A 225,403-nucleotide genomic window follows, 5' to 3' on the forward strand; every position below is an offset into this window, starting at 1 on the left:
TGCTTGGTTGACTGTCAGAGTCAGCCTACCGAGACGTCCGCTGACATCGTTTGTGACGTATAGCGACCCAAATGCATGCGCTTCGCGCAGCACTGCGAATCGGCTGCGGATTTCTTCGTGATTGTCCGGAACCTCATTGCGAAAGGCTCCAGGCCGCTGGTCGTACACCGTGTCGCTCAGGATGTCTTCCAGAGCTCTGCGAGCGACCTCGATTCGGACATAGGCGTCACTGATTCGATCTTGGTGCCGCTCAAGGCGCTTCGACTCGCGCGCCGCAGCCGCAGCCTTCTCGATGTTGACAGTCGTGCGCCAGTTAGTGAAGAAAACGCCCACCAGGGCAACGAGTGCGACCACGAGCGGCGACCCGAGCGCGTACCACAGCACCCAGTCGGGAAGTGAGGACAGATCCATGGGAAGAGGATGGCAGACGACCCGATACCGGTTGGCCATCGGCAACAGCGGCTGATTGGAGCCAACGGTTAGCGACGTTCAGCATGCTCTATTGCTCGGTCGACGCCGTAGACGCCCAGTTCGACCAGACGATCGAGAATGTCCAACAGCGCCGAGACGCGCTTCCTGTCACGTGTCTGCGCAAGACCTCGAACGACGAGCTCCGAGATGTAGTGCGCATCGCCAGCTGCGCCGGTCCGGATGTCCGCTACGTCGCTGCCATGGATGTCGAGGAAGCGGTGTGCAGCGAGGTCGACCAGGTCATCCACCTTGTCGGGTGCATCTTGCAAGCTGATCAGCAGTTGTGGGGTAGCGTGGACATAGCTCGGCGATGCGATCAGGTCCGCAAGAAGGCTGGCAAGCGGACGCAGGTTGTGCCCTCTGAGGTGAATGGCGAGCTGACCGACTGCCTTGCGAATCTCATCGTCATCGTCGTGCATTCAGCCGGCGTAGTGTCGCGAGAACGAGTTCGGAGTTTGCGGCGCGATCCACCCTGGCGCTGCACACACTGGCCGCGCCAGTCCGAACGTCGATGTCACCGGCGAGCACTCGTTCCATGAGGTGCGGACGCTCCCACTGGAGCGCCGCGAACGCAGCCATGCTGCCGCCCGCGTGCTTGACCTCCGGGTTCTCTGACTCAAGCATGCGGTCGATCACTGGGTCGATCTGCTCTGGGTCGGCGTTGCCGATGTAATGCATCAGTTTGTCAACGAGGTCTGATGCGAGAAGGATGTCGTCGGTGTCAATCAGGCGCTCAAAAGCCTCGTATGCCGTTGGCCGTGCGTGTCGAAGGCAGGCGGCAATAGTGTGGGCGACGCAGGATCGCACGCTCAGGACCGGATCGCTGGCGAGCACGACCAAGTAAGGGCTGACCAGGCTGGTGCGCGAACCGTCTGCGTCATGGATCAGGAGGTCGCCAAGCTCCTCGGCGAGGCCGCCTCTTGCGGTATTGATGCCGTTATGGCGCAGATCGCGACCGGGGCGATCGTTGTCCTGGCGGGTAAAGACTGGCCGGTTTTCCTTCGGGTCCGGTGCGTGCAGAGCGCGGTCTCTGACCATCTCGACTAGGTCGAGCGGTGTGTCGTCAAGGAGGCGCCGCAGGGACCATCCGAGCCAGCGATCGCATTCGCTCAGCCCGAGACTCGTGATGTGCCGGATGGCATCGAAGACGGCTGGCTGCGCCTCAGTCGGGATCGTCGCCTCACCGAAGCCCCACAGTATGGCGTTGGGATAGGCCGCGTTCGTCGTGGCAGACAATTGCATCGCTAGACCGGCGAACCGCAGCGGATCCTCGACAGTACGTTCCTTGAGTGCCTGCGACAGTTCGTGAGCACCGCCGCGCGGACCAGCCCACTCGCGGTCGTCGTTGTCGTGCTTGGCCATGGCGCGGAGCCACTGCTTGTTGGACATCTTGCCTGTCGCGTTGGCGTTGATTGGTGAGCCGACGGTGTAGGTGATGATGCCGGTTGGTGGAGGCGGTGCTTCGATGCCGAACTTTCGTTGGTATTCGGCAAGTCGTCGCGAGGCCGTGAGGCTCAGTCGGCCATGATCGAGTGCCGACAAGAATTTGAATGCTGTGTACCCGAACGACCGCCCCCGTTCGTACGGAACACTCAGGTCACGCAGTTCATTTTCGAGCAGTGCGTGGACCTCGTCGGAGACACGTGGCGCGATGGCTTCGACAACCTCGCGCGAGAGCCAGGTGCCGTCTGAGAGATATCCGCTCCTAAGTCGGTTACCACCTTCGAGGATCACTTCAGAGGCCCAGACAGTGAAGTGTTCGACACCGGCGATAAGCGCTCGGAAAAGTAGAGCTTGGGCTGCGTCGTGCTCGTCCGCAGCCAGCGTGCGCAGCAGCAACTCGACCGACTCTGGTGTGGTCGACGCCAACCTGGCGAGCGCGTTGGCCGCGCCGTTGTAAAGCGCGTCTTCAACTTCGCGAGAACCTTCTTCTTCTGAACGCATTCGGAGGCTGAAGTGTCGGTCGTACAGCGGCGCATCGCCCTGGCGTTCAAAGTGCGTCTGCTGCATCACAACGAGGAGATAGGGCACCACTACCTCAACAAATGCCCGGGGTTCCGACTTGCTGGACTGTTCGATGAGTTGAATGGCACTGTAATCGCTCAAAGCAAGCATGCTGACCTTGCCGTCTGCGTCCGTCAACAGAGCAGACGGGCTATCAACGAAACTGGCCTTCAGAAGCTTAATCGCCCAAAGTGGCTCGTGCAAAGCAAGGTCATGCGCCGACAACCATATATTGTGCTCGACTGGGTTGAAGCCGCCAGATCGCACCGCGTCCAGCATAAGATCGAACACCGGCTGGTTCTGATGCAGTTCGGCGCGCTGCATAAGCCAACCGAGCCATATCAGATACTCGGGTGCATGGCGGCGCGACGTCAGGATTTCCGCCACTATCGCGCCGCGATCGGCTCCGGCGTTGGCTAGCCATGTAACGCCTCGCTCGCGCAGCGCCTGATCGTCGCTGTCAAGCCACCCCTCGATCAATCCTCGGTCGTGGAGCACATCGAACCAACTCGAGCGGGCGATCTGCTGCCATAGGCGTCTCGTCAGGGGCGAGTCGGCCTCACTGATGTGCAGGACGAGGTCGAGGTCTTCGTCCGTCGGCGCGCTTACGTCGGCGAAGACGATCATGACCGTCTCTTTGATATGGAAGCGGATGTCGAATTCTGCCAGTACCGCCCCGACTTCCGTTCGGAAACGCGCTGGATCACGTTCGCGCAGGAGTTCAAGAATCTGACGCACCTGGGCCCGCCGGAACAGCTCTTGCTCCTGTGCGCAGAGGAACTCGACCATTGACTGCTGTCGCGACAACCACTGGCGCGCGAAGGTGTAATCGAAGAACGTTTCGTGAAAGAACGAGACGCGATCGCCGTCGATGGCCAGGACTTGCTCGGACGCCAGCACGTGGGCGTCACTGATGTAGTCATCTGCGTCGAGAATATCGATGGACACAGAGAGGGTTTGCTGATCGCTCGCAGTGTTGGCAATGCGCGCCAACACATCATTGAAGCGAACCTCTGGACGATAGTCGTTGATGGTCTGGCGCTTGCGCTGCCAGAACGCCTCGAACAGCGATCCACGGGAGGTGAAGTTGAGCGCGCCAGGCTGGGAGGCGACGGTTTCGAGCAGCACGAGGTTCAGCGGCGACTTCAGCAGCTCCCGCTGCGTCGAAGTGAGCGCTGCGGCGTCGAGACCCATCGCCTCTACGGCACCAGTAACAGCTCCGTCAGGCAGGGGCTTGACGGTGAGGCGCTCAACGTCCGGCCGAGCGTCGAGCCTGCGAATGCGGTGATCGTTTTCGACGTCGAATAGACGGCAGGCCAAGATGACCCGGACCCCATCAACTGCCATTGCTTCGTCGATCAGGTCGGCGATGACGTCGTAGCGCTCGGACAGGCGCCCCGATGCGAGTGAAACGGCATCAAGCTGGTCGATAATCAGGAGGGCATCGCGGCCATCGGCGGCCATCCGCAGCGAGGCTACTGGCGAGGTAGATAGGCCCAACTGCTTTCCCAACCCGGCTGTCGAACTGAACCCCCCGCGACGGTCGAGCCGGAACGCCAACACCTCTGCGCCCTGAGATTCGAGTCCACTCGCTGCCTGATAGACGACCGCACTCTTGCCGCCGCCGCCAGTGCCGACGACCAGCGCCAAACGCGTCGTGCTCATCAGCTCGATGAGATCGGCGGACTCGGTTCGTGGAATGGGCGGGCTGAGCAATTCTCGCTCCACGGTATGGCGCCAGCTCTTGGTCGCGGCGTGCACCTCGTCGTGAGCAGTCCGTTTCGCCGTGCCGTGGCGCGGGGATATGCCGTGACGGGCCAGTCTTTCGAGTAGCTCGCGCTTACTGAGACGCTGGCGGAGGCTTTCGAGCAGCACATTGCCGACAGCGATGGGTAGCAGCGAGGCGATGGCGCCCTCCAGCATCGTGTCGGCGAGCATGGCGTTCGTCTTGATGAGCTGTTGTTCATCCCCGACCTCGAACCACATGCCGCGAAGCATCTGCCAAGCGATTTCCGCGCTGCCAAAGACGTTCGAGGCTGAGAGTTGATCGAAGACCGGGCTCAACTGGTTGGTGAGCTGGCGCGTCATGAATTGCTGGACATCGACGGACTGTCGAGCCCATTCGCTAAGCACGCGTAGCGGCGCGCACGGGGTCATCGAACTGAAGTGATATTCGCGGCCGGCCGCCACGTGCCGCGACGCTGCCGTGAAGATCCCGCGACTGCGCAGAGCGGCAACCGTCCAATGATCGTTGATGCTGTGCTGGCGCTTCACCTGCGTGACGGCCACGGAGCCGCGCTCGTCAACGAACGTGAACTCAGAGCCTTCGGCAAGGTCTGGATCGAGATCCTCGAAGGTGATGCTGCGCCGCTCGTCTTGGATGCACCGCAAGGCATGGTGTATGGCCCAGGACAGCTCATATTGGTTGCCGAGCTTGTCGGCAACCCCGCCACTGGCGCTACTTCTGCGCGGCGCAGTCGTGCCCGACTGATCCACATCCTCCATGGGGACCATTCTGCGCGGTGTGACGCCGCCTGTGCGGGACCCCGCTCCAAGGACTCACCACACGACTGACAGCGACCCAACCCACCCGAAACTTGCAGCTGCTCCAGCGATCCCGCGTGCCGCGTCGCCAAATAGAACTCCCACAAGAGGTAAACGACCTGCGGCTGAGGCCAGCGCGGTACACAGCCATGTGTACCCAATGTGTACCGGTCACCTTCGGCCAGTGCTCCGCTGCAGGTCAGAGCGTTAAAAGCGGACGAGCCAGCCTGTACGCCGGGTTCTGTTCCCGCGCGCGGTTACCCCCGCGCGGGCGACGGTCATCCATCTAGGCCCTGCGTTGCCGCAGGGCTCGAGCGGTCTACCCGACTGTGCTTCTCAGAAGAGAATCGGGCGGGCAGCCCTCAAACACAGTCTGTCTGACCTTGCTCCAGGTGGGGTTTACCTAGCCGCTACCGTCACCGGCAGCGCTGGTGGTCTCTTACACCACCGTTTCACCCTTACCCCCGGTCCGAAGACCGTGGGCGGTCTGTTTTCTGTGGCACTGTCCCGCGGGTCACCCCGGGTGGCTGTTAACCACCACCTTGCCCTGTGGAGCCCGGACGTTCCTCGGCGGGCGCCCGAGGGCACCCAACGCGACCGTCCGACCGACTCGTCCGCAGGTAGAAGAGTACCTGCCGCCAAGTGATCACACCGCCCGTCAAACCTGGCGGCGACCTAGGCTAGGCGGGTGCTCCTGCTTCTTCCGCCCTCCGAGGGCAAGACGCCCGCCCCCGACGGCGCCGCCCCCTTCGACCTGAACGCTCTGGCCCACCCGGAGCTCACGGCGCTGCGCGAGCAGGTGCTGGCCGCGCTCGCACAGGTCAGCGCACGCCCCGGAGCGACGTCGGCCCTGGGAGTGAGCGACGGGCTCGCCGAGGAGGTGGCGCGGAACACCGCGCTGCACGCAGCGCCCGCAGCCCGCGCGGCCGAGGTCTACACGGGGGTCCTGTACGCGGCCGCCGGTCTCGCCGCCCTGCCCGACGCCGCCGCGCGGCGCGCCCAGGCGAGCGTCCTCACCTTCTCCGGCCTGTGGGGCGTCGTCGCGCCCGATGACCGCATCCCCGCCTATCGGCTCGGTATGGGCATCGCCCTGCCCGACGTCGGCCGGCTCGCCACGTTCTGGAAGCCCGCCCTCTCCGCGGCGCTCGACGCACGGGCCGCCGGCGACGTCGTCGTCGACTGCCGGTCCGCGACGTACGTCGCGGCATGGCGACCGACGACGACGGGCACCGACCGAACCAAGGCCACCGAATGGGTGGAGGTGCGCGTGCTGCGCGAGACCGACGGCAAGCGGACCGTGGTGTCGCACAACGCCAAGCACACGCGAGGCGTGCTCGCCGGGCACCTGCTGCGCCGCGAGAACGAGGCCCGGACCAGCGAGGACGTGCTCAAAGCCGCGCAGGAGCTGGTCGGATCCGTGGTGCTCACCGAGATCGGCTCAGGCAAGGACCAGACGCTGATCGAGGCGAGCCTCCTGACCGGCAGACCGCGCGGTCCAAGGACCCTGGAGCTCGTCCTCGCCTGAGGGTGGCGCCCGCGTCCATAGAGCGGTTGGATAGCGGCTCATGAGCATCATCGGAACCAGCGACAGCGGCGTCGCCGAAGGTCGTGGCCTTACCGGCGCCCGGATCGCAGTGGCCGCGGCGTTCTTCGCACAGGGCTTCGTCTTCATCAGCCTCACCACCCGCCTGCCAGCGTTCCTGGAGCGGTGGGGGCTCGACGAGGTGACGCTCTCGCTGCTGCTGCTCATGATGATTCTGCTCGCCGGCGTGGGCTCACTCGTCACCGAGTGGGTGGTGCGGCACTCCGGCAGCGCGGTCATGCTCCGGCTCGGGCTGTGGCTGATGGTCCTCGCCGTCCCGGCGCTCACGCTGGCCCCCGCGGTCGGCGTGTTCGTGGGCGGGATCGCGGTCTACGGCCTCGCGCTCGGCCTGGTCGACGCCACCACCAACATGCAGGCCGTCGACCTTGAGCACCGGTACGGCCGACCAATACTGCCGTCGTCCCACGGGTACTGGACCACCGGCGGCATCCTGGCCGCCGTCGTCGCGCTCGCCACGGGGCACCTCTCCCCCACGATCGGTGTGTTCGTCGCCGTGGTGCCGCTGGTCATCGCGTTCGCGCCGTACCTGCCGCGGGTCGCACGCGAGTCCCGGGGTGTTCCCGGGATGCCGTACGGCGGAGCCAGTCTGACGCGGCCGGTCGTGAACCCGGTGGTGACTACACCGTCAGGCCTTGGGACGACGGCGACCGGGTCGGGTGCTGGGACGGTGGGCGCCGGAACGTCTGCGGCGGGGCCGATCCCCTGGGGGCCCATCTGGCTCGTGGGGATCGGGCTGGTCGTGTTCTACATGGCCGACACCGCCGCGGCCGCGTGGGGCCCCGTCCTCCTCGCGCTCGATCTCGGCGCTCCCAGCAACCTGGTCGCGCTCGCCTCCCTGCCCTACCTCGTGGCCTCGATGCTGGTCCGCCTGGCGGGCGGGGCCCTCGTGACCCGGTTCGGTGTGGTGGTGCTGCTGCGGGTCGGGGCCGTCGTGGCGTTCGGGGCACTGGCGCTGGTGGCGCTCGCGCCGTCCTGGCCAGTGGCGGTGGCGGGTTTCGCGATCCTCGGCGGCTCGATCGCCCTGGTGGCGCCACTCAGCTTCTCGGCGGCGGGGCGCATCGCTGCGCTCTCGGCAACCGGCCCGGCAGCGGGTTCGGCAAGCGGCTCAACGGAGCCCGACCGCGCCCGCACCGACACCGTCATCGCGCGCTTCAACCAGTTCAACTATCTGGGCGCCTTGCTCGGTGCGGTGCTCACCGGATTTGTCGGCGCGTTCAGCCTGCGGGCCGGGTTCTTCCTGTCCGCCGTGCTGGTGCTGGCCCTGATCCCGCTCGCGCCGGCTTTCGCCCGGGGAACGCTGCGCCGTCCGGAGAGCGAGCCGGTCACCGGGCCGGGCGACGAACCAGTCAGCCGTCAGTAGGAACCCCGACGGCGGTGACCTCCGTGGTGCCGTCCTCCCAGAGCCGCAGCACCGACAGCGACGCAGGCGGGATCCGCAGCCGCGCCCAGTGCGAGGCCGGCGCCCCCATTGCCTGCCCGACGGCGGTCCGGATCTGCGCCGCGTGCCCCGCCACCACGACCGTGCGGTCCACACCGCCGGCCAGCAGGTCGGCGAGGCCGTCCCACACCCGGGCGCCGAGCTGCGCGTACGACTCACCGCCGGGCGGCACAAAGGTGCCGGTCAGGTGCCACTGCGCCAGCTCGCCCGGCCAGCCCTGCTCGATCTCCGGGGCGGTCAGCCCCTCCCAGTCCCCGAACCGGCACTCGGCGAACCGGTCGTCGGTCGTGATGTTCAGCCCGAGACGTCGTCCGACGGCGGCCGCCGTCTCCTGGGTGCGCACCGTCGGCGAGGCGACGAGCGCCGTCGGACGCGGCAGGTCCGGCCAGAGGCCGCCGACGCGCACCCCGCCCGAGGACCCTGCGCCGGTCCGGGCCGGGCGCCCGATGCGGTACACGGCGTCCGCGGCCTGCGCCGCCTGGAGCCGGCCGCGGGTGTTCAGCGACGGGCCCGGCACGTCCGACCCGGAGTACCCGCCAGCCTCCGTCATGGGCGTCACACCGTGCCGGAGGAGCACCACGGTGAGCGGCAGAGCGCCGTCGAACCGGGTGATCGCCGCCGGCGGGCGCCGGTGCGTGTCGAACCCGGGAGCCTCGCTCATCCGGCGGCGGCGCCCGTCGTCGCGCCGGACGCGACGCGGACCAGGATGCGGCCGCACTCCTCGCAACGCACCACCGCGTCGGGTGCCGCTGCCTTGATCGCCGCCACGTCGGTGGGCGGCAGGTCCATGCGGCAGCCCTCGCAGCGGTTGCCGTTCAGCACCGCCGCACCCGTACCGCCGAGCTGCGCGCGGATCTTCTCGTAGAGCGTGACCAGAGCGGTGTCGAGCCCCTCGGACGCCGTCGCACGGCTGACCGTGAGCGCCTCGACCTGGGCGTCGAGGTCGGCCCAGCCCGCGTCGCGCTCCGCCTCGACCCTGGACTTCTCCGCCACGAGCTCGCCGTTGGCCTCCTCGACCTTGGCCAGCGCGTCCTGGTGGGCCTCGAGCCGCTCCATGACGTCGAGCTCGACCTCTTCCAGCGCCGCCTTGCGCGTGGCGAGCGCGCTCAGCTCGTCGGTGAGCGCGACGGCGTCCTTGGCGCTCACGCCACCCGACTCGAGTCGCTGCTGGTCCCGCGTGGCGCGGTTGCGCACCTGCTCGACGTCGTTCTCCGCCTTGGTGAGCTCACGCTTCAGGTCGGCCACCCGGGTGCGTGACTCGACGAGCGAGGCGCGCAGGTCGGCGATCCGGCCGTCGAGCTCGGTCAGCGTCGCGAGCGCGGGCAGGTTCTTGCGCTGATGGGCGAGCTGCTGTGCCCGGGTGTCGAGCGCCTGGACCTCCAGCAGCCTGCGCTGGTCTTCGGGCGGTGCGGTAGCCACGGGAGGCGTCCTCTCGGTCGGGTTCGGTGGGGGGCGGGCGGTGGTCCAACGCTACCTCGCGCTCGACGGCCCGGGGCACGCCCTGTGGACAACCGGGAACGGCGTGACCGGCGGGACGAACGGCTCAGCGGGACCGTGCGCTCAGCGCGAGGGAACCTGGTCCGTCCAGGGGTCGGTCACCAGCTCGCTCACCCGGGCCTCGACACTCAGCCCGTCCGCCGCGAGCGCCGCGGCGAGGTCCTCGACGGCGTAGCGCAGCCAGGGCCATTCGCTGGCGTAGTGGGCCGTGTCGACGAGGAACGGTGTGCCCGCCGGCCCGGGTTTGCCGGCAGCCCGGGCCTCGAACTCGGCCCGCTCGCGCAGCTCGGAGGCCGGGTGGTGGCGCAGGTCGGAGGTGACGTAGACGTCGGCCGCGGCGGCGCGTACGGCGTCGAAGTAGCCGTCGCCGGATCCGCCGAGGACGGCGGCCGTGGTCACCACAGCGTCCGGGTCGCCCGAGAAGCGGATCCCCTGGGCTGTGGCGGGCAGCGCGGCCGCGACGCGGCGCGCGAAGTCGGCGAGCGTGGTGGGCTCGGCGAGGCGGCCTACTCGGCCGATGCCGCGCTGGGCGCCTGGCCGGCGTCGCTCAGCTCGAGCGGTCGCCGGTCGGTGATGCCGACGAGGTCGGCGAGGGCGTCGGCGACACCCCGCGGGGCGGCGTCGGCGTTGGTGTGCGCCACTTGCAGGGCGCACCCGCCGGTGAGCAGCCGGTGCACCACCGAGCCCTTGAACGTGGTGGCGGCCACGGAGCTCACCCCCCGCAGGAACAGGGGGTGGTGGGTGACGATCAGGTCGGTGCCCCAGTCCAGTGCCTGGTCGACGACGGCGGTCACGGGGTCCACCGCGAACAGCACCTTGCGTACGGGTGCGGCGGGGTCACCGGCCACGAGTCCGACGGCGTCCCACCCCTCCGCCGTCGACGGCGGGTAGAGGCCGTCCAGGGCGCCGACGACCTGCGCCAGCGTGGGGACATCATTGCTGCTCACACCCGGCAGCGTAGTACGGGGCGCCGGTTGCGGCGGGGTTGTCCGGTTCCCTCAGGCGGGTCGATCCGGACCTTGCTAGCGTCCGGAAACGTGGACACCGAGCCGCTTTACGACATCCTTGCCCACCTCCTCCCCAGCCAGCGCGTCGAGACCCCCGCATGAGCGGCAGGGCACACCTGCTGACCGCTCTCCGTAACCGTGTGGACATCCGGGATCTCCTCCCGTCCCGCGCCGACTACGACCTCCGTCCCCGGACCCTGCGCTCCGACCTCCTGGCGGGGGTCACCGTAGGCGTCGTCGCCCTGCCGCTCGCGCTCGCCTTCGGCGTCAGCTCCGGTGTCGGGCCGGCGGCCGGCCTCGTGACCGCCGTCGTCGCCGGCATCGTCGCCGCCGTGTTCGGCGGGTCGAACGTCCAGGTCAGCGGCCCGACCGGCGCCATGGCAGTGGTCCTCGCCCCCATCGTGGCGCAGCACGGCCTGGGTTCCGTCGCACTCGTGACGCTGCTCGGCGGGGTGATGGTGCTGGCGTGCGGCCTGCTTCGGCTGGGCCGCGTCGTCACCTACATCCCGTGGCCTGTGGTCGAGGGCTTCACCCTCGGCATCGCGGCGATCATCTTTCTGCAGCAGGTCCCGGCCGCGTTCGGTGTCACCGACGAGACCGGGCACAACACCCTGCTCACCGCGATCCGCTCGATCGGCACGGCGCTGTGGCCGTGGGGCGCCGTCGTCGAGAGCCACTTCAGCAGGGGTGGTGTCGACGGCGGTGCGGTCGACGGCGGCATGCTCACCTGGGTCTGGACCCTCGCCGTCGTGGCGGTAGTCGCCGCCGTGATGCTGCTGCTGCCCCGTGTGGCGCGCGCCCTGCCGGCGTCGCTCGTCGCCGTCGCGCTGGTGACCCTGATCGCGGAGCTGTCCGACGCACCGGTGCCGCGCATCGGTGAGCTGCCCAGCTCGCTCCCCTTCCCCGTGCTGCCCGACGCCACCCCGGGCGCCGTCCGAGACCTGGTAGGAGCGGCCCTCGCGATCGCCGCGCTGGCCGCCATCGAGTCGCTGCTCTCGGCGCGGGTCGCGGCATCCATGCCTACGGAAACACCCACCGGCACCGGGCCGTACCACCCGGACCGGGAGCTCGTGGGGCAGGGCCTCGCGTCCTTGGCGAGCGGACTGTTCGGCGGCATTCCCGCCACGGGTGCGATCGCCCGCACCGCGGTCAACGTGCGCTCGGGGGCCCGCACCCGCCTGGCCGCCGTCGTGCACGCGCTGGTGATCCTGGCAGTGATCTACCTGGCCACCGGCCCGGTAGGGCGCATCCCGCTGGCCGCGCTGGCGGGTGTGCTGATGGTGACGTCGTTCCGGATGATCGGCGCCGCGACCATCCGGTCGGTGCTCACCTCGACCCGCCCGGACGCCCTCACGTTTGTGGTCACCGCGGTGATCACCGTGGCGTTCGACCTCATCGACGCCGTGCAGATCGGCCTGCTGATCGCGGCGTTCTTCGCGCTGCGGGCAGTGGCCGGGTCGACGTCGGTGCGGCTGGAGCCGCTGCCCGGTGTTGCGCACGAGGGCGACGAGCGGATCGCGCTGTTCCGGCTGGAGGGCGCAATGTTCTTCGGGGCGTCCGACCGGATCCTCGGCGAGGTCACCGCGCTGACACCCGGGTCCGTCGACGTCGTGATCCTGCGGCTCTCGCACCTGCAGCTGGTGGATGCCACCGGGGCGCGCGCCCTCGCGGACCTCGTGGCGGAGCTCGAACGGCGCGGCGTGACCGTGCTGGTGAAGGGCATCCGGCCGCAGCACCGCCGGATCCTGGAGGCCGTGGGCCTGCACCGGGAGCTGCGGCACGAGAGCCACCTCTTCACCGCCCTGCCGGCCGCTGTCGCCTTTGCCCGGTCGCACATCCGGCAGACCACGTCCGGCGGACGCTGACCACCTAGATTCACGCCGCCTGGATTCACGCCACCTAGATTCACACCGCCGTCACACCCCGCCGTCACACCGCGGAGGACCTGGCGCGCATAGGCTTTCACCGTGACCGAGTCAGCAGCCAGTGCAGCAGCAAGCACACCAGCGCCACGCATGAACGTCGAGTCGTTCAACCTGGACCATCGCGCCGTCGCCGCCCCGTACGTGCGGCTCGCCGACCGCAAGCAGCTCGCGGGCGGGGACGTGATCGTCAAGTACGACGTGCGGTTCACGCAGCCCAACGTGGCGCACCTGGAGATGCCGACCGTCCATTCCCTGGAGCACCTGTTCGCGGAGCACTCGCGCAACCACTCCGACGCCGTCCTGGACTTCTCCCCGATGGGCTGCCAGACCGGCTTCTACCTGATGCTGCAGGGCGAACCGCCCTACGAGGACGTCCTCGCCCTCATCGCAGCGACGATGCGCGACATCGTCGCGGCCACCGAGGTGCCCGCGGCGAACGAGGTGCAGTGCGGCTGGGGCGCGAACCACTCCCTGGCCGGCGCCCAGGAGGCCGCGTCCGCATTCCTGTCGGCCCGCGGTGTGTGGTCGCAGGTGTTCGGTGACGGCGCCTCCGGCGAGGCGTCGGCACGCGACGCCGCCGCCCGGGACGCGGCGGCTCGGGAGGCTGCGGCGCGGGACGCGGCGGCCGGGATACACCGGCCGGGTTCGCCGCTGCCGGGCACGTCGCTGCCGGGCGTCGAGCAGTGAGCGGGGAGGTGCCCGTCGCCGTCGTGCTCGTCGCGATGGACGACGAGGCCACGCCGTTCCTCCAACTCGCCTCCGACGTGGGCGAGCCCGAACGCGTGGGCCGCGCCGAGCACCGGCGGATCACGCTGGCCGGACAACCGGTAGTGCTGGTGCGCACCGGCATCGGCTTCGTCAACACGACGGCCGCGGGCACAACCGCGATCCTGCGCTACGGCGACGGCGTGCCGCTGATCAGCGCGGGCAGCGCGGGTGGGCTCGCCAAGGACATCGCGGTGGGCGACGTCGTGCTGGGCACGCGCCTCGTGAACGCCGACGCCGACGCCCGTGCCTTTGGGTACGTGCTCGGCCAGGTCCCGGGCATGCCGGAGGCGTACGACGCCGATCCGGGACTCACCGACGCCGTCCGGCGGGCTGCGGCGGATGCTCCCGGGGCCCAGGTCCTTCGTGAGGGCACCATCGGGTCGGGCGAGAAGTTCGTGATCGCTGACCTGGCGGCGCAGCTCCGCGCGGACTTCCCGGACATGCTCGCCGTCGACATGGAGTCGGCGGCGCTGGCCCAGCTCTGCCACAACTTCGGCGTCGCCTTCGTGTCGGTGCGGGCCGTCTCAGACCTGTGCGCGCCCGACGGCACCGAGTTCCTCACACACGTCGACGACGCCGCGCAGCGCTCCGCCCGCCTGGTCGCATCGGCCGTGGGGCTGCTGGCCGGCTGATGACGATGGATGCGACCTTCTGGGACGAGGCGGACCGCCTCCTGATCCGCTACGGGCCGAGCTTCAACCCGCGGGTCATCGAACGTGCCGCCGGCGCGTACGTCTACGACACCGACGGCACAGCGATCCTCGACTTCACCTCGGGGCAGATGAGCTCGATCCTCGGGCACGCCCACCCGGACATCGTCGCCACGGTCTCGAAGGCGATCGGTTCGCTGGACCACCTGTTCAGCGGCATGCTCAGCGCCCCGGTCCTGGGGCTGGCCGGCCGGCTCGCCGCTACCCTGCCGCCCGCGCTGAGCAAGACCATGCTGCTCAGCACCGGCGCCGAGTCGAACGAGGCGGCCATCAAGATGGCCAAGCTCTCGACCGGCCGCTACGAGATCGTCTCGTTCGACCGCTCGTGGCACGGCATGACCCAGGGTGCGGCGTCCGCTACCTTCTCGGCGGCGCGGCACGGTTACGGTCCGCCGACGCCGGGCAACCTCGCGCTGCCCACCCCGAACGCGTACCGGTCGCCGTTCCGGGCGGCCGACGGGTCCTACGACTGGGCGGCCGAGCTCGAATACGGCTTCGCGCTCGTGGACCAGCAGTCGTCCGGGAGCCTCGCCGCGTGCCTCGTCGAACCCATCCTGTCCTCGGGCGGGATCATCGACCTGCCACCCGGGTACCTCGGCCGCCTCAAGGAGATGTGCGAGGCGCGTGGGATGCTGCTCATCCTCGACGAGGCGCAGACCGGTCTCGGCCGCACCGGGACCATGTACGCGTTCGAGCGCGACGGCGTCACCCCCGACATCCTGACTCTCTCGAAGACCCTCGGTGCGGGGCTGCCGGTGGCGGCAGTGATCACGACCGCCGAGATCGAGCAGGCCTGCTTCGACCGCGGGTTCCTCTTCTACACGACGCACGTCTCCGACCCGCTGGCCGCCGCCGTCGGGCTGACCGTCCTGGACGTCATCGAGCGGGAGCACCTCGTCGAGCGTTCGGCGAAGCTGGGCGAACAGCTCACCGAGCGCCTGCTGACCCTCCGCGAGCGGTACGACGTCGTGGGCGACGTGCGCGGCCGCGGACTGCTCCAAGGGATCGAGCTCGTCAGGGACAAGGAGAGCAAGGCCCCCGCCGACGCGCTGGGCAGCGCCGTCACCTCGGCCTGCCTGGAGCGGGGCCTGCACATGAACATCGTCCAGCTGCCGGGGATGGGCGGTATCTTCCGCATCGCGCCGCCCCTGACGATCAGCGAGGACGACCTGCACGCCGGGCTGGACATCTTGGAGGCGTCGCTCGGGGCGGTGCTGGACGGGCAGGGCGCGTGAGGTTTGGCGGCGGGTTCAGCCCTTCGCGTCGGCGTAGCTCTCCGTCACCGCGACGCTGAGCGGGAAGTCCACCGGGAAGTCGCCGAAGAGGAGCCGGCCTCCTCGGCGGCGGCCCGTACCTCCTGCGCGACGACGTCGGCGAGCGCCGCCGGGGCGTGCACCACCACCTCGTCGTGCAGGAAGAACACCAGGTGAGGGCGTACGTCGAACGGCGCGGGTGCGAGGCCGCGTATGGGGGTGTCGGTCGACCCGTCGCCGGCCGCGCCCTCGTCGGCCGAGCACGGCGAGATCTCCCCCAACGCCCAGAGCCGACGCCGGATGGACGCGATCCAGCACAGCGCCCACTCGGCAGCGGTGCCCTGGACCACGAAGTTCCGGGTGAACCGGCCCCAGGAGCGGGTCTGGCTGCGGGCGCGCGACTGCGCGTCGGCCCCAGCGTCCTCGTCGAACGCGGAGCCCTGCACCGCGGCCCACGACTCCCCGGGTAGGGGCGAGCTGCGGCCCAGCCGGGTGGTGACCACCTCACCGCGTTCACCGGCGCGTGCCGCGCGCTCGACCAGGGCGATGGCCTGCGGGAACGCACGGGCGAGCCGGGGCAGCACCTGCGCGCTGACGCCCGTGGTGCCCCCGTACATGGCGCCGAGCATGCCCACCTTCGCGTGCTCGCGGGACTCGACGACGCCGGCCGCGACGATCCCCGCATACATGTCCGTGCTCGCGCCGTCCTTGCTGCGCCCGGCGGCGGCCATGCGCTCGTCACGGGCGAGAGCTGCGAGCACACGCGGCTCGAGCTGGGCGGCGTCGGCCACCACGAAGGTCCAGCCCGGGTCGGCGACCACCGCCCGCCGGACGTTGTGCGGCAGCGAGAGCGCGCCGCCTCCCGTGCTCGCCCAGCGGCCGGTGACCACGCCGCCCACCACGTACTCCATGCGGAACCGGCCGTCGGGCGCCCAGGTGTCGAGCCAGTTCCAGCCGTTCGCGGTGTAGAGCCGGTAGAGGCTCTTGTACTCCAGGAGCGGCGCGATCACCGGGTGGTCGAGCTTCTCCAGCTCCCACTTGCGCAGGCTGCGCGCGCCGACGCCCGCGTACTCCATGGCGCGCAGCAGGTCCGGATGAGAGTCGGGATTGAGCGTGGGTGGGGCTTCGAGGGCGTCCCGGATCTGCTTGGCCAGGGCCTCCAGCTTCGCCGGGCGTGTGCCCGGTCGGGGTCGTGGCCCCAGCGCCTCGGTAAGGATCTCGTCGTGGACGTCGCCCCGCCACGGGAGCCCGGCGTGGTGCATCTCCGCGGCCGCGAGCGCCCCCGCCGACTCGGCGGCGAGCAGGAGCCGCAGCCGCCCGGGGTCGGCGCTCTCCTTGATCGCCCCGATCTGGGCGACCAGCTCGGCGACGGGGTCGAGCGAATCGTCCGCTTCAATTCCCCTGCCCGTTCTGCTGCTCGCTCTGCCGCCCGAACTGCCGTCCATCTCGTTGTCAGTCCGGGCCGCAGGTACGGCGATCTCGCCGAGGTCGAACAGCGGCTCGGCGCCGGGATGGCGTTCGGGACGGGCCAGCGCGGCCGCCGTCGGGCCGCCCGGGGGTGGGACCTGGGCGAGCCGGTCCCAGGCGGTAGGACCCGCCTCGGCAAGCGCGGTGCGTGCCGCGAGCGCGGACATTCGCAGCACCGCGTGTGCCAGCCGCAGGTCGTGCGCGCGGTCTACCCGGACGCCGTCCGCGAGGAGCGCCGGGTACCACCTGTTCGTGTCGTCCCAGGTCCACCGGGCCTGGGACGCCTCACCGGTGGCGACGTCGGCGGCCAGGCGGGCCGCCCCGATGACGCGCGGCTCCCCGGCGGGCGTACCGGAGTCGGACACCGGCCGTAGGCCGATGTCCGCACCTTCCCGCGAGACCACCGTGTGCATGGGCTCAGTCTGCCGCGCACCACTGACAGTCGGCGCCGGGCGCAGCACGATGGCCGTCGGCGTCGGTCAGGTTCGTGCTCTGAGCGGCACGTCGTCCGCGGTCAGCCGCCGAGCGAGGTCTCGAGGTCGGCCAGGACGCCACGGGCCGCGGTGGGGCCGACATTGAGGTAGAACACGTCGTCGTCGACGGAGACCGCCTGGCCGTCGTCGACCGCCACCAGAGTCGGCCAGAGGGGAAGCCCGGTCAGCTCCGCATCATCGCCGCCCTGCACCCCGTAGAAGATCCAGTCGCCGTCGGCAAGATCGAGCTGCTCCGCGCTGATGTCCACCGAGGTGTCGTCGACGAACTGCTGGCTCTCCGGACGGGCCAGGCCCGAGTCCTCTGCGACGGAGCCGCTGAACGAGGCGACACCGAACACCCGCGTGCGATCAGCGTTCTTGCGGAGGAACGACACCGTGGGCGCGCCTTCGACGGTCTCGCCGAAGGCCAGGGCGTCAGCGTGGTAGTCGTCCAGCCACTGCTGCGCCTGCGCAGTCCTGCCGACGGCGTCGGCAAGCAGGAGAAAGTCCTGCTTCCAGTACAGGCCCGTCCCCTGCGTCGCGACGGTCGGTGCGACGGCGCTCAGGCTCGCGTAGAGCGCTGCGGCATCCTTTCCTGCGTTGTTCATCAGGATGAGATCGGGGGCGAGGTTGGCGATGGTCTCGACATCGGGCTCGACGCGGCTGCCGACGTAGGTGACGGCATCCAGCGCGGCCTCCTCGGCCGGGAACGCGTCATACAGGTAGGGCGGGACCATCTCGGCTCCGTCGCCGGAGGTCGACCCGGTCGGCACGATGCCGAGCGTCAGCAGCGCGTCGGCCTGGCCGGTGGAGATCACCACGATGTTCTGGGGTTCGGTGTTGATGGCGGTCTCCCCGCCGAAGTGCACGACGGTGCGGGGGAAGACCCCGTCAGCGGCTCCGCTCCCCTTGCCCTCGGGCATGGTGCGTGGCGTGACGTAGTCGCTCGCATCGGCGGATGCCGTCGGCGCGGCGGCCCCGGCCGACGCTTCGGCGGAGCAACCGGCGAGAGCGAGAGCGGCGATTAGAACGGAGGCCGAGGCGACGATTCGCCTGGTTTCGATGTTCAGCACGAACGAAGCATAGGCTTACCTAAATGCAGTCCGAAATCGGTGAGCACGAGCTCGCCGACCCCGCCGCCATTGACCGCCGACGTCGATTCCGTCTCACCGGCGCCCTCCTCGTGGGGATCGGGGCGATAGTCGTCCTCGGCCTGCTCAGCCTCTCCATAGGTTCGAACAACCTCAGCATCGGGGAGGTGTGGACCGGGCTGACCACCGCCGACGGGTCGCGCGCGTCGATCATCGTCTGGCAGCTGCGGATGCCGCGCACCGCACTCGCGATACTGGTCGGCGCAGCTCTCGCGGTGTCCGGCGTGCTCATGCAAGCACTGACACGCAACCCGCTCGCAGAACCCGGCCTGCTCGGAGTCAACGCCGGGGCCGCCTTCGCCGTCGTGCTCGCCCTCTCGGTGCTCGGTGCGACGACGATCGACGAGTACCTCTGGTTCGCGTTTCTCGGGGCAGGCTCCGCCGCGGCCTTCGTCTACGTCATCAGTGTCCGCAGGACCCACGCCAGTGACCACGCCCGCCTGGTGCTCGCGGGCGCGGCGCTCACGGCCAGCCTCAGCGCCTGCACCGGCATCGTCACCATGTTCGATGCTGACACCTTCGACTCGTACCGCTTCTGGGTGATCGGCTCCGTCGCCGACCGCGGTATCGACACCGTCGTCCAGATCCTCCCCTTCGTCGTCGCGGGCCTCGTCGTCGCACTCATCTCGGGATCGTCGCTGAACGCCCTCGCGCTCGGCGACGAACAGGCCACCGCGCTAGGCGTGCGGCTCGCAGTGATCCGCGTGCTCGCCATCGCGACCATCACGCTCCTTAGCGGAGCGGCCACCGCTGCGGCCGGGCCGATCGGATTCGTCGGGCTCATGGTTCCGCATCTGCTCCGTCTTGTCGTCGGCGTGGATCACCGCACCGTTCTCGCCCTCTCCGCGGTCGTGGGGCCGTGCCTTGTGCTCGCTGCCGATGTGATCGGCCGCGTCGTCGCCCGGCCGGGAGAGCTCGAAGTGGGCATCGTCACGGCCTTCGTCGGCGCCCCCGTCCTCATCGTCCTGCTGCTGCGCAGGCGGTCATCGTGACCCGCAACGGCGGGCGCTTTCTGCCGCGCGGTTACACCCGGCTACGGATGCCCCGGGGCAACGCCCTCCTCGTGCACCGCCGTTCGGCGATCACGGCCGCGGTACTGCTCCTGGTCGCCCTTGCTCTAGCGGCGCTGACGATCTCGACGGGCGCCTATGACCTCTCACCGGCCGGTGCTCTTCGCGTGGTCCTCGGCGGAGGGTCGGATCTCGACCGCTTCATCGTGCTGGATCAGCGCCTCCCTCGTGCCACCGCGGCGCTGCTCGTGGGCGGAGCGCTCGGTGCTTCTGGCGCCATCTTCCAGAGCGTCTCGCGAAATCCCCTTGGTAGTCCCGACATCATCGGGTTCACCACGGGGGCAGCTACGGGCGGACTGGTCGTGATCCTCGTCATCGGCGCCTCGACCGCAAGCACGATCTTGGTCGGCACCGTCCTCGGCGGCTTCGCGACTGCCGCAGCGGTGATCGCCCTGGCAGTACGACGCGGGGCGACGGGCGACCGACTGATCCTCGCCGGGATCGCCGTCGCGGCGATGCTGGCCGCGGTCAACGACTACCTCATCAGCCGCGCCAGCATCGAGACCGCCGAGGCGGCGAGAGCCTGGCAGTACGGGAGCCTGAACGCGATCTCCTGGCCGCCACTGGTGCCGCTTGCGATCGTGCTCGTCATCACGGCGCCCGCGGTGTTCTTCGTCTCCCGATCGCTGCGGATTCTCGAGCTGGGCGACGACACGGCAGCCGCTGTCGGCCTCAACGTGGCCCGCGCCCGCATCGTCGCCCTCGCCCTCGGCGTGTGCCTGGCCGCTATCGCCGTCGCCACCGCGGGCCCGATCGGTTTCCTCGCCCTCGCAGCGCCCCAGCTCGCCCGCCGTGTCGCCCGCTCCCCAGGCGTGACAGTCCTCGCCTCCACGACGATGGGCGCCACCATCCTCGTCTGCGCCGACCTGCTGGCGCAGCGGCTCCTCACGCCCTTCCAGATCCCCGTCGGACTGGTCACCGCCGCACTCGGCGGCGCCTACCTGGTCTGGATGCTCACGTTCGCACCGTCGAGTGATCGGTAGCTCGGACTACCGATCACTCGACGGGAGCCGGCCCTACGGCACCAGCCGGTGCAGGTCCCGCGGGAACGGCGTCACCTCGCGGATGTTGGCCGCCCCCACCAGGCGCGCCACCCACCGCTCCAGCCCGATCGCGAACCCGCCGTGCGGTGGCATCCCGTGCTTGAACGCCTCCAGGTAGGAGTTGTACGACGCCGGGTCCTCGCCCCGCGCCTCGATGGCCGCGACGTAGTCGGCGTACCGGTGCAGGCGCTGCCCGCCGGTGACCAGCTCGAGCCCGCGGAACAACAGGTCGAAGCTGTTGCTCCACCGCTCGCCACCCGGTTGCCCGTCCGGGCCGGAGCCCGGCTCCGGATGCGTGTAGAACGGCCGCTTCGCCATGGGGTAGCCCTCGACCGCGACGAAGTCCGACCCGTGCTCGGCGAGCGCCCACTCCCCGAGCGCACGCTCGTGCTCGGGGGCCAGGTCGGGCTCGTCCGACGGCGCGCCGACCAGCTCCAGGGCGTCGGCGAAGTGCAGCACCGGGAACTGCGCAGGGACCTCCGGGACCTCGACGCCCAGCCGCCCGGCGGCACCCGAGTTGCGTACGGCGTCAGCCATCCCAGCGACCACCTCGCGCAGCACCGCCAAGACGTCGCGATGGTCGCGCACGAACCCGAGCTCGACGTCGAGCGAGCGGTACTCCGCGAGGTGCCGCACCGTGTCGTGCGGCTCGGCCCGGAACACGGGACCGACCTCGTAGACCCGCTCGAAGACGCCGACCATCTGCTGCTTGTAGAACTGCGGCGACTGCGCCAGGTATGCGGGCCGACCGAAGTAGTCGACGACGAACACGTTCGCCCCCGACTCGGTGGCCGTGCCCACGAGCTTGGGTGTGCAGACCTCGGTGAAGCCCGCCGCGTCGAGCGTCCCGCGGAACCCGCGCAGGCTCGCCGCCGCGATCTCCCAGCGCGCCTTCTGCGCGGGGTGGCGCCAGGCGATCGCCGCGTGGTCGAGCATCGTGGGCAGCGCGGCGTTCAGGGCCGGCCGCCACAGCTCGACGGGCGGGGTCTCGGCGGCGTCGGTCAGTGGCGTGATCACGGGCTCGGTGACCTCCACGCCGCCGGGTGCCTGCGGGTTCGCGGAGACCGTGCCGGTCACCTCGACGACGGTCTCCTCGGGCGGCACCTGCGACGGCGTCCCTGACGGCCGCACGACTACCTGGGCGAGGCCGGTGCGGTCGCGCAGCACCAGGAACGTCACGGTCGCCAGCTCACGACGGCGGTGCACCCAGCCCTGCAGCCGGACGACCGAACCCGGCGGGACTGCCGACAGGTCGCGGGCGAGGGTACGGACAGGCACGCTCGCAACCGTGCTCGGGTACGGCAAGGGTGGTCTCATCATTCCTCCAGAGAGCGAAGGCCCTGGAGGAGCGGGCGGGGGCTAGGTCGCGGTGCCACCACTCCTTTGCCGGGAGACCCGGCCTCTCGTCGGTACGCCGCACGCGCGGGCAGGGCGTTCGCCGGGAGGTCCGGGCCGAGGTTCGTCACGCCTCACGCTCACCACCACGAACGTTATGCCCGACGACGAACCCCCCGCCACCTCATAGCTGGCCGTGCGCCTCCACCGAGAGGTCCTGCCAGTCGGCCCACGTCTTGAGCCGGTCGGCGTACACCTGCTGGATCATCGGGTAGAAGCCCTGGCCGAAGAGCACCCGCAGCGGCGGGTTGTCGGAGTCGACGACCTTGAGGAGTGCCTGGGCCGCGGCGGCCGGGTCACCGGCGGGCTGCTTCCCCGCGAGCCCGCCGAGGTACTTGCGGAGCCCGTCGTAGGCCGGGTTGGTCTCGGCCAGGTGACCGTTGGCCAGCGGATCCGGGTTCTTGCCGGACCGGGTGGCGAAGCCGCCTGGCTCCACCAAGGTCACCTTGATGCCGAAGCCAGCGACCTCTTGCGCGAGGCTGTCGTTCAGGGCTTCGAGGGCCCACTTGGAGAGGTGATAGGCGCCGCCGAGCGGCATCGCGATGAGCCCGGCGGCCGAGGACATCTGGATGATGTGCCCGCCGCCCTGCTCGCGCAGGTGGGGCAGCACGGCCTGGACTACCCACACCGCACCGAAGAGGTTGGTCTCGAGCTGGTCGCGCAACTGCGCCTCGGTCAGCTCCTCGATCGCACCGATCTGCGCGTAGCCGGCGTTGTTGACGACGACGTCGAGCCGGCCGAAGTGCTCCCTGGCCTGCTGCACGCTCGCGAAGACCGCGGCCTTGTGGGTCACGTCCAGCCCGATCGGGAGCACCGCGTCGCCATAGGCGGCGACCAGATCGTCGAGGCTGCTGGTGTTCCGGGCGGTCGCGGCCACCTGGTCACCGCGAGACAGGGCCGCCTCGACGAACTCGCGGCCCAGGCCGCGAGACGAGCCGGTGACGAACCAGGTCTTGGTCATGATGGATTCCGTCCTGTGGTCGGTTGTCGTTCACCACGACGACGGGCAGGACGGAACAGACGTGACAACCGGCCTAGCGATCGGCCCGACCGTTGGGTGTAGACGTGCGTCTACACCCAACCTAGGATGGAACCATGAAGACCGTTGGCACACGCGAGCTGAAGCAGAACCCGCACACGGTGATCCAGCATGTCCTGGAGACCGGGGACGAGTACGAGATCACGAATTACGGCCGCCCGACCGGCGTGCGGATCGTCCCTGATCACCCATCTCCTCGCCGCTGGGTTCCGGGAGGCAATCTCGCGGACATCCCGCCGATGAGTCCGCGCAACGCTGCCGACTGGCGCGCGGACGTCGAGAGCGCGATGACCGACGAGGTCACCGACCCCTGGGAGCGAGCGTGATCCTGCTCGACACGAACATCCTCATCGACCTCGACCTGTACGAGTTCGGCTCACACGAGGAGTACGGCGCCAGCATCCTGTCCCGAGCCGAGCTCGAGTTCGGCATCCACGCGGCCAAGAACCCGCACGACGCCGCCGAGCGCACCCGTCGGATCAACCAGCTCGACCAGCGGTTCGCCTGGGTCGAGCTCGACATCGAGTCGACTCGTTCTTACGGCATCGTGGCGGCCGGAGCACGAGCCACTGGCGCAAAGGTCCGCAGCAAGGACGCCCTCATCGCAGCGCAGGCGCATCGGCACGGCGCCGCTGTGATGACTGCCAACATCGACGACTTCAAGCCCTTCGACCACCTCGTCGAGATCGTCGCCCCTGTTCGCCGGAAACGATGAGACCCGCGTCGCATGTTGGTGCGCTTCTACCCAGCGATTATGCCCGGAAATCGCGGGAATACCGGCCCAATCACTGGGTAGAAGCGCACCTCTGAGGGGAGCCCAGGGCTACTGGGCCCCGAACGACCACAACGGCAGGTTCGCGAGCGTCCCCCGCCAGAACGGCGCCGCCCCGCCCACGGCCACGTCGTTGCTCACGACGGACGCGGCGCTGTCGGAGTAGAGCCCGAGCTGCGGCAGGTCCTCCTGCAGCACCGCCTGGAGCTCGGCGTAGATCTCCTCGCGGGCCGCCGTGTCGGGCTCGCTCTTGCCCTCGGCCAGCAGCTCGTCCGCGACGTCGCTCGAGTAGCCCGTGTAGTTGCTGGAGCCCTGCGAGCCGTACATGAACGTCACGTCGGGGTCGATGTTGAACGTGTTGCCGATCAGCAGCATGTCGTAGTCGCCGTCGTCCGCCATGGTCAGCAGCGTCGGGAAGTCCACGTTCGTCTGCTCGACCGTGAAACCGACCGCTTCGAGGTTCTGCAGGATGATGTCGGCGGACTGCTCCCGGATCGCGTTGCCCGTCGGGACCACAAAACGGAGCGTGGTCTCCTCGTCGAAGTCCGTGCCCTCGAGGAGCTCGCGTGCGAGGTCCGGGTCGTAGGTGATCTGCTCGAGGTCGGTGTCCAGGTACGGGCTCTGGCTCGTGTACGGGCCGTCGACGATCTCCCCGTTGCCCTGCAGGAGCTGGTCGACGATCTGCTCGCGGTTGATGGCGTGGGCCATCGCCTCGCGCACCTCGACCTCCGGGACGGTCTCGGTGTTGAACTCGATGAACTGCACACCGAGGGTCGGGTCGAGCCGGGTGGTGACGTTGTCCAGGCCCTCGACGGTGGCCAGGTCCTGGACCGGGATGTTGCCGATCCCGCCGCCGGAGTTCATGTGGATGGCCCCCGCCTGCAGGTCACCGGCGAGGTTCGCGGCGGGCATGATGCGCACGGCCACGTTCGGAATCTCCGGCGTCCCCTCGTAGTAGTCGGTGCGGGCCGCATACTCGATGGAGACGTCGTCGGTGTAGCTCGCAAACGTGTACGGGCCCGACGTGACGTCCGGGAGCTGGGCGAACTCGCTCTCGCCGAACTCCGCCGGCGGGATGTCCGCCAGGTGGTGCGCCGGGAGGATGAGCAGCCGGCTGCCGATGATCTCGTAGATGTAGTTCGGGTCCACGGGCTGCGCGGTGCGCAGCTCGATGGTCTGCTCGTCGACGACGGTCACGCCGGGGATCTCGGTCTCCCCCGCCGGCAGCTTGCCCGTGACGGGGTCGACGCCTTCGAGCGAGGAGATGCTGGTGCCCAGCGCCGTGAGCGAGTCCGGGTTGGCGATGAGGTTCAGGGTGAACGCGACGTCGGCCGACGTGACGGGCTCGCCGTCGGACCAGGTCGCATCCGGGTTGAGGGTCACCGTGTAGGTCTGGTTGTCCTCGGTCTCGAACGACGTAGCCAGCTCGGGCGTGAACTCGAGCAGCTCGGGCTGGTCGAGCAGGGAGTCGAGGACGAACTCGTTGGCCCACTGGCCGCCGACGTCCGTCTGGTTGATGGGGTTGAAGCTCGCCACCGGGTTGATGTTCCCGATGATGAGCGTCTCGCCGTCGGCCCCGCCGTCGGTCGAGCCACCGCCGTCGTCCGCCTGCTCCGAGGAGAAGCCGCCGCCGCAGGCGGCCAGCGCGAGCGCTGTCATGGAGGCGAGCACAGAGGCGAGCACAGGGGCGAGCACGGGCCTGAGCACGGGCCTGGTCCGGATCGTCGAACGTGTCACGTCGTTCCTTCTTTCATCGTGCTGGATTTGCCAGGGTCGATACGGCGAGCTCCGCGAGCGCCGCCGCCTGCTCGCCGAGCACGGAGTCGTCGAACCGGACCTTGGCCGAGTGGTTCGACGGCGCGCCTTCTTCCGCGACGTCGTCCGGGCGGGCGCCCAGGTGGATGAAGCAGCCCGGGACGCGTTCGAGCACGTAGGAGAAGTCCTCGGAGCCCATGATCGGGTCGGGCCGTTCGGCCACCCGGTCCGCGCCGTACAGGCCGGCGAGCACGTCCTTGGCGTGGTCCCACATCTCCGGGTCGTTGACGGTCACCGGGTAGAGCTGCTGGAAGTCGGCGTCGGCGGTGCAGCCGTGCGCGGCGGCGATGTTGTGGACCAGCGCCGGGAGCTCGACCGATACCTGTTCGAACGACTCGCGCGAGAGGGTGCGGACGGACGCCGCGATCTCGGCGGTGGACGGGATGATGTTGAACGCGGTACCCGCGTGCAGCTGGCCGACGGTGATGACAATCGGGTCGAACACGCTGTGCCGGCGTGTCACGTAGGACTGGAACGCGCCAACGATCTCGGCCGCGACCGGTATGGGGTCGACCGACTTCCACGGGGACGAGCCGTGGCCGCCCTTGCCGTGGATGGTCACGCGCAGGACGTTCGCGCCGGCCATGGAGGTGCCGGGCTTGGTGTGGAAGAGGCCCTTGTCCTCCAGGCCGGAGACGTGGATGCCGAACGCGGCGTCGACGGGCGTGCCGGCCGCGTCCAGGAGACCCTCCTCGATCATGGGCAGCGCACCGCCCGGACCCTCCTCGGCGGGCTGGAACATGAAGACGACGTTGCCCGCGAGCTCGGCCTTCCGGGCACTCAGCAGCCGCGCGGCGCCGACGAGGCCGGCGACGTGCAGGTCGTGACCGCACGCGTGCATGGTGCCGGTGGTCGAGGCGAACGGCTCCCCCGAGTCCTCCACGATGGGCAGGCCGTCCATGTCGCCACGCAGCAGCACGGTCCGCACCTGCCCTGCCGGCACCGGGAGGTCCCCGCGGAGCACGGCGACGACGGAGCTGAGGCCCTTGCCGGTGGTGATCTCCAGCGGCAGGCCGTCCAGCGCCTCGAGGACCGCGGCCTGCGTGAGCGGCAGGTGCAGGCCGAGCTCGGGGTGCTGGTGGATCCGCCGCCGCAGGGCGACCAGGTCGTCATGGATGAGTGCGGCGTCGTCGACGAAGCCCACGGTTGTCTCCCTCAGTCTCGATGAGCACGGGTGTGCTCGGGTGTGCTCGGGTGTCCCTAACGATGGGCCTTGGTCTCGCGCGACTCCAGCGCGTCCCGTAGGCCGTCCCCGACGAAGTTGATGGCGAGCACGGTCACGAAGATCGCGATGCCGGGCGGTAGCCACAGCCACGGCTGGCTGGTCGTCACGGTGATCGACTGGGCGTCGCTGAGCATGTTTCCCCAGGACGCGGCGGGCGGGCGCACGCCCAGGCCGAGGAAGCTCAGGCCGGACTCGAGGATGATCGCGTTCGCGATCCCGAACGTGGCGTTGACGATGATCGGCGAGAGCGCGTTCGGGAGGATGTGCTGGAACAGGATCTTCGGCGTGCTGTAGCCGAGCGAGATGCCCGCCTTGACGTAGTCCTGGTTCTTGATCGACAGCACCGAGCCGCGCACCAGGCGCGAGATCATCGGCCAGCCGAGGAGGCCGATCGCGAGCGTGATGTTCGTCAGGCTCGGGCCGATGACGGCCACCAGGATCAGGATGACCATGAAGTACGGGAACGACATGAAGACGTCGGCGACGCGCATCAGCACGGCGTCGACCACCTTGCCGTAGTACCCGGCCGCCAGGCCGAGGCAGACGCCGATGACCACGTACACCGTGACCGCGCCGACGCTCACCGTGATCGATACGCGCGTGCCGTAGATCAGCCGGCTGAGCACGTCGCGCCCCACGGGGTCGGTCCCGAGCAGGTGGGCAGACGACGGCGCGGCCTGGAACTGGTCGAAGATCTGGTTCGGGTCGTGCGGCGCGAGCAGCGGGGCGAGGATCGCGACGAGGATCATCACCACGAAGACGAACAGCCCGACGCCGGCCAGGCGGTGGTGGAAGAACCTGCGGACCACGGTCCGCAGGTAGGACTCCTCCTTCCCGAGGCTCGCGACGACGGCGCGGGCGGCCGCCGTCTGGGCCGACGGGCTCGTCAGGGTCGTGGGGTCGCTCATGTGTACTCGATCCGCGGGTCGACGACGGCGTAGAAGATGTCGGCGAGGAGGTTCGCCGCGAAGACCGCGAGCGCCGCGATGAGGTTGATGCCCATCAGCACGGAGTAGTCACGGGACGAGATGGCCTGGATGGTGAGCATCCCCAGGCCGGGCCACTGGAAGATCTGCTCGGTGACGATCGCGCCGCCCAGCAGGCCGCCGAGGTCGATGGTGAGCACGGTGACGAGTGGGATCAGCGCGTTGCGGAGGGCATGTTTGCGGGTGACGACGCCGGGTGCGAGCCCTTTGGCGTGCGCGGTGCGGATGTAGTCCTCGGAGAAGGCGTCGACCATCGAGGACCGCACGTAGCGGACCATGTTCCCGGCGATCGCCGTCGCCAGGACCGTGACCGGCAGGATCAGGTGGAGCAGGCTGTCCCACAGCCCGGTGTCGCCGCCGATCGTGGCCATGTTCCCGGTGGGCAGCCAGCCGAGCTGCAGGGAGAAGATGTAGATCAGGCCGAGGCCGAGGAAGAAGTTCGGCACGGAGACGCCGAAGAACGCGCCGCCGACCACCGTGTAGTCGGCCCAGGTGCCCTTGCGCTTGGCGGCGAGGATGCCCAGCGGGATGGCCGCCGCGTAGGCCACCACCATGGCCGCGCCCATCAGGAGGACGGTCGGGTAGATCCGCTCTCCGATGACCTCGGCGACCGGGGTGCGGGAGACGTAGGAAAGGCCGAGGTCGCCGCGCAGGAGCTGGCCGAGCCAGTTGACGTACTGGACCATGATCGGTTGGTCCAGGCCCAGCGAGGCCTCGACACGTTCGACGTAGTCGGGTGAGGCGTCGGCAGCGAGGTAGAGGTCGGCCGGGCTGCCGGGCGCGAGCTGGATGATGAAGAAGTCGAGGATCGTGACGCCCAGCAGGACCGGGATCGAGATCAGGATCCGCCGGATGATGTAGGTGGTCACGCGCCCTCCCGGGCGACGTCGAGCGGGAAGTGGCACGCGAAGGCGTGCCCGCCCGTCTGCCCGCCGCCCCCGAGCCGGGGTTCTTCGGTCCGGCACTTCTCCTGCGCGAACGGGCACCGCGTGTGGAAGACGCAGCCCGACGGCGGCGCGGCCGCATTCGGCACGTCGCCCTCGACGACGGTGCGCGGCTTGTCCCGCAGGTGCGGGTTGGGCGCCGGGTAGGCCTCCAGCAGGATCTCCGTGTACGGGTGGCGCGGGCCGGCGAACAGCTCCGCCGTCGTCGCGACCTCCATGACCTTGCCCAGGTACATCACGACTATCCGGTCGCTGATGTAGCGCACGGCGCCCAGGCCGTGGGAGATGAAGACGTAGGTGAGGCCGAGCTCCGCCTGCAGGTCCCGCAGGAGGTTGAGCACCTGGGCCTGGATGGAGACGTCGAGCGCGGAGACGGGTTCGTCAAGGACCAGCAGGGTCGGGTCGAGCATGAGCGCCCGGGCGATGCCGACCCGCTGCCGCTGGCCGCCGGACAGCTCGTGGGGGTACCGGCCCTTGAACTGGGCCGACAGGCCCACTCGCTCGAGCATCTCCGTGACGCGCCTGCCCGCCTCCTTGCGCGAGGCTCGGCCATGGGCGACGAGCGGCTCGGCGAGGACGTCGCCGATCCGCTTCTGCGGGTTGAGTGAGGAGTACGGATCCTGGAACACCATCTGCAGGTCGAGGCGCGCGCGCCGGAGCTCGCGGGTGTTCAGGCCCGCCAGGTCGCGGCCGCCGAAGACGACGGCGCCCGCTGTCGGGTTCTCGAGCCGGATGATCGCCCGGCCAGTGGTGGACTTGCCGCAGCCGGACTCCCCGACGATGCCGAGGGTCTCGCCGGGAAACACGTCGAAGCTGACGCCGTCGACGGCGCGCACCGCGCCGGTCTGCCGGGAGACGACGCCGCCCCGGATCGGGTAGTGCAGCTTGAGGTCCTGCACGCTCAGGAGTGGCTGCCCGTCGGGCACCCCGGCCCGCTCGCGCGCCTTGCGGCTGGTCAGGTCAGTGACGGTCACGGGGTCACCGCCGTCGTCGTACCGCTAACCGCCGCGTGCTCGTCCGCGTAGAGGAAGCACCGGACCAGGTGCTTTCGCTGCGCGCTCGTCTCCAGCAGCTCGGGCCGTTCCGCACGGCACCGGTCCATCACCGACGGGCAGCGGTCCTGGAACCGGCAGCCGCTCGGCATGTTCGACGGCGACGGCACGGAGCCTGGGATCGATTCGAGCCGAACGTCGTCGTCGGCGCCGAGATGCGGGATCGACTTCATCAGGCCGACCGTGTACGGGTGCCTGGGGTGGTCGAAGAGCTCGAAGACGTCGGCCTCCTCCACGACCTGGCCCGCGTACATCACTGCCACCTTGTCCGCCATCTCCGCGACGACACCGAGGTCGTGCGTGATGAGGATCGTCGCGGTCTGCGAGGCCTCGGCCAGCTTCTTCATCAGCGTCAGGATCTGGGCCTGGATAGTGACGTCCAGGGCGGTGGTGGGCTCGTCGGCCACCAGGAGCACGGGCGAGCAGCTCAGCGCCATGGCGATCATGACGCGCTGGCGCATGCCGCCCGACAGCCGGTGCGGGAAGTCCTTGACGATCTGCCCCGCGCGCGGCACACCCACCAGCTCCAGCAGCTCGACGGCGCGCTCCGCGGCCTCCCGGCGGGAGATCCCGAGGTGCAGCAGCAGGGTCTCGGTCAGCTGGTCGCCGATGGTCAGCACCGGGTTCAGCGACGTCATCGGCTCCTGGAAGATCATGGCGAGCGAGTTGCCACGTCGCTGGCGCAGCTCCGGCTCGGTCAGGTCGAGGAGGTTGTGACCCTCGAAGACGATCTCGCCGTCGGACACGCGGCCATTTCGCGGGAGGAGGCCCATGATCGACAGCGCGGTGACCGACTTGCCGCTGCCAGACTCCCCGACGAGGCAGATGGTCTCGCCGCGGTTCAGGTCGAAGCTCACCTCGTCGACCGCTACGACAGCGCCGGCGTCCGATCCGAACTCGGCCTTTATTCCTCTGACCTGCAGCAACGCTCCCAAGGAAACCTCACTCCTTCGCTGCCGCGACAGCAGATGGCCGCGACGACCTGCTGGAGTCAAACAGCGCCGTGTTTCACCCGTCCTTGGGTGTCGTTTCGGGCCGGTTCCGAACTTGCCGCCTATGTGACCTGGCGATTTCGCGCGGCCTCCCGACTGACCCGCCGGTTTCGCGGTGCGCGAACCTACCCCAGACCCTCGACACGAGGTTAGGTTGGCCTTACTTTCGTTGCTATGATCGCGACGTGCTGACACTTTGTCAGCATGTTCAGCGCCGCGTCGGAGGAGACCTGAGTGAGCCTGCCCGTCGAGCACGACGTCCCCGTCCCACTGTCCGCCCTGCTGCGTCAGAGCACGCGCGACGAGCACAACGCCGCCAACTCCGAACAGTTCATCGAGGAGCTGATGGCCGGCGCGCTGACCAGGGCCGCCTACGCCGACCTCTCGGCTCAGCTCCTCGTGGTCTACGAGGCGCTCGAAGAGGCGAGCGCTGCCGTTCGCGACGACGAGCGTGGCGCCGGGCTCGTCTTCAACGAGCTCACGCGTGTCCCAGCCATCGAGCGCGACCTGGCCTTCCTGTACGGACCCGCATGGCGCGAGGAGATCCGGATCCTGCCCGCGACGCACCTGTACGCGGACCGCATGCGTGAGATCGGCGGCAGCCTGCCGCACTACGCGGCGCACTCGTACACGCGTTACCTCGGCGACCTGTCGGGCGGCCAGATCGTCAAGCGCATGATGAAGCAGCACTACGGCCTGGACGAGGACGGGCTGGCCTTCTACACGTTCCCCGACATCCCGAAGGTCAAGGTGTTCAAGGACGCGTACCGCAACGAGCTCGATCAGCTCGACCTGGACCAGGACGAGGTGTCCACCACCGTCGCGGAGACGCACCACGCGTTCCACCTCAACCGTGCGGTGTTCACGGAGCTCGCCAAGATCCACTGCTGAGGCTGGACCGTCACGCTGGGTAGTCACGCGGTGTCATGACGGGATGTCATGACACCGCGCGATGACTCAATTCACAATGCAGATGATCACAGCGCCCGACTGTCACGTTTCCCGCTGACGTGTTGTCGGATGAAGTATGAACACCACCGAACGTCGAATCTCCACGACAGTGCTGGTCATCGGGACGGGCGGGTCCGGCCTACGCGCCGCGATCGAGCTCGCCGAACAGGGAGTCGATGTGCTGGCCCTGGGCAAGCGGCCACGCATGGACACCCACACCTCCCTCGCGGCGGGCGGGATCAACGCCGCGCTGGGCACCATGGACGCGGAGGACAGCTGGCAGCAGCACGCCGCGGACACCATCAAGGAGAGCTACTTCCTGGCCAACCCGCACACGGCCGAGATCGTCGCCCAGGGCGCCGCCCGGGGCATCGCCGACCTCGAGCGGTACGGCATGGCCTTCGCGCGCGAGACCGACGGGCGCATCTCCCAGCGGTTCTTCGGCGCGCACAAGTACCGCCGCACCGCGTTCGCGGGCGACTACACCGGCCTGGAGATCCAGCGGGCCCTGGTCAACCGGGCGGTACAGCTCGACATCCCCGTCCTCGACTCGGTGTACGTCACCCGGATCCTGGTGCAGGACGGCGCCGTGTTCGGCGCCTACGGGTTCGACCTCACCGACGGCACGCCGTACCTGATCCACGCCGACGCCGTGATCCTGGCCGCCGGCGGGCACAACCGCATCTGGCGCCGCACCTCGTCCCGCCGCGACGAGAACACCGGCGACTCGTTCCGGCTCGCGGTCGAGGCCGGCGCCCGGCTGCGCGACCCCGAGCTGGTCCAGTTCCACCCGTCCGGGATCCTCGAACCGGAGAACGCCGCCGGGACACTCATCTCCGAGGCGGCCCGCGGCGAGGGCGGCATCCTGCGCAACGCGCTGGGCGAACGGTTCATGCAGAACTACGACCCCGAGCGGATGGAGCTGTCCACCCGCGACCGGGTGGCGCTCGCCGCGTACACCGAGATCAAGGAGGGGCGCGGCACCGAGAACGGCGGCGTCTGGCTCGACGTCTCGCACCTGCCCCGGGAGACGATCATGACGCGCCTGCCGCGCGTCTACCAGACGATGCTCGAGCTGCAGATGCTCGACATCACTGCCGAACCCATCGAGATCGCCCCCACCGCGCACTACTCCATGGGCGGTGTGTGGGTGCGGCCCGAGGACCACAGCACCGAGGTCGACGGCCTCTACGCCATCGGCGAGGCGTCCAGCGGCCTGCACGGCGCCAACCGCCTGGGCGGCAACTCGCTGATCGAGCTGCTCGTGTTCGGCCGCATCGTCGGCCGCGCTGCCGCGGCCTACTCCGCCGGGCTGGAGGCACAGGTCCGGTCGCACGACGCCGAGGCCCGGGCCCGCGCAGAGGTCGCCGACCTGCTGGTCGCCGACGGGCACGAGAACGTGCGCGCGCTGCAGCGGGCAGTGCGCAACACGATGACCGAGCACGCGGGCGTCGTCCGGGACGAGGCGGGCCTGACCGCGGGCCTGCGCGAGCTGGACGAGATCGAGGCGCGCACCAAGGAGATCGGCGTGCACCCCGACATCGCCGGGTTCCAGGACCTGGCGCACGCGTTCGACCTCAAGGCCTCCCTGATCGCCGCGCGGGCAACGCTGGAGGCCGCCCGCGAGCGCCGCGAGACGCGCGGGTGCCACAACCGGAGCGACTACCCGGACCTCGACCCGGCCCTCCAGGTAAACCTGGTCTGGTCCCCGACCGCGGGCGTGGTGCGCGAGACCATCCCCCCGATCCCGGACGAGATCGCGGCCCTGATCCAGGAGGTCTCGACGGTCGGCAAGCTGGTCGAGTAGCCGCCCCTCTCCCTCGCTGGGTGCTGGATATTCGCCCTGCTGGCGGCTCGACAGGGGCGAACATCCCGCACTCAGCGAGGGGGTTGGCGCTCCGGCCAGATCCGGTGGGTGCAAGCGGGAGTGCCCGCGCGACATACAAGGGGCGAACCCATCCAGCGGCGATCACCTCCAACGTCGCCATCCCCGAGGAGCCCTCATGACCTGGCCACGTCTCGCCGTCCCCGCTGTACTGCTGGCCGTACTGCTCACCGGATGCGCCGCGGGCGCGGCAGGTTCGCCACCGGATGCCGCCTTCCCGCTCGTCATGACGCCCGCAACGGCACCTACGACACCGCCCGCAGACACACCCAGAACCATCCCCACAGCTACCCCCGCAACAACGACGACGCACGGCAGGTGGTCCGACGGCAGCGACCAGGACTCGCTGTCCCCGTTCGAGGTGCGGTACGACGACGATGCGCTGGTCCTGTACCCCTACTCGTTCTGCGCCGAGAGCGTCTGCGCGGACGGGTTCGACGACGACCCGCCCTCGATCGGCTCCCCTGAGCAGATCTACGTGCGGGTGCCCGCCGACCGCTACTCCGAGCTCACGGTCATGCAGCTCTCCGGTACCGCCGACGACCCGGACGGAACGGTCGAGGTCGAGGCCGTTACCGAACCGCTCGGCGACGGCTGGTGGCTGGTGACCCCAAGCGGGCCCGCTGACAGCTACCGCGTGACCATGTTCGCCCGGGGCGATGGCGACATGCTCGCGGACCTGCTGTGGGAGACGCCGTAACCAAACCCTCGTCAGCGGAGGACCAGGCGGGGTTCGACCAGGACGTGCGCGTCCTCGTCCGCGCTGCGGCGGATGACCACGCCGCCCGTCGGGCCCATCAGCAGGTTCAGCACACCGACGGCGACCTGCTCCGGTAGCTGCTCGACGCTGCTGATGCCCAGGGCCTCCGCTGCCGGGGTGTTGTCGAACCCGACAACCGGGAGGTCCGGCCGCCCGACGGCGGTGGCGGCCAGGTGGGCGCCGATCGCCAGGGCGTCGCTCACGCAGACGATCCCGTCGACGCCTGGGTCGCCGGCGGAGCCGCCCGCCGAACCCCCCGCGAGCATCGCACCCGCGGCCTCCCGCGCCAGGCCGACGCTCTCCTCGCTGTACCAGCGGGGGCCCGAGGCCCCGGCGCGGGACAGCTCCTCCTGCCAGCCGCGGGCGCGGTCGTCCCCGGTTCCCGATCCGGCCGGCCAGCCCAGGAAGGCGATCCGCGGCCCGGCGTGGTCGAGCAGGTAGCGCGTGGCGGCGCGGGTCCCGGCGGCGCCGTCGACGTCGGCCCAGGGGTGGGCGGGCTCGGCTCCGTCGTCGGACCGCCAGGGGCGACCGAACGATACGAAGGGGATGCTGCGGGACTGCAGCCAGGCGGTGCGGGTGTCCTCGTGGGACGTTCCGGTCAGGACGACGGCGTCGATCTCGCCGCCGTCCACGAGGTCGCCCATCCGCTCGATCTCGTCGGCCGGTGTCCGCGCCGTGTACAGCAGTATCCGCATGCCCCGCTCGCTGGCGCGCTCGGTGAGGGCGTGGACGAAGCGGTCGAGCACCACCCCGGAGACGCCGCCCGCGTACGGGTCCAGGCGCACCCCGATGGTGGAGCTGCGCCGGGTGCGCAGCTGACGCGCGGCGGCGTGCGGCCGGTACCCGAGCTCGGCGATCGCCCGCTCGACGCGCTCCCGGGTGGGACCGCGCACGATGGCCGGGGAGTTGAGCACGTTCGAGACGGTCTGGCGGGAGACGCCGGCGATCCGGGCGACGTCCTGCACCGTAGGCAACTTCGCCATGGCCCCCTCCTGCCTGCTGTGGTCGAATGCGGAAAGCGTCATCCTAGGGCCGCCCCCTACCTTGACATGGCACCCGGCTCTCCATAGCCTCCTGACCAAGGGCAAAATTTGATCGTTCAAACTCGCTCAGCCTAACCCGGACCCAGACCGGTCACCACGGCGTGCTGCCTCATCAAAGGAGAAGAGACACATGACACCCCCCACCTCGCGGTTGCTCGGCACGGGGGCCTTCCTCGTCGCCGGCGCGCTCGCCCTCACCGCCTGCGGCGGTTCCGGCTTCGACGAGCCTGCCGACGAGGGCTCGTCGGCCGGCGCCGTCGAGCTCACCAGCTCCGACGACCCGCTGACGATCCTCATCGGATCCTCGGGCGACGCCGAGACCGACGCGGTGACGGACGCCGTGGCCGCCTGGTCCGAGGACTCGGGCGTGGACGCCGAGGTCCAGGTCGCCAGCGACCTGCCCCAGCAGCTCTCCCAGGGGTTCGCGGCCGGCACGCCGCCGGACCTCTTCTACCTCGCGCCCGAGGCGATCGCCGGCTACGCCGGGAACGGGTCGCTCCAGGCCTACGGCGACGAGCTGACCAACCGGGACGACTTCTACCCCTCGCTGGTGGAGAACTTCACGGTCGACGACACGTTCTACTGCGCACCCAAGGACTTCTCGACGCTCGGGCTCGTCATCAACACCGAGCTCTGGGCGGACGCCGGGCTCACCGACGCTGACATCCCCACCACCTGGGACGAGCTGACCGCGGTGGCCGAGACCCTCACCACCGACGATCAGGTAGGCCTCGCCTTCGGCGCGGAGTACCAGCGCGTGGGCACGTTCATGGCGCAGGCCGGCGGCGGGCTCGTGGTCGACGGCGCTGCGGTCGCCAACAGCGCGGGCAGCGTCGAGGGCCTCGACTACGTGCGGACCCACCTGGAGGACGGCACGTTCGCGTACGCCGCCGACCTCGGCGCGGGCTGGGGCGGCGAGGCGTTCGGCCGGGAGCTGGCAGCGATGGTCATCGAGGGCAACTGGATCACGGGCGGCCTCAGCGCCGACTTCCCCGACGTCGAGTACACGGTCGCCGAGCTGCCCGCAGGCCCCGCCGGGCCGGGCACCCTGCAGTTCACGAACTGCTGGGGCATGGCCGCGGACAGCCCCAACCAGCAGGCGGCCCTGAGCCTGGTGGAGCACCTGACGAGCACCGAGCAGCAGCTCGCGTTCTCGGATGCGTTCGGCCCGATGCCGTCGATCCAGTCGGCCGCGAGCGACTGGACGAGCGCGAACCCCGACCTCACCGCGTTCCTGGACGGCGCCGAGTACGCGCAGTTCCCACCGACCTGGGCCGGCACCACCGACGTCATCACCGACCTCAACGCCCAGCTGGAGTCGCTCCGGACCGGTGACTCCCAGGCGATCCTCGACTCGGCGCAGGCCAACCTCGAAGCGATCGCCGAGTAGCCCGCCGTGTCATCGCGACCAGCCGGCATCCGGCGCGGCGAGGCCGTCACCGGCTGGCTCTTCACGCTCCCGGTGCTGCTGATCCTGGGCGTGTTCCTGCTGGTCCCCGTCCTGATGGCCCTGTGGGTCAGCTTCTCGGACTGGTCCGGGCGGGGCAGCCCGCTGTCGTCCGACGTCGGATTCGTGGGGCTGGACAACTACGCCGCCGTCACCACCAGCGGCTCCCTGGCCGAGCGCGACTTCGGCATCGCGCTGCGCAACAACGCCTGGTACGTGCTCCTGGTCGTGCCGCTGCAGACCGCCCTGGCGCTGTTCCTCGCGGTGCTCGTCAACCGTGCGGTGCTGCGCGGCCGCGGTGTTTTCCGCACGGCGTTCTACTTCCCGTCGGTCACCAGCTCGGTGGCGATCACGGTGCTGTGGCTGTTCCTGTTCTCGACGTCGGGCGTGGTCAACACGATCCTCGCGCGCGTCGGCGTCGCCGGGCCCAACTGGTTCAACGAGCCGAGCGGTGTGCTGCACAACCTGCTGGGCGCGCTGGGCGTCCGGTCGGGCCCCGAGGCCCTGACGGGGCACGGCTTTCTCGGGGTGACGTGGTGGGACTGGCTGGCCGGACCCTCGGTGGCCATGTCGGCGTTCGTGATCATGGCGATCTTCACGACCAGCGGCACGTTCATGCTGCTGTTCATCGCGGGCCTGCAGAACCTCGGCCCCGACATCGACGAGGCCGCCATGATGGACGGCGCCAACGCCTGGCAGCGGTTCTGGCGCATCACGCTCCCCCAGCTGCGGCCCACGCTGTTCACGGTGCTGACCCTCGGCCTCATCGGCTGCTGGCAGGTGTTCGACCAGATCTACACGGGCACCCAGGGCGGGCCCGGCAAGACGACGCTGACGCCCGCCTACCTCAGCTACCAGTCGGCGTTCCTGTCCCAGGACTGGGGCCAGGGCGCGGCGATCGCGTTCATCCTGTTCGTCATCATCGTGCTGCTCACGATCCTGCAGCGCTGGATCCTTCGGGAGCGGCGATGAACCGGACCACCCGCCGGCTGCCGCGCAAGGCGCTCGCCTGGCAGGTCGCCCTCTACGGGCTGCTGATCCTCCTGGCACTCGTCTACGTGTACCCGTTCCTGGTCCAGCTCGCGACGTCGGTCAAGACCGAGGCCGACGCCGCCGCCGACCCCGTCTCGCTGGCCCCCGACCCCCTGACCTGGGCCGCCTACGGGCGACTGTTCCTCCGGTCGGACTTTCCTGTGTGGTTCGCCAACTCCGCGATCGTGACGGTGCTCGTGACCGCCGGGCGCGTCTTCTTCGACTCGCTGGCTGGCTACGCGCTGGCCCGGCTGCGGTTCCGCGGGCGCGGCGTCGTCTACGCGGCGCTGGTGGCGGTCATGGCCGTGCCGACCGTCGTGCTGCTGATCCCCAAGTTCCTCGTGATCAACCAGCTCGGCATCTACGACTCCTATGCGGGCATGGTGCTGCCGCTCCTCGTCGACGCGGCGGGCGTGTTCATCATGAAGAACTTCTTCGAGTCGATCCCCGCGTCGGTGGAGGAGCAGGCGCGCATCGACGGGGCCGGACCGTTCCGGATCTTCTGGTCCGTGGTGCTGCCCATGGCGCGGCCGGCGCTCGTCACCATCGTGATCCTGTCGTTCCAGGGGTCGTGGAACGAGCTGAGCCACTTCATCGTCTCCGCGCAGTCCCCCGACCTGACGACGCTCACCAAGGGCGTCGCGTCGCTGGCGAGCGGACAGCTCAGCCAGGGCAGCCAGTACCCGATCAAGCTCGCCGCCGCGGCGCTCATGACCGTCCCCGTGGCGCTCGTGTTCTTCGTGTTCCAGCGACGCATCATGAACACCAGCGAAGGAGCCGTCAAAGAGTGACCCCCTCCCCCAAGCGCACTACGCCGCCGCAGCCGGTGCAGCCGCTGCTCAGCGACTCCGTCATCGCCCTGCGCGCCCCGACCCAGGTGTGGTCCGGCCGCGACGGCGACCTCGGCGGCGCGCCGATCGACGGCGTCTATCACGGCGACGTCCGGCACGTGCGCGAGCTGACCCTGGAGTGCGCCGAGTCGGCGGTGGAGTACATCTCCGTCGCCCCGGAGGGCGCCTCGCACGTCGTGTTCGGCGGCCTCCTGCGCGGGGCAGACGACGTCGAGCCCGACCCCAAGGTCCGCCTGATCCGCGACCGCCGCGTCGCCGACGGCTCGCTGGCCGAGACCTGTACCGTGCGCTCGCACCTGCCCGAGGCCATCCGGGTGACGCTGCGCCTGCGGCTGCGCCCCGACTTCGTGCCCCTGCAGGTGGTCCGGGCGGGCCTCACGGACTCCGGTCGCCTTGACCCCGGTCTCACCGTCAGCGTTACGCCGGGCTCCGCGACCGCGCGTTCCGGCAGCAGCTCGTTCACCCTGACGGCCGCGGGCGCCACGGTGACCGCGAGCGCCTACGGCGAGATAGAGGCGATCTGGCCGCTCGACGTCCCGGCCCGTGGCGAGACGACGGCCGCCTGGTCCCTCGCCCTGCACGACGACGCCCTCGTCGTCCGCGGCGCACGCGGCACCTGGCCCGCGGACGTCGACACAGCGCGTGTCCCTGACGGCGCCGACCCCCGCCTCGCCCGCTGGCTCGACACTGCACTCGACGACCTCGACGCCCTACGGCTCACCCTCCCCGGTCACCAGGACGAGTTCTTCGCCGCCGGCGCGCCCTGGTTCTTCACGCTGTTCGGCCGCGACGCCCTGTGGGCGGCCCGACTCGCGCTCCCGCTCGACAGCCGCATCGCGGCCTCCACCCTGCGTGTCCTGGCACGGTTGCAGGGCACCGCCGACGACGTCGCCACCGCGCAGGAACCCGGCAAGATCCTCCACGAGCTGCGCGCGACGCCGCTCGAGATCCCGCGGGAGGGCGTCGTCCTGCCGCCGCTGTACTACGGCAGCGTCGACTCCACGCCGCTGTGGGTCTGCCTCCTCGCGGAAGCCTGGCGCGCCGGGATGCCCGACGACGAGGTCGCCGCCCTGCTGCCCGCCCTCCGGGGCGCCCTGACGTGGCTGCTGGTGCACGGCGACAGCGACGGCGACGGTTTCCTCGACTACGTGGACCGCACCGGGCGGGGACTGGCGAACCAGGGCTGGAAGGACTCCGGCGACTCCATCCAGTGGCGCGACGGCACGCTCGCCGAGGGGCCGATCGCGCTCTGCGAGGTCCAGGGATACGCCTACGAGGCAGCGCTCGCAGGCGCTGACCTGCTCGACGCGTTCGACCCGGCGTCGGGCACAGCGGCGTCGGACACCAAAAGCGACCCCCTGCACCCAGCCGCCCTGCGGGCCTGGGCCGCGGACCTGCGGGCGCGGTTTGCCGAGGCGTACTGGGTCGAGACGCCGGAGGGGCGGTACCCGGCCGTTGCGCTGGACCGGCACAAGCGCCCGGTCGACACGCTCACGAGCAATATCGGGCACCTGCTCGGCACGGGCATCCTCGACGCGACGGAGGAGCAGCACGTCGCCGAGCTGCTGCTCGGCCCGACGATGTCGAGCGGGTTCGGCATCCGCACCATGTCGACAGGCGCGGCGGGCTACTGGCCGCTGTCGTACCACGGGGGCAGCGTCTGGACGCACGACACCGCCATCGCGGTGCACGGTATGCACCGGGCGGGGCTGACGGAGCAGGCCGGACGCACCGTCGAGGGGCTGCTCGCGGCCGCCGAGGGCTTCGCCTACCGCGTCCCCGAGCTGCACTCGGGCGATCCCGCCACCGGCGCCGGCGTCCCCGCGCCCTACCCGGCGGCCTGCCGGCCGCAGGCCTGGTCGGCGGCAGCGGCGATCACCTGCCTGGCAGCTGCCCGGAGCGAGCACCCGGCGTTCCCTGAGTCCTAGACTTTCCACGCCGCGAGGTCCAGGTTGCCTGGCGGGAAGGCTGGCAGGAAAGATTGCCGGGCGAAGACGCCGGCACGACGTGAGGACCGGGACGATGAGCGACACCACCAGCGAGACGACGAGCAGCGGCTGCACGCACCTGGACCAGGTCGCCGTGCTCGAACCCGAGAACCGCGAGGCCTGCGCCGAGTGCGTCGCCGTCGGCGGGAGCTGGGTGCACCTGCGCAGCTGTCTCGTGTGCGGGGAGGTCGGCTGCTGCGACAGCTCCCCGTCCAAGCACGCGACGGCGCACTATCTGGCCACCGGCCACCCGGTGATGCGATCGGTCGAGCCGGGCGAGACCTGGGGCTGGTGCTACGAGGACGAGGTCACGCTGCGGACCGCGGAGCTCCACGGATGACCATCGCCCCACCGCCGGAGCGGTCGAGCGAGCGCCTCATCGCGTTCCTCGACGCCGCGATCGCCATCGCGCTGACGCTGCTCATCCTGCCGCTCATGGAGAGTGTGTCCGAGGCGACCACCGAGGAGCAGACCGTCGTCGAGTACGTCGACGAGCACGGCTGGCAGCTGCTGGCCTTCACGATCAGCTTCATGATCATCTCGATGTTCTGGCGCCTGCACCACGCCATCCTGCTGCCGGACACTCCCACGAGCCGGGCGCGTACGACCGTGCAGTTCGCGTGGCTGTTCACGATCACGCTGATGCCGGTCGTCACGGCGCTCACGGGCGGCCTGGAGACCGACCGGCCGCTCGTCGCGTCCTACGTCGGTACGCTCGCGGTCAGCGCCTGGCTGCTGTTCGCGATCGCCGTCGTCGAACGGCGTACCCGCACGGCCGCCGGGCTGCCCGTCGACACGACGAACGGGGCGACGCCGCTGGCCATGGCGCTGCTCTTTACGCTCACCCTGCTGCTCGCGCTGCTGGTGCCCTCGTACTACTGGCTGCTGCTCATGACGCTCAGCAGTCCCCTGCGTATCGGCCTCACCCGCCTCTCGGCCCGATCGGCCAGGTAGATCAGGTCGGCCAGGTAGATCAGGTCGGCCAGGTAGATCAGGTCGGCCAGGTTCGACGCCGCGGTCGCCGCGGGCGCCACCGTCCTCAAGCCGGTGGTCAAGTCCATGTGGGGCCACGGCGGTGTGGTCCAGGCACCGGACGGCGCCATCTGGAAGCTCGCGACATCCGCCAAGAAGGACTCGGAACCGGTCTCCCGGAAGGTGGACAGCATCGTGCTCCTGGTCGGCGCCGACGACGTGTCGGCGACCAAGAAGTTCTACGTGGAGCGCGGCCTGAAGGTGGGCAAGAGCTTCGGCTCCTACGTCGACTTCGACATGGGCTCCAGCCCGATCGGGTTCGGCCTGTACAAGCACCGCGCGCTCGCCAAGGACGCCGGCGTCCCGCCGGAGGGCACGGGTTCCCACCGCCTCGCGGTGCACAGCGACCTCGGCCAGTTCACGGACCCGGACGGGTTCGCGTGGGAGCCGACGCGTCAGTAGCCGCTGTCAGTAGCTGTTGGGCGCCTGGACCGACTGCCAGTGCCAGGGCTCCGGGTTGCGCCCGTCCGGCTCCGCGAAGGGCGGGTGCACCCAGCCGTGGCCCTCGGCGTTGGCCTTGAGCCAGTCGTACTCGGCCGACCCGAACGACTCCACACCACCGCCGATGTCGATCGCCAGCCCCGTGCCGTGGTTGGAGCAGCCGGGCGGGGCGGCAGTGTCGGACGACGGGTCGTACAGCGCCTCCTGCTCCTCGTAGCTGCGGTAGGCGGAGTTGATGATCATGTTCGCGCCGAACTGGGCCGCGTACGCGTCGTTCAGCGCGACCAGCCCGTCGACGACGTCCGCGCGGACCGAGTGCTCAGGCGCGAACGGGATCGCTGCCAGCTCGGAGGAGTCCAGGTGGCCGTTCTCGGCCGACCACACCTGGTCGGCCTCGGGGCAGGTGCCGGCCGTGGCGTCCGGGGCGGGGGTGCTCGTGCCGTCGTCGGCGGTGGCCGTCGGTGCGACGCCCATCTCGCCCGTCGCGGCGTCCGAGCCGGCGTCGCCCGTGAACGCGCCGGGCGAGCCGGGCGCGCTGGCACCCGTACCCGGGACGTTCCCCGCTAGCTCGTCGGTGCCCGCCGGGTCCTGCGGATCGGTGCGTGCCCCGGAATCCCCTGGAGCCGAACCGCCCGCGCCCGCCCCGCTGCCCTGGGCCCCGGAGCCTCCGGCAGCTGCCTCGCCGCCGCCGACCACCGCCGACGACGCCGCTACCTCGGCGCCCGGCTGGAAGGGCCCGAGCAGGTACGCGGCGCCGGTCGCCACTGCTACCACCGCGACCATGGCCAGGACGTCGATCGTCCGCCGCCGGCGCAGAACTTTTCGCTCCGACAACCGGGCGTGCCGGGGCGGAGGTTCCGGCCAGATGTGTGTCTCGGTCAGCACCGACGAAATGTATGCCGCAAATCGCCGTTCCGCAGGACGGGGAGCGGATAACGGGTGGGTGCTGTCAGCCCTCGCCCGGCAGCACGGCCCCGGCGTCAGTCCTCGACGGTCCCGCCGCGCGCTGCTGCCGTCGAGCTTTCGCTGCGCTGGGTGTCGGCGCACCAGCTCGCCAGGAGGCGGATCGCGTCGGCCTCAGGGCTGCCGGGATTGGGCGTGTAGACGGTGAGCAGCTGGCCGGAGTGGGCCTCGACGCGGAAGGTCTCGTAGGGCAGCCTGACCTCGCCGATGAGCGGGTGCCGAAAGCTCTTCGAGCCCGCGCGTTGGGTTCGCACGTCGTTGGTCGCCCAGCGCGTCCGGAACTCGGTGCTGCGGGCGGTGAGCTGCTCGATCAGCTCGGTCAGCTCGTGATCGTCGGGATTGCGGCCGATCTCGGTCCGCAGCATCGCCACGACGTCCCCGGTGATCAGGTCCCACTCGGGGTACAGGTCCTTGGCCCTGGGCTCGTCGAGGAACATGAACCGGGCGCTGTTCGGCCGTCCGGGCATGTCGAACACCGGCGCGAGGAGCGCGCGCCCCAGCGCATTGACCGCGAGGATGTCGAACCGGCCGTTGAAGACGATCGCCGGCAGGTGGTCCAGGGAGTCCAGCAGCACCCGCATCCCGGGGGTGACCTGGTCCTTTGCCGCACCACGGCTGCGTCTGCGGGCCGCGGGCGTCAGGGCTGCGAGCAGCCGGTCGAGGTGAGCGCGCTCGTCGTCCTCCAGGCGCAGTGCGTCGGCAACGGCCTCGACGACCCCGGCGGAGGGCCCGGTCGCGTGGCCGCGTTCGAGCCGCACGTAGTACTCCGGGCTGACCCCGGCGAGCAGCGCGACCTCTTCCCGGCGCAGACCCTTCACCCGACGGCGGGCGCCGTGGGCCGGCAGGCCGACATCGGCGGGTGTCACCCGGGCGCGGCGAGTAGTGAGGAACTCGCGCACCGCTGCCCGTGCGGCCTCCTTCTCATCCATGAAACCGAGGATAGGCCGGTCGGGAGCGCCGCCCATCCGGGAAGGGGTCACTGTGAGTACCCCTTTTCGCAGGGGCTGCCCGGGGGTGATGAACGGATGTTGGCTGAGCGAAGGCGGGATCGAGACCGCCTTCGCCTCCAAGGAGAACCGTCATGTCTGCAGAAACATCATTGTCCGAGCAGAGCCGCGCAGTCGTACTGGGCATGTTCGAGGCCGCGAACAGGGGCGACGTCGATGGCGTCTTCTCCTTCCTGTCCGACGACGAGTTCGCGTGCATCGAGCCGTCGTTCATGCCCTTCGGAGGGACCTGGAGCGGCAAGGACGGGTTCCTCGAGCTCGCCGGGCACCTGCCGAACTACCTCGACAGCAGCGAGATCACGGTGCACTACACCCTCGCCGACGGCGAGCGCGTCGCGGCGGTCGTGGGCATCAAGGACGTCGCGACCGGAGAGCTGCTCCACTTCCTCGAACACTTCACCGTCAAGGACGGCAAGATCGTCGAGAACCGCGTGTTCTACAACGACGCGGGCACTCTGGCCGACCAGCCCAAGATCGCGTAGCGCGCCCCGCAGCGCACGCACCACGGCCCAACTCATCGTTCCAGAGAAGAGAAGAACCATGTCCGAAGAAAAGTCACTGACCGAGCAGCACCGCGCGATCGTCGAAGACCTGTACGCAGCGGCGAACAGGGGCGACCTCGAGGGAGCCTTCGCCAACCTCGCCGAGGACTTCATCCTCGACGAGCCGACCTTCCTGCCCTTCGGGAAGGTCTACCACGGCCTCGGCGAGTTCCGGGACCTCGCCCCGGTCCTGTCGAACTACCTCGCCGTCGACGAGATCGTGGTGCACTACACGATCGCTGACGGCGACCGTGTCGCGGCGATCGTGGGCATCCCGGACCGCGCGACCGGAAAGCTGACCCACCTCATCGAGCTGTACACGTTCAAGGACGGCAAGATCGTCCAGAACCAGCTCTTCTATCACGACGCCGGCACCCTGACCGACCTGCCCAAGGTCGTGTAACGCAACCATGAGCACAAAACGAGCGGTCCACCACTGGATCGACGGCGCCGAGGTCGCCGGCGACGCGACCGAGCGCATCGACGTCGTGAACCCGGCCACCTCCGCCGTGATCGGCGACCTGCCGGCCGGCACCGCGGCCGACGTCGATCGGGCTGTCGCCGCCGCGCGGCGAGCGCTGCCGCAGTGGTCGGCGGTGCCGGTCAGCGAGCGGGCCGCCGCCCTCGGCAGGATCGCCGACGGTCTCCTTGCCCGCATCGATGACATCGGTGCCACCGTGTCCTCGGAGATGGGCGCGCCGGTCGAGTACGCCAAGGCCGCGCAGGCCGAGGTTCCCGCGCAGATAGTGCGGAACTTCGCGGCGCTGGCCGGCGAGTTCGCCTGGGAGGAGGAGCTGGGGAACGCTCTGGTCGTGCGCGAGCCGGTCGGTGTCGTCGGCGCGATCACGCCGTGGAACGCCCCGCTCTACCAGACGGTCGCGAAGGTAGCGCCGGCCCTGCTTGCGGGCAACACGATGGTGTTCAAGCCGAGCGTCCTCACGGGGCTCACCGGTGACCTGTTCGCCCAGATCACCGCAGCCGCGGGAATCCCGGCGGGCGTCTTCAACATCGTGCACGGCGCCGGGAGCGTGATCGGCGATGCGATCTCCAACCATGCGGACATCGACATGGTGTCGTTCACCGGATCCACCGGCGCCGGCAAGCAGGTGTCGATCGCGGCTACCGGCACCGTCAAGCGGGTGGCGCTGGAGCTGGGCGGCAAGTCCGCCAACATCATCCTCGAAGACGCCGACCTGCAGAAGGCCGTCGCTATCGGCATGGAGTACGCCTGGGTGAACGGCGGCCAGACCTGCGCCGCGTGGACGCGGATGCTGGTGCCGGCCAGCCGTCACGACGAGATCGTCGAGCTCGCCGTCGCCGCCGCCCGCTCCTTCACGGTGGGCGACCCGGCCGACCCGGCCACCCGGATCGGCCCGATGTGCTCGACCAAGCAGCAGCGCCGGGTAGCCGGCTACATCGAGCGCGGGATCGCCGACGGGGCCACCGTCGCGTTCGGCGGCGCAGGCCCGGTCGAGGGCTTGGCCGAGAACGTGGCGGGAGGCGCCTACGTCCGTCCGACGATCTTCGCGAACGTCAAGCCGGACGCCGTCATCGCCCAGGAGGAGATCTTCGGCCCAGTGCTGTCGATCATTCCCTACGCCGACGAGGAGGAGGCCGTCGCCATCGCCAACAACTCCATCTTCGGCCTGGGCGGCGCTGTGTTCGGCGAGCCGGACCATGCGCTGGCCGTGGCCAGGCGCATGCGCACCGGCCAGGTCATCGTCAACGGCGGGGAGTACAACCTGGCCGCCCCGTTCGGCGGGTACAAGCAGAGCGGTAACGGCCGGGAGCTGGGCAGGCCTGGGCTGGAGGAGTTCCTCGAGGTCAAGTCGATCCATCGATAGGCCCTCGTCGCACAACTGACCTCCACACAGTTCAAATTCGCACAACTCCCACCGCACAACTCCCACCGCACCACACTGTCCGGAACATACTGTCCCGAACAGCATCCGAGCTCCCCGGAGGTTCTTATGAGCGTGACCAACGTTGTTCTCGTGCACGGCGGATTTGCCGACGGTTCCGGCTGGCAGGGCGTCTACGACCTGCTGACCGCCGACGGCTTCCGAGTCAGCGTCGTGCAGCACGCCACGTTCTCGCTCGCCGGTGACGTCGAGGCAACCCACCGGGTCCTCGACGCCCAGGACGGCCCCACGATCCTGGTCGGGCACTCGTACGGCGGAGTCGTCGTCACCGAGTCCGGCACCCACGACAGCGTGGCGGGTGTGGTGTACATCGCCGCGTTCGCCCCGGACAAGGGCGAGTCGGTGAGCACGCTCATCGCCGACCCGCCGCCCGGCGCACCGGTGCCGCCGATCCTGCCGCCCGTCGACGGCTTCCTGCTGCTCGACCGTGAGCAGTTCGCCGCGTCGTTCGCCGCCGACCTGCCCGCGAACCAGTCGGCGTTCATGGCCGACTCCCAGCTCCCGTGGGGCGTCGAGGCACTCGACGGCACCGTCACCGCACCCGCGTGGCAGACCAAGCCGAGCTGGTACCTGGTCGCCGCCGACGACCACATGATCCCGCCGCCCGCCCAGCGGTTCATGGCCGAACGTGCGGGTGCAACCACTGTCGAGTCCCCCGGCAGCCACGCCGTGTACGTCTCGCAGCCGGCCGTCGTCGCCGACCTGATCAAGCAGGCCGCCCAAGCGGTCAGCTGACCGAACCGCCCGCAGCAACGACGAGAGCCCGGCCAGTGGCCGGGCTCTCGTCGTTCGGAGCAGGAGACTCCTAATCTCTTGGTCACCCTCTGGGGCGTGGATGGCAGCCGTACTCTCTATCCGTGGAGACGGAAGCTGCGTCATCAGTGCCCTGGGAACTTGTCGGAACGGCGTTGACCTCACTACTCGGTGTGATCGGTCTCTGGCTGGGCCGTACAGGGCGATCCCACGTGCGCGACGAGGTCGAGCAGGACCAGAGGATCCTCGCGAATCTGCCCGAGCATTCGAGCATGCGAGCGACCCTGCAGAAGTCGATCGATGCCAGGGTTCGCCAGATCGCGGGGTCGGTCGACAAGGCAAGTGAGGCGCGCCGCAATCCGTTCGGGGTGGGCTTGGCGATGTTCTTTCTCATCCTCGCCACCAGCTTTGGTTGGTGGGCCATGGCGAGTACCTGGGTGCTATGGGCGCCGGCTGCGTTCTTCGGGTTTGTAGGCCTGATTGGCCTGTACCGGGACGGCAGGAAGGTGCCGCGCGACGCAGCGGGCAACGAGATCGAGAAGCCCAGCACCTGACGTCAGGCCGCCGGCGATTGGCCGTCTCATCTCAGTGCTGGGCGATGACGTGGACGTCGCAGCGGGCCGCGCCAGAGCGAGCGATACGGGCGTCGGCGGTCACGAGCGTCAGGCCGTGGGACTCTGCGGCGGCGACATAGGCAGCGTCGTAGGCGCTCAGCGATGACCGCAACTCCCACATGCGGGGAATGGCACCCCGGCACAGCTCAGGAAGCGAGGATGCGCAGGCCCTCATATGAGGGCAGTCCCGGCTCGGCGGTCAGCACCATGAGGCGCTGCCCGCTGCCGTCGGGACTGTCCCAGACGTCGCAGTCGAGCACGAGCGCACCCGCTACCGGGTGGAGGTAGTGCTTGGTGCCGTTGCTGGCGCTCGCCGCGTGATGTGATGCCCACCAGGTTCGGAAGTCGGCGTCCTTGACCGACAGCTCACCGACGAGCACGGCCAGCTCAGGGTCGCCGGGATCGCGGGCCGCCTCCATCCGCAACGAGGCGACGGCGGAGCGAGCCGCGTCCGCCCAGTCGACATGCAGGCTGCGCATCGCCGGATCCGTGAACAGCAGCCGCACATAGTTGCGGTGGCCCGCCGGGATGCTGCCGAAGTCGGTGAACAGCGCGGCCGCACCAGCGTTCCAAGCCAGGACGTCCATGCGGCGTCCGAGGACTATCGCCGGGGTGTCGGTGAGCTGGTCGAGCAGGCGTTGCATAGCCGGACGCACCCGCTGTGCCGGACGCCGGCGCGACCGGACGGGTGTCTTGCCGGCCAGCTCGTACAGGTAGGTCTGCTGGTCGTCGTCGAGGCGCAGCGCCCTGATGAGCGTCACGAGTACCGCGGCCGACGCCTGCACCCGGCCCTGCTCGAGCCGGGTCAGGTAGTCGACGCTGATCGCCGCCAGCTGGGCGACCTCCTCCCGACGCAGCCCGGCGACCTTGCGGCGGCGTCCGCCGGTGTCCACCAGCCCGACCTGGTGCGGCGTCAGCTCCGCACGGCGGGCCTTGAGGAAGTCGCCGAGCTCGTTCGTCCGGCGGTCGGTAGCGGTCATGTCGTCCATTGTCTGCCTGCGCCGCGCGCCGTGGGAGGGCAGGATCCTTCCCCGGCAAGAACCCGGCTCTGTTGCCCCCCGACGAAGGGACGGAGCCTGGGGTCATGAAGACATCAGTGACCTTCGACAGCGCCGGCCTCAAGCTCGCCGGCGAGCTCTACACCCCGACAGACGGTGAAGTCGGGCCGCGCCCGGCCGTCGTCGTCGGACATCCCGCCAGCGGCGTCAAGGAGCAGGCCGCGGGACTCTACGCCCAGCGCCTGGCCGACGCCGGGTTCGTCGCCCTCGCCTTCGACGCCGCCTACCAGGGCGAGAGCGAGGGCAGCCCGCGCGGGCTGGAGGACCCAGCCCACCGCATCGAGGACCTCAAGGCCGCCGTGTCGTTCCTGACCACCCGGGAGGAGGTCGACGCGGACCGGATCGGCGCGCTCGGCATCTGTGCCTCCGGTGGTTACGTGATCCCCGCGGCCGCGACCGATCACCGCATCAAGGCCGTCGCGACCGTCAGCGCCGCCGACATCGGCCGCCAGTTCCGCGAGGGCGCCGACGGCACGCAGGACCACGCCGTAATCCAGGGAATGCTCGATGCGGCCGCGACGGCCCGTACTGCCGAAGCTCGCGGCGAAGGCATGAGCTCGTTCCAGATCTTCCCCGACACCGCCGAGCAGGCCCGCGCGGCAGGGGGCCAGCACGGTTTCGAGGGCTTCGAGTACTACTGCACCGGCCGCGCGCAGCACCCGCGCTCCGCGAAGACCTTCACGTGGAACAGCATCGACCGCATCGTGTCCTTCGACCCGTTCCGCTTCATCAGCCTGATCGCGCCCCGCCCCCTGCTGATGGTCGTCGGCACCGAAGCGGTGACCAAGCACATGACCACCGAGGCCTTCGCCGACGCGCACCAGCCCAAGCAGATCGAGTGGATCGACGGCGCCAGCCACGTCGACCTCTACGACAAGGACGAGTACGTCACCCCCGCCGTCGAGAAGATCACCGAGCTCTTTCGCACGGCACTAGCACTGCGCTCCGCGTGACCGAAGCGTCCGCTGGTCGCGTCTGAGGTTCTGTCAGGGACACTGGAGCACAGCAATGTCTGCCGAGTGAGGAGTATTAGGTGCCCCAGGGAACTGTCCGATGGTTCGACGCCGACCGAGGTTTCGGCTTCATCGACCTCGGGAACGAGGCCGAGGACCTGTTCGTGCACGCGTCCGAGATCGTCGGCGACGACGGACCGAAGCTTCTCCGCGAGGGGCAGGCCGTCGAGTTCGAGGTGGGCGAGGGCGAGCGTGGCCCGCAGGCACGCCGCGTCCGGGTCACGGGCGACCGGGCCGCCGACGCGCCCGTGGGCGTGCTCGGCACCGTCACCTGGTACGAGCCGGCCAAGGGATACGGCTTCGTCACGCCCGACGACGGTCGCGCCGAGATCTTTGTGCACAGCTCGGCCATCGTCGGGGGCAGCGTGATCTCGGAGGGGCAGCGGGTGGCGTTCCTCGTCGTGGACGGGGAGAAGGGGCCGCAGGCGGACCACCTGCTACCGCTCGGGGCGGAGGCCGCACAGTCGGCATCCGACGGTGCGGACGGCACGGTCTCCTGGTACGACGACACCAAGGGCTTCGGGTTCGTCGCCCGCGACTCGGGCGGCGAGGACGTCTTCGTCCACGTCAATGCGCTCGGGCGGGGTTTGACCGAGCTCTCCGAGGGTGCACGCGTGACGTTTGACGTCGTCGACGGCGACAAGGGGCCCAATGCCCGCAACGTGCAGCTCGTGCGCGGCTCCGGGAGTGCGCGCGCGACCACGGACCGCGGTCGGTCGAGCCGGCCCGCTGCATCGGGCGGGCCTGTGCGCGGAGGTGAGGGCACCGTCGCGCGCTACGACGCGGACCGCGGTTTCGGCTTCATCACCCCCGACGCCGGGGGCGTGGACCTGTTCGTGCACGTGTCGGTCGTGCATGGCGTCGAGGCCCTGGAGGAGGGCGACCGGGTCCGCTTCAAGGTGCGTCAGAGTGACCGGGGACCGCAGGCCGACAGCGTCGAACTGGTGTGAGCCTGCGAGAGGCAACCTGCCCGATGCTCATGAGGAAGGCGGCGGGAGAGTGGCTCCGATCAGTGAGATCCGCGGGCTGCTGATCGCCGATCGCGAGCGCACGGCCGACCTGATCTCCTCTCTCTCCGGCAACATCGCCTCGATGGTGGAGGCATCGCAGCTCACCACGGCCGACGACGAGCACGACCCCGAAGGGTCGACGATCGCCTTCGAGCGCTCACAGGCGAGCACGCTGCTCGCTGCGGCCAGAAACCACCTGGCCGATGTAAACGCAGCGCTCGCGCGGATAGCTGCCGGCAACTACGGCTACTGCGAGCGCTGTGGACAAGCAATCGCACGTGACCGCCTGCTGGCCCGGCCCACGGCCCGTACCTGCATCGGCTGCGCCGCCGCCGGCTAGCTTCGGCCGCTGGCGGGCGCTCTCATCCCCCTCTCACAAACTTCTCATGCTGGCCTGGAAGTGTGGTCCGCCAGACCGACGGAAGGAACGGACCGCATGTCCAAGCTCTCCAACATGATCGGCCTCGCCAAGAAGGTGCTCGACTCCCAGACCGGGCAGCAACAGCAAGGGACGCCGCAGGGCGGTTCAACGGGCCAGAGGTCCTGGCAGTCCACGCTTCAGGACGTCGCCGCCGCGGTGGGCGGGCGCAACCAGGCCACGCAGGCACCGAGCCATGCGCCCGCATCGCATGGGTACCCGGCGCAAGGCCGGCCGGCCGCCCCGGCGTCCACTGATGCCGACCGGCAGGCCATCGCCCGCTACGACTACCTCATGCAGACCGCCGAGCCGCAGCAGATCGAGCAGATCCACGCCGAGTCGTTCGCGCGGCTGACGCCGGCGCAGCGCGAGGCGGTGTTGCACCGTATGCAGTCGGAGCTGCCGCCGCACGAGCAGCCCCGCTCGGCCGACGTCGCCGACCTGTCCCGGGCAGCGGCACGCACGGAGGCCCGCCAGCCGGGCACCATGCGGTCGATGCTCGCCAAGGTGGGCACGGGCGGAGCCATCGCCGGAGTTGCCGTCGGCGCGGTGGGCATCCTGGGCGCGGTCGCGGCCGGCGCCGTGGTGAGCAGCGTGGCCGGCCCGCTCCTGGAGAACGCGGCGAACCTCGGGGTCGACTTCGAGTCGCTCGCGTCGGGCGTCGACGTCGAAGGGCTCACATCCTCGGTCGGTGACCTCGGCACCGGCGCTCTCGGCGAGGCCACCGCGGGCGTCGAGGATCTTGCAGGTTCGGCCGAGGGTGCCGTCTCCGGGCTCGGGGACCAGGTCTCCGGAGCAGGCCAGTCGCTCTCCGACCTCGCCCAGGGATTCGACCCGCGCGACCTGTTCTGACCAGGCCGGTTCTGAGCAGGGCGATTGAGCGAGCAAGGTCAGCTGAGCCGGTAGCGCCTCTCGGGCCGCCCCGCCGTGCCGTAGTTCAGGCGCACGGCGGCGCGGCCCGTCGTCGCGAAGTGCTCCAGGTAGCGGCGCGCGCTCACCCGGCTGACGCCGATGGCGTCCGCGCACTCGGTGGCGCTGACCTCGCCGCCGTGCGCGAGCGCGGCCAGCACGGCGTCGGCCGTCTCCGGGCTGAGCCCCTTGGGCAGCGGGGCGCGCGGTGCGCCCTGCGGTGACCGCGCGAAGACTGCGTCGATGTCGGCCTGGACGTCCTCCTGGTCGGCGTCGGCGCCACCCAGACCGGCGAGGGCCTGCCGCGTGCGGAGGAACTCCGCCAGCCGCGCGGCCAGGTCCTCCGACGCGAACGGTTTGACCAGATAGTGCGCCGCTCCGCCTGCGGCGGCGGCGCGGACGGTGTCGGCCTCCCTGGCCGCGGTGATGATGACGACGCCGACGTCATGCCCCGCCGCCCGTAGCCGGCGCAGCACCTCGATGCCGCTCACGTCGGGCAGGTGCACGTCCAGCAGCACCAGGTCGGGTCGCAGCCGGTCGACGGCGGCGAGCGCGTCGGCGCCGGTGTGAGCCTCGCCGACCACGCGAAACCCCGGCACCCGCTCCACGAAGCGTCGGTGGATCGAGGCGACCATGAAGTCGTCGTCCACCACGAGTACGTCCACGCTCACTGCGGTCGGACCTCCTCGTCCGTCATGATCTCGTCCACCACGATCGCCTGCGGCAGCCTGGCGGTGAACGCCGCGCCGCCCAGCGACTCATCATCTCGCACCTCGATGCCGCCCCCGCGGTGCTGCGTCAGCACGTGCACTAGGGCGAGCCCGACGCCGCGGCCGGCCGCCCCAGCGGGCTTGGTGCTCCAGCCGCGCCGGAAGATCGTGTCCACCTGCTCGGGCGCCACCCCGGGGCCGCTGTCGGCGACCTCGACGACGACGTCGTGCCGCACCCCGGAGACCGCGAGCCGCACCCGCACCCGCGCCGGGCGGACACCGCCATCGTCGGACGCTGCCGACCCGGCAGCAGACCCAGCCACAGACCCGGCAGAAGACGCCGCCGCGTCGACCGCGTTGTCGACCAGGTTGCCGAGCACGGTGCCGACGTCGGCGGACAGGTCCGGGTCGAGGCGCGGCAGCGAGCTGCCCGGGTCGACGACAAGCTCCACGTGCCGCTCGTCCGCGAGGGTCGCCTTGGCGATGAGCAGCGCCGCTACCGCCGGGTCGGCGACCCGCGCCGTGACGACGTCGCTGAGGTCCGCACGCCGCCGCGTGAGCCGGTCTACGAACCGGCCCACCTCGTCGTACTCCCCCAGCTCGATGAGCCCGGAGACGGTGTGCAGCTGGTTGCTGAACTCGTGGGTCTGCGCGCGCAGCGTCTCGGTGACGCTCTCGCGCGCGTGCAGCTCGCTCTGCAGCGCCAACAGCTCGGTACGGTCGCGCAGCGTGGTCACCGTGCCGGCCGGGCGGCCGTCGTGCAGCACCCGGCGGCGGTTGAGCACCAGCACCGTGACTCCCGCGACGAGCACGGCGTCGTGCACCTCGTCCGTGCCGCGCAGCAGGTCGAGGACGGCGGGGTCGAGCCCCAGGTCCTCCAGCCGGCGGCCGGTGGGGTCGGGGGCGTCGGCGGGCAGGCCCAGCAGCTCGTGAGCGCTGTCGCTCACCAGGCTCACCCGGCCGTCGTCGCCCACGACGACCACGCCCTCGCGGATCGACCGCAGCACCCCCTCCCGGTGGTCCGCGAGCGCCGCGATCTGGGCCGGCTCCAGGCCGCGGGTGCGGCGCTTGACCAGGCGGGCGAGCAGCCAGGATCCGGCGGCCGCGAGCGCGGTGCCGATGCCGAGCACCACGAGCACGTCGCCGCCGGCGCTGGAGAGCCGCTCGGCCAGCGGCGGGTACGGGTCGGCCAGTACGACGACGGCCACCGGCTGCGGGGCGCTCGGCTCGGGCACTGGCTCGCTGGTGCCGTAGACGGGTACCCAGGCCGCGATCGACCTGCCCGCGACGTCCGCGATGTCGCCGCTGCCGGCGCGCGTGGCGGCGTCGTCGGGCAGGTCGAGCTGCTCCCCCGTGCGCGTCGGGTCGGTGGCGACCAGGATGCGCCCGTCGAGGTCGGTGAGGTAGGCGTTGCGCGCGTCGACGTACGCCGCGCGGGACTGGAGGTAGAACACGAGGGCCAGGGTGTCGGGTGCCGCCTCGGAGAGGCTCGCCTGCACGGCCGGGATGCCGGCCAGGCCCTCGGCCGCCACCTCGAGCCGGTCGGCACGGTCGGCGCGGAAAGCGGCGTCGGCCTGCCCCAGGAAGACGACCGCGGCCGCGGCGACGACTACAAGCAGCACGGCGAGCTGGAGCGCCAGCACCTGCCCGCCGAGCGTGAGGTGGCGGGTGGGGCGCATAGTTGGACCGCGTGACCGCAAGTTCCACAACCTCCTTTGGTTACCCAATGATGACGCGCCCGGCGGGCGTCTGTGACGCTGGCACCAGGGCAGAGCCGCCCCGCAGCACCGAACCAGTTGAGGAGGAACCGATGTCGTCGACGACATCCGGCCCCCCGAGCCGTCCGTCCGCGCCCTTGGAACCCGGGCGCCCCGGCAGTACCGGCCCCCGTCGGGGCGCTCGTGTGGCCCTCGCCGCCACGCTCGCCGCAGCCCTGGTTGCGGTGGCCGCCGGGTGCGGCGTCACACGCGGCGACGACTCCGCGGACCTCGACATGTGGATCCCGAACAGCCCCGGCGGCGGTTACGACCAGACCGGCCGCGCGGCCGTCGGCGTCCTGGACCGCGACAACATCACCGGCGGCGACATCCAGGTGACGAACATCCTGGGTGCTGGGGGCTCGGTAGCGATGTCGCGGCTCATGGGCGAGGCGGGCAACGAGCAGCTCATGATGACGCTGGGCCTCGGCGTGGTCGGGTCCACGTACTCGTTCGGTGTGGACGCCCGCCCGCACGACGCAACCCCGCTCGCCCAGCTCATCGAGGAGCAGGAGGGTGTGCTCGTGCCTGCCGACTCCCCGTTCCAGACGATCGACGACCTCGTGGCGGCGTGGCAGGAGGACCCGGGATCGGTGGTGGTGGGCGGCGGCTCGTCGCCCGGCGGCCCCGACCACCTGTTCCCCATGCAGCTCGCCGAGACGGTCGGCGTCGAGCCGGTGGACGTGCGGTACGTGTCCTACGACGGCGGCGGCCCCCTGACCAGTGCCCTGCTGGGGAACAAGATCCAGGTGGGGTTCTCCGGGCTCGCCGAGTTCGAGGGGCAGATCGCGGCCGGCGAGCTGCGGGTGCTCGCCGTCTCCGGCGAGGAGCGTGTGACCGGGGACGCCTTGGCTGACGTCCCGACCCTCACCGAGTCCGGCATCGACCTCGTCTTCACCAACTGGCGCGGCGTCGTCGCCCCGCCCGGCATCAGCGAGGAGCGTCGCGGCGAGCTCATCGAGTACCTCACCGAGATGCACGACTCGCCCGAGTGGGAGCAGGCCCTGGCCGACAACGGCTGGACCGACGCCTTCATCACGGGCGACGACTTCGAGCAGTTCCTGCGTGAGCAGGACGAACGGGTGTCCGCCACCCTGAGGGAGCTGAACCTGCTGTGAGCACAGAAGCGAAAACCCCCGACGCGGCGGCCGCGGGCGAAGAAGCCCAGGCCCCGCGCGTCGACGCCGCCCAATACGGGCTGGCTGCCGTGCTGCTGCTCGTCGGCGCGTACACCGTGTACGACGCCACGACCCTGGAGGTCGGGTTCGCCGACCCCGTGGGTCCGCGCGTCTTCCCGTTCGCCATCGGCGCGGCGCTCGTCGTCACGAGCGTGCTGCTGGCCGTGGCGACGGCGCGCGGCTCGCGCCCCGAGCCGGAAGCCGGCGAGGACGTCGATGTCACGACGCCCGCCGACTGGCCCACGGTGCTGAAGCTGATCGGCGTCCTCCTGCTGACCATCGCCACCGTCTCCTGGCTCGGCTGGGCGATCTCCGGCGCGATCCTCTTCGCCGGCGCGGCGTGGTCGCTCGGCAGCCGCACGCTGATCCGCGACATCCTGGTGGGCCTCGTGCTCGCCGTGGGCAGCTGGTACGGCTTCGTGGTCGGGCTGGGCATCCCGCTCACTCCCGGCATCCTCGACGGAATCCTGTGAGGCGGTGACCTGATGGAGAACCTAGGACTGCTGTGGGACGGCCTCGGCGCCGCCCTCACCCCCATGAACCTCCTGTACGCCGCGATCGGCGTGCTGCTCGGCACGTTCGTCGGCGTCCTGCCCGGTATCGGGCCGGCGATGGCGATCGCCCTGCTGCTGCCCGTGACGTTCGGGCTCGAACCCACGCAGGCGTTCATCATGTTCGCCGGGCTGTACTACGGCGGCATGTACGGCGGGTCGACGACGTCGATCCTGCTCAACACGCCCGGCGAGTCGGCATCCGTGATGACGGCGCTCGAGGGCAACCTCATGGCCCGGGTCGGGCGGGGCGCGCAGGCGCTGGCGACCGCCGCCGTCGGGTCGTTCGTCGCCGGCACGATCGGCACCCTCCTGGTCGCGTTGTTCGCGCCCGCGCTGGCCGACGTCGCCGTCCAGATCGGCGCCCCGTCGTACTTCGCGCTCATGGTGCTGGCACTGGTCATGACCGCGACCGTGCTGGGCGCGAGCCCGCTGCGCGGCCTGCTCGCCCTGCTGGTCGGCCTGACGGTCGGCCTCGTGGGCCTGGACCTCAACACCGGGCAACCACGCCTCACGTTCGGCGTCGCCCAGCTCGTGGACCGCCTCGACATCGTGGTGGTGGCCGTCGGCATCTTTGCCCTCGGCGAGGCGCTGTGGGTCGCGGCGCACCTGCGTCGCAAGCCCGTGCGGGTAGTGCCGGTCGGGCAACCGTGGCTGGGCCGCGAGGACCTGCGTCGCTCGTGGCGCCCGTGGCTGCGCGGCACCGCGTTCGGGTTCCCGTTCGGCGCGCTGCCGGCCGGCGGCGCCGAGCTGCCCACGTTCCTGTCGTACATCACCGAGCGCAAGCTGGCGAAGCGCGCCAGCGTCAAGGGCCGCGGCAAGGACGAGTTCGGCAAGGGCGCCATCGAGGGTGTGGCCGGGCCGGAGGCGGCGAACAACGCGTCGGCCGCGGGCATGCTCGTGCCGATGCTCGCGCTCGGCCTGCCCGTCACGGCGACGGCGTCGGTGATGTTGTCCGCGCTGCAGGGCTACGGCATCCAGCCCGGCCCGCAGCTCATGACCGAGCACGCCGACCTGGTGTGGACCCTGCTGGCGAGCCTGCTGATCGCCAACGTCCTGCTGCTCGTGCTCAACCTGCCGCTGGCGCCGCTGTGGGCCCGGCTGCTGCGCATCCCGCGCCCCCAGCTGTACGCCGGCATCATCTTCTTCGCCAGCCTCGGCGCCTACGCGACGAACCTCGACCCGTTCGACATCGGCCTGCTGCTCGTGTTCGGCCTGCTCGGCCTCGCGATGCGGCGGTTCGGGCTGCCGGTGCTGCCGCTCATCCTCGGCGTCATCCTGGGCCCGCTCATGGAGACCAAGCTGCGCGAGGCGCTCACCATCTCCGGCGGCGAGCCCGCCATCCTGTGGAGCGAGCCGCTGGCGATCGCCATCTACGTGGTGCTCATCCTGGTGCTGGTGACCCGACCGCTGCTTTCGCGGTGGCGGGCGCGGACGGAGTCGCGGATCGAGGCCGAGGCCACCGACCCAGACGTGGCAGGGGACGCCGACGCAGCGGACGACGGCGCCGCCGTCAAGACGGAAGGGGACCAGCGGTGACGAACGACGCACAGCACGACGCCGGGCAGGGCCAGAGCACTGCCGACGGCTGGGTGGTCGTGGCGTGGACCCCCGACGAGTTCGGCGAAGCCTCCCTCGAGCACGGCATCGCCTGGGCCCGCGAGGGCGGGCGGGGCATCGCGGTGGTCAACGGCACGCGCGGCGACGCCCTCGTGGACGAACGGTTCGCGGCACCCACCGGCCTCGCCGACCTCGCGGAGCGGCTCCGGGCTACCGGCCTGCCGCACGTCGTTCGGCAGGAGATCGGCCGGGACATCGCGGACCAGGTGCTCGACGTCGCCGACGAGCTCTCCGCGCGACTCGTCGTCGTGGGGCTGCGGCACCGCAGCCCGGTGGGCAAGCTGCTCATGGGCTCCGTGGCGCAGCGGATCCTCCTGACGGCCGAGTGCCCCGTGCTCGCCGTCAAGCCCGGGTCGCGGCCCGCCTGAGCGGCACAGCGGACATACAGCAGCAGGTACAAGGAGATGACGCGGGACATCGGTCAACGATGTCCCGCGTCATCCATAGGTGGGCCCAGAGGGACTCGAACCCCCGACATCCACGGTGTAAACGTGGCGCTCTAACCAACTGAGCTATAAGCCCCGGCAGCGGACCACAATACCTGGCCCGCACCAGAATCGTGCCTGGTTTTCGGACGCGGCCGGCGTCAGACCTCCGCTACCGCCAACCGGTAGTCCTCGAGACTGCGCGCCTGGCCGCGCGGGTTGACGACGCACCAGCGGATGATCCCGTCAGCGTCGATCAGGAACGTCCCACGCAGCGCGATCCCCGAACCCTCGTCGAACACGCCGTAGTCACGCGCGACCGCGCCGTGCGGCCAGAAGTCGGACAGCAGGTCGAACTGGTAGCCCTCGGCCGCCTGCCAGGCCTTGAGCGTGAAGACGGCGTCGGTCGAGATCACCAGCAGTCGCACGCCGGCCGTCTCGAAGTCCTCGATGTTGTCGCGCAGCTCACACAGCTCGCTGGTGCACGTACCCGAGAACGCGAACGGGACGAAGACCACGAGCACCGGCGCGCCACGCAGGTCCGACAACGTCGTCGGGGTCCCGTGCGTGTCGGGGAGCGTGAAGTCGGGTGCGGGATCACCCGGCTCCAGCGTCACCAGCCCTGTCACTTACCGCGGCCCCGATAGCCGAGCCGAGTTGCCGACCAGTCCTCCGCGATGGCGAAGGTGCTGGTGGTCTGCAGGCCGGCGGTGGTGGCGGCCTCCTGGATGTCGCCGTGGCCCACCTCGCCGTCGCGGCCGGGCTTGGGCGTGAAGATCCAGATGAGGCCGCCGTCGTCCAGGACGGTCAGTACATCGACCATTGCATCGGTGAGGTCTCCGTCGCCCTCCCGCCACCAGAGGACGACACCATCGGACACGTCGCCGTAGTCCTCGTCCTCGAGCTCGCTGCCGATGATCTTTTCGATGTCGGCCCGCAGTGCATCGTCGACGTCGTCTCCCCAGCCGAACTCCTGCACCACCTGGCCGGCCTCGAAACCGAGGCGCCCCGCGCCCTGGGTGTCCGTGCTCACTTGGTTGATCGTCCCTCTCTCTGTCCGGCACTGATGCCGGGTCGTATGCATGAGTCGTATGCGTGCTCTGTCGGCCCTGCTTCGGGCCCTCCGTCGCCAAAGGTAGTGCACGCACCCCTGCCATGCCTCGCAACCAGGTCGTGTGGTGCCTTTTTGATGAATCGATGAGACGTCGGCAACGCACAGGTCATGCACTGAGTCTCAGCATTGCGATACCGCGTATCAATTGTGCCGCGAACCTCCACAGACGTAACGCAGATCACGCACTCTTGACCGCCCTATGGTGTGAGCGCACGCTGTGAGGGGACAGAATGTCTAGGACCACCTGTGCGTGGGCGTGCACAGTCGCAACCCCAGGCGACGCAACCGCCGACGCGACGGGTTCTGACGAGGCGGCGAGGAGCGCGAACCGCGACCACGCCGCGCGACACCGAGAGAGGTTGCTGGTGGCTTCGTTTGACGAGACCGGACCGCTGATCAACGGTCTGCTCAGCGCCGTACCCGACATCGACCCGGCCGAGACCGCGGAATGGGTCGAGTCCTTCGACGGGCTGATCGACGACAAGGGCGGACCCCGCGCCCGGTACGTCATGCTCAACCTGCTGCGGCGCGCGCGCGAGCGGAATGTGAGCATTCCCGCGTCGATGGCGACGCCCTACGTGAACTCCATCGGGATACACGAGGAGCCGTACTTCCCGGGTGACGAGGCCATGGAGCGGCGCTACCGCTCGTGGATCCGCTGGAACGCCGCGGTCATGGTGACCCGCGCGCAGCGTGAGGGCCTCGGCGTCGGCGGCCACATCTCCTCGTACGCGTCCGTGGCGACGCTCTACGAGGTGGGCCTGAACCATTTCTTCCGGGGCAAGGACCACCCCGGCGGCGGCGACCAGATCTACTTCCAGGGCCACGCCTCCCCCGGCGTCTACGCCCGGGCCTACCTCGAGGGCCGCCTGACTGCGGACCAGCTCGACGGGTTCCGCCAGGAGAAGTCGCACGCGGGCGGCGGCCTGCCGTCCTACCCGCACCCGCGCCTGATGCAGGACTTCTGGGAGTTCCCGACCGTCAGCATGGGCCTAGGCCCGGCGTCGGCGATCTACCAGGCCTGGACCAACAAGTACCTGCACAACCGCGGGATCAAGGACACGAGCCAGCAGGACGTCTGGGCGTTCCTGGGCGACGGCGAGATGGACGAGCCGGAGAGCCGCGGCATGATCCAGCACGCCGCTCAGCAGCAGCTGGACAACCTGACGTTCGTCGTGAACTGCAACCTGCAGCGCCTCGACGGGCCGGTGCGCGGAAACGGCAAGATCATCCAGGAGCTGGAGGCCCAGTTCAAGGGCGCCGGCTGGAACGTCATCAAGGTCGTGTGGGGCCGCGAGTGGGACGCCCTGCTCAACGCCGACAAGGACCGCGCGCTGGTCAACCTGATGAACATCACCCCCGACGGTGACTACCAGACCTACCGCGCGGAGTCCGGCGCGTTCATCCGCGAGCACTTCTTCGGGCGCGACCCGCGTACCAAGGCCCTCGTCGAGAACATGACCGACGACGACATCTGGAACATGAAGCGCGGCGGGCACGACTACCGCAAGCTCTACGCGGCGTACTCCGCGGCGCGCGCGCACACCGGCCAGCCGACGATCATCCTGGCGCACACCGTCAAGGGCTACGGCCTGGGCTCCGGCTTCGCCGGCCGCAACTCGACGCACCAGATGAAGAAGCTCAAGGGCGCCGACCTCAAGACGCTGCGCGACTCGCTCCGCATCCCGATCTCGGACGCCGAGCTCGACGCCGACCCGTACCTGCCGCCGTACTACCACCCCGGTGCCGACTCGCCGGAGGTCCAGTACATGCTGGAGCGCCGCCGTCAGCTCGGCGGGTTCGTGCCGGAGCGCCGCCCCGGTACCAAGACGCTGCCGCTGCCGGAGGACAAGTCTTACGAGCTGCTGAAGAAGGGTTCCGGCACGCAGCAGATCGCCACGACCATGGCGTTCGTGCGGCTGCTCAAGGACCTCTTCAAGGTGAAGGACTTCGGCAACCGGATCGTGCCGATCATCCCGGACGAGGCCCGCACCTTCGGCCTCGACTCGATCTTCCCGAGCGCCAAGATCTTCAACACGCTCGGGCAGAACTACCTGGCCGTGGACCGCGAGCTCATGCTGAGCTACAAGGAGTCCGAGCAGGGCCAGATCATGCACACCGGCATCAACGAGGCCGGTTCCGCCGCCGCGTTCCAGTCGGTGGGCACGTCGTACGCCACGCACGGCGAGCCGATGATCCCGGTCTACATCTTCTACTCGATGTTCGGCTTCCAGCGCACCGGCGACCAGTTCTGGGCCGCCGGCGACCAGCTCACGCGCGGCTTCATCATCGGCGCCACCGCCGGCCGCACCACGCTGACGGGTGAGGGCCTGCAGCACGCCGACGGGCACAGCCCGCTCATCGCGGGCACCAACACCGCCGTCGTGCAGTACGACCCGGCCTTCGGGTACGAGATCCGGCACATCATGCGCGACGGTATCGAGCGCATGTACGGCCCTGCCGAGAACGGGCTCACGCCCGACGGCCGGCCGCAGGACGTCATGTACTACATCACGGTGTACAACGAGCCGATGGTGCAGCCGGCTGAGCCGGACGACGTCGACGTCGAGGGCATCAAGCGCGGCATCCACCGCATCTCGGTCGGCACCTCGGACGACGACGGCCCCAAGGCCCAGCTCCTCGCCTCCGGCGTGGGTGTGCCGTGGGCGCTCGAGGCGCAGCAGCTCCTCAAGGAGGACTGGGGCGTCTCGGCCGACGTGTGGTCCGTGACCAGCTGGAACGAGCTGCGCCGCGACGCCCTCGCCGCGGAGCACGACTCCCTCGTCGACCCGACGGCGCCGCCGCGCACGCCGTACCTCACCGAGAAGCTGTCCGGCGCCCAGGGGCCGTTCGTCGCCACCAGCGACTACGACCACCTCGTGCCCGACCAGATCCGCGCGTGGGTACCCGGCGACTACGCGGTGCTCGGTGCGGACGGCTTCGGCTTCTCCGACACCCGCGCCGCCGCACGGCGCTACTTCCTGATCGACGGCCCGTCGATGGTGGTCCGGACGCTGCAGGTCCTCGCCCGCCGCGGCGAGGTGCCGGCCGACGTCGTCGCCAAGGCGGTCGAGAAGTACCGCCTGCTGGACGTCAACGCCGGCACGTCGGGCAACACAGGCGGCGACAGTTGAGCTAGTGCGCTTCTAGCCAGCGATCGGGCCCGAAACTCACACGAGTTTCGGGCCCGATCGCTGGGTACAGCACGCTTCGCGGCGCGAGCCGTCAGGCGCGCGGCGGAGCCTGCTCGGCCGCCTCTATCGCCTTCTCCAGCTCGACCAGCAGCGGCTTGACCGCCTTTGTGTCCGGGTGCAGCTCCAGCGCTCGCAGGTGCTGCCTCGCCTCGAACACACGGTTCGCCTCCAGCGCGGCCAGCACCAGGTGCTTGCCGACGATCGGCGCGTGCTCCCGCACCCGCCAGTGCCCCACGCCGAGGCCCAGGGCCTCCACGGGCATCCCCGCCCCGCGCAGGATGGCGAGGCCCTCGGCCAGCGCACGACCGTCGGGATCCCGCTCGGCAGCGGTGATGAACCGCCGGACGGCGCCCTCCGGGTCGTCGGCCAGCGACAGCCGGCCGAGCTCGATCAGGGGGTACCAGCCGCGCGGGTGCCCGGCCAGCTCCTCGGCGAGCGCCCAGACCGCGTTGTCGGCGTCCTGCTGCTTCGACTCGGGGATCTCGTCGGAGTCCCGCAGCGGGTCCTCCAGCGTCGGGTCCTCTGCAGCCCGACGGCGGACGATCTCCGCCAGGGCAGCGAACGCCTCCTCGTTGTTGGGATCGTCGGTCAGCTGTGCGCGCAGCGCGTCCTCGTGCCCCGCGTCCCCACGTCGGGGCGCCGACGGCGACGGACGGCGAGCACCGACCGTGGACGCAGACAGGGGCCGACGGATGAGGCGGCGGAGCCGATGCATCAGGGCCATGCCCTCGACCCTACAGTTTTCCTCCGGCGCGCACTGGGGTCACGCTGCCTCGAAAGTCCGTTTGTGGACTCTCCACAACTCGGGCTCGTATGCTGCCGGTGTGCCACCAACGCGACGGGCCGCTCGAGCCAGCGCCAAAGAGACCGACCGGGAGGCCGACCCGGCCCTCGACCCCGCCGGTTTCCCGATGAACCTCCAGCGGGTCCGCGAGGCCAGCGGCCTCCTGACCGCCGCCGCGATGCGCCGCCTCGACGAGGACCTGAACTGGTACCGCGACCTGCCGGCGGAGGACCGCTCGTACGTGGGCCTCGTCGCCCAGGCCGGTATCAACGCGTTCACCTCCTGGTTCACGGATCCCAACCGGCCGCCGCACGGCGTCAGCGAGATCTTCGCCGCGGCGCCCACCGAGCTGACCCGCTCCATCTCGCTGCAGCACACCCTGCAGCTCGTACGCGTGGTGGTCGATGTCGTCGAGACGCACTCCGACCGGATCGCCGCGCCCGGCAGCGAGCGCGACCTGCGCGAGGCAGTGCTGCGCTACTCCCGCGAGGTCGCGTTCTCCGCCGCGGAGGTCTACGCCCGGGCCGCCGAGTGGCGCGGCGCGTGGGACGCCCGCCTCGAAGCGCTGGTGGTCGACGCCCTCGTGCGCGGCGACGGCGACGACTCGCTGCGCTCCCGCATCTCCGCGCTCGGCTGGAGCGGCCGGGGCAACGCGCTCGTCGTCGTCGGGCTCGCGACCGACGGCCTCGACGAGATCCGCACCGCCGAGATCCGCCGGGTCGCCAGGCGCGCCGCGGGCGACGCGCTGGTCGGCATCCACGGCGACCGCCTGGTGCTGGTGCTCGGCGGAGAGGGCGACCTCGTGTCCGCCGCGACCTCCCTCCTGTCGCGCTTCGGCTCCGGCCCGGTCGTCATCGGCACCCAGGTGCCGAGCCTGACCGACGCCGCGCGGTCCGCCCGGTCCGCGCTCGCCGGCCTCACGGCAGCCCCGGCCTGGCCCCAGGCACCGCGCCCGGTCATGGCGGACGACCTGCTGCCCGAGCGCGTCCTGACCGGCGACTACACGGCCCGCGCCACGCTGATCGCCCAGGCGTTCACCCCGCTGCAGGACGCCGGCGGGGCCGTGCTGGAGACCCTGTCGGCCTACCTCGGCACCGGCCGCTCCCTGGAGGCCGCCGCGCGCCATCTGTACGTTCACCCCAACACGGTGCGCTACCGCCTGCGCAAGGTCTCGGAGATCACGGGCTGGGACCCGCTGGACGCCCGGGAGTCGTTTGTGCTGCAGGTGGCGCTGGCGCTGGGCCAGCTCGGCAGGGGCTAGCGGCAGAGGCCAGCAAGGAGACGTGCGTCACACGGATCTTTAGCGAGGTCGGCGCCTTGTAGGTTCCCCACAAGGCGCCTGGATGAGGTTGGTACGGGTCGCGACGTCCTGGGAGCCCAACGGGTTGGCAGAGTGGACGCGTGCTCGCCGTCGTCTGCCCTGGACAGGGCTCTCAGACCCCCGGGATGCTCAGCGACTGGCTGGAGCTGCCCGGAACCGAACAACGCCTCGTTGCAGCATCCGAGGCCTCGAACCTGGATCTGGTGGCGCACGGCACGACGTCGGACGCGGACACGATCCGCGACACGGCGGTGGCCCAGCCGCTGATCGTCGCCACCTCGCTGCTCGCGCTGCGCGCCCTGCTGGACGGCCGCGCCGCCGCCGATGTCATCGACGTCACCGCAGGTCACTCCGTCGGCGAGCTGTCGGCGGCCGCGGTCGCAGGCGCACTGTCCGACGACGGTGCGGCCGGCCTGGTCGCACGCCGCGCCCGGGCGATGGCCACCGCCGCGGCGGCAGCGCCGTCGGGCATGAGCGCCGTGGTGGGCGGCGACCCGGACGAGGTGCTGGCCGCCATCGAGGCCGCGGGCCTGTGGCCCGCCAACGTCAACGGCGCGGGCCAGACGGTAGCGGCCGGCGCGTTGGAGAACCTCGCCAAGCTGACCGAGAACCCGCCGACCCGGGCCCGCGTGATCCCGCTGCAGGTCGCCGGCGCGTTCCACACCCCGTTCATGGACGCGGCCCGCGCCGAGTTCGAGCCGGTGGCCCTCGGCTGGGCCGCCGCCGACCCGACCCTGCCCTTCCTCGCCGATCTCGACGGGACCGCCTATACCGGCGGCGCCCACGGCCACGGCACCGGCGCGGACGTGCTGACCAACCTGGCACGCCAGGTCACGGCGCCGGTGCGCTGGGACCTGATCATGGCGAACCTCGCGGAGCGCGGCGTCACCGGCCTGGTCGAGCTCGCCCCCGGGGGCGTCCTGACGGGGCTCGCCAAGCGCGGCCTCAAGGGTGTCGAGACGCTGGCGGTCAAGTCGCCCGCGGACCTCGACGCGGCTCGCGAGCTGATAGCAGCCCACAGCACTGTCCTTTCCAGCGGCACGAGCGCGAACGGAGCAGCCCAGTGACCAAGTTGCAGCAGGCCCAGCCCACGCAGTTCTCCCGGATCCTCGCCATCGGCGCGGAACGCGGGGAGCTCGTCGTGACGAACGACGACATCGCGGGTCCCATCGACTCCTCCGACGAGTGGATCCGCCAGCGCACCGGCATCATCACCCGCCGTCGGGCCGGGGCAGACAAGGACGTGCTCGACCTGGCCGAGGCCGCCTCGAACAAGGCGCTGGAGGCCGCGGGCCTCACCGGTGCCGACATCGACGCGATCATCCTCTCGACGATCACGCACATGCACATGACGCCGTCGGGAGCCGCGATGCTGGCCGACCGCATCGGCGCGACGCCGGCCGCGGCCTACGACGTGTCGGCGGCCTGCGCCGGCTACGCGTACGGCATCGGCCAGGCGGACGCCCTGGTGCGCTCGGGCCTGGCCCGGCACGTGCTGGTGATCGGCGCCGAGAAGCTCAGCGAGATCATCGACCCGACCGACCGCTCCATCTCGTTCCTGCTGGGCGACGGCGCGGGCGCCGCGATCGTCGGCCCGTCGGACACGCCGGGCATCGGCCCCACGGTGTGGGGCTCGGACGGCTCCAAGGCGACGGCGATCCGCCAGACGCACTCGTGGACCGAGCTGCGCGCGGACCCCTCGCTGGGCTGGCCCACGCTGCGCCAGGACGGCCCCACGGTGTTCAAGTGGGCGAGCTTCCAGATGGCGCCCGTCGCGGAGAAGGCCATGGCCGAGGCCGGCGTGACCGCACAGGACATCCAGGTCTTCATCCCGCACCAGGCGAACATGCGAATCATCGACCAGATGAAGAAGCAGCTCGGTCTGCCGGATACGGTGGTGATCGCGCGCGACATCGCCGAGACCGGCAACACGTCCGCCGCGTCGATCCCGCTGGCCGCCGACCGGCTCCTGTCCGAGGGACAGGCCAAGTCCGGCGACCTCGCCCTCCAGATCGGGTTCGGCGCCGGCCTCGTGTATGCCGCGCAGGTAGTGGTGCTGCCGTGACCGTTGCCGCCCGTGGCATGCGGCAAGATCTGACCAGCAAGACTCCGGTGCCCGACGGCGCCGGTGACCGTTACGAAAGATAAGGAAGTCCCATGGCCAACACGGACCAGGAGATCCTCGAGGGCCTCGCCGAGATCGTTGCCGAGGAGACGGGCCTCGACACGGCCGACGTCCTGCTCGAGAAGTCCTTCACGGACGACCTCGACATCGACTCCCTGTCGATGATGACCATCGTCACGCACGCCGAGGACAAGTTCGGGGTTCGTATCCCGGACGAGGAGGTCAAGAACCTCGCGACCGTCGGCGACGCCGTGAGCTTCATCAAGGGCGCCCAGGCCTGAGCCGCCCCCCGACGGCGGTCGCGCGGCCCCTTGTGATCCACAGGCCCCGCGCCGCCGTCGGGCACTCACTGCCCACGAGGCAGCAACCTTTCGCATCTGCCCCCTTCGTCCCACCATCCCCGGGAGCATCATCATGACCTCCGCACGCGAAGTCGTCGTCACCGGCCTCGGCGCCACCACACCCCTCGGCGGGGACGTGGCATCCACGTGGGAGGCCGCCCTCGCAGGCGAATCGGGAGCACGCACGCTCGAGAACGACTGGGCGGAGAAGTACGGGCTGCCCGTGGAGTTTGCCGCCACCATCAAGGTGAACCCGGCCGAGGTGCTCTCCCGGCCCGAGACCAAGCGCATGGACCCGTCCGCGCAGTACGCGGTCGTCGCGGCGCGCGAGGCCTGGGCCGACGCCGGCAGCCCCGAGGTCGACGGCGCCCGCCTCGGCGCCGTGGTGTCCTCCGGCATCGGCGGCATCCAGACCATCCTGGACGGCTGGGACACGCTCCGGGAGCGCGGCGCCCGGCGGATGCTGCCGATGACCGTCCCCATGCTCATGCCGAACTCGCCTTCGGCGTACGTGTCCCTCGAGTTCGGTGCCCGCGCGGGCACGCACGCGCAGGTGTCGGCGTGCGCCTCGGGCGCGGAGGCCGTCGGGTACGCGGTGGAGATGATCCGGAACGGCCGGGCCGACGTCGTCGTCGCCGGTGGCACCGAGGCGTCGATCCACCCCATGCCGCTCGGCGCGTTCGCGGCGTCGCGCACGCTCTCGCTGCGCAACGACGACCCGCAGCGCGCCTCCCGGCCGTACGACATCGACCGGGACGGCTTTGTCCTCGGCGAGGGTGCCGCGGTCCTGGTGCTGGAGAGCGCCGAGCACGCGGCCGCCCGTGGCGCCCGCGTCTACGCGAAGATCACTGGTGTCGGCCTGTCGTCGGACGCCTACCACATCACCTCCCCCGACCCCGAGGGCACCGGCCAGATGGCCGCCATGCGGTTCGCGATCGAGGACGCCGGCATCACCGCCGCCGACGTTGTGCACATCAACGCGCACGCCACCTCGACCAAGGTGGGGGACCTGACCGAGACGCGCGCCATCCGGAACCTCCTGGGCTCCGACGCCGACCACGTGCAGCTCTCGGCGACCAAGTCCATGACCGGCCACCTGCTCGGCGGCGCGGGCGCCCTCGAGTCCCTGTTCACCGTCAAAGCGATCTCCGAGCGGCTCGCCCCGCCCACGATCAACGTGGACAACCCGGACCCCGAGCTGCAGGTGCCGCTCGTGCGCAACGAGCCCTCGAAGCTCGCCGGCGGCGACGTCGCCGCGATCAACAACTCGTTCGGCTTCGGCGGTCACAACGTAGCGTTGGTCGTCCAGAACAGCTGAACCCTGCCGCCGTCGGCGGCCCCCTTGCCAGGGATATGACGAAGTGTGGGCTTGTCGCGCCCGCACCCCCTCCTTCTGACATGGGAGAATGTAGGCATGGTTATGCGTGAGATCCGTGTGGTTCCCGACCCTGTGCTGCGCACCCCGTGCGACACCGTGACGACCATCGACGACCGCGTCCGCGGTCTGGTCGCCGACCTGGTCGAGACGGTCGACGACGAGGGGCGCGCCGGGCTGGCCGCCAACCAGATCGGCGTCTCCCTGCGGGCTTTCTCGTGGAACATCGAGGGCGAGATCGGCTACGTGATCAACCCGCGCATCGTCGAGCTGGGCGAGGAGCTGCAGGACGGCGGAGAAGGCTGCCTCTCCGTGCCCAACCTCTGGTACCCCACCGTGCGCGCCAACTACGCCCGGGTCGAGGGCATCGACCTCGACGGCGAGCCGATCACCGTGGAGGGCACCGGGATCATGGCCCGCTGCCTCCAGCACGAGTGCGACCACCTCGACGGCATGGTCTACCTGGACCGCCTCCAGAAGGATGCGCGCCGCGCGGCGATGCGGGAGCTTCGCGCGCGCCTGTGAGGGTCGGCACCGCCCGTTTAGTACACATCGCCCCTGTGGGATGAATCTCAAGAATCTCCTATGGGGCACTAGTGTTACTGCTCCCTTTTAGGCAAGAATGTGCCGCACGTACTTGTCGTACGTGGTGATTATTTCGATGCTCGCGCGCGGTTTCGCCTCGCATCTCGTCGTCGGATCAGGCAGGATGTGGTCCGAAGCACCGCTGTGTTACCGACCACAGCGTCACCGCCCTGGTGAGGACGTAGGGGAAGACGTACCTCGACCCAGGGAGGAAGACATGGCCGGTGTCATCACGCGGGGTGTGCTTTTTGTGCATTCCGCGCCTCGTGCCCTGTGCCCCCACATCGAGTGGGCCGCGGGGAACGTCCTAGGTGTGCGCGTTTCCATGGACTGGACCGCGCAGCCAGCCGGGCGTGGCCTCTACCGTGCCGAGTACTCGTGGCAGGGTCAGCAGGGCACGGGCGCAAAGCTGGCCTCCGCGCTGCGCGGCTGGTCTCACCTGCGGTACGAGGTCACCGAGGACGCGAGCAACGGGGCCGACGGCGCCCGCTGGTCGCACACTCCGGACCTCGGCATCTTCCACGCCATGACAGACGTGCACGGCAACGTCGTGGTCCAGGAGGACCGCGTCCGCGCCGCCATCGAGCTCGCCGACCCGCGTGCCATGCGGGACGCACTCGACCTGGCGCTGGGCGCGGCGTGGGACGACGAGCTGGAGCCGTTCCGCTACGCGGGCCTGGGCGCCCCGGTCCGCTGGCTCCACCAGGTCGGCTGATCTACGGGTCGACGAGAACGGGGTTGTGTTCGTCAGGAGCCTCCTGACGAACACAACCCCGTTCTCGTCTGCTCGCTGACCAGTTGGTGATAGGTGCGGTGCCGAGGAAGATGGCGTCTCCCGCCATCATGAAGAGCGAGAAGAACGGTAGGCCCATGAGGACGGCGATGGCCGCGTGCATGAGGAGGGCGCCGGCCACGGCCGCCGTCCGCAGGTGTCGCTGCAGCAGCAGGAGCGGGAAGGTGAGCTGCAGCGCGAGCGTCCCCCAGGTCACCGCGACCACGAGCCACCCGGTGCCCGCGACCAGGTCGGCCAGCGGGGGCCACGGCCGGAACTGCGGCAGCATCAGCGGGTAGTAGACCGCCGACCCGTCGCGCCACTCGGCTCCCTGCAGCTTGAACAGCCCCGCCAGCACGTATGCAAGGCAGATCTGCGCGCCTACCGCCAGCACGGCGGCGTTGTGGACCAGGTTAAGCACCTGCGTGCGTTCGGAACGTGGCGGTGCCTGCGTGGGTGCGTGGGCGCGTGCCGACGACGGCGCAGCGCCGGGCCCACTCCCCCGACGTCGCGCGTCCAGGGACCAGCGCGCGGAGGTGTCCGCGAAGCAGAGGTAGATCAGCAGGATCCGCGAGATGTTCTCCCCCTGGTCGGCGATCACCGGGTTGATCGCCGTCAGCCCCGACCAGCCGAGCAGGAGCAGCGGCACGGTCCAGCGCGCGCGCCAGCCGAGCGCCACCAGGGCGGCCACCAGGAGCAGCGCCACGAGCCCCGCAGTGAGCAGCGGGCCGCTGGCGAGCGCGTGCCCGCCGAGCGGCGTCGTCCACCGGGCTCCCCCACCCCACAGGGCGTGCCGCGCCGGGAAGTTCACCGCCACGTATCCGCCGATGCCCACACCGAACGCGATGCGCATCAGCGCGACGCCGTACGTCGCGTGCGCGGAGCGAGTCATCCAGCGCACACCGGAGTCCAGCGCGGAGACCAGCAGCTTCGTCGGCGAACGGTCCGTCCGCGGGGCCGCTGCGCGCCTCACCCTGCACCCCCGCCGGTTGCCGGAGTTGTGCGCTGCAGTGCGTCCCAGGTGGTGCGGAACGCGGCGTCGTCCTGGCCGGGGACGACCTCGGGCGGCCGGGCGCCGAGGGTGAGCTCCGTCGGCGCGGGTCGTTCACCGGTCCCGTACGGCGTGACCTCGTGGCGCACGATGCTGACCTGGACGAACACGGGGACCCCGGCCGCGCCGGCGTCGGCCCGGAGTACCTGGGTCGCGTAGGCGACCAGGGCACGGTCGTTGACAAGGTAGTCGTCGACGACGGCGGGGGCCACGCCCTCGTCGAGCAGCACTGTCCGCAGGGTGGGCCAGGGGTCGGACGCCGCGGCCGGCTGGTCCGGGGCGCTCAGCGGCGACCTCAGGACGATCGCGCGGCCCGCCTCGGGCAGCGCCAGGTAGGCCGTCCGGGTCTCGGAGGCGAGCCGGCGGGACGGCCGCTCGGTCGCGGCGGGGAGGATGTGGCCGGTCAGCGCGCGGACCTCGACCGCCGTCGTGTCGATCCAGGGGCCGGGGACCAGGACGCCGTCGGTCCCGTCCGCGTAGACGCCGCGCACGCGCAGCGCGTACTCCACGTGCAGGGGCGAGGGCGCGAAGATCGACCAGTTCTGCGCGAAGACCGGGTTCATATAGGTCTGCACCGCGAGGTCTACGCCGGTGGCTGGTGTATCGGCGCTCGAATCGTCGTCGGGCCGGCCGGTCCATTGGGTCGGCGCCGCCCAGAGGAAAGTAGCCACGAAGTGCACGAGCAGGAGCGCCCAGACCGTGCTGACCAGTGCCCGGACGCGCGGGGAGACGGCCGGGAGGTCGCCGGGCGACCCCTCCGGCGAGCCCACCGGGGATCGGCGGGCGACTCCCTCACCCTGTGCGCTGCTCACCGCGCACAGGGTGCCAGAGCCGCCCGCTTCGTTCCAGCCCGCCGCAACTGTCCCGGTCGAGGCCGACAGCGACGATCAGCCCTTGACGCAGAGCACCGTCCGCAGGCGGGCCACGACCTCGACGAGGTCGGACTGGGCGGCGAGCACGGCGTCAGGACATTTCCGGTTCGCCCTGCGGCGCCGGGCGCGTGGCCGGCACCTGGATTCCCGGCGCGAGGCAGTAAGATCCTCACCGCGGCTTCGTGCTGCAGGCCCCGTTAGCTCAGTTGGTCAGAGCAGGAGACTCATAATCTCTCGGTCACAGGTTCAAGTCCTGTACGGGGCACCAGAGGCCCGGAATCCCGCCGATTCCGGGCCTCTTTGGCACCGGAGGACAGCCATGTCCACGGTGACGGACACCGCCGCCCCGCATGCTGACGGAGGAGAGTTCCCATGGCCAGACCAGCCCCGGCACGCCGGGCACACCGGGCGCGGCGATGGGTCCTGGGCGCCACCCTGGCTCTTGTCCTCACCGTCGGCCTCGCCGCGGGGGACCGGTACTCCTCCGCACCGGCGGGACCTCGCGAGTGCACCGCCGAGGTGCGTCCCGTCGCGTTCGGGACCACGGGCACCGTCCCCGCCATGCCGCCGTTGCCGCACACCGCCCCGGGCCTGACCCAGATCGGCGGTGTCGTGAACGACGCGAGCTGCCTGAACGAGGTCCCCGTGCACGGCGTCGCACGCCCCGGCAGCGAGGACGACGTCGTCCAGGCGGTCGCGTACGCGCGGGAGAACGACCTGGCGGTATCCGTGTCGGGGACACGGCACGCGATGGGCGGGCAGGCGTCCTACCCGGGCGGCCTCGTGCTCGACATGCGAGGGCTCGACGCCGTGACCGTGGACGCGGAAGCCGGCACGGTGCGGGTGGGAGCAGGTGCCACGTGGCGCAGTGTGCTCGAGACGCTGCATGCCGAGGGCCGGGCCGTCACCGCGATGCCGAGCATCGACATCCTCAGTGTGGGCGGGACCGTGTCGGTGAACGCGCACGGGGTCGACTTCCGGCGCGGTTCGCTCGCGGGGACCGTCCGGTCCCTGCGGCTCGTCACCGCGGACGGCACGGTCCGCGACATCGACCGAGCAAGCGACCCGGAGCTGTTCGGCGCGGTGATCGGCGGCTACGGGTTGTTCGGAGTGATCACCGAGGTCGAGCTGGAGACCGTGCAGGACACCATGTACCAGCTGGAGCAGCGCGTGATCCCGAGCGGGGACCTCGCGCGGACCTACCTCGAGGAGGTCGTGCCCGACGAGGACGCCCGCCTGATGTACGCCCACCTGTCCACGGCACCGTCGTCCTTCCTCTCCGAGGCCATCCTCTACACGTACAGCGACACCGGAGGGACGCCCGGGGATGTCGCCGAGCCGATCCCGCCGCTGAAGGACACGCAGAACTCCCGTGTGGGACGGTTCGCACTCAACCTCGCCAGGCACGGCGGCGTCTTCCAGGAGGTGCGCTGGGCCGCGCAGAAGCACGTGCTACCGAGCTTCCAGCCCTGCGCCACCTCGCGCAACGCGGCGCTACGCGACGCCGAGGCCTGCCTGGTGGCCCGGACCCAGGCCACGTACAACGGTCTCGGGCTCCTCAACCACAAGCTGCCGGACCGGACCGACGTCCTGCACGAGTACTTCGTGGAGCCGGACCGGCTCGGCGAGTTCCTCGAAGCCGCGGCGCCCGTGCTGCGTGAGCACGACGCCGAGCTGCTGAGCGCGTCCGTCCGGGTGGTGCACCGTGACGAGGTCTTGCTGTCGTACGCGCAGGGCGACCGGCTGTCGGTGGTCCTGTATCTCAGCCAGGACCTGTCCGACGCCGGGAACGCCGACATGGCGGGGCTGACACGGCAGCTGGTGGCGCTCGCCCTGGAGCACGGGGGCACGTTCTACCTGCCGTACCAGCCGCACTACACGCGCGAGCAGGTGGCGCAGGCGTACCCGACCCTCGACGAGTTCTTCGCGCTGAAGCGGCAGCACGACCCTGAGGAGCTGTTCCGCAACGCCTTCTACACGCGGTTCTCCTGACCGCGGGATCAATCCTTCCCGGCCTCTGCCTCGGCCTTGAGGAACTCCTCCGGCGGGTCGAACTGCGACAGGACGAGCTCGGCGCCGAACGGGTCGCGGATCGTCGCTGCCTTGGACCATTCGCCGTCCTCCGTCGCCGGCCGATCGGGAATACATGACTGGTCATGCTGTTGACAGATACATAACCAGTCATGCATCCGAAGGATCTCGCGAAAGGCAAACCCATGCAGTTCGGAATCTTCACGGTCGGCGACATCGCCCCCGACCCGGTCACCGGCTACACCCAGAGCGAGGCAGAGCGCATCAGCAACCTCGTGCGCATCGCACAGCGCGCCGACGAGGTCGGCCTGGACGTCTTCGCACTGGGCGAGCACCACAACCCGCCGTTCATCCCGTCGTCCCCGACCACCCTGCTGGGCCACATCGCGGCGCTGACGAAGAACATCGTGCTGAGCACGTCGGTCACGCTCATGACCACCAACGACCCGGTGAAGATCGCCGAGGACTACGCGATGCTCCAGCACGTCGCCAAGGGCCGGCTCGACCTCATGGTCGGCCGTGGGAACACCGCGCCGGTCTACCCGTGGTTCGGCAAGAGCATCCGCGACGGCGTGGCGCTCGCGCTGGAGAACTACAACCTGCTGCACCAGCTCTGGCGCGAGGACGTCGTCGACTGGGAGGGCCAGTTCCGCACGGCGCTGCAGGGCTTCACCTCCACGCCCCGCCCGCTGGACGACGTGCCGCCGTTCGTCTGGCACGGCTCGATCCGCACCCCCGAGATCGCGGAGCAGGCGGCCTATTACGGCAACGGCTACTTCGCGAACCACGTCCTGGCGCCCAACTTCCACTTCAAGCCGCTCGTCGACTTCTACCGGCAGCGGTTCGAGCACTACGGCCACGGCAGCGCCGACCAGGCGATCGTGGGGCTCGGCGGCCAGGCCTTCATCGCGAAGCGCTCCCAGGACGCGGTGAACACGTTCCGCCCGTACTTCGAGAACTACCCGCTGTTCCGCGGGATGAAGCTCGACGACTACATGCGGGACACCCCGCTGAGCGTCGGCAGCCCGCAGGAGATCATCGACAAGACGATGACCTTCCAGGAGGGCTTCGGCGACTACCAGCGCCAGCTGTTCGCCATGGACGGCCTCGCGCTGCCCGTCGAGATGGCGCTCGAACAGGTGGAGCTGCTGGGCACCGAGGTCGTCCCGGTGCTGCGTAAGGAGATGGCCTCCCGCCGGGCGCCCGGCGTCCCCGACGCGCCCACGCACACGAGCCTCGTCACCGCCAAGTACGGCGACGCCGAGCCGCGCCAGCCGCGACCGAACCCGAACCGCGGCGACAACCTCTCGGGGCCGTCGCCCTACCAGGACAGCGACTCGGCCTTCCAGGCCCGTTTCCCGGCGGCGGTGTGACGATGGCCGGCGACTTGCGGCTGGCCAACGAGGCCTGGGAGGCGCTCTTCCGCGCCCAGGCCACCATCGCCCGCGAGTTCGAGGACGCCGACATCTGGGGCGACCTGCTGCCCCGGGAGTACGGCGTGCTCTATGCCCTTTCCACGGCCCCGGACGGCCTGCGCATCACCGACCTGATGAACGACGTGCTCCTGACCCAGGCGGGTGTCTCCCGCCTGGTAGCCCGTCTTGAGCGGCGTGAGCTCATCGCCCGCGAGGACGACCCCGACGACCGCCGCGCCTGCCGCCTGCGGCTCACCGAGGACGGCGTCGCCGTCCAGCGCCGGGTGGGCGCGGCGCACGCCCGGCACGTCGCGCGCGCCATGACCCGCACGCTCGACCGGACGCAGCTCGAGACCCTCCGGGAGCTCACCACCGCACTGCTCGAAAGGAGCAACCCATGAGCACCACCCCCCTCAGCCTCGTGGTGATCAGCGCCGGCGTGAGCGAGCCGTCGTCGACCCGGCTCCTCGCCGACCGCATCACGCAGAAGACGCTCGACACGCTGCAGGACGCCGGGACACCCGCGGCCGCGAGCGTCATCGACCTCGGCCCGCTCGCGGTCGACGTCGCCCGGGCGATCGTGTCGGGCTTCCCCGGCGACGACCTGCGCCGGGTCATCGAACGGCTAGCGGCCGCGGACGCCGTGATCGCCAGCACACCGGTCTACAAGGCCGGGATCAGCGGCCTGTTCAAGTCGTTCGCCGATGTCCTCGACAACGACCTGCTCGTCGCCAAGCCCGTGGTCCTCGCCGCCACCGGCGGCAGCGCCCGGCACGCGATGGTTCCCGACGAGCAGCTGCGCCCGCTCTTCGCCTTCCTGCGCGCCATCCCCGTGCCGACCTCCGTGTACGCCACACCGGAGGACTGGGGCTCCCCCGACCTCGGCAGGCGGATCGCACGTGCGGCCACCGAGCTCGCGCTGCTGCTGCGCAGCGGCGTCGGGCGGGAGATCGCCGACGGCGCCTGGGACGGGTACCAGCACCAGTTCTCCGGGAACGCGACGCGAGCCGAGCGATCGGCCGCCGACGTCGACTTCACCACCGACCTCATGCGGCTCGCCGCCGGGGGGCGGTCCTGACCCGAGACCGAGGCCGATGTCGAGCCACCCGGAGTCAGGCGGCGTTCGCAGGCGCGAGCACGGACTGCCAGTGCCACGGCTCCGGCACGCGCCCATTCGGCTCGGCCCACGTCGGGTGGGCCCAGCCGTAGGTGCTCGCGTTCGCCTTGAGCCAGTTGTACTGCTCGGTGCCGAACGCCTGCACACCGCCGCCGATGTCGACCGCGAGCCCCAGGCCGTGGGTAGAGCAGCCGGGCGCCGCCGCGGTGGCCGACGCCGGGTCGTACAGCGCCTTCTGCTCCACAAGGGTGCGGTACGCCGAGTTGATCGTCAGGTGCTCGCCGAAGGCCTGCTGATAGGCGGCGTCGAGCTCGACCAGCCCGTCGAGCACGTCGGCGCGCACGAAGTGTTTGGGCGCCCACGGGATCGCCACCAGCGCCGAGCTCGGCAGGACGCCGCTGTCCGGGTCCCACACCTGGTCGGGCGCTGGGCAGGTCACAGCGTCCTGCGCCTCCGACAGCGCGTCGGTCGACACGGTCAGGGTCGAGATGCTCGTCCTCATGTCGAGCACGGCCTTCTCCAGCTCCGCCAGGTTCTCGCTTGCGACGACGTCGCTCGTGGCCTCGTCGACCGCGGCCGACGTGTCCAGGGCGGACCGCAGGTTGGAGCGGATTGCGTCGGCGACCCCCTTGCCCTCCGTCGCCGTGAAGATCTTCTGCCCGCGGGCGTCGGCGGCCGCCAAGCCCCGGCGGCCCGTGGTCACCGCGTTGCGGGCGAATTCGACCATGGAGCCCCGGACGGCGTCCGACGCCGCCGCGAGGGGCTGCCGCGCGTCGACCGTCTCGGTGGGGAACCGGGTGTAGAACGGCTGGGCCAGCAGCTGGTCGACGGTGCTGATCTGCGCCGAGAGGGCGGCACGTGTCGCCTCGTCGGCGACCTTCCGGTCGGAGGTCGTCAACAGGTCCTTGGCAGTGGTGCTCTGCGCCCTGAGCGTGCCCACCTCGGAGGTGAGGTACCAGGCGGCCCCGCCTCCGGTCACCGTGAGCACAACGACCACCGCCGCGACGACGACCGTACGGATGGTGCGCCGACGGCGGACCTTCGCCTCGCGCCGCTCCCGTGCCGTCCCGCCGGAGGACCCGCCGGCCTGCATGCCGGGCGGATCAGTGGCAGGAACGGCGGTCGTGGAGGTCACGATGCCAGAACCTACGGCACCCAGCGGGCGCGCGTCGCACGAGCGGTGGGTGAACTCTCCGAGCGTCAGCGTCCTGGTGCGTGAGCGTCCGAAGACGGGCTTACGAGCGCCGCGCCTCCCGGACCAGCACGCCGAGCAGGTAGGCGCCGCCGAGCACGACGGTCACGACCCCGACCGGCACCGGGTTCGGCGGCACGTACTGCGCCACCAGGTCCGCGCCGAGCAGCAGGAACGCGCCGGTGAGCGCGGCGTGCGGCAGGGGGATCCCAGGTCCGGCGCCGAGCCTGCGCGCGATCTGCGGCGCGGAGAGCGCGATGAACGCGATCGGTCCGGTCGCGGCGGTCACCAGGGCGGTGAGCAGGATGCCGAGCCCGATGATCGCGAGGCGCGCCGGCTCGACCCGCACGCCGTGCGCCGCCGCGGCGTCGTCGCCCAGCTCGAGCTGCCGCAGCGGCCGGCTCGCCCAGACCACCAGCGGTGCGGTGATCAGCAGCACGCCGACGGCGGGAACGACGTCGGCCCACGAGGCAAGACTGAGCGACCCGGTGCCCCAGATCGCCGCGCCCATGGCCACCTCGTCCTGCGCACGCAGGAGGAGCCAGGTGTTGATGGCGTGCAGGGTCGCCGTCACGCCGATGCCGACCACGATGAGCCGGAAGCCCTGCACCCCGCGCCGGTACGCGAGCAGGTACACCAGGATCGCGGTGGCGAATCCGCCGAGCAGCGCGCCCGCCGTCGTCGTGACGACGCCGGTGCCCAGGACCACCGTGACCACTATGACCCCGGTGTAGGAGCCGGTGGCGAAGCCGATCAGGTCGGGTGAGCCGAGCGGGTTGCGGGTCAGGGTCTGGAAGAGCGCGCCCGAGATGGCGAGCGCCGCCCCGAACAGCACCGCGGCCGTGACCCGCGGCAGGCGCCATTCGAGCACCACCGTCGACTCGAAGCCGGCCGAGCCGGTCAGTGCGTGGAGCACCTGCGCCGCGGTCAGCGGGTAGTCGCCGAGCATGAGCGCCACTATCGCGAGCGCCGCGGTCGCGGCGGCGAGCAGCAGAGCGACGGTCACGGAGCGCGGCAGGACGGCGGCACGGCTCGTGTCACCCCTGCGCGGGCGGGCGGCGCTCACAGCGCGAACGCCTTCTGCCGGCGGACCAGCCAGATGAGCACCGGCGCGCCGACGAACGCGGTGACGATGCCCACCGGCATCTCGCCGGGCCAGAGCACCACGCGGGCGAGGATGTCGGCGGTGAGCAGCAGCACGGGCGCGAGGAGCACGGTGAGCGCGATGATCCAGCGCTGGTCCGGGCAGGCGATCCACCGGGCGACGTGCGGCACCATCAGCCCGATGAACGAGATGGGCCCGACGATCGCCGTCGCGCCGCCGGCCAGCAGGGTCACCGCGAGGATGGCGGCGATCCTGGTGACCCAGACCGTCGAGCCGAGCGCGGTCGCGACGTCGTCACCCAGCGCGAGGGCGTTGAGCGAGCCGCCCAGCAGCAGCGCTATGACGAGCCCGACCGCCACGAAGGGCAGCACCGGGCCGGCCATCTGCCAGCCGCGGTCCACGAGCGAGCCCGTCTCCCAGACCAGGAGCGCGTTGAACGTGCGCGGGTCCGCGATGCGCAGCCCCGAGACGATGCCGGCCAGCACCGCGGTGAGCGCGACGCCGGCCAGGGTCAGCCGCACCGGGTCGACGCTCGCGCGCCCCGAGCCGCCGACCAGCGCTACCGCGACCGTCGCGACGAGGGCACCCGCGAGCGCCAGCCAGACGTACTGGTCCGGGCTGCTGAGCCCGAGCACAACGACGCCGAGCGCCACGAAGAACGACGACCCGGCCGTGACGCCGAGGATCCCGGGATCGGCGAGCGGGTTGCGGGTGACCGCCTGGATGAGCGCCCCGGAGACGCCGAGGCCGATCCCGACCACCAGGCCGATGACGGTGCGCGGGACGCGCAGCTCGACGACCGCCCGCTGGTCGCCCACGGGGACGTCGTGGCCGAGCAGGGCCGCCAGGACGACGTCGGGCGGGACGGGCCTGCTCCCGATCGCGAGGCTGGCGAGCACAACAACGAGGAGCGCCACAAGACCTGCGCCGAGGGCGAGGGAGCGGGCCGCGCCGGGGCGGCCGAGGCGCTGGACAGATGGCTTGGACATATCGGAGGTTAGGCTAACCTAAAAAGGCCACAACGGATCCCCACCGGAAGAGAGCACTACCCGATGCGTTCCCCACGTCTGCTTGCCGCCGTCCTGGCAGTGCCCCTCCTCGCGCTCACCGCGTGCTCCACCGGCGCGGACGCCGCGTCGTCGGAGGGCGCCTCGTCGACCGACGCGGCGTACCCCGTCACCATCTCCACCACGTTCGAGGACGTGACGATCGAGGAGCGGCCGGAGCGCGTGGTGGCGCTCGGCTGGGGTGACGCGGAGGTAGCGCTCGGGCTCGGTGTGCAGCCGGTCGGTGCCGCCGACTGGCTGGCCTTCGGCGGCGACGGCGTGGGCCCGTGGGCCGAGGGCCTCTACGACGAGGCGCCGGAGATCCTCGGCACCGTCGAGCTGTCGTACGAGGCGGTGGCCGCGCTGGAGCCCGACCTCATCCTCGACGTGCGCGGCTCCGGCGACGAGGAGCGCTACGAGCGGCTGTCGTCGATCGCGCCGACCGTCGGTGTCCCCGAGGGCGGCGAGTCGTACCTCACGCCCCGCGCTGACCAGGTGACGATGATCGCCGCCGCGCTCGGCGAGACGGAGCGGGGCGACGAGCTGCTCGCCGAGGTCGACACCGCGTTCGAGGAGGTTGCCGCGGCCCACCCCGACTGGGCAGGCCAGACCATCACGGCTGCCACCCGCACGAGCGAGGGCTGGGGCGCCTACGTCAACGACGGGCGCACCGAGTTCATGGAACGGCTCGGCTTCGTCGCGAACCCGACCATCACCGAGCTCCCCGTCGAGGCGAACGGCTGGAGCGTGAGCATCTCCGAGGAGCAGCTCGACCTGCTCGACGCCGACCTGATCGTCGCGTTCCCCATCTGGATCGACGTCGAGGAGATCACCGAGGACGCCGGCTGGCAGGAGATCCCGGCGGTCGCCGACGGGCGCGACGTCGTCATCACCGACGACCTGTCCGCCGCCTACTCGCTCGGCACGCCGGCCGCGCAGCTGTACGCGCTCGACGAGCTCACGCCGCTGATCGAGGACGCGCTGGGCTGACCTGGCGACTCAGCCGACTACGGTGGGGCACATGGGGTTCCGATCGTGGTTCGGGCACGGCCCGCAGAAGGCGGTCCGCCGTGTCGTCCGCTCGCACCGCACCGATGTGGTGCTGACCCAGGCGCCGCTGGTCACGTCCGCGGGCGAGGCGTGGGCGTTCGCCACGCGCGCCGAGCTCCTGGTGATCTCGGCGCCGGAGGCGCCTGGGGGCGCGGACAACCAGGGCGGCGGTGACCCGGAGTCGCGGGGCGCGCCCTCCGTCGTCGTGCAAAGGGAGTGGGCCGACGTCGACCGCGCCACCTATGAGGCGGAGGCCAACGTCCTGCGGGTGCACTGGGTCGACGGCGACGAGCCGACGGCGCTGGCGCTCGACGGCCGCCGCTCCGTGCTGCCGCAGGTGCTGCGCGAGCGGGTCGAGTGGTCGGTGGTCCTGGCGGAACCGGTCAAGCTGCCGGGCGGTCGGTCCGCGCGCGTCGCGGTCCGACGTCGGGCCGACGGCGAGCTGTTCTCCCAGGTGATCGGCGGAAGCGACGTCGACGTCACCGACCCTCGCACGGCAAGCCTGATCGACGCCGCCGAGGCGCGGGTGCGCGGCGCGGCGGGGCTGCCTGCCTGACCTCGTGGCGGTTGCTGCTGGGGCTCAGTCCTCCGGGACCGCACGCAGCGTCGCCCCGACGACCGCCGGGCCCAGCACCGTGCCGACGATGCTCTTGTACCGGCCGTACTTGGCGCGGTAGGAGTCGTCGAGCGGCGCGTGGACCTCGTTCTCGGGGACCTCGAACCGGACCTCCCGCTCGATACCGCCCACCCGGACCCGGCCCCTGCCCGAGCGCTTGGCGCGGCGGAACCAGCCGTTCTCCGGCCCGGCCGCCGACCGGACGTAGACGCTGTCCCCCACTCGGGCGGTCCAGATCGTCACGTACGGGCGCAGGGTGCCGTCCGGCCGGTACGACGAGATCTGCAGCTCGTCCGTGCGGTCGACCTGCTCCAGCTCCTGCTCGGTCCAGCTGCTCATCGTGCGCTCCTCCCGGGCACCGCCGGTGCCCGTGCCGATAGACCTAGATAGACCGCGCTGCGCGGCCCGTCACACCACGGTGCAACACCCCGGGGCCGCCGGGGAGTCCCTGGTGTGACCGGTAATGACAGGTCCCCCTACGTGTCAGACCCTGGGGCTAGCGTGTTGGGCACGACCTACCGCGTTCCACCTCGAAGGAGCCCCCTCACGATGCACACCCGCACGCTCGGCCAAGGTCTGGAAGTCTCCGCGATCGGCCTCGGCGCCATGGGTATGTCCCAGGGCTACGGCCCCAACCCCGGCACCCGCGAGGAGATGATCGGTGTGCTGCGCGGCGCCGTGGACCGCGGCGTCACGCTGATCGACACCGCCGAGGTGTACGGCCCTTACGTCAACGAGGAGCTGGTCGGCGAGGCCCTGGCGCCGGTGCGCGACCAGGTGGTGATCGCCACGAAGTTCGGCTGGAAGATCGAGGGCGGCGCCTCGGTGGGCCTGGACAGCCGGCCGGAGCACATCCGCGCCGTCGCCGACGCCTCGCTGCGCCGTCTGCGCACGGACGTGATCGACCTGTTCTACCAGCACCGCGTGGACCCGGACGTGCCCATCGAGGACGTGGCGGGCGCGGTGGGCGAGCTGGTCCAAGCGGGCAAGGTGCGCCACTTCGGGCTGTCGGAGGCGGGTCCCGACACGATCCGGCGGGCGCACGCGGTGCACCCCGTCACGGCCCTGCAGAGCGAGTACTCGCTGTGGACCCGCGACCCCGAGCCGGAGGTGCTGCCCACCCTCGCGGAGCTGGGCATCGGGTTCGTCCCGTTCAGCCCGCTCGGGCGCGGCTTCCTCACCGGCGCGGTCGACGCGTCGACGTCGTTCACCGCCGACGACATGCGAGCCAGCATCCCCCGCTTCACCGGCGAGAACCGGACGGCCAACCAGGTGCTCGTGGACCACGTCCGCGAGCTCGCGCAGGCCAGGGGTGCGACGCCGGGGCAGGTGGCACTCGCGTGGCTGCTCGCGCGCCAGCCGTGGATCGTGCCGATCCCCGGCACGCGCCGCATCGAGCGGGTCGAGGAGAACGTGGGCGCCACGCAGGTGGCACTCAGCGCGGACGACGTCGCCGACCTGGACGGGCTCGCCGCGCGGGTCGGGGTGCAGGGCGACCGGTACAACGAGAGGGGTATGGGGCTGGTGGGGCGGTGACGGGTCGGCCGTGAGGGATCAGAAGTCCTGGAGGCTTTCGCCGACAAGGACAGCGCCGATCACCAGGAGGACGATCGCGACCAGCACCGTGCTGTTCCGGGCGAGCCACACGCGCGTCCGGTCCAGCGGCCTGCTCACCCGGTCCTCGGCGAACCAGAAGGCAACGACGGCGGCGACGCTCACCAGGCACGCGATCACCGCGTAGCCCACCGCGGCGACGACCGTGGCGCCCGCCCCGATCTCGGCGGCCGCGATCGTGAGCCCGGCGCCGGCCCCGAAGGCCAGCTCCTTCACGTTGACGGCCGAGAGCAGCACGCCGATCCGCGCGGCCTCCGGCACGGATGCGTTTCCCATGGTCGCCATCCACGCCGGCTGGTCGCTGCTCTCGCTCTGATCCGCCCGGCGGAGCAGCAGTACGACTGCCCAGACCATCAGCACCGCACCCAGGAGGATCCGCAGCACCAGGCCGATCGGCGACGTCCCGTTCGACTCGGGCAGCAGGTCCGCCAGGAATGCCGCGATCACCGCGACACCCGCGACGGTGCCGACCCGAGCACCGACGAGGGCCGCGCCGGCGGCCCGCCCGGCCGGCGCTCCAAGGACCAGAAAGACGGCGATGAGCGGGACCGGGCTGAGCGCGACGCCGACGGCGTACGGGAGCAGATCACCGACAACATCGACCATGTGGCCGATCATCGCAGGCCTGGCCCCGCACCACCTGGTGGGTGAAAGATCGGCGTCGGCGGGGCGGCTGACCGGCGTGGTGCAGGTGTGATCGACTTCGCTGTGACGGGGGCCGATTTCAGGTCAGGACAACCCGCTCGAACCTGTTAGAGTTTTCACCGGTCGCCCACCCGGTTACGGGGCCGGGCGAACACGATCCCGCGTAGCTCAGCTGGCAGAGCATCCGACTGTTAATCGGACGGTCGTTGGTTCAAGTCCAACCGCGGGAGCCATAAATCCGCAGGCCAGCGCCCTAGGGCGCTGGCCTGCAGTGCTATTTCTGGGCGTATCAACGCTGTTGAGGGTCGAACTGAGGGTCTACAGGCCACACATCGGTGCACAACACACGGTTGGCGTCCGTCGGGCCTCGTGCACGACTCAACGGGAGTGCTACTCGCAGCCTCCACAGGAGAGACTACGGAAGCCGAGACCACTCGCGGACGAGGCGCACAGGAGGAGCATGGCGCGGCGGACTATGTGGGTGACCGGCGGTGGCATCCTCGTTGCCGGTATCGCCTTCGGTGCCGGAATGAGTCTGGGGTACGCACTCAGACCAGACAGCGGCGCTCACGTGCTCGCCCAGACGGCGGACGAGTGGGCAGCGTTCGGCACCGTCGGCACGTTGATCATTGCGGCGGTCGCAGCGGTGATCGCGTTCACGCAAGCTGCCGAAGCTCGTCGGCTTCGCATTGAGCAAGCCCAGCCATACGTAGTCGCCTACATGAAACAGAACTCGAACACGCCGGTGCTGGTAGAGCTCGTCATCCGCAACTTTGGGACGACCGCGGCACGCAACATCACGGTCACCTCGACTCCCACGATCCGACGGGCTGACGGAGCCAAGGCGGAAGACGTGTGGCTGCCGACCGATATCCCCGTCCTCGCACCGCAGCAAGAATGGCGTACGTTCTGGGATTCTGGTGCAGAGCGGTTCGACCACCCGGTTCTTGCAGACGAGAACCGCCATGTTGTGACAGTCACTTACGACGGTGTGGAGCGCTCGCCTCAGCAGGTATCTGAGTCGATCCTCGACTGGGGCGCCTACGTCGGTGGGATCTTCATAACCAGCAAGACGGTGCACCACGCGGCACAGTCCCTGGGCAAGATCGCGACGGTCATGGGCAGGTGGACTGATAGCAGCCGAGGGCTAACTGTGTACACGCGAGACGGTCGCGCCAAAGATGCTCGTGTCGCGACGGAGTTAGAGGAGCGCGCTCGACGACGTCAACGGCGCGAGCCGCATTCGGGTTCAGATCCAGAATCGATCTACCGCCCGAACGAAGCCTAGGGCCCGTTTCAGAAGTGCTGGTCACGGCGTTGACTGAGCCAGACGGCAAGGGTGATTTCTTCATGCGACCGGCCAGCTGCAACGGCGTGTGGGCCAGACTGCTCGCATGATTTCCCGCGCGAGGGCCCGGATCGGTGTCGTACTTGTTTCAGTCACTTTGTCGATTGGTGCTGCTGGGTGTAGTGAACCGGAGCCCGAAGCGGGCACGGTTCTTGGGAGTTGGGACCTCGAAGTCCAAACGGCGGCGAACCCCGATTCCCACTCATGGGGAGCGTCCGCGACTGTCCGGGAGCAGGTGGCTGACCTCGGGGGTGCCATCCTTCGTGACGTCATCGTGCCGATCACTGTGGCGCCCTCACAGACGGACGGATCGTTCGAGCCTTCGGCGACGATCACTTGGGCGAATGGTCGTGAGGAGGCCTGTGACTCCAACGGTGGACTCCACAACCAGCTCTACTTCCGCCCGAACGGCGGCAACGACGTCCTGACGCAAGTGTCCTTCAACTGCGGCATTCTTGACGAACCCATCGGAGATCCCGGTTCCGGGGCCTATGTAACGGTGACGCCGTGAAGCCGTGCTTGGTGAGCGGGTCCACCCCAAGACCGGGCGGCTCATGAGCTACGTGGACTGCGAGGTCAAGAGCGGCACTGCACACGTGGCTGACACAGAGGAGCTGTCAGACTTCGCGTGGGCGGCGCCGGACCAGTTCAGCAACTACGTGCCATACGGCTTTGCGCCCGCAGTCCAGGAATACTTGGTCGCCACCATCCGCTGACCACACGACGCCACACGTCGAGGGGGCACCTCGAAAGCGGAGTCGAGACTCTCGGCGCGTGGCGACAAACCCTTCGGCTGAGCAGAAGGCGCAGAGAACAGGCTCCTGGCCATTAGAGAAATCCAGGAAAAGCCTGCTGAATCAACTCGACAAGCCCATCGTATGCAGCGTTCGTGCCGACGCCTCCTGCGAGCGCATATGCGCCTGACTTGACTCGCTGCAAGAAGCCTCGGGTGGCCGTTCCGGGCTGACCTCCGTCAGTTTGGAGAGCTTCAGATAACTCTTCAACCTGACCAGACTGGAGGAACGCCTCAGCCTCACGAAGCAGGCTCTCGACGTCACCCTGCTCAATGTGGATCGCGACCGACCCCTTCCCCGACGCTACAGTCGCGTGGTCACCGGCGAGAGCCACGTCCTCACCCGCTGCCACAGTCGCATGGTCGCCGGAGGTAAGGGTTACACCATCACCGGACACGGTGGTCGCGTCACCCCCAATCGCGACGCTCGAATTGTTGGCGTAGACGCGCGTAAGGTGGAGATGAATCTCCTGGCCGAGCCTTGGCTCATCCTCGACCGTAGGGCCGCCCGCCCCGCCGACGTTCGGCGAGACGTCCTCCAGGCTTAGGGCCAGGTCCAGCGCTGTTGACTTCACTCGATCGAGGATTCCCAGTAAATGCGTCCTGGGCGTGTGGATAGCGGCGTAGTTCGCAGTCATCATTTCCATGTACGGTGCCTGGCGTGCATCGGCCAAGCGTCGATACTCGGTCACCCAAGTAATAGGGAGTGGAATCTGAGGATCGCCGTCACCCGATGCCAGTGCATGGAGTTCTGCGACTGGGGCTCGGAGTGCGAGGGAAGGCATTCTTTTGGAGAGCTTGGCAGGGAGTTCAAACCTGCGAAGTGAGTGAGTGTCCGACGTACCCATCGGCCCGTCGAAGCGAATCTTGATAGGCAGGTGGCTGCCGTCTCGGTAGGCAGGCACGTCACTGGCGGTGGGATACCCACCCAACTCGCTTCGGAGCCATTCAGTGAGCTCGTCTGCTCCGATCCGTCTGCTCACTACCAGCAGGCGTCGCAGAGCATCAGGCAGGGCGACGGCCGGTTCGGACAGTGCGTCGATCGCGGTCTCAAGCGCGGTAGTCATGCCAGGATTCTTACCCCGCACGAGCGTCTTCGATGGGTGAACCACCCCTACGGCCGGGTGATTGTTGGTGCGTCGCCCGTGTAGTGCCGTCCCCATGGCCGCCCAGCAGCAGTTGTGGTGGCACTGAGGGCTGAAATGAGGTGCACGCCAGCCTGCAACAGACGCCCGCGATGGATGGGTATGAACACCACGCCCAAGAAAATTGTCGTTCCGGCCGGTTGCGACCGCTGCCAAGAACGGCTGTTAATCGGATGGTCGTGGTTCAAGTCCAACCGCGGGAGCCGGAACGAGGCCCTGAATCCCTTCTTGACGTGGGGATTCAGGGTCTCGCTGTTTTCGTTGCCAGCCCTGATCGGGTGAGGTGTGCGGGCAAGACCAACCGGCCGGATCGGGGTGACATCGGTCGCGGCGTTAGTGCACGTGGTGGACATGGATGCCCGCCGACCGGCACGATCGGAGCCGTGACTCGTCCTCGTGCGCCGGTCCTGGCCGTGCTGGTCGTCGCCGTAGGAGGGATGCTGGTGTGGCAACCGTGGGCAGCACCGCTGACCGTGCGCCTGACGGCACAGCGCCTCGAGCAGGTGGAGGGCGTCGCCTCAGTGCAGGTCGATCGGCACGACAAGTACTCGCCCGAGCACCACGAGCGCGCAACCTGGTCGGTGACGACCGTCCACCTGGACTCGGGGTTCTCGCCCGAGGATGCCGGCGAGGTGGCCGTCCGGACGGGCGGGCCCCTTGGGCCGAACCGCGATGCCCACGTACACCCCGTCGGCGAGGATGCCGACGGCGTCGAGCGGGTGTCCGTGGTGTGGGCGGAGCCGGTCACGGCCGAGCATGTCGTGGACGCGTTCTCCCTGGCCGACGCCGGTGCCCGGCACGTGCAGGTCGTCGTCACCGGGATGCCGGGGACCGTCTTGTACGAGGTTCGGACCGAGGACCAGTCCGAATGGGAACGGTTCGCCCGCCTCGCCGACGAACTCGGTGTCGCCGAGCCTCACCTGGAGGTCGGGTGACCACTGTCCGCAACCGGCGCCGCCTCTGAGCGCTCAAGGGGGCGCACCCGCCGCGCGGCGGAACCTCGTCGCGAGGCGATCGAACGCCGTCGCGAGCCCGTCTCCCTCGATCATCTCGATGTCGACGTCGAGCTGTGCGATCCACAGCGCGAGCCGGTCCGGGTCGTCGGCACCCAGTTCGACACGGCACGTGGCCTCGTCGACCACCACGATGTCGACGGGGATGTGTATCTTCGCGGCGACCTCGGCGGCGGGAGCATGCACGAGTATCCGGGCACGGTATTTCCAGGATCCCTTGCTGACGCTGCCGACGACGTACTCGACGACCTTGTCCTCCGGGATCACGCGCGGTCGGAACCGCGCACCTGTCGGTCCGTGGAGAACCATGCGGTCGACGCGGAAGACCCGCCAGTCGTTGCGGTCGAGATCCCACGCGAGCAGGTACCAGAGCGGCCCCCAGCTCACCAGCCGTTGCGGTTCGGTGTGGCGCGCCGTCTCGCTGCCCCCGGGCTTCGTGTACCCGAACCGGAGCCGTTCGTGGCCGCGGATCGCGGCAGCGATCCCGCCGAGCACCGGGAGATCGAGCGGCGGTTCAACCCCTGGAACGGCGCTCGTCGCCTCACGTACCGCCTCGACGCGCCGCCGCAGGCGCGAAGGCAGCACCTGCTCCAGCTTCGCCAGCGCGGTGAGCGACGTCTCCTCGACCCCGAGCCCCCGGGTCGCGACCGCGCCCAGTCCGACCGCGACGGCGACCGCCTCGTCGTCGTCCAGCAGCAGTGGGGGCATCGCCGTCCCGGCGGCCAGCCGGTACCCGCCCGCGACCCCGGGGCGCGCGTCCACGGGATAGCCGAGCGACCGCAGCTTGCCGATGTCGGCGCGCACGGTCCTCGTGCTCACACCGAGCCGGCCGGCGAGCTCGGAGCTCGTCCAGTCGCGCTTGAGCTGGAGCAACGACAGCACCTCGAGCAGACGGGCCGAGGTCTCCAACATGTTCTCGATCATCTCAGCAATTGCGGAAGCTAACCTGCCGCGTTAACCGGGAACGTGGATGTCATGAACGAGAACAACGCACTCACCCCGTTCCGCATCGACGTCCCGCGGGCCGACGTCGACGACCTGCGCAACCGGCTGGCGCACACCCGCTGGCCCAACCCGGTGCCGGGCCGGGACGACCGCACGGACTTCAGCCGCGGCATCCCGCAGGCGTACCTGACCGAGCTCGCCGAGTACTGGCGCGACGGGTTCGAATGGCGCGAGCAGGAGGCGAAGCTCAACGAGTACGAACAGTTCACGACAGTCGTCGACGGGCAGACGTTCCACGTCGTCCACGCACGATCGGTGAACCCGGAGGCGACCCCGCTGATCCTGAGCCATGGCTGGCCGGGTTCGTTCGTCGAGTACCAGCGGCTCATCCCCCTGCTGACCGACGAGTTCCACATCGTCATCCCGTCGCCGCCCGGCTTCGGGTTCTCCACCCCGCTGTCGGGGACCGGCTGGGAGCTGGCGCGGACGACGGGGGCCTACGCCGAGATCATGACGCGGCTTGGGTACGAGCGGTTCGCGGCCCACGGCACGGACATCGGCTCGGGCATCACCGGTCAGCTCGCGGCGAGCTACCCGGAGCGGGTCATCGGCACGCATGTCGGCGCCGATAGCCGGTTGCTCGGGTTTGTCGGCGACAAGCTCCCCTACCCCGAGGGCCTGTCCGACGACGAGATCGCTCAAGTCGAGGCAGTGCGCGCCGAGGTCGCGGCTGACCGCGGGTATCTCGAGATGCAGAACCACCGTCCGGACACGATCGGCGCGGCGCTCACCGACTCGCCGGTCGGTCAGCTCGCGTGGATCGCCGAGAAGTTCAGGACGAGGACCAGCGACGGGTACCGGACGCCGGACGAGTCGGTCGACCGAGACCAGCTCCTCACGAACGTCAGCCTGTACTGGTTCACCCGCGCCGGCGCGTCGAGCGCGCAGTTCTACTACGAGGGCGAGCACTCGGGACTCGCCTGGGCCCTGGCCGCCGACGTGCCGTCGGGCTGGGTCGTGTTCGACACCCACCCGCTCATGCGCCGCGTGCTTGACCCGTGGAACGCGATCAGCCACTGGAGCGAGTTCACCGAGGGCGGCCACTTCCCCGCGATGGAGGAGCCCAAGCTGCTCGCGGACGACATCCGCGCCTTCTTCCGTGGCATCTCCTGAGCCTGCGTCAGGGCAGCCGAGCCTGCGGAACGGTCCTGAAGTTGTCACCTGCTGCCGCCAGGGCTGCCAGCCGGTAGGTGAGCAGGCCAGTCATGGCCCGCACGCCGTGGCCGATCGCCCGCTCGTCGGCGGCGAAGTCGGGACTGTGCGGCGCGCCGTTCATCCCCGCCTCGGTTCGTCGACGAACTGCGTGTGGCCGCTCTACCTTGGGTGGCCGAGCCTTAGTTCGGGCGGCCCGGCAGGATCCATGACGATCAGCTTAAGGTTCACGCAGCCGGGGGTCGAGCGCCTTTCCAAGTACCTGCGCAAGGACCCGCACCGGAATCTCGCCGTCGTCGTCAGCAGACGTCTGCTCCAGCTCGTACGCCAGGCCTTGCAAGACCACCTCGGCCGTGAGCGCACTCCAGACCGCAGATTGGTCGTTGGCCGAGTCACGCAGATCCCAGAGAGCCTCCACGAGTTCGTTATTCGTCTGCGCCGCATCAAGCCGTTGCAGTCCAAGCGCGAGTGCATCCACGCCGTGATCGTAGGCTCTGAACTTCACGACGAATCGCGTTCCGCGACAGCCTGGACCTAACCCAAGGGTGCAGCGCGCACGGTGGATGTGCGAAAATCACACCATGGACAAGGTGGCGCTCGGACGGCGGCTCACTCAGGCACGCGAACTTGCGGGGATGACGCAAGACAGCCTCGCGCGGGCCGTAGGCCTGGACCGTACAGCTGTGACTCGTTTGGAGAAGGGGGAGCGCAAGCTCAGCGTCCCCGAACTGGTCGAGATCGCTGAGGCGGTTGGACGGCCGCTTTCCTACTTCGTCGCGCCGGTTGTCCCTGCGGTGGTCAGCCGCAGGTCCGACGCCACCACCCACGACTCCACACAGACTCTCGACGTGGAGCTCGAACAGTTCGCCGACGATCTGCGAATGCTCATGGACATGGGCTTGCTCCACCCGGCACAGCGGGCCGCAGACGCCAGGACTCCCCGCACTCATCCCGAGGCCGAGCGGATGGCGGAGCGGGTTCGCCGCCAACTTGATCTAGGGACGCAGCCCATCTCCAATCTTGGCGATGTGTGCGAGAAGCTTGGGCTCTACACCTATGGAGCGTCTCTCGGCCGTTCCGGAGCAGATGGTGGCTGTGTAGAAGTCGTAGCGACGTCCCCGATCACTCGTGCCGACATTCCGGCAGCCGGGGCGGCTGTCGTAAACGGCGACGCACCAACAGGCCGACGTCGCATGACGCTCGCCCACGAGCTGGGGCACTGGCTCACGGGCGACGCCTACGATGCGCAGAGCTCCGGGGACAACGAACGCATGATCAACTCGTTCGCGATTCACTTCGTGGCGCCACGCGCTGGCGTCGCAGATGTATGGCGTCAGTACGACTACTGGTCAACGAGAGATCGCGCCCTCGCCGTCGGAGCCGAGTATCGCCTGAGCTGGTCAGCAACGGTGGGCCAACTGAGCAACCTCAATCTGATCGAGCGCGGCGAGTTCGACGCATTGAGTCAGGACGAGCCTCGCGCAGGCGACTACCTTCGCCTTGGCCTGTCCTGGCCGGACGATCTTGCCGGCCCTTACCTGTCTCCCGGGTTCGCGGCAGCTTGCATAAACGCCTACGCCTCAGGTCAGCTCACTGCCGACCGGGCGCTAGAACTGCTTAGGGGCACACTGACAGAGGCCGGCCTGCCGCGGCAGGACCGATCGGGACTGGAAGACCTGCGGCGCTCATTCACCGGACACGATGACTGACGCGCCTCGGTGGGTCATGGACACGAGCACCTACACCCACCTCTGCCGTGCCGGCCATGCCGACCTCATCGGGCAGCTCGCCCCAGGCGGCATCGTCGTTGTGCCGAGCGAGGTCGCTACGGAGATCGAGGCCGGGCGCCAGCACCATTCGGGGATCCCCTCGGTCAGTGACGTCGGCTGGGCCGAGATCGCCGTCCTGACTGAGGACGAGGTCTGGACCGAACTCGAGATCAAGGCCCAGATGGGCGGCAACGCTCACCAGCATCTCGGTGAATGTGCCGTCATCTCCTACGCTCACCACCGCGGCCTGATCGCAATCCTCGACGAACGCGCAGCGATCGCACAGGCTGATCGGCTTGGCGTGACGACCCACGACACGCTCTGGATCGTGATCGAGGCATACAAGGTGCTGTTCGATCGGGACAGGGCGATCACGGCGAAAGTCGTCGATGATCTGCTGGACACGGGCATGTACCTGCCGCTGGAGTCCGGCGAGAGTGTCGTCACCTGGGCTTGGGAGGAAGGGCTGCTTCCGTGAGGTGGCACGAGTGCGCAGGGCGTCAGCGATGGCCTGGGAAGATCGATGCATGCCAAGCTCTGTGCAATTGATCCGTGCCACGACACTGTCCAACGCCGAGTATGCGTACGCCGCGACCGCGCCAAAGGACGCCCGGCTGATCTTCCTCGCTGGATCATGCCCGTTGGACGACAACGGGACGACCGTGGCTGTCGGCGACTACGCAGGTCAGGCTGCTGCGTGTGTCGAGACAATGAAGCACGCGTTGGCTGCTGCCGGAGCGACGATCGAGGACGTGATCAGCACGCGTGTGCTCGTGGCTTCGTCAACGCGGACCGATCTCGTCGCGGCGTGGAAGGTCGTGCGCGATGCGTTCGGTGAGCATGACGTGCCGAGCACGCTGATAGGCGTCACGGTGCTCGGATACGACGATCAGCTGGTCGAGCTCGAAGTGGTCGCCGCTGTCGTTGACTGACGGCTCGAAACCGCTGGCGCTACCGGCTCCTGTACTGCGCGATCGACACCTCAAGCCCGTGCGCGATCATCGTCAGCGCCTCGGCGAACCCACCACCGACACCGAACTCGGAACCAGCACTGGCTGGCTCCTGCAGCAGCCCGAGCCGTTCCGCAGCCAACTGTTGCTGCTCATGGAACGTAAACCCGACAACGAAGTGCATCACCGCCTCGGCAGCCACCTCGGCCAGCGAGACGGGCACGCCCTGCAGACCAGCGACAGCCAGCAGCTTCGGCCGGACGGGTGAGCTCACCAGTCCCAGGGCGAGTGAGCTCGACACAAGCTCAGAGCCGTCCCGGTACGCGATCAGGCACTCGCGCATCTCTGCCCCCACCGTGCGTACGGCCTCGTGCATGGACAGGCCATCGATCGGCACGCCACCCATCGGCGCGAGAATCCGTTCGCTGACCGCCGCGAGAAGCGCCTGCTTGTTCGGAAAGTGCCAGTACAGCGCGCTCGGCTGGACCCCGAGGGCAGTCGCGAGATGCCGCATGGTCAGATCAGGCAGGCCGTACTCGTCCAGGAGGCGCAGGGCCATCTCGGCGACGTCGTCGCGGCTGCGTCGACGCGAGGTTCCCGAAACGACCATGTCCCCACTATATTGGCGAACGCTGTTCAGGTGAACAGTGTTCAGGTGGGAGGCGATTGGATGTCCAACGAACTCAGGCCACGGATGCGGGCGCTCGACGCGACCGACATCGCGCGCTTGGCTGTCTTTGTAGCGCTCGTTGCCGCGCTCGGTCTGCCGGGCAGCTTCAGCGTGCTCGGCGCCGTACCGATCACCGCGCAGACGTTCGGCGTCATGCTTGCCGGCGCGGTCCTCGGACCGCGGCTGAGCGCCCTGGCCATGGTCGTGCTGCTCGCCCTCGTCGCGGTGGGGATCCCGCTGCTCGCCGGCGGACGGGGTGGCGTCGGCGTGTTCGTCGGGCCGTCCGCGGGATACCTGATCGGCTGGGTCGTCGGGGCCTTCGTGACGGGCCTGATCGTGCACGCCTCCGCCCGGAAGCCGACCATCTGGCGGACGGCGCTCGCGACCGTCGTCGGCGGCATCCTTGTCGTCTACGCGTTCGGGATCCCGGTCCAGAGCCTGGTGACCCGCCTGCCCCTCGAGGAGACCGCCCTCACGAGCCTCGTGTTCCTCCCCGGGGACCTGGTGAAGGCGACGCTCGCGACACTGACCGTCACGACTCTCCTGCGCGCATACCCCCGCGCGTTCCGGCGCACGTGGCTCTCCCCCGGACAACAGGCCGCGCAGAACGAGGTGGACGTCCCGGGCACGGAAGCGACGGGCACGGAAGCACCTCGATGACCGCACGGATCGCGGTACTCAGGGGCACACCGGACGAGCTTCTCGACCGCATCCGTGCCGTGCGCGCCGCCGGGGACGTCCCGCTCGTCGGCGACGACCGGTGGCCCGCGGCGCAGTGGTCTGCGGTGCACAAGCTCGCCGACGTCGGACCGGTGCCCGACGACGCCGCCTGGGCCACGCTCACCTCCGGGACGAGCGGCACCCCGCGCGTCGTGCTGCGCACCGCCGCATCGTGGGATCGGTCCTTTGGCCCGGTCACCGAGCTGCTCACCGGTCGTACGACGACGGACCGGACAGCGACGGACGAGCTGATCATGCTGCCGTCCCCGCCGGCCTCATCGCTGACCCTGTTCTCCATGGCCCACGCACTCGCCGGCGGCCCGCAACCGGTCTTCCCGGGAGATCCGGCAGCCAGGGAAGCAACCCTCTTCCACGGCACCCCACAGGCACTGCGCACCCTGCTCGACGCCGGAGCTCTCCCCCGCCTCCGCACCGCCCTCGTCGGCGGCTCCCACCTCGACACACGGCTGCGCGCCGACGCCGAGTCTCGCGGCGTCCGCGTCCTTTCGTACTACGGGGCGGCAGAGCTCTCCTTCGTCGCGCTCGACGACGGGCGTGGCCTGCGCGCCTTCCCCGGCGTGGAGATCGACGTGCGGGACGGCGAGCTGTGGGTCCGCTCCCGATACACGGCCCTCGGCTACCTCGGTCAGCCGGGGCCGCTGCGCAAGGACGGGGCCTGGAATACGGTCGGCGACCTCGCGACCCTCGACGACGGGGTACTGACCCTGCGCGGGCGCGGCGACGAAGCCATCCTCACCGCCTCGGCCACCGTCATCCCGGACGAGGTCGAAGCGGGCCTCCGAACGCTCCCAGGCGTCACCGACGCCGTGGTCTTCGGGATCCCCACGGGCAGGATCGGCGCGCTCGTCGCCGCGATGGTCGAGGTGGACGACGACGCCCCGACGCTCACCGCGGGCGCCCTGCGCGCAATGTCCGCAAGACAATTCGCTCCAGCCCACCGACCCCGCGTCTGGTTCGCGGGACGGCTGCCCCGAACCGCGTCCGGAAAACCCGCACGAGCAGAGGTCCGGCGCCAGGTCGCCACCGGCGAGGTGACCCGGCTTGCCTGACGAACCGGTCATCGTCGCCGCGCGCCGCACCCCGATCGGCACCCGCGGCCGCGCCCTCGCCCAGCTCCGGGTAGAAGAGCTCGCCGGCCCCGTCATCCGGGCCACCCTCGCCGACGCCGAGGCCGCCACCGGCTCGGCGCTCACCATCGCCGACGTCGTGCTCGGCAACTGCATGGGGCCGGGCGGCAACCCCGCCCGCATCTCCGCGCTCGCGGCCGGGCTCGGCGTCGGCGTGCCGGGCGTGACCGTGGACCGGCAGTGCGGCAGCGGCCTCGCCGCGGTCCTCGACGCGGTCTCCGCGATCCGAGCCGGGGACGACCGCCCGCGCATCGCAGGCGGCGTCGAGAGTGCGTCGACCGCCCCGACCAGGTCCGTCGACGGCGTGCCCTACGACCGCGCGCCGTTCGCACCCCAGGGCTGGCCCGACCCCGACATGGTCCAAGCGGCCGAGAGTCTGGCCCAGGCCGACACCATCACCCGAGAACGGCAGGACGCACACGCGGCACGCAGCCACCAGCGAGCACGCGCGGCCCGCGATGCCGGACGGTTCAACGCCGAGCTTGTGCCCCTCGGGCCCACCATCACCGATGACTCGATCGGCGTCGCCGAACCGCTGCTGGCCCGCCTGCGCCCCCTGTTCCCAGGCGGCACGCTCACCGCGGGGACGGCGACGCGGATCAGCGACGGCGCCGCGGCGGTCGCCGTCGTGCCACACCGGCTGCGCGGCGGGGCCGCAGGCCTCGTCGTCCGCGGGCATGCCATCGTCGGGTGCGACCCGGCCCTGCCCGGGATCGGCGCGGCCCCGGCAGTGCTCGCGGCGCTCGCCTCCGCCGAGGTCAGGATCGGCGACGTCGCGGCGATCGAGATCGTCGAGGCGTTCGCGGCGCAGTCGCTGGCAGTGCTCGGCCGGCTCGGGCTGGACGACGACGATCGGCGGGTCTGCGCCGACGGCGGGGCGCTCGCGCTCGGCCACCCGTGGGGCGCGAGCGGCGCGGTCGCCCTGGTGCGGCTGTTCAGCCGCCTGGTCCGCGCGGGCGCACCAACCGGAACCTTCGGAGTCGCCGCAGCCTCCGTCGGCGGCGGCATGGGTGTGGCGGCCGTCGTCGAGGTGCTGCGATGAGCTACCTCGAGCTGGACGACGTCTCCGTGCGCCTCGGGGACACCGAGGTGCTGCGCGATGTCACGTGCTCGCTGGACGAGCGCACCGTCGCGATCGTCGGTGAGAACGGTTCGGGCAAGTCCACGCTCGCGCGACTGGTCGGCGGGCTCGCCCACGCGACGAGCGGCACGATCCGCGTCCTGGGCCTCGACCCGGCTCGTGAAGCGGCAAAGCTACGCCGTCGGGTAGCCGTGGTGTTCAGCAATCCGGACACCCAGATCATCATGCCGACGGTGGCGGAGGACGTCGCCTTCTCGCTGCGGTCCGAGAAGCTGTCGCGCGACGAGAAGGCCCGGCGGGTCGACGAGGCCATGCACCGGTTCGGCCTCACCGACGTCGCCGACCGCGCGTCGCACGACCTGTCCGGCGGGCAGAAGCAGCTGCTCGCGCTGTGCGGCGCCTTTGTGCGCAGTCCCGACCTGGTGATCGCCGACGAGCCGACCGCCTATCTGGACGCGCGCAACGCCCGTCGGGTCGCCGACCACCTCTTCGAGGAGGGACAGCACCGGCTGCTCCTGGTGACCCACGACCTGACCCTCGCGCAACGCTGCGAGAAGGCGGTCCTGGTGCAGGACGGGACGATCGTCGCGGCCGGAACGCCCGCCGCGATCGTCGCCGAGTACGAGGCGAGGCTCGGATGCTGACCCTGTACCGGCCCGGCGACGGCCCCTGGCACCGGTTGTCAGCAGGGCCGAAGTCGCTGGTGCTCACGCTGATCGTGCTGGGCGTCAGCCTGCTCCCGGCCGCCTGGTGGTCCGCTGCGGTCGCAGCCGGCGTCTGTCTCGCCTGCTACGCGGTCCGGGGCGCGGGGATGCGCGACCTCCTGAGACAGGTCGTCACCATTCGATGGATCCTCCTGGTGACGCTCGCCGGGCAGCTTGTGTTCCTCGGCCCGGAAGACGCGGTCGCCAACACTGTCCGGGTGTGCGCGGCCGTGGTGATCAGCGGGCTGCTCGCGCTGACCACACCGGTCAGCGAGCTGCTGGACGTACTGGAGCGGGCGTTGCGGCCGCTGCGGTGGCTGGGGATCGATCCGCAACGCGCAGCCCTCACGATCGCGGTGACCCTGAGCACCCTGCCTGTGCTCGCGCGGCTCGAGCGCGAGGTCCGCGAGGCACAGCGCGCCCGGGGCGGCGGGCGGAGCCTGCGCCTCTTCGCCATCCCGTTCCTGGTTGTTGCGCTCAAGCACGCGGATGCGCTCGGCGACGCGCTCACGGCACGAGGGGTGCGATGACGACGGCGGTGCCCGCGCCCACCGTGCATGGACCGACCGTGCACGGGCCGACCGTGGACGACCAGACACGGTGCGTCCACTACCGGACGGAGCTCGACGTGATCGCGATCCGGTTCGCCTGCTGCGGCCGCTACTACCCGTGCCACCTCTGCCACGACGGCGAGGCGGACCACGACTCGCGCCCGTGGCCGACCGGATCCGACCACAAACGCGCCGTGCTCTGCGGGGTGTGCCGGACAGAGCTCACCATCGCCGAGTACCGCGTAGTGCCCTCCTGCCCGGAGTGCAGCGCCCCGTTCAACCCGCGCTGCGCGGCGCACTACCCCGTCTACTTCGAGTAAGCCGCAGCCACCTCGTGCCACCTGCCGTCCACGGCCGAAGTCTCCGCCGCGGCCGCCACCCGCGCGGCCTGCAGCCCGTCGGCCACCGACGGCGCAACCTGCTCGCCCGTGAGCACCGAGGTGATGAACCGCGCACCCTCGATGACCTTCAGGTCCTCGAAGCTCAGCCCCATACCCCCGCCGGGGTTGAACCGACCGAACTCCCCGTGCTCGGTATCGGTCAGCACCCGCGTAAAGCCGTACCCAGCCGAGCCCGACCCAGCCCCACCCGACCCCAGGCACACCTCCAGCTCGTTCATCCGCTCGAAGTCCCACCGCGCGGACCCCGAGCTGCCGAACACCTCGATCCCGTACGCGCACCGCGGACCCACGGCCACGCGCGACGACTCGAACGTCGCCACGGCGCCGCCGTCCAGCCTCGCGAGCACTGCGGCATAGTCCTCGTTCTCCACGGGCAGCAGCTCCCCACCCACGTCGCCGCGAGCAGGGTGCCCCAAGCCCCCGCCCGACGGCGCAGGCCGCTCCCGGATGAACGTCTCCGTGAGCGCGGTGACCTCAAGCACCGGCGCGACGACGTACTGCGCCAGATCGAACCCGTGGCTGAGCAGGTCGCCGAGCACCCCCGACCCCGCCGTCTCGCGCACGAACCGCCAGGTACGCGGCCCAGAAGGCGACGCCGAGTAGTCGGCGTCGAGCACCACCCGCACGTTCGATACCCGACCGAGCCGACCCGAGCGGACCAGCGACCGCAGGTGCTCCACCGCGGGTGCGTGCCGGTAGTTGAACCCGACGGCGGTGACCAGCCCCGCGTCGCGTGCGGCGTCGGCGATGTCCTGCGACTGCCCGACCGAGGTACCCATGGGCTTCTCGATCCAGAACGGCTTGCCGGCGGCCGCCGCCGCGAGCGCGTGCTCGTGGTGCACGTAGTTGGGTCCGCAGATCGAGACGACGTCGACGTCGGGGTGGGCCAGCACGTCGCGGTAGTCGACGGTCACCTCCCGGTAGCCGAAGCGGCGGCGCGCCGCCTCGGCATTGTCGACGGAGGGGTCGGCCACGATCACCGGCACAACCTCGACGTCGAGCTCCGGGTACTTCTCCCCCAGCGCCCGGTAGGCGTGCGAGTGCACGTTGCCCATCCAGCCCGCCGAGATCAGCCCTACGCCGATCAGAGCAACCCCAGCCCGCACGAGGCCAGGTACTGCCGCGTCATGACCGCATTCGGCAGCGGCAGCCGCGGGTCGCAGGGGTACAGGTCCTGCTCGCAGATCACGTACAGGTCCTTGTTCAGGTCGGCCAAGGCAGCGACAAGAGCCGTCATGTCGGGCGCCCCCGCCGGGGGCCGCACGGACGCGCCGCGCGCCACGGCCTCGCCGAAGGGCCAGTCCTCGCGGTGCGCCTGCTCGGTCAGCTCGACGTCGAACGCCTTGATGTGCACGTAGGCGATCCGGTCGGGGTAGGTGCGCACCATCTCCAGCGGGTCCCCGCCGCCGTAGACGATGTGCCCGGTGTCGAGGCACAGGTTCACGTAGTCGGGGTCGGTGGCGTCGAACACGCGGGCGATGTCCTCCGGCGTCTCGATGTGGCTGTCCCCGTGGGGGTGCAGCACCATCTTCAGCCCGTACTCGTCCTTGACGATCTGGCCGAGCCGGTTCGCGTTCTCGATGTAGAGCTTCCAGGCGTCCGGCGTCAGCACACGGTCGTCGGTCCACTCCCAGGTCTTGTCGTCGCGGAACAGCGGCGGCAGGTGGACCAGGTACTCCGCGCCGACGGCGGCGTGGGTCTCCGCGATGGCCCGGAAGGTCCGCTCGGTCTCGGCCCAGGCCTCGGCCTTGTGCAGGATGCCCCAGCCGGTGCCGGCCACCACGGTGAAGCCGTTGTCGTCCATGACCTTGCGCAGGAGCTTCGGGTCCGTGGGGAAGTAGCCGTAGGGGCCGGTCTCCATGTACTCGAAGCCGGCCTCGGCCATCTCCGCGAGCGCCCGCTCCCAGTGGATCTGCTTCTCGTCCTCGGGGAACCACACGCCCCACTGGTCGGGGCAGACACCGATGGTGAGCTTGCTGAACCGGGGGTCGGTGTTGCGCGCCTTGCTCGTCATTTCGCTCTCTCTCACCTGGTGGTTGTGGTTCAGACGGCGGCCGACGCCGGGATGGGCGCCGGGGCCACGCTGAGCCCCGTGCGCGCGGACTGGGTGGCGGCGTCGGCCAGTGCCAGCGCCTGGCGCCCGTCGAGCAGCGACGGGGTCGGCGCGGTGCCCTCGCGCACGGCGGCCACGAACGCGGCCAGCTCGCGCGTGTACGCGTCGGCGTACCGCTCCAGGAAGAAGTCCAGGTGCGGTCCGCGGGCGCCGGACACCCCGGCGGCGTCGAGCACCACGGAGGTCGCCGTGTGGTTCTCCACCCGCAGCGCCCCGCGCGGGCCGAACGCCTCCAGGCGCTGGTCGTACCCGGCGGCGTTGTGCCGGCTGTTGATGATCGTCGCGACGGCGCCCGAGGCGGCGGTGAGGGTCACGACGGCGGCGTCGTAGTCGTCGACCTCTGCGAGGGCCGGGTCCAGGCGCTGCGGCACGGCGTGGACGTTGACGATGTCGCCGAGGAAGAACCGCGCCATGTCGAGGTCGTGGATGGCCATGTCGCGGAAGATCCCGCCCGAGGACGCGAGGTACGCGACGGGCGGTGGTGCCGGGTCGCGGCTGATGATGGTGAGCTGTTCGACGTCGCCGATCTCGCCGGCCGCCACCCGGCTGCGGACCTCCGCGAAGGCAGCGTCGAAGCGGCGGTTGAACCCCAGCATGACGCGGTCCGCGCGGCCGCCGACCTGGGCCAGGCACCAGTCGGCGCGCGCCAGGTCGAGGTCGACCGGCTTCTCGACCAGCACCGCCTTGCCCGCGTCGACGGCCGCCACGATCTGGTCCACGTGGTACGGCGTGGGCGAGCCGACGATCACGGCGTCCACCGTGTCGTCGGCGAACACGTCCGCGACGTCGGTGGTGGCCGCCGCCCCGTACGCCGAGGCCAGGCGCTCGGCAGCGCCGTCGACCGGGTCGGCGACGAGCGCGAGCTCGACGTCGGGCGAGGCGGCGACCGAACGGGCGTGGACGGCCCCGATCCGGCCGGCGCCGATGAGCGCAAAACGCATGGTGTCTCCTTGAGCTGTTCTCATACCTCGGCGGCCCGGACGTCCGCGATGAGCGACTTGTCGCCGCCCGTCTGTTCGAGCTCGTGGGCCAGCTCCGCGAGCTCGGCGCCGCCCGCCATCTGCGACGTCAGCTCGTCGAGCGTGACGTCCTTCTTCTCGTGATAACCGATGGGGCTGCCGCGCTTGAGCAGCAGGAACCGGTCCCCGACGGGGTAGGCGTGGTGCGGGTTGTGGGTGATGAAGACGACGCCGAGGCCCCGGTCGCGCGCCCGCAGCACGTAGCGCAGCACGATGCCCGACTGCTTGACCCCGAGCGAGGCGGTCGGCTCGTCGAGGATGAGCACCCGGGCGCCGAAGTGGACGGCGCGCGCGATCGCCACGCACTGCCGCTCGCCGCCCGAGAGCTGGTGGATCGGCTGGTTCACGTCGCGCAGGTCGATGCCCATGTCGAGCAGCTCCTGCTTGGCGATCCGCTGCATCTCCTTGACGTCGAGGATCCGGAAGGGCCCCACGCCCTTGGTCAGCTCGGAGCCGAGGAAGAAGTTGCGCCACACCGGCATGAGCGGGACGACGGCGAGGTCCTGGTAGACGGCTGCGATGCCGAGGTCGAGGGCCTGACGCGGCGAGCCGAGGGTCAGCTCCTCGCCGTCGACCTCCAGCAAGCCCTCGGTGTGCTGGTGGCGGCCGGCGATGATCTTGATGAGCGTGGACTTGCCGGCCCCGTTGTCGCCGAGCACGCAGGTGACGCGGCCCGCCTCGACGTCAAGATCGACGTCGTGCAGGGCGACGATGTTGCCGTACCGCTTGCCGACCCCGCGCATCCGCACGAGGGGGGTACCCGGTTCAGTGGCGCTCATCGCTGCTCCGCCCGCTTCTTGACGACGAGGTTGACGATCGTGGCCACCAGGAGCATGAGGCCGAGGAAGAACCTGAACCAGTCCGGGTTCCACTGCGCGTAGACGATGCCCCGGCTGACCATGCCGAAGATCAGGGCGCCCAGCGCCCCGCCGACCGCGGAGCCGTAGCCGCCGGTCAGCAGGCAACCGCCGATGACGGCAGCGATGATGTAGAGGAACTCGTTGCCCACCCCCTCGCCGGACTGCACGGTGCCGAACGCGAACAGGTTGTGCATGCCGAGCAGCCAGGCGCACAGCCCGACCCCCATGAACAGGCCGATCTTGGTGCGCACCACGGGGACGCCGACGGCCGAGGCCGCCAGCTCGTCCCCGCCGGCGGCGAAGATCCAGTTGCCGACGCGGGTGCGGACCAGCAGGTGGGTGGCGATCACGACGAGCGCCAGCCAGAACACGATGGTGATGTCCCAGTTCACGCCGAGGAAGCTGATCTCGGCCGCGAAGAACGAGCGCGCGGACTCGAACCCGTCCATCTCGGCGATCGACGGGCTGGAGACCCCGCCGGCCACGATCCTCGTGACGCCGAGGTTGACCCCGGCGATCATGAGGAACGTCGCCAGCGTGACGATGAACGAGGGCAGCTTCGTCACGACCAGCAGGTACCCGTTGAGCAGCCCGAGCCCGAGCGACACGACCAGGGCGATGCCGACCCCCACCCACACGTTGGTGCCCAGATACCAGGAGAACTGGGCGGCCGTGAGCGCCGAGAACACCACCGCGACCCCCGTGGACAGGTCGAACTCGCCGCCGATCATGAGCAGCGAGACGCCGACGGCCATGATCCCGATGGTCGAGGCCCCGTACAGCACCGTCGCTACCGACGGGAGCTGCGTGAACACCGGCGCGACCGCGGCGAAGAACACAAAGACGCCCACGGCGCCGACGACGGCGCCCATCTCGGGCCGCGCGAGCAGCCGCGCGACCGCCGAGCGGCGCACCAGCCGCTCATCGGCGGCGGGCGGCGACGCCGGCGGCGCCGGGGTGGTGGCAGTGGTCATCAGCGGATGCCGTCCTCGGCACCCGCAAGGACGTCTTCGGCGTTGTCCTGGTCGACGATCGCCGGGCCGGTGTAGACGGGCTGGCCGCCGCCGAGCACAAAGCCGCCGTTGTGCTGCAGCCACAGCGACTCGATGGCGAGGTAGCCCTGCAGGTACGGCTGCTGGTCGACGGTGGCGAGCACGTCGCCGTCGACCACCGCCTGGGCGAGCTCGGCGTTCAGGTCGAACGAGGCGACCTGCGCCTCGGAACCGGTCTCCGCGACGGCGTCGACGATGGTCACCGTGAAGGGCGCGCCGAGGCCGATGATGACGTCGGCGTCGGGGGTGGCCTGGAGCTTGGCGGTGACGGTCGAGCTCACCTGGGTCATGTCCGTGCCCTGCACGTACAGCACCTCGGTGTCCGGGAGCCGGTCCTGCACCCCGGCGCAGCGCGCCTCCAGGCCGACGTTGCCCTGCTCGTGGATGACACAGATCGGGTGCGTGAAGTCCTGCTCGACGAGCAGGTCGCCGAGCGCCTCCCCGGCAAGGCCGTCGTCCTGGCCGATGAAGGTGAACGCGCCGAAGTCGAGCGCGTCGTCCATACCGCCGTTGAACCCGACGACGGGAATGCCCGCGTCGACGGCGTTCTGCGTCACGCCCTGCATCGCCTCCCCCTTGGAGAAGGTCAGGGCCAGGCCGTCCGTGCCCTGGTCGACGGCCTGCTGGGCGAGCTGGCTCTGGCGTGCGGCGTCCGGGTCGCTCGAGTACTGCAGGTCGACGCCGTAGCGCTCGGCAGCTGCCTCCGCGCCCCGCCGCGCGATGTCCCAGAACGTGTCCCCGGGCCCGGCGTGGGTGACCATCACGGCGGTCATGGTCGGCTCGGCGGCGGCGTCGGGTGCGTCGTCCTCCTGCTGCCGCCCGCCACCCGAGCAAGCGGTGAGAATCATGGCCAGCGCGCCACCGAGGGCGAGCGCGCGGACGAGGGGTCGTCGGTTCACGAGCGGAGCTCCTTACATCGTTGTGAAGGGCCAGGCTGCCCAGGCTATCGTCGCCCGGAGCCATGTCAAGACATATGTACGACCGGTCAAACCGCTACTTCTGGGCGTCCCCCGAGAAGTGGTACGACGCCGCTGTGCGCTGCGCGCTGTGCGGCCAGCGCTGCGTGACGACCTTGCCGCGGGTGTAGAACCGGATGCCCTCCGGCCCGTAGACGTGGCTCTCGCCGAACAGCGAGTCCTTCCAGCCGCCGAACGAGTGCCACGCGACGGGCACCGGGATCGGCACGTTGATCCCCACCATGCCGACCCGCACGCGGCGCTGGAAGGTCCGGGCAGCCTCGCCCGACGACGTGAACACCGCGGTGCCGTTGCCGTAGGGGTTGGCGTTGATGACGTCGATCGCCTCGTCGAGGCCGGAGACGCGGACCACGTCGATGACCGGCCCGAAGACCTCCTCGCGGTACACCTCGTGCTCGGCCGCCACCCGGTCGATCACCGTGGGGCCCACGAAGAAGCCCTCCTCGTAGCCCGGCACGGTGCGGCCGCGGCCGTCCACGACAAGCTCGGCGCCCTCCCGCTCGGCCGACGAGATCAGGCCCTCGATCCGGGCCTTCGCCTGGGCGGTGATGACGGGGCCCATCTCGGCGCCCGGCTGGTCGCCCGCGGTCACCCGCACCGACCGCGCCTTCTCGGCGAGGCGCGCCACGAGCTCGTCGGCGACGGCGTCCTCGACAACCGCGACGGACAGCGCCATGCAGCGCTCCCCCGCCGCGCCGAACGCGGCGGCGGCGAGCTGGTCGGCGGCGTCGTCCAGGTCGGCGTCCGCCAGCACAACCCCATGGTTCTTGGCCCCGCCGAGGGCCTGCACCCGCTTGCCCTCGGCCGAGGCCGTGGCGTGGATGTACCGGGCGATCGGCGTCGAGCCGACGAACGAGACAGCCGCGATGTCCTCGTGGTGCAGCAGGGCGTCGACCACCTCTTTGTCGCCCTGGACCACCTGGAACACGCCGTCGGGCAGGCCGGCCTCCTGCCACAGCTCGGCCAGGAAGAGCGACGCCGACGGGTCGCGCTCGGACGGCTTGAGCACAAACGCGTTCCCGGTGGCGATGGCGACGGGGCTCATCCAGAGCGGCACCATCACGGGGAAGTTGAACGGCGTGATGCCGGCGACCACACCGAGCGGCTCCCGGAACGAGTAGACGTCGATCCCCGAAGCGGCCTCGCTGGAGTACTCGCCCTTGAGCAGGTGCGGCAGGCCGGTGGCGAACTCGACGACCTCCAGGCCGCGCGCCACCTCACCGGCCGCGTCGGACAGCACCTTGCCGTGCTCGCGGCTGACGATCGCGGCGAGCTCCGGGGTCCGGGCGGCCAGCAGGTCGCGGAAGCGGAACAGGACCGCCGCGCGCTTGCCCAGGGAGAGCTGCGACCAGGTCTCGGCGGCGGCGACGGCGACCGCCACCGCGCGATCGACGTCGGCGGCCGTGCCGAGACCGAGCCGGGCGATCTCCTGGCCGGTGGCGGGGTTGAAGACCGGCTGGGTGCGCTCGCCGGTCGACTCGACGTGTTTGCCGTCGATCCAGTGGGTGATCAAGGGTTGGGTGGTCAGGGACATGGGAAAACCTTTCAGGGCGGTGGTCACAGGTAGTGCCGCTGCGGGGTGCGGGCCGCGTCGTACTCGGCGCGCGCGGCCCGGGTGCTGGACAGGGTGGAGACGCCGCTCACGGGTACGTCCCACCAGTTCGAGCCTGGGGGGTTGGGCCCGGTGAGGTCGGTCTCGACGTGGATCAGGGTCGCGCGGTCGGACGCGGCGGCGGTGCGGAAGGCTGCCCGGAAGTCGTCGACGCTCTTGGCGACCAGCACGTCGACGCCGAAGCTCTCGGCGTTGCGCACCAGGTCGAGCGGCACCGGCTCGCCGTCGAGCAGCCCGGACTCGGGGTTTCGCATCCGGTAGCTGGTGCCGAACCGCTGCGACCCGCGGGACTCCGACAGGGCCCCGATCGACGCGAACCCGTGGTTCTGCAGCAGGACCACTATCACCTTGATCCGCTCGGACACGATGGTCGCGAGCTCCTGCGGGAGCATCTGGTAGGTGCCGTCCCCGACGATCGCCACGACCTCCCGGCCCGGCGCCGCCAGCTTGGCGCCCATCGCGGCCGGGATCTCGTAACCCATGCAGGAGTACCCGTACTCCAGGTGGTACTGCGACGGCGTCCGGGCCCGCCAGAGCGCCTGCAGGTCACCGGGCATCGAGCCGGCGGCGTTGATCAGGATGTCCTCGTCGCTCATCAGCTCGTTGAGCGCCCCGAAGATCTCGGTCTGCGCGGGCAGCGGGCCGTGCCCCAGGTGGTAGGCACGGTCGGTGACGACCTGCCAGTCGGCGACCCGCCGGGTGACCTCGGCGCGGTACTGGTCGTCGGTGCGGTGGCCGGCCAGGGCTTCGGTGAGCGCGACCAGCCCCTCGCGGGCGTCGGCCACCAGCATCTCGCCGGAGTGCTTCGCGGCGTCGAAGGCGGCGACGTTGAGATTGACGAACCGCACGCCGGGGTCGCGGAACGCGGTGTGGCTGGCAGTGGTGAAGTCGGTGTACCGGGTCCCGACGCCGATGACGACGTCGGCCGTCGCCGCGAGCGCATTGGCGGCGTCGTTGCCCGTGGCGCCCACTCCCCCGACGGCGAGCGGGTGGTCCCACTCGATCGCGCCCTTGCCCGCCTGGGTGTCGGCCACGGGGATGCCGGTGGCGGTGGCGAAGGCGCACAGCGCCTCGCTCGCCCCGGAGTAGACGACGCCGCCGCCCGCGACCACCAGCGGCCGCTTCGCCGCGCGGATCACCTCGACGGCGCGGGCCAGCGCGGCCGGCTCCGGCACCGGGCGAGCCACGTGCCATACCCGGTCGCGGAAGAACTCGACGGGCCAGTCGTAGGCCTCGGCCTGCACGTCCTGCGGGAGCGCCAGGGTCACGGCCCCCGTCTCGGCCGGGTCGGTGAGCACCCGCATGGCCGCGGGCGCGGAGCCCAGAAGCTGCTCCGGCCGCCAGATCCGGTCGAAGTACCTGGAGACCGGCCGGAACGCGTCGTTGACCGTCACGTCGGGGCCGCCGGGGTGCTCCAGCTGCTGCAGCACGGGGTCCGGGATGCGGCTCGCGAAGACGTCCGAGGGCAGCAGGAGCACCGGGATGTGGTCGATGGTCGCGAGCGCCGCGCCGGTGACCATGTTGGTCGAGCCGGGGCCGATCGAGGCGGTGCACGCGAAGGTCTGCAGCCGCTCCTTGGTGCGTGCGTAGCCGACGGCGGCGTGCACCATGCCCTGCTCGTTGCGGGCCAGCAGGTAGGGCAGCTCGTCCGGTCCGGTCTCGCCCGCGGGCACGCCGGCCTCGGTGGCCTCGACGTGCGCCTGCAGCAGCCCCTGCCCGAACCCGGCGACGTTGCCGTGCCCGAAGATGCCGAACGCGCCGGCGAAGAGGCGCTGGGTCACTCCGTCGCGCTCGGTGTGCTGGTGGGCGAGGAAGCGGACCAGCGCCTGGCCCACGGTCAGTCGGACAGTGCTCATGCGGTCTCCTCGGTGAGATCCGTGGTCGGGGAGGTGCTGGACGCGGGCCCCAGCGGCAGCCGCGGGTCGACGGTCTCCGTCGCCCAGGTGTCGCGCACCCAGTGGTGGGCCGGGTCGTCGACGGACAGCCAGGTGCCGTCGTCGGCCGGGCCTGCCATGACGTTGAGGTAGTACAGGTCGTAACCGGGGGCCGCCGCGGACGGCCCGTGGTAGCCGTGCGGCACCAGCACGGTGTCGCCGGTGCGGACCTCGGCGAAGACGTCGATCGGCCGCTCCGGTGTGCCGTACACGCGGTGGTACGCCAGGCCAGGGCCGGTAGGGCCGTCGGCGACCTCGAAGTAATAGATCTCCTCCAGCTCCCGCTCCTCGTGGCCCGGTACGTCGCTGTGCGCGTCGTGCTTGTGGGGCGGGTAGGAGGACCAGTTACCGCCCGGGGTGAGCACCTCGCACACCAGGATGCGGTCCACCTCGATGCCGGTGCCGATGGTGTAGTTGTGCACCTGCCGGCTGGCGCGGCCCGCGCCGCGCAGGTCGACGGTCGCCTGGTCTGCGCGCAGCACCTGCACCGGCTGCACCCGCCCGGCCCGCGCGGTGGCGACGGCGACCCTGGCGGACGCTCCGTCGTCGGGCCGCAGCGTCACGGTCGAGCCGACCGGGAGGTAGGCCGTGTCCGTGGGCCCGGCGAAGACGCCCGCCCGCCCGGCGAGCCGCAGGTCGTGCCGCTGCCCGCCGGGGTCGGTCACGTCCAGGCGCAGGCCCCCGCGCAGCGGCACAACTACTGCCTCGTCGGCGGTGAGCTCCAGGTCGAGGCTCCCGCCGGCGGGAATCTCGTGGACGAGCAGCCCGCTGTAGCCCCAGCCGGCCCGCTCGGGCGTGATCTCGGCGACGGGGCCGCCGATGCTCGCGTCGGGGAGGCCTGCTCGGAGCACAAGGTCAGTCACGGCGTCGTCCTTCGCAGCAGAGTAAACAGCAGCAGAGTAAACAGCAGAGTCGTTCACAACAGCGCCACCGCCCCGTCGACAGCCGCCGCGACGTCGCCGCCCGGCGGGTACAGCAGAGACCGGCCGATGACCAGCCCGCGCACGGACGGCAGGGCGAGCGCCTTGGCCCAGCCGGCCATCGCAGCGTCCTGGTCGCCGGAGACCTCCCCGCCGAGGATGAGCGCGGGCAGGGTGGAGGCCGACAGGACCCGCTCCATGTCGTCCACGACTGGCAGCTTGAGCCAGGTGTAGGCCGACGTGCGCCCCAGCCCCGAGGCGACGGCGATGGCGCGCATCACGGCGTCGGGCGTCAGGTCGTTCTGCACCCGCCCATCCACGCGCCGGGAGATGAACGGCTCGACCATGGCCACCAGACCGCGGTCGGCGAGCTCGTCGATGGCACGGGCGCACGCCTCCATCGTGACAACGGACGCCGGGTCCTGCGCGTCGATGCGCAGCAGCATCTTGCCGCCGTCGAGGCCCGCCTCGGCGACGCCGCGGGCGTCGTAACCGGTGAAGCGGTCGTCCATCTCGAACGCCGAGCCGGCCAGGCCGCCCCGGTTCATGGACCCGTAGACCAGCTTGCCGTCCAGCGCGCCGAGCGCGGCGAGCTCCTCGACGAGGTCGGCGGTGCCGAGAAACCCGCCGACGCCCGGCCGGCCGAGGGCCACGGCCGTGCGGCGCAGGAGGTCGCGCCGGTCGGCCATCGCCATGGGCTCGTCACCCACCGCCACGGCGCCGCGCGCCGGGTGGTCGGCGGCGATGACGAGGAACCGCTCGCCGGACACCGGGCCCGGATGCCGCGGGCGGGTCAGGACCCGCCGGCGCAGCGCCCCCGGGTCGGACACCCGCAGCTCGACGACGTCGTCCACGGTCAGGGCCTCGTGCACAGTCGGGGCTTCTGTCGCGACCGGGCCGCCCGCGCGCTCGCGGACCTCGATGGGGGCCCTGGAGCGGACCTCGACGAGGACCTCGACCGCGGCCTTGGTCAGCTGCTCCGGGACCTCGCCCGTGGCCAGCAGGTGCTCTACCTCGGGAGGCGTCGGCATCGCCGTCGAGCACTCCAGCCGAGCGGCGACGATCGCGCCCGCCGCGTTGGCGAACCGCAGCGTCCGCTCCAGCGTCCAGCCCCGCAGCAGCCCGTGGCACAGCGACCCGCCGAACCCGTCGCCGGCGCCGAGGCCGTTGACGACGTCGACGGTGACCGCCGGCACGACCACCCGTTCGTCGCGGGTCTTGGCCAGGACCCCGTGCGGGCCCTGCTTGACCACCGCGACCTGCACACCGGCCGCCAGCAGCGCGTCGGCCGCGCGGTCGGGGTCCCGCTCGCCGACGGCGACGAAGCACTCCTCCTGGTTGCCCACGGCGATGGTCACCTGCGGCAGCACGGCACTGAGCTGCTCGCGCGCCGCATCGACGTCGGGCCAGAACATGGGGCGGTAGTCCAGGTCGAGCACCGTGTGGCCGCCGTGGCCGCCCCGGCGGCGCGCGGCCAGTGCGGCGTGGTGCGCGGACCGGCTGGGCTCCTCGCTCAGGCCGGTGCCGGTGAGCCAGAGCAGGCGGGCCGACCGCACGGCGTGCAGGTCGATGTCCTCGGGCGTGATCCGCAGGTCAGGGGCGGACGGCGACCGGTAGAACCAGAGCGGGAAGTCGTCCGGCGGGAAGATCTCGCAGAACGTGACGGGGGTGTGCAGCTCGGGCACCACCACTACGTGCCGGTCGTCCACGCCGAACCGCCTCAGCTCACGCCGGGCGTACCGGCCGAAGGGGTCCTCCCCCACACCCGTGATCACGGCGGTGGTGTGGCCCAGCCGGGCGGCGGCCACCGCGACGTTCGTCGGGCTGCCCCCGAGGTACTTGCCGAACGACGTCACGTCCTCGAGCCCGACGCCGCTCTGCAGCGGGTAGACGTCGACGCCGATGCGGCCGATCGCGAGCACGTCCGGCGCCCTGGCCTCGTCCCCCATCATGTCCCCCGTCTCTCGGCCCCCAGCTCGGCCCACATCGTCGCGGATCCGCGCGCACACCCGTACGGCGAGTAGCTCGACCCTCCTACCCGACCCGCCCCGCTGTCAATACTTTGTCCTGACATTTGAACATCACGTCTTGAAATTCATTCACCGCTAGACTCCGCCTACAGAAAGCCGACCGCAACAGTGACCACGCCCGTGACCACCAGGAGGCCCGCCGTGCCCCAGCCGCTGCGCATCGACCTCGACCGGTCGAGCCCGGTGCCCCTGTACCACCAGGTGGCCACCGCGATCGACGCGGCGATCGAGGACGGGCGGATGCAGCCGGGCGAGTTCCTGGAGAACGAGGTGGCACTGGCCGCCCGCCTCGGTATCTCGCGCCCCACGGCACGCCAGGCGCTGCAGGACCTGGTCGAGCGCGGTCGCCTGGTGCGCCAGCGCGGCGTCGGGACGCAGGTCGCCCCCGCGCGCGTGCGCCGGCCGGTCGAGCTGACGAGCCTGCACGACGACCTGGCCAAGACCGGGCGCGAGCCCAGCACCGAGGTGCTGGAGCGCCGCGTGGTGCCGGCGACCGCTGAGGTCGCGGAGGCGCTGGAGGTGCCGGAGGCCAGCGACGTCGTCATGATCCGGCGCCTGCGGCTGGCCGACGGCGAACCGCTGGCGGTGCTCACCAACTACCTGCCGCCGGAGATCGCCCCCAGCAGCGAGGAGCTCGCGACGCAGGGCCTGTACGACCTGCTGCGCTCCCGCGGCGCCAAGCCCAAGGTGGCCCGGCAGCGCATCGGGGCCCGCAGCGCGACGGCGGCCGAGGCCCGCGTGCTCGGCGAGCGGCCGCGTGCGGCCCTGCTGACCATGGAGCGCACGGCGTACGACGACAGCGGCCGCGGCATCGAGTTCGGGCAACACATCTACCGTGCCTCCCGGTACATGTTCGACACGACGCTGTTCTCGAGCTGACCGACGTCCCCGCAGTCGCGGCCTGACACCCGCGATCGCATTTGTCCTGACATTCGGTTGACAGGTTGCCCGGACCCGGGGTCGAATGGGTCACGCCGAACACCGCCGTCGGCCTAACCGGAGGATCCCGTGACCCAGACGTTCGACGCAGCCACGACCGACGTCACCGGCAGCGAGACCCCGCTGGGGCGCATGACGCGCGAGTACCCGCAGACGGCCCTGTGGAACGACTCGGCAGACCCCGAGCAGCTCGGCCGCGCCATCTCCTGGGGCGCCGTCGGCGCCACCTGCAACCCGGTGATCGCGCTCGCCGCGATCCAGGCCGACCTCCCGCGCTGGACGGCCCGCCTGCGCGAGCTCGCCGACGAGCGCCCGACCGCCACCGAGTCCGACCTCGGCTGGGCGGTGGTCGAGGAGCTCAGTGTCGACGCCGCCCGCCTGCTGCAGCCCGCCTTCGAGGCCTCTGCCGGCCGGAACGGCCGGCTGTCGGTCCAGACCGACCCGCGCCTGCACCGGGACGCCGCCGCCCTGGTCGCTCAGGCCGAACGCTTCGCCGCGCTGGCGCCGAACGTCATCGTCAAGATCCCGGCGACGAAGACCGGCGTCGAGGCGATCGAAGAGGCGACCTTCCGCGGCGTGAGCGTCAACGCAACTGTCTCGTTCACCGTCGCCCAGGCGGTCGCCGTCGCCGAGGCGATCGAGCGGGGCCTCGACCGCCGTGCGGCCGCGGGCCTGCCCGTCGAGGAGATGGGCGCCGTCGCCACCATCATGGTCGGCCGGCTCGACGACTGGCTCAAGGTCGTGGCCGCGCGCGAGGGCCTGCTCCTGCCGCCGGGGGTCCTCGACTGGGCGGGCGTGGCGGCGATCAAGAACGCGTACCGGATCTTCACCGAGCGCGGTTACCGCACCCGGGTCCTGTCGGCGGCGTTCCGCACCCACCTGCACCTGTCGGAGCTGGTGGGCGGCGACCTGGTGATCTCCCCGCCGTTCGAGTGGCAGGACTCGATCAACCGCAATCGCCTCGCCCTGCCGGCCCGCATCGACGCCCCCGTCGACCCGGAGATCCTCGACACGCTCACGCGCACGCTGCCCGACTTCCGGGCCGCCTACGAGCCCGACGGGCTCGCGCCCGAGGAGTTCGCGGGATTCGGCCCGTCGCTGCGCACGCTGCGCCAGTTCCTCGACGCCGACGCCCAGCTCGACCAGCTCGTACGGGACGTCCTGGTCCCTGCGCCCTGACGCCGAGCTTGCTGGGAGCTCCCTGGTGAGACAGGGTCGGTGCCGTGGACGTCACCGAGGTACCAGAGCGAGTTGTCCTGCTGGACGAGCACGGGGCACCCGCCGGATCGCAGCTCAAGAGTGTTGTGCACACCGCGGACACTCCGCTGCACCTGGCGTTCTCGTGCCACGTGCTGAACGCGGCCGGCCAGGTGCTGGTCACCCGCCGTGCCCTGGGCAAACGCACCTGGCCGGGCGTGTGGACCAACTCCTTCTGCGGCCACCCGCAGCCGGGCGAGCCGATGGAGGACGCCGTCGCACGGCGCGCGCAGGACGAGGTCGGGCTGACCCTGCGTGAGCTGCGGCCCGTGCTGCCCGAGTTCCGGTACCGCGCCACCGACGCCTCGGGGATCGTGGAGAACGAGGTGTGCCCCGTCTACGTGGCGGTCGCCGACGAGGAGCCGCACCTGAACCCGGACGAGGTCATGGATGCCCGGTGGGCCGACGCCGGTGCGCTGGGCGCCGCCCTCCGGGCCACCCCGTGGGCGTTCTCGCCCTGGTTCGTGAGCCAGGCGCGGGAGATGTCTCTCTACGCGGGCTGAGCTTCGGGCATCCAGTCCTCGTCGTCGCGGACCCACGTCGTACCACCGGCTTCCGGCCGTGCGCCGTCGACGAGCCAGTAGGTCTCGTCCGGGTTCCACCCGGCGATGACACTGGCCGTGTCGCCGGCAGCGTCGTCGTCGACCGGGATCGCCGTGCCCGCGGCGGCGACGTACGCGGCGGCGGTGAGGTGGACGGCATCGTGGTCGACGGCGACCGCCGCCCAGTCGGGCACCACCCAGCGCCCCACGCGGCCGGTCGTGAGGTACCAGTCATGCCGCTTCGCGTTCACCTCCAGCGGGTACTCCCGGCACAGCGCGGCCCACGCCTCGGCGCTGTCGATCTCGCGTACGCGCGCGTCGGCGGGGACCTCGACCGGGCGCGTGACCGCCCGCTCCCAGCCAAAACCGTCCTCCACCAGCCAGAGGCCCGCCGGCCCGGACGTGTCCAGGCTCCTCGTGGTGCGGATCAGGTCCGACGGCGGGGTCGACCACCAGGCCCCGCTGAAGGAGGCAGTCGGATCTGCCGCCGCGTGCTGCGCCGCCTGCCGCTCAGCCTGGACGACGTCGGCGCGCCACAGTGCCAGCCGGTTCGCCACGCCTGTCGCTCGCCCGGGAACGGGCTCGGCGTCGTCGTCCCACTCGACTACGTGCTGGTCCTCGCGGGCGATCGGTTCGCTCCACCAGCTCACGGCCGCAGCCGCGGCGGCGACGTGCTCGGCGACCCGTTCCAGTGCGGCACGCACGACGGGTGTGGCGGCGAGCACGTCGTCGCCGTCGGGCTCCTGCCAGTAGCGGGCGTTGTCCACCGCGCCGGCGAGGGCGTGCAGCGCGGAGTCCTGGTCGACGTCGGTCAGGCGAACCGCGTCCAGGAGGGACGCCACGGTCCCTGGCGTGGCGGCCGCCTCCCGGGTGGCGACCGCCACCGGGACGTGCGGGCCGGGACCGGAGTACGCCACGAGGATCTGGCCCGGGTTGGGGTCGAGCGCGTAGGCCGCCGACATCACGGCCTGAGCGAGCGGCGCCTCCGTCCCGTCGCGCTCGGCAAGGAAGGACTCGGCGTCGAGCGCGAGCCCCAGCAGGAACCTGCGCCCGCGCCAACCGCTCAGCAGCACCTCTGGCGTGATCGAGCTCATCTCAGCATTGTTGCTCAGCACGCCCAGGGAATTACGGCGCCTCCTCACCCGCCGGAGAGATTCTCCGTGTCAGCTCCGGCAGGCCGTTGCCGCGCAGGTCGGCAAGGACGGCCGCCCGTCCCGCCATGGCCATGACCAGGGAGAGCAGGGGCCCGGCGACCGCAGGCCCCGAGCCCGCCTGGAAGTCGGCGTCGGTCGCTGTGAGGCGCAGGCCCTTGACCAGCGACCGACTGTTGACCGCGAAGTCCTTGGTGGCGAAGAACCGCGCGACCGCCACGAGCGCCTCGGCCTCTGGCTCGTGTCGCAGGCCCAGCGGACGGCGGATGTCCTCGGCGTGGACGATCACCTCACCCAGCCCTGCGGCGCTCTCCTTGCGGGGCAGCCCGATCGACCCGACGCCGGCGAGCCGGTCGAGGGTCGCCGTCGGCGTCGGGCCGCGGAACTCCTCGAGGCGCCTCTGATTGTGCAGGTCGGCGTCGAACCGCGCCCCGATCATGCTCCGGATCCAGCCCAGCGGGGAGAGTGTGGAGGCTGCGCCCAGGTGCGCGACCACGTCCTCCACGTCCCAGGCGCCGCACAGCGTCGCTGCTCGCCACTGCTCCGGCGTCAGCCGACGCAGGTCGTCGGCGAGCGCCGAGCGTTCACGGTCCTGGAGCTCCGACAGCCGGGTCACGCGGAGACCCTACCGACGTCGGCCCCCTCGACGAGCTGCCGGGTCTGCTCAGCCAGCGTCTTCCAGGCCACCGTCGGCAGGTCGTGGCCGACGCCGGAGAGGATCGTGCGTCGCGCCCCGCGGATCGCACGCGCTGTGTCGCGGGCGGCCGACGTCCGGATGAGGGGGTCGTCCTCACCGTGCAGCACGAGCGCGGGCGCGTCGAGCTCACGCAGGCGCGGGCCGCGCCACCGGGCGTGGAGCTGGCGGCCGAGCCCGCTCACGTCGCGCGGCCCGCTGCCGAGCCCGCGTTCGATCCGGGCGCGCGCCTCCTCCTCGTCGCAGGGATTCACCGGTGAGGCCATCTTCCGGGCGACGGCCAGGGACGCGGCGACGTCGCCGTCGTGCCCGTCCGGGAAGCTCTGGGCGGCGAGCCTCGCGAGCAGCCCGAGCCGCAGGTAGCGCAACGCCCGGAACCCGGCCGCGTCGCTCGGCGGGGCGTCGCACGAGACGACCGCGAGGGCACGCCGCGGATGGCGCAGCGCGAACCGTTGGGCCACGATGCCGCCCAGCGAGTGCCCGAACACGACCGCGCGCTCCCAGCCGACGGCGTCGAGCACGGCGGCCGCGTCGTCGACGACATCCTCGGAGGTGTACGGCACGTGGTCCGTGCCGAGCAGCGCTGCCCACCGGCCCCGCCGCGTGGCCTGGCCGAACCGGGTTGACTCCCCGGAGTCACGCTGGTCGTACCGGACTACGTCGAAGCCCTCGTTCGCGAAGGCCCGGCACAGCCCGTCCGGCCACCAGGTCCGGGAGAGCGCGAGCCCTGTCATGAGCAGCAGCGGCGTACCTCCGCCGCGCTCGAACCGGTCGTAGGCGATCTCAACGGCGCCGTGGCGCGTGTACTCGGTCGGGGACCACTCGGCAAGGTCGTTCATCGAGCCATTCTCGCTCAGTGGCTCTCGTGCGGCGTGGAGACATCACGTGCGGGGGTTGTGTTGCGCAGAGTGGACGTTGTCTACAACATGCAACATCGCCCGGGGAGCATGTGTTTCCCCGGGCGATGGCACCACATGGCATCGCGTAGCACCATTGATCCCGTGAGTGGTAAGCAGAGCGGTGAATCGGTCCCGCTACAGCGTCGGCGCCGCTTCGTCCTGCACGCGGAGTTCGCTGCCATGTCTCAGGCAAGTCCCCGCCTGTCGTTGGAGGCGTTCCGTGCCGACCAGGACGCGGCCATCGATGACGAGGCGGTCAGTGGGTCAGCTTCAGCCCGATGACGATGGCGATCAGCCCGGCGATGAGCAGCACGCGGACGACAGAGACCGGTTCGGCGCCGGTGAGCATGGCCCACGCGACCGTGGTCGCGGCGCCGATTCCGACCCACACGGCGTAGGCCGTGCCGACGGGTAGGTCGCGCATCGCGTAGGCGAGGCCGCCCATGCTGGCGACGAGGGCACCGCCGAACACCAGGCTCGGCGTGAGCTGCGTGAGGCCCTCCGAACGACCAAGGGCGGTGGCCCAGACGGCTTCCAGCAGGCCGGAGACGACAAGGATGATCCAGGACATGGTGTGCTCCTCAAGATGCCGTCTTGTCGCACACCGGGTACGGCAACCCTCGTCCGGGAACCCCTGCGGGCTCTGCCGCCATGTTGGCACACCCCGGGCCGTTCCGGCCCGGCACAGGTGGAGAGACTCGTCACCAGCGCTGTTTGACCGAGCGGCCTGTTGACCGCACGGCTGGTTGACTGGGCTCATGACGGGGATGCGACGGCTGAGCCGGGTGCTGGACAGCCCGACCGGGGTACGGATCGGCGCGGCGCTCGGCGTCGGCGTGCTGCTGGGCTGGCTCCTGTCGTGGGACTCCGTGGTGGCTGCGGTCCTGGGCGGCTGGGCAGGTGCCGGGCTGGTATTCGTGGCCTGGACCACGCTGGTGATCGTCCCGATGGACGCGGAGGCGACCAGCGAGCACGCGGTGCGCGAGGAACCAGCGCGCGGCATCGCGAACCTGATAGTGCTCCTCGCGGCCGTAGCCAGCCTGGGTGGCGTCGCGGTCGCCCTCGTGGGCGGCGGGCTGGACGACGACGACGTCACGATGGGCGCCGTCCTCGCCTCGGTCCTCGTCTCCTGGGCCAGCGTGCACACGGTGTTCGCGCTGCACTACGCCCGCGCCTACTACACGGCACCGGCCGGCGGCATCGACTTCCACCAGACCGAACCGCCCCGGTACAGCGACTTCACCTACCTGGCGGTCACCGTCGGGATGAGCTTCGCGGTCTCCGACACGGACCTGGGCTCCTCGGCGATGCGCAAGATCGCGCAGGTCCACGCGCTGCTCGCGTACCTGTTCGGCACGGTGGTCGTGGCCCTCCTGATCAACCTGGTCGCGGGGCTCGCGAACACCTGAGCCGCCACGTCAGCCCACCGGCTGGCGGAGCCGCCGCACCACGGCCGTCACCGCCTCCCGGCCGGCCCGGTTGGCGCCGATGGTCGACTGCGACGGCCCGAAGCCGATGAGGTGGACCCGCGGCTCGTCGGCGACCTGCGTGCCGCGCACCGCGATCCCGCCCAGCTCGTTACGCAGCCGCAGCGGGTCCAGGTGCGCCAGGTCGGCCTTGAACCCGGTGGCCCACAGGATCGTGTCGACCGGCGTGAAGCTGCCGTCGGCCTCCCGCACGCCCAGCGGCTCGACAGCGGTGAACATCGGCCGCCGCTCCAGCGCGCCGCGGGCCTTGGCCGCGAGCGCGTACGGCGTCCAGATCAGCCCGGTGTAGGAGACCACGCTGCCGGTCGGCCGCCCTGCCTCGGCGTCGGCCGTCACCTTGGCGATGGTCTCCCGGCCGACGGTCTCGGGCAGGAACTCGCGGTCCAGGAACACCGGCTCGCGGCGGGTGTACCAGAGGGTGGTCGCCACGCGGGAGATCTCCTCCAGGAGCTGGATCGCCGAGATCCCGCCCCCGACGACCGCCACTCGCTGCCCGGCGAAGTCCTCCGCCCGGCCGTAGTCGCGGGTATGCAGCTGGCGGCCGCGGAACGTCTCCCGACCCGGGTAGCTCGGCAGCACCGGGTTGGTCCAGGTGCCGGTCGCGTTGATGACGGTCTGCGTGGTCCACGAGCCGCGGTCGCTCGTCACGACGAGGTCGCCGTCGGGGTCGTCGTCCGCGCGCCGGACCGCCACGACGTGCACCGGGCGCAGGATCGGGAGCGCGAACGTCCGCTCGAAGCCCGCGAAGTACCGCGGGACGGCGACGCGGCTCGCCTCCGTGGTGTCGACGGCGGGCTGGGTGAGGCCGGGGAGGTCGAAGATCCCGTTGACCGTCGCCATCCGCAGCGACTCCCCGCGGTGCTGCCAGGCCCCGCCCGGCGCCGGGTTGGCGTCCAGGACCACGTAGGTGCGCTCGGCGTCCGGCTGGTCGACGGCGCTCACAAAACCCCTGCGCTGCAAGTGGTACGCCGCCGACAGGCCCGCCTGACCGGCCCCGATCACGACCACCGTCGCCCGCTGCAGCTGCTCGTTCACACCGGGCACAACACCGCGATCGCGCAGATGTTTCCGGGTGGGCGCGGTCAGCCCAGCGTGATCCTGCGCACCGCCTCCACCACCGTCTCGTGCCGCGGCGCCTCGGTGTCCAGCGCGCGGTGGATGGTCAGCCCTTCGATCAGGGCGTCGAGCATCCGGGCAGTCACGGGGTCGAAGTGCCGTTCGAGGGCCGCACGCGAACGGGCCATCCACGCGTTGGTCAGCTCGCGGTAGGCCGGCTCGCGGGACGCGAGCGTGTACAGCTCGTGGGTCAGCACGAGGTCCCGGTTGGTGTCGAAGACGTCCTGCGTGATGATCGCGATGACGGCTTCGCGGGCGCTCGCGAGGTCGGTGGCCTCGCTCATCCGCTGCTCGAACCCGTCGCTGACGCCCCGCGAGAACCGGCTGAACGCCTCGCGCAGCAGCTCGTCCATCCCGGCGAAGTGGTACGTCATCGACCCGAGCGGCACATCCGCCGCGGCCGCCACCTTGCGGTGCGAGACCCCCGCGACCCCCACCTCCGCGATGAGGTCCAGGCACGCGTCGATGATCCGGTTCCTGCGGTCGGGGTCGTGCCTGCGCGCGGTCACTCTGCCCGCCCTCAGATCTCGCGGACCACACGGGCGGGACTCCCGACGGCGACGACGTTCGCCGGCAGGTCCCGGGTGACGACCGCGCCGGCCCCGACCACCGTGTTGTCCCCGATCGTGACACCCGGGCAGACGATGACACCCCCGCCGAGCCAGACGTTGTCCCCGATGGTGATCGGCCGCGCGGCCTCCAGCTTGTCCCGGCGCGGCTCGGGCTCGACCGGGTGCGTCGGCGTGAGGAGCTGGACCCCCGGGCCGAGCTGGCAGTCCGCGCCGATGACGATGGTCGCGACGTCCAGGGCGGTGAGGTTGTAGTTGACGAACGTGCGCGGGCCGATGTGGATGTTCTCGCCGTAGTCCACGAACAGCGGCGGCTTGATGAACGCGCCGTCGCCCAGCGTGCCGAGCAGGTCCGCCAGCAGCGACCGGGCGCCGTCGTCGCCCCCTACCACCGCGCGGTGGTAGGCGTCGGCGAGCGCGAGGGCCCGCTGGGCCAGCCGCGCGCTCTCCTGGTCGTCAGCGACGTAGGGGTCGCCGGCGAGCATGCGCTCGCGGTTGGTCCGGGGGTCGCCGGCGAAGTAGTCCTGTGCCATGTGCCCACCCTAGCGGGCGTTGTGTACGAACGTACGCATGATGTGTACGCTCGTACGTATGGCTCCAGTACCAGGCTCCGGCCCGCAACCGGCCGACCGGCGCGCCCGCGCCGCCGTCGCCGCCCTGTTCCTCACCAACGGCGCCCTGTTCGCCAACCTGGTCCCCCGCTACCCGGAGATCAAGGCCGCCCTCGGCCTCGACAACGCGACGTACGGCCTGGCCATCGCCGCGTTCCCGACCGGGGCGATCCTCGCCGGGCTGGGCGCGGGCTTCCTGGTGCGCCGGTTCGGGTCGGGACGCGCAGCGGTGGTGGGCACGATCCTCACCGGGCTCGGTGTGCTCGCGGCCGGCCTCGCGCCGTCGTTCGGCTTCCTGGTGCTGGCGCTGCTGCTCGGCGGCGCGATGGACGCCATCACCGACGTCGCGCAGAACGCCCACGGTCTGCGTGTGCAGCGCCGGTATGGGCGCTCCATCATCAACGGCTTCCACGCGGTGTGGTCGATCGGCGCCGTGCTGGGCGGGTCCATGGCCGCCGGCGCCATCGCGCTCGGCCTGCCGCTCGGCACGCACCTGACCATCTCGACCGTGGTCTTCGCGATCGTCGCGCTGGTAGCGCTGCGGTTCACTCTCCCGGGGCTCGACGGCGACGCCGACGACGCCGCGGCGCGCGCCACCCCGGCCGCGGACGTGCGCAGCGCCGGCGTGAGCCCGCGCATCATGCTCATCGTCACCGCGCTGGTCCTGATCGCCATCGGCGGCGCCCTCGTGGAGGACGCCGGCAGCTCCTGGGCGACCCTGTACCTGTCCGACTCCCTGGGTGCGCCCGCCGCGCTGGCCGCCACCGGGTTCGTCGCTCTCGTGGGCGCCCAGTTCGTCGGGCGGCTGCTCGGCGACCGGATGGTCGACCGGTTCGGCCAGCGGATGGTGGCCCGCGGCGGCGGCGTTCTTATCGCCGTCGGCATGGGGCTGGCGCTGGCCTTCCCGACCGTGCCCGGCACGATCGCCGGCTTCGCCGTCGCGGGGCTGGGCAGCGCGACCCTGGTGCCCGCCGCCATGCACGAGGCGGACGAGCTGCCAGGCCTGCGCCCCGGCACCGGCCTGACCATCGTGTCCTGGCTGATGCGGCTGGGCTTCCTGGCCTCCCCGCCGCTGGTCGGGCTCGTGGCCGACAACGCCGGGCTGCGCTACGGCCTGCTAGTCGTGCCGATCGCCGGAATCCTGATCGTCCTTCTGTCGGGGGTGCTGGAGAACCGGAAGACCGCACCCAGCTGAGCGCTGGGTGCGGCCTCCCGTACTACTTCGTAATCGCGTAGACCCGCACGTCCTCGGCAGGCACGGTCGTACGCAGGCTGCCCGTGACGCGGGTTTCCTGGCCCGTCCACAGCTCGGTGACGTCGTACCGGCCGCCGCCGAGGCCGAGCTCACGCAGCGGCAGGTCCACCCGCCGGGCCGACGACCCGTAGTTGAACGCGGCCACGTAGGTGGTCCCGCCGTCGTGCAGCACAAACGTGTCCGACGCCGTGAAGGCGTCCGGGCCGGCCTGGACCGGCGCGAACGACCTGCCGAGCTCCGCAATCCGGTTGATGTCCGGGTTCTGCAGCAGGTCGCGTGCCCGCTGCTTGATGACTGCGTTCCCGGTGGCGGTGAGGTCCTCGCTGACCTGGTAGACCCCCGTGATGACCGCGGACGTGACGCGCGCGCGGTTCTGCCCCTCGGGCCAGATGCTCGGGTACGGGTCGTCGAGCAGGTAGGCGTTCGCGTTGCTGTCGTACTCGTAGTTGCCGAACTGGATGTGGTCGCCGTCGTTGAAGGCGTAGACCTCGTCGAGCCACCAGCCGTACGTCAGCGAGTTGAGCAGGTACTCGGTGCTCTTCTGGTAGCGGTCCGGCTCGGTGGGGTGCCAGTTGTTCAGCGCGCCGTGCACGTCGCACGAGATCCGCCGGGCATGGGCGAACTCCGAGGCGAACAGCGGCGAGATCGCGAGGTCGATGAACATGTCGTCGCCCACGTAGTCCACGACCTGCGCCATGCCCTGGCGGAACGCCTCCTGGCCGGTGTGCACGTCGGCGTCGTACCAGCTGTCGGCCTCGACGTAGCCGTGGGTGAGGAAGTCCAGCTTGACGTAGCGCACCCCGAGCTCGCGGAACTTGCTCAGCGCGATCCGCGCGCGGTTCTGCACGCCAGGGTTGGTCGGGTCGAGCGCCCACGCGCCGTCGATGTTCACCGGGATGCCGTTGACCTTGAGCGCCATCTCGCGGAACGTCTGGTTCTCGCAGGTGGGGCACAGCGCCGTCCCGCCGATGGGCTCGTCGAGACCCTCGCGCCAGAAGTTGGCGAACGGCTGGAAGTAGAGGGCCGGCTCCTGGTCCCGGGCCCGGACGTCCGCTACGTACTGCTCCAGCTCCGACCACGAGGTCTCCGGGTCCTCGAACGAGTACTCGGGCGCGAGCATCTTGTCCCAGTAGGAGTCGACGCCGACGTACGGGCCCATGGCCGACTCCGTGTTGCGGAAGGCCGGGGTCTCCTCCGCGAGAAACTCGGAGACCTCGTCCATGACGGCGGCGTCGCCCCCGCGGGCGCCGAGGCCACCCCAGGTGTTGAACCCGAACGGTGTGCCGTCGGACCACGTGCGGGACTGCGCGATCTCGGCCGCGGCCCGCCCGAACGTCTCCATGCCCGTGCGCCAATCCGGGTAGAAGCCCACGAACATACGCGGCGAGCTCACCGTGGCCCCGCTGACGTCGCCGTGCGGCTTGAGCTCGCGGTTGAACTGGTACTTGTTCATGTCGTCGCCGTAGTCGTAGCTCCAGTCGGTCAGCCCTGCGGCTGCCTGCAGCCGGTCCAGGCCGCCGCGCGAGTTGCCGTCGGCCACGATGCCCGACTTCCAGGTGTCCCGGTCCAGCGAGCCGACAACGAGACCGCGGCGCGAGGTGTCGTCGATGAACGCCGTCACCTCGAAGCTGCGCCGCGCGGGCGTCACGTCCTCGATGGCCGGGGTCTCGTAACGGACCCAGTGGTCGTTGTCGAACGGGACGAGCACCATCCGGTTGTCGCCATCGGTCCCGAGATCGACCGAGCGACGCTGGTCGGTCATGATCGGCACCATCATCGACGTCGTGACGGCGCCGTCGGTACCCGTCACGTCGAGCTGCACCGAGAACGAGCGGTCGCCGTCGAACACGAAGACCTGCCTCAGGGTGGGCAGCCCGGGCTTTGCGCAGGTGACGACGTTCCGGGCGGTGACCCGGCAGGCGCCGTCGTACTGCTTGGTGGTGACGAACTCGTCGCCGATGCGGACGCCGCTGTAGAAACCGGTGACGGCCTCCTGCCGTCCCCAGCGGGCGTCGGCGGTGCCGCTCCGGAGCGAGTACTCGATGGTGACGTCGCCGCCGCGGAGCACCGCGCGCTGCCCGCCCGGTCGGGCGCGGGTCGGGTCCACGGGGACCGGATCGGACGCGTCGGGGTCGGTGAGGGCGTAGTCGGTCCCGGTCGCGCCGGCGACATCGATCAGGTCGAGGTCGGGGCCGAGCGCCCCTTCCGGGGCGCTGAAGGTCAGCCGGTTCTCGCCCGCGTGCAGCGGAAGGGGGACGACGACGGTGCCGACCTGGTCCCAGCCGCCCGTGGAGCCTGTGGGCAAGACGACGGTCTCGCCGCCGTCGGGCGTGACCGTGAGCGCGCGGGAGTCGTCGCCGCTGAGGTAGTGCAGCGTGACGTCGTACGTACCCGCCTCCGGCGCGACGATGCCGGGCACCAGGATCGTCGAGTCCGGGTCGACGCTGCCGACCTTGCTGCCGCCCGAGCAGGTGGAGCAGCCGTTGCGGCTCGCGCCGTCCAGCACCACCTGGGGCGCCTCGGCCTCGATGACGGCCGGGGCGGGGCTCGGCTCGACGGCGGTCGGCGCTGCGGCGTTCGGTACGACGGCGGCCGGAGCGGCCGATACCGGCAGCGCCCCCGTCGTCGCCACAACCGCGAGCGCCAGGGCGATCGCGAACCGCGAACGGGTGGATGGCTTGACTGACATGAAGGCCCCTCCGGCGTCATTGCTGGGTGGTTGCTGGGTGCGGTGCCACTCAACCGTCTTTCCTTGCCGTAGTCAATTAAGTCGTCCGGTTCTCGCGGTTAGAGTCGCCGCATGACCGGCAGACCAGAAGCGCCTGTGCTCAGTCCGGCGGGGACGCGCGTCTTCCAGCAGCTGGTGATGACCGGCGAGGCGTCGCGCACTGCCCTGGCGCACGACACCGGGCTGACGCCGGGTGCGATCACGCGCGCCGTGCGCCCGCTGCTGGCGGCGGGACTGGTGCACGAGACCGGTGACCGGGCGTCGACCGACGGTGCCCTGGGGCGGCCGGCGACGATGGTGACGGTCCAGGCCGGGGCGCACCAGGTGATCGGCGTGAAGGTCACGGGCGACCAGCTCTTCGGCGTGGTCTGCGACCTGCGCTGCGAGGTGCTGGACGAGGTGACGGTGCCGGTCGGGGACCGCCGCCCGGAGGCCCTGATCCAGCAGATCACTGATCTGGTGGCGGGCCTGCGGGCCGACCGCCCCACGGTGGGCAGCGTCGGGCTGGCCGTGTCCGGCGACGTCGACGCGGGCTCGGGTCACGTGGCCTACTCGCCATTCCTGGGCTGGCACGACGTGCCGCTCGGTGCACAGGTCGCCGAGCGCACCGGGCTGGCGACCACCGTAGAGAACGACGTGCGTGCGCTGCTGACCGGCGAGCGCTGGTACGGCGTCGGCCGCGGGCTGTCGTCGCTGGCACTCGTCACGGTCGGCGCCGGGATCGGGTGCGCGCTGCTGGTCAACGGGCAGGTGGTGCACGGCAGCTTCGGCGTGGCGGGCGAGGTGGGGCACGTGCTCGTCGACCCCGACGGCCCGTTGTGCCACTGCGGCAACCGGGGCTGCGTCGAGGCGATCGCCGGGTCCGCCGGGATCCTGGACCGCATGGCGCAGGCCGGGTTCGGCGCTCTGGGCATCGGCGACGTCGCCGACCTCGCCCGCTCCGGACAGTCCGACGCCGTGCGGGTGCTCGGCGACGCCGGCCGCGCCGTCGGCATCGGGATCGCCACGATCGCCAACCTGGTGGGCGCCCAGCACATAGTGATCACCGGCGAGGCCATCAGCGACGAGCACGACTACGACGTCATGGACCCGCACGTCCGGCGCGCCTTCGCGGAGCGGGCCTTTGGTTCGGCCGCGAGCGCCGCCATCGAGCTGCGTCCGCTGCGCTTCGTGGACTGGGCCCGCGGTGCGGCGGCGTGCGCGGTGGAGAACTTCGTCACGCACTACGGCCGCTCATAAAGGTCCGCCTTCATCAAGCGGTTCGGCATGCTCCGGGCGACGATTCCATGCCGAATCGCTTGATCGAAGCGGACACCCTGATGGTACCGAGCGGTTCCATCTGCTGCTACGGTCTGGCCCATGACAGTCGACGATCTGGACAGGGACCCGAGCACCGCGTCTGGCGTGCGTGCGGCCAACCTCGCCGTGGAGGTCGAGAGCGGCAGTGTCCCCCTCATCGGGGTGCTCTACCTGCCGGCGGGGCCCGGGCCGCACCCGGTCGTCGTCCTGCTGCACGGGTTCCCCGGGCACGACGCGAACCAGGACCTCGCGCAGGGACTGCGCCGCGCGGGTTACGCCGCGGTGGTGTTCCACTACCGCGGGTCCTGGGGTGTGGGCGGCGCCTGGTCGTGGTGGAACTGCGTCGAGGACGCCTTGGCGGTCTGCCGAAAGATCTTCGCCGACGACGATCCGTCGCTCCCCCGCCTCGACCCCCGCCGCGTAGCGGTGCTCGGCCACAGTCTCGGCGGGTTCGTCGCGCTGCAGGTGGCGGCCACCGAGTCCCGCGTGCGGGCCGTGGTCTCGGTCGCGGGTTTCGACTTCGGCGTCGCACAGCGGGAGATCCGCGACGATCCGGCGGCGCGCGGCGTCTACCACGACGCCTGGGCGAGCCAGCTCGCACCACTGCGCGGGACCAGCGCGGACGCGCTGATCGAGGAGCTGCTGGCCGCGGGCGAGGCCTGGGACCTGACGAGGCTGGCCCCCGCCGTCGCGGGTGTTTCGGTCCTGCTCGTCGGCACCGGACGGGACACCGTCACGCCCGCCGAGATACACCACTGGCCGCTGGTCCGGGCGTTCGAAACGGCCGGCGCCCCGCGATTCGAGCACACGGTGCTCGACACGGACCACGCGCTCGCCGACCACCGGCTCCGCCTCGCCCGGGAGGTCACGGGATTCCTGGACCGGCACCTGCGGTGAGGCCGCCGGTCGCCCGGCTGTGGACAGCGGTCGCGCTCGGGTACGTCGCGCTCGGGGCCACCCTGGAGCTGATACCGACCGACCTCGCGCACCGGCTGGACGCGGGCGCCTCCACGACGGCCGCCGTGACCGGCGTCGCGTTCCTCGCGACGGCCCTCGCCCGCCCGTTCGCGGGTGTGCTCGCCGACGCCGGCCGGGCGCGGGCCGTCGTAGCCACCGGCGGCCTGCTCGTGGCGGCGGGCGTGGTGAGCCAGATGCTCGGCCCGACGATCAGCGCCGTCGTCGTCGGCCGCCTCGCCATGGGCGTCGGCGAGGCCGCCCTCTTCTCGGGCGCGCTGCCCTGGGTGCTGCGTGGCGTGCCCGCCGACCGGCACGGCAGGGTCTCCGGATGGTTCGGCCTGGCGATGTGGTCCGGCCTGGCGGCCGGCCCCGCGGTCGCGGTCGCGGCACGGGTCGTGGGCGGTCCGACGGCGGCGTGGTGGGCGATCCTGGTCGCGCCCCTCGTCTCCGCCGTGCTCGTCCTGGGCGCCCGGCCGGAGCCGCGCCGTCGGGCAAAAACGGCCCGGCCCCGCCTCGCCCGGCCCGCCTGGGCCCCCGCGACCTACCTCGGCCTGGCCGGTTACGCCTACGGGACCGTCGCGGCGCTGCTGGTCGCGTACCTGGCGCGGGACCAGCAGCTCGCGGGGCTGTCGCTCACGCTGTTCTCCGGCGGGTTCCTCGCGGTCCGTGTGCTGGGCAGCCCGCTCGTCGACCGGTTCGGGCCGGTGCGGACCGGGGTCACGCTCGCGGTGGTCGAGGCGCTCGCCCTGGCGGCCCTGCCGGTGGACCCGACGCCGTTCCGGGTGGTGACGGTCCTCGCAGCGGGGCCGGCGTCGCGCTCGCCTACCCGAGCGCCGCGGCCCGCACGCTCGCCGCGCGCGACACCGGCTCACCCGGCGCGGCCGTCGGCATCATGACGTCGTTCTGGGACCTCGGGTTCCTGTCCGCCGCCATGGTGGGCGCGCTCGTCGTCGAGTGGTCCGGGTTCAGCGCGGCATTCCAGGTGGCTGCCACCATGAGCCTCCTCAGCGCCGTCGTCCTGGCCGCGAGGCGACCGCACCCCGCGTGAGCTGGGCGGCAGTGTCGGGCGTGAGCTAGCCGACGGCGTCCCGCGTGAGCTGGTCGAAGACCAGCCGCGCGGTCGCGCCCGCGTCCTGACCGGCCTGCCGGGCCCGGGCCGGGTCCATGGCGGCGACGACGGTCGCCCCCTCGAGCACCTGCAGGAGGCGCCGCGCCAGGGCATCTGGGTCGGCCGCACCGGCGTCGGCCGCGATCTCGCGGAACAGGTCGATGTACCGGCCGAGGTGCGCCGCCGCGATCGTCAGGGTGTGCTCGCCGCGGCTCTGGGTGGCGGCGTTCACGACGGCACACCCGCGAAAAGCGTCGTCCTGGTACCAGGAGCCGAGCGCCGCGAACACGGCGTCGAGGCGCTCGGCCGGCGCCGGTCCGGCGCCTTCCGCCGCCGACCGCAGCCAGCGGTGGACCCGGGTACTGCGCTCGGTGAGCACGGCCTCGACGAGGCCGTCCTTCGAGCCGAAGTGCCGGTAGAGCGTCATCTTGGAGATCCCGAGGACGGAGCAGCATTCTGCGACGCCGATCCCGTCGATGCCCCGGGCATAGAGCAGCGGCCCGGCCCGCTCGATGATCTGCGCGCGCGTCCTGGCCGGGTCGAGCGTCGCCCCCTTGGGAACTGGCATCCCGTGATGGTACCGGTCGTTCTCGCGGGGGCAGGGCTCAGCGCACGTCGATGTAGACCGGGTTGGTGTAGAGCCAGGTGTCCGCCCACGGGTCGCCGTTGTTGTCCTCGTGCATCTGGGGACCGGCCGGGTCGATCGACGCTCCGAGGTAGCCGGCGCCGTGCCGGTTGCCGTCGCTGCCGCGCAGGCGGACGTAGCAGGACTCGGTGATGCGGCCGAGCGGGATGCGCAGGTCGTAGGTGCCGCGGCGGCGGCTGGTGTCGACCTGTTCGACCACACGCGTCTCGGGCGCCCGCCAGGTGTCCGGGTCGGCCGACGGCCCGGTGACGGCGCCTCGGATCACGTCGAGGTGGGCGAGCCGGGGCAGCACCCCGTGCGGGTTGGGCCGGTGCGCGCTGCGCACCCTGACGGTCAGGTCCACCGAGGTCCCGCGCTCCACGACGAGCCGGCCGCCGAGCGTGGCACCGGTGGCGCGGCTGCGACCGGCGCGGGCGACGCGCACGTCGAGCCCGTCCACGAGGTGTCCGTGGTCCACCCAGACCCGGCCACGGCGCAGGCCGGCCAAAACGTCGAGGTAACCGTGCCGGGTCACGCCGACGTGGGTGCGGCTGAACTCCCCCGGCCAGAAGTCGCTTCCCGGCTGGGGCGTGCCGGTGTCGACGGGCGACGGCTTCCAGCCGAGGGAGTCGAAGGTCTCGCCGGGCGGCATGTCGCCGTCGCGCCAGGTGTCCCAGATGGTGCGGTGGTTGTCGGAGTTCGACGTGATCGAGAAGAGCGTGCCCTCGGCCAGCATCGCGTCCCACAGACCGCCGACCGTGGCGGTCACCCAGTCGAAGCCGCCGAAAGTGCGGTAGGCCTCGACCGGGTAGCCGGGGAAGGAGTCCGGACGCGGCGCGTTGACGTACTCGCCGCGCTGGGCCCGCGTGCTGCCGCGGTAGGCGACCCACGCCGGGTCCGCGTCACCCTGGGCGCCCGGCGCACCCTCCATACCGATGCAGATGCCGGCCGCGGCGTCGCGCCACGCCCGGATCTCGCCTGGAGAGTCGATGCCGAGCCGGGATGGGTGGTTGGCCAGCACGACGACGTCGTCGACGTACCGCTCGCCCTTACGAGCGGCGAGCCAGCGCAGCGCCTCCACCGCGCGCGCCTCGTTCTCGGGCAGGTCGGCGGCCCAGCCGTTCAGCTTGCCGTCCCACAGGCGCTCGAACTCACGCAGCAGCTCGACCTCGTGCGGACCGGGCGCAGCGAAGACGGTGCCGTGCTCGGCGGCAGGGATGTACCACTCCAGGCCCTGGAAGATGAGCTGGCGCGGGTTGCGGGACCGCGCGGCGATGATCTCCGCGTGCTCGGCGGCGGCGCCCTTGTCGGCGTGCCCGAAGTTGCTGTGCTCGGTGAAGACCATCCAGTCGAGGCCGAACCGGGCGCCCTTCCGGGCGAGCTGGTCGAAGTTGTACTTGGCGTCATGGCTGTAGCGGGAGTGCACGTGATGGTCGCCGACGAGCCACGCGAGCTGCGGGTCTCCACCGCCGCTGCCCGAGGCGGCAGCCGCGGCGGCGGGCACACCCGCGGCGAGCGCCAGCCCGCCCACCATGCCGAGGCGCAGGAACGTGCGCCGCGAGGCGCCCTGCGGGTCGAGGGACGAGGCCGGCACCGAGGGGTCGGCCCAGTCGGGCAGATCGGTAGCGCGGAACGGAGCGGGCACAGGGTCCTCCTGCCGAGGTGCTCAAGGTGACGCCGGAGGCTTGCACACCCAGGTGGCCTCTGCGGGAACGCCAGGTTTCGCGCGCCCGTCAGCCAGGCGTCGATTCCCGGACCGGGGTCGCCCCAGGGCGGGTCCACTGCGGCGTGGGCCGGCGGGTCGGCCCCCAGGTGGCCGCGCCGTCGGCGTCCGTGGCCCAGTACCAGCAGGAGCCCTGGCCTTCGGGCCAGCCGTCGGGCATGTCCTCCCAGGACTCGCCGCGGCCGTAGGGCGTCATGTCGAGCAGACCGAACACGCCCGAGGCTGACTCGTTGCCCCGGCCCGTGGTCCGGTAGGTGAGGAACACGCGGTCGCCGTCGCGCAGGAAGCACACGATGTGCCCCATGTCGACGCCGATCGGCGCGGGCAGGTCGCGAACCGAGTACCAAGGCTCGGTGTAGCCCATGAACTCCAGGAACGGGGCGACCTCCGCCCATGGCCCCTCGGTCAGCATCGCGAACGAGACCCCGCGCGCGGCGAGGTAGGGCGCGGCCTGCTGGATGTGCCACGCGTTGATGGTGCACCCGGGGCACTGACCCTCGACCGGGTCGCCGTCGTGCCACATGTGCTGGTAGACCACCAGCTCGTCCCGCCCCTGGAACAGGTCGATGAACGGCACCGGGCCGTCGGCGCCAGTGACCTGGACCGTGCCGTCGAGCTCCACCATCGGCAGCCGACGACGAGCGGCCGCGAGCGCGTCACCCTCGCGGGTGTGCGCCTTCTCCCGGGCCAGGAAGTCGTCACGCGCGGCCTGCCAGGCGGCCCAGTCGACGACGGGCGGGCGGCCGGGCAGGCTGGTCGTGGTGCGCGTCTCGGTCACGGTCTTCCTCCGACGTGTTGGTTACGGCGCGGTACCGCGCCCGCACATTCCGACGACGAAGCGACCACGTTCTCATCGGTGCGTCAGGGCACGGTGCGGTGCCGTGACCGGTACGCGGAGACCTTGACCCGGTTGCCACAGGTACGCATCGCGCACCACTCGCGCCGGCGGCCCCGGGAACGGTCGAGGTAGACCTGGGTGCACTCGGGGCGGCCGCACTCGCGCAGCAGTGCGGCGTCCGTGCCGCCCAGGATCTCGACGGCCTCGCGTGCGACGGTCGCCAGCCCCTGCACCGCCGAGCCGGAGCGACGCGTGCCGTCCGCGCCGAGCTGGACCTCGATGGGCGCGTCCGCGGCTCGCCGGTTCACGACGCCGACGGCGTCGGCAGGGAGGGACCTACCGGCGAGCCGTGCCTCGACGAGCGAATAGATCGACTCCCGAAGCTCGACGGCCGCCTCGAGGTCCGCCTGGTCGGCGTCCGGCCCGTCGTCGAGCATCCCCGACTCAACGAACCACGAGTGGAGCAGCTCGGGCGAGGCGAGCATCTCGGTCGGTGCCGGGTTGCGGCGGGCACGCAGCGTGCCCAGGAAGTCGAGCGCGCGGGTCCCGCAGGGGTAGGCGTGGTTCACGTAACCATTCGCGATCAGGGAGAAGTCATCATGGAGCTCAAGCTCGAAGTAGTCGTCCTGCCGGTATCGGACGTGGACCGTGCCAAGGCCTTCTACGAGGCCCTCGGCTTCCGGCTCGACGCGGACTTCTCCACCGAGCGCGGCCTGCGCGTCGTGCAGGTCACCCCGCCCGGCTCCGCAGCCTCGATCATCTTCGGTGAGCACCTCACCGACGCCGCGCCGGGCTCCGTGCGGGGCCTGCACGTCGTCGTCCCGGACATCGCCGCAGCGCGGGCGGAGCTCGCGGAGCGGGGTGCCGACATCAGCGAGGTGTGGCACGACGAGGACGGCGTCTTCCACTGGGCCGGCACCGCGCACCGCATCCCGGGCGCACACCCCGAGCACGACAGCTACGCCTCGTTCGCGTCGTTCGCCGACCCCGACGGCAACGAGTGGGTGCTCCAGCAGATCGTCGAGCGCCTCCCCGGACGCTGACCGACATGGACCCTCAGCCCAGCGAGATCCTCCTCGACCTGCTCAAGCAGGCCGCCGCGGCGCATGGCATCCACGAGAAGGAAGAGCTCGGCGGTATATACGACGAGGGCTGGCCCGAGTGGTACGCCGAGCACATGGCCCGCGCCCTCGCCGAGCAGGGCTACCGCCTGGTGCCCGCCAGCGACGCAGACCCGGGACGCTGACCGCCGCTGCTCTTGTCGCCCGCCCCCGGAGCGTGTAGACCGGGCAGCACACCGGACAGGTCGACGGGAGATCGGGATGCGGGCAGTCGTCTACGACGAGTACGGGTCGCCGGAGATGCTGCGGATCGAGGACGTGCCGACGCCGTCCGCGGGCCCGCGCCAGGTGCTGGTCGAGGTCCTGGCGACGTCGATCAACCTGTCCGACTGGGAGGGGCTGCACGGCACCCCGTTCTATGCGCGGTTCGGCGGGCTGCGCCGGCCGGGCCGCCGCGTGCTGGGCTCGGACATCGCCGGTCGCGTCGCTGCCGTCGGCGCCGAGGTCACCCGGTTTCGGCCCGGCGACGCGGTGTACGGCGACAATCTCGCCCTGCTGGGCGGCTACGCCCAGTACGCGCTGGCGGCCGAGTCGGCCCTCGCGCACAAGCCGGCGGCGCTGACGTTCGCCGAGGCGTCCACGCTGCCGCAGGCGGGCCCGATCGCGCTCCAGGGAACGGCGGCGGCGCGGCCAGGAAGCCGGGTACTGGTCAACGGGGCCGGCGGCGGTTCGGGAACCTTCGCGGTCCAGCTCGCCAAGCTCGCCGGAGCCCACGTGACGGGCGTGGACAACGCCGGCAAGCTCGACTATGTCCGGTCCCTCGGCGCCGACCACGTGATCGACTACCGCAGCGAGGACTTCACACGGATCGGGCCGTACGACCTGGTGCTCGACCTAGTCGCGCACCGCTCCGTGCTCGCCTACCGCCGCGCGCTGGCGCCCGGCGGCCGGTACCTGTGCGTCGGCGGGCCGGTACGGACGCTGCTGGCGATCCTGACCGCCGGCACCGTCATCGGCCTGCTGACCGGGCGCCGGATCGGGATCCTGGTGGTGCGCCCGGGCCCGGAGCACTTCGAGCCGCTGGCCCTGCAGTGCCTGGCCGGGGAGATCAGCATCCATATCGACCGCACCTTCCCGCTCGACGAGGTGCCCCAGGCACTGGCCTTCCACGGCGAGGGGCATGCCCTCGGCAAGGTGGTCGTCGACGTCGCAGGCCGCGCGCAGGAGAGGTGAGCGATGGCCGACCGGCCGCACACCGGCGACAGGTTCGACGAGACCTTCGAGGGGCAAGCGCTAGACGCCGGCCGCTGGGTGTCCCACTACCTGCCGCACTGGGCCAGCACCGGCACCGGCCGGACGGGCTGGTCGTCCGGACCTCGACGCCGACGCGCCGCCTGTGGACGCCGTCGTCCGGCGAGGTGGAGGTGGTGGTGAGCGCGTCGCCCGACCCCACCTGCATGGTGGGGGTCTGGCTCGTCGGGTTCGAGGAGACCTCGCCGCAGGATTCCGGCGAGATCTGCCTGGCCGAGCTCTTCGGCGACCGGGTGGGGCCCGGCGGCTCCACCGTTCGGCTCGGCCTCAAGGCGCACCACGACCCGCGCCTGGAGACCGACCTGGCCGACGTCGCACTGCCGATCGACGCCACCACCCCGCACACCTACGCGGCCGAATGGGACGCCACGGGCGTCCGGCTGTTCGTGGACGGCGCGCCGATCTGGGCGTCGGCCCAGGTCCTGGACTATCCCCTGCAGCTCATGATCGACCTGTTCGAGTTCCCCGCAGGCCCTCGGGTCCCCGGGGACTACCCCAAGACCGCGGCGGTCCGCTCGGTGTCAGGAACCAGCGCCACGGCCCAGCGGAAGGCGTTCACCAGCCGGTAGCCGCCGTCCGGCGTGCGGTACGGGGCCGCGGCCTCCAGGACGACGGGTGCGAGGTCCGCGATCGTCGAGGGCTCCTCGCCGAAGAGGATCCCGCGCACCAGGTCGGTGTTGTTGCGGGCGATCCACGGCACGGGCACCACGCCGTCGTCGAGCACCGCCCAGCCGGCGCCGCGCAGCACGGCGGCCAGCCCGCCCTCGACGCGCAGCGGGCCGTCCTCGGGCGGGTCCTCGTCGTCCGCCTCGGCGAGCGCGGCATTGATCGCGTCCAGGTCGTTGCGCGCGCGTTCGGCCCACCCGGCCAGTCCGACGACGCCGCCCGGCACCAGCACGCGGGCGGCCTCGGCCAGGGCGTGCTCCTGGTCCTCGGCGAACTGGAGGGCGTTCACGGCGAGCAGTGCGTCGAAGACGCCGTCGTCGAACGGGAGCCGCTCGAAGTCGCCGGGCCGCACGTCCGCGCCGACGGCGCGCGCCCGCGCCAGCTCGGCCATCCGGCGCGCCGGGTCGACGCCGCTGGGCACCGCGCCGAGCTCCTGGAGGTGTTCGAGGAGCTCACCGGTGCCGCAGCCGACGTCGAGCACCCGTGCGCCCTGCCCGACCCGTGCGGTGCGCAGCAGCGGCTCCCACGCGGGCCGGGCGAAGGTGCCCCAGTACCGCCCCCAGTCGTCGGCGACGGCAGACCAGGGGTCGTCGGGGCCGGTCGTCGTCATGCCGGGAGGTTACCGAGGAAGGTCAGATGACGCGCTGCGCCTCGGCCAGGTTGGCCTTGAGCTCGTCGGCGTTCTGGCGGACCACGTAGGCCGGGCGGTCGCGCTCGACGCGCCAGGACTCGCTGAGCGGGCCGATGTTGACGGTGTCGAAGCCCGCCGCGTCGTAGAAGCCGGTGACGAACTCGACGGCCTCCGGGTAGTCGCTCGCCGTGGCCAGGGCCCGGCGGTTCTCCGAGCCTGCCGGGGTCCCGTCGGTGGTGATGGTGGGCGCCGTGATGTGGTTGAACGCCTTGACGACCTTGGAGCTGGGCAGGTGCTCCTGCAGCAGGCCGGAGGTGGTCGCCTCGCCGCGGTCGAGGGCCTCGAAGTGGCCGTCGCGCTCCCAGTAGTAGTTGTTCGAGTCGAGCACGATCTTCCCCGCCAGCGGCTCGACGGGGATGTCGCGGTAGGCCTTGAGCGGCACGGACACCACTGCGACGTCGGCTGCCTCCGCGGCCTCCTGGACCGTCGCCGCGCGGGCCTTCGGCCCGAGCTCCGCGATGAGGTCGGCGAGGGTCTCGGGACCGCGCGAGTTGGCGATCACCACCTCGTTGCCCTGTGCGATCGCCACGCGTGCGACCTGGCTGCCGATGTTGCCTGCTCCGATGATGCCGAAGGTAGTCATACCGTCGCCAACCCCGGCGACCACCGCCGCATTCCGGCGGCCGTCTCGGGGCGACAGGTTCCAGACGGTTCGTACCATGGCGTCCATGTCGAACGGTGATGCGGAACCCCAGGAACGGTCGTACCGGAAAGGCCCGGAGCGCCGCGCGCAGATCCTGGCGAGCGCCATCACCCTGTTCGCGGAACGCGGCGTGGGCGCCTCGCTGCGCGCCATCGGCGAGGCGATCGGGGTGTCGCACGCCGCACTGCGCTACTACTTCGCCAACCGCGACGAGCTGCTGGTCGAGGTCTACCGGGCGCACGAGGAGCGCGTGCACGAGAAGAAGGTGGGCGAGCGGGCCGAGCCGGACCAGGTCTCCGCGGTGGCCCTGATGGAGCGCAGCGCCGAGCGGAACCGCTCCATCCCCGGGCTGGTGGAGCTGTACGCGACGCTCACCACGGACGCGCTCCAGGAGCAGCAGCACCCGGCGACACGCGAGTTCGTCCAGGCGCGGTTCCGGTGGGTGCGGGCGGACCTGGCGGGGCGCATCCGGGCCGGGCAGCGATCGGGCACCATCGCTGCCGACATCGACCCGGACGACGCCGCCGCGCTCGTCGCCGCCGCCTCCGACGGCCTGCAGCTGCAGTGGCTGCTCGACCCGGACGCCGTCGACGTGCGCCGTTCGCTGGAGGTGCTGGAGCGGCTCCTGCCCGGTGGCGGATCGGCTGCTGGATCGACCGGCTAGCTCGCCTCGGCGACGGTTGGGTCCCAGCCCTCCGGCAGCGGCGCGACCGGGCCGACGACCGAGGCGATCTCAACGGGCTTCCCGCCGTCCGCTGCGTCCCGGACGCCGAGCAGGATGTCCAGCACGTGCGCGGCGACCGCGCCCGATGCGCGCTCGGTGCCGCCCGCCCGGATCGAGCGCACCAGGTCGACCACCCCGACGCCGCGCCCGAGCTCGGGTCCGACGGCGGGGAGCGCCGTCGGCTCGTCCTGCCCGTAGTGCCACAGGGCGGAGGCGCCGTCGAACCTGTTCGGGTCGGGCAGCACGATGGTGCCCTCGGTGCCGTTGACCTCGACAAGTCCCGCCCGGGGCAGCGCGTGCTGGAACGAGAAGGTCGACTGCGCCGAGCGTCCGGGGCCGAACTCGATCAGCGCGGCGTGGTGCGTCGGCACCTGTACGTCGAAGACCTCGCCGGCGCGGGGGCCGCTGCCGATCGTGCGTGTGGGGCGGGAGGTGGAGGCCACCGCCTGGACCCGGGTCGCGGAGCCGAAGACGTGTACGAGGGTGGTGACGTAGTAGGGACCCATGTCGAACAGAGGTCCGCCGCCGAGCGCGAACAGGAATTCGGGGGCCGGGTGCCACGACTCCGGTCCGGGCAAGTGGAACATCGTGGTCGCCGTCAGCGGCTCCCCGATGTCGCCGCGCGCGATCGCCCGCAGCGCCGTCTGGATGCCCGCGCCAAGCACCGTGTCCGGCGCGCACGCGACGCGCAGGCCGCGCGCCTCGGCGTCGGCCAGCAGAGCGACCGCCGCGTCCCTTTCGAGGGCGAGCGGCTTCTCGCTCCACACGTGCTTGCCCGCTGCCAGGATCTGGTGCCCGACGTCGGCATGCACCACCGGGACCGTGAGGTTGACGACGACGTCGATGTCCTCGCGGGCCAGCAGCTCGTCGACGCTGCCCGACGCCGCCACCCCGTACGCCTGCGCCTGGGCGGCCGCGCGTGCCAGGTCGAGGTCGGCGACGAACCGGACCTCGACGTCGGGGAACCGGATCAGGTTCTCCAGGTACTGGGTCGAGATGTTGCCGGCGCCGATGATGCCGACGCCCGCGGGGCGCGCGCCGGGTGCCGTCATCGGTCGTTCTCCTGCAGCCAGGCCAGCGACTGCGCGATCCCGGCGAACACGTCGCCGCCGTACGCATCGAACTCGATCACGCGGGTCGCCTGCGGGGCGGCGGCCAGGATCGCGGGCAGGCTCACCTCGCCGGAGCCGGCCGGCTGCTGCTTGTTGATGTCGCCGTCCAGCGTGCCGTCCTTGACGTGGATGAGGCGGACGCGGTCGCCCAGCGCCTTGAGCAGCGCCGGGGTGTCGGCGCCGCCGACCTGCGCCCAGTAGGTGTCGACCTCCAGCACCACCGCCGGGTCCAGGTGATCGACGAACACGTCCAGCGCGTGCCGGACCTCGAAGCGGATGCTCAGCTCCCAGTTGTGGTTGTGATAGCCGAACTCCAGATCCCGCTCGGCGGCCAGCGACGCGAGCTGGTTCACGCGGTCGGCCAGCTCGGCGACCTGCTCGGTGGTCTGCCAGTGCTCGGCGGGAATGTAGGGGTCGATCACCGTCGCCATCCCCAGCGTGGCTGCCGCGTCGAAGATCGCCTCGGGGTTCGCCGAGTTGATCACCGCTGCGTGGCCCGACGGCGCGGTCACACCCGCCGCCTCGAACGCGCGCCGGTACTCCTGCGTGCGTTCGTGGAAGGCGTACGGCTCCACCTGCTCGAGCCCGATCTCGGCCAGGCGTGCGACGGCGCCCTCCAGGTCAGCGGCGATCACGTCTCGGACGGAGTACAGCTGCACGGATGTTGTCGGCATGGGAACCCCTTCGTTCGGCACGGCGCCTGTTCGGCCGCCTCGTAGGCCACCTCGTTGCGGCCACGTCCGATCGTACTCAGAAATTCTTACAGTGGAAGATTTTAGTGCAGGCAGTTTCGGATGGGCCTTGGGGTCACGTGGGTCGAGCCCTTACGCGGATGGCAGAAGGGCGGGCGGGTGTCGGTGGCTGGATATAGGATCGAACAAACGTCCGCAGTAATGGCGTGCACGGCTGGCCGTATGGCGTCCGATACCCGGTGAGGAGTGTGCTGGCATGCAAGGAGCTCTGCCCGACGACGGCGCGCCTGACCGTGCGCCGCTCGACGACACGATGCCGGTCGAGGAGTGGGAAGCAGCCCCCGGATCAGGCTGGCTGCCGGAGGTGCCTGCCTGGCTGGATTCGATGCCGGACTGGCCGCCGGAGGTGGTGCCGGTCGCGTTGTGGCCCGTCGAGACACTGCAGCGGGCACTGACGGGTGCGCCGGGCGTGCAGCTGGCGCGGGTGGTGGCCGAGGCACTGGACCCGGACACCGGCCTGCTGGCCGAGCTGCCCGACGACGCACTGGGTGACCTGGTTGTCGCTTCCGGACGCCTGCAGTCCTGGGCCGCGGGTATCCAGGCCCAGGTCGTGGCCGAACGCGCCGCCCGGGAGAGCAACCCGCTGGCCCACAACTGCCTGGTCGCACAGGTCACCGGCGAGCTCGTGGTGACCGAGGCCGAAGCCTGCGAAGTCGTCGTGCGTGCGGAGTCCGGGACGGACCACCCCACGGTGATCACGGCACTGACCCAGGGCCGGATCGACGTGAAGAAGGCACACACCCTGCTGCGTAGCGCGGCACAGCTCACGCTCACAGAGCGGGCCGAGGCGATCGCGAAGTACCTGCCCCAAGCACCGGCCCGGACCTGGCGGTGGCTGCAGACCAAGATGCTCGCGTTCGCCAAGGACCGACACGGATCGGCCAAGACAGCCAAAGCTGCAGCGCAGCAACGCAATGTCCAGCTCGACCGTGCAGACAACGACATGGGCTGGCTCACGGCCTACCTACCGGCCCCCGACGCCGCCGCAGTCTGGGGAGTCGTAGACGACATGGCCCACCAGCTGCGACACACCACCGGTGAGGACCGCACCCTGACACAGCTGCGCGCAGACTCCCTGACAGGCATCGTCACCGGCCGCCTGCTGCCCGCCGACCGGTTCACCGACACCGACACCGACACCGGCCCCGGTAGCGGCACGGAAGCGGAAACCGAGACCGGCAGTGACCCCGCCAGCGACACCGACGCGGGCACGCGGGCCGACAGCGGCCTGGAAGGCGCCGTCGATTCCGGGAGCGATGCCAGCATCGACACGACCGTGCCGGTGTGCACGTGCGGTGGCAGGGCACCCGTCCAGGAAGTAGTGCAGGTGATCCGGGTGGTGCCGACCCGGCCGGTCGTACGAGTCACCATCCCGGCCACCACACTCCTGGGCCTGGACGACGCACCCGGCGACCTGCACGGCTTCGGACCCATCCCGGCCGAGACCGCCCGCATCATCGCCGAGGACGCAACCTGGCAGCGACTCCTGACCGACCCGGTCACCGGAGTACTCACCGACTACTCCACCACCGCCTACCAGCCCGGCAAGGTACTGCGTGCAGCGGTCGAGGCCAGGGACGGCACCTGCATGTTCCTGTCGTGCGACACCCCGGCCACCCGGTGCGACCTGGACCACATCGAACCCTTCGACCACGACCAGCGCAGCACCACAGACGGTGACAGGCGTGGGCGCGGGCAGACCAACGCATGGAACCTGCACGCCCTGTGCCGACGCCACCACCTGCTCAAGACCCACGCCGGCTGGGGCATCGTCCGCGACCCCACCACCGGGATCACCACTTGGACCACCCCCACCGGCCGCACCCACACCCGACCACCGACCGTCCTGGACACCCACATCAACATCGACCAGATCGACCCCGACACCAGCTACGACCTCACCCACCATGCCCTGACCGGCCAACGCCTACCCCGGCGCTACACCACCACCGAACCAGACGCGATACCGGGCCAACCCACCAACCCGCCCGGCTCGTCCGACCCGTCCGACTCGTCCGACCCGTCCGACCTCAACGAACCGCCGTTCTGACAAGACTCACCGCGACGCGCGAATCTCCAGCCACCAACCGAGCCGCCCGGCCTCGTCGAGGTGCGCGAGCTGCTCCGGCGCGGCCCGGTCGAGGTTGCTCTCCGCTCCGAGCAGCGGTTCGACGCCGATCGACCGGTACGGCGCACCCATTGGCCAGCCAACGAGGTTCCGCCACACGACGAACGACACCGGCGCCGCCTGTCCCGACTCCACGCCCCAGGTCAACGAGAGGCGGTCGGCGCCGTCCACGACGTCGACCCGGTCGCTCGCGACGACGGCGCACCGAGCGGTCCCGTCGTCCGGGCCCAGGGTGTCGAGCGGCAGTCCCCCGCCGTCGGGCCAGGTGGTGGACCTCGTCGCGCCCCGCTCCGGCCACTCCACCACCAGCACCTCCGGCCGGCCCGACACCTCTAGCCGGGCGCCGGGTCCGACGTCAAGCAGCATGTGCACCGCGTGCAGCACGCTGGCACCGGGTGGGCCTTCGATCCTGTAGGACGCGCGGACCACGCCGTCGTCCGCGGTCAGGCTGCGGCGCAGGGTGAGGTTGCCCGCAGCGATCCGGGCGATGGAACCGCTGGGACCACTTCCGTCCGCAGCCCATGGCCGCGACCACACTTCGCCGTGATCGCTCGGGCCGTTGAGGGTGGGGAAGCACTCCTCGACGCCGCCCGCGTCGACGAACGGGTCGCCGGGCTTGACCTCGGCCCGCGTCGTGTCGGGGATCCGCTCGTTGCGCCAGAGCCACTCGCGCTCTGGCGTGGCCAGCGAGGTCCAGCGGCCGCCCAGTGCCAGGTCGGTCCGGACGGTCAGCGGCCGCGCGGGGCGGCCCGATCCGACGGCATCCGTTCCGGCCCGGCCCGATCCGACGGCATCCGTTCCTGTCCCGCGGAGTCCTGTCTCGCCCGTCTCGCCCGTCACACCCGTCACACCCGATCCAGGATCAAGACGTCGCAGTCTCGCCACGTCCACGACACGGCGAGCCCGTCGCGGTCCAGCTCCTTGCCGGTTCGCACTTCGTCGCCGCCACGCACCTGGTACCGGGCGTCCGGGTCGAGGTCACGCAGGTGCACCGTAAGCGGCGCGACGCCCGGCCGCCTCCAGGCCAGCACCACGACCGTGTCCGCCGCGTCGCCGAGGCCCAGGTCGCTGACGTCCGCACCCTCCGAACCCGTGTACTGCACCGCACACGCCGCATCCGCGGGAGTCCCGTGCCGGCGGACCCGCCCCGTGTGCACCACGTGCCGGATCGAGCGGTACAGCTCGACGAACGACGCCGCTCGCTCACGCGTCGGCGCGTCCCACGCCAGCAGGTCGGCGCCGATGCCGAGGACGCCGGCCATCGCGACCACGAACCGGAACTCGAGGCTCGCCGGTCCGCTCGCCCGGTCCCGGTCGAGCTGGTCGGGCAGGTCGGTGACCCACGAGCTCATGGTCCAGGCGGGCAGCACGCCGAGGAACCCGTGCTGGATCGCGAGGCGGTCGCGCGGCCCGGACTCGTCGCTCGGCCAGACGACGTCGGTCCGGGCAAGCACCGCGTGGTCGATCCGACCGCCGCCGCCGGCGCACGCCTCGACGGTGACCTGCGGGAACTCGGCGCGCAGGGCGTCGAGAACCCGGTAGTAGGCCTGCGTGTGCCGCCAGGACCAGTCGTCGCCGCCGACGGCGCTCTGCCCGCCGTCGGCGATCGAGCGGTTCATGTCCCACTTGAGGTACGTGATGTCGTTCTCGGTCAGCAGACGGCGCAGGGTGCCGAGCACCCACTCCTCGACGTCGGGCCGCCCTAGGTCGAGGACGTACTGGTGGCGGAGCGTCTCCAGCGGGCGGCCTGCCACGTGGTGCGCCCACTCGGGGTGCGCGCGGTACAGGTCGCTGTCGGGGCTCACCGCCTCCGGCTCGACCCACAGGCCGAACCGCATGCCGAGATTCTTGGCACCCTCGGCCAAAGCCCCGAGCCCGCCCGGGATCCGGTCGGTGTCGGCCTCCCAGTCGCCCAGGGCCGCGTGGTCGCTGGTACGCCCGCGGAACCAGCCGTCGTCGACCACGAACACCTCGGCACCCACCTGGGCCGCGGCCCGCGCGAGCTCGAGCTGGTGCTCCGTGCGGATGTCGAACGTCGTGGCGAACCACGAGTTGTAGACCACCGGACGGTGCTCGGGGCCGCGCGTGCGGGCCAGCGTCGCCTGGTAGGTGTGCCAGGCGTGCGCCAGGTCGTCGGCGTCGCCCTCGACGCGGACGCCAGCCAGTGTCGGGGTGGTCAGCCCGGCGCCGGGCGCCAGGGTGAGGATGCCCGACTCGTCGTCGGGGCCGGCGGAGACCCGGACGTGGTCGGCGAACGGGACGGCGTCGAGCGCCATGCGCCACGAGCCGCTGTAGCCGAGCGCGACACCGTAGCGGACGCCGAAGTCCGCTCCGGCGGGCGCCACCGTCACCACCGGCGAGTACGTGTGCGACGTGATGCCCTGCCTGCTCCCGACGCTCAGCGTGCCCGCAGCGAGCTCCGCCGTGAACGGCGTGAACTCCCGCGACCATGCCCCGCCGAGCAGCTCGACCGACGCCCCGCCGTCGACCGGCACGTTGAACGCCCCGCCCCAGCCCCGGAGCACCTCGATCGACTCCCCGGAGTCGTTGTGCAGGTCTGCCCACTTCTCGACGACGTCGTGGCCCGGGTGAGTGCGGATGTGCAGGCGCACGCTCAGCCCCAGCACGTCGTCGGCCAGCGGGGCCACAAGATGGGTCGCGCCGTCGTCATCCCGTTCCAGGGTGATCTCACCGGAGACGGCGAGGCGCGCGCCCCGCACGCCGTCGGCCCGGCGGACCACCAGCTCGGCGCCGTGCACGTTACGCGTGCCGAGCGCGGTGGCCTCCAGCGGGAGCAGGTCCAGGTCGGCCTCGAAGGACGACGTCGCCGCCACCGGCGCCGTCGCCTCCCCGGCCGAAGGACCCCAGCCGACAAAGACCAGCCCGGCCCCGCGCGGGGCCTCGGCCACGACGTACTGACCCGACCGGGTCGGGAGTATCCAGGTCACTTGTTGGCCCCCACGAGAAGTCCGGAAACGAACTGCTTCTGGAACATGAAGAACACGATCGCCGTCGGGACGGCGGCAATGAGAGATCCTGCCGCGACCACGTTCCAGGCGCTCGCGTACCCGCCCTGCAGGTTGAGCAGGGCGGCGGTGATCGGAAACTTGGACTCGGTGCGCAGCACCGTCATCGCCCAGATCAGGTCGTTGAAGATCCACGTCGTGGACAGTGCCGCGAGCGCCGCGAGCGACGGCCGGGACAGGGGCAGCACTATGCGCCAGAAGATGCCGCCTGCACCGGCGCCGTCGAGCCGTGCGGCCTCGAAGACCTCGGTGGGGAGGTTGCGCATGAAGCCGTGCAGCACAAACGTGTAGAAGCCGATGCCGAACCCGACCTGGACGACGACGAGCGCGGTGCGGGTGTCCGCGATGCCGAGGGCCTCGGTGATGGACGCGACCGGGACGAGCAGGATCTGCGGGGGCAGGAGGTTCCCGGCGAGCATGGTCAGCAGGATGGTGCGGCGGCCGGGGATGTCGAACCGGCTGAGCGCGTAGGCGGCGACGGACGACAGCGCCAGGGACAGGAAGACCGCCCAGGCGGTGACGACCACGCTGTTGCCGAGCGATTCGAGCACACCGCCGTCGGTCAGGGCGGTGGTGAAGCCGTCGAGGCTGAACGACGCCGGGAAGGCGCCCAGGCCGCGGCCGGCGATGTCGTCGTAGGAGCGGACCGCGACGAACAGGACGAACACGATGGGGCTGAGCCACAGGAGCGTGACGGGGACCATCGCGACGTGCAGCCACGGGGAGCGGGCGGGGCGTGCTGACATGTCAGTCCTCCGTGCGGGCCTGGCGGGCGAGGTAGGTGATGATGAAGCCCACCGCCAGGGCGAAGATGACGACGGCGATCGCCGAGGCGTAGCCGAGGTTTCCCGTGGTGAACGCCTGCTGGAACATGTAGGTGCTCAGCAGCTGGGTCTCGTTGTAGGGGCCGCCGCGGGTCATGGCCCAGACGATGTCGAAGGTGCGCAGCGAGTCGATGACGGTGACGGCGAAGATGACGGTGTTCACGCCGCGCAGCTGCGGCATGACGATGCGCCAGAACCGCTGCCACGCGTTCGCGCCGTCGACGGCGGCGGCCTCTTCGAGGGTCGGGTCGGTGCCCTTGAGGCCCGCCAGGTACAGCACCATGATGTAGCCGACCTGGCGCCAGACGGCGGCGATCAGCACTGCCCAGAGCGCGACGGCGGGGTCGGCGAGCCACTGGCGTTCGAGGTGCTCGAGCCCGATCGCGCCGAGGACGCCGTTGATCGGTCCCTCGGGCGCGTACATGACGCGCCAGAACAGGCCGCTGACGGCGAGCGACACGACCATGGGCAGGTAGATGGCGCTGCGGTAGAGGCTCACCATCGGCCCCGGCTTGTTCAGGGTGACTGCGAGCACGAGCCCGCCGATCACCGAGAGGCCGCCGAACCCGAGCACCCAGATCACGTTGTTCCGCAGGGCGGTCAGGAAGATCGGGTCTGCGGCCATGTCGCGGAAGTTCTGCAGGCCCACGGGTTCGGCCACGCCGATCCCGTCCCACCGGGTCAGCGCGAGCGAGAACGAGTTGGCCGCGGGCCAGAACACCCAGAACAGCTCGATCACGAACGGGATCAGCAGGAACACCCAGACCAGCAGCGGGACGCGCGCTAACCGGGTGCTCACGACGCGAAGACCCCCTCGGCCGCCGTCTGCCACTCGTCGAGGATGCTCCGCACGGAGTCGGGCTGGGCGAGGAACTTGGTCAGGGCCGTGTCGGCCGTGGCCTGGAGCGCGTCGGAGGAGTCCCGGTTGAAGAACTGCGTGATCTCCTCGGTGTTGTTCAGCAGCTCGACGCCCTTCTGGACGAGCGGGCTGAAGGTCGACGTGTCGACGTCGGGCGACGTCGGCAGGTTCGCGGACTTCGACTGCTCGATGAACTGCTGCTGCGCCTCGCTGGAAGCGAGGTAGGACAGCAGGTCGAGCGCGCCCTGGTGGTCGTCGCTGTTCGCGGCGGCGAAGTAGCCGTCGGTCGGGGCCTCCTCGGCTGTGGGCACCGAGTCGTTGATGACCGGGACCGAGAAGAAGTCGATGTCGTCGCGCTGGTCCTCCGGGAAGTACTGCGTGGCGAAGGTCCCGGTGAGGTACATGGCCGCCTCGTCCTGGGCGACGGGCGTCGCCGCGTCCTGGGCGGTGTAGGAGGCCGCGTTCGGGTCGAAGTACGGGATGAGCCGCGCGTACTCCTCCATGACGGCGACGACCTCCGGGCCGTTGAACGCGTGCTCCCCGGCCAGCAGCTCCCGGTGGAACTGCGCGCCGTTGACCCGCAGGTTCAGGTAGTCGAACCAGCCCGAGGCCATCCACGGCGTGGACGACAGGCCGTTCGTCAGCGGGGCGATGCCCTGCCCGCTGAGGTTCTCGCACAGGGCGTGGAAGTCGTCCCAGGTGGTCGGCGCCTCGACGCCCCACTTCTCGAACGCCGACCGCTTGTAGAAGACGCCCCACCAGTAGTAGCTGGTGGGCACGAAGATCTGCTTGCCGGAGGCGTCCGACGACAGGCTGCGCAGCGCGTCGGAGTAACCGGCGCAGGGACCGTCGCCCTCCCACAGGGACGACACGTCGAGCAGCAGCCCCTCCTCCGCGTACGACCGCGCGATGGACCCGGCGTACCAGCTCAGCACCTCGGGCGCGTCGCCGGAGCGCAGGTAGTTGGTCAGCTGGGCCCGGAACTGCTCGGTCGCCACCGAGTTCAGCGTGACCTCACCGCCCGGGTAGGCCCGGACGAGCGCTTCGAGCGCCGCCTTGGGGTCGGCGTCCTGGATCGAGTTCTGCAGCGTGAGCGTGCCGGTGCTGGCCCCGCCGCCACCGCCGCCGCCCGACGTCGTGCCCACGCACGCGGCCAGCAGGCTCGCCGCGCCCAGGGTCATGCCGCCGGCGATCAGCTCGCGACGGGTCAGTCCTGCGTTGAACATCGGGGTTCGGTTCGACATCTTGGTTCCTCCTCCGTGCGCCCTCGTTGGCGCACCTGGTTCAGTGGTCATCCGGTAGGTGGTCATCCGGTGGGTGGTCATCCGACAAGCCCCGCACCCAGCCGCGTCACCGCGTGCCGTAGGTCCGCCGCGTGGCGGGACGCCGCTAGCGCGGGCTGCCGCAGCAGGCTCTCGGCCGCCGTTGTGTTGTCGGCCAGGAGTGCGAGCTGCGCGTCGAGGAAGAGCACGCGCCGGTCGCGCACCCGCAGGGGATCGTCCTCGAACAGCAGAAGGTCGGGCAGGGACGTGGCGAAGTAGTCGACGCGCGGGACCTCGACGGCGTACCGGTCGCGGTAGGCGCGCAGCGACGCGGTCAGCTCGGCCGCGGCCGCGTTCTGGCCGGTTCGGCGCAGGGCGAGGACCGTCCAGAAGGTCTGCTCGCCGTGCTCCTGCGTGCTCATCTCGACGAAGTCGCCACGCTGGGCGGCCGCGGTGCGCCATGCGTCGGCGGCGGTCGTGGGCGTGCTGTCGCCGGCCGCGAGCGCGTCCCCGAGCAGCAGGTGGAGGTGGGCGGTGCTGGCCAGGGGGTGCCGTGCCTCCCCCAGGCTCTGTGGTGGCGCGAGCGCAGCCCGCACGTGCCCGACGGCGTCCCGCGGCCGGCCCTCGGCGAGCGCGTCCAGGGCGCAGTGGGTGTGCGCACGGTCCCAGGCCAGGAGTGCCTGGCCCTCACCGCCTTCCCAGGGGTGCAGGCGGCGGCCCGCGAGCATCGCGAGAGCCTCGTCGGACCGGCCTTCCGTGATCATCAGGTGCAGCACCTCGACGAGGAGGTCGTCCCGGTCCGGAACGACGGGGCTGTCCGCCAGCAGCGCCGCGAGCCGATCCGCCGGGCTCGTCCCCGTCAGGGCCGCGAGCTGGTCGCTCTCGTAGAGGAGCCGGGCGTCGCCCGGGTCTACGGCGCGGGCCCGGATGTACGCGTCGCGAGCCGCCGCCAGGTCGCGCTCGTGGTTGACGGCGGCCTGGCCGATGTTGCGCCAGGCCACGGCGTCGTCGGGGTCCAGCGCGACGGCGGACCGCCACAGCGCGAGGGCGTCGGCCCGGCGACCTGCGGCGTACGTCCAGTGGCCCAGCAGCGACCGGGCGACGGCGTCGTGCGCGTCGGCGTCGGCCGCCTCGCGCAGCACCGCCACGTCCGCGAGCCGGCCAGGGAAGCACCAGGTGGTGCTGATGGTGCAGGCCCGAGCCCGCTCGGCGGCGGCGTCGCCCGGGCGGCCTGCGAGCCGCAGCACGTGCGCACGATGGTAGGCCAGCAGCGGACGGACGGCGGTCTGGCCCGCGGGTCGGTGGTCCTCACAGGTCTCGGCCTCCGCGAGGCAGGCCAGTGCGGCGTCGTGCTCCCCCACCCCCGCGAGCTCGATCGCCACGTCCAGCAGCACCTGGGCGTCACCGCTCGCGGGCAGGCCGTCCAGGTGCCGCAGCCAGGCGTCGAGCGGGTCGAGCACGCGGGCCGCGGTCAGCACGGAGTCGGCGGCGGCGTGCTGCCGCAGCCGCCCGTGGCACACCACCGTCAGTGCGAGGGCCTGCAGGTGCTCGGGCTCGGTGCGACGTACGTCGGCCAGCCGCTCCAGGGCCTTGGAGTACCGGCCAGCGCGCGCGTCGAGGCGCGCCATCCGGTAGCCCGCGGGTGCCCGCCAGGCCCGCGACCAGGCGGCCTGCGCGTACGCCTCGTAGGCACCGGCGTCGTCGCCGAGCTCCTCGCGGACCAGGCCGAGCAGATAGAGCGCAGTGGTGTCGCGTGGGCTGCGGTGCAACTTGGTCAGCCGGCTGACGGCGCGTTCGAGGTGCTCCCTCGCCTCCTCCGGGCCGCCCGCGGCATAGGCGTGCCGCGCAAGGCCCACCAGGCTGTCGACGTGCCCAGGGTCCCGGCGCAGCGCCTCGCGCCGGTACGGCTCGGGCGACCGGGTCGCGTGCCGGTAAAGCTCCAAGTGCCCGGCGATGAGCGCCAGCTCCTCGACGGTGCCGACCTCCCGAGGCGCGGGCGGCTCCTCGGCGGGATCGGGTTCGGCCCCGGTGCTGCCCTTTCGAGCCCTAAGTTCCTCCCACGTCACTAGGGTTCCGCCCTCGTGGGTCACCGTCACCGTGAGCGGTCCGGTCCCGGCTGGCAGGTCGTGCGTCAGGCGTGCAGGAGTCGTCGGGTCTATGTCGACGACGTCGGTCGCCAGCGTCTCGCCGTCGGCCGACAGCGTCACCTCGACCCCGGTCAGCGGTCGTGGGACGACGACGCCCACCCGCGCCGTCGTCGACCCACCGGACGACCCGGACCGTTCCAGGCGCACCGCGCCGTCCAGCGTGGCCCGGTCCACCGGGCCCACGTCGCGGAACGGGTACCAGAACTGGGAGAAGACCTTGGTCTCGCCCGGGGCGAGGTAGGCGAAGTCCGGCTGGTTGTCCGTGAACACGCCGGCCATCAGCTCGACGTAGTGCGAGCTGTCGTCGGCCAGGTTGGCGTCCCACGCGTGGCCGAACGGGGCGTTGCCCCAGGTCCACTGCTTCTTGCCGGGCGAGAGCGCGCGGTCGGCGACGTGCACAAACCCGAGGCCCCCCGCATGGTCGTAGCCGCCGAAGAACTCCTCGTCGCTGGCCAGCACCATGTACGACGTCGGCACCGGGATGTTGCGATACCAGTCCAGGCGGTCGCCGTCGCCCGCCCGCGCCGGGTAGTCGACGCCGTAGTACGGCCGGTCCGCGTGCGGGAACGCGGTGATCGCGCGCCGTGCGTGGTCGGCCACGAACTGCACGTCGTGCGGGAAGAACGACTGGTAGTTGTCGTCCACCTTGGCCGCAACGTTGGCCCACCACAGGAACGACTGCGTCAGCTCGCTGCGGTTGTACAGGCGCACCGTCAGCTCCAGCACCGCGCTGTCGGGGCGCAGCCGCACCCCGTGCATGCCCTTCATCCGGGTGAACGGGTCGTGGTCGGAGCACCAGACGACGACGGCGCCGTCGGGCTCCTCCTCGATCTCGACGTCCACCGGCAGGTAGGTCGCCGGGCGGTGGTGCTGCGGCCAGTTCAGCTCGACGCCGCCCGCCACCCACGGGCCCGCCAGGCCTACGAGCGCCGGCTTGATCACCGGGTTGGTCCAGAAGAAGTCCCGGCCGCTGCCACGCTCGCGGGCCACGTGGATGCGCCCGCCCAGCTCCGGCAGCACGACGATGCGCAGCCACTCGTTCTCCAGGTGCACCGCCTGCCATTCGCGCTGGTGGGGCTCGTCGGCGATCTGGTGGTGGAACGGCAGCGGGTACACCCTCCCGGACGACCCCTGGTAGACGCGCCGGTCCAGGTACGCGGGGAACCGGTCGGGCGGCAGGGGCTCGTAGGTGGTCAGGGTGAGCGGCGCAGCCCAGGCGGCCGCGGCCCGGCCGGCCAGGTCGTCGGGGCGGTCGGGAAGGTCGAGCAGGGACTCCACATCGAGCATGGGACCGACGGTATGAACCCCTGGGGTGCCTCGGGAAGCGACGTATCGATGTAGTTGCCTGGACGATCCGACGATTCCTCCGTCAGCCCTGCCTGCTGACGCGGCCCGGCCCGTGGCGTTACGCTCCAGGGGTGCGAATCCGTGACGGCTTCCCCGGACAGCGCCTGCGGGTGCTGCCGACGGCGGTGGTCCACGCGGCGTCGAAGGCGGGTCCCGCCTCGCGCCTGCTGGTCACCGACGCGGGCTATTTCCCGCACGCCGCGAACCACGGGCGGGTACGCAAGCGGGGTGCCATCGGGACCATCGTCATCGTGTCCTCGGCCGGGCGCGGCTGGTGCCGCACCCCCGGCGGCCTGCACCGGATCGGTGCCGCGCACGCCCTGGTCATCCCCGCCGGAGTCCCGCACGAGTACTGGGCGGACGACGACGACCCATGGACGATCTGGTGGATGCACGCCCGCGGCCCCGACGCCGGCGAGTTCGAGCGTGACCTGGCCGCGCACGCCGGCCCGGACGACGTCGCCGTCGTCGAGGTGCACGACCTGGTGCGCGTTGTCGCCGACCTCGAACGGGTGGTCGAGGCCCTGGAGACCGACGAGACCTACCCGAGCCTGCTGCGCTGCGCGGGCGCCGCCTGGTCGGTGCTCGCCCAGGTCGGGGCCGACGCCGCCGCGGGCAGCCCCGTCCGGGGCGAGCCCGTCCGCGCCGCGCAGGAGTACCTGCGCACGCACCTGGACGCCGTCGTCGAGGTGGCCGCGCTCGCCCGGCGGTTCGGCCTGAGCACCTCGCACTTCTCCGCCCGCTTCCGGGCGGCGACCGGCGGGGGTGTGGTCGAGTACGTCAAACGGCTGCGGATGGCGCGCGCCTGCGAGCTGCTCATCACCACCGAGCTGCCCGTCGCGGACATCGCCCGCTCCGTGGGCTACCCCGACCCGTTCTACTTCTCGCGCCAGTTCCGGAGCGTGCATTCCTGCAGCCCGAGCGACTTCCGGCGGGGCATCCACGGCCACGACCACTGACGTCGGGCGTCGGATCGTCCAGGCAGGTGCGTCGTCTCCTGCATTCCGTACCGGCGACCCGGCACGCTTTGCTGGGCAGGTCCCCCCTCCGGCACCCCCGCCGGACGACGACGACGTCAGGAGACCTGGATGTTCCCCGTACGCACCTGGGCGGCGAGAACGAGTGCCGCCCTGCTCTCGACAGCCCTGCTCTCGACAGCTCTTGTCTCGACCACCCTGGTCACGACGGCGGCAGCGCTGCCTGTGGACCGACCAGCCGCGAGCCCGAGCCCCACGCCCTACCAGGGCTGGAACACCTACTACGGCCTCGGCGGCGACTTCGGCACCGAGGAGGTGCTGGACGTAGCCGACTTCCTGGTCTCGTCCGGCCTCGCGGACGCCGGCTACGACATCGTGTGGCTCGACGGCGGCTGGCAGGCCGACGTGCCGCGCGGCGTCGACGGACGCCTCCAGGGCGACCCGGAGCGGTTCCCCGACGGCATGGCGGCGCTGGCCGACGCGATCCACGACCGTGGCCTGCGCGCCGGCATCTACACCGACGCCGGGCCGTACATCCCCGGGACGTGTGGCCTGGGCAGCGGCGACCACTACCAGACGGACGCCGACACCTTCGCCGAGTGGGGTTACGACGCCGTCAAGGTCGACTTCCTGTGCGGCATCACCGCGGACCTCGACCCGCAGGAGGCGTTCACCGCGTTCGCCGAGGCGCTGCGCAACAACAGCTCCGGCCGGGACATGATCTTCAACCTCTGCAACCCGGTCACCTCCCCCGACTGGGGCGACTACCCCGAGGAGCAGCAGTCCACCTGGTCCTGGACCTACGCGCCCGACATCGCGGAGTCCTGGCGCACCTACACCGACGTCGGGTTCGTGGGGCAGATCCAGTTCAAGGACGTGCTGCGCAACTTCGACGCCAACGCGCGCCACCCCGAGTCGGCCGGCCCCGGGCACTTCAGCGACCCCGACTACCTCGGCCCGGAGCTCGGCATGAGCACCGAGGAGTTCCGCACCCAGATGACGCTCTGGACCATCGCGGCGGCGCCGCTCGTCATCGCGAGCGACCCCCGCGTCCTCAAGCAGGAGTCGCTGGACATCCTGCTCGACGACGACGTCCTGGCGATCGACCAGGACCGGCTCGGCCTCCAGGGCACCCGGATCGGCGCGGCCGGCACAACGGAGACGTGGGCCAAGCCGCTGGCCGACGGCTCGGTCGCCGTCGCGCTCCTGAACCGCGGCGACCGGCCCGCCGAGGTCTCGACCACGGCCCGCGACCTGGGCCTGCGCGGCCGGTCGTTCTCCGTCCTGGACACGTGGACGGACAGCCGCACGCAGTCGGCGGGCACCATCCGTGCCGCGGTCCCCGCGCACGGCGCCGCGCTGCTGCGGGTCACACCGTCGCGGGCCGACGGCGTGCCGCGCCTGGTCGCCGCGCCGCCCACCTTCACGGCGGTCGGGGCCGACGACGTCGCGCCCACGACGGACCTGCTGGCCGCGGCCGGCGACCGGCTGACGACCGAGGTGACGCTGCACAACGACGGGAGCACGCCCGTGCGGCGGCCTGCGGTTGTGCTGGACGCGCCCGAGGGGTGGGCCGTCACACCGTCCGGCCGGGCTCCGCGGGAAGTGCGACCCGGCGGCTCGGCCACGTTCACCTTCACGGTCGACGTGCCGGCAGGGGCGGAGACCGGCGGCTACGACCTCACGGCGACGGCCTCGTTCGGCGGCGGTTCGTCCAGCAGCGCGCATCGCGGCGGTTCGCACGGCAACGCTTCGATCAGTACGACGCCGCCGTCACGCGTGACGATCGCGCCCGGTGCGCCCGGTGGCGCCGGCGTTGTGCTGTCGCAGCACCCGTGGGTGAGCGCGAGCAGCGGGTGGATGGAGCCGACGGTCGACCAGAGCGTGGGCGGCGGCTCACCGCTGACGGTCGCGGGCACCGTGCACCCGACCGGGATCGGCGTCGCCACCCCGTCCCAGGTCCGGTACTACCTCGGCGGGGCGTGCACACGACTCACCGGCGGCGTCGGGATCGACGACGTGGTCGGCACCGTAGGTCCCGAGGGCGGCACGGCGACGTTCGACGTCGTCGGGGACGGCGCGACCCTCTGGTCGAGCGGCACCGTCGAGCGGGGCGCCGAGGTGACGTTCGACGTCGACGTCACCGGCGTCCGCGACCTGTCCCTGCGGGTAGGCGACGCGGGCGACGGCGGCTACAACGACCGAGCCGACTGGCTCTCCCTGACGGCGGCCTGCGCCTGATCCGAAGGCGACGTCCGAGTTCGGCACTTGGCGTCGAGATCGGTCCAGTGATGGGCCGATCTCGACGCCAAGTGCCGACTTCGTCAGCCGACCGGGACCGGGGCGTCCTCCAGGAGCTCCATCAGGTGCGGGGCCGGCGAGTCCGGACGCTCCCCCGTGCCCGTGACCACCGAGACCACCCAGTCCGAGGCGCCGTCCGGCAGGACCGGGACGGCGACCAGCCGGGCGGCCTGCGGCTTCGCCGCGACGTGCCTCGGCACGAGCGCAACGCCGAGGCCGCGGTCCACCAGGTCGAGCAGCGTGTGCACGTCGTTGACGGTGAACCGCACCCGGCGGCGCACGCCCCGCGCGCCGAAGGCGTCGTCGTTCAGCTGCCGGACCGCCCAGGACGGGTGGAAGTCGATGAAGCTCTCGCCGCTGAGCTCGGCGCGGTCCACGGCCGTACGGGACGCGAACGGGTGCTCCGGCGGGCACAGCAGCACCACCGGCTCCTGGCCCAGGACGGTGCGCGGCAGCACGCCCACATGGTCGGCAGTGGCGACGAACGCGGCGTCGAGATCGCCGTCGCGCACCCCTGCCATCAGCTCGTGCGAGCCCGCCTGGGTGAACGCGATCTCCACCCGCGGGTAGCGGCGGTGGAACCGCTCCATCACGGTCGCGACGTCGACGAGGCCGAGGCACTGCTCCGCTCCGATCCGCAGCGTGCCCGACAGCTCGCGTGAGACCTGGACGACCGCGTCGCGCGCCTCAGTCGCAGAGGAGACCATGGAACGAGCGAACGGCAGCAGCGCCAGGCCCGCCTCGGTGGGCTCGACCTTGCGGGTGGTCCGCGTGAACAGCTTGGTACCCAGCTCGTCCTCGAGGTTGCGGATGGCAGCGGACAGGCCCGACTGCGAGACACCCGTGAGCTCCGCGGCCCGGGTGAACTGCCGCTCGTCGGCAAGTGCGACCAGGTATTCCATCTGACGCAGTTCCATTTATCAGCACCGGTTCTAGGAATGATGATGAGGAGTTGTTGGACTTCTAGGTTATCGCTTCCTAGTCTCAGGTTGAACCTGATGCGAGACGAGGAGAAACAATGCAGCAGCGCAGTCTGGGCACCCGTACGGTCTCCGCGATCGGCCTCGGCGGTATGCCGATGTCGATCGAGGGACGGCCCGACGCCGAGCGCTCGGTCGCCACGATCCACGCCGCCCTCGACGCCGGTGTCACCCTGATCGACACCGCGGACGCCTACCACCGCGACGCGGACGAGGTAGGCCACAACGAGGAGCTCATCGCCGGGGCCCTGCGGTCCTACGGCGGCGACACCTCCGGCGTCCTCGTCGCGACCAAGGGCGGGCACAAGCGCCCGGGCGACGGGTCCTGGACCAAGGACGGGCGGCCGGAGTACCTCAAGGAGGCCGCCAAGGCCTCGGCCAAGCGGCTCGGCGTCGACGCCATCGGCCTCTACCAGTTCCACCGCCCCGACCCGGAGGTGCCCTACGCCGACTCGGTGGGCGCGATCCGCGACCTGCTCGACGAGGGTGTCATCGAGATGGCCGGCATCTCGAACGCCGACCCGGACCAGATCCGCGAGGCGAACGAGATCCTGGGCGGCCGCCTGGTCTCCGTCCAGAACCAGTTCTCGCCGCGCTTCCGCTCCTCGCTCCCCGAGCTGGAGCTGTGCACCGAGCTGGGCATCGCGTTCCTGCCCTGGAGCCCGCTGGGCGGCATCAAGCTGGCTCGCTCGGGCGAGCTCGGCGCCGCGTTCTCGGCCTTCCAGGAGGTCGCCGACGCGCACGGCGTCTCGCCCTTCCGCGTGACGCTCGCCTGGGAGCTCGCGCTCTCGCCCGTCGTCATCCCGATCCCGGGCGCCTCACGCCCCGAGAGCATCCAGGACTCCGCGCCCGCCGTGGACCTGAAGCTCACCGACGACGAGGTGGCGCGCCTCAGCGCGGCCGCCGCCTGAACCGCCCGACTCACCCCACCCACCACAGGAGAGAATTCCCGTGAAGACCTTTACCCTGCCAGGGACCGAGCTCACCGTCCCGAACGTCGTCCTGGGCCTTATGCGCATCCAGGAGAAGACGGACGAGGAGGTACGCACCCTCGTCAAGACCGCTCGTGACGCGGGCATCTCGTTCTTCGACCACGCCGACGTCTACGGTTCGGCCCTGCACGGCTGCGAGACGCGGTTCGCCGAGGCGATGCAGCTGACGTCGTCCGAGCGCGCGGAGATCGTGCTCCAGACCAAGGCCGGCATCGTGCGCGAGGGGCCGTACTTCGACTACTCGTACGAGCACATCGTCGAGTCCGTGGACGGGTCGCTGGCCGCGCTCGGCACCGACTACATCGACATCCTGCTGCTGCACCGCCCGGACGCCCTCGTGGAGCCCGACGAGGTGGCGCGGGCGTTCGACGAGCTGTCGGCGTCGGGCAAGGTGCGCGCGTTCGGCGTCTCGAACCACACGCCGGGCCAGATCGAGCTGCTGCGCAAGTCCGTGTCGCAGCCACTCGTGGCCAACCAGCTCCAGCTCTCGGTGACGCACGCGCCCCTGGTGGCGCAGGGTGTGGCCGCAAACATGCAGGACCTGGACCAGTCGATCAGCCGCGACTCCGGCACGCTCGACTACTGCCGCCTGAACGACATCACCGTGCAGGCCTGGTCGCCGTTCCAGGCCGGCTTCTTCACCGGCGTGTTCCTCGGCTCGCCCGAGTACCCGGAGCTGAACGCCGTGATCGACCGGCTCGCCAAGAAGTACGACGTGCCGGCCATCGCGATCGCCACGGCCTGGATCACGCGCCACCCGGCGCAGATGCAGGTGGTGCTCGGCACCACCAGCCCGGAGCGGGTCGCGGGCGCCGCCCTGGGCTCGGACGTTCCGCTCACGCGCGCCGAGTGGTACGAGATGTTCCGGACGGCGGGCTACTCGGTCCCGTAGGGCGCCACGTTGTGGTTCGAGGTGAAGAGGTTGGCCGGGTCGTAAGCCCGCTTCACCTCGCGCAGCCGGGCGAGGGTCGCCTCGGGGTAGGCGTTGCGGACGTCCTGCTCCGAGGCGGTCCCCATGAAGTTCACGTACCCGCGCCCGGTGACGCCGAGCGCCTCGGCGGTCCGCGCCACCCACGCCTCGGCGGCGGGCAGCGCCTCCAGGCTCGGCGCTGACCCGCCGATCGTGATCATGAACGCCGGGTCCCGGTGCGCGAACGCGGTCGCCGCGGGATCTACCCGCGCGATCGCGCCGCCCATGGGCCGGATGTTCACGGCGCTCGGGCCGGCCGCTCCGGAGACCGCCTCGATCGCCGCGGCCGCCCAGGCCTCGTCGGGTGACCAGGTGCCCGCGCCGAGGAACCCGGTGCGCGCGTCGCCGATCGCGCCGGACGGCGGCCCGCCCGGGCCCTCGAACATCGCCGCGTACGGCAGCTCCCGCACGCCGTCGACCAGGACGTCCAGCGCGCGCAGCGGCGCGAGCACGTCGGCCGCCTCGGCGGCCGTGCCCGAGTGGACCAGCAGCGCCATGATGATCGGCTTGCCGTGCAGCTCGGCGGGGACAAAGGGCGCGGGCGGCGCCAGCATCACGTTCACCATGCCCGAGAGCTCCTCGGGGCCCTCGGCGAACGCTCGCAGGACCGTGCCGAGCGCGGCCGGTGTGGGCGTCCACATCATCAGCCCGCCGGTCACGGTGCCCAGCTCGCGCAGCCGCAGGTCGAGGCGAGTCACTACGCCGAAGTTGCCGCCGCCCCCGCGCAGCGCCCAGTAGAGGTCGGGGTTCTCCTCCGCGTTGGCCTCCACCACGCGGCCGTCCGCGAGGACCACCTCGGCGCCCAGCAGGTTGTCGAGGGTCAGGCCGTCGCGCCGGCTCAGGTAGCCGATCCCGCCGCCGAGCGTGATGCCGCCGACGCCGACCGTCCCCGTGTCCCCGAACCCGGTGGTCAGGCCGTGGGCGGCGGCCGCAGCGATGTACTCCCCGGCAAGTGCTCCACCCTGCGCCCGCCCGACGCCGGCTGCCGCGTCGATCTCCACGCCGTCCATGAGGCGCAGGTCGAGCACAACCCCGCCGTCGACCAGCCCGTGCCGTGCCTGGTGGTGGCCGCCGCTGCGCACCGCGAGCGGCAGGCCCGTCTCGCGCACGACCGTGAGCACCGCCGCGACCTCCTGAGCGGTCCTTACGCGGGCGATGGCGGCCGGGGTCCGGGTCGGTCCGCCGACGAACACTTCGGCGGTCTCGGCGAACCCGGTGGACTCCGGGGTGAGCAGGCGGTCGCCGAGGATGGCCGCGAGCTTGGTGGTGTCGCTTGTCTTCTGCATGGCGTCAGCCTCCGGGGTAGGTACCGCGCTTCCATCGCGAACGTTAGACATCTAAGCATTAGCCGTCAACGCATTTTGGCGAACGTCGAACTACGCTGCGTCCATGCAACCGAACGGGCAGCCCAGCGGCGAACCAGGACTACCCGTGGCGGTCGCGATGTGGCAGTCCGTGCAGCGCGTCATGCGCGCGTTCGACGCGCTGCTGTCCGAGCAGGGCGGCAGCTGGCAGGTCTGGCACATCCTGCTGGCTCTGCACCAGGGCACGCCGGCCACGCAGCGCGAGCTCGCCCGCGCCGTCGGCATCCGCGAGGCGACGATGACGCACCACCTGCGGAGCATGGAGGAGAAGGGGCTGGTGGTGCGCACCCGGGAGGAGTCGAACCGCCGGGTGCAGCGCATCGAGGTCACCGAGGCGGGCGAGGCGCTCTACCGCCGGCTGAAGTCCGCGGCGATCGAGTTCGACCGCGGGCTGCGGCACGCGATCGGCGACGGCGAGGCGGGCGTCGACTCCTTCTTCGGCACGCTCTGCCGCCTGGCCGACTCGGTGCCCGACGGCGGGCGCGACATCGTCCCGGAGGGCTGGCCGGGAAACAGGCCGGTCTGATGATCCGGGCGGGAATATGTGCTGCCCCGGGCAACCTTGTATGTGTCGTGCAGCACACCCTGGAGCCCCTGGCATGACCGCATCGTCCCCTACGGCCGTCGACACGCGGCTCGGCCTGCGCGGCGCCCGTGGCGCGATCCTCGGCGCGCTGATGCTCTCCACGGCGCTGGTGGCGCTCGATGCCACGATCCTCGCGACCGCCTCGACCACCATCGCGGGCGAGCTCGGCTCGTTCGAGCAGGTCCCCTGGCTCTTCTCCGCGTACACGCTCGCGCAGGCAGTGACGGTCCCGCTCTACGGGCGGCTGGCCGACGTGTTCGGCCGCAAGCGCGTGATCCTCGCGGGCATCGCGCTCTTTGTGCTCGGCTCCGTGCTGTGCGCCGTCGCGTGGAGCATGCCGGCGCTCATCTGGTTCCGGGTGCTGCAGGGGCTCGGCGCGGGCGCGATCCTGCCGATGTCCATGACGATCGCCAGCGACATCTACACGCTCGCCGAGCGCGCGAAGACGCAGGGCTACATGGCCAGCGTGTGGGCCGTCTCCTCCGTGCTCGGCCCGACGCTCGGCGGTGTGTTCAGCCAGTTCGTGAGCTGGCGGTGGATCTTCTGGGTCAACGTGCCGATCGGCGCCGTGGCGCTCCTGGCCCTCTGGCGCCGGTTCCAGGAGAAGGAGCGCGACGGCGAGCGCGAGCCCATCGACTACCTCGGCGCCGTCCTGCTCACCGGTGGCAGCGCGCTCCTGGTCCTCGGCCTGCTGGAGGGCGGGCACGCGTGGGGCTGGGCGTCCCCGCAGTCGATCCTGATCTTCGGCGGCGGGGTGGTGCTGCTCGCGGCGTTCGCCGTGGCGGCCCGCCGGAACCCGCACCCGATCTTCGACCTGCGGCTGCTGCGCCGCCGGGTGGTCGGCGCGTCGACGGCGGCATCGCTCATGGTCGGCGTCATCACGGTCGGCCTGTCCACCTACGTGCCGATCTATGCGCAGGGGGTGCTCGGCGTCGGGCCGCTCGTGGCCGGGTTCGCGCTGGCGTCGCTCACGCTCGGCTGGCCCATCGCGGCCACGCTGTCGGGGCGGGTGTACCTGTCGATCGGGTTCCGCTGGACGAGTGTCATCGGGGCGCTGGTCGTGCTGACCGGTGCGCTGCTCACGCTGGGGCTCGACGCGAGCACCGCGGTGTGGCAGATCTCGATCCCGGTGTTCGTGATCGGGCTCGGCATGGGCCTGGTGGCAGTGCCCACCCTGCTCGCCGCGCAGCACAGCGTGGGCTGGGGCGAGCGCGGCGCGGTGACCGGCACCAACATGTTCGCCCGGTCGATCGGGCAGGCCGTGGGCGTCGCCGCGCTCGGCGCGGTGGTGAACGCCCTGACCACCGTCGGCGCGGACGGCACGCCGGACGGCGCCGGCCTGGCGAACGCCATGCACCTGGTCTTCTGGTGCGTGGTCGGCTGCGCCGCGGTGATGATCGGGACGGTGCTGCTGCTCCCCCGCGACAAGCCGGTCCGAAGCTAGGCGTTCGCGCTGTCGCGGAGCTGGCGGCGTTCGTTCTCGATCGACAGGAGCTCGGCGAACGCCGCCTGGTAGGGCTCCGTGTCCGCCGGGTCCAGGCGCTGCAGGCGGCTGCGCGCGTCGGCGACGCGCCTGGTGAGGCCCAGGTCGACGACGCGGCGCGCCACGCCCTCGACGAACGCCGCGATGGCCGCCTCCCGGTCCTCCGGGAGGGAGGCCACAGAGAGCTGCGTGACCAGGCTCGCCACGGTCTCGGGCGCCTGCTCCAGCACTGCGGCCACCCACTGTGCCGTGGACATCTCACGCCCGGCCGTCGCTCCCCCGGCCGCCCGGATCGCTGCGTGCACGGCCCGCCAGGCGGGCACGGCGAACGCGTTCTCGTCCAGCGCGTCGAACGAGGCCGGAACATGCTGCGGGTACTGCAGCACGGCCACGAGCGCGAGGCGCTCGTCCCGGGCCACGGGGTCCCTCGGGTCGGGGGCGGGCACCTGCGACACGCTGCCCGACGGCGGCCGGTCGTCTCCCGGGGTCGCCGCGCCGTCGGACCGGCCGGGCGCGCTGCGCCGCGACGGCGTCGACGCCGCGCGGGCCACCTCGCGCCGCACCTCGTCGACCTCCGTGCCGATCCAGCCCGCGACCTGCCGCGTGTATCCGTCGCGCTGGCTGCGGTCCCGGATGCCCACGATCTCCGGCGCCGCCGCCCGCACGGCCAGCACGCGCCCCTCCACGGTGTTCAGGTCGAACTGGGCGATCTTGGCCTGGATGACGAAGGCGAACAGGGGCTTGCGGTTGTCGACGAGCGCGCGCACCGCCTCGGGCCCCTTGGCCATGCGCAGGTCGCACGGGTCCATGCCGTCGTCCGCGACGGCCACGTACGTCTGCGCGAAGAACCGCTGGTCCTCGCCGTAGGCACGCTCGGCGGCCTTCTGCCCCGCGGCGTCGCCGTCGAACGTGAAGATGATCTCGCCGCCCACCGTCGCACCGGACGTGAGCTGCATGCCGCCGCCCGCCGTCGTGTCGCCGAGCAGGCGCCGCACCACCTTGGCGTGGTCGGCGGCGAAGGCCGTGCCGCACGTGGCCACCGCCGTCGTCACGCCCGACAGGTGCGCGGCCATGACGTCCGTGTATCCCTCGACCACCACCACGCGCTTGCCCTTGGCGATCTCCCGCTTGGCGAGGTCGATCCCGTACAGCACGTGCGACTTCTTGTAGAGGCTGGTCTCGGGGGTGTTCAGGTACTTGGGCCCCTGGTCGTCCTCGAACAGGCGGCGCGCGCCGAACCCGATCACCGCGCCCGTCACGTCCCGGATGGGCCACATGACCCGCCCGCGGAACCGGTCGTAGATGCCGCGCCGGCCCTCCGACATCAGGCCGCTCGCCACCAGCTCGGCCTGCGTGAAGCCCCGGCCCTGGAGATGACGCTGCAGCGCGTCCCAGCCCTTGGGGGCGAACCCGACACCGAACAGCTCGGCGTCGGCCCGGTCGAAGCTGCGCTCCGCGAGGAACGCGCGCGCGGCGGCAGCCTCGGAGCCCATGAGCTGCTCGGCGTAGAAGTCCGCCGCCACCCGGTTGGCCTCCAGCAGGCGCTGCCGCTTGCCCGGCTCGTCACGAGGGCGGGCTGCGCCGCCCTCCTCGTAACGGAGCTGCACGCCGGTCTTGCCCGCGAGGTACTCGATGGCCTCGGTGAAGCTCAGCCCGTCCAGCTTCATGACGAACTCGATGACGTCGCCGCCCTCACCGCAGCCGAAGCAGTGATACCGCCCCACGCTGGGCCGCACGTTGAAGCTCGGGCTGCGCTCGTCGTGGAAGGGGCACAGGCCCACCAGCGCGCCCACCCCGGCGGGCTTCAGGGTCACGTGCGCCGAGACGATCTCGTCGATCCGCGCGCGCTCGCGGACAAGCTCCACATCCTCACGCTTGATCAGCCCGGCCACGTCCCGAAGTCTATGCTCGCGGGCTCGGCCCCGACGCCGTCGTCCACAGCGCCGCCGCGCAGCTCCGGGCGTACTCCCCCGGGGTGACGCCGACGGCGCGGACGAAGTCGCCGGTGAAGTGCGCCTGGTCGTAGTAGCCGACGGCGGCCGCCAGCCCCGCCAGGTCGAGCCCCGGGTCACGACCCAGCAGCTCGGCGGCCAGGTGCACCCGGTGTCGCTGCAGCACCCATTTAGGGCTGACACCCACCCAGTGAGCGAACAGGCGCTGCAGCGAGCGGGGGGTGGTGCCGAGCCCGTCTGCGAGCGCAGCGACCGTGGTGCCGGGGACCGCGTCCGCGATGGCCGCGAACACCTCCTGGAGCTCGGCCATGGCCGCGGTGGATCGCGGGGTCCTGGCCCGATCGGCGGCCGCTTGGAGCAGCGGGGTGACGGTCCGGACGGCGTCGTCCGCCCGCCCGGCGACCGCCTGGGCGAGCGCCTCTGCGGAGGCGAGCGCCGCCGTCGGGCCGAGAAAGGCTGCCGGTTCGACGGCGCCGCGCTCGCCCGGGTGGGCGAGGCCGAGCAGCGCCCGGTAGCCGCCGGGGTGCAGCTTGGTGCCGACCACACCGCCCGTACCGGAGAGCGTGCGCACGAAGAGCCCGGCGGGCATGGCGTAGGCGAGGAAGCCCGTGTCCTCCGCGACGACGTGGCCGACGGGGTGGGGCATCACGGTCTGCGTGAACGCCGCACCGGGCGGCAGGTCCCAGGTGACGATCCAGTGCCGCTCCACGAGGTCGGCGAGGTCCGGGGCCGGCGCGACGTGCACGAGCGAGAGCCCGGCGCGCGCACGTGCGGGGTTCACTATGCCGAGCGTGGGCCCGTCGAACGCTTGTCGCATTCTTCCAAGACTGGCACACCCGGGCCGCGGGAGCATGGATACATGAAGAACTCAGCCCTGCACCCCAACATCGCCGTGTCCGACGCCCGCGCGGCCATCGACTTCTACGAGGCGGCGCTCGGCGCCGAGACGCTCTACGTGATCACCGCGGGCGACGTCGTGATCCACGCCGACCTGGTCCTGCGGTCCGCCGCGGGTGAGTCCACGTTCACTGTCGCCCCGGCGTTCCCGCCCGACTCCGTGGCGCCCGAGGCGGACGCGCCCACGCACGCGAGCTTCACTGTCCCGGTCGAGGACACCGACGCCGCGTACGCCCGCGCGATCGCTGCCGGCGCGACCAGCGCGGCCGAGCCGGGCGACTGGTTCGAGGGGTTCCGGCAGGCCGCCGTCCGCTGCCCGTTCGGGCACCGCTGGTACTTCGTGACGGTGTCCGACACGGTCACGCAGGACGACGTCCAGCGCGCGAGCGACGCCTGGGCCACGGCCCGCGACTGACCCCAGCAACACCGGTGTGTTTTGGTTTGCCCGAGTCGTGCGGTTCGGTACGATTTGGGCCGACTCAGGGAGGAACAACGCACCATGGTTATTCGCTATCGCAAGAGGCTGGGCCTCGGGCCGCTCAAGTTCAACATCACCCAGCGGGGTCTGTCGTCGATGAGCTTCAAGATCGGTCCCTGGACCTGGAACTCGAAGACGAAGAAGCACTCGTTGAACCTCCCCGGCGGCCTGAGCTGGTACAGCAACAACAAGTAGGACGGCCGCGACGGAACGGGCCTGGGTGCGGCTGCGCCCAGGCCGTTCTTGTGCCGGGTTGTCACCGCGCGTCACTAGAGTGGCCGTGTGGAGCAAGCCCTCGGGAAAAGCATCCCGCCGTCGTACAGCGCACAGGACGTCGAGCGCTGGGTGAGCGAACCGCCCAAGTCGCAGGCGCGCACCCCCTTCGAGCGCGACCGCGGCCGCGTGGTGCACTCCTCCGCGCTGCGCCGCCTCGGCGCCAAGACCCAGGTGCTCGGCGCAGGGCACGACGACTTCGTGCGCACCCGCCTGACCCACTCCCTCGAGGTGGCCCAGGTGGGCCGCGGCATGGGCCGGTCGCTCGGCTGCGACCCCGACGTGGTCGACACCGCCTGCCTCACCCATGACCTGGGCCACCCGCCGTTCGGGCACAACGGCGAGACGGCGCTCGCCGAGATCGCGGAGCCGATCGGCGGCTTTGAGGGCAACGCCCAGACGCTGCGCCTGCTGACCCGGCTCGAACCCAAGGTGATCGGCCTCGACGGCCTCCCCGCCGGCCTCAACCTCACCCGGGCGAGCCTCGACGCGAGCGTCAAGTACCCATGGGCATACGGCGCGGGCCCCGCGCGGCCCGACGGCACGGCGAGCCGGAAGTTCGGTGTCTACACCGACGACCTGCCGGTGTTCACCTGGCTGCGCAAGGACGCGCCCGACGGCGTGAAGTGCCTGGAGGCCCAGGTCATGGACCTCGCCGACGACATCAGCTACTCGGTGCACGACGTCGAGGACGGCGTTGTGGCCGGCCGGATCGACCTGGACCTCATGGCCGACGCCGAGGAGCGGGCGCGCGTGGCGCAGTACGTGCGGTCCTGGTACGGCGAGTGGTACTCGGCGGACGCGATCGACGCGGCGCTCGGCCGCCTGCAGGAGTACCTGCGCGGCGCCGGGCACCTCGTGCGGGCCTTCGACGGGTCGCGCCGGTCGCTGGCCTCGCTCAAGGACATGACGAGCCAGCTCATCGGCCGGTTCATCGGGGCCGCCATCGACGCGACCCGCGCCGAGTACGGCGACGGAGACCTCACGCGGTACGCCGCCCGGCTGGTGGTGCCCGCCGACACGGAGCACGAGATCCTCGCGCTCAAGGGCATCGCGGTGACCTATGTGATGGCGCCGCGCGGCCAGGAGCCCCGCTACGTGCGGGAGCGGGAGATCCTGACCGACCTCGTGCGCGTCCTGGCCGACCGCGGCCCCGCCGAGCTGGAGCCGCCGTTCGCCGCCGACTGGCGGGCGGCGTCCGACGACGCCGTCCGCCTGCGCGTCGTCGTCGACCAGGTCGCCTCTCTTACGGACCTGTCGGCGATCGCGCTGCACGGCCGGCTGATCACCCCTTGACCCTGATCACCCCTTGACGGAGCCCGCCGTCAGGCCGCCCACTATGTACTTCTGCAGGAACAGGAACAGCGCGAGCACCGGCACTGCCGAGACGACGGCGCCCGCCGTGAACAGGCCCCAGTTGGCCTCCTGCAGCGACGACACCCAGCCGTAGAGGCCCACGGCGAGCGTCCAGTTCTCCTCCGACTGCAGCAGCACGCGCGCGATGATGAACTCACCGAATGTGCTGATGAAGCTGAGCAGCCCCACCACGGCGAGGATCGGCGCGGTCAGGCGCAGCACGATGGTCCAGTAGATCTGGGCGTGCGAGGCGCCGTCGATCTTCGCGGCCTCGTCGATCTCGCGCGGCACGGTGTTGAAGAACCCGTACATGAGGAACGTGTTCACGCCGAGCGCGCCGCCCAGGTACACGCAGATCAGCGACAGCTTGGAGTCCAGGCCCAGCACCGGCACTACGTTGCCGAGCGAGATCAGCAGCAGGAAGATCGCCACGAACGCGAGCATCTGCGGGAACATCTGGATGATGAGCAGGGCGGTGAGCCCCACGCGGCGTCCGCTGAACCGGAACCGGGAGAACGCGTACGCGGCGGCGGCGCCCATGAGCACCGTCCCCGCCCCGGTGGCGACGGCGACCACGAGGGTGTTGCCCATCCAGGTCCAGAACCGCGTGCCGCCGAGCGCCGCGTAGTTGGCGCCCGAGACCGTGCCGAACAGGTCGTTCGAGCCCGTGAGCGTGCCGACGTCGGCCAGCGAGGCCGAGACGACGTAGACCAGCGGGAAGCCCGCGTAGAGGACGGCGAGGACGCCGACCAGGTGGCGCCAGCCGATCTCGGAGAACCAGCGTCCGCGGGGCAAGGGCCGGCGAGCCGGAGAAACAGTGCTCATCAGGCGATCTCCTCGAGCGAGCGGGTGCGCCGGAACGCGAGGGCGGAGATGGTCGCCACCACCACGAAGATGACTATCGACAGGGCGCTGGCCAGGCCGTAGTCCTTGGCCGCGGTCCCGTCGAGCCCGGAGACCGAGTAGACCATCGAGATCAGGATGTCGGTGTGCCCGAGCGGCACCGAGGCGTCGTCGAACCGCGGACCGCCCCCGGTGAGCATGTAGATCAGCGTGAAGTTGTTGAAGTTGAACGCGAAGCTGGAGATGAGCAGCGGCGCCGTCGCGACCAGCAGCAGCGGCAGGGTGATGGACCGCCAGGTGCGCCACCGGCCGGCGCCGTCGATCTTCGCGGCCTCCAGCACGTCGGTCGGCAGGGACTGCAGCGCGCCCGTGCAGATCAGGAACATGTACGGGAAGCCGAGCCACAGGTTCACGCCGAGCACCGCAAGCTTGGCGAGCACCGGGTCGGTGAGCCACGGGATCTGGGCTCCGCCGAGCAGCACCTCGTTGACAAACCCGTACGACCGGTTGAGCAGGCCCGACCAGAGCAGGGCCGCGAGGAACCCGGGGATCGCGTACGGCAGGATCACCAGCGTCCGGTAGACCCGGCGGCCGCGCAGGCGGACGTCGTTGAACGCGATCGCCAGGAACAGGCCGAGCAGGAACGTGGACGCCACCGAGATCACGGCGAAGGCGAACGTCCACAGGAGGATCTGGACGAACGGCCCCGCGTACCGGTCGTCGCCGAACGCGGTGACGAAGTTGTCGAACCCCACCAGCACGCGCCAGCCCACCGGCAGGATCGTGCCGTCGGCGGCCTCGAACTGCCCGTCGTCGTTCGGCTCGTACGTCACCCCGGTAGTGGTGTCGGTCATGGTGTCCGACGCCGGGTCGTACGTCAGCGTGGACGTGAAGACGTAGCCGGTGCGGGCGTCCTGGGTGCGGATCGACCCGTCGGCCGGGTCGTCCGAGACCGGGACCCGCAGGTCGGTGACCTCCTGCTGGCGCTCCAGCACCGCCGCGTACTCCAGCACGTCGTACCCGGGCAGCGCGGTGACCTGGCCGCCGTCAACCACGGCGTCTGGCACCGGCTCCAGCGGTCGCTCGGCAGTGCCCGCGCGCACCTCACCGTCGGGCGAGACGACGGCGAAGCCCAGCGCGCCGCCGTCCGACACCACCGTCAGGGGCGACGACGGCGAGCCCTCCACCCGGCGCTCGTTCTGCACCAGGAGGGCCTCGATCGCCTGCTCCTTGGTGGAGTTGTGCCCGTCGCCGTAGTTCGTGAACGCGACGTAGCCCGTGTAGGCCACGACGTACACCTGGTAGACGAGCAGGAACGCGAGGCCCGGCAGGATGTACTTCAGCGGCAGGGCGCGCTTGGTGAAGTACGCCCAGTTGGCCACGAGCAGCAGCGCCACCATCGCGGCCAGCACGCCCCACGAGTCGGCGCTCCACGCGGCCAGGACCGCGTACACGCCGAGGGCGTCAACGAGCGCGATCAGGACGAGCTTGACAAGAAACCCGGGGCTCCAGCCGGTCCGACCGGAGCCCCGGGTCGCAGGCGACGACATCAGCCGATCTCGCCCTGGATGTCGGCGACCATCTTCTCCCAGGCCTCGGCCGGGTCGGACTGACCGGAGACGATCGCGGCCTCCGTGACGCCCCAGTACGCCCACACGGCGCCCATCTCGGGCAGCGACGGCATCGGGACGGCGTCAGCGCCGACCGCACGGAAGCCGGCGGTGATCGGGTCCTCCGAGGCGGTGTCGGCGGCCTCGATCAGGGCCGGCGGTCGGTCGCCCGCCTCGTAGAGCGCGAGCTGCGCCTCGGGGGTGGCCATGTGGTTGACGAGGAAGTCGTTGGCGAGCAGCGCGTTCTCGCTCTGCGCGCTCACGTAGAAGCCGGCCACGCCCACGAATGGCTGGGCGGGCTCGCCGCCGGCGCTCGGGATCGGGTCGATCGACAGGTCGAGGTCCGCGAACTGCTCCAGCATCCACGGGCCGCCCACGATGAACGGCGACTCACCAGCGGCGAAGGCCGCGACCGCGATGTCGTAGGTGACGTCCGTGCTCAGCGTGCCGGCCTCGCCCTGCTCGGCCAGCCACTCGGCGAACGCCGTGCCGCCCTCGCCGCCGAGCGCGAGCTCCGGGGCGTAGGTGCCGTCCGCGTTCTGCTCGAACACCGGGGCGCCGAACGACATCTGCAGCGGGTAGAACGTGTAGGGGTCACCCTCGGTGGAGGTCTGGATCAGCAGCGGGTACTCGGTCCCGGCCTCCTCGCCGGCCGCGATCGCGTCGTCCCAGGTGGCGGGCGCCTCGGGGGCGAGCTCCGTGTTCCGGATGAGCGCGATGTTCTCCACGGCGTAGGGCAGGCCGTATACCTGCTCGTCCTGCGTGAAAGCCTGGACGGAGACCGGCTCGAACGCGGCGGCGGTGTCGCCCAGCTCGATCGGGGCCACTACGCCGTTGGTCGTGAGCTCACCCAGCCAGTCGTGCGCGCCGACGGTGATGTCCGGGCCCTGGCCCGTCGGCACCTGGGCAAGGAAGTCGGGGCGGATGTCCTCGAAGTTCTTCAGGACCACCTCGACCTCGGCGCCCGTGGACTCCTCGAAGCCGGCGGCCGCGTCCTCGACGGCGGCCTGGCGGGTCTCGTCGACCCAGACGGTGAGGGTGCTGCCCTCGCCGTTCGGTGCGGCCGACTCCTCGCCGGCTGGTTCCTCCGCGCCGCCCGAGCAGGCGGCCAGCGCCAGCGTCGCGGTCAGCGCGGCGGCGGTCAGGATGCTCCGTCGCATCGTCACTCCAGTTGGTTCGCGGCCCGACGTCGGGCCTGGTTCGGATGCCCGAACCGTACGGCCGCACCCACCGATTGTGCAAGAAGTTGCGGTAAAGTTTCAGCAACGCTTGCAAGACTCCCGGACGACCTGCGGACGTAGGAGTGACATGTCACTTAGGCTGCCAGGCGTGCGCACCCGACTGACCGACCTCGCCGAACAGGCGGGGGTCTCCACCGCGACCGTGTCGCGCGTGCTCAACGGCAAGCCCGGCGTGGCAGGCGAGACGCGCCAGGCGGTGCTCGCCGCCCTGGACGTGCTCGGCTACGAGCGCCCGTCGGCCCTGCGCGCCCGGCCCGCCGGCCTGATCGGCCTGGTGGTGCCCGAGCTGTCCAACCCGGTGTTCCCGGCGTTCGCGCAGGCCATCGAGTCGCAGCTCGCCTCGCGTGGGTACACACCGCTGCTGTGCACCCAGTCGCCCGGCGGGACCACCGAGGACGAGTACGTCGAGACCCTGATCGACCACGCGGTGGACGGCATCGTCTTCGTGTCCGGCAAGCACGCCGACACCCGCGCCTCCACCGAGCGCTACCAGCGGCTGCGCGGGCGCGGGCTGCCGATCGTGCTGATCAACGGGTACGCCGCCGGCATCGACGCGCCGTTCGTCTCCCCCGACGACGCGGCCAGCATCGAGCTCTCGGTGCGCCACCTGGTGTCCCTGGGCCACCGCCGCATCGGCATGGCGATCGGCCCCGACCGGTTCGTGCCGGCGAAGCGCAAGATCGAGTCGTTCGTCGCGCAGCTCGTGCGGCACGGCCTCGCGCCCACCGAGGAGGAGGCCCGCGAGCACGTCAGCCTCACCCTCTACACGCTGGAGGGCGGCCAGGCCGCGTCCGGCGACCTGTTCGACTCGGGGCACACCGCCGTCGTCTGCGGCTCCGACCTGATGGCGCTCGGCGCCATCCGCGCCGCGCACACGCGCGGCCTGTCCGTGCCCGACGACGTGAGCGTGGTCGGCTACGACGACTCACCCCTGGTGGCGTTCACCGACCCGCCGCTGACGACCGTGCGCCAGCCCGTCGCCGACATGGCGCACGCCGCCGTGAGCGCCCTGCTCACCGAGATCCACGGTGAGCGCGCGCCCCGCTCGGAGCTGCTGTTCACCCCCGAGCTGGTGGTGCGCGGCTCCACCGGAGCGGCACCGCACGCGTGACCGACGCATGACAGCGTGTGACAGGGAGCCGAGTTCCTCCCCTACGCTTGTTGCAAGCGTTACAACCGACATTCCCTTCAGCCCTGAGGACGCGACACGTGACCAGTACTACTCCGCTCACCACAGCCGACCTCACCGCCGGAGCACCCATCCATTCCCCCACCGGGAGCGAGTGGTGGCGCGACGCGGTGATCTACCAGGTCTACCCGCGCTCGTTCGCCGACGGGAACGGCGACGGGATCGGTGACCTGCCGGGCGTCACCTCGAAGCTGGACCACCTGAAGCAGCTGGGGGTCGACGCCGTCTGGCTGAGCCCGTTCTACAGCTCCCCCCAGAAGGACGCGGGCTACGACGTCGCCGACTACCGCGACGTCGACCCGCTGTTCGGCACGCTGGCGGACTTCGACGAGATGCTGGCCGGCGCCCACGAGCGTGGCCTCAAGGTCATCGTCGACCTCGTCCCCAACCACTCCTCCGACCAGCACGTCTGGTTCCAGGAGGCCCTGGCCGCCGCACCGGGCTCGGCCGCGCGCGAGCGGTACATGTTCCGCGACGGCGGAGGCCCAGCGGGCGACGAGGCGCCGAACAACTGGCCGTCGCTCTTCGGCGGGCCGGCCTGGACGCGGCTCGCCCCGGGCGCCGACGACGGCCCGCTCGGCCCGCAGTGGTACCTCCACCTCTTCGACTCCTCGCAGCCCGACCTGAACTGGGACAACGCGGAGGTCCGCGACGAGTTCGAGGCGGTCCTGCGGTTCTGGCTCGACCGGGGCGTGGACGGGTTCCGCATCGACGTCGCGCACAGCCTGGTCAAGGAGCCCGGGCTGCCCGACTGGGCGGGCCGGGGCCCGAACGGCGAGCGCATCATGATCGTCGGCTCGCAGGACGACGGCTCCACGGGCGTCGGCGACAGCGGCCCCATGTTCGACCAGGACGGCGTGCACGACATCTACCGGTCCTGGCACAAGGTGCTCTCCGCGTACGACGGCGACCGCTGCCTGGTGGCCGAGGCCTGGGTCGAGCCCCTGTCCCGCCTGGCGAACTACGTGCGCGCGGACGAGATGCAGCAGGCATTCAACTTCTCGTTCCTCACCACGCCGTGGGACGCGGCGCGGCTGCGCCAGGTGGTCACGCGCTCGCTGACGGCGATGGACGCCGTCGGCGCACCGACCACGTGGGTGCTGTCCAACCACGACGTCGTGCGTGCGGTCTCGCGCCTCGGCCTCGAGGACACCAGCGGGGCCGGGCCGAACGGCATCGGCATCAACGACGTCCAGCCGGACGCGCCGCTCGGCCTGCGCCGGGCCCGCGCCGCGACGCTGCTCATGCTCGGCCTGCCCGGCTCGGCGTACCTCTACCAGGGCGAGGAGCTCGGCCTGCCCGAGCACACCACGCTGCCCGACGAGCTGCGCGAGGACCCGGCCTTCATCCGCACCGGCGGCGCCGAGCCCGGCCGGGACGGCTGCCGCGTGCCCCTGCCGTGGGTCGGCGGGGCGCCCGGCAACGGGTTCGGGCCCACCGGTGAGACCTGGCTGCCGCAGCCCGAGATCTACACCGACCTTGCCGCCGACCGGCAGTACGGCGTCGAGGGCTCGACCTACGAGCTCTACCGGACGGCGCTCGACCTGCGCCGGGCCGAGGGCCTGGGTGCGGGCAGCCTCTCCTGGGTCGATGCCCTGGCCGACAGCCCGGACGTCCTCGCCTTCCGCGTGGCCGACGTCGTGGTGGTCGCCAACCTGGGCGCGGCACCGGTCGTGCTGCCTGCCGGGTCCGAGGTGCTGCTGGCCTCGGGCGACCTCATCGACGGCGCGGTGCCCACCGACACCGCCGTCTGGCTGCGCGCCTGACGAACGTCAATGCCGACGTAGAACGGAACGCGACGGACCAGCCCGTCGCGTTCCGTTCTACCTCGGCAGGTTCACGGCTCGATGCCGTAGAACTCGCGCGCCTCCTCGACGGTCGGCGATCCGTCGAAGCCCACGTCGTTCGCGCTGACCCTCTCCGACGAACCCTCGAGCTGGTACTCCTGCGGCGTCGACCACTCCGGATCGAGGTCGGGGGCCTCGGCATACGCCCGCAAGACCTCGTCGACGATCAGGGCTCCCTCGTCCTCGGTCGCAGCGTCGAGCACGACCTCCGAGCGCACCCAGCCGCCGCTGGGGTTGTCCTCGCAGTCGAACTCAGCGGAGACCACCCCGTCGATCGACAGCGCGATCTCGGCCATGCGCTCCTCGCACGCCCGGTCCGTCACACTGCAGGCGGTCAGCGTGCCACCCAGCAGGAGAGCACCGAGCGCCGCCACTGCCCCTGCCAGGCGGGGGCGACCCTGCCTCGTCGTCTCGACACCCATGGCTAGTCCTCTCTCCCGACGCTGACGTCCACCGCGCTGACCGAGTCCCCGCCGAGGAAGCCGCGCTGGATGAGCTGCTGCTGGTAGGCGGCCAGCTCAGGGTTGGTGCTGTTGTTGTCGAGCGAGTCCGAGTAGTTGCCGTGGTCGTGGTTGGTCATAGCCTCCGCAGCCAGCGCCGGCACCACGCCGAGGTTGCCCCACCACGCGTTCTGCTCATCCGGGTTGCCCATGGTGACCGTCGTGTGGCTGGAGTTGTTCTCGGGGTATCCGCCGACCGGGCCTACCCGGTCGTCGCCGAGATCGAGGCGCGGCACCGCGTCGCCCGAGTGCTGCAGCTCCAGCACGTCCACACCTGGTGCGACGTGCGTGCTGTCGATCGGTGAGCCGAAGGTCATGAGATTCGTGATGTTGTGCTCGGCGACAAAGGCCGGGTCGGCAGCGATCGCCGCGGCCGTCATGCCGCCCTGCGAGTGCCCCGCAAGCATGACCTCGGTTCCCTCGGGCAGGTTGGCGTTCTCGATCGCCAGCTTCACGGCTTCGGTCATGGTCGACTCGCCGCCACCGGCAGTGACGAGGTTCCCCGTGACATCCATCGCGTTGCTGCCCGCGAGAGGATTCCAGGTCTCTGTGCCCGGGATGCTGACGATCGCCGTCGGCCCGTTCGGGCCCTCGGAGGTCGTGATGCGTACGACACCGTCGCCCGCTTCGTACGCGTCGGTCACGCTCCGTGTGATGTCGCCGAGGACCTTGGGCTGTTCGATCCCCTCGACCGGCCTTGGGTCTCCCGCGTAGGGGTTGCCGTCGTCGAAGACCTTGGGGTCCCACATGCCGCCCGTGCTCAGAGTTAGGTTCGCACCGACTATTGCGCCCCCGAGCAGTATCGTGGACGCGATCACCTCTGTGGTGCGCGGCCACTCGCCGTCCAGGATCGCCCCGCCGGTCGAGTCCCAGAGCTGCATACCGGCGTCGCCCACGTTTTCGAACGCGCCGTCGATCGTGCTCGCGCGATCGCCGAGCCAGCCGAGCGCGTCGGAGCCCCGGTCGCCGAGCCACCCGGCGGCATCCTCACCGGCGTCCCAGACGTCCCCGGCCGCATCCTTGCCGGCGTCCCAGAGGTCGCCGGCCCGGTCCCCGAGCCAGCCGGCCGCGTCGTCGGCCTTGTCTCCCGCCCAGTCGACGGCGTCGCCGCCTGCGTCCCAGAGGTCCCCGGCCTTGTCGCCGAGCCAGCCCAGCGGGCCGCCGCCGTCGTCGTCACCGCCGTCGTCGGTGTTCGACGACCCCTGGGTCGAGACGCCGGCGAACGGGTTGCCGTCCAGCGTGTTGGAGGCCTCGTCCTGGGCGTCGGCGTTCGCCTTGGCCTTCTGCGCGTAGGAGGTCAGCGACTCCGCGACCTGGCTCAGCACCGGCGCGTGCTGGCTGCCCCACTCGTCCCGCATGTACTCGACGACCGGGCCCCACCCGTCGAACGAGCCGACGGCGGCCGTGGCGACCTGCCTGATCGACTCCAGCTCCGCCGCGCCGTCCTCCAGCTTCTGGGCGAGGAGGCGGACCTGCTCCGGGTCCTGCCCCCACATGCTCTCGCTCACTGATCCGCCTCGTCGTCCGCCTCGGGTGCTGCGTTGGGCGTGGCGTCACGGTCGGGGGTCGTCGCGTCCACCGCACCCACCAGGGCCCACCGCAGCTCCGCCGCGACCGATCCGGCCGGGCGCACGACGGGCGCGATCTCGCCGTCGTCCGTGCGGATGTCCAGCAGCTTCCCGTCGACGACGGACCAGAGCCGCGGCCACACCACCGACGGCGCGTCAGAGTCGCGCCACGCCTCGACCGTGACCTGCAGGTTGGCCTGCTCGTCGTCGAGCAGCCGGATCAGCTCCGCGCGGTCCGAGGTAGAGCCCGCCGCCGGCGGCGTGCCGAGGGCCGGGACGGACGACGCCGGGGCGCGCAGCGCCTCGAACGGCGGTAGCGCGGGGGTGAGCGCAGGCCACAGCTCGTCCACTGTGGCGAACCGGAGCTCGGCCCCGGGCGCGAGGAACGTCTCCCCGTCCCGCTCGGCGATCACCTGGATCACCAGGAGCACCCGCTCCCCGACCATGGTCAGCCGGGTCACCGTGCCGCTCGAACCGGACGTCGAGATCAGGGACGCGCGGACGGGCGCGCCCAGGTGCTCGGCAAGAGCCGTGCCGACGGCGGTCGCGCCGCCACCGTCTCGCGCCTCGGCGGTCACCGCGGCCCACTGCTTCGCGTCTAGCTCCAGAATCCGGCCGGCCATGAGCACTCCCTCTCCCTACACACATAAAAAAACTATCCCGCGGCATACCGCAGCCGAACCGTATCTCCGCGCCCGAGGTGCGTCCACGATTGGACTACCCATGGCCAAAGGTCAGGTCAGGCCGTATCTTGCCGCGCCGCGGGGGCCTGAGCGAACGGGCTAGGTCAGGAGCCGGGACAGGAACTCGCGGGTACGAGGCTCGCGCGGGTCGTTGAGGACCCGTCGGGTGGGCCCCTCCTCGCAGACGCGGCCCGCGTCGAGAAAGACGATGCGGTCCGCCACCTCGCGGGCGAACGCCATCTCGTGGGTCGCCATGAGGATCGTCGCGCCGTCGGCCTTGACCCGTCGTACCAGAGCGAGCACCTCGCCCACGAGCTCGGGGTCCAGGGCGGAGGTGATCTCGTCCAGGAGCAGCAGCTCGGGCCGGTCGATGATCGCCCGGACTATCGCCACGCGCTGCTGCTGCCCGCCCGAGAGGGTGTCCGGGTAGGCGCGCGCCTTGGCACCGAGCCCGATCGACTCGAGCAGCTCCATGGCGCGCGCCTCGGCGTCGGCCCGCCGGACCCGGTGGACCAGGCGGGACGCGAGGGTCACGTTCTCCAGCACGCTCAGGTGCGGGAACAGGTTGTAGGCCTGGAACACCGTGCCGATGCGGGCGCGCACGGCATCGCCGTCCACCCGCGGGTCGGAGATGTCCTCGCCCGACAGCCGGATCCGGCCGTCGTCGATGTGCTCCAGCAGGTTGACGGTGCGCAGCAGCGTCGACTTGCCCGCGCCGGAGGCTCCGATGACGGCGACCACCTCGTGCTCGGCCACCTTCAGGGAGACGCCACGCAGCACCTCGTGCGTGCCGAACGCGCACCACACGTCGCGCAGCTCCAGGACCGTCCTGCCGTCCGTCTGGTCCAGGCTCACACCAGGCTCCCCGTCTGCTCGCGGGCGCGCAGCCGCGCCGAGTACCAGTCGGTCAGCCGGATCATCGGCAGCGCGAGCAGCACGAACAGCAGCCCGGCCACCACGTACGGCGTGAAGTCGTAGTGCCGCGCGGTCTCGATCTGCGCGGCCCGGACGGCGTCCACGGCACCGAGCACGGAGATGAGGCCGACGTCCTTCTGCATGGCGACGAAGTCGTTCATGAGCGCGGGCGCCACCTTGCGCACCGCCTGCGGCAGCACCACCCGGCGCAGCGCCTGGCCGTGGGTGAGGCCCAGCGACCGCGCGGCCAGCCGCTGCGACGGGTGCACCGCCTCGATGCCCGCCCGGAACACCTCCGCGACATAGGCCGAGTACGTCAGGATCAGCGCGACGGTGCCCCAGAACGCGGCGTCCATCCGGCCGAAGAGCTCCAGGCCCGGCACCCCGAATCCGATCACGTACAGCACGATGATCAGCGGCGTCCCACGGAACAGGTCCGTATAGCCGGCCGCGAGCGCCCGCACCGGGAAGAAGACGGCTCCGCGCAGCGTGCGCAGGGTGGCGATCACCAGGGCGAGCAGCAGTACGCCGACGCTCGCGACGGCCAGCACCCGGACGTTCAGCCAGAGGCCGTCCAGGACGCGGGGCAGGGCCTCCCAGGCGACGTCCGGGTCGAGGAACGTCTCCCGCACGCGTTCCCAGCCGGGCGTCGCGCCGAGGCCGAGCACGAGGGCGGTCGCGAGGACCAGGGTGCTGACCAGGCCGGTCAGGACTGATCTGGTGGTCTGCCGACGGCGGTAGGCGCGCCGGTCGAGCTCGATCGCGCTGGGCGGGTGGCCGCTCGCTCCAGCGCTCACTCCAGGACCGGTGCCGCGCCCTGGCCGCCGAGCCACTCCTCCTGAAGCGTGTCGAGCGTGCCGTCCTCGCGGAGCTCGTCGACGGCGGCGGTCACGTCGGCGGTCAGGGGCGAGTCCTTCGGGAGCACGATGCCGAACTCGTCACCGCCCTGAGACCCGGGCAGCTGGCCGACGATGCTGCCGCCGTCGAGCTCGGCGGACGTCAGGTAGAACCCGGTGGGCAGGTCCACGACCAGGGCGTCGACGGTGCCGCTCTGCAGGGCGAGCTTGGCGTCGTCGTTCGAGCTGAAGACCTGGGCGCCGTCGTCGGGCGCGATGATCTCCTCGACGGCGTCGAGGCTGGTGCTGCCGGTGGCAGCGCCGACCCGGAGCGGCTTGAGGTCGTCGATACCGGTGGCGGACGCCGCCGGGGAGTCCTCGACGGTGATCACTACCTGGGTGGTCACGTAGTAGGGCGTGGAGAAGTCCACTGCCGCACGGCGCTCGTCCGTGACGGAGAACTGCTGGAGGTTCAGGTCGAAGTCCTTGGGGCCGGGCGCGATGGCCTCGTCGAACGTGGTGCGGACCCACTCGACGTCGGCGGGGGCGAAGCCCATCCGGTCGGCGACGGCGTAGGCGACAGCGGCCTCGAACCCCTCGCCCGACGCCGGGTCGTCGTCCTCGACCCACGGGGAGTACGCGGGCTCACCGGTGGCGATCGTCAGCTTGCCGTCGGTGACGTACCCGCTGCTCTCCTCCGCGCCCGGGTCCGCGCTCGGGGCGGCACAGCCGGCGAGCGCGACGGTGAGGGCGGCGGCTACGGGCAGGGCGAGCCGGGCTGGGCGCATCATCGGACGTGACCTCCAGGGGACGAATGCCCCCAGATTGTTGCACCTGACGCCGGTCTGGGCACCGGAAAACCGAGAGCTGGCACCGGTGGGACAATAGGGCCGTGACCTCCGTCCTCGACACCCCTGTGCTCAAGCCCCTGCAGATCGGTCCGATCACCGTCTCGACGCCGGTGGTGCTCGCGCCGATGGCGGGGGTGACCAACCGCGCCTTCCGGACGCTGTGCCGCGAGGCCGGCCGGTCTACCGGCTTCGACCCCGGCCTGTACGTGGCCGAGATGGTCACCAGCCGGGCGCTCGTGGAGCGCAACGTCGAGGCGCTGCGCATCGTGACGTTCGGCGAGGACGAGACGCCGCGCTCCGCCCAGGTGTACGGCGTGGACCCGGCCACCGTCGGCGCGGCGGTGAAGATCATCGCGGGCGAGGACCGGGCCGACCACGTCGACCTCAACTTCGGCTGCCCTGTGCCCAAGGTGACCCGCAAGGGCGGCGGCGCGGCGCTGCCGTGGAAGAAGCAGCTGTTCACGGACATCGTCCGATCAGCGGTCCAGGCTGCCGAGCCGTACGGCGTGCCCGTCACGATCAAGATGCGCAAGGGCATCGACGACGACCACCTGACCTACCTGGAGGCCGGCCGGATCGCGGAGTCCCTCGGCGTCGCCGCCGTCTCGTTGCATGCCCGCACCGCCGCCCAGCACTACTCCGGGCAGGCCGAGTGGGAGGCGATCGCGCGCCTCAAGGAGGCCGTGCGGACGGTCCCGGTGCTCGGCAACGGCGACATCTGGTCCGCGGAGGACGCCCTGCGGATGGTCGAGCAGACGGGGGCCGACGGCGTCGTCGTCGGCCGGGGCTGCCAGGGCCGCCCCTGGCTGTTCGCCGACCTGGCCGCTGCGTTCAACGGCGCCACCGTGCGGGTCCGGCCGGGCCTGCGCGAGGTCGCCGACGCGATCTACCGCCACGGTGAGCTGATGGTCGAGTACTTCGACGGCGACGAGGGCAAGGGCATGCGCGACCTGCGCAAGCACATGGCCTGGTACCTCAAGGGCTACGCCGTCGGGGGCGAGGCGCGGCACTCGCTCGCGCTCATCAGCACCCTGGCCGAGCTGCGCGAGCGGCTCGACGGCCTCGACCTGGACGCCCCGTACCCCGGGGAGGACGCCGAAGGCCCCCGCGGCCGCGCCGGCTCCCCAAGACCCCGCACCTGCCGTACGGCTGGCTCGACTCCCGGGACCTGTCGGAGGAGTTCGAGGCCAAGCTGCGCGAGGCGGAGCTGAGCGTCAGCGGCGGCTGACGAAGGGTGCAGCGCAGGGTACGGGCCGAGGAACGAGGCACGTGCCCGGAGCGGAACACGAGGAAGCCGCTAGAAGACTCAGTGGCTGAGCGCCCGCTACGGCTCCTCCGGCGGCAGGACCCGCCCCATGATGGAGGACGCCATGACGATCCCCGGATCGTCCCGCCCCGCCGCGGGCTCGCGGCCTTGCAGGAGCGCCGCCCCGTCCCGCGCCCAGCTCAGGCCCGGCCTGCCCGAAGCCGCCCGGTACAGCGCGTCCAGGTGGTCCGGATGCCGCTCGGCGAGCAGGGCCAGCACCCACGACGGCGCGTCGGGGTCGGCCAGCACCTGCGCCAGCCGCTGCGGCTTCCACGGTTCGAGCGGCGCGGTGTGCACCTCGCGGAGCTGCCCGTACCAGTCGAGCAGGCGCAGCCCCTTGACGGGGTGGTGCACCAGGGCGAACGCCGGGTCGTCGGGGTCCGCCGCGTCGTCGGGCAGCCAGTGCTCGTCGCGGAGCGACGGGAACAGTGCGAACTCCTCGGCAGGGGCCCCGATCCGGTCCTTGAACCGCAGGTAGCAGTCCATGACGTGCGACGCCGTGCCCTGCACCAGCACGTCCCCGAAGAGGTCCCGGAACGCGCGGTGGTGGTCGGTGACGAGCTCACGGGCCCGGGCCAGGGTGCGCGGGTTGCGGTAGGCGGGGCACGGCGAGGACACCAGCAGCCCGACGACGCCCCGCACGACGTCGACGATGCTGTCCGGCGAGTAGACCATCGGGGTGTCCGCGAAGATCCACGCGGCCCCGACCGGCAGGATCCGCCCGGACAACGGCAGGCCCGGGACCAGCGCGACCGCGCGGATCTCCGAACGCCCCGTGTAGACCCGGTACTCCAGGTCGTCCTCGAGGTTGTGCAGCACCACGTGCTCGTCCACCAGGTCGGTCACGATGAAGTAGCCCAGCACACCGCCGTCGCGCCACCGTTCGAGGAGCGCACGTTCGGCGGTGTCCAGGGCGAGCACGGGCGACGGATCATCAAGGAGCTCGGCGACCAGGGAGCCGCCCGCTTCCCGGGGACCGGTGTGCACCAGCATGTCCACCGCACAGTCGCGCGTCATCGCGTCGCGCAGCTCGTCGTCGGCGTCGTGCGGCACGAGCGACTCCGAGTGCACGTACGCGACCTGGCGCCGGACGGCCTCGGTATTGCCGGGCCGTCGCACGTGCGCGACCAGGCGGCGCTCCAGCCGGGTCGCGAGGTCGAGGCGGTCGTGGAGGGAGTGCTGGCGGGAGGTAGGTGTTGATGTCATGCGACTATCATTGGCGGCTAACCAGTATCAGCAAGCCTCAAACCGAGGCATCTGTGGATAACAGTGAATGGGCAGCACTCGGCGCGGTTCCGATACGCTGCGCGTTCCGCCGTGCAACCGACCCGAGGAGTTCCCGTGCTGTCCGACGTGGCACGACGCGTCCCCGCACCCGAGATCGCGCCGCCCACGGCCGCCGACCCGCCCGAGATCGGCGGCTATCAGATCCGCGGCCGGCTGGGCCAGGGCGGCATGGGCATGGTGTACCTCGGCGCCACCCGGAGCGGCCGCCTGCTCGCGATCAAGGTCATCCACCCGGAACGCATCGACGACCGCGAGTTCCGGACCCGCTTCCGCCGCGAGGTGTCCGCCGCGGCAAAGGTGCGCAGCCGCCGCACGGCGGCGGTCGTCGACTTCGACGTCGACGCGGACACCCCCTGGCTGGCCACCGAGTACGTTCCCGGACCCACCCTGGCGCAGGCCATCACCGAGCTGGGGAGCCTGCCCGAGCCGGCGGTCCGCGAGCTCGTCACCGGTCTCACCGAGGCTCTCGAGGCGATCCACCGGGAAGGGCTCGTCCACCGCGACATCAAGCCCGCCAACGTGCTGCTCGGCCCCGACGGGCCCGTGCTGATCGACATGGGCATCGTCGCCGAGTCGGACGCCACGTCGTTGACCACCACCGGTATCCAGCCCGGGACGCCGCAGTTCATGTCACCCGAGCAGGCCCGGGGCGAGGCCGTCACCACCGCCACCGACGTGTGGTCGCTCGGCGCCGTCACCCACCTCGCGGCCGCCGGCACCGCACCGTTCGGGACGGGCAGCCTCGCGACGGTCACCTACCGGATAGTCCACGAACCGCCCGACCTCGACGCCCTGCCGTCCGGCCTGCGGCACCTGGTCGGCGCCTGCCTGGCCAAGGACCCCGCCGCTCGTCCGACGACGGCGGCGGTGCTCGCGTCGCTCGTCGACCTCCCGTACGTCGAAGCCGCCGACACCGGCCTGGCGGGCCCGGGCCTGTCCGACGCCGACACGATGCTGGGCGCGGAGGAAACGTCGTCGTCCGCTGCCCCGGCCGCGCCGGACGGACCGGAGGCACCGGCGGCGTCGGACCGGGTACGTCGCCGGGTACTGACCGGTCTGGTCGCGGCGGGCCTGGTGCTGGCCGGCGGCGGCGTCGCGGCGGCGGTCGTGCACTTCATGACTCCCGACGACACGCCTGGCGTGATCGCGGCGCCCCAGGACGAGGCATCGACGTCGGGCGAGCCGTCCGAAGAACCCAGCCCCAGCCCGAGCCCGACGGCGTCGCCGTCCTCGACACCCGAGGACTCTCCGGTCGCCACGCCCGTCGACGAGCAGGACGCCGGTGAGCAAGACGCGGCCCCGGCTCAGTTCCAGCCGGGCGCCGTGGCGATCCCGGCGCAGGTCCAGGTGGGCCAGAAGATCACCGCGGAAGCGACCGGCTGGACGCCGGAGCCGGTCGACACCGCGTGCCTGTGGAGCATCGGCGGCGAGGAACGGGACAACCTCGGGTCGTGCACCTACACCGTCGTGCTCGACGACGTGGGCAAGGCCGTCCAGGTCAGGCTCACCGCCGCCCGGTCGGGATACACCGAGGCGAGCCTGCTCTCCAACGCCACCGGCATGGTGCAGCAGCCGTCGGTGCCGCGGCCGAGCTGCACGATCGAGCTGGACAACGGCAAGGCGCACCTCGGCTGGATGGCCTACTGCGTGGTCGACCAGGACCCGAACGTCAGCTACACGTGGGCATGGGTCGACGTCGAGACCGGCGAGGCCGTCACCTGGGCGGAGTACGAGCCCGGTCCCCGCTACTGGCTCCGCGGGGCCTACAAAGGCCACCGCGTGCGAGTGACGGTGACGGCGGAGCGGGCGGGCTACCGTTCGGCCGAGTTCGCCACCACCTTCACCCTGCCGGACGAGCCGGCCCCGATCGAGTGACCGGACGCCGCGAGCGGGGCTATCTTTCCGTCTACCTCGTGCGTAAAGAGCACAAAGTACCCAACGTGGTACAAGATCAGCCTTGCACTTCGCTGTCCAGCCTCACCCACTGCACCGACCGAGAGGGATAAATCCATCATGGCATCGGAGAAACGCCGTCGACGCGTTCCTGCGGTCATCGCTGATACGCGCAGAAACCCCGGGTTCTTCCTGGGCGCCTTCGGCCTCTCGGCCTGGGCCTACATCGGCATGTCACACACCATCGCCGCCTACGAGGGGCCGCGACTCGGCTACGCGCTCGGCGTCGCCTACGAGGCACTGGTGATCGGCCTGGCCTGGGAGGGACGGCGCAGGGCCGACCGAGCGCTCGAGAGCGGCCGTCAGCCGGCCGGGCACGGACGCTGGCTCGGCGGCGCGATCATCGTCGGCATCCTGTCCGGCGCGCTCGCCGCATGGCACGGCTGGCTGCTCGGCGAGGGCATCTTCGCCGCCTCGCGCGCCGTGGCCCCCGTCCTCGCCGCCGTGGCGGTACACCTCTTCTTCCAGTCGGCGTCGAGCGCGCGCAACCTCGATCGGCTGGCCCAGATCGAGGCCGACCGTGAGACGGCAGTGCTGGACATGCTCGACGCGGTGCGGCTGGCGCAGATCGCCCCCGAGGAGGAGCGCGACGCGCGCATCGCCGATGTGAACGCCGCCGTGACGCGGGTCCACCGCCACGTGCCCGCCGGCGTCACCGCGGAGGTGACGCGCCCACATCTCGAGTCGGAGCGCACGATCCGCGACGTGGTCCAGGAGGCCGCCGCGCTAGCCGGCGAATGGATGCCGGTCCCGATGAAAACTGAGCAGATCGCTGCCGGCACCGCTCCGACCCGCGTCGCACTGCCCGACCCTGTCCTGCCCGTCGTCCTGCCCGAGGCCGCTGCCGAGCTTGCCGCGGCGGCCCAGCCTGCCCAGCTCACCCAGCTCTCCAGCCCTCGACCCGAGCCGGTCGCGCCCGAGCCGGTCGCATATGAACCGGTCGCATATGAGCCGGTCGCTCCCGAGCCGGTCGCTCCCGAACCGCACCCCGAGCCTGCCCTGGCCGACGCCGCCGAGCGCGCGCTCCTGCAGCGCAAGTACGCGCCCGTGCCGGCAGCGGCAGCGGCAGCGCCGAGCTTTGCTCAGGTGGCGCCCCGGGACCCGGACCCCGTCACGGACTGGGACTCCCTGTCCGCCGACGTGCCGAAGCCCGCGGTCGCCAGCCCGTCGGCGCCGCTCACCACGCACCAGATCAGCCACATCCGCGTGCTCCGGTGGGAGCAGAACCTCAGCCTCGAAGAGGTCGCGGGGCGAGTCGGCGTCTCCGTGAGCGACGTGAACAGGTACGCCCCGAGCACGGACGTCCCGACCACCGAGACCGGCTCTTTCCTGGCCGTTCCGGCGGCTCTCTGACCCTGACACGCGCGGCCCGGCCCCGCGGGGCCGGGCCGTGCGTGTCGGTGGTCAGCCGAAGTTGACGCCCTGCGCCAGCGGCAGCTCGGTGGAGTAGTTCACCGTGTTCGTGGCGCGGCGCATGTACTGCTTCCAGGCGTCCGAGCCGGACTCGCGCCCGCCGCCCGTCGACTTCTCGCCGCCGAACGCGCCGCCGATCTCAGCACCCGAGGTGCCGATGTTGACGTTCACGATGCCGCAGTCCGAGCCGACCTCCGACATGAAGGTCTCGGCCTCGCGCACGTCCAGCGTGAAGATCGACGACGACAGCCCCTGGGGCACGTCGTTCTGCACGGCGATCGCCTCGGACAGCTCCGAGTAGGTCAGCACGTACAGGATCGGCGCGAAGGTCTCGCGCTTGACGACGTCGGCCTGCTCGGGCATGCGCACGATCGCCGGGTGCACGTACGCCGCGTCCTCGGCGCCGGACACGGTCACCGCGGTGCCGCCCACCACGAGCTCGCCGCCCGCGGCCACGGCCTCGTCGATCGCGGCCAGCATGCGCTCGCGCGCTCCGGCGTCGACCAGCGGGCCGACGAGCGTGCCCTCGGTACGCGGGTCGCCGACCGGCAGCCCGGTGTAGACCTTGGCGAGCCGCTCGACGACGTCGTCCACGATCGACTCGTGCACGATCAGGCGCCGCAGGGAGGTGCAGCGCTGCCCCGCCGTGCCGGCGGCCGAGAACACGGCGCCGCGCACCGCGAGGTCGAGGTCCGCCGACGGCGCGACGATCGCCGCGTTGTTGCCGCCCAGCTCCAGCAGGTAGCGGCCGCCACGCGCGGCGACGACGGGCGCGACCTGCTGCCCCATCCGCTCCGAGCCTGTGGCGGAGACGAGCACCACGCGCGGGTCGGCCACCAGGGCCTCGCCTGCCTCGCGGTCCCCGAGCAGCAGCTGCGACACACCGGCCGGGAACCCGGCCTCGGCGAGCGCCCGGTCGAGCAGCGCGGAGGCGCCCACGGCGGACAGCAGCGTCTTCTCGCTCGGCTTCCACACCACGGTGTCGCCGCAGACCAGCGCGACGGCCGTGTTCCAGGACCAGACCGCTACCGGGAAGTTGAAGGCGCTGATCACGCCGACCACGCCCATCGGGTGCCAGGTCTCCATGAGGCGGTGGCCGGGGCGCTCGGACGGCATGGTTCGGCCGCCGACCTGCCGCGACAGCCCAACGGCGAAGTCGCAGATGTCGATCATCTCCTGGACCTCGCCCAGGGCCTCGCTGGTGACCTTGCCCGCCTCGATGGTGACGAGCTCGGCCAGGTCCGTCTTGTGCTCGGTGAGCAGCTCACCCAGGCGCTTGATCACCTGGCCGCGCACGGGCGCGGGCACCGAGCGCCAGGTCGTGAAGGCCTCGGCGGCCTGCCCGACGGCGGCGGCTGCCTCCGGGGCGCCGTCGCGCTTGACGTGAAAGATCGGTGTGCCGGAAAGCGGCGAGACCGCCGGGAGCGCGTCCGCAGGAGTTCCGCCGGGGTTCGGTGCGTACCGCTCAAGGCGGGCACCCAGCCGCTCCAGGGCGGCCAGCGCGGTGTCGCGCAGCTCGGTCGTCAGCGGGCTGTGGGTGGTGGTGCTGGTCATCGCGGTGCTCCCGTTGTGCGGTGTGGGGTGGTGAGGGTTGCCGGGTCGACGCCAAGGGTCTCGGCGGCGCCGGCGAGCGACCTGGACACCTGGTCGGCGTACAGGTCGAAGGGGTCGTTCAGCTCACGGCCGAGGGCGCCGGCCATCCAGTCGGCGTCCCGGTCGGTGCCCTCCTGGCTGGCGTCCTTGGCGCCGTCGGACGTGAGGTTGGACTGGAAGATCCCGGCCGCGGACCGCGGCAGGAAGTCCTCGTAGACGACGGGCTCGCGGGCGACGGCGGGCGACCCGCTCGCGTCGACGGGCTCATAGGTGAACCAGCCCAGCCCCTGGTCGGCGAGCGCCGCCTCGGTGGTGGGGAAGGTCTTGTGCCAGACGGCGCGTGCGAGCTCCTGGCGCTGCGCCTCGGTGAAGCCGGGGTCGTCAGCACGGGCCGCCGCGGCTACCTCGTCGATCTCGACCACTGCGGCGTCGTAGGCGGCGCGGCCCTCACGGGTCAGCGCGATGCCGCGGGCCTCGACCTCGCCGAACCGCACCCGCAGGGAGTCGTGCACGATCTCGCCGTCGGCGGTACGGAACGTGCGCGGCTCGGCGAGCGCGCGGAAGGACGTCTGGCGCAGCAGCACGTCCGGGCCCTCCCAGCGCGGCGGGCCCTGGATCGCGTCGATCATGGTGATCCCGCGCGCCTCCATCCGGGCGTACAGGTCGTCGATGTCCAGGACACGGGGCGTGAGGTGGTTGATGTGCGTGGACGCGATGCCGCCGATGTCGGCCGCGACGGCGCTGACCGCCTCCAGCTCGCGGTACCAGGCCTGGTCGACGGGCTCGTCGGACAGCTCGAACGCCTGGGTCGCCAGGCGCAGGAACTCGGCGGCCTCGTTCTCGGGGAGACCACCCTCGGCCTCGGCGCGGTCCGCGAGCGCGAGCAGCTCCGGGCCGAACAGGGTGCGGGCGCCGAGGAAGTTCTCCAGGCGCCGCTCCAGGTCCGCGGTGAAGAACCGGCGGTCTGCCGTCACCAGCATGGAGGTGAACACGCGGAACGGGTTGCGGGCCAGCTCGTCGCGCTCGATCGGGCGGAACGCCGTCGAGATGACGGGGACCGAGCTGGACGAGGCGTCGCGCAGGTCGTAGAAGCCGACCGGGCGCATGCCCATCGCGCCGAAGATCCGGGCCACCTGCGACATCTCGGTGGGGGTGCCCACCCGGATGGCGCCGTGCCGCTCCGCGGTGACGCGCGCGATGGAGCCGAGCCGTTCGGCATCGGCGCCGTGCTGGGTCACGTAGTCGGCGTTGACCTCGTGCGACACGTCCAGCAGCGTGGTGTAGGCGGGTACTTCCTTGCCGTACATGTCCGAGAGGCTGCGCGCGAACGCGGCTCTCAGCTGCCAGGGCTCGAGGAACGTCACTGCCGTCATCTCTTCTCTCCTGTCGGTCAGATGATGTTCGACTCGGGGCCTCGTCGCCCCGAGCTCGTGGTGGGCTGGGTGGGGCCGGCGGAGTCTGCGACGACGAACCGGTCGGCGGTGAACCCGGACACGTCGACCCGGGGCGTGCGGCCCGCGTACAGGTCACGGACCGCCTCGCCGACGGCGGGGGCCTGCAGGAACCCGTGCCCGGAGAAGCCCGCGGCGTACAGCACGCGACCGGGCACGCCGGCGGCCTCGCCGATCAGCGCGTTGTGGTCCGGCGTCATCTCGTAGAGGCCGGCCCAGCCGCGCGCGACGGGTACGTCGGCCAAGGCGGGGGCGCACGCTCCGATCGCCCCGCGCAGGAGCGGCAGCCAGTCCGGGTCGTAGGTGCGCTCGAACGCGATGGGGGTCTCGGGGTCGGCGATGCCGAGCAGCAGGCCGCCGGGCTCGGCGTTGTGGAAGTAGAAGGTGGTGCCGTAGTCGATGGTGAACGGGACGCGGGACGGCACCGGGTCCAGCGGCGGCGTGAAGCCGATCTGCCGCCGGAACGGGTCGACGGGCAGGTCGAGCCCGGCCTTGGCGGCCACGTCCCTGGTCCACGCCCCGGCACACAGCACGACGGCGGTGGTGCGCACCCGGCCCTGGTCCGTCCAGACCGCGGTGATCTCGTTGCCCCGGGCCTCGACGTCGGTCACCGTGACGTGGGTGCGGACGCGGGCGCCGTACAGCTCCGCGCCGGCCGCATAGCCCTCGACGACGGCCTTCGGGTGGGCGAACCCGTCCCGCGCGGCATAGGCGGCCCCGGCGTAGCGGTCGACATCGACGTACGGGTTCAACCGGCGCACGGCGTCGTGGCCGAGCATGCTGCTGACGACGCCGCGCTCGTTCTGCATGGCCACGGATTCCTCGAACAGGGCGACGTCCTCGGCGGCCGGCAGGAGGAACAGGTAGCCCGGCTGCTGCAGCCCGATGTCCGCACCGGGGCGGTTCACGAAGTCCTCGTACAGGTCCAGGCTGCGGTTGCCGAGGTCCACGTTCGCGGGGTCGGAGAACTGAGCGCGCACTCCCCCGATGGGCTTGCCCGAGCTGCCCGAGGCGAGCTCGTCGGCCTCCAGGAGCAGCACGTCGACGCCGTCCTCGGCGAGGTGGAACGCCACCGAAGCACCGATCGCGCCGCCGCCGACCACAACGACCTCGGCGCGCGCGGGGAGCGGCCCGCGCCGGTCGGCGGGCTGCCGTGCTGAGGTCATGCACGCATCCTGCCACGCACTCCGGCCAATGTTGACCCGCACCGGAATTGTTCCTGCAAACAGGTGCCACGACCCAGGGAAACAGTTGCCGATCGGAGTGTGTTGCGGAGAGTGCACATCGTCTACTCAGCGCAACACGTTCCCCGGACGCGGTCTTTCCCCGGACCCTCGCCACGCCGCCACCCCGGGGAGCGCGCCGCTGAGTGACCCCGCGGGCGCCGTCAGCCGGCGGAAGAAGCGCGGCAGTCCGCGCAGGTGCCCCACAGCTCGACCGTGTGCTCGATGTCGTCGAAGCCCTGGGCGGCGGCGACCTTCGAGGCCCAGGCCTCGACCGTGGGGCCGTCGATCTCGACGGTCCGGCCGCACATCCGGCACACCAGGTGGTGGTGGTGCTCGCGGCGCGCGCACCGGCGGTAGAGGCTCTCGCCGTCCTCCGCGCGCAGCACGTCCACCTCGCTCGCCTCGGCAAGCGCCTGCAGCGCCCGGTACACGGTCGCCAGCCCCACGGACTCGCCGCGGGCGCGCAGGGTCTCGTGCAGCTGCTGGGCGGAGCGGAAGTCGGCGAGCTCGTCGAGCGCCTCGACGACGGCGGTCCGCTGGCGGGTCATACGAGCGGCCATCAGCGGCACTCCTTCGCGGCGGCCAGCGCACGTTCCGTTGCGGCGGCCGGCAGTTCGACGTCGTCGGGCAGGTCAGGATGCGGGTCGTGCGCGGGGCGCCGTCGGGTCAGGAGCGGTGCCACCAGGGAGACCACCGCGTACACGGCGATGGCGAGCACAACGATAGTCGCGCCGGGCGAGACGTTGTACCAGTAGGTGATGCTCAGGCCGGTCACACAGACCACGACGCCGACGACGCACGCCGTGAGCATGGTGCGGCCGAACGCGTGCGTGACCTGCTGCGCCACGGCCACCGGCACGATCATGAGCGCGCTGACCAGCAGCAGCCCGACGACACGCATCGCGACGGTCACGGTGAGGGCGGAGACGACCGCGACGACGATGTTCAGCGCCCACACGGGCAGCCCGGAGGCGATCGCGAACTCCTCGTCGTGGCTCACGGCGAACAGCGCGTGCCGCAGTCCGACGCCGATGGCCAGGACCACGAGCGAGAGCACCACGGTGAGCCAGAGGTCGCCGTCGGACACCGTCGAGATCGAGCCGAACAGGTACTGCATGAGGTTCCCGGAGGAGCCGCCGGCGATCCCGATGAGCAGGACGCCGCCCGCGATGCCGCCGTAGAACATGATGGCCAGGGCCAGGTCGCCGGAGGTACGGCCGCGGCGTCGGACCACCTCGATGAGGACCGAGCCGACCACCGCGGCGACCACCGCGCCGGGCACCGCGAGGGCGTCGTTCGGCGTCAGGCCCATACCCGCGCCGACGAGCCAGCCCAGCGCCACACCGGTCAGGGCGACGTGCCCGATCCCGTCACCGAGCAGGGAAAGCCGGCGCTGCACCAGGTACGTGCCGACGACGGGTGCGGTCACGCCCACGAGCAGCGCGGCTACCAGGGCGCGCTGCATGAACGGGTCGGTCAGCATGAGCGCGATCACGGGCGCACCTCCAGGTCGAGGGCCCGGGACTCGGTGGTCTCCAGAGCGTTGTCGTCGGTGTGCGGGTGCTGATGCTGGTGACCCGCCCGGTCGTGGTCGTGCCGGGCGGGCGGCGGGGCGCCGTCGTGCACCACCTGGCCGTGCCGCAGCACCACGGCGCGCGTGACGAGCGGTGCGAGCTCACCGAGCTCGTGCAGCACGACGAGCACCGTGAGGCCGCCGTCGACCAGCCGCCGCATGGTGGCGGCGAACGCCTCCTGGCTGGCTACGTCCACGCCGGCGACGGGCTCGTCCAGGACGAGCAGGTCCGGCTCACGGACCAGAGCGCGCGCGATGAGGATGCGCTGCTGCTGCCCGCCCGAGAGCAGGTGCACCGGGTCGCGCACGCGGTCGGCGAGGCCCACCTGTTCGAGGGCCGCCGCCACCCGGTCGCGCCAGCCGCGCGGCAGCCGCAGGCGGTGGCCGTGCAGCAGGCCGGAGGCGACGACCTCCTGGACGGACGAGGGGATGCCGCCGCCCGCGCCCGCCCGCTGGGGCACGTAGCCGATCCGGCTCCAGTCGACCGCCGCGGCGCGCCGGCAGCCCCCGAGGGGCGCGCCGAGCAGGCGCACGGTGCCCTCGGACGGTGGGTTGATGCCGACCAGCGTCCGCACGAGGGTGGACTTGCCGGAGCCGTTCGCGCCGAGCAGCGCGACGACCTCGCCGGGAAGGACCGTCAGGTCGACCCCGCGCAGGATGTGGCTCGCGCCCACACGAAAGTGCAGGTCGCGGGCCTCGATGACGGGTTCGCTCGACTCGGTCACCTGCCTAGTGTCCGTCATTCGCAGACCAGTCCGTCCTCCAACGCGGCCAGGTTGGTCTGCATCACGGAGACGTAGTCCTCGCCGGCGGCGGTCGCCTCCTCGGACAGGCCCTCCAGCGGGTCGAGCACGGCGGTGCTCACACCCAGGTCGGAGGCGAGCGTCTCGGTGACCTTCGGGCTCACGAGGGTCTCCGAATAGAGGGTGGTGATGCCGCGCTCCTCGACCAGGTCGCCGATCTCGCGCAGGCGGGCCGGGGAGGGCTCGGCCTCCGGGTCGAGCGCGGAGATGCCGACCTGCTCCAGGCCGTACCGGTCGGCGAGGTAGCCGAACGCGGCGTGGCTGGTCACCAGGGTCGCGCCCTGGCAGGCGGCGAGGCCGTCGGCGAACTCCTGGTCGAGGTCGCCGAGCTGCTGGTCCAGGCGCTGGGCCCCGGCGGCGTACTCGTCGGCGTGCTCCGGGTCGGTTGCGGCCAGCTCGTCCGCCACGGCCTGGCCGACGGCGGCCAGCTTGCTCGGGTCCAGCCAGAAGTGCGGGTCGGCGGTGCCGTGCTCGTCGCCCTCCTCGGCGTGCTCCTCCTCCGTCTCTTCCGTCTCCTCCGTGTGCTCCACCAGTCCGGCGGCGTCCGCGGCGTCGACCACGTGCTCGGGGGCGCGGGACTCGACGCCCTCGTCGACGGCGGTCTGGAAGCCCGACAGGTAGACCACCAGGTCGGCGGTGCCGATCTCGCGGACCTGCGCCGGGGAGAGCTCCAGGTCGTGCGGCTCGGCGGCCGGCGGCGTGAGGTTGTCGACCGTGACCAGGTCGCCGCCGATCTGCTGCGCCACGTACTGGAGCGGATAGAACGAGGCGAGCACGGTGACGCCGTCGTCCTGCGCCGCGGAGCCGCCTGGTCCCTGAGCCGAGCAGCCCGCGAGGGTCGCCGTGGCGGCGAGGACGAGGCTGGTCAGGGCTGCGCCGGAGACGCGAGTCGAAGTCATGAGAACGATTCTCACGCTTGTTGAGAACGATTGTCAAAGATCGGCTGCGAGAGGTGCGTCACCGGTCGGTAGGCCGCTTATTTCGCGCGGGCTGCAACCGGCCCGGACGGTAGGCTGGGCGGACATTGTTTCCGCCTGTTCCCCTGGAGAGACCCTCGTGTCCGACAAGTCAGTGCGCTCTGCGCAGACCGCCAAGCTCGACGCCGTCGTCTCGCTCGCCAAGCGACGAGGTTTCGTCTTCCCGTCGGGTGAGATCTATGGCGGAACGCGTTCTGCGTGGGACTACGGCCCGCTCGGTGTGGAGCTCAAGGAGAACATCAAGCGGCAGTGGTGGCGTGCGATGGTCACGAGCCGGGACGACATCGTCGGCCTCGACTCGGCGGTCATCCTGCCCCGTCAGGTGTGGGTCGCCTCCGGCCACGTCGGCGTGTTCACCGACCCGCTGACCGAGTGCCTCTCGTGCCACAAGCGGTTCCGCGAGGACCAGATGATCGAGGAGTTCGAGGAGAAGAAGGGCCGGCCCCCGAGGGCGGCCTCGCCGAGATCGCTTGCGCCAACTGCGGCACCCGCGGCCAGTGGACCGAGCCCCGCGACTTCAACATGATGCTGAAGACGTACCTCGGCCCGGTCGAGGACGAGTCCGGCCTGCACTACCTGCGCCCCGAGACCGCGCAGGGCATCTTCGTGAACTTCGCCAATGTCGCCGGTGCGGCGCGCAAGAAGCCGCCGTTCGGCATCGGCCAGATCGGCAAGTCGTTCCGCAACGAGATCACGCCGGGCAACTTCATCTTCCGCACGCGCGAGTTCGAGCAGATGGAGATGGAGTTCTTCGTCAAGCCGGGCGAGGACGAGGAGTGGCACCAGTACTGGATCGACTACCGCACCAACTGGTACACGGACCTCGGCATCTCGGCCGACAACCTGCGCCACTTCGAGCACCCGAAGGACAAGCTGTCGCACTACTCGACCCGCACCGTGGACATCGAGTACCGCTTCGGCTTCCAGGGCAGCGAGTGGGGCGAGCTCGAGGGCATCGCGAACCGTACGGACTTCGACCTGAAGACCCACACGGAGAGCTCGGGCAAGGACCTGGAGTACCGCGACCCGGTGACGAACGAGAAGTACTTCCCGTACGTCATCGAGCCGGCCGCGGGCCTGACCCGGTCCCTCATGGCCTTCCTCGTCGAGGCGTACGGCGAGGACGAGGCGCCGAACACCAAGGGCGGCGTCGACAAGCGCACGGTCCTGCGCCTCGACCCCCGGCTGGCCCCTGTGAAGGCGGCGGTGCTGCCGCTGTCCAAGACGGCGGACCTGCTCCCGGCGTCGGAGGCCCTGGCCGCCGAGCTGCGCAAGTACTGGAACGTCGACTACGACGTGACGCAGGCCATCGGCAAGCGGTACCGCCGGCAGGACGAGATCGGCACGCCGTTCTGCATCACCGTCGACTTCGACACCCTCGACGACCAGGCGGTGACGATCCGGCACCGCGACAGCATGGAGCAGGAGCGTGTGTCGCTGGACAAGGTGGTCGGCTACCTCGCCGGTCACCTCGTCGGGGCCTGACGCTCAGGCTCGATCACCGCATCATTCGCGCGCGTCCTGCGCCTGCTCCCGCAGCAGCCGCAGGACGCGCGCGGCATGCCGGTCCGTCGTGTCGATCTCGTGGAGCGGCTGGACCCGCAGCGGCGCATGCTCGCCGACGACGAGGACCGCGCGCCTGCTGCCCTCTGCAGGCACGAACTGCACGGTGAAGGTACGCAACCAGATCTCGAGCAAGAACCGCCCGCCCTCGCCGAGCTCGACGAGCCGAGCAACCCCTTCGGGCGAGGTGACGCCGCCCAACGGGTAGGACCGCCCCACCGGCGTAACTGCGGCGGCGCCAGTGCGGACAAGGTCCGCGAGCCACGACACCGCCTCGGGACCGTCGGGCAACGCGAGCTCGACAGGCTCGGCCAAGGAGATGGGCGCTCCGAGCACCGCCGCAGCCGCGAGACCCTCGAACCGGTACTCAAGGTCCACCAGCCCTTCCATGAGCGAAACGGTCATGCTCAGGCTGTCGGCGGCGCTCGTGTCGTCGGCACGAGTCGCGACGGCGCGGCGAATATCGTCGTCGAGCGGCTCGAGCTCGATCTTCATCTGTTTGCCCGTAGCGGCCAGGAGAACCGTCAGCATCTCCCATGACGGGGAGCGCGCCCCCGTCTCGATCGCCGCCACAGTGCCCCGCGAGACGCCAGCGCGTTCGGCCAGGCTCGCCTGCGTCTGCTGAGCGGCAAACCGAGCGTCTTTCACGAGCTGAGCTACGTTCACCTGCGCGCCTTCGAGTTCCACAAGACCCATCGTGCCCGGTGCGGTGCACCGATGCGGAGCACCCGGGTCCAGCCTGTGGAAAACCGCTGCCGACGCATTGGGGTCGGGGTCACCGGTCGGGGCAACAGTAAGAATCCGAAGTGCGCTGCGCTGAGTAGACGATGTCAACGCAGAGCAACGGACCTGGCAGATGTAGGCACTCTCCCAGCCCGCCGCGATCCGCGACGGCCAGATCATCACCCGGGCGAGGTCGAGCCGGGCGTACCGACCATCTCGCGCATTGTGGAATGCTTAGGCAATGCTTACCTCACCTGCGGCTGCGCCTGCGGGGCGCCGTGAAGGTGCGGAAGCCGTAGCTCACCGTGCCCGACGTCGGACGCTCGCGTCGCTCACTGCAGTCGCCGCCCTGCTGCTCGTCGTCCTGGCGAGTCTTGCGCTCGGCGTCCGCGACATCAACCCGGCCGAGGTGTGGCGAGCCCTGACGGCGCCGGTCGCCGGGTTCATGGACCACGACGTGGTTCTGGAGCAGCGTCTGCCGCGCACCATCGTGGGGCTCGCGGCCGGGGTCGCGCTCGGTTTGTCGGGCACCCTGATCCAGGGGGTCACCCGCAACCCGATCGCCGACCCGGGCCTGCTGGGCCTGAACTCCGGCGCGTCGCTCGCGGTGGTCTGCGCGGTCTGGCTGCTCGGCATCACGTCGCCCATCGGCTACGTGTGGTTCGCGTTCTTCGGCGCCGCCGTCGCCGCCGCGATCGTGTTCTCGGTGGGCCGTGGCCAGCCGGTGCGCCTCGCGCTCGTCGGCGCAGCCGTGACCGGGCTCATCACGCCGCTCATCACCCTGGTCCTGCTTCGCGACCAGGGAGCCTTCAACATGTTCCGGTTCTGGTCGGTCGGCTCCCTGACCGGCCGCGGCCTGGACACGGTGCTCTGGCTGTGGCCGTTCATCGTGGTCGGTCTGGTCCTCGCCGCCGTGCTCGCGCACCGGCTCAACATGCTGGCCCTCGGCGACGACGTCGCGGCCTCGCTGGGGCAGCGGGTCGGCACTACGCGGACCTTCGCAGCGATCGCCATCGTGCTGCTCGCCGGCACGGCGACCTCGCTCGCCGGGCCGATCGCGCTGGTCGGGCTCGTGGTGCCGCACGCGGCCCGCAGGCTCGTCGGCACGGACTACCGCTGGATCATGGCGATCAGCGCGTTCCTGGGCCCGGTGATGCTGCTGGCGGCCGACGTGCTCGGGCGGCTTGTCCTGCCCCGGTCGGAGCTCCCCGCCGGTGTGGTCGCGGCGCTGATCGGCGCGCCGGTGCTGATCGCCGTGGCCCGCGGCCGCAACGTGGTGGGGGCCTGATGAGCACCGTCACCACCGCGGCCACCACCGCGTCAGTCGTCGCGGGCCTGCGTACCGCCCGGCGGCGCCGGCAGATCGTCGTCGTGGCCGGGATGGTCCTCCTGGTGCTGGCCGCCGGGACCGGTGCCCTGCTGGTCGGGGCCGCCGGGCTGACCCCCGGGCAGGCGATCGCGGGCGCCCTGGGCCTCGGCGACCCGGGCGACGTCTTCATCATCCAGATGCTGCGCCTGCCCCGCATCGAGGCGGCCGTCGTGATCGGCGCCGCGTTCGGCCTGGCGGGCGCCCTGTCCCAGTCGACCCTGCGCAACCCGCTCGCCTCCCCCGACATCCTCGGCATCTCCAGCGGCGCGAGCCTCGGGGCCGTGGTCGGCCTGCTCGTCCTGGGGCTGAGCGGGGTTGCGCTGTCTGGCCTGGCGTTCACGGGCGCAGTCGCCGTCGCGATTGCGATCTGGCTGCTGGCCTGGCGCAAGGGACTGCACTCGATCCGGTTCGTGCTGGTCGGCGTCGGTTTCGCCTACCTGTGCTCATCCCTGCTGGCCTGGGCCATGGCCCGGTCGCAGGAGCACGAGGCGGCGGCCGTGCTGCTCTGGGTCGTCGGCTCCGTCTCCGACATCCGCGGCGAACAGCTCGCGCTTGTCGCCGCCGGGACGCTCGTGCTGGGCGTGGCGGTCACGATCGTCGCGCGGACGCAGGGGCCGCTCTCGCTCGGGGACGACAATGCGCGCGCCCTCGGTGTGCGCGTGGACGCTGCACGGGTCGGCTCCCTGCTGCTCGCCGTAGCCCTCGTCGCACTCGCCACGAGCGCCGCGGGCCCGCTGGCGTTCGTCTCCCTGGTAGCCCCCGCCATCGCCCGCCGCCTGGTGAACGACGGCGGCGCGGCGCTGGCCGCATCCGCCGCGACCGGCGCCGCCCTGACCCTGGTGGCGGACGTCATCGGGCAGCACGGGCTGCTCGGGGTCGCCGCACCCGTGGGCGTCGTCACCGGGCTCGTGGGCGCCCCCTACCTGCTGTGGCTGCTCGCCACCAACGAGAAGAGGAGCCGATGACCACCCTGCGCGCCGAGAGCGTCAGCCTGGGCTACGACGGCCTGCGGGTCATCGAGGATCTCGACCTGACGCTCCCCGACGGCAAGATCACCGCCGTCGTCGGGCCGAATGCCTGCGGCAAGTCCACGCTCCTGCGCGGGCTGGCCCGCCTGCACCCGCTGGAGAGCGGCCGCGTCACGCTCGACGGCGCCGACGTCACGGCCATGCCCCGCAAGGAGCTGGCCCGCAGGGTCGGCATGCTGCCGCAGTCGTCGATCGCGCCCGACGGCGTCCGCGTCGCCGAGCTCGTCGCCCGCGGCCGGTACCCGCACCAGGGCTGGTTCGGCAGGCACTCGTCAGACGACGACGCCGTGGTCACCACCGCGCTGGAGTCCACCGGGGTCGCGGACCTCGCGGACCGGCCGGTCGCCGAGCTGTCGGGCGGGCAGCGCCAGCGCGTGTGGATCGCGATGGTCCTGGCGCAGCAGACGGACATCGTGCTGCTCGACGAGCCGACGACGTTCCTCGACGTGCGCCACCAGCTCGACCTGCTGGACCTGCTCACGGAGCTGAACCGGGAGGGCGGCACCACGGTCGCGATGGTGCTGCACGATCTCAACCTCGCCGCCCGGTACGCCGACCACCTGGTCGTGATGTCGGCGGGACGGATCGTCGCAGAGGGCGCACCGTCGGACGTGCTCACCCGCGAGGTGGTCAGCGAAGCGTTCAGCCTGCAGTCCCAGGTGGTGCCCGACCCGGTCTCCGGATCGCCGCTCGTGGTACCCGTGGGCCGCTACCACTCGAGCTAGCTGCCACCCGAAGTAACCCACGTCACCAAGACCACCCCAATTCCGCAACATCGCCGTGACCTAATCTGGTTAGGGTTACCTCATCTCGACCGGCACTCGCCGGTCGTTCGTCTGACCACCCCAGGAGAAACCGTGCGCCCTCGCCGTTCCCTCACGGCGGCCGTCGGCCTTGTCGCCGCGTCCGCCCTCGCCCTCGCGGGCTGCGCGTCCGAAGCCCCGGCAGGGGGCGACACGACGCCGTCGGCCGAAGCCTCCGGTGCGACCGACGAGTTCCCCCTGACCATCGAGCACGCCCTGGGCGAGACCACCATCGAGGAGGCGCCCGTGCGCGTCGCCACGTGGGGCTGGGGTTCGACCGAGGCCGCGATCGCGGCTGGCGTCTACCCCGTGGCCGTCGCCGAGCAGACCTGGACGGTAGGCGAGGGCAACCTCCTGCCGTGGGTCGAGGAGGCCTACGACGAGGCAGGCGTGGAGCATCCCACCGTGCTGACGGACGCCGAGTCCGGCGCGAGCGTGCCCTACGAGGAGTTCGCGGCCGCCGAGCCCGACGTCATCATCGCCACCTACTCGGGGCTCACGCAGGAGCAGTACGACCTGCTCAGCGAGATCGCCCCGACCGTCGCCTACCCGGAGACGCCGTGGCAGACGCCGTGGGACGAGATCATCACCGCCACGGACGACGCCCTGGGCCGCAGCGCCGCGGGCGACGCCAAGGTCGAGGAGATCAACCAGTACCTGGCCGACCAGGCCGCCGCGCACCCCGAGTTCGAGGGCCAGACGTTCGCCGCGATCGTCGACTCGCCCAGCGAGGGCCTCGTGTACGTCTACCGAGCGGGTGACCCGCGCGCCGGGTTCCTCGAGGAGCTGGGCCTGGAGACCGCACCGGCCGTGGAAGAGCTCGCGCCGGACGACGAGTTCTACTACTCGCTCTCCTACGAGGAGCTCGACCAGCTCGACTCGGACATCGTCGTCGCCTACACCTACACCGAGGAGGAGGCGGCAGCACTGCCGGACAAGGAGGAGCTGCAGGCCCTGCCCGCCGTCGCGGACGGCATGGTTGTGCAGCAGGTCGGCACCATCGCCGTCTCCGCGGTCTCGCCCCCGACGGCGCTCTCGGTGGAGTACCCCGAGGGCATGCCGAAGCTGATCGAGTCCCTGACGGCGACGCTCGCCGAGTAGGGTCCGTCGGTAAGACTCCATTAGTTCGGGGTCGGTTGCGCTGAGTAGACATCTTCTACGCAGAGCAACCGACCCCGAATTCGTACTGTCTCCCCCGGACTACTTTGCGGTCTCTGGAGTATCCAGCGCCCCGCCGTAGCGCCGGTCGCGCTTCGCGTACTCCTCGACGGCGTTCCACAGGTGCCGGCGGTCGACGTCGGGCCAGGGCTCCTCCAGGAACACCATCTCCGCGTATGCGGCCTGCCACAGCATGAAGTTCGAGGTGCGCTGCTCGCCGGACGAGCGCAGGAACAGGTCGACGTCGGGCAGGTCGGGCAGGTAGAGGTACTTCTGCACGGTCTTCTCGCTGATCCGCTTCGGGTCCAGGTTCCCCGCCGCCACGTCGCGCGCCATGGCCGCCGCGGCGTCGGCCAGCTCGGCCCGGCTGCCGTAGTTCACGCACATCGTCAGGGTGCAGAGGTCGTTGTCCTTGGTGCGCTCCTCAGCCTCCTGGAGCACCCCGATCACCGACTTCCACAGCTTCGGACGGCGCCCGGCCCAGCGGATCCGCACGCCCCACGACGCCATGACGTCGCACTGACGCTGCATCACCTCTTGCGTGAAGTTCATCAGGAAGCGCACCTCCTCTGGCGAGCGCTTCCAGTTCTCGGTGCTGAACGCGTACGCCGAGACGTACTCGACGCCGACGTCGACGGCCCCGGCGACCACGTCGAGCAGCGAGTGCTCACCGGCGCGGTGCCCCTCGATCCGGGGCAGGCCCCGGGAGTTGGCCCACCGCCCGTTGCCGTCCATGACGACGGCGACGTGGCGCGGCAAGAACTCCTTCGGGATCCGCGGGGCGACCGCGCCGGACGGGTGCGGGTACGGCGCCACCAGCTGCCGGCTCGGGGTCCGGGCCATCAGCGCTCCACCATCTTCAACGATCGCAACGTTCTCTCCAGGTAGTACTGGCCATAGGCAGCGACGATGCCGCTCGCCTCCTTACGGTGCCGTGCGACGGACGCGTCGGCGGTCGCCCAGTCGCCCGCGAGCAGCGAGGACAGCAGGGCGAAGGTCTCGGGTGCGGGCGCGGTGGAGCCCGGCGGCCGGCAGCGCGGGCAGACGGCGCCACCCTGGGCCACGTTGAACGAGTGGTGCGGCCCGGGCTCGCCGCACCGCGCACAGTCTTCGAACGACGGCGCCCAGCCCGCCACCGCCAGCGCACGCAGCAGGTACGAGTCGAGCACGAGGCCGCCCTCGTGGTGCCGCTCGGACAGCGCCCGCAGCGCCCCGGCGAGCAGCCAGTACTGCTGCACCGCGGGCTCGTGCTCCTGCGCGACCAGCCGGTCGGCCGCTTCCAGCATCACGGTGCCCGCCGTGTACAGGGCGTAGTCCTGGCTGATGGTGCGGGCGTACGCACCGATGGTCTCGACCTGCGTCACCGTGTCGAGCCCCATGCCGGGCCGAGGGCTGCGGCCCGTGTGCAGCTGCACGTCCACGCCCATGAACGGCTCCAGCCGCGCCCCGAACTTGGACGACGTGCGCCGCACGCCCTTGCCCACCCCGCGCACCTTGCCGTGCTCGCGGGTCAGGAACGTGACGATACGGTCCGCCTCGCCCAGCTTCTGGGTGCGCAGCACTATCGCGTCGTCTCGGTACAGGGGCACGCTGCCATTCTGCCCCCAGTCACCGACACTCCTCGTCAGCCCACGACACTCTTCGTCAACGCTCCGTCAACGCTCCGTCAGCGCTCCACGAACCGCGTGCCGTCCGGCGTGAGCTCCGGCTCCCACACGAACCGGTGGATCACGTGCTTCTCGAGGACGCCGCGCACGATCAGCGCGACGGTGCCCCAGATCGCGAAGAGCAGGAGGGTCTGCAAGAAGTTGTTCGCGATCAGCTCGAACCCGGTCAGCGCCAGGGTGGGGATCAGGAACAGCAGGCCGAGGAACGCGGGCAGCAGCTGCACCCCGACCCACTGCACCACCGACAACAGATCGATCCGCCGCTCCGCGACGACGCCGTGGAAGTCCATCACGTTGACCACGTGGTCCGCCCGCCACTTGGCGACGTGCCGGGCCACCGTCCACTGCGCGCCGCGCGCGTCGAGGTCGGAGCTGCCCGACGGCAGCCAGATCCCGAGCACCTGATGGATCTCCGCGGGCGTCAGGTAGCCCTTGTCGAGGATCGTCAGGCTGTGTACGGGCGGCTGGCGGGTGTTCGTCGGCAGCACGAGCGCGGAGAGGAACAACAGCACACCACCGGTGCCCAGCAGCGCAACGAGCGCATCCGGGACCCAGGGCAGGAGCAGGGTTGCGGCAGCGAAGGCCAGCGCGCCGAGCAGCGCACAGATGATGCGGTTCTTCATGGTCATGGTGAGCAGGACTTTACCGGCATCTCGGGACGCATTGGAGCGATAAGTCCGTTTCGAGACTGAAGTTCCGGCCTCAGAAGAACACCGTGTCGCGCCGGCCCAGCGGGCGGGACACGAGCCACCAGGCGACGACCTGCAGCACCAGGATCATCGGCAGCGCGACCAGCGCCACGACGCCGAGCGCGGCCATGGCGTCGGCGGAGATCCCGCCGTCGACCAGCCGCGGCCAGGCCGCGATCGCCGTCCCGACCACGGGGGCCGCGATCATCACGGAGGTGACGGCGACCGGCAGCGGCCCCGTACGGCGCAGGCGCCAGGCGACGACGGCGGCCCCGTGCAGACGCGTCACCACCACCGCCAGGACACCCATGGCCAGCGCGGCCAGGCCGCTCCCCCAGGCCACGCCGAGCAGCGCGCCCCAACTTCCGGCGAGCGTGATGCTCGCTACGACGAGCACAACGTCCCACCCGTCCCGCCACACCCGCCCGGGGCGTCGGCTGCGCAGCCAGATCCCGGCATCACGCAGCGCCCACGAGGCGATGAGCGTGACCGCAACGGGGTACCCGGCGTTCACCAGCTCCGTCTCGGCATGCGGGAACACGCCGACCAGCACGCCGAGCCCGGCGACGAGCCACACCTCCCCGGCCAGCAGCAGCGGCCCGACGGCGGCCAGCACCACCCGGCGCTCCACCGGTTCGCGCCGTCTGTCGCTCCCGTCGGGGGCGCGCTCGTGCAGCAGGGTCGCGCCGGCGCCCTGGACCGCGCCGTCGAGCACCACCCACCCGGTCACCAGGACGGTGAGGAGCACTGCCCAGGTGGCGGCGTTCATCGGGCCGCCCCCGGCCCGGGCGCGTCGCTGAAGCGAAGCAGCACGTCGGCTCCGGCGTCGTCCTCACGCAGGACGTCGGCGGCCGCGGCCCCCAGCACGAGGCGGCTGGTGCCTGCCCGGGCAAGCCGGCCCAGCACCCACCAGTCCAGGACCGCGAGCGTGACCATGAGCCCCACGAGCAGCACCAGCGAGGCCAGCACGGCCCGGCTGGACTGGTCGGAGGTCGCCTCGTCGACGCGCAGGACACCCTGGATGATCCAGGGCTGGCGGCTCAGCTCGCGCACGAGCCAGCCCATCAGCGCCACGACGAACGGCAGGGGCAGCAGCACCGTGAGCAGCACGTACAGGGCGCGGCGGCCGCGCATCCGGAACATCGCCCCGCCGATCAGCAGGAACGGCAGCACGAGGGCGGCGAGCATGGTGAGGTTGGCGATCATGACCATGAGCCCGAAGAGGACTGCGATGGCGGCGTTCCCGTCCAGCGAGTCCGTGTCGTAGTACGCGAACTGGGCGTAGCCGAACCCGTGCGTGAGCAGCACGCCGAACACACCGGTCCAGATACCGGCCCGCATGGAGTGCCGCCAGAGGTCCTCGTCGGGCCCGGTCGGCAGCCGGAAGCCGCTCCCGGTGCGGCGCAGGTGCCACGCCGAGACCCCCACGAGAACGAACCCGCCGGCCATCAGGCACGCCCCCACGACATGCAGCCCGGACAGCAGCGCGGCGGGGTTGGTGACCAGCGCCCCGACGTCGGTGATGCGCGCGACCTGCGCGTCGGGCGGCCCCTCCAGCACGTACCCCAGGGGGTTGCGCAGGAACCCGTTGGCCACCATCACCGCGAACGCGGACGCGTAGCCGGTCAGCACCACCGCCCAGAAGATGCCCGCGTGCAGCGCGCGCGGGAACAGGTGCCAGCCGAACACCCACAGCCCGAGCAGGGTCGACTCCAGGAAGAACGCCACGAGGGTCTCCACGGCCAGCGGCGCGCCGAAGACCTCGCCCGCGACGTCGAGCAGACCCGGGAAGTGGAGGCCGAACTGCAGCTCCAGCACGATCCCGGCGGCGATGCCGAGTGCGTAGTTCACGAGGTACAGCTGACCCCAGAACCGGGTGGCGTTCTCGAAGACGAGCAAGCGGTGCTCCCTCGCGCGCACCCAGCGCGTGTTGAAGATCGCGACGACGGGACCGAGGCCGAGCGTGAGCAGCACAAAGAGGAAGTGCACAGCCGCCAGCAGGGCGAACTGCAGACGAGCGAGCTCGGTGGCCTCCACGACTCCGACACTACGTAGGCGGATCGCTCGCGGCGACGGATTTGGACGGAATAGGAGGAAGACCGGGGAAAGGTCAGGGGAGACCCCGAACGGCCGGGTGGGGATAGCCCTACCTGTGGTCGGTTCTGTGGTCGATCCTGTGGTCGACGTCGTCCCCGCCGCCCAGGTCCGTGCAGTCCACGGCGGCCGCTCCGTGCGCGCGCAGGTAGGGCCCGGCGCCCGTGTCCCCGTGTACGACGGCGGCCAGCGTCGACCAGTGCGCGCGCCCGATCAGCACGGGGTGCCCCGGCTTGCCGCCGTAGGTGGCGCGGGCGAGGGCGCGACGGAGAGGGTCCTCGGCCCGGTCCAGGACCCGGCGCACGGCTGCGGCCCGCAGTCCGGGCAGGTCCACGAGGGAGACGACGACGGCGTCGGCCTCGGTTTCCCCGGCTGCCGCGAGGCCGGTGCGCAGCGACGCCGAGATCCCGCTCGCCCACTCGGCCGCGACCACCACCGTGGCGCGGGCCGGCACCAGCGCCTCGGCCTCCTCGGCCTCCTCGGCCTGCGCCCCCAGCACAACGACGACCTCGGCGCACCCGCCGTCGACCAGGGCCCGGCAGGCAAGCTGGACCCACGGAACCCCGTCGTCGGCCCGGACCAAGCCCTTGGCCTTTCCAAACCGGGACCCGGCCCCCGCGGCCAGCACCACCCCGACGGCGCGCCGGCCGGTCACGGGCGGCGGGACAGGATGAGGGACTCCGCTATCTGGGCCAGCAGGTACAGGGTGAGGGAGGCCAGCGTCACCACCAGCACGCATGCCCAGACCAGGTTGTTCTCGGAGCGGCCGACGGCGTTGACCACCAGGCTGCCGATCCCCCGGCCGGTGATCAGCCATTCCGCCAGCAGGGCGCCCGTGATCGCGCCCGGCACGGAGATCCTCAACGACGCGAACAGCGCGGGCAGCGCGGACGGGAACGCCACCCGGACCAGCAGGGCCAGGGGACCGCCGCCGTACACGTGCACGACGTCGGACATCTGCGCGGACACCGAGCGCAGCCCCTGCACGATGTTCACCAGCGCCGGGAACAGCACCACGATCCCGGAGACCACGGCGACGCGCACCAGCTCGTCGGAGAACAGCAGCCGGATGATCGGCGTGAGCGCGATGAGCGGCACAGCGCGCAGGATCAGGGCGACCGGCAAAACGGCGGTCTCGATCGGCCTGGACAGCACGATCAGGGCAGCCGCGACGGTCGCGGCCAGCATCCCGGCCACGAACCCGATCGCGGCGTCACCCAGCGTGACGCCGAGGGCCGCGGCGAGCTGCGCGCGGGTCTCGGCGGCGTCGTCGGCGGTGAAGAGGAACTCGTAGACCTCGGCGGGGCCCTTGGCGACAAACGTGTTGTCGACCAGCGCTACCGACACGACCCAGACCGTCGTGAGGATCGCCAGCATGAGCAGCGCGGTACCGAGCGCCTTGCCGAGGCCTGCTGTCAGCCCCCTCATCCTTGTCCCCCTCCGGTCGACCACGGCACCGCTACCCGGCCCAGCAGGCCGAACGCCGCGTACCCGAGCCCTGCCACCAGCGCGCAGGCGAACATGATTCCCCAGGCGCGCTCGACCATGAGGCCCTGGCCCGCGGCGATGAGCGCGGGCCCGACGCCGCGGTCCACCCCGCCGATGTACTCCCCGAGGATCGCGCCCAGGAACGCGGCTGGCGCCGCGATCTTCAGCGCACTGATGATCTCCGGCAGCGCGGACACGAGCTGCACCGTGACGAGCTGCTTCCAGCGGCCGCCGCCGTAGACGCGCACGACGTCGAGCGCCGCGCGGTCCGCCGACCGGAAGCCGAGCACGGCCCCGACGACGGTGGTGAAGAAGACGGACAGGGCCGCCAGCACAACCGCTGTCGGCGAGGGCTCCCCGGCGTCCGGCGGGCCGAGCACGATGTACAGGATCGGCAGGACCGCGATGGTCGGCACGCAGTAGCTGATGACGGCGATCTGCGAGATCACGGGCTCCAGCCGGGGCGTGAGCAGCACGAGGGCCGCCAGCACGAGCGCCAGACCGTTGCCCCACGCGAACCCGATCAGCGCCTCCACGACGGTGCCGGAGAAGTTGTTCGTGTAGAACGCCCAGCCGTCGGCGGCGTACTGGCGCAGCACACCGGGCGGCGTCGGCATCGACGAACCGTCGAACACCGTGACCGCGAGCAGCCACCACAGCACGACCAGACCGGCCAGGCCCGCCACACCGCCCAGCCAGCCGCCCAGCCGGGCCCGGGCGCGCTCAGGCATCGTCGCCCGCGAACAGGAGCTCCGAGGCCCGGTCGTGCAGGGCGTGGAACTCGGGGGCGCGCATCATCTCCGGCAGGCGCGGGCGCGGCAGGTCCACCTCGATGACCTCCCTGATCCGGCCGGGGCGGGGGCTCATGACCGCCACCTGGTCCGACAGGAAGATCGCCTCCGAGATGCCGTGCGTGACCATCAGGGTGGTGGCCGGCTTCTCGGTCCAGATCCGCAGCAGCTCCAGGTTGAGGCGCTGCCGGGTCATGTCGTCCAGCGCGCCGAACGGCTCGTCGAGCAGCAGCACCGACGGCTTGACCACCAGGGCACGCGCGATCGACACCCGCTGGCGCATGCCGCCCGAGAGCTGGCCCGGCTTGGCCTTTTCGAAGCCGGTCAGGCCCACGAGCCGGATCAGCTCGGCCACGAGCGCACGGTCCACGCTCTCGCCGGAGACCTCGAACGGGAGCCGCAGGTTGGACTCGACCGACCGCCAGGGCAGCAGAGCCGGGTCCTGGAACGCGATCCCGAGCTCGTGGCCCGCGCGCAGCTGCTTCGGGTCCTTGCCGTCCACCTTTGCGGTGCCCGACGTCGGCAGCTCCAGGCCCGCGAGGATCCGCAGGATCGTCGACTTGCCGCAGCCACTGGGGCCCAGCAGGGACAGGAAGCTGCCCTGGTCGGTGTGCAGCGTGACGTCGTCGAGCGCGGGCACCGCCTTGCGGCCCGAGCCGAACGTCTTGGACAGGCCGGCGATGTGCAGGCCGGTGCCGGCCCCGCCCTCCTGGGCGGGGCCGGCGTTGGTCGAGGTATCGGTGACGGACACGATCAGCCCCTGAGCTCAGGCTTCTCCGCCAGCAGCTCCTCAAGGAGCGACAGGTCGAAGACGTCCTCCTGGGCGGCGTCGATCCCGGCGGCCTCGAACGTCGCCATGTTCTGCGCCAGCAGCTCGTCGCTGATCGTGAAGAGGCCGTTCTCGGCCGTCTCGTCGGAGTGGATCAGCTCCTCGCACTGGACGGTGTTCTGCTCGACCTCCTTGGCCAGGTCGAGGTCCAGGTCGGCGCCGTACTCCTCGACGGCGAGCTGCGCGCTCGCCTCCAGGTCCGCGCAGGCGTCGGTCCAGCCCCTGATCTCGGCCTCGAGGAACCCCTTGACGACCTCGGGGCGCTCGGCGATGGTCTCGTCGGTGGCGATGACCGACTCCGCGACGAACGGCAGGCCGTTGTCGGCGAACGGCAGGTTGGTGACCTCCTCGCCCTGCGCGGCGACGGTGATCGACTCGTTGGTCAGGTAGGCGAGGAACCCGTCGACCTCGCCGTTGACCAGCGGCTGCGGGTCGTACTGCACCGGCACGATCTCGACGTCGTCCTCGGTCAGGCCGTTGGCCGCGAGGAACGCCGCGAACAACAGGCCGTTTCCGCCGTCCTGCACGCCGATCCGCTTGCCCACGAGGTCCTCGACGGTCGCGATGTTCCCGCCGTCGGCCAGGGAGAGGATCGTGAACGGGTTCTTCTGGAACGTGGTGCCCACGATCTTGATGGGCGCGTCCTCGTTGGCGACTACCTGGCCCACCGTCACGGCGTTGGTGAGGCCGAAGTCGGCCTCACCGGAGGCCACGAGGTTCTCGGTCGCGCCCGGTCCCGCGTTGAACGTGACGGCGCCGAAGCCGGCGTCCGTGTAGTAGCCCTGGTCGTCGGCCATGAACTCGCCGGCGAACTCCGCGTTCTTGATCCAGGAGAGCTGGACCGTGAGGTCGCCGAGGCCCTCCCCCTCGGCAGGGGCGTCGTCGCCGGAGGCACAGGCCGCGAGTGCGAGCGAGGCAGCGGCCGCGACGGCCGTCAGGCGCAGCGCGCGCCCAGGACGGGAAAGCATCATGAGTGGTTCTCCAGGTGTGCTGGGTGGGTGCTGTGTCTGAGTGCTAAAGAGTGGGGACTGGTCAGTACGGGACGCGGGCGGTGTGCAGCTGCCACACCTCGAAGGGCTCCCCGGCCCGCGCGATCCGGTGCTCGACGACGGGGTTGGGCCACGTCGACCGGTCGCGCTCGAGGAGCTCGTAGAACTCGCGGTCGTCGAAGCCCGCCCGCTCGGCGTCGTGCCGGTCTGCGGCGAACACGACCCGGTCAACGCGCGCCCACAGCGCCGCCGACAGGCACAGCGGGCACGGCTCGCACGAGGCGTAGAGCGTGGTCCCGGCCAGGGAGAACGTGTTCAGGGCCCGGCACGCGCCCCGGATCGCCACCACCTCGGCGTGCGCCGTGGGATCGAGGTCGCGGGTCACGCGGTTCCCGGCCGCCACCACTTCGACACCCTCGCGCACGACGACGGCCCCGAAGGGGCCACCGCCGTCGGCCACGTTCTGGGCGGCGACCTCGACGGCGCGGATGAGCCACGTCTCGTCGTCGGAGCCGACGGAGGTGCCGGACGTCTCGGTAGGGCTGGTCACTCCCCGATGCTCGCACCACCGGATTTCAATTGCGTTCCCGGCAGGTCACCCGCACGAAACGTTCGTTTCACCCGTCGTGACCCGCACGGCCGGTCGATGCGGCTGCTTTCGCGCGCAGCAGCTCCCACAGCCGGTCCTGTTGCATCGGCAGGTCGCGCGGGCGCGCACCGGTGGCGTCCGCTATCGCGTTCGCCAGCGCCGGGGCGACCGGGTTGTACGGGGCCTCGCTCATCGACTTGGCCCCGCGGACGCCGAGAGCGTCGTACGTGTCGGCGAACAGCACCTCCGTGTCCGGGACGTCCGCGATCTGCGGCACCCGGTAGTGCCGCAGCGCGCGCGTCACGACGACGCCGTCGCGCACCACCATCCGCTCCGTCAGCGCCGAGCCGAGCGCCTGGGCCACGCCGCCCTCGATCTGGCCGCGCAGCTGCTCGGGATTGATCACCACTCCGGCGTCGGCGGCATGCACCGACCGCAGGATCCGCACCTGCCCGGTCTCCCGCTGCACGGCCACCCGGAACCCGTGCACGTTGAACGCGACGGACCGAGGCGACCCGTCATGGGTGGCTTCCCCGCTCAACCCCACCTGTTGTCCAGCGCTCGACTGGTCCAGCTTGGTCTTGAGGGCCGCCGCCGCTCGTTGGACCGCCAGGCCCGCCACCACCGAGCCGGCCGAGCCATAGGCGCCCGTGTCGTGGCCCGAGGTCGCGGTGTCCGACGGGCGCACCCGCACCCGCGCCATCGGCACCCCGAGCTCCGTGGCGGCGATCTGGGCGTGCACGGTAGTGGTGCCGTTGCCGAACTCGGCGGTGCCGACGTCGACCACGAAGTCGCCGTCGGCTCCCACAGTCACGCGGGCGTGCGTGTGGTGGCCGCGCGGCGGGATGGTCGCGATCATCGCGAGCCCGACGCCGCTCCCCTCGACCCAGCCGTCCGGGACTGCGTCGCCCCGCCCCGTGGCCAGTGCGTTCTCGACGAGGTCGAGGCACTGGTCGAGCCCGTAGGACCCGAACTCCAGGTCCCCCTCCACGGGCTGACCGACGACGAACGGGTCACCCGGCCGGATCACGTTCCGCCGCCGCATCTCCACCGGGTCGATGCCGAGGCGCGCGGCCAGCTCGTCGATCGCGCCCTCGATAGCGAACTGCATCTGCCCCACGCCGTACCCGCGGAACGCCCCGGACGGCACGTTGTTCGTGTAGACCGACTCGGCATCGACGCGCTTGTTCGGGGCGCGGTAGACGGCCATGGACTCGTGCAGGCCGTGGAACAGGACGCCGGGCGCGTGGTTGCCGTAGGCGCCGGTGTCGGCCAGGACGTCGATGGCGAGCGCCGTCAGCTCCCCGGTCTCGGAGGCTCCCGCGCGGACCGTGACGCGCATCGGGTGCCGGCACGGCACCATCGTGAACTGCTGCTCACGCGTGAGCTCCCACTGCACGGGCCGGCCGGTGCGCAGGGTCGCGAGGGCCACGATGTCCTCCACGAGCAGCTCCTGCTTGCCCCCGAACCCGCCGCCAACCCGCCCGGCGACCACGCGGACCCGGTCGGCGGGCAGGTCCAGGATCCGAGCCAGCTCGTCGCGCACGAGGAACGGCACCTGGGTGGAGGTGCGCACATGCAGGACGGCGGCCTCCGGGGCGCCGCCAGGCCCCGGCTCCACCCAGGCGCGGGCGCCGTGCGTCTCCAGGGCCACGTGGTTCACGCGGTCGGTGGTCCAGGTGCCGGTCACGGTCGCGGCGGAGGCGGCCAAGGCCGCCTCGACGCCGTCGTTCCCGGGTTCGGCATGTTCCTCATGAATCTGTACGACGACGTTGCGGCTCGCCTCTTCGACCCGGTGCATGTCGGGCGTCTTGCCGGGGTGTAGCAGGGGCGCGCCCGGCCGCCGGGCGGCCTCCGGGTCGAAGACGGCGGGCAGCGGCTCGTACTCGACCGCCACCAGGGCGAGCGCGTCGCGCGCCTGGCGGAGCGTCTCGGCGACGGCAAACGCCACCCGCTGCCCCACGAACCGCAGGACGGGGTCGAGGATGCGGGTGTCGTCGGGGTCGTCGAGCCGGTTCTGGTGCCGTCCCGTCGAGTAGAGGATGTCCGGGACGTCGTGGTGGGTGAGCACCAGGTGCACACCGGGCGCGCTGCGGGCCGCAGTCGCGTCGATCCGGATGATCCGGGCGTGCGGGTGCGGGCTGCCGAGCACCGCGACGTGCAGCAGCCCGGGCGGCGCGGGCTCGTCCAGGGTGTAGGCCTCGCGTCCGCTCACGATCCGTGCGGCGGCAGGCGTGACGACGGCCCGGCCGAACGCGTCCCCCGGCTCCGCGGCCTCGGTGTTCACGCGACCGGCGAGCGCATCGCGGATCGAGCGGTACCCGGTACAGCGGCAGAGGTTGCCCTTGAGCTCTTCGGCGGTGCCGTGCGGGTGGGCGGCATCGGGCCCGTTCGCCGCGAGCGCGCTCAGCGCCGGCGTGCCGGCGACCGTGCAGACCATCCCGGCCGTGCAGAAACCGCACTGGAACCCGGCCGCCTCGACGAACGCGCGCTGCACGGGATGCAGGTGGTCGGCGTCGGCGTCCGGCTCGCCGCCCGGTCCGAACCGGCCCAGCCCGGCGGCCGTCACCACCTCCGACTCGGTCGCCCTGTGCGCCGGGATCAGGCACGACTGCACGGGCGCGCCGTCGAGCAGCACGGTGCACGCGCCGCAGTCGCCCGAGTCGCAGCCCTTCTTCACGGCGGTGGTGCCCTGCTCACGCAGGTAGGTACGCAGGCACTGACCGGGGCGCGGCTCTGCCGTGACGTCTGCGCCGTCGATCCTCATGCGGTCCCGCCTAGCTCCTCGAACGCCTCGTGCGCCAGCCGCCGCGTCATCGCGGCGCGCCACGCGGGAATGCCGTGCGTGTCCTCGTACCAGGCGGAGGCGTCGATCCCGTCGATCAACCGGTCCAGCTCCCCGTGCTCGCCCGGCCCCAGCTCCAGCACTATGGGCGCGGGCACCGAGGCGGTCAGCACCAGCCGCACGCGCGGCGGCACGTCTCCATCCAGCCTCGACGACGACAGTGCCCGACCTGTCACCATCGCCGCCGTCCGGCCCGTCGGAGTCAGGGACGCGCGGCGGAACACCGTGCGCTGACCGAGGGTCGCCGCCGGCACCCGTATCTCCCGGAGCACCTCCCCCGGCGCGAGGTCGACGACCCCCGCACCCGTGACCAGGGACGACACCGGCACCTCGCGGCAGCCGCCGTCGAGCGTCCACACGACCGCCAACGCGTCGAGCGCGGCGAACAGCCCGGCCATCGACCCAGCCGGCAGTCCTAGCGCCAGATTCCCTCCGACCGTCGCGGTCCGGGCGACCTTCGGCGACAGCGACAGCGCCGAGACGCACTCACCGACGATCCCGAGCGCACGGTACGGCCCGGACCCCACGTCGGACGTGCCCGACGCCGCACCGAGCGCACCCGGCCCGGCAACCAGCTCCTCGAGCGTGCACGTCCCGGAGACCCGGAGCCCCGACCCGTCGACGGACCATGGCTCCCAGCCCAACCCAGTGAGGTCCACCAGGCCCGTCACCCCGGCGGGCACCGGCTCGGAGTACAGGAAGGTGCCGCCGCCCAGGAAGGCCTCCCCGGGCCGCAGCGCGCAGTCGGCGCGGGTCCGGGCCATGCGCACGGTGTTGATGTCCAGATCCACCTAAGGCTCACCCCTCGTCGATCTCGCGCAGCAGCGCGTACCGGGCGTCGATCGCCTCGACGCGGGCGCCGGCGCCGTCGAGCACCTCGTGGACCCGGTCCGACAGGGCGGCCACCACGCTCACCGGCGCCACCATCGAGTCGAAGGCACCGTCGGTAGTGATGGGGCACTCGATCCACCAGGTCACGCTGCCGGCGAGGTGCCGCAGGCTGGAGTCGGCGAGCAGGAGCACACGCACGCCGTCGGCCAGCAGGGCCTCGACCATCTCGGCCACCCGATACGCGTGCCGGCGGATCGAGACCACAACGACCACGTCCTCGGGGCCGAGGCCCACGAGGTCGTCGGCGAGCGACTGACCGGGAGCGGGCGCGAGGTGCACCCGGCCGCGCACCTGGGTCAGGTTGCGCCGCAGCTGGGTAGCCTGCCCGAGCGATCCCCGGCGTCCGACCACCACTACGTCGCGTGCGGTGGCGAGCGCGGAGGCGATCTGGTCGAGCGTGGCGTCGTCGAGCGCCGAGTAGACCTTCTCCAGGTTCCGGACCTCCTGCTCCAGCCGTTCGCGCAGGCCGGGCGACGGGTCCACCGCTATCGGCAGGCCACGCCCGCGCTGGGCCCGCAGGTGCTCCCGCAGCCCTTCGAAGTCCTCGTAGCCGAGCTTGCGGAACAGGCGGCTCATCGTCGCCTTGGACACCCCGGCCAGCTCGGCGAGCTCCGTGGCGCGGTACGTCCCCAGGTCGCCGAGGTGGTCGAGCAGCGCGTCGGCGGCGCGGCGCTCCTGCGGCGACAGGTCGCGGTAGCCGGCGGCGATCCGGTCCTCGAGCGGCTTGGTGGCGAACGACTTCATCGGGCCTCCTCAGGGACGGCGGCGCGGGCCAGCGCCAGCACCGCCGCCGTGAACGCGTCGAGGGCCACGCCCACGTCCGCGGGCTCGACGTGCTCGTCCGGGTGGTGGCTGATCCCGTCGCGGCAGCGCAGGAACAGCATGCCGACGTCGGTCACGGCGGCCATCGCCATGCCGTCGTGGCCGGCGGGGCTCCAGAGCCCCAGCGCTGAGTCCAATGGCGCCGCGGCGCTGGTGTCCGACGTCGTGCCGGTCGCGGACACGATGCCCGCCGCCACGGCCTCGCTCAGCCGCGGGGCGCAGGCGGTCGACGGCGCCCGATGGGTCTCGGCGAACTCGAACGTCACGCCCCGCCCCTGGGCGATCTCGCGGCCGGCCGTCACGATCTGCTCCCAGAGCGCGTCGCGGCCGGCGTCGGTGCGGCCACGCAGGTCGAGCGTGAGCTCGGCCCGGCCGGGGATGACGTTGACGGCCCCGGGCTCCACGCGGATGTCGCCGACCGTGGCGAGGCAGTCGGCGGCGATGGCCAGCTCCTCGATGCGGGTGACGAGGTGCGCGGCGGCGACCAGCGCGTCCCGGCGTCGGGCGAACGGGGTGCCGCCCGCATGCCGGGCCTCGCCCGTCACGGTCAGCACGAACCGCCGCGCCCCCGCGATGGTGGTCACGTACCCGAGCGGCAGGCCCCGCTCCTGAAGCACCGGCCCCTGCTCGATGTGCGCCTCCAGGTAGCCGACCAGGTCGGCCGGGTCCCGGGCGGCGTCGCCCACCCGGTCCGGGGCGAGCCCGAACTGCAGGAACGCCTCGCGCAGCGGCACGCCGTCGGCGTCGGCCTGGTCCCACCAGGCCGGGTCCCACTGGCCCGACGCCGCGCAGCTGCCCAGCAGCGCCTTGCCGAACCGGGTGCCCTCCTCGTCGGAGAAGCCCACCACCTCCAGCGCGAACGGCAGGGCCTCGTCCCGCAGCCGGTGCGCGACGGCGATGGCGAGCACCACGCCGAGCATCCCGTCGTACCGCCCGGCGTCGGGCACGGTGTCCAGGTGCGACCCGAGCACTAGCGCGGGCTCGCCCGGGGTGGCGGGGCGCTGGGGTGTGCCGTCGGCGGCGCGGCGGCCCCAGACGTTGCCCGCGGCGTCGGTCTCGGTGTCGAGGCCGGCCTCCCGCATCCACGCGGCGACCGCGGTGTTGGCGGCAGCATGCTCGGGCGAGAGATAGACCCGCTCCAGCCCGTCCCCCCGCGACGAGTACCGCGTCAGCTCATCGCACCGCTCGAGAACCCACCCACTGGACCCGATCTCACTCACGGTCGCCCCTCCTCATCGACGTCTTCGTACGAGGTGAGGGCGGCGGCCACGCCACCACCCGACGGGGGCGCGTGGCCGGCGCGGCGGAGCTCGTGCTCCAGGGCGGCCAGCGTGGTGAGCACCGCGTCCCGGCGGGCGTTGAAGCCCATGGTCCCGATGCGCCAGACCACACCGTGCAGCGGGCCGAACGACGTGCCGATCTCGATGCCGAAGTTGTCCAGGAGCCCGCCGCGCACGGCGTCGCCGTCCACGCCATCGGGGATGCGCACGGCCACGACGTTGTGCATCTTGTGGGCCATGTCGCCGAAGATCTCCAGGCCGAGCCCGAGCACTCCGGCGGCCATGGCCACGCCGTGCCGGGCGTGCCGGTCCACCGCGTTACCCAAACCCTCGGCGGCCAGCAGGCGGGCGCACTCGCGCGCCGCATAGAGCATGGACGTGGCCTCGGTGTGGTGGTTGAGGCGGCGCGGCCCCCAGTAGTCCATGATCTGCGCGAGGTCGAGGTAGTTGGAGCGGATCGGGGTGCCCGACGGCGGGGCGTCGTCCGCGGTACGGATCCCCGCCTCTACCTGCTTGCGTCTGTTGACAGCCGCGACTGCCTCGGGCGAGAGCGTCACGGGCGCGCTGCCCGACGGGCCGCCCAGGCACTTCTGCAGCCCGGCCGTCGCCGCGTCGATGCCCCACTCGTCGGTGTGGAACGGGTTGCCGCCGAGCGTGGCCGTGGCGTCGACGTAGAGCAGGGCGTCATGCTCGTGCGCGATCCGGCCGAGGTCCGCGAGCGGCTGCGCCATCGTCGTCGAGGTGTCCCCGTGCACTACGGCGAGCACCCGGGGCCGGACGCGGCGGACGGCGTCCTCGATCTGCCCCGGGTCGAAAACCGTGCCCCACCCCGTCTCGATCGTGTGCACCTCGGCGCCGGCCCGGGCACCGATCTCGGCGAGCAGATGCCCGAACCGGCCGAACACCGGGACCAGCACCCGGTCGCCCGGCTCCAGCAGGGACACCAGCGCCGCCTCGATCCCGGCGCGCGAGGTGCCGTCCACGAGGAGGGTCTGCTCGTTGGCGGTGTCCCAGACGGTGCGCCACAGCCCCATGGCCTCTGTCATGGTGTCGGTCATGAACGGGTCGAACTGCCCGACGAGCGGCGCGGCCATGGCCCGCAGCACCCGCGGGTCGGCGTCGACGGGCCCGGGGCCCATGAGCAGCCGCGCAGGCGGATGAATCTGCGTCATGCGGACCTCCCCGCCCGCTCGGCGGCGGCGCTGCCGGGCCGGGCGATCAAGCGGCCGTCGCCGCGGATGTGCTCGACGTCGTTCGCTGGTCGCCAGGTGCCACCGTCGATGTTGCCGTGCGCCACTGCTTCGCCGAACGACCACACCGCGATCCGCCCGCCCAGCACCGTGTCAGTCACCGCGCCCACGACCGTCATGCCGTCGTAGGCACTGACGGGGTTGCGGTGTGCGAGCTGCGCGGCGTCGATCGTGGTGCCGGCTTCGGGGTCGTAGACGACGAGGTCCGCGGCCGCACCCTCGGCAATGACACCCTTCGGCCGGTCACCCCCGTCCAAGCCGACCAGCGCCGCGGTGTTCGCCGACGTCCAGCGGGACACCTCCGGCAGGGGTACGCCCCTCCGTCGCGCGGCGTCGGCCAGGGCGACGAAGCCGGTCTGGAGACCAGAGATGCCACCCCAGGCGGCCTGCAGGTCGGTCTCGCCGACCGGTCCGCCGAGCCGTTTCTCCGCGAGCGACGACGGCGAGTGGTCACTGACCACGCAGTCGAGGATCCCGGCGCGCAGCCCGTCCCAGAGCGCGTCCTGGTTGCCCCGGTCGCGGATCGGCGGGCAGCACTTGTAGGCGGCGTCGCCGTCGGGAATGTGCTCGGCGTCGAACACCAGGTAGTGGTGGCAGGTCTCGGCGGTGACGGGCAGGCCCTCTTCCTTGGCCTCCTGGAGCAGGTCGAGCACGCGGGCGGAGGACACGTGCAGCACGTGCGTTCGCGCGCCGGTCTCGCGGACGGCGTCGAGCAGCGTCCGGACCGCCGTCGTCTCGGCCTCGTCCGGGCGGGAGAGCAGGAAGTCGGAGTAGGCGCGGGACTGCGGGTGCGGCGCCGCGGCAAGGACGGCCGGGTCCTCGGCATGCACCGCGAGCAGACCGTCGAACCGGACAAGGCGGTCCATGACGACCAAGAGCTCGTCCGGGCCGAGCGGCGGGAACTCGGGGACGCCCGAGTCAGCGAGGAAGCACTTGAACCCCAGGACGCCCGCGTCCCAGAGCGGCTCCAGGTCGTCGGCGTTGCCGGGCACGGCGCCGCCCCAGAAGGCGACGTCGCAGGGCAGGCGACCGCTCTGCCACTCCTCGTCGTCCGGCAGTCGTTCCGACGCGGCCCGGGCCGCCGCCTGCTTGACCCGCAGCGCCTCCACGCTGGTGGTGGGCGGGATCGAGTTGAGCGGCATGTCCACGATCGTGGTCACCCCGCCGTACGCCGCGGCACGTGCCGCCGACGTGAACCCCTCCCAGTGGGTGCGGCCCGGCTCGTTGACGTGCACGTGGGTGTCGACACCACCGGGCAGGACGACGCGATCGCCGAGCTTCCAGACCGCCGCCGACCGGGAGGGCGGGGCGCCGAGCATCCCGTCGTCGTGGGCCGCGACCTTGTCGGGGTCGGAAGTGCCCCACCACACCTGGGCGATCCGATCGCCCTCGGTCCGCAGCACCGCCGGGCGCAGCTCCCCCTCGACCAGCACCCGTTCGGACCCGATCAGCCTGTCGCTCATACAAATCCTCCGATCGTCGACCAGACGGGGTGCTCCGGGACGGCCGGGCCTGACCGCTGGACCGCTGCCTCGATCAGCCCGTACGGCCGGTCGGCGGCGAAAAAGACCTCGCCGGGGTTGTCCAGGCCGAACGGCTCCAGGTCGACGAGGAAGTGGTGGTTGTTGGGGCAGGACAGCCGGATCTCGGCGATGTCGGGATACGCCTCCAGCACCGCCTTGCCCATCGCGAACACGGTCTGCTGCAGTGCCAGGGAGTGCAGGTTCGCGAACGCCTCCAGGAGGATCGCGCGGACCGCCGCGAACCGCTCGTCATACTCCGCCGGGCCTGCGGTCTCGGTGAACGACGGTGTGTACCGCCACCAGGCGGTGACGTCGGTCGCGAGGATCCGGTCGTCGACCTCGGGCAGGGTTGTGTACCGGTCGCGCGGGAACCCGGAGAACTCCGAGCCGGTCGACTTGAGCACCGTGACGTCGCGCAGGCCGGCCAGCACGGTCAGGCCCGAGTCGTCGGCGTGCACGAGCGCCGTGCGGCGCTCGGCCGCGCCCCGCACAAAGGCATGGTCGTGCCCGACGGCGGGGGCGGCGCCGTCCGGTCCAGGCGCCGTCGGCGGACCGGGCGGGATGCGCTCCCAGCCGTACTGCTCCGCCGCCCAGCGACCGCCCGTGACCTGCGGCGAGGTGAGGAAGTGCCGCGCGAGCCGCAGCAGGAACGTCTCCGGCGAGCCGACCCCGTCGCGGGCGAACGCGTTGATCGTGTTCTTCTGCGTGTCGGTGGCGATGACGCCCGCGTTGTCCCCGGACTCGTGCGTGGCCCGGAAGTCGCCGCGCAGCTGCGAGGTCACGCTCAGGTCGGTGATGTGGTGCCGCGGGGTGTCCCGGTCGACGCGCACCAGCCGCACCTCGGCCTTGCCGTACTGGTTGGGTCCCAGGACTATCGACATTCAGCTCCCCCGGTAGGTGGTGTAGGCGAACGGGCTCAGCAGCAGGGCGACGTGCGTGTGGTCGGCGCCGAGCACAACGTCGAGCACCACCTGCCCGAAGAACGTCTCCCGGTCCTGGGCTCCGAACCAGTCGCCGACGGCGAACGTGAGGACGTGCCGCCCTGGCGTGACCTCGCCCCAGGAGACGCGGCCGTCGTCGTCGGTCACCGCCTGCTGCGTGCCCAGGGCGACCGTCAGCCCCGCGGCCGGGAGGCCGCGCGCGGCGTCGAGCACGTGGGTGGAGGCGGTGCTCACTGCGCTACCTCGACGGCGTCCGGGGCGGTCTCCGCGTCCGGGGCGGGCTCCTCGACGAGCGTCTCCAGCCGTAGCAGCGCGATCTGGCGCAGCTGCTCGGCCGTGACCAGGGCTTCGACGGCGGGATCGTTGGTCAGGCGCTCCGTAAGGTTCGCGAGGATGTCCTCTGCGGTGCGCCCGGCGGCCCGGACCAGGAAGATCCGGCCGAACCTCGCCTCGTACGCGGCGTTGCCCTCGGCGATCCGGGCGGCAGTCGCCTCGGCCGCGGTGGGCTGCTCGGTGCGGGACAGGCGCGCCTCGGTGCTGTCGCCCGCGGCACGCTCCCCGATCCGCGGGTGGTGCGCGAGCGCGGTTTCGACGTCGGCGGCGTCCCACTCGGCGGCGGCGCGCATGGCGCGCAGCAGCAGCTGGTCGCGGCGGAGGTAGGGCCTGGCCGACTATCTCGTCCACCCAGGAACTGATGTCGGCGCACGGCCGGACCGTCTCCGCGGCATCGGCGGCGGGCAGGGCGTTGAACGTCGCGAGGTCCATGGGGACAAACCTAGTTTCAATCTGCCCACTGCGGTGAGACACGCGTTTCAGATGGGTAAAACTTTTCCGAGCCGTCAGGCGAGGCGACCGGTCCGCGGCACGTGGGCGATGTCCGCGCGGCCACCTCGAACCGGTGTGGCGGGTTGTCGTCCTCGTAGGCGGGCCAGCCCACGCTGCCCGGGTTGACCAGGAGCGATCCGTCCGGGAGCCGACAGGTGCCTCTACGAAGCGGGTTGTCGGGAACGGCGCGCGGCCAGCTCGCCCAGGAGTCGTTCCCCGAGCGCCGCGACATGCCCCTCGTAGTCATCCAGGTCTTCCAGCGCAGTCTCGATCGCATCAGGAACCAGTGCTGCAAGCTCTGCGACCCGTCCCACGGTGTGATCCACGTCGAGACCGGCAGCGTCGGCGAACCGGCTCCAGGCATCGCGCCCGATCTCGTCGAGCTCGAACATCCCTCCGACACTCATCGACACAACGCGCCGCCCACCCGTCGGCGGGTCGTAGGCGAAGCCGGAGGCGACGTCGTAGATCGGCGCCAGGTCCACTGAGTCGCCGTCCAGCAGAACCGCGTAGTTGCGGGCGTGCGCGTCCGGGGCCCCGATCACGGTGTTGTAGATCAGCCCGTCGACAAACCGTTCGACGTTGCGGCGAGCACTGCCCGCGGTCTCGGACACCTCCCGCAGCATCCGAATGATGCCGAGCGCGGACGGGCCGCCTTCGGACTCATACTTCTCGTTGTCGCCGAGCGCCTGGCAGAGGTCTTCTTGATGTAGACGGACCACCTGGTCGCCGTCGACACGGAGACGATCGAATCGGCTGACCACGATCGCATCTTGCGACTTGAAGGACGTGTACTCGGTGTGCGCTGCATCGATGCCCACGATGCGCGCCGTACGCATGCTGACATGCTCGTCCAGAGCCTGCGCCTTCATCTTGCGGATGCCAGGCTTGATGATGTGCGTCGTTGCCTCGGCACCCTGCGCCACATACCACCGATCATCTTGTCGACGCAGCGCGAACTTCTGCTGAGTGCCGCCCAACGACCAGTGCTCTCCGGGCATGGTCCACGAGGCACTCTCGTCCGTGTCCATCTCGTCCAACCGGATCTCGATGTCACCGGCGCTGCATTCCTGCAGGCTTCCCTCACGACGGATCGTTGCCTCGATCTCGTCCTCCACGCAGAACTGCACGGCACCAGCACAGTCCTTGCCGACGACCGAGAGCAGGGCAAGCTCATCCCTGGTGTCGATGCGGTACCGGCGGCCGATGGCGTCCAGTGCTGGGTCACTCTCGGGAAGCAGACCTCGGAGGAACGTCACGACGGGAGCCCCCGCGTGCGACGCGATGCCGGGAGGCAGGGACAAGGACAAGGGTGTGGCGCCCACGCTTCGCGCGTCATCTAGGTAGGTGAGTCGGAGCACGCCGGCCCTTGTCCGCGTGAGCTCCGCGACGTGCCGACCACCGAGGATGACCGCGAGCTGCTTCACGGCAACCATCTCAGGAGTCCTCCCGGTCATCACGAACGGCGAGGCTGGCGTCAAGCTCGTCGAGCACCCGCATCAGACGTCCGACCTCGAGCCCTTCGGTACGTCCCTGCTCCAGGTTGATGATCCACTGGCGGGAAACGTCTGCCGCCTCGGCAAGTTCAGCCTGGGAGAGGCCCCGATCCAGCCGCAGCCTTCTAACAGCCGTGCCCAGTCGCGGCAGCGATCGTGCGTTGAGCACCTTGTCCGTCGTCATCCATGTCAGCGTACCGTGACATTGCGGCGATGTCCACGTATCGTGACATCGCTGCAATGTCACGGTACGTGGACATCTCTGCCGGTCAGTTCCCGACGCCACCGGCCAGGGCGAGCAGGGCCCGGTCCGCGCCTGCCGGGCCCACGAGGCAGGCGCCCGCCGGCAGGCCCGACGCCGTCGCGACCGGCACCGACACCGCCGGCAGCCCGCCGATCCCCGCGATGCAGGTCAGCAGCATCGTGGCCGCGCGGGCGGCCTCGGCGTCCTTGGCGAGCGGGGCGACGGTCGCGGCCGACGGCAGCACCAGCACGCGGTCGGCGAGCTGCTCCCGGATCTGCGCCCTGGCCTGCGCGACGACGATGCGCGCCGCCTCGGCGTCGGCCGGGCCGATCGAGCGGGCCCGCTCGAACCGCGCGCGGACCGCGGGCCCGAGCGTGTCCATCCGGTCGGCGAGCCACGCGCCGTGCGCCGCCCAGGCCTCGGCGGCCTGCACGGTCTGGAAGGCGGCGAGCCAGGTAGGCTCGGGAGCCCAGTCGAGCGGCTCGGCTCCGGCATCCTGGGCAAGCTGGTCGACGACGTCGCGCACCTCGGGCGCCGCCAGCTCGAGCAGGGCGGCGCTCACGACGAGGCCGCGACCCGTGCCCGTGCCCGCCGTGTCCGCGGGCAGCAGCACCTCGCCGACCCGGGCCAGCGTCCCGGCGTCGGGGGCAAGCCAGCCGACCGTGTCGAACGACGGTGCGAGCGGCAGCAGCCCGCCGGCCGGTACGGCGCCGTGCGTCGGGCGGATCCCCCACAGCCCCTGGTACGCGGCGGGAACACGCACGGACCCGCCGGTGTCGGTCCCGAGCGCGATGCTCGCCTCGCCGGCCGCCACCGCCGACGTCGGGCCCGACGTCGAACCGCCGCTGATCCGCCCGGGCGCCCGCGGGTTGGGCGGCGTGCCGTAGTGGGCGTTCGCGCCCGTGAGCGAGTACGCGAACTCCTCGGTCTGCGCGATGCCCGCGAGCGCCGCCCCGGCCTCCAGCAGCCGTGCGACGGCGTCGGCGTGCGTGCTCTCGACGGGGGCCGCCGCGAGCCAGGCCGGGTTCCCGGCGCCGATTCGCTGCCCGGCGATCGCGAACAGGTCCTTGACCGCGACGGTCTCGCCGTCGAGCACGCCGGAACCGGTCGGGGGTGTCAGCGGGCCAGGTTCGGGCCGGACACGCCACACGCTGGGGTCGGAAGCCATGCGCACATGCTGCCAGGCCTGGAAGTCGCCGAGATCTGGATCCAATGCAATACCGAGCCGCCATGAGACAGAACCAGTGCGGAGGTCCGCTTCCAGCAAGGCCTGACGCATGCTTCGGAACCAAGAAACATGCCGGATCGCATTCTGGAAGCGGACCTCCACCAGGCGGCCGGGTCCTACCTCGGCGCGAAGTCCGCCTTGCGGATCCGCGCGTGCACACCCTTGACGACGTCCACGACCTGCGAGATGTCGAAGTCCGTCGCGGCCGACAGGTAGGCGTAGGCGTGCGCCGGCGACATCCCGTAGCGCACCCCCAGCAGCGCGATCGCCGCGCGCACGCAGTTCTGCACCGCGACGTCGAGGTCCCGGTCCAGCCCGGTCGGGACCAGGAACTCCGCGGTCTCCGCGAGCGGACCGGCCAGCTCTCCGAACGTCGCGACGGCGTCGGACGCCGGGATCAGGTCGAAGCCCAGCCGCACCCGCAGCGAGGCCTCGAAGGCGGTGAGCGCCACCTCGCCGTCGCCCTGCGCGAAGTGCGGGTCGCCCACGTAGGCCAGCGCCCCCGCGACCTGGACGGGCAGGTAGAGCGTGGAGCCGGCGCCCAGGAGGTTGATGTCGATGTTGCCGCCGAACGGCCCGGGCGGCACCGAGTGGGGCCGCTCGTCCCCGGCGGCGGCGACGCCCATGATGCCGAGGAACGGGCGCAGGTCGAACCCCACCCGGCGCGCGGCGCCCTCGGCCAGCGGGATCGAGCCGCGCCCCGCGCCGTCGGCCCAGGACTCAACTTCCGCGAACACGCTGACGATGTCCGCGCCCCCGGCCGGGTACTCGCCGGGCAGCGAGCCCCGGCCGTGCCGGTTGGAGATCACGCCGTACGGCACCCGGGGCTCGGTCGACAGCACGCGGATCGCCAGGAGGTCGCCCGGCCGAGCGCCGCGCACTTCGATGGGCCCGGTGACGACGTGGCCGCCGTGCGCGCCCGGGACGTCCAGCAACCCTGGCGCGCGCACACCCAGGCGGGACGCGCGCGCACCGGACCGGGCCGCCGCGGTGAGCTCTACGGCGTCGGCCAGGACGGCATCCTGGCCGACGCCGCGCTCCGCGAAGTACGCGTGCGGGTCACCGCCCTGATCCTCAAGGATGCCCTCGTGGGACAGGGTGTCGACCACCACCTCCTGCCCCGGGTCCACCGCCAGCACCGCGTGGTCGGCGGCGCAGGGCAGGCGGCCCCAGTAGGCGGTCTCGACGGAGGTGGGCAGGTAGGCAGCCCCGCCGGGGACGTTGGCGCCGGGCTGGAGGATCGTCTGCTGGTGCACGGGCCGAGAGTACACAGCCGGCCGATGGGCTAGCCCGGCAGCAGCGCCCGCGGCGGCACGACGGCGACCGCCCACGACGTCGTCGGACAGGACGATCGGGCCGTGCACCTAGGCCTCGACGTGGCCGTCCAGGAGGTCGTGAGCGCGGGCCGCGGTGTCGGCGTCGGCCATCGATGGTGACCGGCCAGTCCATGCCCGGAGGCTACCTGGCGGCCCGCACGCAGACGCTCGGGCCACGGAAAGTGGCCCGAGCGTCTGACGTCAGGGGCAGCTCAGTCCTGGACCTCGAGCATCCGGCGGCGCATCCGGACCATCGCCGCTCCCGCGGCCGTCAGGCCGAGGGCGGCGATCGCGACCATGCCGGCCTGGCCGCCGGTCTGCGCCAGCGCCTCGGGCGCCGTTGCCTCTCCGATGGCCTGGATGGGCGTGATCGGGACGAGCCCGGTGCCGGGAATCAGGCCGAAGCCGCCCTCCAGGCCGCCCCCGGGGTTGCCCACCGGGATCGTGCCGGAGCCGTCGTCCCCTGGCCCGGGGGTCCCCGGGTCCCCAGGGTTGCCCGGGTTCCCGGGGTCACCCGGGCCGCCGGACCCGGGGCTCTCGAGGAGGTCGTCGACGATGCCGTCCTCGCCCGTGACCGTCCCGATCGTGCCCGGGACGTCGCCGTTGCCCAGGTTCTCGCCCACGGAACCCACGTCGTCGATGAGCTCGCCGACCAGGTTGTCGGTGAGGCCCCGCGTGGGCGCGTCGGCGCCCAGCACGTCGTCGACCGCGCCGTCCTCGCCGGCGACCGCGTTGACCGCACCGGAGAGGCCGCTGACCACGTCTTCCACGGGGCCGCCCTCGTTGGCCCGCGTCTCGGGGGCGTCCTCGACGGCCGGCGCCGAGGCGCTGCCCGTCACGCCGCTGACCACGTCGTCGACGGCGCCGTCCTTGCCCGCCACGGAGTCGACAACCCCGGTGACGCCCTTGACGGTGTCGTCCAGGGCGCCGTCCTCCTTGGTGACCTGCCCGACGGTCTCCGTCACCTGCTTCAGCGTGCTGTCGACCGCGCCGCCCTTGCCGACCACCGCGTCGACAGTGCCCGTGAGAACGTCCCCCAGGCCGCCGGTCGACTGCTCGACCTTCGCCGTGGTGTTCTCCCCAGCCGCCATCGCGGACGTCGAGCCGGCGACGATCAGACCGCCCGCGACCAGCACGGACGGGAGCGCACGGCTCACGAACTTCCTCTTCATGTGTCCCCCTGTATCTGGTGATCCTGCATACCCGGCGTCTGGGGAGCAGACGCGAATCACCCTGACGGAAATATCGGGTGAATTCAAGGAAATCCGGTATGTTTCCACCATGATCGTGCCAGGCTCAGGGGAAGCCCCGCAGATCCATCCGCTCGAGCCGAACGACCCGCAGGAGCTGGGCGGTTACCCGCTGCTCGGCCGGATCGGATCCGGCGGGATGGGTGCGGTCTACCTCGCAGAAACCCGTACCGGCCGGAAGCTGGCCCTCAAGGCCATCCTGAAGGAGCACGTCCAGGACCCGGAGTTTCGCGATCGCTTCCGCCGGGAGGTCGCCGCGGCCATGAAGGTGCGCGGCCGGTTCCTCGCCACCGTGATCGACGCCGATCCGGACGGGGCGCAGCCGTGGCTGGCCGTCGAGTACGTAGCGGGTCCCGGCCTGTCCGCCGTCGTACGTGCGCGAGGCCCGCTGCCCGAAGCCGAGGTGCGCAGCGTGCTGGCCGGCGTGGCGGAGGCCCTGCGGGCCGTGCACCAGGTCGGCATCGTGCACCGCGACCTCAAACCGTCCAACATCCTGCTCGGCCAGGACGGTCCGTTTGTCATCGACTTCGGCATCGCCCAGGTGTCCGACACGACGTCGCTGACCCGCACGGGCCTGAAGGTCGGCACGCCCGCCTTCATGGCCCCCGAGCAGGTCCGCGGCAGCCTCGCGACGCCCGCGGCCGACGTCTGGGCGCTGGGCGCCGTAGCCCTCTACGCCGCGACCGGCCAGCGCGCGTTCGGCGAGGGTGACACCACCGTCGTCTACTACCGCGTGGTCCACGAGGAACCGGACCTGACCGGGTGCCCCGAGTGGCTGCTCCCGCTGGTGCGCGCCTGCCTGGCCAAGGATCCTGCAGACCGGCCGGACCTGCAGGAGGTCCTCGACTTCCTGAACGAGGTCCCGGCCGGCCTGCGGACGGCGACCACAAAGATCGTCCCGGGACCTGGCATCCCAGACATCGACCCCCTCGACTACGAGGACGACGCGACGGCGCTGCGCAACGACGAGACGGTGCTCAAGGCGACGACGGCCCCGACAACCCCGGAACCCGGTCCGGAGCAGGCCGCGCCGAGCCGACGCCGGCTGTCCCGCCCGGTCGTCTGGCTCCTCGCGGCCGCCGGAGTGCTGATCGTCGGCGGTGCCGCAACCGCCGTCGTGCTGGGTATGCGCGGCGGCTCGGCCGAAGCCGGGCCCTCTTCGGCGCCGTCCGGTGTGGGCGAGCCGACGGCGTCGCCGTCGGCCTCCGTGTCTGCGGATCCCCCGCCCGTCGTCGACGAGTGCCTGCTGGGCCGCTGGGAGCAGCGGGACCTGGCCACGCAGCTGCAGGCGGGCGACGAGACCGTCGAGACCACGGGCTGGAACGGGCGGATGCTTGAGTACCGCGCCGACGGCACCCAGCTCGTCACCTTCGACGACGCCGAACCGCTGCGCGCTACGACCTCGGCCGGCGAGTACATCGAGACCTGGACCGGCACGGCGACCTACACCGTCTCGACGGACGCCGGCATCCTCACGTTCGAGGACGTCGACTTCGGCCGGACGGAGGTCACCCGGGAGCTCGGCGACGAGCGCCGGACGTTCGAACCGCAGGGCCTGTCCCAGCCGCTGGAGTACACCTGCGACGAGACGACGCACACGCAGTGGGCCGACAACTTCGAGGCCACGTTCACCCGCGTCGACTGACCACGAATCTGGGGTGGGTTGCTCTGCGTAGATGTTGTCTACGGAGAGCAACCCACCCCAGATTCGTCTGGTCGCCCCGGGACCGGCCGGGCCGATCCTCCGGTCAGTCCGGTCAGCTGGCCGCGCGCTCCGCGCGGTTCACCGCGGAGACGATCGCCTTCAGGGACGAGAGCGTGATCGACGGGTCCACGCCGACGCCCCACAGGACATCGTCGCCCACTGCACACTCGACGTAGGCGGCGGCGCTGGCGTCGCCCCCTTCGGACAGGGCGTGCTCGGCGTAGTCCAGCACGCGCACCTCTACGCCTACCTGCGCTATCGCGTTCACGAAGGCGTCGATGGGCCCGTTGCCGGTCCCGGTCAGCGTCTGCAGCACACCACGGTCGACGACGTCGACCTCGAGGGTGTCCTGCTCACCCTCCGCCGAGACGGCGCGGGTGCCGCGCAGCTGCAGCCGCCCCCACGGCGTGAGGCCGGACGGTGCCCCCTCCTCGACGGGCAGGTACTCGTCGGTGAAGATGCGCCAGATGTCCTCGGCGGTCACCTCGGTGCCCTCGGTCTCGGTCACCTCCTGCACGGCGTGGGAGAACTCGATCTGCAGGCGGCGCGGCAGGTCCAGGTTGTGCTCGCTCTTGAGCAGGTAGGACACCCCGCCCTTGCCGGACTGCGAGTTGACCCGGATCACCGCCTCGTAGGAGCGTCCGACGTCGCGCGGGTCGATCGGCAGGTACGGCACACCCCAGTCCAGGTCGTCGATGCCGACACCGGCGGCCTCGGCCCGCCCGGCCATGTGCTCGAAGCCCTTCTTGATGGCGTCCTGGTGCGAGCCGGAGAACGCCGTGAACACCAGGTCACCCACGTAAGGGTGCCGCTCGTGCACGGGCATCTGGTTGCAGTGCTCGACCGTGCGGCGGATCTCGTCGATGTCGCCGAAGTTGATCTGCGGGTCGATCCCCTGCGAGAACAGGTTCAGGCCGAGCGTCACCAGGTCGACGTTGCCGGTGCGCTCGCCGTTGCCGAACAGGCAGCCCTCGATCCGGTCCGCGCCGGCCAGGTAGCCCAGCTCGGCGGCCGCGACGGCGGTGCCCCGGTCGTTGTGCGGGTGCAGCGACAGGATCACGTTCTCGCGGTGGCTGAGGTGCCGACTCATCCACTCGATCGAGTCGGCGTACACGTTGGGCGTGGCCATCTCGACGGTGGCAGGCAGGTTGATGATCACCTTGCGCTCCGGCGTCGGCTCGAAGACCTCGATGACCTCGTTGCAGATCCGCGCCGCGAACTCGAGCTCGGTGCCCGTGTACGACTCCGGCGAGTACTCGTAGTAGATCCGCGTGTCCGGCAGGGTCTCCTCCAGCTTGCGGCACAGCTTGGCGCCGTCGAGCGCGATGTCGACGATGCCGTCCTGGTCGGTCCGGAACACGACCTCGCGCTGCAGCACGGACGTCGAGTTGTACAGGTGCACGATCGCCTGCTTGGCACCCGTCAGCGACTCGTAGGTGCGCTCGATCAGGTGGGCGCGAGCCTGGGTGAGGACCTGGATCACGACATCGTCGGGGATCCGGTTCTCCTCGATGAGCTTGCGCACGAAGTCGTAGTCGGTCTGGCTGGCCGACGGGAAGCCGACCTCGATCTCCTTGTAGCCCATCGACACCAGCAGCTCGAACATACGCAGCTTGCGCTCCGCGTCCATCGGCTCGATGAGGGCCTGGTTGCCGTCACGCAGGTCGACCGCGCACCAGCGCGGCGCCTTCTCGATGCGCTTGGCGGGCCAGGTCCGGTCGGGGAGATCCAGGCGGATCTGCTCGTGGAACGGCCGGTACTTGCTCGTCGGCATGCCCGACGTCTGCTGCGGGTTGTCTTCGATGATCCCGCCTGCTGTGCCGCGCACTTCCTGGTCGTGAACTCCGCCGGGGGTGGTGGCGGTGATGCTGTTCTCCATGTTGTTTCCTTCGCTCGGTGAGGTTGGCCGGCACACCAAGCCTCCGCGACGAGGGACCGGCCTGTCTAGGCCTCGTCGCGGCAGCGAAGGAGAAGGATCACCGTCATGCGCACGCGGTCACTGTACTCCCAGGCCCAGATCGGAGCGCCAGTCCGGCTCACGATCCGGACGCCGGGCAGCAGTTGATCTCACCTACGGCTGCGGAGCGCCGCGTCTACCTGGGGGTCGCCCAGGGCGCCCAGCCAGTCCAGGAGGGCCGGGTAGGTCGACCGGTTGGCGGCGACCTGGGGTCGCAGGTGCGGCGCCTCCTGCACGATCTTCGCCAGGTCCGCCAGCGGAGTAGCCGGGTCGAGCGCCACGGCGGCGGTCCACCTGCCGCCCACGGGCGGCATGACGGCAGTGTGCCCCGACTTTGCCGCATTGCCCGACGCCGCGGCGGCCTGCCCCTGACCGACGACGACGCGCCGCGTCACCTGCTCCTGGTTCTGCTGGGCCTGGTTCTGCTGGGCCTGGTTCTGCGCGGACGCCACCGGCGTCGCACCCGAGCCGATCGGAGCCATCTTCGCGGTCTCGCTCGTCGAGGACCGGGCCGGCCTGCGGCAGCCGGCATCTCCTCGACCGTGCGCATGCTGCCGAGCGGTACCTCG

211 protein-coding genes, 3 tRNA genes, 1 other RNA gene, 6 pseudogenes and 1 riboswitch (2 of these 222 running past the window's edge) are annotated in these 225,403 nt (G+C 71.2%); of the genes and pseudogenes, 98 read left to right on the forward strand and 123 right to left on the reverse strand.

Annotated features, from left to right (window positions below; translation table 11 throughout):
• The 4 genes from AB1046_RS09050 to rnpB all read right to left on the reverse strand — a co-directional run.
• A protein-coding gene (locus AB1046_RS09050) for a hypothetical protein (protein WP_369374492.1) crosses the window boundary here: on the reverse strand, window positions 1–411 show its 5' portion. It extends 153 nt beyond the left edge of the window; only the first 411 of its 564 coding nucleotides appear in the window; its start codon is at window positions 409–411; the stop codon falls past the left edge of the window.
• Window positions 412–479: 68 nt separating this feature from the next.
• Window positions 480–890, reverse strand: a complete 411-nt coding sequence (locus tag AB1046_RS09055; RefSeq protein ID WP_369374494.1) for a hypothetical protein — start codon at window positions 888–890, stop codon at window positions 480–482.
• Window positions 877–4,980 carry a hypothetical protein gene (locus AB1046_RS09060; protein WP_369374496.1) on the reverse strand — a complete coding sequence of 1,368 codons (4,104 nt, stop codon included), beginning with the start codon at window positions 4,978–4,980 and terminating at the stop codon, window positions 877–879. The genes AB1046_RS09055 and AB1046_RS09060 overlap by 14 nt, the downstream gene beginning before the upstream one ends.
• Before the next feature lie 253 nt (window positions 4,981–5,233).
• Window positions 5,234–5,632: RNase P RNA component class A (rnpB, locus tag AB1046_RS09065), an RNA gene on the reverse strand.
• A gap of 75 nt (window positions 5,633–5,707) precedes the next feature.
• Here rnpB and AB1046_RS09070 point away from each other — a divergent pair.
• Window positions 5,708–6,544 (forward strand): YaaA family protein, encoded by an 837-nt coding sequence (locus AB1046_RS09070; protein ID WP_369374498.1) that lies wholly within the window; start codon window positions 5,708–5,710, stop codon window positions 6,542–6,544.
• A 40-nt stretch (window positions 6,545–6,584) separates the two neighbouring features.
• Window positions 6,585–7,982: an MFS transporter gene (locus AB1046_RS09075; protein WP_369374500.1), complete on the forward strand. Its 1,398-nt coding sequence runs from the start codon at window positions 6,585–6,587 to the stop codon at window positions 7,980–7,982.
• Here AB1046_RS09075 and AB1046_RS09080 read toward each other — a convergent pair.
• The 3 genes and pseudogenes from AB1046_RS09080 to AB1046_RS09090 all read right to left on the reverse strand — a co-directional run bounded on the left by AB1046_RS09080 (window position 7,969) and on the right by AB1046_RS09090 (window position 10,504).
• Window positions 7,969–8,721 carry a histidine phosphatase family protein gene (locus AB1046_RS09080; protein WP_369374502.1) on the reverse strand — a complete coding sequence of 251 codons (753 nt, stop codon included), beginning with the start codon at window positions 8,719–8,721 and terminating at the stop codon, window positions 7,969–7,971. The genes AB1046_RS09075 and AB1046_RS09080 overlap by 14 nt on opposite strands.
• A complete protein-coding gene (locus AB1046_RS09085; protein ID WP_369374504.1) occupies window positions 8,718–9,479 on the reverse strand; it encodes a zinc ribbon domain-containing protein in 762 nt (253 codons plus the stop codon). The genes AB1046_RS09080 and AB1046_RS09085 overlap by 4 nt, the downstream gene beginning before the upstream one ends.
• 141 nt (window positions 9,480–9,620) lie before the next feature.
• Window positions 9,621–10,504: pseudogene (locus tag AB1046_RS09090) on the reverse strand (Nif3-like dinuclear metal center hexameric protein).
• Window positions 10,505–10,662: 158 nt separating this feature from the next.
• On the opposite strand from AB1046_RS09090, the gene AB1046_RS09095 reads away from it, so the two are divergent.
• From AB1046_RS09095 to AB1046_RS09110, 4 genes and pseudogenes are all read left to right on the forward strand, one after another.
• Entirely contained in the window at window positions 10,663–12,429 is a 1,767-nt protein-coding gene (locus AB1046_RS09095) for a SulP family inorganic anion transporter (RefSeq protein ID WP_369374506.1), read from the forward strand.
• A 150-nt stretch (window positions 12,430–12,579) separates the two neighbouring features.
• A pseudogene (locus tag AB1046_RS09100) lies at window positions 12,580–13,023 on the forward strand (S-ribosylhomocysteine lyase); the annotation flags it as partial.
• Between the two features lie 149 nt (window positions 13,024–13,172).
• Window positions 13,173–13,889, forward strand: a complete 717-nt coding sequence (gene mtnN / locus AB1046_RS09105) for a 5'-methylthioadenosine/S-adenosylhomocysteine nucleosidase (RefSeq protein WP_369374508.1) — start codon at window positions 13,173–13,175, stop codon at window positions 13,887–13,889.
• A gap of 5 nt (window positions 13,890–13,894) precedes the next feature.
• Window positions 13,895–15,202 (forward strand): aspartate aminotransferase family protein, encoded by a 1,308-nt coding sequence (locus AB1046_RS09110; protein ID WP_369374510.1) that lies wholly within the window; start codon window positions 13,895–13,897, stop codon window positions 15,200–15,202.
• Window positions 15,203–15,217: 15 nt separating this feature from the next.
• Here AB1046_RS09110 and AB1046_RS09115 read toward each other — a convergent pair.
• Together AB1046_RS09115 and AB1046_RS09120 are read right to left on the reverse strand one after the other, a co-directional pair.
• Window positions 15,218–17,100 (reverse strand): annotated as a pseudogene (locus AB1046_RS09115) (bifunctional 3'-5' exonuclease/DNA polymerase).
• Between the two features lie 101 nt (window positions 17,101–17,201).
• Window positions 17,202–18,233, reverse strand: a complete 1,032-nt coding sequence (locus AB1046_RS09120) for an ABC transporter substrate-binding protein (protein ID WP_369374512.1) — start codon at window positions 18,231–18,233, stop codon at window positions 17,202–17,204.
• 23 nt (window positions 18,234–18,256) lie between these two features.
• Here AB1046_RS09120 and AB1046_RS09125 point away from each other — a divergent pair, with 23 nt between their 5' ends.
• Together AB1046_RS09125 and AB1046_RS09130 are read left to right on the forward strand one after the other, a co-directional pair.
• On the forward strand, window positions 18,257–19,303 hold the full coding sequence (locus AB1046_RS09125) for a FecCD family ABC transporter permease (protein WP_369374514.1): 1,047 nt from the start codon (window positions 18,257–18,259) through the stop codon (window positions 19,301–19,303).
• On the forward strand, window positions 19,300–20,364 hold the full coding sequence (locus tag AB1046_RS09130) for a FecCD family ABC transporter permease (RefSeq protein WP_369374516.1): 1,065 nt from the start codon (window positions 19,300–19,302) through the stop codon (window positions 20,362–20,364). Before AB1046_RS09125 ends, AB1046_RS09130 begins: the two co-directional genes overlap by 4 nt.
• Before the next feature lie 33 nt (window positions 20,365–20,397).
• Here the strand turns inward: AB1046_RS09130 and aspS are convergent, their stop codons facing one another.
• Together aspS and AB1046_RS09140 are read right to left on the reverse strand one after the other, a co-directional pair.
• Complete coding sequence (gene aspS, locus AB1046_RS09135) at window positions 20,398–21,702, reverse strand: aspartate--tRNA(Asn) ligase (RefSeq protein WP_369374518.1); 1,305 nt, start codon at window positions 21,700–21,702, stop codon at window positions 20,398–20,400.
• A 241-nt stretch (window positions 21,703–21,943) separates the two neighbouring features.
• Entirely contained in the window at window positions 21,944–22,780 is an 837-nt protein-coding gene (locus tag AB1046_RS09140; RefSeq protein WP_369374520.1) for an SDR family NAD(P)-dependent oxidoreductase, read from the reverse strand.
• A gap of 134 nt (window positions 22,781–22,914) precedes the next feature.
• Here AB1046_RS09140 and AB1046_RS09145 point away from each other — a divergent pair, with 134 nt between their 5' ends.
• Both AB1046_RS09145 and AB1046_RS09150 read left to right on the forward strand, forming a co-directional pair.
• Window positions 22,915–23,184 carry a type II toxin-antitoxin system Phd/YefM family antitoxin gene (locus AB1046_RS09145; protein ID WP_369374522.1) on the forward strand — a complete coding sequence of 90 codons (270 nt, stop codon included), beginning with the start codon at window positions 22,915–22,917 and terminating at the stop codon, window positions 23,182–23,184.
• Entirely contained in the window at window positions 23,181–23,573 is a 393-nt protein-coding gene (locus AB1046_RS09150; protein WP_369374524.1) for a PIN domain-containing protein, read from the forward strand. Before AB1046_RS09145 ends, AB1046_RS09150 begins: the two co-directional genes overlap by 4 nt.
• Before the next feature lie 108 nt (window positions 23,574–23,681).
• Here the strand turns inward: AB1046_RS09150 and AB1046_RS09155 are convergent, their stop codons facing one another.
• From AB1046_RS09155 to AB1046_RS09180, 6 genes are read right to left on the reverse strand one after another with little or no spacing between them, the layout of a single operon-like run.
• The gene (locus AB1046_RS09155) at window positions 23,682–25,367 is read right to left on the reverse strand and encodes an ABC transporter substrate-binding protein (protein WP_369374526.1); all 1,686 of its coding nucleotides are present in this window, start codon (window positions 25,365–25,367) and stop codon (window positions 23,682–23,684) included.
• A 13-nt stretch (window positions 25,368–25,380) separates the two neighbouring features.
• Entirely contained in the window at window positions 25,381–26,589 is a 1,209-nt protein-coding gene (locus AB1046_RS09160) for a M20 family metallopeptidase (RefSeq protein WP_369374528.1), read from the reverse strand.
• A gap of 56 nt (window positions 26,590–26,645) precedes the next feature.
• Window positions 26,646–27,578, reverse strand: a complete 933-nt coding sequence (gene opp4C, locus AB1046_RS09165) for an oligopeptide ABC transporter permease (protein ID WP_369374530.1) — start codon at window positions 27,576–27,578, stop codon at window positions 26,646–26,648.
• On the reverse strand, window positions 27,575–28,525 hold the full coding sequence (locus AB1046_RS09170) for an ABC transporter permease (RefSeq protein ID WP_369374532.1): 951 nt from the start codon (window positions 28,523–28,525) through the stop codon (window positions 27,575–27,577). Before AB1046_RS09170 ends, opp4C begins: the two co-directional genes overlap by 4 nt.
• Window positions 28,522–29,574, reverse strand: a complete 1,053-nt coding sequence (locus tag AB1046_RS09175) for an ABC transporter ATP-binding protein (RefSeq protein WP_369374534.1) — start codon at window positions 29,572–29,574, stop codon at window positions 28,522–28,524. The genes AB1046_RS09170 and AB1046_RS09175 overlap by 4 nt, the downstream gene beginning before the upstream one ends.
• Entirely contained in the window at window positions 29,571–30,587 is a 1,017-nt protein-coding gene (locus tag AB1046_RS09180; protein WP_369374536.1) for an ABC transporter ATP-binding protein, read from the reverse strand. The genes AB1046_RS09175 and AB1046_RS09180 overlap by 4 nt, the downstream gene beginning before the upstream one ends.
• Before the next feature lie 291 nt (window positions 30,588–30,878).
• Between AB1046_RS09180 and AB1046_RS09185 the strand changes: the two genes are divergently transcribed.
• The 3 genes from AB1046_RS09185 to AB1046_RS09195 all read left to right on the forward strand — a co-directional run bounded on the left by AB1046_RS09185 (window position 30,879) and on the right by AB1046_RS09195 (window position 34,180).
• Complete coding sequence (locus tag AB1046_RS09185; protein WP_369374538.1) at window positions 30,879–31,535, forward strand: heme oxygenase (biliverdin-producing); 657 nt, start codon at window positions 30,879–30,881, stop codon at window positions 31,533–31,535.
• Between the two features lie 136 nt (window positions 31,536–31,671).
• Entirely contained in the window at window positions 31,672–33,402 is a 1,731-nt protein-coding gene (locus tag AB1046_RS09190) for an L-aspartate oxidase (protein WP_369374540.1), read from the forward strand.
• 196 nt (window positions 33,403–33,598) lie between these two features.
• Window positions 33,599–34,180, forward strand: coding sequence for a hypothetical protein (locus AB1046_RS09195; protein WP_369374542.1), 582 nt, complete (start codon window positions 33,599–33,601; stop codon window positions 34,178–34,180).
• Window positions 34,181–34,191: 11 nt separating this feature from the next.
• Here AB1046_RS09195 and AB1046_RS09200 read toward each other — a convergent pair whose 3' ends face one another.
• Entirely contained in the window at window positions 34,192–35,223 is a 1,032-nt protein-coding gene (locus AB1046_RS09200) for a LacI family DNA-binding transcriptional regulator (RefSeq protein WP_369374544.1), read from the reverse strand.
• A gap of 190 nt (window positions 35,224–35,413) precedes the next feature.
• Here AB1046_RS09200 and AB1046_RS09205 point away from each other — a divergent pair, with 190 nt between their 5' ends.
• From AB1046_RS09205 to AB1046_RS09235, 7 genes are all read left to right on the forward strand, one after another.
• The gene (locus tag AB1046_RS09205; protein WP_369374546.1) at window positions 35,414–36,673 is read left to right on the forward strand and encodes an extracellular solute-binding protein; all 1,260 of its coding nucleotides are present in this window, start codon (window positions 35,414–35,416) and stop codon (window positions 36,671–36,673) included.
• Between the two features lie 6 nt (window positions 36,674–36,679).
• Window positions 36,680–37,702 carry a carbohydrate ABC transporter permease gene (locus tag AB1046_RS09210; RefSeq protein WP_369374548.1) on the forward strand — a complete coding sequence of 341 codons (1,023 nt, stop codon included), beginning with the start codon at window positions 36,680–36,682 and terminating at the stop codon, window positions 37,700–37,702.
• On the forward strand, window positions 37,699–38,553 hold the full coding sequence (locus AB1046_RS09215) for a carbohydrate ABC transporter permease (protein WP_369374550.1): 855 nt from the start codon (window positions 37,699–37,701) through the stop codon (window positions 38,551–38,553). The genes AB1046_RS09210 and AB1046_RS09215 overlap by 4 nt, the downstream gene beginning before the upstream one ends.
• Window positions 38,550–40,541 (forward strand): glycogen debranching N-terminal domain-containing protein, encoded by a 1,992-nt coding sequence (locus AB1046_RS09220; RefSeq protein WP_369374552.1) that lies wholly within the window; start codon window positions 38,550–38,552, stop codon window positions 40,539–40,541. The genes AB1046_RS09215 and AB1046_RS09220 overlap by 4 nt, the downstream gene beginning before the upstream one ends.
• A gap of 94 nt (window positions 40,542–40,635) precedes the next feature.
• Complete coding sequence (locus AB1046_RS09225; RefSeq protein WP_369374554.1) at window positions 40,636–40,941, forward strand: UBP-type zinc finger domain-containing protein; 306 nt, start codon at window positions 40,636–40,638, stop codon at window positions 40,939–40,941.
• Entirely contained in the window at window positions 40,938–41,555 is a 618-nt protein-coding gene (locus AB1046_RS09230; protein WP_369374556.1) for a TMEM175 family protein, read from the forward strand. Before AB1046_RS09225 ends, AB1046_RS09230 begins: the two co-directional genes overlap by 4 nt.
• A gap of 93 nt (window positions 41,556–41,648) precedes the next feature.
• Window positions 41,649–42,035: a hypothetical protein gene (locus AB1046_RS09235; protein ID WP_369374558.1), complete on the forward strand. Its 387-nt coding sequence runs from the start codon at window positions 41,649–41,651 to the stop codon at window positions 42,033–42,035.
• A 6-nt stretch (window positions 42,036–42,041) separates the two neighbouring features.
• Here AB1046_RS09235 and AB1046_RS09240 read toward each other — a convergent pair whose 3' ends face one another.
• Together AB1046_RS09240 and AB1046_RS09245 are read right to left on the reverse strand one after the other, a co-directional pair.
• Window positions 42,042–42,959 (reverse strand): M15 family metallopeptidase, encoded by a 918-nt coding sequence (locus tag AB1046_RS09240; RefSeq protein WP_369374560.1) that lies wholly within the window; start codon window positions 42,957–42,959, stop codon window positions 42,042–42,044.
• Between the two features lie 95 nt (window positions 42,960–43,054).
• A complete protein-coding gene (locus tag AB1046_RS09245) occupies window positions 43,055–43,966 on the reverse strand; it encodes a helix-turn-helix domain-containing protein (protein WP_369374562.1) in 912 nt (303 codons plus the stop codon).
• A gap of 152 nt (window positions 43,967–44,118) precedes the next feature.
• On the opposite strand from AB1046_RS09245, the gene AB1046_RS09250 reads away from it, so the two are divergent.
• From AB1046_RS09250 to AB1046_RS09270, 5 genes are all read left to right on the forward strand, one after another.
• Window positions 44,119–44,526: a nuclear transport factor 2 family protein gene (locus AB1046_RS09250; RefSeq protein WP_369374564.1), complete on the forward strand. Its 408-nt coding sequence runs from the start codon at window positions 44,119–44,121 to the stop codon at window positions 44,524–44,526.
• A gap of 58 nt (window positions 44,527–44,584) precedes the next feature.
• Complete coding sequence (locus AB1046_RS09255; protein WP_369374566.1) at window positions 44,585–44,989, forward strand: nuclear transport factor 2 family protein; 405 nt, start codon at window positions 44,585–44,587, stop codon at window positions 44,987–44,989.
• 7 nt (window positions 44,990–44,996) lie between these two features.
• Window positions 44,997–46,430, forward strand: coding sequence for an aldehyde dehydrogenase family protein (locus tag AB1046_RS09260; protein WP_369374568.1), 1,434 nt, complete (start codon window positions 44,997–44,999; stop codon window positions 46,428–46,430).
• A 126-nt stretch (window positions 46,431–46,556) separates the two neighbouring features.
• Window positions 46,557–47,243 carry an alpha/beta fold hydrolase gene (locus AB1046_RS09265; protein ID WP_369374570.1) on the forward strand — a complete coding sequence of 229 codons (687 nt, stop codon included), beginning with the start codon at window positions 46,557–46,559 and terminating at the stop codon, window positions 47,241–47,243.
• A 122-nt stretch (window positions 47,244–47,365) separates the two neighbouring features.
• A complete protein-coding gene (locus tag AB1046_RS09270) occupies window positions 47,366–47,815 on the forward strand; it encodes a hypothetical protein (protein WP_369374572.1) in 450 nt (149 codons plus the stop codon).
• A 31-nt stretch (window positions 47,816–47,846) separates the two neighbouring features.
• Here the strand turns inward: AB1046_RS09270 and AB1046_RS09275 are convergent, their stop codons facing one another.
• A complete protein-coding gene (locus tag AB1046_RS09275; protein WP_369374574.1) occupies window positions 47,847–48,050 on the reverse strand; it encodes a PIN domain-containing protein in 204 nt (67 codons plus the stop codon).
• The gene (locus AB1046_RS09280) at window positions 48,022–48,855 is read right to left on the reverse strand and encodes a helix-turn-helix domain-containing protein (protein ID WP_369374576.1); all 834 of its coding nucleotides are present in this window, start codon (window positions 48,853–48,855) and stop codon (window positions 48,022–48,024) included. The genes AB1046_RS09275 and AB1046_RS09280 overlap by 29 nt, the downstream gene beginning before the upstream one ends.
• A gap of 104 nt (window positions 48,856–48,959) precedes the next feature.
• On the opposite strand from AB1046_RS09280, the gene AB1046_RS09285 reads away from it, so the two are divergent.
• The 4 genes from AB1046_RS09285 to AB1046_RS09300 all read left to right on the forward strand — a co-directional run bounded on the left by AB1046_RS09285 (window position 48,960) and on the right by AB1046_RS09300 (window position 52,226).
• The gene (locus AB1046_RS09285; protein WP_369374578.1) at window positions 48,960–49,886 is read left to right on the forward strand and encodes an alpha/beta hydrolase; all 927 of its coding nucleotides are present in this window, start codon (window positions 48,960–48,962) and stop codon (window positions 49,884–49,886) included.
• A gap of 80 nt (window positions 49,887–49,966) precedes the next feature.
• The gene (locus AB1046_RS09290) at window positions 49,967–50,896 is read left to right on the forward strand and encodes a cold-shock protein (RefSeq protein ID WP_369374580.1); all 930 of its coding nucleotides are present in this window, start codon (window positions 49,967–49,969) and stop codon (window positions 50,894–50,896) included.
• Window positions 50,897–50,945: 49 nt separating this feature from the next.
• Window positions 50,946–51,296: a TraR/DksA family transcriptional regulator gene (locus AB1046_RS09295; protein WP_369374582.1), complete on the forward strand. Its 351-nt coding sequence runs from the start codon at window positions 50,946–50,948 to the stop codon at window positions 51,294–51,296.
• Between the two features lie 96 nt (window positions 51,297–51,392).
• Window positions 51,393–52,226 carry a cation-transporting ATPase gene (locus tag AB1046_RS09300; protein WP_369374584.1) on the forward strand — a complete coding sequence of 278 codons (834 nt, stop codon included), beginning with the start codon at window positions 51,393–51,395 and terminating at the stop codon, window positions 52,224–52,226.
• A 38-nt stretch (window positions 52,227–52,264) separates the two neighbouring features.
• On the opposite strand, the gene AB1046_RS09305 is transcribed toward AB1046_RS09300, so the two are convergent.
• Together AB1046_RS09305 and AB1046_RS09310 are read right to left on the reverse strand one after the other, a co-directional pair.
• Window positions 52,265–52,954: a response regulator gene (locus AB1046_RS09305; RefSeq protein ID WP_369374586.1), complete on the reverse strand. Its 690-nt coding sequence runs from the start codon at window positions 52,952–52,954 to the stop codon at window positions 52,265–52,267.
• Window positions 52,951–54,672, reverse strand: coding sequence for a sensor histidine kinase (locus AB1046_RS09310; protein ID WP_369374587.1), 1,722 nt, complete (start codon window positions 54,670–54,672; stop codon window positions 52,951–52,953). Before AB1046_RS09310 ends, AB1046_RS09305 begins: the two co-directional genes overlap by 4 nt.
• Window positions 54,673–54,803: 131 nt before the next feature.
• Here AB1046_RS09310 and AB1046_RS09315 point away from each other — a divergent pair, with 131 nt between their 5' ends.
• The 4 genes from AB1046_RS09315 to AB1046_RS09330 are packed head-to-tail and all read left to right on the forward strand — an operon-like array spanning window position 54,804 to window position 58,467.
• Window positions 54,804–55,868, forward strand: a complete 1,065-nt coding sequence (locus tag AB1046_RS09315) for a Bug family tripartite tricarboxylate transporter substrate binding protein (RefSeq protein ID WP_369374588.1) — start codon at window positions 54,804–54,806, stop codon at window positions 55,866–55,868.
• Window positions 55,865–56,401 carry a tripartite tricarboxylate transporter TctB family protein gene (locus tag AB1046_RS09320; RefSeq protein WP_369374589.1) on the forward strand — a complete coding sequence of 179 codons (537 nt, stop codon included), beginning with the start codon at window positions 55,865–55,867 and terminating at the stop codon, window positions 56,399–56,401. The genes AB1046_RS09315 and AB1046_RS09320 overlap by 4 nt, the downstream gene beginning before the upstream one ends.
• 12 nt (window positions 56,402–56,413) lie before the next feature.
• Window positions 56,414–58,018 carry a tripartite tricarboxylate transporter permease gene (locus AB1046_RS09325; RefSeq protein ID WP_369374591.1) on the forward strand — a complete coding sequence of 535 codons (1,605 nt, stop codon included), beginning with the start codon at window positions 56,414–56,416 and terminating at the stop codon, window positions 58,016–58,018.
• Window positions 58,015–58,467: a universal stress protein gene (locus AB1046_RS09330; protein ID WP_369374592.1), complete on the forward strand. Its 453-nt coding sequence runs from the start codon at window positions 58,015–58,017 to the stop codon at window positions 58,465–58,467. Before AB1046_RS09325 ends, AB1046_RS09330 begins: the two co-directional genes overlap by 4 nt.
• 80 nt (window positions 58,468–58,547) lie before the next feature.
• Here AB1046_RS09330 and AB1046_RS09335 read toward each other — a convergent pair.
• The 3 genes from AB1046_RS09335 to AB1046_RS09345 form a co-directional block, all read right to left on the reverse strand.
• Window positions 58,548–58,621: transfer RNA gene (locus AB1046_RS09335), tRNA-Val, on the reverse strand.
• A gap of 64 nt (window positions 58,622–58,685) precedes the next feature.
• Window positions 58,686–59,141 (reverse strand): peroxiredoxin, encoded by a 456-nt coding sequence (locus AB1046_RS09340; protein ID WP_369374593.1) that lies wholly within the window; start codon window positions 59,139–59,141, stop codon window positions 58,686–58,688.
• 8 nt (window positions 59,142–59,149) lie between these two features.
• The gene (locus tag AB1046_RS09345; protein ID WP_369374594.1) at window positions 59,150–59,557 is read right to left on the reverse strand and encodes a DUF3052 domain-containing protein; all 408 of its coding nucleotides are present in this window, start codon (window positions 59,555–59,557) and stop codon (window positions 59,150–59,152) included.
• Between the two features lie 446 nt (window positions 59,558–60,003).
• Between AB1046_RS09345 and aceE the strand changes: the two genes are divergently transcribed.
• On the forward strand, window positions 60,004–62,772 hold the full coding sequence (gene aceE, locus AB1046_RS09350) for a pyruvate dehydrogenase (acetyl-transferring), homodimeric type (RefSeq protein WP_369374595.1): 2,769 nt from the start codon (window positions 60,004–60,006) through the stop codon (window positions 62,770–62,772).
• A gap of 91 nt (window positions 62,773–62,863) precedes the next feature.
• Here the strand turns inward: aceE and AB1046_RS09355 are convergent, their stop codons facing one another.
• Window positions 62,864–63,556, reverse strand: a complete 693-nt coding sequence (locus AB1046_RS09355) for a hypothetical protein (protein ID WP_369374596.1) — start codon at window positions 63,554–63,556, stop codon at window positions 62,864–62,866.
• 187 nt (window positions 63,557–63,743) lie between these two features.
• Here AB1046_RS09355 and AB1046_RS09360 point away from each other — a divergent pair, with 187 nt between their 5' ends.
• From AB1046_RS09360 to AB1046_RS09390, 7 genes are all read left to right on the forward strand, one after another.
• Window positions 63,744–64,877, forward strand: a complete 1,134-nt coding sequence (locus tag AB1046_RS09360) for a PucR family transcriptional regulator (protein WP_369375641.1) — start codon at window positions 63,744–63,746, stop codon at window positions 64,875–64,877.
• Between the two features lie 140 nt (window positions 64,878–65,017).
• Window positions 65,018–66,004 (forward strand): ACP S-malonyltransferase, encoded by a 987-nt coding sequence (locus tag AB1046_RS09365; RefSeq protein ID WP_369374597.1) that lies wholly within the window; start codon window positions 65,018–65,020, stop codon window positions 66,002–66,004.
• Window positions 66,001–67,002, forward strand: a complete 1,002-nt coding sequence (locus AB1046_RS09370) for a beta-ketoacyl-ACP synthase III (RefSeq protein WP_369374598.1) — start codon at window positions 66,001–66,003, stop codon at window positions 67,000–67,002. Before AB1046_RS09365 ends, AB1046_RS09370 begins: the two co-directional genes overlap by 4 nt.
• Before the next feature lie 92 nt (window positions 67,003–67,094).
• Window positions 67,095–67,343, forward strand: a complete 249-nt coding sequence (locus AB1046_RS09375) for an acyl carrier protein (RefSeq protein WP_108493754.1) — start codon at window positions 67,095–67,097, stop codon at window positions 67,341–67,343.
• 133 nt (window positions 67,344–67,476) lie between these two features.
• Complete coding sequence (fabF, locus tag AB1046_RS09380) at window positions 67,477–68,721, forward strand: beta-ketoacyl-ACP synthase II (RefSeq protein WP_369374599.1); 1,245 nt, start codon at window positions 67,477–67,479, stop codon at window positions 68,719–68,721.
• Between the two features lie 96 nt (window positions 68,722–68,817).
• Window positions 68,818–69,303, forward strand: a complete 486-nt coding sequence (gene def / locus AB1046_RS09385; RefSeq protein ID WP_369374600.1) for a peptide deformylase — start codon at window positions 68,818–68,820, stop codon at window positions 69,301–69,303.
• 277 nt (window positions 69,304–69,580) lie between these two features.
• Window positions 69,581–70,078, forward strand: coding sequence for a DUF3145 domain-containing protein (locus tag AB1046_RS09390; RefSeq protein ID WP_369374602.1), 498 nt, complete (start codon window positions 69,581–69,583; stop codon window positions 70,076–70,078).
• Between the two features lies 1 nt (window position 70,079).
• On the opposite strand, the gene AB1046_RS09395 is transcribed toward AB1046_RS09390, so the two are convergent.
• Both AB1046_RS09395 and AB1046_RS09400 read right to left on the reverse strand, forming a co-directional pair.
• Entirely contained in the window at window positions 70,080–71,108 is a 1,029-nt protein-coding gene (locus AB1046_RS09395; protein WP_369374604.1) for an HTTM domain-containing protein, read from the reverse strand.
• Window positions 71,105–71,998, reverse strand: a complete 894-nt coding sequence (locus AB1046_RS09400) for a DUF5819 family protein (RefSeq protein ID WP_369374606.1) — start codon at window positions 71,996–71,998, stop codon at window positions 71,105–71,107. Before AB1046_RS09400 ends, AB1046_RS09395 begins: the two co-directional genes overlap by 4 nt.
• A 251-nt stretch (window positions 71,999–72,249) precedes the next feature.
• Here AB1046_RS09400 and AB1046_RS09405 point away from each other — a divergent pair.
• A tRNA-Ile gene (locus AB1046_RS09405) sits at window positions 72,250–72,326 on the forward strand.
• Window positions 72,327–72,430: 104 nt separating this feature from the next.
• Window positions 72,431–74,050 carry an FAD-binding oxidoreductase gene (locus AB1046_RS09410; RefSeq protein ID WP_369374608.1) on the forward strand — a complete coding sequence of 540 codons (1,620 nt, stop codon included), beginning with the start codon at window positions 72,431–72,433 and terminating at the stop codon, window positions 74,048–74,050.
• 8 nt (window positions 74,051–74,058) lie between these two features.
• Here the strand turns inward: AB1046_RS09410 and AB1046_RS09415 are convergent, their stop codons facing one another.
• A complete protein-coding gene (locus AB1046_RS09415; RefSeq protein ID WP_369374610.1) occupies window positions 74,059–74,247 on the reverse strand; it encodes a hypothetical protein in 189 nt (62 codons plus the stop codon).
• A 27-nt stretch (window positions 74,248–74,274) separates the two neighbouring features.
• On the opposite strand from AB1046_RS09415, the gene AB1046_RS09420 reads away from it, so the two are divergent.
• From AB1046_RS09420 to AB1046_RS09430, 3 genes are read left to right on the forward strand one after another with little or no spacing between them, the layout of a single operon-like run.
• Entirely contained in the window at window positions 74,275–75,462 is a 1,188-nt protein-coding gene (locus AB1046_RS09420) for a CE1758 family FMN-dependent luciferase-like monooxygenase (RefSeq protein ID WP_369374612.1), read from the forward strand.
• A gap of 2 nt (window positions 75,463–75,464) precedes the next feature.
• Window positions 75,465–75,905, forward strand: coding sequence for a MarR family winged helix-turn-helix transcriptional regulator (locus AB1046_RS09425; RefSeq protein WP_369374614.1), 441 nt, complete (start codon window positions 75,465–75,467; stop codon window positions 75,903–75,905).
• Window positions 75,902–76,582, forward strand: a complete 681-nt coding sequence (locus AB1046_RS09430) for a CE1759 family FMN reductase (protein ID WP_369374616.1) — start codon at window positions 75,902–75,904, stop codon at window positions 76,580–76,582. The genes AB1046_RS09425 and AB1046_RS09430 overlap by 4 nt, the downstream gene beginning before the upstream one ends.
• A 34-nt stretch (window positions 76,583–76,616) precedes the next feature.
• Here the strand turns inward: AB1046_RS09430 and AB1046_RS09435 are convergent, their stop codons facing one another.
• The 3 genes from AB1046_RS09435 to AB1046_RS09445 form a co-directional block, all read right to left on the reverse strand.
• Window positions 76,617–77,756: a D-alanyl-D-alanine carboxypeptidase family protein gene (locus tag AB1046_RS09435; RefSeq protein WP_369374618.1), complete on the reverse strand. Its 1,140-nt coding sequence runs from the start codon at window positions 77,754–77,756 to the stop codon at window positions 76,617–76,619.
• Window positions 77,757–77,856: 100 nt separating this feature from the next.
• Complete coding sequence (locus tag AB1046_RS09440) at window positions 77,857–78,879, reverse strand: FecCD family ABC transporter permease (RefSeq protein WP_369374619.1); 1,023 nt, start codon at window positions 78,877–78,879, stop codon at window positions 77,857–77,859.
• Window positions 78,876–79,907, reverse strand: a complete 1,032-nt coding sequence (locus tag AB1046_RS09445) for a FecCD family ABC transporter permease (protein ID WP_369374621.1) — start codon at window positions 79,905–79,907, stop codon at window positions 78,876–78,878. Before AB1046_RS09445 ends, AB1046_RS09440 begins: the two co-directional genes overlap by 4 nt.
• Window positions 79,908–79,970: 63 nt before the next feature.
• Between AB1046_RS09445 and AB1046_RS09450 the strand changes: the two genes are divergently transcribed.
• Both AB1046_RS09450 and AB1046_RS09455 read left to right on the forward strand, forming a co-directional pair.
• Window positions 79,971–80,954 carry an iron-siderophore ABC transporter substrate-binding protein gene (locus AB1046_RS09450; protein ID WP_369374623.1) on the forward strand — a complete coding sequence of 328 codons (984 nt, stop codon included), beginning with the start codon at window positions 79,971–79,973 and terminating at the stop codon, window positions 80,952–80,954.
• 31 nt (window positions 80,955–80,985) lie between these two features.
• Window positions 80,986–81,570 (forward strand): hypothetical protein, encoded by a 585-nt coding sequence (locus AB1046_RS09455; RefSeq protein ID WP_369374625.1) that lies wholly within the window; start codon window positions 80,986–80,988, stop codon window positions 81,568–81,570.
• A 24-nt stretch (window positions 81,571–81,594) separates the two neighbouring features.
• Here the strand turns inward: AB1046_RS09455 and AB1046_RS09460 are convergent, their stop codons facing one another.
• Window positions 81,595–81,969, reverse strand: a complete 375-nt coding sequence (locus AB1046_RS09460) for a DUF2255 family protein (protein WP_369374627.1) — start codon at window positions 81,967–81,969, stop codon at window positions 81,595–81,597.
• A gap of 210 nt (window positions 81,970–82,179) precedes the next feature.
• Between AB1046_RS09460 and AB1046_RS09465 the strand changes: the two genes are divergently transcribed.
• Entirely contained in the window at window positions 82,180–83,166 is a 987-nt protein-coding gene (locus tag AB1046_RS09465) for an aldo/keto reductase (RefSeq protein ID WP_369374630.1), read from the forward strand.
• A gap of 18 nt (window positions 83,167–83,184) precedes the next feature.
• On the opposite strand, the gene AB1046_RS09470 is transcribed toward AB1046_RS09465, so the two are convergent.
• On the reverse strand, window positions 83,185–83,850 hold the full coding sequence (locus tag AB1046_RS09470; protein ID WP_369374632.1) for a GAP family protein: 666 nt from the start codon (window positions 83,848–83,850) through the stop codon (window positions 83,185–83,187).
• A 196-nt stretch (window positions 83,851–84,046) separates the two neighbouring features.
• Here AB1046_RS09470 and AB1046_RS09475 point away from each other — a divergent pair.
• The 3 genes from AB1046_RS09475 (at window position 84,047) to AB1046_RS09485 (ending at window position 85,748) form a co-directional block, all read left to right on the forward strand.
• Window positions 84,047–84,122: transfer RNA gene (locus tag AB1046_RS09475), tRNA-Asn, on the forward strand.
• A 227-nt stretch (window positions 84,123–84,349) separates the two neighbouring features.
• Window positions 84,350–85,177, forward strand: coding sequence for a hypothetical protein (locus AB1046_RS09480; RefSeq protein ID WP_369374635.1), 828 nt, complete (start codon window positions 84,350–84,352; stop codon window positions 85,175–85,177).
• Between the two features lie 106 nt (window positions 85,178–85,283).
• A complete protein-coding gene (locus tag AB1046_RS09485; protein ID WP_369374636.1) occupies window positions 85,284–85,748 on the forward strand; it encodes a hypothetical protein in 465 nt (154 codons plus the stop codon).
• Window positions 85,749–86,065: 317 nt separating this feature from the next.
• Here the strand turns inward: AB1046_RS09485 and AB1046_RS09490 are convergent, their stop codons facing one another.
• Entirely contained in the window at window positions 86,066–87,097 is a 1,032-nt protein-coding gene (locus AB1046_RS09490) for a hypothetical protein (RefSeq protein WP_369374638.1), read from the reverse strand.
• Window positions 87,098–87,558: 461 nt separating this feature from the next.
• Here AB1046_RS09490 and AB1046_RS09495 point away from each other — a divergent pair, with 461 nt between their 5' ends.
• Window positions 87,559–88,110 (forward strand): hypothetical protein, encoded by a 552-nt coding sequence (locus AB1046_RS09495; RefSeq protein ID WP_369374640.1) that lies wholly within the window; start codon window positions 87,559–87,561, stop codon window positions 88,108–88,110.
• Between the two features lie 33 nt (window positions 88,111–88,143).
• Here the strand turns inward: AB1046_RS09495 and AB1046_RS09500 are convergent, their stop codons facing one another.
• Window positions 88,144–89,112, reverse strand: a complete 969-nt coding sequence (locus AB1046_RS09500; protein WP_369374642.1) for a helix-turn-helix transcriptional regulator — start codon at window positions 89,110–89,112, stop codon at window positions 88,144–88,146.
• A gap of 51 nt (window positions 89,113–89,163) precedes the next feature.
• Here AB1046_RS09500 and AB1046_RS09505 point away from each other — a divergent pair, with 51 nt between their 5' ends.
• Window positions 89,164–90,306, forward strand: a complete 1,143-nt coding sequence (locus AB1046_RS09505; protein WP_369374644.1) for an epoxide hydrolase family protein — start codon at window positions 89,164–89,166, stop codon at window positions 90,304–90,306.
• Window positions 90,307–90,313: 7 nt separating this feature from the next.
• Here the strand turns inward: AB1046_RS09505 and AB1046_RS09510 are convergent, their stop codons facing one another.
• A complete protein-coding gene (locus tag AB1046_RS09510) occupies window positions 90,314–90,469 on the reverse strand; it encodes a hypothetical protein (RefSeq protein ID WP_369374646.1) in 156 nt (51 codons plus the stop codon).
• A gap of 96 nt (window positions 90,470–90,565) precedes the next feature.
• Entirely contained in the window at window positions 90,566–90,823 is a 258-nt protein-coding gene (locus tag AB1046_RS09515) for a hypothetical protein (protein WP_369374648.1), read from the reverse strand.
• Between the two features lie 103 nt (window positions 90,824–90,926).
• Here AB1046_RS09515 and AB1046_RS09520 point away from each other — a divergent pair, with 103 nt between their 5' ends.
• The 3 genes from AB1046_RS09520 to AB1046_RS09530 are packed head-to-tail and all read left to right on the forward strand — an operon-like array spanning window position 90,927 to window position 93,046.
• Entirely contained in the window at window positions 90,927–92,054 is a 1,128-nt protein-coding gene (locus AB1046_RS09520; protein WP_369374650.1) for a helix-turn-helix domain-containing protein, read from the forward strand.
• A 16-nt stretch (window positions 92,055–92,070) separates the two neighbouring features.
• Window positions 92,071–92,592, forward strand: a complete 522-nt coding sequence (locus AB1046_RS09525; protein ID WP_369374652.1) for a hypothetical protein — start codon at window positions 92,071–92,073, stop codon at window positions 92,590–92,592.
• A gap of 49 nt (window positions 92,593–92,641) precedes the next feature.
• On the forward strand, window positions 92,642–93,046 hold the full coding sequence (locus tag AB1046_RS09530; RefSeq protein WP_369374654.1) for a RidA family protein: 405 nt from the start codon (window positions 92,642–92,644) through the stop codon (window positions 93,044–93,046).
• 19 nt (window positions 93,047–93,065) lie between these two features.
• Here the strand turns inward: AB1046_RS09530 and AB1046_RS09535 are convergent, their stop codons facing one another.
• Window positions 93,066–93,674, reverse strand: coding sequence for a TetR family transcriptional regulator (locus AB1046_RS09535; protein ID WP_369374656.1), 609 nt, complete (start codon window positions 93,672–93,674; stop codon window positions 93,066–93,068).
• 60 nt (window positions 93,675–93,734) lie between these two features.
• Between AB1046_RS09535 and AB1046_RS09540 the strand changes: the two genes are divergently transcribed.
• From AB1046_RS09540 to AB1046_RS09565, 6 genes are read left to right on the forward strand one after another with little or no spacing between them, the layout of a single operon-like run.
• Window positions 93,735–94,394, forward strand: a complete 660-nt coding sequence (locus AB1046_RS09540; RefSeq protein ID WP_369374659.1) for a biotin transporter BioY — start codon at window positions 93,735–93,737, stop codon at window positions 94,392–94,394.
• Window positions 94,391–95,524 (forward strand): AMP-binding protein, encoded by a 1,134-nt coding sequence (locus AB1046_RS09545; protein ID WP_369374662.1) that lies wholly within the window; start codon window positions 94,391–94,393, stop codon window positions 95,522–95,524. The genes AB1046_RS09540 and AB1046_RS09545 overlap by 4 nt, the downstream gene beginning before the upstream one ends.
• The gene (locus AB1046_RS09550; RefSeq protein WP_369374664.1) at window positions 95,517–96,644 is read left to right on the forward strand and encodes a thiolase family protein; all 1,128 of its coding nucleotides are present in this window, start codon (window positions 95,517–95,519) and stop codon (window positions 96,642–96,644) included. Before AB1046_RS09545 ends, AB1046_RS09550 begins: the two co-directional genes overlap by 8 nt.
• Window positions 96,641–97,327: an energy-coupling factor ABC transporter ATP-binding protein gene (locus tag AB1046_RS09555; RefSeq protein ID WP_369374667.1), complete on the forward strand. Its 687-nt coding sequence runs from the start codon at window positions 96,641–96,643 to the stop codon at window positions 97,325–97,327. The genes AB1046_RS09550 and AB1046_RS09555 overlap by 4 nt, the downstream gene beginning before the upstream one ends.
• Complete coding sequence (locus AB1046_RS09560; protein ID WP_369374669.1) at window positions 97,321–97,917, forward strand: energy-coupling factor transporter transmembrane protein EcfT; 597 nt, start codon at window positions 97,321–97,323, stop codon at window positions 97,915–97,917. Before AB1046_RS09555 ends, AB1046_RS09560 begins: the two co-directional genes overlap by 7 nt.
• On the forward strand, window positions 97,914–98,258 hold the full coding sequence (locus tag AB1046_RS09565) for a CHY zinc finger protein (protein ID WP_369374671.1): 345 nt from the start codon (window positions 97,914–97,916) through the stop codon (window positions 98,256–98,258). Before AB1046_RS09560 ends, AB1046_RS09565 begins: the two co-directional genes overlap by 4 nt.
• On the opposite strand, the gene AB1046_RS09570 is transcribed toward AB1046_RS09565, so the two are convergent.
• From AB1046_RS09570 to iolC, 10 genes and pseudogenes are all read right to left on the reverse strand, one after another.
• Window positions 98,246–99,445 carry a Gfo/Idh/MocA family protein gene (locus AB1046_RS09570; RefSeq protein ID WP_369374673.1) on the reverse strand — a complete coding sequence of 400 codons (1,200 nt, stop codon included), beginning with the start codon at window positions 99,443–99,445 and terminating at the stop codon, window positions 98,246–98,248. The genes AB1046_RS09565 and AB1046_RS09570 overlap by 13 nt on opposite strands.
• A complete protein-coding gene (locus tag AB1046_RS09575) occupies window positions 99,424–100,353 on the reverse strand; it encodes a TIM barrel protein (RefSeq protein ID WP_369375643.1) in 930 nt (309 codons plus the stop codon). Before AB1046_RS09575 ends, AB1046_RS09570 begins: the two co-directional genes overlap by 22 nt.
• 29 nt (window positions 100,354–100,382) lie before the next feature.
• Window positions 100,383–101,393, reverse strand: a complete 1,011-nt coding sequence (gene iolG, locus AB1046_RS09580; RefSeq protein ID WP_369374675.1) for an inositol 2-dehydrogenase — start codon at window positions 101,391–101,393, stop codon at window positions 100,383–100,385.
• Window positions 101,394–101,413: 20 nt separating this feature from the next.
• Complete coding sequence (locus tag AB1046_RS09585) at window positions 101,414–102,250, reverse strand: ATP-binding cassette domain-containing protein (protein ID WP_369374677.1); 837 nt, start codon at window positions 102,248–102,250, stop codon at window positions 101,414–101,416.
• Window positions 102,247–103,305 carry an ABC transporter permease gene (locus AB1046_RS09590; protein ID WP_369374679.1) on the reverse strand — a complete coding sequence of 353 codons (1,059 nt, stop codon included), beginning with the start codon at window positions 103,303–103,305 and terminating at the stop codon, window positions 102,247–102,249. The genes AB1046_RS09585 and AB1046_RS09590 overlap by 4 nt, the downstream gene beginning before the upstream one ends.
• Window positions 103,305–104,282 carry a substrate-binding domain-containing protein gene (locus AB1046_RS09595; RefSeq protein ID WP_369374681.1) on the reverse strand — a complete coding sequence of 326 codons (978 nt, stop codon included), beginning with the start codon at window positions 104,280–104,282 and terminating at the stop codon, window positions 103,305–103,307. Before AB1046_RS09595 ends, AB1046_RS09590 begins: the two co-directional genes overlap by 1 nt.
• Before the next feature lie 94 nt (window positions 104,283–104,376).
• Window positions 104,377–105,894, reverse strand: coding sequence for a CoA-acylating methylmalonate-semialdehyde dehydrogenase (locus AB1046_RS09600; protein ID WP_369374683.1), 1,518 nt, complete (start codon window positions 105,892–105,894; stop codon window positions 104,377–104,379).
• 23 nt (window positions 105,895–105,917) lie between these two features.
• Window positions 105,918–107,828, reverse strand: a complete 1,911-nt coding sequence (gene iolD, locus AB1046_RS09605) for a 3D-(3,5/4)-trihydroxycyclohexane-1,2-dione acylhydrolase (decyclizing) (RefSeq protein WP_369374686.1) — start codon at window positions 107,826–107,828, stop codon at window positions 105,918–105,920.
• On the reverse strand, window positions 107,825–108,769 hold the full coding sequence (gene iolB, locus AB1046_RS09610) for a 5-deoxy-glucuronate isomerase (protein ID WP_369374688.1): 945 nt from the start codon (window positions 108,767–108,769) through the stop codon (window positions 107,825–107,827). The genes iolD and iolB overlap by 4 nt, the downstream gene beginning before the upstream one ends.
• Window positions 108,770–109,815: 1,046 nt before the next feature.
• Window positions 109,816–110,775, reverse strand: a pseudogene (gene iolC, locus AB1046_RS09615) (5-dehydro-2-deoxygluconokinase); the annotation flags it as partial.
• A gap of 222 nt (window positions 110,776–110,997) precedes the next feature.
• Between iolC and AB1046_RS09620 the strand changes: the two are divergent.
• From AB1046_RS09620 to idi, 3 genes are all read left to right on the forward strand, one after another.
• Window positions 110,998–111,735 (forward strand): GntR family transcriptional regulator, encoded by a 738-nt coding sequence (locus AB1046_RS09620; protein WP_369374690.1) that lies wholly within the window; start codon window positions 110,998–111,000, stop codon window positions 111,733–111,735.
• A gap of 129 nt (window positions 111,736–111,864) precedes the next feature.
• Complete coding sequence (locus AB1046_RS09625; protein ID WP_369374692.1) at window positions 111,865–112,974, forward strand: transaldolase family protein; 1,110 nt, start codon at window positions 111,865–111,867, stop codon at window positions 112,972–112,974.
• A gap of 44 nt (window positions 112,975–113,018) precedes the next feature.
• Window positions 113,019–113,555 carry an isopentenyl-diphosphate Delta-isomerase gene (gene idi, locus AB1046_RS09630; protein WP_369374694.1) on the forward strand — a complete coding sequence of 179 codons (537 nt, stop codon included), beginning with the start codon at window positions 113,019–113,021 and terminating at the stop codon, window positions 113,553–113,555.
• Here the strand turns inward: idi and AB1046_RS09635 are convergent.
• From AB1046_RS09635 to AB1046_RS09650, 4 genes are all read right to left on the reverse strand, one after another.
• The gene (locus tag AB1046_RS09635; RefSeq protein ID WP_369374697.1) at window positions 113,543–114,688 is read right to left on the reverse strand and encodes a hypothetical protein; all 1,146 of its coding nucleotides are present in this window, start codon (window positions 114,686–114,688) and stop codon (window positions 113,543–113,545) included. The genes idi and AB1046_RS09635 overlap by 13 nt on opposite strands.
• Window positions 114,689–114,719: 31 nt before the next feature.
• The gene (locus tag AB1046_RS09640; RefSeq protein WP_369374699.1) at window positions 114,720–115,361 is read right to left on the reverse strand and encodes a maleylpyruvate isomerase family mycothiol-dependent enzyme; all 642 of its coding nucleotides are present in this window, start codon (window positions 115,359–115,361) and stop codon (window positions 114,720–114,722) included.
• Entirely contained in the window at window positions 115,358–116,278 is a 921-nt protein-coding gene (locus tag AB1046_RS09645) for an alpha/beta fold hydrolase (RefSeq protein WP_369374701.1), read from the reverse strand. Before AB1046_RS09645 ends, AB1046_RS09640 begins: the two co-directional genes overlap by 4 nt.
• A 316-nt stretch (window positions 116,279–116,594) precedes the next feature.
• Window positions 116,595–116,909: a multidrug efflux SMR transporter gene (locus AB1046_RS09650; RefSeq protein WP_369374703.1), complete on the reverse strand. Its 315-nt coding sequence runs from the start codon at window positions 116,907–116,909 to the stop codon at window positions 116,595–116,597.
• Between the two features lie 12 nt (window positions 116,910–116,921).
• Window positions 116,922–116,985: riboswitch (guanidine-III (ykkC-III) riboswitch) on the reverse strand.
• A gap of 111 nt (window positions 116,986–117,096) precedes the next feature.
• On the opposite strand from AB1046_RS09650, the gene AB1046_RS09655 reads away from it, so the two are divergent.
• The gene (locus AB1046_RS09655; RefSeq protein ID WP_369374706.1) at window positions 117,097–117,747 is read left to right on the forward strand and encodes a DUF1345 domain-containing protein; all 651 of its coding nucleotides are present in this window, start codon (window positions 117,097–117,099) and stop codon (window positions 117,745–117,747) included.
• A 9-nt stretch (window positions 117,748–117,756) separates the two neighbouring features.
• On the opposite strand, the gene AB1046_RS09660 is transcribed toward AB1046_RS09655, so the two are convergent.
• From AB1046_RS09660 to AB1046_RS09670, 3 genes are read right to left on the reverse strand one after another with little or no spacing between them, the layout of a single operon-like run.
• Window positions 117,757–118,860 carry an NAD(P)-binding domain-containing protein gene (locus tag AB1046_RS09660; protein WP_369374708.1) on the reverse strand — a complete coding sequence of 368 codons (1,104 nt, stop codon included), beginning with the start codon at window positions 118,858–118,860 and terminating at the stop codon, window positions 117,757–117,759.
• Window positions 118,861–118,907: 47 nt separating this feature from the next.
• A complete protein-coding gene (locus tag AB1046_RS09665; RefSeq protein WP_369374710.1) occupies window positions 118,908–119,450 on the reverse strand; it encodes a TetR/AcrR family transcriptional regulator in 543 nt (180 codons plus the stop codon).
• Window positions 119,451–119,461: 11 nt separating this feature from the next.
• Window positions 119,462–120,043 carry a sugar O-acetyltransferase gene (locus AB1046_RS09670; RefSeq protein WP_369374712.1) on the reverse strand — a complete coding sequence of 194 codons (582 nt, stop codon included), beginning with the start codon at window positions 120,041–120,043 and terminating at the stop codon, window positions 119,462–119,464.
• A gap of 58 nt (window positions 120,044–120,101) precedes the next feature.
• On the opposite strand from AB1046_RS09670, the gene AB1046_RS09675 reads away from it, so the two are divergent.
• On the forward strand, window positions 120,102–121,316 hold the full coding sequence (locus AB1046_RS09675) for an MFS transporter (protein ID WP_369374714.1): 1,215 nt from the start codon (window positions 120,102–120,104) through the stop codon (window positions 121,314–121,316).
• Between the two features lie 22 nt (window positions 121,317–121,338).
• On the opposite strand, the gene AB1046_RS09680 is transcribed toward AB1046_RS09675, so the two are convergent.
• Window positions 121,339–124,065 (reverse strand): hypothetical protein, encoded by a 2,727-nt coding sequence (locus AB1046_RS09680; protein ID WP_369374716.1) that lies wholly within the window; start codon window positions 124,063–124,065, stop codon window positions 121,339–121,341.
• Between the two features lie 111 nt (window positions 124,066–124,176).
• Between AB1046_RS09680 and AB1046_RS09685 the strand changes: the two genes are divergently transcribed.
• The 4 genes from AB1046_RS09685 (at window position 124,177) to AB1046_RS09700 (ending at window position 127,408) form a co-directional block, all read left to right on the forward strand.
• Window positions 124,177–125,343, forward strand: a complete 1,167-nt coding sequence (locus tag AB1046_RS09685; protein ID WP_369374719.1) for an ROK family protein — start codon at window positions 124,177–124,179, stop codon at window positions 125,341–125,343.
• Between the two features lie 120 nt (window positions 125,344–125,463).
• Window positions 125,464–126,300, forward strand: coding sequence for an alpha/beta hydrolase family protein (locus AB1046_RS09690; protein ID WP_369374721.1), 837 nt, complete (start codon window positions 125,464–125,466; stop codon window positions 126,298–126,300).
• A complete protein-coding gene (locus tag AB1046_RS09695; RefSeq protein ID WP_369374723.1) occupies window positions 126,297–127,256 on the forward strand; it encodes an MFS transporter in 960 nt (319 codons plus the stop codon). The genes AB1046_RS09690 and AB1046_RS09695 overlap by 4 nt, the downstream gene beginning before the upstream one ends.
• Window positions 127,253–127,408 carry a hypothetical protein gene (locus AB1046_RS09700; protein WP_369374725.1) on the forward strand — a complete coding sequence of 52 codons (156 nt, stop codon included), beginning with the start codon at window positions 127,253–127,255 and terminating at the stop codon, window positions 127,406–127,408. The genes AB1046_RS09695 and AB1046_RS09700 overlap by 4 nt, the downstream gene beginning before the upstream one ends.
• A 25-nt stretch (window positions 127,409–127,433) precedes the next feature.
• On the opposite strand, the gene AB1046_RS09705 is transcribed toward AB1046_RS09700, so the two are convergent.
• The 4 genes from AB1046_RS09705 to AB1046_RS09720 all read right to left on the reverse strand — a co-directional run bounded on the left by AB1046_RS09705 (window position 127,434) and on the right by AB1046_RS09720 (window position 131,223).
• On the reverse strand, window positions 127,434–128,036 hold the full coding sequence (locus AB1046_RS09705; protein ID WP_369374727.1) for a TetR/AcrR family transcriptional regulator: 603 nt from the start codon (window positions 128,034–128,036) through the stop codon (window positions 127,434–127,436).
• A 37-nt stretch (window positions 128,037–128,073) separates the two neighbouring features.
• The gene (locus tag AB1046_RS09710) at window positions 128,074–129,738 is read right to left on the reverse strand and encodes a PHP domain-containing protein (protein ID WP_369374729.1); all 1,665 of its coding nucleotides are present in this window, start codon (window positions 129,736–129,738) and stop codon (window positions 128,074–128,076) included.
• A gap of 88 nt (window positions 129,739–129,826) precedes the next feature.
• A complete protein-coding gene (locus AB1046_RS09715) occupies window positions 129,827–130,594 on the reverse strand; it encodes a DUF899 family protein (protein WP_369374731.1) in 768 nt (255 codons plus the stop codon).
• 83 nt (window positions 130,595–130,677) lie between these two features.
• Window positions 130,678–131,223, reverse strand: coding sequence for an ABATE domain-containing protein (locus tag AB1046_RS09720; RefSeq protein ID WP_369374733.1), 546 nt, complete (start codon window positions 131,221–131,223; stop codon window positions 130,678–130,680).
• Between the two features lie 30 nt (window positions 131,224–131,253).
• On the opposite strand from AB1046_RS09720, the gene AB1046_RS09725 reads away from it, so the two are divergent.
• The 4 genes from AB1046_RS09725 (at window position 131,254) to AB1046_RS09740 (ending at window position 133,595) form a co-directional block, all read left to right on the forward strand.
• A complete protein-coding gene (locus tag AB1046_RS09725; protein ID WP_369374735.1) occupies window positions 131,254–131,697 on the forward strand; it encodes a VOC family protein in 444 nt (147 codons plus the stop codon).
• A gap of 5 nt (window positions 131,698–131,702) precedes the next feature.
• Complete coding sequence (locus AB1046_RS09730) at window positions 131,703–131,900, forward strand: hypothetical protein (RefSeq protein ID WP_369374737.1); 198 nt, start codon at window positions 131,703–131,705, stop codon at window positions 131,898–131,900.
• A 76-nt stretch (window positions 131,901–131,976) separates the two neighbouring features.
• Window positions 131,977–132,948, forward strand: coding sequence for an NAD(P)-dependent alcohol dehydrogenase (locus tag AB1046_RS09735; protein WP_369374739.1), 972 nt, complete (start codon window positions 131,977–131,979; stop codon window positions 132,946–132,948).
• Window positions 132,949–133,145: 197 nt separating this feature from the next.
• On the forward strand, window positions 133,146–133,595 hold the full coding sequence (locus AB1046_RS09740; protein ID WP_369374741.1) for a glycoside hydrolase family 16 protein: 450 nt from the start codon (window positions 133,146–133,148) through the stop codon (window positions 133,593–133,595).
• Here the strand turns inward: AB1046_RS09740 and AB1046_RS09745 are convergent.
• Complete coding sequence (locus tag AB1046_RS09745) at window positions 133,517–134,302, reverse strand: class I SAM-dependent methyltransferase (RefSeq protein WP_369374743.1); 786 nt, start codon at window positions 134,300–134,302, stop codon at window positions 133,517–133,519. The genes AB1046_RS09740 and AB1046_RS09745 overlap by 79 nt on opposite strands.
• A gap of 22 nt (window positions 134,303–134,324) precedes the next feature.
• Window positions 134,325–134,966 carry an NADPH-dependent F420 reductase gene (locus AB1046_RS09750; RefSeq protein ID WP_369374745.1) on the reverse strand — a complete coding sequence of 214 codons (642 nt, stop codon included), beginning with the start codon at window positions 134,964–134,966 and terminating at the stop codon, window positions 134,325–134,327.
• Between the two features lie 85 nt (window positions 134,967–135,051).
• Here AB1046_RS09750 and AB1046_RS09755 point away from each other — a divergent pair, with 85 nt between their 5' ends.
• A complete protein-coding gene (locus AB1046_RS09755) occupies window positions 135,052–135,690 on the forward strand; it encodes a TetR/AcrR family transcriptional regulator (protein ID WP_369374747.1) in 639 nt (212 codons plus the stop codon).
• On the opposite strand, the gene AB1046_RS09760 is transcribed toward AB1046_RS09755, so the two are convergent.
• Window positions 135,687–136,802: a Gfo/Idh/MocA family protein gene (locus AB1046_RS09760; RefSeq protein ID WP_369374749.1), complete on the reverse strand. Its 1,116-nt coding sequence runs from the start codon at window positions 136,800–136,802 to the stop codon at window positions 135,687–135,689. The two genes, AB1046_RS09755 and AB1046_RS09760, sit on opposite strands and share 4 nt — an antisense overlap.
• Entirely contained in the window at window positions 136,799–137,536 is a 738-nt protein-coding gene (locus AB1046_RS09765; protein WP_369374751.1) for a sugar phosphate isomerase/epimerase family protein, read from the reverse strand. The genes AB1046_RS09760 and AB1046_RS09765 overlap by 4 nt, the downstream gene beginning before the upstream one ends.
• Before the next feature lie 274 nt (window positions 137,537–137,810).
• On the opposite strand from AB1046_RS09765, the gene AB1046_RS09770 reads away from it, so the two are divergent.
• Window positions 137,811–139,664 (forward strand): HNH endonuclease, encoded by a 1,854-nt coding sequence (locus tag AB1046_RS09770; protein ID WP_369374753.1) that lies wholly within the window; start codon window positions 137,811–137,813, stop codon window positions 139,662–139,664.
• Between the two features lie 6 nt (window positions 139,665–139,670).
• Here AB1046_RS09770 and AB1046_RS09775 read toward each other — a convergent pair whose 3' ends face one another.
• From AB1046_RS09775 to AB1046_RS09800, 6 genes are all read right to left on the reverse strand, one after another.
• Window positions 139,671–140,591, reverse strand: coding sequence for a hypothetical protein (locus tag AB1046_RS09775; protein WP_369374755.1), 921 nt, complete (start codon window positions 140,589–140,591; stop codon window positions 139,671–139,673).
• Window positions 140,588–142,690, reverse strand: coding sequence for an alpha-galactosidase (locus tag AB1046_RS09780; protein WP_369374757.1), 2,103 nt, complete (start codon window positions 142,688–142,690; stop codon window positions 140,588–140,590). The genes AB1046_RS09775 and AB1046_RS09780 overlap by 4 nt, the downstream gene beginning before the upstream one ends.
• Window positions 142,687–143,514 carry a carbohydrate ABC transporter permease gene (locus AB1046_RS09785; RefSeq protein ID WP_369374759.1) on the reverse strand — a complete coding sequence of 276 codons (828 nt, stop codon included), beginning with the start codon at window positions 143,512–143,514 and terminating at the stop codon, window positions 142,687–142,689. Before AB1046_RS09785 ends, AB1046_RS09780 begins: the two co-directional genes overlap by 4 nt.
• Before the next feature lies 1 nt (window position 143,515).
• The gene (locus AB1046_RS09790) at window positions 143,516–144,391 is read right to left on the reverse strand and encodes a carbohydrate ABC transporter permease (protein WP_369374761.1); all 876 of its coding nucleotides are present in this window, start codon (window positions 144,389–144,391) and stop codon (window positions 143,516–143,518) included.
• Window positions 144,388–145,695, reverse strand: a complete 1,308-nt coding sequence (locus AB1046_RS09795; RefSeq protein WP_369374763.1) for an ABC transporter substrate-binding protein — start codon at window positions 145,693–145,695, stop codon at window positions 144,388–144,390. Before AB1046_RS09795 ends, AB1046_RS09790 begins: the two co-directional genes overlap by 4 nt.
• Window positions 145,696–145,772: 77 nt before the next feature.
• Window positions 145,773–149,147, reverse strand: a complete 3,375-nt coding sequence (locus tag AB1046_RS09800) for a DUF5107 domain-containing protein (protein ID WP_369374766.1) — start codon at window positions 149,145–149,147, stop codon at window positions 145,773–145,775.
• A gap of 131 nt (window positions 149,148–149,278) precedes the next feature.
• On the opposite strand from AB1046_RS09800, the gene AB1046_RS09805 reads away from it, so the two are divergent.
• Both AB1046_RS09805 and AB1046_RS09810 read left to right on the forward strand, forming a co-directional pair.
• Window positions 149,279–150,166 (forward strand): helix-turn-helix domain-containing protein, encoded by an 888-nt coding sequence (locus tag AB1046_RS09805; protein WP_369374768.1) that lies wholly within the window; start codon window positions 149,279–149,281, stop codon window positions 150,164–150,166.
• A gap of 129 nt (window positions 150,167–150,295) precedes the next feature.
• Window positions 150,296–152,425 (forward strand): NPCBM/NEW2 domain-containing protein, encoded by a 2,130-nt coding sequence (locus AB1046_RS09810; RefSeq protein WP_369374770.1) that lies wholly within the window; start codon window positions 150,296–150,298, stop codon window positions 152,423–152,425.
• A gap of 83 nt (window positions 152,426–152,508) precedes the next feature.
• On the opposite strand, the gene AB1046_RS09815 is transcribed toward AB1046_RS09810, so the two are convergent.
• On the reverse strand, window positions 152,509–153,402 hold the full coding sequence (locus AB1046_RS09815; RefSeq protein ID WP_369374772.1) for a LysR family transcriptional regulator: 894 nt from the start codon (window positions 153,400–153,402) through the stop codon (window positions 152,509–152,511).
• Window positions 153,403–153,503: 101 nt separating this feature from the next.
• Between AB1046_RS09815 and AB1046_RS09820 the strand changes: the two genes are divergently transcribed.
• Both AB1046_RS09820 and AB1046_RS09825 read left to right on the forward strand, forming a co-directional pair.
• Window positions 153,504–154,376 (forward strand): aldo/keto reductase, encoded by an 873-nt coding sequence (locus AB1046_RS09820; RefSeq protein WP_369374775.1) that lies wholly within the window; start codon window positions 153,504–153,506, stop codon window positions 154,374–154,376.
• Between the two features lie 40 nt (window positions 154,377–154,416).
• Complete coding sequence (locus AB1046_RS09825) at window positions 154,417–155,349, forward strand: aldo/keto reductase family oxidoreductase (RefSeq protein WP_369374777.1); 933 nt, start codon at window positions 154,417–154,419, stop codon at window positions 155,347–155,349.
• Here AB1046_RS09825 and AB1046_RS09830 read toward each other — a convergent pair.
• Window positions 155,334–156,713, reverse strand: coding sequence for an FAD-binding oxidoreductase (locus AB1046_RS09830; protein ID WP_369374779.1), 1,380 nt, complete (start codon window positions 156,711–156,713; stop codon window positions 155,334–155,336). The two genes, AB1046_RS09825 and AB1046_RS09830, sit on opposite strands and share 16 nt — an antisense overlap.
• 103 nt (window positions 156,714–156,816) lie before the next feature.
• On the opposite strand from AB1046_RS09830, the gene AB1046_RS09835 reads away from it, so the two are divergent.
• Together AB1046_RS09835 and AB1046_RS09840 are read left to right on the forward strand one after the other, a co-directional pair.
• On the forward strand, window positions 156,817–157,317 hold the full coding sequence (locus AB1046_RS09835; protein ID WP_369374782.1) for a MarR family winged helix-turn-helix transcriptional regulator: 501 nt from the start codon (window positions 156,817–156,819) through the stop codon (window positions 157,315–157,317).
• A 73-nt stretch (window positions 157,318–157,390) separates the two neighbouring features.
• Complete coding sequence (locus AB1046_RS09840; protein ID WP_369374784.1) at window positions 157,391–158,821, forward strand: MDR family MFS transporter; 1,431 nt, start codon at window positions 157,391–157,393, stop codon at window positions 158,819–158,821.
• On the opposite strand, the gene dnaG is transcribed toward AB1046_RS09840, so the two are convergent.
• Together dnaG and AB1046_RS09850 are read right to left on the reverse strand one after the other, a co-directional pair.
• The gene (dnaG, locus tag AB1046_RS09845) at window positions 158,818–160,752 is read right to left on the reverse strand and encodes a DNA primase (protein ID WP_369374786.1); all 1,935 of its coding nucleotides are present in this window, start codon (window positions 160,750–160,752) and stop codon (window positions 158,818–158,820) included. The two genes, AB1046_RS09840 and dnaG, sit on opposite strands and share 4 nt — an antisense overlap.
• A 10-nt stretch (window positions 160,753–160,762) precedes the next feature.
• Window positions 160,763–161,629: a helix-turn-helix domain-containing protein gene (locus tag AB1046_RS09850; RefSeq protein ID WP_369374788.1), complete on the reverse strand. Its 867-nt coding sequence runs from the start codon at window positions 161,627–161,629 to the stop codon at window positions 160,763–160,765.
• Window positions 161,630–161,671: 42 nt separating this feature from the next.
• Here AB1046_RS09850 and AB1046_RS09855 point away from each other — a divergent pair, with 42 nt between their 5' ends.
• The 3 genes from AB1046_RS09855 to AB1046_RS09865 all read left to right on the forward strand — a co-directional run bounded on the left by AB1046_RS09855 (window position 161,672) and on the right by AB1046_RS09865 (window position 163,756).
• A complete protein-coding gene (locus AB1046_RS09855; protein WP_369374790.1) occupies window positions 161,672–162,124 on the forward strand; it encodes a VOC family protein in 453 nt (150 codons plus the stop codon).
• Between the two features lie 84 nt (window positions 162,125–162,208).
• Window positions 162,209–162,382, forward strand: a complete 174-nt coding sequence (locus AB1046_RS09860) for a DUF4236 domain-containing protein (protein WP_369374792.1) — start codon at window positions 162,209–162,211, stop codon at window positions 162,380–162,382.
• A gap of 87 nt (window positions 162,383–162,469) precedes the next feature.
• Complete coding sequence (locus AB1046_RS09865) at window positions 162,470–163,756, forward strand: deoxyguanosinetriphosphate triphosphohydrolase (RefSeq protein ID WP_369374794.1); 1,287 nt, start codon at window positions 162,470–162,472, stop codon at window positions 163,754–163,756.
• Window positions 163,757–163,762: 6 nt separating this feature from the next.
• On the opposite strand, the gene AB1046_RS09870 is transcribed toward AB1046_RS09865, so the two are convergent.
• From AB1046_RS09870 to AB1046_RS09880, 3 genes are read right to left on the reverse strand one after another with little or no spacing between them, the layout of a single operon-like run.
• Window positions 163,763–164,641, reverse strand: coding sequence for a sugar ABC transporter permease (locus AB1046_RS09870; protein ID WP_369374796.1), 879 nt, complete (start codon window positions 164,639–164,641; stop codon window positions 163,763–163,765).
• Window positions 164,641–166,209 (reverse strand): ABC transporter permease subunit, encoded by a 1,569-nt coding sequence (locus AB1046_RS09875; RefSeq protein ID WP_369374798.1) that lies wholly within the window; start codon window positions 166,207–166,209, stop codon window positions 164,641–164,643. Before AB1046_RS09875 ends, AB1046_RS09870 begins: the two co-directional genes overlap by 1 nt.
• Window positions 166,209–167,429 (reverse strand): extracellular solute-binding protein, encoded by a 1,221-nt coding sequence (locus AB1046_RS09880; protein WP_369374800.1) that lies wholly within the window; start codon window positions 167,427–167,429, stop codon window positions 166,209–166,211. Before AB1046_RS09880 ends, AB1046_RS09875 begins: the two co-directional genes overlap by 1 nt.
• A 148-nt stretch (window positions 167,430–167,577) precedes the next feature.
• Here AB1046_RS09880 and AB1046_RS09885 point away from each other — a divergent pair, with 148 nt between their 5' ends.
• Window positions 167,578–168,621: a LacI family DNA-binding transcriptional regulator gene (locus tag AB1046_RS09885; RefSeq protein WP_369374803.1), complete on the forward strand. Its 1,044-nt coding sequence runs from the start codon at window positions 167,578–167,580 to the stop codon at window positions 168,619–168,621.
• 98 nt (window positions 168,622–168,719) lie between these two features.
• Entirely contained in the window at window positions 168,720–170,465 is a 1,746-nt protein-coding gene (locus tag AB1046_RS09890; RefSeq protein ID WP_369374805.1) for a glycoside hydrolase family 13 protein, read from the forward strand.
• Between the two features lie 71 nt (window positions 170,466–170,536).
• On the opposite strand, the gene AB1046_RS09895 is transcribed toward AB1046_RS09890, so the two are convergent.
• The 6 genes from AB1046_RS09895 to AB1046_RS09920 form a co-directional block, all read right to left on the reverse strand.
• Complete coding sequence (locus AB1046_RS09895) at window positions 170,537–170,968, reverse strand: hypothetical protein (protein WP_369374807.1); 432 nt, start codon at window positions 170,966–170,968, stop codon at window positions 170,537–170,539.
• A gap of 2 nt (window positions 170,969–170,970) precedes the next feature.
• Entirely contained in the window at window positions 170,971–172,554 is a 1,584-nt protein-coding gene (locus AB1046_RS09900) for a hypothetical protein (RefSeq protein WP_369374809.1), read from the reverse strand.
• The gene (locus AB1046_RS09905) at window positions 172,551–173,237 is read right to left on the reverse strand and encodes a hypothetical protein (protein ID WP_369374811.1); all 687 of its coding nucleotides are present in this window, start codon (window positions 173,235–173,237) and stop codon (window positions 172,551–172,553) included. The genes AB1046_RS09900 and AB1046_RS09905 overlap by 4 nt, the downstream gene beginning before the upstream one ends.
• Before the next feature lie 159 nt (window positions 173,238–173,396).
• Window positions 173,397–174,152, reverse strand: a complete 756-nt coding sequence (locus AB1046_RS09910; RefSeq protein ID WP_369374813.1) for an amino acid ABC transporter ATP-binding protein — start codon at window positions 174,150–174,152, stop codon at window positions 173,397–173,399.
• Complete coding sequence (locus AB1046_RS09915) at window positions 174,149–175,009, reverse strand: amino acid ABC transporter permease (RefSeq protein ID WP_369374815.1); 861 nt, start codon at window positions 175,007–175,009, stop codon at window positions 174,149–174,151. Before AB1046_RS09915 ends, AB1046_RS09910 begins: the two co-directional genes overlap by 4 nt.
• Window positions 175,006–175,839, reverse strand: a complete 834-nt coding sequence (locus tag AB1046_RS09920; protein WP_369374818.1) for an ABC transporter substrate-binding protein — start codon at window positions 175,837–175,839, stop codon at window positions 175,006–175,008. The genes AB1046_RS09915 and AB1046_RS09920 overlap by 4 nt, the downstream gene beginning before the upstream one ends.
• A gap of 101 nt (window positions 175,840–175,940) precedes the next feature.
• On the opposite strand from AB1046_RS09920, the pseudogene dusB reads away from it, so the two are divergent.
• A pseudogene (dusB, locus tag AB1046_RS09925) lies at window positions 175,941–177,127 on the forward strand (tRNA dihydrouridine synthase DusB).
• 96 nt (window positions 177,128–177,223) lie between these two features.
• On the opposite strand, the gene AB1046_RS09930 reads toward dusB, so the two are convergent.
• Window positions 177,224–178,411 carry a hypothetical protein gene (locus tag AB1046_RS09930; protein WP_369374820.1) on the reverse strand — a complete coding sequence of 396 codons (1,188 nt, stop codon included), beginning with the start codon at window positions 178,409–178,411 and terminating at the stop codon, window positions 177,224–177,226.
• Between the two features lie 135 nt (window positions 178,412–178,546).
• On the opposite strand from AB1046_RS09930, the gene AB1046_RS09935 reads away from it, so the two are divergent.
• A complete protein-coding gene (locus AB1046_RS09935; RefSeq protein WP_369374822.1) occupies window positions 178,547–180,367 on the forward strand; it encodes a serine/threonine-protein kinase in 1,821 nt (606 codons plus the stop codon).
• Window positions 180,368–180,505: 138 nt separating this feature from the next.
• The gene (locus tag AB1046_RS09940) at window positions 180,506–181,798 is read left to right on the forward strand and encodes a hypothetical protein (protein WP_369374824.1); all 1,293 of its coding nucleotides are present in this window, start codon (window positions 180,506–180,508) and stop codon (window positions 181,796–181,798) included.
• A gap of 51 nt (window positions 181,799–181,849) precedes the next feature.
• On the opposite strand, the gene AB1046_RS09945 is transcribed toward AB1046_RS09940, so the two are convergent.
• The 7 genes from AB1046_RS09945 to AB1046_RS09975 all read right to left on the reverse strand — a co-directional run bounded on the left by AB1046_RS09945 (window position 181,850) and on the right by AB1046_RS09975 (window position 189,403).
• The gene (locus AB1046_RS09945) at window positions 181,850–183,412 is read right to left on the reverse strand and encodes an aldehyde dehydrogenase family protein (protein ID WP_369374826.1); all 1,563 of its coding nucleotides are present in this window, start codon (window positions 183,410–183,412) and stop codon (window positions 181,850–181,852) included.
• Window positions 183,409–184,824, reverse strand: coding sequence for a DUF1338 family protein (locus tag AB1046_RS09950; RefSeq protein ID WP_369374828.1), 1,416 nt, complete (start codon window positions 184,822–184,824; stop codon window positions 183,409–183,411). Before AB1046_RS09950 ends, AB1046_RS09945 begins: the two co-directional genes overlap by 4 nt.
• A 17-nt stretch (window positions 184,825–184,841) precedes the next feature.
• Window positions 184,842–186,068, reverse strand: a complete 1,227-nt coding sequence (locus tag AB1046_RS09955; protein WP_369374830.1) for an NAD(P)/FAD-dependent oxidoreductase — start codon at window positions 186,066–186,068, stop codon at window positions 184,842–184,844.
• Window positions 186,069–186,289: 221 nt separating this feature from the next.
• Window positions 186,290–186,688, reverse strand: a complete 399-nt coding sequence (locus AB1046_RS09960) for a Fur family transcriptional regulator (protein ID WP_369374832.1) — start codon at window positions 186,686–186,688, stop codon at window positions 186,290–186,292.
• Window positions 186,688–187,611, reverse strand: a complete 924-nt coding sequence (locus AB1046_RS09965; RefSeq protein ID WP_369375645.1) for a metal ABC transporter permease — start codon at window positions 187,609–187,611, stop codon at window positions 186,688–186,690. Before AB1046_RS09965 ends, AB1046_RS09960 begins: the two co-directional genes overlap by 1 nt.
• Window positions 187,612–187,619: 8 nt before the next feature.
• Entirely contained in the window at window positions 187,620–188,426 is an 807-nt protein-coding gene (locus tag AB1046_RS09970; RefSeq protein WP_369374834.1) for a metal ABC transporter ATP-binding protein, read from the reverse strand.
• Window positions 188,427–188,440: 14 nt separating this feature from the next.
• Window positions 188,441–189,403, reverse strand: coding sequence for a metal ABC transporter substrate-binding protein (locus AB1046_RS09975; RefSeq protein WP_369374836.1), 963 nt, complete (start codon window positions 189,401–189,403; stop codon window positions 188,441–188,443).
• A 157-nt stretch (window positions 189,404–189,560) separates the two neighbouring features.
• Between AB1046_RS09975 and AB1046_RS09980 the strand changes: the two are divergent.
• Window positions 189,561–190,966, forward strand: a pseudogene (locus AB1046_RS09980) (glycine--tRNA ligase).
• A gap of 21 nt (window positions 190,967–190,987) precedes the next feature.
• Here AB1046_RS09980 and AB1046_RS09985 read toward each other — a convergent pair.
• Window positions 190,988–191,731: a helix-turn-helix transcriptional regulator gene (locus AB1046_RS09985; RefSeq protein WP_369374838.1), complete on the reverse strand. Its 744-nt coding sequence runs from the start codon at window positions 191,729–191,731 to the stop codon at window positions 190,988–190,990.
• Between the two features lie 277 nt (window positions 191,732–192,008).
• Here AB1046_RS09985 and AB1046_RS09990 point away from each other — a divergent pair, with 277 nt between their 5' ends.
• The 4 genes from AB1046_RS09990 to AB1046_RS10005 all read left to right on the forward strand — a co-directional run bounded on the left by AB1046_RS09990 (window position 192,009) and on the right by AB1046_RS10005 (window position 196,068).
• Entirely contained in the window at window positions 192,009–193,055 is a 1,047-nt protein-coding gene (locus tag AB1046_RS09990; RefSeq protein WP_369374840.1) for a FecCD family ABC transporter permease, read from the forward strand.
• Window positions 193,055–194,101, forward strand: a complete 1,047-nt coding sequence (locus tag AB1046_RS09995; RefSeq protein WP_369374842.1) for a FecCD family ABC transporter permease — start codon at window positions 193,055–193,057, stop codon at window positions 194,099–194,101. Before AB1046_RS09990 ends, AB1046_RS09995 begins: the two co-directional genes overlap by 1 nt.
• Window positions 194,098–194,889 (forward strand): ABC transporter ATP-binding protein, encoded by a 792-nt coding sequence (locus AB1046_RS10000; RefSeq protein ID WP_369374844.1) that lies wholly within the window; start codon window positions 194,098–194,100, stop codon window positions 194,887–194,889. The genes AB1046_RS09995 and AB1046_RS10000 overlap by 4 nt, the downstream gene beginning before the upstream one ends.
• Before the next feature lie 132 nt (window positions 194,890–195,021).
• Entirely contained in the window at window positions 195,022–196,068 is a 1,047-nt protein-coding gene (locus AB1046_RS10005) for an ABC transporter substrate-binding protein (protein ID WP_369374846.1), read from the forward strand.
• A 99-nt stretch (window positions 196,069–196,167) separates the two neighbouring features.
• Here AB1046_RS10005 and AB1046_RS10010 read toward each other — a convergent pair whose 3' ends face one another.
• From AB1046_RS10010 to AB1046_RS10130, 25 genes are all read right to left on the reverse strand, one after another.
• Complete coding sequence (locus AB1046_RS10010; RefSeq protein ID WP_369374849.1) at window positions 196,168–196,968, reverse strand: isoprenyl transferase; 801 nt, start codon at window positions 196,966–196,968, stop codon at window positions 196,168–196,170.
• On the reverse strand, window positions 196,968–197,714 hold the full coding sequence (gene recO / locus AB1046_RS10015; protein ID WP_369374851.1) for a DNA repair protein RecO: 747 nt from the start codon (window positions 197,712–197,714) through the stop codon (window positions 196,968–196,970). Before recO ends, AB1046_RS10010 begins: the two co-directional genes overlap by 1 nt.
• A 77-nt stretch (window positions 197,715–197,791) precedes the next feature.
• Entirely contained in the window at window positions 197,792–198,421 is a 630-nt protein-coding gene (locus AB1046_RS10020; protein WP_369374853.1) for a hypothetical protein, read from the reverse strand.
• 73 nt (window positions 198,422–198,494) lie between these two features.
• Window positions 198,495–199,250 carry a cytochrome d ubiquinol oxidase subunit II gene (locus tag AB1046_RS10025; RefSeq protein WP_369374856.1) on the reverse strand — a complete coding sequence of 252 codons (756 nt, stop codon included), beginning with the start codon at window positions 199,248–199,250 and terminating at the stop codon, window positions 198,495–198,497.
• Window positions 199,247–200,518 (reverse strand): cytochrome ubiquinol oxidase subunit I, encoded by a 1,272-nt coding sequence (locus AB1046_RS10030; RefSeq protein WP_369374858.1) that lies wholly within the window; start codon window positions 200,516–200,518, stop codon window positions 199,247–199,249. Before AB1046_RS10030 ends, AB1046_RS10025 begins: the two co-directional genes overlap by 4 nt.
• A gap of 109 nt (window positions 200,519–200,627) precedes the next feature.
• Window positions 200,628–201,230, reverse strand: a complete 603-nt coding sequence (locus AB1046_RS10035) for an NTP transferase domain-containing protein (protein ID WP_369374860.1) — start codon at window positions 201,228–201,230, stop codon at window positions 200,628–200,630.
• Complete coding sequence (locus tag AB1046_RS10040; RefSeq protein WP_369374863.1) at window positions 201,227–202,003, reverse strand: ABC transporter permease; 777 nt, start codon at window positions 202,001–202,003, stop codon at window positions 201,227–201,229. The genes AB1046_RS10035 and AB1046_RS10040 overlap by 4 nt, the downstream gene beginning before the upstream one ends.
• Window positions 202,000–202,794 carry an ABC transporter permease gene (locus tag AB1046_RS10045; protein WP_369374865.1) on the reverse strand — a complete coding sequence of 265 codons (795 nt, stop codon included), beginning with the start codon at window positions 202,792–202,794 and terminating at the stop codon, window positions 202,000–202,002. Before AB1046_RS10045 ends, AB1046_RS10040 begins: the two co-directional genes overlap by 4 nt.
• On the reverse strand, window positions 202,787–203,605 hold the full coding sequence (locus tag AB1046_RS10050; RefSeq protein WP_369374867.1) for an ABC transporter ATP-binding protein: 819 nt from the start codon (window positions 203,603–203,605) through the stop codon (window positions 202,787–202,789). The genes AB1046_RS10045 and AB1046_RS10050 overlap by 8 nt, the downstream gene beginning before the upstream one ends.
• Before the next feature lie 2 nt (window positions 203,606–203,607).
• Entirely contained in the window at window positions 203,608–204,654 is a 1,047-nt protein-coding gene (locus tag AB1046_RS10055; protein WP_369374869.1) for an ABC transporter substrate-binding protein, read from the reverse strand.
• A gap of 61 nt (window positions 204,655–204,715) precedes the next feature.
• Window positions 204,716–205,222: a nucleoside deaminase gene (locus AB1046_RS10060; RefSeq protein WP_369374871.1), complete on the reverse strand. Its 507-nt coding sequence runs from the start codon at window positions 205,220–205,222 to the stop codon at window positions 204,716–204,718.
• A 67-nt stretch (window positions 205,223–205,289) separates the two neighbouring features.
• Window positions 205,290–208,028 carry a molybdopterin-dependent oxidoreductase gene (locus tag AB1046_RS10065; protein WP_369374873.1) on the reverse strand — a complete coding sequence of 913 codons (2,739 nt, stop codon included), beginning with the start codon at window positions 208,026–208,028 and terminating at the stop codon, window positions 205,290–205,292.
• Complete coding sequence (locus AB1046_RS10070) at window positions 208,025–208,897, reverse strand: FAD binding domain-containing protein (RefSeq protein ID WP_369374875.1); 873 nt, start codon at window positions 208,895–208,897, stop codon at window positions 208,025–208,027. Before AB1046_RS10070 ends, AB1046_RS10065 begins: the two co-directional genes overlap by 4 nt.
• 7 nt (window positions 208,898–208,904) lie before the next feature.
• Window positions 208,905–209,741, reverse strand: coding sequence for a MurR/RpiR family transcriptional regulator (locus AB1046_RS10075; protein ID WP_369374877.1), 837 nt, complete (start codon window positions 209,739–209,741; stop codon window positions 208,905–208,907).
• Window positions 209,738–211,039, reverse strand: a complete 1,302-nt coding sequence (locus AB1046_RS10080) for a M20 family metallo-hydrolase (protein WP_369374879.1) — start codon at window positions 211,037–211,039, stop codon at window positions 209,738–209,740. The genes AB1046_RS10075 and AB1046_RS10080 overlap by 4 nt, the downstream gene beginning before the upstream one ends.
• Window positions 211,036–212,271 carry an alanine--glyoxylate aminotransferase family protein gene (locus tag AB1046_RS10085; protein ID WP_369374882.1) on the reverse strand — a complete coding sequence of 412 codons (1,236 nt, stop codon included), beginning with the start codon at window positions 212,269–212,271 and terminating at the stop codon, window positions 211,036–211,038. The genes AB1046_RS10080 and AB1046_RS10085 overlap by 4 nt, the downstream gene beginning before the upstream one ends.
• Window positions 212,268–213,812: an allantoinase AllB gene (gene allB, locus AB1046_RS10090; RefSeq protein WP_369374884.1), complete on the reverse strand. Its 1,545-nt coding sequence runs from the start codon at window positions 213,810–213,812 to the stop codon at window positions 212,268–212,270. Before allB ends, AB1046_RS10085 begins: the two co-directional genes overlap by 4 nt.
• Complete coding sequence (gene pucL / locus AB1046_RS10095; RefSeq protein WP_369374886.1) at window positions 213,809–214,753, reverse strand: factor-independent urate hydroxylase; 945 nt, start codon at window positions 214,751–214,753, stop codon at window positions 213,809–213,811. Before pucL ends, allB begins: the two co-directional genes overlap by 4 nt.
• Window positions 214,754–215,047, reverse strand: coding sequence for a hydroxyisourate hydrolase (locus AB1046_RS10100; RefSeq protein ID WP_369374888.1), 294 nt, complete (start codon window positions 215,045–215,047; stop codon window positions 214,754–214,756).
• The gene (locus tag AB1046_RS10105) at window positions 215,044–215,439 is read right to left on the reverse strand and encodes a 2-oxo-4-hydroxy-4-carboxy-5-ureidoimidazoline decarboxylase (protein ID WP_369374890.1); all 396 of its coding nucleotides are present in this window, start codon (window positions 215,437–215,439) and stop codon (window positions 215,044–215,046) included. The genes AB1046_RS10100 and AB1046_RS10105 overlap by 4 nt, the downstream gene beginning before the upstream one ends.
• A gap of 360 nt (window positions 215,440–215,799) precedes the next feature.
• Window positions 215,800–217,065: a type II toxin-antitoxin system HipA family toxin gene (locus tag AB1046_RS10110; protein WP_369374892.1), complete on the reverse strand. Its 1,266-nt coding sequence runs from the start codon at window positions 217,063–217,065 to the stop codon at window positions 215,800–215,802.
• A 10-nt stretch (window positions 217,066–217,075) separates the two neighbouring features.
• Window positions 217,076–217,318, reverse strand: coding sequence for a helix-turn-helix transcriptional regulator (locus tag AB1046_RS10115; protein WP_369374895.1), 243 nt, complete (start codon window positions 217,316–217,318; stop codon window positions 217,076–217,078).
• 85 nt (window positions 217,319–217,403) lie between these two features.
• A complete protein-coding gene (locus tag AB1046_RS10120; protein ID WP_369374897.1) occupies window positions 217,404–218,546 on the reverse strand; it encodes an amidase family protein in 1,143 nt (380 codons plus the stop codon).
• A gap of 176 nt (window positions 218,547–218,722) precedes the next feature.
• Window positions 218,723–219,862 (reverse strand): acetamidase/formamidase family protein, encoded by a 1,140-nt coding sequence (locus tag AB1046_RS10125; protein ID WP_369374899.1) that lies wholly within the window; start codon window positions 219,860–219,862, stop codon window positions 218,723–218,725.
• A gap of 272 nt (window positions 219,863–220,134) precedes the next feature.
• On the reverse strand, window positions 220,135–221,094 hold the full coding sequence (locus AB1046_RS10130; RefSeq protein ID WP_369374902.1) for a hypothetical protein: 960 nt from the start codon (window positions 221,092–221,094) through the stop codon (window positions 220,135–220,137).
• A 109-nt stretch (window positions 221,095–221,203) separates the two neighbouring features.
• Here AB1046_RS10130 and AB1046_RS10135 point away from each other — a divergent pair, with 109 nt between their 5' ends.
• Window positions 221,204–222,817, forward strand: a complete 1,614-nt coding sequence (locus AB1046_RS10135; protein WP_369374904.1) for a serine/threonine-protein kinase — start codon at window positions 221,204–221,206, stop codon at window positions 222,815–222,817.
• Between the two features lie 112 nt (window positions 222,818–222,929).
• On the opposite strand, the gene leuA is transcribed toward AB1046_RS10135, so the two are convergent.
• The 3 genes from leuA to AB1046_RS10150 all read right to left on the reverse strand — a co-directional run.
• The gene (gene leuA, locus AB1046_RS10140; protein ID WP_369375647.1) at window positions 222,930–224,651 is read right to left on the reverse strand and encodes a 2-isopropylmalate synthase; all 1,722 of its coding nucleotides are present in this window, start codon (window positions 224,649–224,651) and stop codon (window positions 222,930–222,932) included.
• Between the two features lie 293 nt (window positions 224,652–224,944).
• Window positions 224,945–225,286, reverse strand: coding sequence for a hypothetical protein (locus AB1046_RS10145; RefSeq protein WP_369374906.1), 342 nt, complete (start codon window positions 225,284–225,286; stop codon window positions 224,945–224,947).
• Window positions 225,226–225,403, reverse strand: the final stretch of a protein-coding gene (locus AB1046_RS10150) for a hypothetical protein (RefSeq protein ID WP_369374908.1). 1,637 nt of this gene lie beyond the right edge of the window; only the last 178 of its 1,815 coding nucleotides appear in the window; its start codon lies off the right edge, out of view; it ends in the stop codon at window positions 225,226–225,228. Before AB1046_RS10150 ends, AB1046_RS10145 begins: the two co-directional genes overlap by 61 nt.

The organism is Promicromonospora sp. Populi (genome assembly GCF_041081105.1).
Taxonomy (GTDB): domain Bacteria; phylum Actinomycetota; class Actinomycetes; order Actinomycetales; family Cellulomonadaceae; genus Promicromonospora.

What these genes read in the sequence shown, in the direction of transcription:
- AB1046_RS09055 (WP_369374494.1), bottom strand. Translation starts at nt 890, where the DNA reads ATGCACGACGATGACGATGAGATTCGCAAGGCAGTCGGTCAGCTCGCC.
- AB1046_RS09060 (WP_369374496.1), bottom strand. Translation starts at nt 4,980, where the DNA reads ATGGAGGATGTGGATCAGTCGGGCACGACTGCGCCGCGCAGAAGTAGC.
- AB1046_RS09075 (WP_369374500.1), top strand. Translation starts at nt 6,585, where the DNA reads ATGAGCATCATCGGAACCAGCGACAGCGGCGTCGCCGAAGGTCGTGGC.
- AB1046_RS09080 (WP_369374502.1), bottom strand. Translation starts at nt 8,721, where the DNA reads ATGAGCGAGGCTCCCGGGTTCGACACGCACCGGCGCCCGCCGGCGGCG.
- AB1046_RS09095 (WP_369374506.1), top strand. Translation starts at nt 10,663, where the DNA reads ATGAGCGGCAGGGCACACCTGCTGACCGCTCTCCGTAACCGTGTGGAC.
- AB1046_RS09110 (WP_369374510.1), top strand. Translation starts at nt 13,895, where the DNA reads ATGGATGCGACCTTCTGGGACGAGGCGGACCGCCTCCTGATCCGCTAC.
- AB1046_RS09125 (WP_369374514.1), top strand. Translation starts at nt 18,257, where the DNA reads ATGCAGTCCGAAATCGGTGAGCACGAGCTCGCCGACCCCGCCGCCATT.
- AB1046_RS09140 (WP_369374520.1), bottom strand. Translation starts at nt 22,780, where the DNA reads ATGACCAAGACCTGGTTCGTCACCGGCTCGTCTCGCGGCCTGGGCCGC.
- AB1046_RS09145 (WP_369374522.1), top strand. Translation starts at nt 22,915, where the DNA reads ATGAAGACCGTTGGCACACGCGAGCTGAAGCAGAACCCGCACACGGTG.
- opp4C (WP_369374530.1), bottom strand. Translation starts at nt 27,578, where the DNA reads ATGAGCGACCCCACGACCCTGACGAGCCCGTCGGCCCAGACGGCGGCC.
- AB1046_RS09190 (WP_369374540.1), top strand. Translation starts at nt 31,672, where the DNA reads ATGAACACCACCGAACGTCGAATCTCCACGACAGTGCTGGTCATCGGG.
- AB1046_RS09195 (WP_369374542.1), top strand. Translation starts at nt 33,599, where the DNA reads ATGACCTGGCCACGTCTCGCCGTCCCCGCTGTACTGCTGGCCGTACTG.
- AB1046_RS09200 (WP_369374544.1), bottom strand. Translation starts at nt 35,223, where the DNA reads ATGGCGAAGTTGCCTACGGTGCAGGACGTCGCCCGGATCGCCGGCGTC.
- AB1046_RS09205 (WP_369374546.1), top strand. Translation starts at nt 35,414, where the DNA reads ATGACACCCCCCACCTCGCGGTTGCTCGGCACGGGGGCCTTCCTCGTC.
- AB1046_RS09215 (WP_369374550.1), top strand. Translation starts at nt 37,699, where the DNA reads ATGAACCGGACCACCCGCCGGCTGCCGCGCAAGGCGCTCGCCTGGCAG.
- AB1046_RS09225 (WP_369374554.1), top strand. Translation starts at nt 40,636, where the DNA reads ATGAGCGACACCACCAGCGAGACGACGAGCAGCGGCTGCACGCACCTG.
- AB1046_RS09230 (WP_369374556.1), top strand. Translation starts at nt 40,938, where the DNA reads ATGACCATCGCCCCACCGCCGGAGCGGTCGAGCGAGCGCCTCATCGCG.
- AB1046_RS09245 (WP_369374562.1), bottom strand. Translation starts at nt 43,966, where the DNA reads ATGGATGAGAAGGAGGCCGCACGGGCAGCGGTGCGCGAGTTCCTCACT.
- AB1046_RS09250 (WP_369374564.1), top strand. Translation starts at nt 44,119, where the DNA reads ATGTCTGCAGAAACATCATTGTCCGAGCAGAGCCGCGCAGTCGTACTG.
- AB1046_RS09255 (WP_369374566.1), top strand. Translation starts at nt 44,585, where the DNA reads ATGTCCGAAGAAAAGTCACTGACCGAGCAGCACCGCGCGATCGTCGAA.
- AB1046_RS09260 (WP_369374568.1), top strand. Translation starts at nt 44,997, where the DNA reads ATGAGCACAAAACGAGCGGTCCACCACTGGATCGACGGCGCCGAGGTC.
- AB1046_RS09265 (WP_369374570.1), top strand. Translation starts at nt 46,557, where the DNA reads ATGAGCGTGACCAACGTTGTTCTCGTGCACGGCGGATTTGCCGACGGT.
- AB1046_RS09275 (WP_369374574.1), bottom strand. Translation starts at nt 48,050, where the DNA reads ATGAGGGCCTGCGCATCCTCGCTTCCTGAGCTGTGCCGGGGTGCCATT.
- AB1046_RS09280 (WP_369374576.1), bottom strand. Translation starts at nt 48,855, where the DNA reads ATGACCGCTACCGACCGCCGGACGAACGAGCTCGGCGACTTCCTCAAG.
- AB1046_RS09285 (WP_369374578.1), top strand. Translation starts at nt 48,960, where the DNA reads ATGAAGACATCAGTGACCTTCGACAGCGCCGGCCTCAAGCTCGCCGGC.
- AB1046_RS09300 (WP_369374584.1), top strand. Translation starts at nt 51,393, where the DNA reads ATGTCCAAGCTCTCCAACATGATCGGCCTCGCCAAGAAGGTGCTCGAC.
- AB1046_RS09310 (WP_369374587.1), bottom strand. Translation starts at nt 54,672, where the DNA reads ATGCGCCCCACCCGCCACCTCACGCTCGGCGGGCAGGTGCTGGCGCTC.
- AB1046_RS09315 (WP_369374588.1), top strand. Translation starts at nt 54,804, where the DNA reads ATGTCGTCGACGACATCCGGCCCCCCGAGCCGTCCGTCCGCGCCCTTG.
- AB1046_RS09325 (WP_369374591.1), top strand. Translation starts at nt 56,414, where the DNA reads ATGGAGAACCTAGGACTGCTGTGGGACGGCCTCGGCGCCGCCCTCACC.
- AB1046_RS09355 (WP_369374596.1), bottom strand. Translation starts at nt 63,556, where the DNA reads ATGGCCCTGATGCATCGGCTCCGCCGCCTCATCCGTCGGCCCCTGTCT.
- AB1046_RS09360 (WP_369375641.1), top strand. Translation starts at nt 63,744, where the DNA reads ATGAACCTCCAGCGGGTCCGCGAGGCCAGCGGCCTCCTGACCGCCGCC.
- AB1046_RS09375 (WP_108493754.1), top strand. Translation starts at nt 67,095, where the DNA reads ATGGCCAACACGGACCAGGAGATCCTCGAGGGCCTCGCCGAGATCGTT.
- fabF (WP_369374599.1), top strand. Translation starts at nt 67,477, where the DNA reads ATGACCTCCGCACGCGAAGTCGTCGTCACCGGCCTCGGCGCCACCACA.
- def (WP_369374600.1), top strand. Translation starts at nt 68,818, where the DNA reads ATGGTTATGCGTGAGATCCGTGTGGTTCCCGACCCTGTGCTGCGCACC.
- AB1046_RS09390 (WP_369374602.1), top strand. Translation starts at nt 69,581, where the DNA reads ATGGCCGGTGTCATCACGCGGGGTGTGCTTTTTGTGCATTCCGCGCCT.
- AB1046_RS09410 (WP_369374608.1), top strand. Translation starts at nt 72,431, where the DNA reads ATGGCCAGACCAGCCCCGGCACGCCGGGCACACCGGGCGCGGCGATGG.
- AB1046_RS09415 (WP_369374610.1), bottom strand. Translation starts at nt 74,247, where the DNA reads ATGCATGACTGGTTATGTATCTGTCAACAGCATGACCAGTCATGTATT.
- AB1046_RS09420 (WP_369374612.1), top strand. Translation starts at nt 74,275, where the DNA reads ATGCAGTTCGGAATCTTCACGGTCGGCGACATCGCCCCCGACCCGGTC.
- AB1046_RS09425 (WP_369374614.1), top strand. Translation starts at nt 75,465, where the DNA reads ATGGCCGGCGACTTGCGGCTGGCCAACGAGGCCTGGGAGGCGCTCTTC.
- AB1046_RS09430 (WP_369374616.1), top strand. Translation starts at nt 75,902, where the DNA reads ATGAGCACCACCCCCCTCAGCCTCGTGGTGATCAGCGCCGGCGTGAGC.
- AB1046_RS09445 (WP_369374621.1), bottom strand. Translation starts at nt 79,907, where the DNA reads ATGTCCAAGCCATCTGTCCAGCGCCTCGGCCGCCCCGGCGCGGCCCGC.
- AB1046_RS09450 (WP_369374623.1), top strand. Translation starts at nt 79,971, where the DNA reads ATGCGTTCCCCACGTCTGCTTGCCGCCGTCCTGGCAGTGCCCCTCCTC.
- AB1046_RS09455 (WP_369374625.1), top strand. Translation starts at nt 80,986, where the DNA reads ATGGGGTTCCGATCGTGGTTCGGGCACGGCCCGCAGAAGGCGGTCCGC.
- AB1046_RS09460 (WP_369374627.1), bottom strand. Translation starts at nt 81,969, where the DNA reads ATGAGCAGCTGGACCGAGCAGGAGCTGGAGCAGGTCGACCGCACGGAC.
- AB1046_RS09465 (WP_369374630.1), top strand. Translation starts at nt 82,180, where the DNA reads ATGCACACCCGCACGCTCGGCCAAGGTCTGGAAGTCTCCGCGATCGGC.
- AB1046_RS09470 (WP_369374632.1), bottom strand. Translation starts at nt 83,850, where the DNA reads ATGGTCGATGTTGTCGGTGATCTGCTCCCGTACGCCGTCGGCGTCGCG.
- AB1046_RS09480 (WP_369374635.1), top strand. Translation starts at nt 84,350, where the DNA reads ATGGCGCGGCGGACTATGTGGGTGACCGGCGGTGGCATCCTCGTTGCC.
- AB1046_RS09485 (WP_369374636.1), top strand. Translation starts at nt 85,284, where the DNA reads ATGATTTCCCGCGCGAGGGCCCGGATCGGTGTCGTACTTGTTTCAGTC.
- AB1046_RS09490 (WP_369374638.1), bottom strand. Translation starts at nt 87,097, where the DNA reads ATGACTACCGCGCTTGAGACCGCGATCGACGCACTGTCCGAACCGGCC.
- AB1046_RS09500 (WP_369374642.1), bottom strand. Translation starts at nt 89,112, where the DNA reads ATGATCGAGAACATGTTGGAGACCTCGGCCCGTCTGCTCGAGGTGCTG.
- AB1046_RS09505 (WP_369374644.1), top strand. Translation starts at nt 89,164, where the DNA reads ATGAACGAGAACAACGCACTCACCCCGTTCCGCATCGACGTCCCGCGG.
- AB1046_RS09510 (WP_369374646.1), bottom strand. Translation starts at nt 90,469, where the DNA reads ATGAACGGCGCGCCGCACAGTCCCGACTTCGCCGCCGACGAGCGGGCG.
- AB1046_RS09520 (WP_369374650.1), top strand. Translation starts at nt 90,927, where the DNA reads ATGGACAAGGTGGCGCTCGGACGGCGGCTCACTCAGGCACGCGAACTT.
- AB1046_RS09525 (WP_369374652.1), top strand. Translation starts at nt 92,071, where the DNA reads ATGGACACGAGCACCTACACCCACCTCTGCCGTGCCGGCCATGCCGAC.
- AB1046_RS09530 (WP_369374654.1), top strand. Translation starts at nt 92,642, where the DNA reads ATGCCAAGCTCTGTGCAATTGATCCGTGCCACGACACTGTCCAACGCC.
- AB1046_RS09535 (WP_369374656.1), bottom strand. Translation starts at nt 93,674, where the DNA reads ATGGTCGTTTCGGGAACCTCGCGTCGACGCAGCCGCGACGACGTCGCC.
- AB1046_RS09540 (WP_369374659.1), top strand. Translation starts at nt 93,735, where the DNA reads ATGTCCAACGAACTCAGGCCACGGATGCGGGCGCTCGACGCGACCGAC.
- AB1046_RS09545 (WP_369374662.1), top strand. Translation starts at nt 94,391, where the DNA reads ATGACCGCACGGATCGCGGTACTCAGGGGCACACCGGACGAGCTTCTC.
- AB1046_RS09555 (WP_369374667.1), top strand. Translation starts at nt 96,641, where the DNA reads ATGAGCTACCTCGAGCTGGACGACGTCTCCGTGCGCCTCGGGGACACC.
- AB1046_RS09560 (WP_369374669.1), top strand. Translation starts at nt 97,321, where the DNA reads ATGCTGACCCTGTACCGGCCCGGCGACGGCCCCTGGCACCGGTTGTCA.
- AB1046_RS09565 (WP_369374671.1), top strand. Translation starts at nt 97,914, where the DNA reads ATGACGACGGCGGTGCCCGCGCCCACCGTGCATGGACCGACCGTGCAC.
- AB1046_RS09575 (WP_369375643.1), bottom strand. Translation starts at nt 100,353, where the DNA reads ATGACGAGCAAGGCGCGCAACACCGACCCCCGGTTCAGCAAGCTCACC.
- iolG (WP_369374675.1), bottom strand. Translation starts at nt 101,393, where the DNA reads ATGCGTTTTGCGCTCATCGGCGCCGGCCGGATCGGGGCCGTCCACGCC.
- AB1046_RS09585 (WP_369374677.1), bottom strand. Translation starts at nt 102,250, where the DNA reads ATGAGCGCCACTGAACCGGGTACCCCCCTCGTGCGGATGCGCGGGGTC.
- AB1046_RS09590 (WP_369374679.1), bottom strand. Translation starts at nt 103,305, where the DNA reads ATGACCACTGCCACCACCCCGGCGCCGCCGGCGTCGCCGCCCGCCGCC.
- AB1046_RS09600 (WP_369374683.1), bottom strand. Translation starts at nt 105,894, where the DNA reads ATGTCCCTGACCACCCAACCCTTGATCACCCACTGGATCGACGGCAAA.
- iolD (WP_369374686.1), bottom strand. Translation starts at nt 107,828, where the DNA reads ATGAGCACTGTCCGACTGACCGTGGGCCAGGCGCTGGTCCGCTTCCTC.
- AB1046_RS09635 (WP_369374697.1), bottom strand. Translation starts at nt 114,688, where the DNA reads ATGAGCTCGATCACGCCAGAGGTGCTGCTGAGCGGTTGGCGCGGGCGC.
- AB1046_RS09645 (WP_369374701.1), bottom strand. Translation starts at nt 116,278, where the DNA reads ATGAACGACCTTGCCGAGTGGTCCCCGACCGAGTACACGCGCCACGGC.
- AB1046_RS09650 (WP_369374703.1), bottom strand. Translation starts at nt 116,909, where the DNA reads ATGTCCTGGATCATCCTTGTCGTCTCCGGCCTGCTGGAAGCCGTCTGG.
- AB1046_RS09655 (WP_369374706.1), top strand. Translation starts at nt 117,097, where the DNA reads ATGACGGGGATGCGACGGCTGAGCCGGGTGCTGGACAGCCCGACCGGG.
- AB1046_RS09670 (WP_369374712.1), bottom strand. Translation starts at nt 120,043, where the DNA reads ATGGCACAGGACTACTTCGCCGGCGACCCCCGGACCAACCGCGAGCGC.
- AB1046_RS09675 (WP_369374714.1), top strand. Translation starts at nt 120,102, where the DNA reads ATGGCTCCAGTACCAGGCTCCGGCCCGCAACCGGCCGACCGGCGCGCC.
- AB1046_RS09680 (WP_369374716.1), bottom strand. Translation starts at nt 124,065, where the DNA reads ATGTCAGTCAAGCCATCCACCCGTTCGCGGTTCGCGATCGCCCTGGCG.
- AB1046_RS09685 (WP_369374719.1), top strand. Translation starts at nt 124,177, where the DNA reads ATGACCGGCAGACCAGAAGCGCCTGTGCTCAGTCCGGCGGGGACGCGC.
- AB1046_RS09690 (WP_369374721.1), top strand. Translation starts at nt 125,464, where the DNA reads ATGACAGTCGACGATCTGGACAGGGACCCGAGCACCGCGTCTGGCGTG.
- AB1046_RS09700 (WP_369374725.1), top strand. Translation starts at nt 127,253, where the DNA reads ATGACGTCGTTCTGGGACCTCGGGTTCCTGTCCGCCGCCATGGTGGGC.
- AB1046_RS09705 (WP_369374727.1), bottom strand. Translation starts at nt 128,036, where the DNA reads ATGCCAGTTCCCAAGGGGGCGACGCTCGACCCGGCCAGGACGCGCGCG.
- AB1046_RS09725 (WP_369374735.1), top strand. Translation starts at nt 131,254, where the DNA reads ATGGAGCTCAAGCTCGAAGTAGTCGTCCTGCCGGTATCGGACGTGGAC.
- AB1046_RS09730 (WP_369374737.1), top strand. Translation starts at nt 131,703, where the DNA reads ATGGACCCTCAGCCCAGCGAGATCCTCCTCGACCTGCTCAAGCAGGCC.
- AB1046_RS09735 (WP_369374739.1), top strand. Translation starts at nt 131,977, where the DNA reads ATGCGGGCAGTCGTCTACGACGAGTACGGGTCGCCGGAGATGCTGCGG.
- AB1046_RS09745 (WP_369374743.1), bottom strand. Translation starts at nt 134,302, where the DNA reads ATGACGACGACCGGCCCCGACGACCCCTGGTCTGCCGTCGCCGACGAC.
- AB1046_RS09750 (WP_369374745.1), bottom strand. Translation starts at nt 134,966, where the DNA reads ATGACTACCTTCGGCATCATCGGAGCAGGCAACATCGGCAGCCAGGTC.
- AB1046_RS09755 (WP_369374747.1), top strand. Translation starts at nt 135,052, where the DNA reads ATGTCGAACGGTGATGCGGAACCCCAGGAACGGTCGTACCGGAAAGGC.
- AB1046_RS09760 (WP_369374749.1), bottom strand. Translation starts at nt 136,802, where the DNA reads ATGACGGCACCCGGCGCGCGCCCCGCGGGCGTCGGCATCATCGGCGCC.
- AB1046_RS09765 (WP_369374751.1), bottom strand. Translation starts at nt 137,536, where the DNA reads ATGCCGACAACATCCGTGCAGCTGTACTCCGTCCGAGACGTGATCGCC.
- AB1046_RS09770 (WP_369374753.1), top strand. Translation starts at nt 137,811, where the DNA reads ATGCAAGGAGCTCTGCCCGACGACGGCGCGCCTGACCGTGCGCCGCTC.
- AB1046_RS09785 (WP_369374759.1), bottom strand. Translation starts at nt 143,514, where the DNA reads ATGTCAGCACGCCCCGCCCGCTCCCCGTGGCTGCACGTCGCGATGGTC.
- AB1046_RS09795 (WP_369374763.1), bottom strand. Translation starts at nt 145,695, where the DNA reads ATGTCGAACCGAACCCCGATGTTCAACGCAGGACTGACCCGTCGCGAG.
- AB1046_RS09800 (WP_369374766.1), bottom strand. Translation starts at nt 149,147, where the DNA reads ATGCTCGATGTGGAGTCCCTGCTCGACCTTCCCGACCGCCCCGACGAC.
- AB1046_RS09810 (WP_369374770.1), top strand. Translation starts at nt 150,296, where the DNA reads ATGTTCCCCGTACGCACCTGGGCGGCGAGAACGAGTGCCGCCCTGCTC.
- AB1046_RS09815 (WP_369374772.1), bottom strand. Translation starts at nt 153,402, where the DNA reads ATGGAACTGCGTCAGATGGAATACCTGGTCGCACTTGCCGACGAGCGG.
- AB1046_RS09820 (WP_369374775.1), top strand. Translation starts at nt 153,504, where the DNA reads ATGCAGCAGCGCAGTCTGGGCACCCGTACGGTCTCCGCGATCGGCCTC.
- AB1046_RS09830 (WP_369374779.1), bottom strand. Translation starts at nt 156,713, where the DNA reads ATGCAGAAGACAAGCGACACCACCAAGCTCGCGGCCATCCTCGGCGAC.
- AB1046_RS09835 (WP_369374782.1), top strand. Translation starts at nt 156,817, where the DNA reads ATGCAACCGAACGGGCAGCCCAGCGGCGAACCAGGACTACCCGTGGCG.
- AB1046_RS09840 (WP_369374784.1), top strand. Translation starts at nt 157,391, where the DNA reads ATGACCGCATCGTCCCCTACGGCCGTCGACACGCGGCTCGGCCTGCGC.
- AB1046_RS09850 (WP_369374788.1), bottom strand. Translation starts at nt 161,629, where the DNA reads ATGCGACAAGCGTTCGACGGGCCCACGCTCGGCATAGTGAACCCCGCA.
- AB1046_RS09855 (WP_369374790.1), top strand. Translation starts at nt 161,672, where the DNA reads ATGAAGAACTCAGCCCTGCACCCCAACATCGCCGTGTCCGACGCCCGC.
- AB1046_RS09860 (WP_369374792.1), top strand. Translation starts at nt 162,209, where the DNA reads ATGGTTATTCGCTATCGCAAGAGGCTGGGCCTCGGGCCGCTCAAGTTC.
- AB1046_RS09870 (WP_369374796.1), bottom strand. Translation starts at nt 164,641, where the DNA reads ATGAGCACTGTTTCTCCGGCTCGCCGGCCCTTGCCCCGCGGACGCTGG.
- AB1046_RS09875 (WP_369374798.1), bottom strand. Translation starts at nt 166,209, where the DNA reads ATGTCGTCGCCTGCGACCCGGGGCTCCGGTCGGACCGGCTGGAGCCCC.
- AB1046_RS09880 (WP_369374800.1), bottom strand. Translation starts at nt 167,429, where the DNA reads ATGCGACGGAGCATCCTGACCGCCGCCGCGCTGACCGCGACGCTGGCG.
- AB1046_RS09885 (WP_369374803.1), top strand. Translation starts at nt 167,578, where the DNA reads ATGTCACTTAGGCTGCCAGGCGTGCGCACCCGACTGACCGACCTCGCC.
- AB1046_RS09895 (WP_369374807.1), bottom strand. Translation starts at nt 170,968, where the DNA reads ATGGGTGTCGAGACGACGAGGCAGGGTCGCCCCCGCCTGGCAGGGGCA.
- AB1046_RS09905 (WP_369374811.1), bottom strand. Translation starts at nt 173,237, where the DNA reads ATGGCCGGCCGGATTCTGGAGCTAGACGCGAAGCAGTGGGCCGCGGTG.
- AB1046_RS09920 (WP_369374818.1), bottom strand. Translation starts at nt 175,839, where the DNA reads ATGATGCGCCCAGCCCGGCTCGCCCTGCCCGTAGCCGCCGCCCTCACC.
- AB1046_RS09930 (WP_369374820.1), bottom strand. Translation starts at nt 178,411, where the DNA reads ATGACATCAACACCTACCTCCCGCCAGCACTCCCTCCACGACCGCCTC.
- AB1046_RS09940 (WP_369374824.1), top strand. Translation starts at nt 180,506, where the DNA reads ATGGCATCGGAGAAACGCCGTCGACGCGTTCCTGCGGTCATCGCTGAT.
- AB1046_RS09945 (WP_369374826.1), bottom strand. Translation starts at nt 183,412, where the DNA reads ATGACCAGCACCACCACCCACAGCCCGCTGACGACCGAGCTGCGCGAC.
- AB1046_RS09950 (WP_369374828.1), bottom strand. Translation starts at nt 184,824, where the DNA reads ATGACGGCAGTGACGTTCCTCGAGCCCTGGCAGCTGAGAGCCGCGTTC.
- AB1046_RS09955 (WP_369374830.1), bottom strand. Translation starts at nt 186,068, where the DNA reads ATGACCTCAGCACGGCAGCCCGCCGACCGGCGCGGGCCGCTCCCCGCG.
- AB1046_RS09960 (WP_369374832.1), bottom strand. Translation starts at nt 186,688, where the DNA reads ATGGCCGCTCGTATGACCCGCCAGCGGACCGCCGTCGTCGAGGCGCTC.
- AB1046_RS09965 (WP_369375645.1), bottom strand. Translation starts at nt 187,611, where the DNA reads ATGCTGACCGACCCGTTCATGCAGCGCGCCCTGGTAGCCGCGCTGCTC.
- AB1046_RS09975 (WP_369374836.1), bottom strand. Translation starts at nt 189,403, where the DNA reads ATGACTTCGACTCGCGTCTCCGGCGCAGCCCTGACCAGCCTCGTCCTC.
- AB1046_RS09990 (WP_369374840.1), top strand. Translation starts at nt 192,009, where the DNA reads ATGCTTACCTCACCTGCGGCTGCGCCTGCGGGGCGCCGTGAAGGTGCG.
- AB1046_RS09995 (WP_369374842.1), top strand. Translation starts at nt 193,055, where the DNA reads ATGAGCACCGTCACCACCGCGGCCACCACCGCGTCAGTCGTCGCGGGC.
- AB1046_RS10000 (WP_369374844.1), top strand. Translation starts at nt 194,098, where the DNA reads ATGACCACCCTGCGCGCCGAGAGCGTCAGCCTGGGCTACGACGGCCTG.
- AB1046_RS10010 (WP_369374849.1), bottom strand. Translation starts at nt 196,968, where the DNA reads ATGGCCCGGACCCCGAGCCGGCAGCTGGTGGCGCCGTACCCGCACCCG.
- AB1046_RS10020 (WP_369374853.1), bottom strand. Translation starts at nt 198,421, where the DNA reads ATGACCATGAAGAACCGCATCATCTGTGCGCTGCTCGGCGCGCTGGCC.
- AB1046_RS10025 (WP_369374856.1), bottom strand. Translation starts at nt 199,250, where the DNA reads ATGAACGCCGCCACCTGGGCAGTGCTCCTCACCGTCCTGGTGACCGGG.
- AB1046_RS10040 (WP_369374863.1), bottom strand. Translation starts at nt 202,003, where the DNA reads ATGAGGGGGCTGACAGCAGGCCTCGGCAAGGCGCTCGGTACCGCGCTG.
- AB1046_RS10045 (WP_369374865.1), bottom strand. Translation starts at nt 202,794, where the DNA reads ATGCCTGAGCGCGCCCGGGCCCGGCTGGGCGGCTGGCTGGGCGGTGTG.
- AB1046_RS10055 (WP_369374869.1), bottom strand. Translation starts at nt 204,654, where the DNA reads ATGATGCTTTCCCGTCCTGGGCGCGCGCTGCGCCTGACGGCCGTCGCG.
- AB1046_RS10065 (WP_369374873.1), bottom strand. Translation starts at nt 208,028, where the DNA reads ATGAGGATCGACGGCGCAGACGTCACGGCAGAGCCGCGCCCCGGTCAG.
- AB1046_RS10075 (WP_369374877.1), bottom strand. Translation starts at nt 209,741, where the DNA reads ATGAAGTCGTTCGCCACCAAGCCGCTCGAGGACCGGATCGCCGCCGGC.
- AB1046_RS10085 (WP_369374882.1), bottom strand. Translation starts at nt 212,271, where the DNA reads ATGACGCAGATTCATCCGCCTGCGCGGCTGCTCATGGGCCCCGGGCCC.
- allB (WP_369374884.1), bottom strand. Translation starts at nt 213,812, where the DNA reads ATGAGCGACAGGCTGATCGGGTCCGAACGGGTGCTGGTCGAGGGGGAG.
- pucL (WP_369374886.1), bottom strand. Translation starts at nt 214,753, where the DNA reads ATGTCGATAGTCCTGGGACCCAACCAGTACGGCAAGGCCGAGGTGCGG.
- AB1046_RS10105 (WP_369374890.1), bottom strand. Translation starts at nt 215,439, where the DNA reads ATGCGCGCCGCCGCCGAGTGGGACGCCGCCGACGTCGAAACCGCGCTC.
- AB1046_RS10115 (WP_369374895.1), bottom strand. Translation starts at nt 217,318, where the DNA reads ATGACGACGGACAAGGTGCTCAACGCACGATCGCTGCCGCGACTGGGC.
- AB1046_RS10120 (WP_369374897.1), bottom strand. Translation starts at nt 218,546, where the DNA reads ATGGCTTCCGACCCCAGCGTGTGGCGTGTCCGGCCCGAACCTGGCCCG.
- AB1046_RS10130 (WP_369374902.1), bottom strand. Translation starts at nt 221,094, where the DNA reads ATGAAGAGGAAGTTCGTGAGCCGTGCGCTCCCGTCCGTGCTGGTCGCG.
- AB1046_RS10135 (WP_369374904.1), top strand. Translation starts at nt 221,204, where the DNA reads ATGATCGTGCCAGGCTCAGGGGAAGCCCCGCAGATCCATCCGCTCGAG.
- leuA (WP_369375647.1), bottom strand. Translation starts at nt 224,651, where the DNA reads ATGCCGACGAGCAAGTACCGGCCGTTCCACGAGCAGATCCGCCTGGAT.